Origin of the sequence: Helicobacter sp. MIT 21-1697 (assembly GCF_026241255.1) — a bacterium.
In the GTDB taxonomy this organism is placed as follows: domain Bacteria; phylum Campylobacterota; class Campylobacteria; order Campylobacterales; family Helicobacteraceae; genus Helicobacter_C.
Map to the genome: position 1 here is coordinate 1 of NZ_JAPHNC010000001.1, position 230686 is coordinate 230686.

The window sequence follows — 230686 nt, forward strand, 5'->3', positions numbered from 1 at the left end:
TCTCATAATTAAGGAAGGAGAAAAAAGAAAGCAATCCCTGTTTTATCGTATTAATAGGTCTAAGGTAGGATTTAACGATAAAAAAGAGTAGCACTGCACCAATAGCAAGTAAAATTAATGCCAAAACAATAGCACCAATTAGATTTTTATCGTTTGCCTCCTCGTAATCTTTTTTATCAGCGGCTACAACAATTGTCCAGCCAAAAGGGAATTGCTTGTAGTAAGCAGTTTTTGCAGTGCCAAAATTATCAAATTCTAATAGATTCTCTTTTTTGCTTTTAAGAGATGCACCTAAGGCTTTTTCTAAGGGTGTAGGAGTATTGCTTGTGCTTGTGAGTGGTTTTTCCCTAGAAAAAATCCGTCCCGAGCTATCAGCAATGAAAACTTCCATACTTGGAAGTTCGGTTCGTTTAAAATTTTTGAATCTCTCTTGAAAGCCATCTACAAAAATATCTATACCAATCACTCCGACAAATTCCCCATTTTTATGGAGAGGCATTGTTGCGGTGGCTAACATTTTGCCTTTATATTTGCCTTGTTGAGATTCATAGGTGGGCGTTACTATGGGTGCATTAAGGTTTTTTGTTTGCACATACCAATCCCTTTGTCTCAAATCGGGCTTGTTGTCCCAAGCACTTGAAACATTATGTGGTTGGTTTTCATCATAATCTTCAGTGAGTGTTTTTCCTGTGCTTTCATAAGTAACATATACAGAGGGGTATTGCACTAATTGGGCGACATCAAGGAGAAGTTTTCTTTGTGTAGTTATATCATTTTCATTAATTTTTGCCAAAGACTTTGCAATCATATTTAAATGTTGTTGGGCTTCAATATTCATTGTGATATTAATAGTTGTATAAGAAGAGCTTAAAGCGAGTTGTTGTAAGCCTCTATACACTTCGCCAATATCTCTTGCAGCATTTTTGTAGTTAAAAAAGCTTACTATTAAGATAAGAAGAACAAAAATACCTAATACAATGCTAATAAGTCTTGTTGCCAAAGATTTTTTCATTGTATCCCCCCCCCCCCATTTTGGAAATTTCTAAGTCCAAGTCTAAATATAGCACAAATATTTTGCCATAAAAAATTTAAATCGTTTTTTTTTTTTTTGTATTAGCGGGCAGAATTGCACGATTTGTAACACAAACCTATAAATCTCCCTCCCATTGTGTGAAGCAATGTTTTGACTTTATGTATTTCGTTAAGGTATGCACTAAAGCCTTGAGCGCGTTGAAAAGATTCTAAAAGTGAAAGAATACCCATTTGTTCAATAAGCACTTTAGCTTGGTAGTCTTCAAACACAAGCTCAAATCCATAATCAGAGAAAAGTGTATTTAAGAGTGAAGTATCTATATCATAAGTAATATCTGCATTTTGATAGAGTGAGTAAAAATTGATGTTTTGTTCTAAAACCTCTTGGAGATTCACAACAGAGTGAGAATGATAGAATCTCGGATTATACGAGAGCGGATTGATAAGATGCTTTGCTCCATAATCAAAGGTGAGAAAATAGCTTTGTCTATACATTTTTGCAGTGTATGTGAGCTGCTCAATGAATGGTATCCAATGGGGTAGAATTGCTTGTTTAAGCGTATAAGCATTATTTTTTAAAACATTTAAAAGCGTGGCACTTTGTGGCGGCAAAGAGCTTGTATTGAGTTCTTGCCATAAGCCTTGCCAATGTGTAGAATCTTGCGTGATATAAAGTATTGTATCATCGTGTATCACATCGCAGGGAAAGCTATCAAAAAGTTCATTGCTTAAAATAAAAATATCCGAAGGGTTTTGGGGCAAAGGCAGACTTTCAAAGGCATTAAAAGAGATATTTGTGGAGAATCTAAGCGTAGAAAAATATGTTTTTTGCACTTCCCTTAAGCTTGGTAATGGCTCTATGGTAGCAAATTCACACTCGCATAATAAATGAGTGCTTAACGCATCAAGAAAAAGTGCCACATCACCGAGTAAATAACCATTATTTGCACCAATTTCTACGATATGCAACGGAAGATTCAAATGTCCTTTATCAACCAAATGGAGTATATAAGAAGCAATCGCACCACCAAAGAATTTACTTGCACTCACTGATGTGTAAAAATCCCCACTTTTGCCTACTCTGCGAGGATTTGTATAATATCCATTTTGCCCATAAAGGCTTTGTTGCATAAAGGTGCTAAAGGGAATAGGCGACATTTTAGAAGGTTTTGAGAGCATTGCGCACCCTAGCGAATCCTTCTTGTATTTCTTCTTTTGTAATCGTGAGTGGCGGTAAAAATCGCACTACACCCTTGCCGGATTTAAGGACAATCACATAATGTTTGAGTGCTTGAGCAATAATCTCTTGCTGCATATCAGGATTGCGCGTATAAAGCCCACACATAAGTCCTAATCCGACTTTATGACTAAATATATGGGCAAAATCAGCCACAAGTGCATCAAGCTCTGTGTGGAAGAGTGTAATAGTGCGTTGTAGTTCGCCATCCTTATAAAGTTTGTTGAGTATAGTAAGCGTTTCAAGTCCTGCTGCGCAACTAAGAAAATTTCCCCCAAAAGTAGTGCCGTGGTCGCCATATTCAAAAATATCAGTAAGTTTTGTAATCACCGCACCAATAGGCACTCCTCCTGCCAAACCTTTCGCTGTTGTAATGACATCGGGGTCTATGCCATACACTTTGGAGGCAAAAATTTCGCCACTTCTAAATATGCCGCTTTGAACTTCATCTATCATTAATAGAATCTGTTTTTGTTTTAAGATTGTGCTTAATGTATTGATTTTTTCTTTATCCATAGGCAAGACACCGCCCTCACCTTGCACAAGCTCTAAAAGGACTGCACAGGTGCTATCATCAAGCTTATTTATCATATCATCAATGTCTTGTGCATAAATAAATCCATCAGGAAATGGTCCAAAGTGTAGGTGCATTTTTTCTTGCGCAGTGGCTTTGAGTGAAGCGATAGTGCGTCCGTGAAAGCTTGAATCAAGAGTGATGATTTTATACGCATTGCGAGGTTTGCCGTATTTGCGTGCTATTTTGATGGCGCATTCATTTGCCTCTGCTCCGGAATTACAAAAAAATGCACGCATATGCGCAGTATATGGTGTATTATCGCGATAGAGAGTGATAATTTGTTGAGCAAGTGCGGCTTGTGGCTGTATATAGTAGAGATTAGAAGTATGGAGTAAAGTTTGTGCTTGTTTGGCAATCGCTTGAGCAAGATTTGCATTAGCGTGTCCCACACTACACACACCGATACCAGAGCCAAAATCAATATAATCATTGTCTTGTGTATCAAAGACTCGTGCATTTTCTCCACGCACAAAAGCTACATTTGCGCGTGCGTAAGTATGAAGCACAAATTCTTCATCAAGGGCTTGTGTGTGTGCGAAATCCATAGTATCTCCAAAATATTTTAGAATCAAGTGGAGTGGATTCTATCCTAAAAATATAAATTCATAGAAGTGAGATTTTGGAGCGATTTTTGCTCTCCTTTTAGTTTGAAAAATATATGTATTTAACTTAAAATGGCTTTAGGAGCGTGGAGTGCAAGTAAATAATCAGATACAAAATCATTATGGAGTAATGCAGACAAATACCACGCGAAATATAAAAAATGATTCTACGAAATTCCAAGCAAACTCCAATCAAGCAGATACAACAGATACTCAAACACCACCTCCACACATTGATTCTACAAATACAAAAGATGCTACACAGATACAAGATGTTCCAAATGTGAGTGAAATAAAAGAGAAGCAGGATATACAAGAACCAAAATTTAAGGAGATTGAGGGCAACAAAAATCGTATTACCTATGGACTTAAAGTGATTGAATTGATGAGTGATGAGGAATACAGAGCATTTTTGTGGGCGACAGAGGGTATGAGCGAGTCTGAAAAGATGCTCTTTGCGCAGAGTTTATATCGTTTCACGGCATTTTATCAAGGTAAAGAGAATAAAGATAAGCAATCAGAAGTGGATATGCAAAAAATAAATGCCCAAAAAGCCTTTGGGGTAGAGCATTCTATAATGCAAGATTTTATTCAACGTTATAAAAATGCTTATGAGAGAGTTTTAAGCACTCAACACAATACTCAAAATCAGATTAATATGTAGTCTCACTTGACTTTTTACTGCTTTTTGCTTAGAATTGGCGGTTTTATTTTCGTTATTCAATTGAGAGGTCAAAGTAGCTCAGCTGGTTTAGAGCGCTGGTCTCATAAGCCGGAGGTCGGGGGTTCAAGTCCCCCCTTTGACACCATTTTCACACATTCTCTCAAATTCTTGATAATATTTCCACGATTCTACTATATCAGGACGCTCTTTTTTAATATACGCCAAATGCTCATCTAAGATATGTTTAAATCTTATCCTTAAATCTTTATGTTCTCTTAAATACTCTAGCACTTGAGATTCTGTAATTTTCTTTGTATCTTCTATGTCTTTTTGCTCTTGTAATCTTTGAATAAATTTTAACAGATACGCTTTGACTTCCTCTAGTGTGTTTATATCTTGTTTTAGAATCTCAAAGTCTTCTTTATTTGCACATACAATAATTCTTTGATAAAAGCAATCTTGGTTAAAAAGAAAAGGGGTAAGGTTTTGATAATCTGTCTTAAGCGCATTATCTCTAAGGTAAAAATGAAGCGTTGTATCTAATATTTTAACCTTCAGTGTTATGGGTAAAAAATTGATATATTCTAAGACTCTTTGAGTTTTAAACCTCTCCCTCTCCTCTTCTCTTGGTGCAGGGAATCCTAAGCTTTGAGACAATCTTTTCATTGTTTCAAAGGCTCTCTCTCCTACAATTTCAGACATATCTATAATAATAGAATCTTGAAGATTAATCAAAGCATTTTTGAGTTGGGTGTCGTGGAAAGCACCAGCGTATTTGTGCGTATCTATAAAATATTCTATACATTCAAAAGAGGGAAATTCTCCTAGACAAAGTTTGCCTTTGGAATCCATATTCCAATATCCTACAAGGTTTTTACACACTTCTTTTGGTTCTGATTGTAAGGTAATTATTATAGGATTCTCTGCTCTTGTATCCCAACCTTCTTTTGGAACTCTAAGCTGTAAAAAAGATTTAAGATTGCTTATAGGGTCTCTAGCAGTGAGTAAAGCTTTGCTATAAGGGAGCAAAGCATAGAATTTACTTGCTGTCTCTACAAATTCCCTGATAGAAAGATAAGTTAGAGCGGAATCGTTATGGAATGCTGTGAGTTTGTGAAAATAGCATAGGTAATTTTCCCTGCCATCGCCTCCATATACACCTTGCCAAGGACACACATTTACTCCGCAATACTCTAAAAAGGTGGTTAGTCCAGAACTTCCACTCCCGTGACTTCCCCAATATACAAATTGATAATACGGAGGCAGAGGCAAGTTCAAATCCCAAGCAATTTGTGCAGAGAGATTGTTATAGCTTAGATTGGGATAGGGTTGTATCTCCACTATACTTTTGGATTCTAAACTTTCTTGTTCTTTGTTCTTAGAATTTCTTGCACTCAATCTTTTAGGATTTAGCATTGGGGGATAAGGGTGATTTGTTTCAAGGTATTGCTCTTTAAACTCAATGGATTCTATCCAAGAGTTAATCTCCTCATAATATTGAGAGATAAAAACTAAAGTTGGATTATGAGTAGTTACAATATGAAATCTCTTTAGAATCTTATACACACCAAATTTATGAGGATTATGAGATATAAAGATAAGAAAGAGCATTTCTACCTTTTGAAAGAAATGTTGATAGAAAGCAGTTTGTTGAAAAGCTCTTTTTTTCTTTCCTAAATTATAAACAAGAGCAAATCTTAAGCCTTTTGCTTTAAAAATGCGTATTGTTTTGGAACGATTATATGCCCCCCCCCCATTTAAATGCAAAAGATAAAACATAATAAGCTCCTAATGGAAAAATATATAAAGAAATTATAAACCAAAGATGCAAAATCTAATGCATAATTGTATCAAAAAATGGAAGTGAAGTTGGTGGCTTATTAAAAGGAGCTACCCGCACTTAGAGAAAAAGTTGCGGATATTTTTGAGTAAATAAGTTGCAAAAACCTATTTTACAGGGGCCTCAAATGCAATTTCTACTTGAGACCAAGTCAGATTCTCGTGGAGATCTTTTACAGCGTTTTGCAAACTCGCACGCGCATTTTCAAGTCCAAATAGACTTAAATCCAACACACCTTTTGCGATAATTTTGCCACCAGCTATCTCATATTGCATAGGCACTTTTTGTGTTTTGCCATTCATACGCACATTAGCCAAAATTGTGCCCTTACCTTTGCCTTCAATAACATCTTTGAATGTTACTTTAATAGGGTCTTTCTTGTTAAAATGCTCAAAAAAGCTCTTACGCAAAGTCTCATCTCTACCTGCATCAGCAGTATTAACTTTCATAATGTCAATAGTCGCAGTGGCATTATTAAGTTGAGATTCAAGGCTTTGTGTTTTGTTGGGCGTACCAAATTTAAACTTCACATCATCAAAACTTCCGCCTACTGCTATTTTGGCAGGAGTTTTAAAGGCTGTCCATTTAACTTGAGCTTTTGCTACATCAATGCTTGCTGCACATACAATACTGCTTACAATCATCATACCTGCGATAATTTTTTTCATCGGCACTCTCCTAAATTTGAAATGAATTTCATTGTAACTAAAAATACAAATATTTTTAAATTATTTTTTGTGTTTGGTATCTTTTAAAGTTAAAGTGGGCAAAGTAGTAACCCTTTAAATAAGGATTCTATTTTGTTATAATGCACCAACACATTTTAAAGGATATGCAATGAATATTTTGCAAAGCATTAACGATTTCAATGAGGCAAAGCAAGTCATTCCCGGAGGAGTAAATTCTCCTGTGCGGGCATTTGGCTCTGTGGGAGGGACACCGCGATTTATCGCTAGGGGCAAAGGTGCTTATATTTATGATGAAGATGACAATGAATATATTGATTTTGTGCAAAGCTGGGGACCACTTATTTTTGGACACGCAAACGAAATGATAGAATCCGCTTTATCTCTTGCTATCAAAGATGGGCTAAGCTTTGGAGCACCCACAGAGAAAGAAACGACACTTGTTAAACACATTATCGCATTATCTGGGAGTGCAGAGAAGATGCGTCTTGTAAATTCTGGCACAGAGGCTACAATGAGTGCTTTGCGTTTAGCTAGAGCATATAGCGGTAAAGATGACATTATTAAGTTTGAGGGCTGCTATCACGGACATTCTGATAGTTTGCTTGTTTCTGCAGGGAGTGGGTGCGCTACATTTGGCACGCCAAGCTCACCGGGTGTTCCAAATGACATATCAAAGCACACACTCGTAGCGCGATATAATGATATAGAATCTGTGAAAGCGTGTTTTGAACAAAGCAAGAATGTGGCGTGCGTGATTATTGAAGCCTTAGCTGGCAATATGGGATTTGTTCCTGCTGATAGCAAGTTTATGCACGATTTAAGGAGTTTATGCGATGAGTATAATGCACTTTTAATCATTGATGAGGTGATGAGTGGCTTTAGGGCTGGACTTAAGGGGGCAATAGGTTTATATAATGTGCAAGCAGATTTAGTTACTTATGGCAAAGTTATCGGGGGAGGTATGCCCTTGGCTGCTTTTGGTGGGAGGGCAGATATTATGGATATGCTTTCTCCTGTTGGTGGCGTTTATCAGGCGGGAACATTAAGTGGGAATCCTATCGCGGTGAGCGCAGGACTTGCGACTTTATTGCAAATCAAATCCAATCCTACATTGTATGAGCAACTAGAGATACTTGCCAAGCGGCTTATTCAAGGGTTAAAAGAAGCAGCACAATCATACAAGATTCCCTTGCAGGTGGATTGTAGGGGAAGTATGTTTGGCTTCTTTTTCAATAAAAAAGAAGTAAAAAATTTTGATGATGCCAAATGTAGTGATACTGCAATGTTTGCACTCTTCCATCAAAAGATGCTTGAAAAAGGCGTCTATTTTGCTTGCTCGCAGTTTGAGACAGGCTTTATTTGTAGCGCAATGAATGAATCAATGATTGATGAGGTGATTATGAAAGCAAAGGCAGCCTTTGGTGAAATAACCCACGAAATGGAATCTGGAATCTAGCCCTATGAGTGAGAATAGACAAAATAAACACACACAGCACGAATCCTCCCCTCAAAAAGGGCAAAAAGATATGTTGGACAACACACAAGATTCTAAAATCAACGATGAGAGCATACTTACAAATGAGAATCGCAAGGAGATTGAGGATAAACCTCCTCGTCTAAGTGCTATTGTGCGTGGTGCAAATGAGCTAAGTGTGGGGATTTCAATCGTAGTAGCTATTTTGCTTGGCATTGGCATTGGCATTGGTTTAGCAAAGCTAAGTGGGATAAAATGGCTTTTTTGGCTTGGGGTATTTTGGGGTGTGGCTGCGGCTATTTTAAACCTTTACAAAGCGTATCAACGTCAGCAAAAAGAAGCACAAGAATTAGCCAATAACCCCCGCTACACTTATAAGCCTAGCGCAGATGATGAAGATGAAGATTCCCAAAATGGAAAATATTATTAAAGTGCTTTATAAAAGTGTAGCACTAATTGCCATCATTGCGTTTATAGGTGGTGGGGTTGCATTTGTCCAAAATGTAGCATCTTTAGTAAGCTTTGAGGTAGGATTGTTAGGATTTTTATTTGTGGTGGCTAGTTCTTTTGTAACTTTGCTTAAGAGAGTAAGCACACAAAATACCCTTACATCAAGTGAAGATAAACATTTGCGACAAGCAGAGGAGACAAATAACGCACAAAATTCATCAAATTTTTCAACGCGTTTTGTGATTGGCGCACAGATGAGCTTGTCATTTTTGCGCATATTGAGCTATGCACTTTTTGCCCTTATGATTATCGGGTTATTTGAGTATCAACTTTTTGTGTTGGAGTGGTTTTTTGCAGGGTTGTGTATAGCGATGATACTCTGTGTAGTAATAGGCATATTTTATATATCAAAGAGCCGATGACTCTCTTTTAAAGTCTTTGAGCATATTTTTTGCCTCTATCAATGCCCCAAATACACCACTTTCTCCTAAAGCTAATCCTATACCTAGCATTATGGCTCGTAAATGTAGGGCTTCTTGCAAATGTGCTTTTTTCTGATGAACGCTTGTATTGCGGATTTTTTGGAGGCTTTTTATATGTTTTGGCAAACTGATATTGAGATAGAATCTAAGTGGATTCCTATCAAATAAGCTATCAATCCGCTCTTTAATGAGATAATGGCTTAAAAGCATTGCATAAGTCCCAAGATTTGGCTTATTCTCAAATATATCTTTGAGCGTAAAGTTTATACCTTGCACTTTATATGGAATCTCCAAAATATCCTTATTCCTTGCACTCAAAATGCTAAAAAGTATTTTGGCAAACTCCCACATTTCTTGCTCAAAGCTGCGCGCATAAAAAATAATAATATGTGAGCAATCTGCACCATTTTCTTTATCTAATGTATATTTTTCTATCTCTAGTTCAGCTTTTGTCAAATCCTCTAATGTGCTTACAAGACAATGTTTTTCAAAGCGGTCTCCTAGATTGAAGTGAATAAGCCTTTTTTTCATTGCTACAAAATCACTGCTTTGTAATGCGTCAATATAATATGTTTTGGATTCTATAAAGTACTGCTCGGGTTTTTTGAGCTCTATGTGTAATGGATATTCGTAAGGATTGCCATAAATGGTAAAAGTGCGGTTATTGTATGCAGGTGTGGTGAAGTTTGCCAAATACACATCACGCACCTTAGCAAAATCTCCGCGCACCAATTCGCGCAAATCCTCTATGATAAACCACAATTCAATATCAAGCTGTTGGTAATAATCTGGCGCAATGTGTGGATTCTCTAAGTTTGCACAAACGCGTGAAACTTGTGTAACAAAGAGATTCTCATAATCTGTGAGGAAAAGCTGTAAAGGACATATATAGTCATCAAGATGTGATGTTTGCTTAGAATCGGCATTGTTTGTGCGCAGTTTTGAGCGCACTTTGCCAAAGGCTACTTGCCCTTGCGATTTAAGAATCTCTAAATGCTTACCAATCACATTGGATTCGTAATAGGGATTGTAAAGAATGAGGTAGTTTTGCATAGGGATTCCTTTACAATAAAATTGAGAATCCAACCGCAGAATGCAGAGATTCTGCAGTATTGTATCACTATTATGGATAATGCCTTAGACTATCCATTTAAAGAATTTCCCGAAGAAACTGCTTATAAACTTAACTCCTTTTTTTAAAACTACTTCTCCTAACATTTCTGCTACATCTGCTGCCACATTTTTTATTGTCTCTACAAGCGAATCCCAAAAAGATGATTCGTTTTGAGCACCACTTTTTCCCTTATAGACTCTTTCATTGGCGTTTTGATTAAGTATAACTACTTTGCGTGCTGGTAAGTCCTTACGAATATATGTAAATAGCTCATCTATATTGTATGATGGATAGTCTTTGTTTTTCTTTTCATTATAAAATCCTGCGCTGTAACAAACAACTTCTGTATCAATGCCTGTTTCTTGTTTAATTCTCTTTTTAAATTCATTTTTTCTTTTTTCAATTTCTTCTTGAAGCTCATCATTTGGTTCTGGCGGTTCTTTGTCGTAGTTCATTCTCGCATCTGGGTCATTGCTTTTATCACATTTATTAAGGGCAATTAAGATTCGTTTCTGCCTATCATCTGGACTCATAACTTCTCCCACAGCTTTGATAGTAGAAAGAGTGCCTCCTAAATCGCGTGATGTAATATCAATAAGAACGAGTGCTAAATCAATGAGTGCATTACCTTTATCATTTTTTTCTTGTAGCAGATTTTGAATCTTGCGTTTATGTTGCTCGTCTTTTTGCCCATCGCCTAGCCCGGGACTATCGTATATGATGAGATTATCATTTATTTTGAATTCTTCTATATCCATAGTCATTGGCTTTGCACCTTCTCCAATCTCAGGCATATTTTTTTCTTCTTGAGGATTATTTGCTCTGAGGAGAGCTCTGATAGTTGAACTTTTGCCAGAGCCAGAGCCACCTACTACAAGTATTCTAAGAGGATCTTCTCTGAACAACTTTTTCATTGCTTCTTGGATTATGGCAACATTCTCCTTACCAATCTCACTTCCCAAACCAGACCACAAAGCACCAATGCGTTGTCTTATTTCATTTTCCATTTTTTCTCCTTTTGAGGTAAATTTTGTATTGCCCACAATAAAATGTGAGCACTATCAAACCTACTTCCTATGGCATTTTAATGCCACTCATTTATCCATCATCGCCCCATTCACCATTTTTACAACTCTCTAGACTTTCTTTATCCTCTGTGATAACCTCGCAACGCACCATATCTCCAATAGCAATGTTGTTTTTATCTATGCCAATAGCATTTAAATCCAATGTATCAAAGTTGCTCTTAAGCCCACAAGCCTTACTCGCCCATATATCAAGCAGCATTTGTTGTCTTAGCATATGAATATCAACCCCTTGTTCGTTAGCCATTTTAATGAAAAAGGTTTGCGCCACTTTTTTGCAATACCAATTATCTAAGCCCGTATTTGCTAGGGAATGAAGTGTATGGACATATTCTTTAATAGCACTGCTTAATGCCCTCTCATCTTTATAGTCGCCTGATACATAGAGGTCTAAATCGCTTGAAAGCCTATAATTAAGCTCTGATTCGTCCTCAAGGGCATTTGTCCTTAATAACAAATCAGCATACACTAAATTACAAATTTTAGCCCCTTTTGTCTCTAGGCATTTATTTGAGATTTTTTGTATATCCTTTTGCTTTAACTCCTCATCTGCACCACAGATTGAGAGAAGCACAAAAGCTATCGCAAACACTTTGCATATATGTTTCATAAGCAATGCCTCCTTTTTAAGAAAATAAATTTTTTATGTTTTTGCGCAGTATATCAAGCCCATTAGGAGCTTTTTTCTCACTCATTATTTGCCCACATTTTTGGCAAATGGGCATATCTTGTGGAGAAAGCGCATCGCTTTTGGGAGAGACAACTTTGCTTGTCCCACATTTTGTGCATATTGCTTTGTAGGGTTGTGGTTGTATCATAGAGAATCCTTGTCTGCTAGTTTAATTTACTTATCTTTTTAGGCAAACTTGCGGTGAACCTATCCTCCATTTTCTGCCTCCTGTATGCTTGTGATAAAGTAATACACTATCCCCACACACACGAGAAATACCCCAAGTGGAGGAATAGCTATGGCAAGTATCAATGCAAGCGCAACAAAAAGTATTTTTGCATTTGGCAAGCTTGAATGATAAAGCAAAAAGAGCAAAATCACTGCTATAACACCGAGTATGACGATACTCATACAAAACTCTTTATGATTTGAGATATGTCTGCTTTTTTGTTTTGTGCCACGAAAAAGATAGAATCTAATACCTCTTCAAATTCTGCCCTATGGGTATCTCTATATGAGCCTATGAGGTTGATGATTGCTAGAATATGTTCTTGTTGTTCATCTTGTGTGTCCAATGCTTGCAAATGTGGCTTTATTTTGAGCCATAAGCAAACCAAAGAAAACATTTTTCTTGCTTCCCAGATTCTAAAGCTTGAAGCTAAGCTAAAAATTGCTTTTATGAACTCCAAAAGTCCCTCCTCACTCATATCTTTAAGATTCATCAAGTTGCCTTAATCTAGCGCTTACTTTTTGCTAACATATCAAGAATCGCATCTATATTTGATTCGTATTCATCTAACGCACGACTAAGATTTTTCATCTCATCACTCCATTCATTATCATTGAGAGAATGTGCTTTATCCTCTTGAAGCTGCTTCCATTTTTGAAGCCATTGCGTTACTTTATTAACCGCTTCTTTGTCATTGTAATTTCCTTCAGCAATCCCTCCAACCACACTAAGAGCGTAAGCTGACTTGTCTGAAGGATCTAAAATGAGCTTTTGGCTACAAACTTATCAATGGCATTAGAGCCCGCATCTACAATCTCACCCACACCTTCTAGCGTCTTAGTGATTTTTCCGCCAAGTATGGAATCTATCTTATCCAATGTGCTAAAGTCTGTATTTTCAATGTAGTCATCTACTTTTTTTGATACATTTTCCCATTCGCGTTCAATAGATTCAGCTAAATCCAAACCTTTTTCGCACATATAATCAGCGGTATTTATACAACCTGCTTCCTCTGCCTTAGAATCTAAAAACTTCTTTGCTGCCAAAGTGAATGCACCAAGTGCGATTCCGCCTAATATTACCTTTTTCATTATTGCTCCTTGAGAGTAAAATATTCGCTTTAAAAGCTTGTGTAATAATAAACAAGCCTTGCGACACATAATGTCGTTTTGATACAAACAAGTGCAATATGTAAAATATATCAATGCTTGTGGCATTTGTAGATTCATAGAATCTGCCTTTTAGCTTCTTGCAAGTAAGTTTTTAAGAGATTTTCAAGATGTGTTTGTAGCTCTTTTGGTTCTAAGATTCTCATTGCAGGTAGCCACATTTTTGCGAGATTAAGCACCTCATTTTTAAAGGTATAACTCATCTCAAATATCGCTCCACTTGCACTTGTGCGCAGTTGTTTGAGATTTTTTGGCATACCTTTGCGTGTGAAAAACTCTAGCGCACTGCTGCATATATGAATAGTTGCTTTGTATGAGTGTTCATTGCGAAACTCTGCATTTTGAGAATCTATGAGGGCGAGGATTTTTCTATCTGGCTTAAATTGTGTATGGTTTTTGCGCAAAGAGTGTATTTTGCTTAATGCAAAATGCTTTAATTTATCTTTTTCCACAGCCAAAAGATACCAAATACCTTTAATATGGATAATTTTGTAGGGTTCAACAAGTCGTGTTTTGCCTTTGTAGGTAAAGCTTATTTTATGTGCAGTAAGAATGGCTATACTTAAGTTTTCAAATGTATCATAATCTGGCATTTGACGATTTGGTGGCGTGATAATAAAAGATTGAGTGATGTTAGGATTGAGCAAATCCACAATAAAATCAGCATCTAGCTTTGGATATAATGTTGTAAGTCCGCTTTGCTTGGCAAAATGCTTTATGTCTTTATAGTTAAGTTGCCCTAGCGCATAAGATTCTAATGTGTAAATTCCATTGGATTTAAGGATTGGTAGATGTTTGCACAACTTTTCCATATCGCGTTGTAGCGTGCGTAGGGAGACATTAAACTCTTCGCATAATGCTTTCAAATCTATACTTTGTCCATTTAAAAGGAGTTTGAAAATTTCAATAATACGAATGGAGATAGAATCTTTATTAGAGTCCCTTAACATTTTAAGCCTTGTTTCCTTGTTTGTTCTTGAGGAGGCAATGATAATACAAAAAAAAAAAAACGAGTCAAGGTAAATAAGCAAATAAAATGTAAAGATTTATAATGTAGAATATCAACTTGCATTTATATCATTTAAGGTATCAAGGAGAGTGTATGAGTATTGAAAAATTTAAGTTATTTGTTGATGCATACCAAAAGTCAGCGGCATATAAAGAGCCGCTAGGTTTTGGTATTGCGCGTGTGGAGATTGGCAAAAAGTCAAAAGCTGTGCTGTGTGCAACTTATCCTACGATGAATTGGCAAGGAGAGAATCTTGGCACTTATGCAGTGTTATGTGAGAGCGCAAAAGTCGGGGAGAGTATAGCTCAAAGTGAGAATGAGGCAGTGTATGGCATTAATCAAGAATTTGTGCATAAGGCACTTGAGCTTTATGCTCCTTTTTTAAACGAGGCATTAAGTGATTCTCAAACGCACAAAAATATTCAAGTCATTTTAGAGCTTAAAAAACAAGCAAATAAAGGCAGATTGAAAACAAAAGGCGGCAGGGCTCGGTATAGATTCTGTGTGATTTATAAAGACGAAAAATGTGAAAGTGTAGAATCTGCTTACCTTAAGCTTTTGGCTTTGTCTTTGGGCAAAGCACCTTTGCGTTCCTTGCAGCTTGATGGCATTTTTGGATTGCTCCAAAATGTCGCGTGGAGTGGCAATAAACCTTATGAGTTAGAATGGCTAAGAGAAAATGAGATTGCTTTAAAAATGGAGGGTGAGTTTCCCCATATTGACTTTGTGGATAAATTCCCACGATACCTTATGCAGGTGATTCCACAATATGATAATATCCGCCTTTTAGATTCTGCCAAAACACGTTTTGGAGCGTATCTTGGCACAGGTGGTTATACGCAAATGCCCGGAGCAAGTTATGTGAATTTCAATGCTGGAGCAATGGGGGCTTGTATGAATGAAGGGCGCATTAGCTCAAGTGTTGTCGTGGGTGAGGGCACAGATGTAGGTGGAGGTGCGAGTATCTTAGGTGTGTTAAGCGGAGGAAATAGTGAGCCAATTAGTATTGGTAAAAATTGTCTTTTGGGTGTGAATAGCGCTACGGGCATTAGTTTAGGTGATGGGTGCATTGTTGATGGAGGCATTGCTGTCCTTGCTGGCGGAGTGTTTCATATCGCACCTGAAGAAGCAGCAAAAATCGCCGAAATTAATGATACTTTTGTTGTGAAAGAAAGTAATGTGTATAAAGGAAGAGAGCTTTCGGGCAAACACGGAATCCACTTCCGCTGCGATTCTCAAAGTGGCAAAATGATAGCCTTTAGGAGCAATAGAAAAATTGAGCTTAACACAGCCTTGCATTAAATATGGTATTATATTTGCTTAAGGCTCTTTGCTTTTAAAGGCGAATTTATTACTTAGGATATGTGATGAAAAAGATTTTTGCGCTTATGTGGGCAATGATGTGTATTATGGGGATAGGGTTTGCAGAGCCAGAAGAGACAGCGGGAGAAGTTTCTACACAACCTTCACCTACCTCACAAACCACAAATCCTGTTGCTCCTAATGTATCAAATTTGCCTCAAAATACCCAATCTTCAATGCCTGCTCAAAATAATCAAAACACAAATACTCCCGCAGGGCTTTTAGGCTCACAACCTCTCACGCCTGCTAATCAAATTAGTGGAGCGCCTATTGATGATATGCTTGAGAATATTAATGAATCAAATAATACACTTAAATCCGCAATGATTTTTGCAAGAGATGGAGATTATGAGAGCGCATTGAATCTCTTTGCACGTTCTTGCGACCAAGGTAATGCTGCAGGTTGTTTTGGTTCGGGGCTTATTTATATGTATGGAGCAAATTCAGGTGTGCCAGACCCTCAAAAGGCAGTGAATTATTACTATAAAGCCTGCACAGGTGGCGATGCAGTGGCGTGTGCGAATCTTGCAATGGCGTATGATAATGGAGAGGGTGTTAGAGAAGATAAAGCTCAAGCAGCACAGCTCTATGAAGTAGCTTGTCAAGGGGGAGATTCTCTAGGCTGCACGAATGCAGGCTGGATGTATGCTAATGGTGTAGGTGTCAAAAAAGATTACCAAAAATCATTAGCGTATTACAATAGTGCTTGTCAGCTTGGAAGTGATTTGGGTTGTTATAATTTAGGGCTTATGACTAATACTTATAATGTGTATGGAATGACAAAAGATAAGATGAGTTATGTTGAGATGAATTATGTTGCGTGTCAGCAAGGAGACATTATAGGCTGTGGGAATCTTGGCTGGATGTATGCCACAGGCTCAAATGGTGCAGATAAAAATTATTATAATGCAGCAAAATACTTTACACTCGCGTGTGATGGTGGGCATATTCAAAGTTGTAACAATTTAGGTGTGCTTTATGATGGTGGATTTGGTGTAAGACAAGATAAGCGTAAGGCGATTGAGCTTTTTGGTTTAGCGTGTGATTATGGAATTGAATCGGGCTGCAATAATTATTCGCTTATGAAAACAAGAGGAAGTGTAAATGGAGGGAATCCAATATTTGGCTTAAAATAAATGCGTCTTAATCAATATATCGCCCATCATACTCAATATTCTCGGCGCGAGGCTGATAAACTTATTTGTGATGGGCGCGTTAATATTGAAAAAACTAAGGCGACACCACATTCTCTTTTGGGTGCAAATGAGCGTGTATTTATTGATGGTAAAAAGATTGTGCCAAAAGAGCATTTTACTTGTATTGTATATCATAAGCCTAAAGGCGAAATTGTAAGCAAAAGTGATGAGCGCGGTAGGCGAGTGATATATGAGAGTTTGGAATCAAAATTTAAGCATTTTATATATGTGGGGCGATTGGATTTTGCAAGTGAGGGGTTGCTTATTCTTACTGATAGCACCCCTGTTGCTAAAGCCCTTATGGAATCTGATTTGCCTCGCACCTATATTCTTAAAATTAATGGTTCTATTACCCAAGAAATGATTAATGCTATGGAAAATGGACTGATTAGCGAGGATACAAGTGCGGGTGCGCATAGTAAGAGTAAAATTATTAGTATGACATTTGCACCTTTTAATTCCTATAAGATTCTCAAAAATGATAAAAGATATTCTAAAATCAAAGTGAGCATTGCACAAGGGAAAAATAGGGAATTACGGCGATTTTTTGGTGTTTTTGGACGCGAAGTTTTAGATTTAAGACGCATAAGTTATGGATTTGTGCATTTAAATGCTTTGCCTTGCGGGAAAAAGCGATTTTTTACACACGAGGAATACAGAGATTTACATACTTTTTTGCAGAATAAGAGAGACAAGAAATTGCAAAAAAATTAATATACATAGTGTATTTTATAAAATTTGTGATATAATGCGCAACTTTCAAAAAATGTTAAATATAAAGGAGCGGCGTGATAAAGCTAAGTCACATTAATAAAACCTACCCAAATGGATTTGTCGCTCTTAAAAATATTGATTTAAACATTGACAAAGGCGATATTATGGGGATTATTGGCTATTCAGGTGCGGGTAAAAGCACACTTATACGCATTATCAATCGTCTTGAAGAGCCTACAAGTGGCACACTTTTTATTGATGGTGTGGATATGCTTGGTTTAAAGCAAAAAGAATTGCAAATGCAAAGACAAAAAATTGGTATGATTTTTCAGCATTTTAATCTTTTGAGCGCAAAAAATGTATTTGACAATGTGGCTTTTGCATTGCAAATTGCCAAATGGGATAAAAAAGCTATAAAACCTCGTGTTGATGAACTTTTGGAGCTTGTGGGCTTAAGCGATAGAGCAAACTTTTATCCAAGTCAGCTTAGCGGTGGGCAGAAGCAGAGGGTGGCAATAGCAAGAGCATTAGCTAATCACCCAAAGGTGCTTTTATGTGATGAAGCAACTTCGGCTCTTGATACCAAAACGACAAAATCGATTCTTGCGCTCTTGCGCGATATTCAAAAAACTTTGGGATTAAGTGTGGTGTTGATTACACATCAAATTGAGGTTGTGCGTGAGATTTGCAATAAAATGTGTGTTGTAAGTGATGGGGCTATTGTAGAAAGGGGCAGTGTTGATGAAGTTTTTGCTGCGCCTAAGCACCCTATTACGCGCGAACTTATTTCGTTTTTGCCTCAAGATGAGGGGCATATTATTGCGCACTTAAAAGATGTGCATAATGTATATAAAGTTGTATTTACAGGTCCTTATGCGCACTTACCGCTTGTTAGCCAAATGATACGAGAATTTGATATTGATATAAATATATTAAGCGGTAATATTGATGAACTTGCCACAGGAGAGGTAGGGCATTTGGTATTAAAATTTGTAGCAATAGATGATAAAAGAGATAAAGCACTTGCGTGGCTTAAAAAGCAAGGTGTGAGCATTGAGGATTTGAGTCTTGTGTCTCAACATATAGAATCTCAAGCAGTGTGAAGAGGTTATTATGTTGGAGTTTTTAGATTTTTGTGAGAAACATTGGCTTATGTTCTTGCGCTCTACTTTTGAGAATCCTATCATTTTTACTTTGGTAAAATCTTGTTGTGAAACGCTGTATATGGTTGTTTTCTCTTGTTTTTTTGCTGTGATTTTTGGATTGCCTTTGGGTGTATTATTAAGCGTGATTAAGCCCTCTGGCATATTGACAAACCCTTTAGTTTATAGAATCTTAGGAGCAATTGTCAATGTTACGCGCTCATTTCCTTTTATCGTGCTTATTATTTTGCTTTTACCTCTTTCAAAATACTTAATTGGCACAAGCATTGGGAGCACGGCTGCAATTATCCCACTTGTCATTGCTGCTACCCCTTTTATCGCACGACTTTTTGAGGGAGCATTTGATGAGGTTGATAAGGGACTTATAGAAGCTACTATGAGTATGGGTGCAAGTAAAATGCGCATTATTTTAATGATGATTGGTGAGAGTTTGCCATCACTTGCTAATGCCATTACCATTACTGCAGTGAGCTTGGTTGGCTTTTCTGCTATGGCTGGAGTTGTAGGTGCTGGTGGTTTGGGAGATTTGGCTTATCGCATAGGTTTTCAATCGTTTAAGCCTGATATATTGGCATATGCGGTAATATGCACGATTGTGATTGTGCAATGTATTCAATCAAGTGGTGATTTGTTGATGAAACATTTGCGTCAGCATCGCTAAATAATTAATCCAAAGGAGATTTTATGAGAAATTTAGTTTTGATTGTGGCTTTAGCAATAAGCTTTGTAGCTTGTTCCAATGAGCAAAAAGAGCAAACAAACAAGGAAGCAGAGAGTGGGCAAAGTGTTAAAATACTTAAAGTGGGTGCAACTCCTGTGCCTGCTGCGGAGATTTTAGAATATGTTAAGCCGCAACTTGAGGCAAAAGGCGTGCAAATGCTTATTCAGCATTTTACAGACTATGTTGTGCCTAATGTGTCGTTAGCTGAAGGAAGTAGTGATGCTAATATGTATCAGCATAAGCCTTTTATGGAGAATACCAATGTTCAAAAAGGGTATCATCTTGTAGCAATCGCGCCTATATATGTTGTGCCGCTTGGGTTTTATTCACATAAATTTAAAGATGTAGATTCTATCTCACAAGGCGCAACTATTGCTATTCCGGGTGATGCTTCTAATATGGCACGAGCCTTTATTTTGCTCCACGATAATGGACTTATAAAGCTTGCAGATGCAGGTAATCTTAATGCTACGGAGCTTGATATTATTGAGAATCCAAAACATCTCGTATTCAAGCCTATGGAAGCAGCTTCTTTGCCTATGGTGCTTGATAGTGTTGATGGTGCGGTGATTAATGCAAATTATGCCCTGCAAGCACAGATGAGTATCACTCAATCGCTTTTTCACGAAAATGACAAGAGTGCATATGTAAATGTGCTTGTAGCGCGTGAGGATAATCAGAATGATGAGCGTATTTTGGCACTTAAAGAAGTGCTTTTGAGTAAGGAAACTCGTGAGTTTATCCTCTCAAAATATAAGGGCGAGATAATCCCTGCAAGTAAGGAATAATGAGGTAAAGTTCTTGTATAATGCAAGGTAAATTCATTTTATTTAAGGAGAACAAATGAAAAAATTATTGACTTTTATTTTCATAGGATTAGCATTTTTTGGTTGCAATGATAATAAACAATCTGCGAATAAGGCAGAAAAGATAGTGCTTAAAGTGGGTGCAACTCCTGTGCCTCACGCGGAGATTCTGGAATTTATTAAACCTGATTTAGAAAAAGAGGGCATTGATTTGCAAATCGTGCAATTTACAGATTATGTAACACCCAATATAAGTTTAAATGATGGCTCGCTTGATGCGAACTTTCATCAACATAAACCTTTTCTTGATGCGCTTAAAAAAGATAAGGGGCTAGATTTAGAACCTATCGCAAGCATTCATATTGAGCCACTTGGGTTTTATTCACATAAATTTAAAGATGTGGATTCTATTCCTCAAGGTGCGACTATTGCCATTCCTAATGATCCAAGCAATGGCGGGAGAGCACTTCTTTTGTTGGATTCTAGGGGTGTAATAAAGCTTGCAGATTCAAGTAATCTTAATGCCACGGAGCTTGATATTATTGAGAATCCAAAGCATATCAAAATTAAGCCTGTTGAAGCAGCGCTTTTGCCACGCACACTCAATAGTGTTAATGGCGCAGTGATTAATGGTAATTACGCACTTCAAGCAGGATTAAAAAGCTCTGACGCACTTTTTTTGGAGGGCTCACAATCGCCTTATGCCAATATCTTGGTTGTGCAAAGCGCAAGAGTGAATGATGAGAATCTCCAAAAGCTTAAAAAGGCTTTGCAAAGTCAAAGGGTAAAGGATTTTATTGAGCAGCATTATCAAGGCGAGATTGTGTCTGTATTTTAAGCAAGTCTTTTTCAGCTTGGGGAATGTGCACCGAGATTCCATAAAGTATATGAAGCCTTGATTCCGCCGAGTAAAGCGGTGGTAGCAACAGGATTGCTCCCTTGAGAACCAGCTGGGTCTCAATCATTATTCATTGAGAATCCATCAAGTATAAAGTTGTTTTGATAAAAAAAGTCCGCCGCTAATGCTAATATTTGCAGGGTCTATCTCACCCAGAGTAGTGCTTCGTAGCTGTGCGTTATCAAATTGCACATTGGGTAGGATTCTAAGAATTGAGGTAATATCGCCATTGCCACTTGGATTAGATAATAAAAATGATTGCGATAATGTTTTATCACTTTGATAGGTTTTTGTTTTATCTGGAGCAATTGCAAGTGAAGCGGGGAGTTTGACATTTTTTATAGTTTTATCTGAATATTCATTCCCATCGCTAAAGAGTATGTAAGGAGAGCATAATAAGCATATTTTTATAAATGTAGCATCTATTTTCATTATTCTTTAACCCTATAAAAAATATTTAATTGTAAAAATATAATACTTAATACAAAATAAAAATCATTATTATTTTATATATATTTTATTTTGTATTATCTTTTATGGTGTAGAATAAAAAGCATTTTTATATACTAAGGAGTTACTATGAAAAAAATTGGTTTATTTTATGGAAGTGATGGCGGCACTACGCAAGAAATTGCTCAAAGCGTTGCCGATAAATTAGGTGATTGTCAAATATTTGATGTTGCCTCAAGCAAAGCAGATGATTTAAACGCATTTGAGAATCTTATCTTTGCTACACCCACTTATGGTTCTGGCGATTTGCAAGATGATTGGGATAGTTTTCTCTCTGGTATTGATGAGAGTGTTTTTGCAGGGAAAAATATTGCTCTTTTAGGGCTTGGAGATCAAGAAATTTATAGTGAAACTTTTTGCAATGGTATTGCGCATATTTATGAAAAAGTATCAAAACAAGGAAAAATCATTGGACAAACAGATACCGATGGTTATACTTTTGATGAGAGTTTGGCAGTTGTGAATGGAAAGTTTGTAGGTTTAGTCATTGATGAAGTTAATCAAGAAGATAAAACAAACCAGAGAATCCAAAAATGGGTAGAAACGCTTAAGGGTGCTTTTGCATAATTTTTAAGCTTTTGCCTTAGATTTTTGATTCTAAGGCAAGAAATCTAAAATTGCACTTTGTATCAATGCCATATAAGTGATAGTTCCACATACAATGCTTAAGATAGGAATCTTAAAGCAAATATGTATTATGCTTACTACTAATACCGAAACCATCTCATTTAAGCCATAAGGTGAATGTGCCAAATTTGTATCTTTAAGACAATATATAATGAGCATTGCAATAATTGCGCTTGGTAGCACTTTACCCAAAGAGACAATAAATGCAGGTGTGGATCTAGCAAATATTATAAAAGGCAAGAAGCGACTTAAGAGAGTATTGAGTGCGATGAGCGCAATAAGAGCAATTGAGTGGTATATTTCAGGCGACATAAGGCTTTTTCCATAGGCTTAATATAATACAAATCCCCACAAGAGCAGGAATCAAAAACTGCTGTGCTCCAAAGATATAGAGACATATAAGACTTATAGCTATGCCAATGAGTGCGGGGGTTCGCATAGTTTTATTGTGCCATTGCTCAATAAAAATTACAACAAAAATAGCACTCATCACAAAATCAAGTCCTTGATGGTTAAAGTGAAGATGCTCGCCAAGTAAAGCACCAAGAGTGCAGCCTATAATCCAATAGCTTTGATTGAAAGCAGCAATAAAAAAATCAAACCATTCTTTATCCACTCCTACTTTAGGGGATTTAAGATTAAGAAGTGCAAGTGTTTCATCAGTGAGAGAGTAAATCATATAATAACGTTTTTTGCCCATATGCTTAAATCTTTCTAGCATACTTATGGAGTAAAAAATCTGCCGCGCATTAATCATAGAAACAAGCACAAAGCTTTCCCACAATCCAGCTCCACTTGCTATGAGCCCAACAGCAATAAATTGTGTTGTGCCTCCATAAATCGCTACTGCCATTATAGCTGCCCATATCGCACCATAGCCTGTTTTTTGCAATAAGATTCCAAATACTGCACCCATAAAAATATAACCAAGCATAATGGGAATCGTATGAGGAAAAGCATCTTTGAGTGCGGCGAATATTTGTGTTTTTGAGGACATATTACATTTTAGTTTTTGCACAAATGCCAAGTAAAGAAAGCCCAAGTGTGATGCTTTGGCTCACAATCATAAGCACATAAAGGAGGCTTTTTTCATTTGGACTTTGCAAGATTTTATGCGCGTTATAAAAGCTATGGAATGAAGCGCAGAGACTTTTAAGATATTCGCATATTTTTTGAATCTCCCTATCGCGAAAGCTTGATTCTATAACTTGTTTGAGGCAGAGGGCTTCAAACAAAAGTGCTTTTGCTTGTTCATTTATATTGAGTTGAGTGAAAGTATGTGCAATATCGTGCATACTTATTCCTGATTTGTCAAAAAGCGTGTAGATTCTCGCATTAGCATAATTGATATAATAAATCGGATTGCTCGCATCTTCTTTTTTGAGATCATCAACATCAAATTCAAGGTGCGTATCAGGTTTTTTAGAGAGGAAGATAAAACGCAATGCATCAGAACCAATATCTTCTACTACATCTTTCATTAGGATAAAATTTCCCGCGCGTTTGCTCATTTTATAAGGTTGCCCACCTTTAAGGAGGCTTACCATTTGAGAGAGTAACACTTCAAGTTTGTTCTCATCATAGCCTAAAAAATGAATAGCTGCCTTTACGCGCGCAATATAGCCGTGATGGTCAGCTCCCCAAATATTGATATAATGCTCAAAAGGACGATGAAATTTATCCTGATGATAGATAATATCTCCGGCAAGATAGGTTGGCTCACCATTCTCACGCACAATAACGCGGTCTTTTTCATCATTGATTTGTGAGGAAGCAATCCATATTTTGCCCTCTTTGGTATAAATGCCTTGATGAGATTTTAAAGTATTAAGTGTATCTTGCCACCTGTCATAAAGGGATTTTTCACTCACAAAGCAATCAAAGCTAATCCCAACTTGAGCAAGATTCTCTTTAATCTCTTGAAGTATCATATTCTTGCCAAATTCTGCAAGAGAGGATATAGAATCTTCACTTTTAAAAACATCTTCGCCAAAGTGTTGCGCACATTGCTTTGCCAAATCAATAATATATTCGCCTTTATAGTAACTCTGTGGATATTCTACTTGAGTCTTAAGGATATGTTCTTTTCCTGCAAGAAAAATGGATAGCCCAAGCATATCAATTTGTGCTCCCGCATCGTTTATATAATATTCTGTGCATATTTCATAGCCCAAAAAGCGTCCTATACGAGCAAGTGCATCACCATATACAGCACCTCTTGCGTGTCCAATGTGAAGTGGTCCTGTGGGATTAGCACTGACAAATTCAAGCAAAATACGCTCTTTTGGTGTGTGAATATGGTGTGTGTCTTGTAGTGTGTTAGAACTTATAGAATCTGCTTCAAAGGACATAAAATGCTGCATTTGCTTTTGCGCGATATGTTGAAGAAAAGTTGTAGAGAGTGTGAGATTCACAAAACCATTGAGGGCTTGCACTTTTTCAAACTCTGTATGGTTTGCAAGCGTGTTGGCAATCTCTTCTGCGATAAGTTTAGGATTAGTTTTTTGAATCTTGGCAAGATTAAAGGCAAGGGGCGTAGCAAAATGCCCTAAGTCTTTGTTTTTTGGTTTCTCAAGCACAATATCAATTGTGTTTTCAATATGCAATGCACTTTGGAGAAGGGCTTTGATATGGTGGTGCATCAAGCGTCTTGTTTGTGAGAATCTGCGGGAGTTTTTGATACATTCTCATTTTTAGATTCACTTTGTTTGATTTGAGATTTTGTATTTTCTTCATTTTGACCATCTTCCTCATCTTCTTTGACAGCCTTTTTGAAGTTTTTAATACCACTTCCTATTCCTTTTGCAAGCTCTGGAATTTTTTTTGCACCAAAAAGGAGCACAACAATGAGCAAAATAATCAATAACTGCCATAAATTAGGTGGTGTCATAGAATCTCCTTTGATAAAATTAGGGTATTATACCAAAACTCGCCTTGAAATCTTAAACTTATCGCGTAATCTTACCATTTTTGGATAATCTTACTCAAACGCTCAATCTGTTGGTATTTGAGCGAACGCGCAATGGCAATCATAGCTTCTTTAGCGGTAGTAATATCATCATTAATGATAAGATAGTCAAAATTATGGATATGCTGCATTTCATTATGGGCTTGGATAAGACGAAATTCAATAGTTTGAAAATCATCTGTTTGACGCGCAATCAGTCGCTCTCGGAGAATATCTTTGTTTTTTGTTGTAATAAATACAGACTTGGCAAAATCCCCAAAATATTCCTTAATACTATGATGTCCTTGCACATCAACATCAAAAAGCACAATTTTGTCTTCTTCAAGTGCTTGTTGAACGGGTTTGAGTGAAGTGCCATAAAAATTTGTATGCACCTCTGCCCATTCTAAAAAGACATTATTATGAATATCTTGTAAAAAATGTTCCTTGCTCACAAAATGATAATGCACGCCGTCAATCTCGCCTTCGCGCATAGGGCGCGTAGTTGTTGAAATAGAAAAATACACATTGGGCATAGATTCTATAAGAGATTTTGTTAATGTGCTTTTGCCACAGCCACTTGGTCCAGAGATGATAAGCACTGCCCCCTTTTGTGCTGTGCAATCTTGGCTCATTTGCTTTTGTCTTTAAAGCTAATATTAATTGTTACTTCAAGCCCATCAAGCATTGATTTAAGATTGTTAGAACTTAAACTAGAAATGCTACTTTGCACAGAGTTTGCTATTATATTTTTCACAATTTCTTGAGATTGGTGCTGTGAATCTTGAGATTCCTCTCCTTGTGTTTGGGTATCTTGGCTTTGCTCTTCCTCAATACCTTCAAGTTCTTCGCCTAAAGCGTGTGCCACATCAGGCTCTTTGAGTGAGGCAAAATCTTCTTGTGTCTCATTGCTTTCAAGTGCGCTAAGGGCTTGAGATACTTCGCCTACTTGCTCTTCATCAAGCACAGATTCTTTATCTATCTGTTCGCTTTCACCTAATGTATCTTCCAACTCAATGTCTGTGCTTTCATTTGTATTTTCCTTGGGTGTATCCTCATCTAAAAGTGCAATACTCTCTACATCATCAAGCAAATCATTTTCTAATGTATCTGCATTCTCTTGTTTTGTCTCATTCTCTTGGTCAGATATGGAATCTGTGTCTGCAAGGGCATCTTGTAAATCTAATTCCTCCGTCATTTCTGCTTCATCTGCTTGTAGGGAATCTTCTTCAAGCGCTAGTTCTTCGGTTGGGGGTGCAATATCGTCTTCGTTTTCTTGTGTTTGTTCAAGTAAATCTTCGGAAGATTCTTCATCTATATCTTCCTCATTTGCAATATTTTCGGGCAAATCTTGCGTGGTATCATCGGTTATATTTTCTGTTCCTGTGGCTTCTAATTCTTCTAATAAATCCGATGTTGCACTTTCTTGTGCAGCATCTTGGGCGTGCTCTTTCGTATTTGAATCCCCCAAATCCTCTAAATCTTGCGCTTCATTTAGCTCTTGTGTTATATCATCATCTGCCTCATCTACTGCTTTCTCTATGTCGTTTTCGGATTCAGTATTCTCTGCAATATCTGCTTGAGTTGGAGTATCTGTTAAAACCTCATCTTGCTCTAGCTTTTCCTCTGCGGGTATATCATCTAGCTGCTGGGCTTCATCTGTGCCCTCTTGTGCTTGTTCTGCATCTCCAATTTTGTCAATATTGCTTAAATCAAGCTCAACATCTAAATCATTCTCAAGGACAGAATCTTCCTCCAAAGTGGCGTCATTAGGCTCTGGCTCTTCTAAACTTGCCTCTTGTTCTGCATTTGTATCTTTAACATCTTCAAGTGAGACTTCTTCGCTCGTATTTTCAACCCCTTCTTCTTGTGTAATTTCTTCTTCTACACTTTGTGCGTTTTCCTCATTTGGGGCTTGTTCTTCTTGATGAGATTCGGTATTAGCCTCAGGTGTTGTATCTTCTGATGATGTATGCTCATCAAGTGCGCTATCTTCAAGGAGAGAATCTATTTCGCTTAAGCCCTCATCAAGATTATCAAGGCTTAAATTTGCACTCTCATCGCCTATATCTTCTATAATAGATATCTTATCAGATTCTGATTCCACGTCTTTTTGTGTTTCTTCGTGTCCAAGCTGCGCTGTAAAAATATCTAAAATGCTCGTTGGTAAAAATGGTTTTTGCACATAATCATCAAACCCTGCAATACGCTTACCTTGCTTATTGTAGATAAGACATTTTCGCTTGGGTTTGAGGGCATTGAGATAGGTTTTTGCATCAAGTGAAAGGCAATCATCATCAATAATCACATAGTCATATTGTTCTAAATCACCCATTTCATTAGATTCTCTAATACTTGTAAGGTTTGCCCCAGCCTTCTTAGCTGTAATTTCTACAAGTTTCTGAACAATTTGATTCGTGTTGATTAGTAAAAATTTCATATGAACTCCCACTTTTATTGCATTTTTTGTGATAGTAATTTAAAATTATATCTAAATCCACGCTACAAAAGGAATAAAATGCAAGAAAAAATGACAAAAATATATAGAATCTGTTTGATTGTGGGGATATTGCACACCATTTTATGGGGTACTTCATTGCATTCCTCTGATGATATGCTTTATATCCTCCCTTATGAGCAAGAACAAGCTATTAATACGCTTAAATCTGCACTTAAAAATGCTCAAAGCGAAATTAAAATTAGCATTTATAGTTTTACAAACAATGACATTGCTAAAATCCTGCGAGATAGTGCCAAAAGAGGTGTTCAGATTTCTATTATTTTTGATAAGGAGAGTAATGTAAAAAATGATACTTCAGTCATTGGCTATCTTGCTAAATATAATAATATTTCAGTATGTCTTTTAAGTGGTATGCGCGCTAAAAATAAGCGCTATTATGGCATTATGCACCAAAAAATGGCGATTATAGACAAGAGGATACTGATACTTGGTTCAGCAAATTGGAGTAAAAATGCGTTTGAAAATAATTTTGAAACCCTCCTTGTAAGTCGTAACGAACACTTTGTGCAAAAGGCTCTGCAAGGTTATGAAAAAATGACAAGGGCGTGTGTTGGATTTTAATCCTACTGCCCTAAAAAAAGTTTCCCCACTGCAAAAAAAGCATTTTTAAGTTCATTTTTGAAAGCATACATAATCGTAGAAATTGTGAGCACAAGCACAACAAAGGCAATGGCAATTTTTACAGGAAAACCTATGGCAAGGAGATTGAATTGTGGGTGAGTTTTCATAATCATACCAAAAATAACATCAGAAAGCAGGATAATTGCAAGAATAGGAAATGCCATAGAAAAGCCCACAGCAAAGATATTGCTAAAGGCTTTGACAAAATAAGCTGCACTTTTTGGTTCAAACACAAAGCTACCTAATGGGGTAGCCTCAATACTATGGGAAATAATAAGAAAAATAGTATGATGAAAATCAAGGCTTAAGGCAACAAGCAAACCTATAAGAGCAATAAGCTGCGCTATAATAGGTTTTTGCGCTCCACTCACAGGGTCATACGCACTTGCCATAGTGAATCCCATTGTGAAACTAATAATTTCACCGCCAAAACTAAGCATTGCAAAGACGATTTGCAAACAAACAGAAGCAATAAATCCTAACATAATTTCAAAAAGTGCAGCAATCATAAACTCTACCATACTCATATCGGGCAATGTGTAGCTAGCGAGAGGAAAAAATGCCACACTCATAAAAAACACCATTGCTGCGCGAATATGAATATTGATAAGTTGATTGTCAAAAAATGGAAAAAACGCAAATACTCCGCCAAATCGTGCAATTAATAATAAAAATACAGCAACACTATTTGGTTGGGTGAGATAAGCGACAAGCTCCATAGAATCTAGTCTTTAAGCTCTTGATATTGTAATTTAGCTTGCTCTAAAATTTCTTGGGCATTTTTAAGACTTTGCATTCCTTGCTCATAAAGGGCGAGAGATTCCTTAAGGGTAATTTCTTGGGCATTGAGTTTGCCTAGCACCTCTTTAGCGCGCTCAAGCATACCCTCAAAGTCTTCTTCTTGTATCGCTTCGTTTTTTTTATTTTCAACATTGGTTTGTGAGATGGTTTTTTGTTTTTTAGAATCTGCCATTTTATTCCTTTAGCCGTGATAATTTGGTGCTTCTTTGGTAATATCTACATCATGCACGTGAGATTCTCTAAGTCCAGCAGAGGTAATCTCTACAAACTCTGCCCTCTCCCACAAAGATTGAATATCTTTGCTACCCAAATAGCCCATTGAAGACTTTAATCCACCTATAAGCTGATGAATCACATCGCTTACTTTGCCCCGATAGGGCACTCGCCCTTCCACACCTTCAGGCACAAGTTTATCTTGCGCTGTGCCTTCTTGAAAATATCTATCCGAACTTCCTCGTGTCATTGCACCTATACTTCCCATACCACGATAGGTTTTGTATTGTCTGCCTTGATAAATGATTAAATCGCCCGGAGACTCTTCAGTGCCTGCAAGAAGACTTCCTATCATCACGCTTGAAGCACCAACTGCTAAAGCTTTAGCAATATCTCCTGAATATTTTATGCCACCATCGGCGATAATGGGGATTTTATGCTTTTGGGCAATTTGAGAGCAATCATTAATTGCTGAAATTTGGGGCATTCCCACACCAGCAACAATGCGAGTGGTGCAAATGCTACCTGGACCAATGCCTACTTTTACTGCATCAGCTCCTGCATTAATAAGGTCTTGTGTGGCTTGAGCTGTTACCACATTGCCCACCACCACATCAATGGAGAGTTTGGATTTAATGCTCTCCAATGTTTTAATGACATTAATAGAATGTCCGTGTGCAGAATCTAGCACCAACACATCAGCTCCTGCATCAGCAAGTGCTTGTGCCCTTTCAAACTGCTTCACTCCAATAGCTGCACCAACTTTTAATCGTCCAAAATTATCTTTGCAGGAATGAGGATATTCTATACGTTTTTGAATATCTTTAATTGTAATAAGTCCTTTAAGCATATAATTTTCATCAACAATAGGGAGCTTTTCAATTCTATTTTTGTGCATAATTTCTTTTGCTTCTTCAAGTGTAGTGCCTATTTTTGCTGTAACGAGAGAATCTTTTGTCATTAAATCGCCTACATATTTATTTAAATCTTGTTCAAAGCGCATATCGCGGTTAGTGAGAATCCCGATGAGTTTGCCATATTCATCAACCACAGGCACACCAGAGATTTTATAATTATCTGTCATTAATTTTGCATCAGCAAGGGTGTTATTCGCGCGGATATAAATAGGGTCAATAATAACCCCGCTCTCGCTTTTTTTTACACGTTTGATTTGCTCTACTTGTGAGGCAATATCCATATTTTTGTGGATAATGCCAATGCCACCAAGCCTTGCCATAGCAATGGCAGTGCGACATTCAGTGACGGTGTCCATTGCCGCACTTACAAGAGGAACATTCAGTGAGATATTTTTACTTAAAAGAGTTTGGGTATTTACTTCTTGGGGGAGGATTTCAGAATATGCAGGGATAAGTAAGACATCTTCAAAAGTGAGAGCTTTTTGTTTTATTTTCATATTTTACTCCTTTATAAGCTTAATTGTTTATTTCTTTTTCTAGTCCATAGGCAATATTGAGAATATTCTGTTCTTTGAATTTTGCGCCAATAAACTGCATACCAATGCTTAAACCATTTTTATCTTTGCTCACAGGCATACACAGGGCGGGCAATCCTGCCAAATTGACACCAATAGTATAAATATCGCTTAAATACATCTCTAAAGGTGAATGCGTTGAGCCAAACTTGGGAGCTACACTTGGAGCAATAGGCAAGAGAATACTATCGCACTCATTAAAAATAGATTCATAATCTGCACAGATTTTCTTTCGCACTTGTTGTGCTTTGAGATAATACGCATCATAATAGCCACTACTCAGAACAAAGCTTCCAAGCAGAATACGCCGCTTTACTTCTTCGCCAAAATATGCACTACGCGTATTAAGATATACATCTTTGAGATTTTTTGATTCACTTCTTGTGCCATAGCGGATTCCATCAAAGCGCGCAAGGTTAGAGCTAGCCTCTGCGGTGCAGATAATATAATATGCCGAGATATGATAGCGTGTATCAAGCATAGATTTTTCAACAATGGTATGCCCCATAGATTCTAACATTTTAATTGTATGATTATAGGCTTCTTGTATTTGGGGCGTAGCGTCTTTAAGAAAATCCTTTAATATAGCAATCTTGTAGCGCGCATTTGGGTCAAGGTTTTTAAATGTACTAAGAGGAGGGAGATTTGCACTTGTAGAATCTTGTTTGTCATATCCACTTATGGCATCAAGCAAAAGTGCGGCATCTTCCACATTTTGCGTAATAGGTCCGATTTGGTCTAAACTTGAGCTATAAGCAATGAGCCCATAGCGACTTACTCTCCCATAGCTTGGCTTTAACCCTACACAACCACAGAATCCAGCAGGTTGTCGTATTGAGCCTCCTGTATCACTTCCAAGTGAGGCAATAGCAAGCCCAGCTGCCACAGCAGCAGCACTTCCTCCACTGCTTCCACCGGGCACACGCGAAGTATCAAGGGGATTTTTCACTCTCCCATAACAACTAGATTCTGTTGTGCTTCCCATTGCAAATTCGTCCATATTCGCACGCCCGAAAGCACACATTTTGTTTTCGTGTAATTTTGTGATAACACTTGCATTATAAGGAGAAATGTAGCCTTTTAAGATTTTGCTTGCGCAAGTGATTTCCCAACCTTTGACATTAATATTGTCTTTTATGAGGATTGGCACACCACTTCCACTCTCATTAATTTCACCGATATAGGCATTGAGTTCTATGTTTTCTTTGACACGTTGGCGCAAGAGGGTTTTTATCTCTTTGAGTTCATTTTCGGATTTGTTTAGGGCTTCTTTGAGTGTTATCATTATTGTCTCCTATTGTGTTAAGGGAGTGTGATTATAGAATCTTCTTGCTTTAAAATAACTATAAAATGAATTTTGTTCTTACTCATAAATCTTTTTTAAAAAACAAAGCTGTGAAGTAGCGTGTAATAAAAGCATATCGGCAAGCACAAGTGCAACCATAGCTTGAGCAACTACACTCCCGCGCACTGCTACACAAGGGTCGTGTCGCCCTTTGATATGGCAGGTTTGCTCTTGTGAGTGTATATCAAGTGTCGCTTGAGGTATAAAGATGCTTGGTGTGGGTTTAAAATGTGCTTTGACAAGCAGTGTATTGCCATTGCTGATGCCTCCTAGAATACCACCACTATGATTACTCTTAAAGCCATTTTTATCCATTTCATCGTTATGCTCACTGCCTTGTTGTGCGCAAGAGCTGATTCCATCGCCTATTTCTACCGCTTTAACTGCATTCAGTCCCATAAGTGCCTCTGCCAAAGCTCCATCAAGACGATGATAGAGTGGCTCACCTAGTCCCACAGGAAGTCCATCTACGCGAATAAGAGCACTCCCACCAATGCTATCGTGTTCCCTCTTAACATTTTCAATAAGTGTCTTTTGCTCATCTTCACATTCTTTATCAAGTGCATAGATTTCACTTTCAAGTGCGTATGCAAAATCATATTGCTTCCCTGCAATATTGCCGATTGAGCATATACCGCTTTGAACACTTATACCAAATTCACGCAAGAGCATTTGTGCCACAGCTCCAGCTGCTACCCTTGCTGCACTCTCTCTTGCTGAACTTCTCCCACCACCGCGATAATCTCGGATACCATACTTTTTGAAATATGTATAATCAGCGTGTCCGGGACGAAAAATATCTTTAATATTGGCATAATCACTGCTTTTTGTTCCATTATTTGCTATCCACATACCAATAGGTGTGCCTGTGCTTAATCCTTCAAATACGCCACTTAGAATCTGCACTTTATCAGATTCTTTGCGCTGGGTTGCGTATTGATTGCGTCCGGGTGCGCGCCTTGCCATCATAGATGCTATAAAATGCTCATCTATACGCAATCCTGCAGGCACTCCATCAATGACACAACCAATCCCCTCGCCGTGAGATTCTCCAAAAGTGCTTACACGAAATGATTTACCAAAAGTATTCATTTTTGTTCCTTTGATGAGTTTTTGTTCATCTTTTCATAGAGTTTTTTATAGGCAATTTGTGCGCTTTTTTGCTGTGCTTCTTTTTTTGAACTCCCACTTGCTCTAGCATATTCTTTTCCCTGCACACTTAAAGCCACTTCAAAGTTTTTTTTGTGGTCAGGTCCGCTCTCATTAATGAGTATATAAGTTGGAATCTCACCATAGAAAGCTTGGGTAAGCTCTTGAAGGGCAGTCTTATAGTCCATAAAAAGAGAGGGCAAATCAATTTTTGTATAATTTTGTTCAAGTAAATCATAAATAATGGGCTGAATATAAGTAAGATTAGATTCTAAATAAATTGCACCAATAAGGGCTTCAAAGGCATTAGATAAAATAGAAGCTTTTTGTCGTCCTTTATTGTTTTCTTCGCTTTGTGAGATATATAAGTATGCTCCTAAATCAAGGGATTTGGCAAGTTTCATAAAGCCTTTTTCATTCACAATACACGCTCGTAATTTGCTTAACTCCCCTTCTTTGGCATAAGGAAATTTTTTAAATAAATATTCTCCTACAAGCAAATCTAAAACAGCATCTCCTAGAAATTCAAGTCGTTCATTATTGTATTGTTTTTTACAGCTTTTGTGCGTGAGGGCTTCAAGGAGAAGTTGTTGGTTTTGAAAAACATAGCCTATTTTTTTTTCAAGGAGCTGTGGTGATTTAGGCAAAATAGATTTATTCATCGGAAATTCCTTTATTTAAATAAAGTTGCGCACTTTCTTTGGCGAGTTTATCACATAGCTCATTTTGTGGCACTCCAGAGTGTCCCTTTACCCAATGTGCAATCACTTGATGAGGTGATGAAACTTGCAAATATAATTGCCATAAATCAGGATTTTTAACATTTTTAAATTGCTTGGAAACCCACGATTTAAGCCACACATTGATACCATCGCACACATAGCGTGAATCACTATATACATTTACAATACAGGGCTGATTAAGAGCCTTGAGAGATTCTATGACTGCAAGGAGTTCCATACGATTATTTGTTGTATGAGCTTGCCCACCTCTAAGAATTTTTTGTTTATCATCAAAAGAAAGTATGCCACACCAGCCACCAGCACCGGGATTCCCAAGTGAGCTACCATCACAATAAAGAGTAACTTGCTTCATTATCAATCTTTTGTATTTTATAGATTACATCGGTATTGAGCAATTCACCACAATGCGAACAACGTGCGTTTTCAAATGGAAATACTTGTTTGCAGCTATGACAGCGGTATTCAAAACTAAAATCTACGCAAAGTGTTGAATGTTGCTTTAAGATTCTCATATTTTCTAACTCAAAAATCTCACATTTTTTTGTATCTTGTATCCAGCCTTTTGCACGATAGACATCAAGAATCTGCGGATGTGTGATTTGCTCAATAGGCACATTTTTGCGCTCAAAATCCCATAATACATCAATAAGACTTGCTATATTTTCGCTTGTATTGACTTCTTCCCAAAAGAGCGAATGGCTTACACTTTTGAAAAAGAGCAAAATAATTTTTTCAAGTTTTGGCTCTTGTGTTTTGATTTCATTGAGCCTTTGAATCTTGCTTGATAGAGGTATCGCATATTGATTTATAAGTAAAAGTGTATGCAGATAAGCTTTATTAAGCGTAATTGTATAAAAAAAATGCTCCTGCATTGTAAGAGTAGAATCTGAATCATAAATTTCTTCAATACACTCAAGTGTGTCAATAGCATTTTTGTATTCACTTAGGTTTTCATAAGTTTTGAGCAAATAAATGAGCACTTGAGGATTTCGGGGATAGTTTTTGAGAATCTCTAAAAAAATATTTTTTGCTCTTTGTAAAAAACCGGCAGTATAATAAGCAATGCCGAGTTGTTGGAGAATCTCAATTTTTGATTTTGCGCTTTCTTTTGAATTATCAAGATTTTCCAAAATGCTCAAATAAATTTTAATTGCTTCTTGCGTATTACCGCTTTGGATATAGGCATTAGCGATAAATAATAAAGTAGGAATAGGGTTTTGCGAAAGCGCGAGAAACTCCTCTACGCCTCTACTAAGTCCAGCAAATTCATACGATTTAGTCAGGTTTTTTAAAGAACGTTTTTTTTTCTTTTCCTTGTAATGATTCTGTAAATAATCAATAAACGCAGCCGTAGCGATAAGAGATACAAAGATGATAATGCCAAAAAGTGGGTCGGTATAAGAGGGCATAATTATTCCCTAAGTGTTATAATATTGGCACTAGAGCGGATTTTATTAAAGTGTTCAGTGATAATAGATTGCTCTTTTTGTGCCATAATTTTTTGGTTGATAAGAGGCTTTGCTTCCTCAAAGTTAATAGGGCTTTCACCCAAACGCTCCTTGACCAAAAAACTCACAAAACCATTGCCACCGGTAGTAAGCACAGGTGTAAATTCATTATTTGGCGTGTGCATAAATACTTGAGCAATTTGAGGATTCAAAGAAGAAAGAGCAATAGTTTCATTTACTTTTTGCACGCCGCGAATATTTTGTTTAGGTGATTGTATTGCCTTTTGTAATGCATTATCGCTTTGAGCAAAATAACGCACTACACGCACCTGTGATGGAATCAAAAATTCTTTTTTATGGTGTGTATAATAGCTTAAAAGCTCATCTTCGCTTGAAATGCTAATATTGGAAGCAAGGATTCTTTGCATAAGTTCTTTAGTTTGGAGTTGTTTTTTAATCTGTGAGCGGTATTCTTGTAGGCTCATCGTATGTGTGGCTTTTCTAAGAAACTCCTCTTTGCTTAAATTAGCATTTGCAGCAAGTAGAGCAATCTCTTCATCAATCTTAAAATCTTCAATGCTGATTTTAAAACGTTCAATTTCATCATCTTTTAATCGCTCATTGATGAGCATATCAATGGCGGCTTGTTTGGAGATTTTAAGACGCGATTGCAAAGAGGCAATTTCATATAAAGTGATAGCGTGTCCATTCACGCGTATGGCTACTCCAGCGATAACTTCCCCATATGTGTTTAACACACACGCACAGAGCAGACATACTCCAATGATATTTTTCATCTGTATCCTTTGTAAATTCGGCATATTTTATCATATGTAAAGCAATAAGCAACAAATCGCAAATTATAATATAATATCGCTTTTGCAATTATTTGTGGAGATAAAAAGTGATATTTTGGAGACAATATTGATTAAGAGCATATTGAGTAAAAGGGCACAACTTAGACAAGAGAGATTTTATAAAGATAGACTTATCGTGCCTCATCAAAATTATGAAGTGCTAGGCGAAGAAGAAACGAAGTTTATGAATAAAAAAATTGGCTTTGATATGAGACCACATTGGCGATTTTTGCAATTTCCAGATTCTCTACCTTATATCGTTTATATTGCGGATTTTGATAAAGTCAATCATAAAGTCCTCCAAGAAAAAATGCCACATATTTTTGCGAAAGTTTTGGATAAATATGCAATTACAAGTTTAAAATTATATCCACAAAGCGAGAGTGAAAGGCAGCAAAATGAAATCATTGTGCTTGATTGGCAACATTCTTGCTATGCTTATTATCCTAAAAAGCCTAATGGAGAGTATTTTCCATATTATGATGAGGCACAAGAGTATTATGTAGGTAATCCATACTATGAAGCAAATGAATATGTGAATTATTACTTTCCTACATTTTATCCAGATGGCGACCACTACGCTTTTTTCAAATATGATACAAGGAGCAAACAATCTGCCTTTGGTATGGTGGGCATATTTGATTTTAAAAGTAAGGGCAAAAAGACTACAATTACAATTTTTGGCGAACATTTTATAAAACAAATGCGTCATTATGATGAAAAACTCTTTGGTTTTGAAATTGTAGAAATGGTGGGTATCATTCACACAAAACTATAACAAGAGAATAGATTCTATGAGGCAAAAGGTATAAAATATGAAAACAACAGCTTTGAATGCAACAAACAAAACGATTTTAGTTTTAGCTCTTAGCTCTTTTTGTATGGGTGTTACAGAATTTATTATCGCAGGTGTTTTGCAAGATGTCAAGGCATACTTTGGCGTAGATTCTAATAAGGCGGGATTGCTGACGACTTTGTATGCGGTAGGTGTAGTTGTTGGTGCGCCGCTTTTAAGTATTCCTCTCAGTGGATTCAATCGTAAATTACAGCTTTTGCTCAATCTTGGCGTGTTTGCTTTGGCAAATTTTGTGATTTATGTGAGCGATAATTTTATACTCAGTGCCATTGCACGATTTATCGCAGGCACACAGCACGGAGTATTTTTTGTCATTGCTACACTTACAGCGATTCAAGTCTCTCCCAAAGAAAAAGAATCTCGCAATCTTGCATTAATGGTATCAGGCTTAACGATTGCACTTGTGAGTGGTGTGCCTTTGGGGACATTTATTGGGCAAATTTTTGGTTTTAAATCTATTTTTTTGCTTATTTGCCTTTGCACGCTCATCGCTTTTGTAAGCGCAATTGTTTTTATGCCAAGTCATTTGCAAGGCTGTAAGACGCATATAAATGCACTTTTTAAGGCTTTTTTACATCTACCATTGCTCAAAGCCTATGCTATTACGATATGCACTTGTGGCGGGGCATTTGTGCTTTATACTTATATAACAGATTTACTGACACAAAAAAGCCATTTTGAAGAGACAAGCATTGTCTATATTTTGTTGCTCTATGGCATATTTGCGATTTTAGGGAATCTCTTTGGTGGCAGACTTGCTGATAATAAGGGCTCAATTCGTGCCTTACACATTGTGCTTTTTTTACAAATTGTCTTTTACGCTCTTGTAAGCGTGAGTGCGTATTCACAAGTGTTTGTTGTGATAAATTTAGCAATTATGGGTTTTTTGTCCTTTGCCTCAATTCCCGCGCTCAAAGTCAATGCGATGAATATGGCGCGCAAATATACGCCTGATTCTATGGATAGCTCGGTGAGTGTGAATGAAGCAGCCTTTAATGTCGGCATTGCATTGGCAAATCAAATCGGTGGTTTGGTTGTTGTTGCACCATTTTTGGGGGTTGGTTTCAATCCTCTTTTTGCTTCACTCTTCGCACTGCCTGCTTTTATTTTAGTATTACGCAAGATAGAGTAGTGTATGCAATCTCAATGAGAGTGTTTGCGTAAAATGACTATGCATTCTCTATGGTGTGTATGTGGAAATTGGTCAAAAAGTCCAAATCGCATTATATAATGGCTTTGGCAAAGAGTGCGCATATCGCGCAATAGTGTGTGAGGATTACACGAGACATATACAATCGTGTTAAAACCTTGCAAGAAATGCAATATTTCTTGCTCATTGACACCGCTACGAGGTGGGTCAATAAGCACACAATCAAATGCGAAATTATCCACATCAATATCTTTGAGACGAAAAAAGGTGCGTTCTTTACGCAATGCTTGGATACTCTCAAATGCGTTAAGTCGCGCAGGAGTGATATTTTCTACATTATTTTCAGCCATATTTTTTTGCAAAAGGGTAATGGCAGATTTGACTACTTCAGTAGCAAAAATGCGGCGAAATATTAGAGAGAGAGGAATGGTGAAATTACCGCTCCCACAATAAAGTTCAAGCATATCACAAGGAGTTTGTGAAGTATAGATTGAGGCGAGTGAGGAAAAGATAAATTCAAGCATTTGAGTGTTGATAAAAGGATTGGGTTGGCAAAATCGTGATTCTTGTTTGAAAAAGGTATAGGTGTGTTCTTTTGGAGTGTTTGCAAAGAGTGTAAGATGCTCACATATAATATCGCTTGAGAGGATATGTTTAGCATTTTTACTTCTTCCGATAATGTGAATAGTCGCATTAAGGGCGTTTTGGAGTTCTTTTTGTATTTTTAATGCAAGAGATTCCCAGCGCGAATCTAAGCTCTTGTGATAAATAAGAGTGATAAGAGTTTCATTATCTAAGCAAGAGAGGAAATTGCACGCATAAAGTTTGTAACTTAGTATATCGTATGTGCGCACATAATGCAATAAAAGTGGCATAATGCGTTGCACAAGCGGGAGGAGAATCAGGCATTGCTCAATTCGCACACGATGATTATGTCCAAATGCATTCATAGCAAAATCAAGTGTGTTTTGATTCTCTAAAGCGCGATAGAATCTAAATTCTGCCCTTGCTCTAAATCCTTCTTGCGGTGAGGCAAACACTTCTATGGGTGAGGGGCTATGAGAGGATTGAGAATCTTTGTCAAATATAAAGGAGTGAAATTCTTGCAAAGTGAGATTATGCTTTGCTTGGAGTTGTGCCGAATAATCTTGTATATTTGTGCAACCTCCACATACGCCAAAATGCTTACAATTCATTCTAAGCCTAGCTACTTAAAGCCTTGCACAAGGTTACCAATCAAGAGATTCCACCCATCAACAAGTATAAAAACGAGAATCTTAAAAGGCAATGAAATCATTACAGGTGGCAACATCATCATACCCATAGCCATAAGCACCGAGCTAATCACCATATCAATGACTAAAAAAGGCAGATAAAGCAAGAATCCAATCCAAAATGCAGTTTTAAGCTCACTAATCATAAATGCAGGAAGTAGCACCGTTAAAGGCACATCATCAACACTTTGAGGATTTTCAAGATGGCGGATTCTAAAAAAAAGAGCCAAGTCCTTTTCGCGCGTGTTTTTAATCATAAAATCTTTAAAGGGCACAATCGCCCTTTCAAAGGCTTCATCATAGGAGATTTTTTTTTCTGTATAGGGTTTAATACCCACTTCATAGCTTTTGGTTGCCACAGGTTCCATAATAAAAAATGTCAGAATCAGTGCAAGACTTACAAGCACTTGCGTAGGAGGAGACTGCTGCGTGCCAAGTGCGGTGCGCAAAAAAGCAAAGACAATGACAATGCGGGTAAAGCTTGTCATCACAAGCACAAGTGAGGGGGCAATGACAAGAAGTGTGATAATAAGGACAATATTGAGTGTAGCGACAAGTTCGGTAGGTTCTTTTGGTGCAGTGAGAGATAAATCTACTGATGGCAGAATGGGATTATTTGGGATTGATGGCACAGAGGGAACGCTAGAGGGTGCAGGAAGTGCGGGCTCTAGTTTTGGCTCTGTTGGCTCTGCATAAGCAAAAATTATAGATAAACTAAGCAGGTAAAGTATTTTTTTCAAAAATCACTCCAAAATCAAAACTAAAGGGCGTATTATAGGATTTAGTGTGTTAAAATTATATAAATTAAGCCAATTCAATAGAGATGAAGGAGTAATTTATGAATGTATCAGTAGTTATTTTAGCCGCAGGAGCTGGGACACGAATGAAATCAAAGATGCCCAAAGTGCTGCATAAAATCTGTGGCAAAGAAATGCTATTTTACTCCATTGATGAAGCATTGCAAATAAGTGATGATGTGCATATTGTGCTTTTTCATCAAGAAAATACAATTAAAGAGCGCGTGATTTGTGCTTACAAACAGGCTTATGCTAATGGAGCATTGCATTTTCATCTCCAAGACCACGCTCATTATCCCGGAACGGGTGGTGCGCTAATGCAAGGACAAAGTGCAGGGATAAATGCCAAAAAGCCTTTTTGTTATCAATATGATGAGATTCTTATTTTAAATGGTGATATGCCTCTTGTGCGCTCACAAACTCTTAAGTCTTTATGCCAAAACAAAGCACAAATTGTAATGAGTGTCTTGCATCTTCAAAATCCCTTTGGTTATGGGCGTGTAGTGATAGAATCGGGTGAAGTGCAAAGGATTATTGAGCAAAAAGACGCCACAGAATCCGAGCTTGTAATACAAGATGTCAATGCGGGTGTTTATAAGTTTCACAAATCAATCCTTGAACTTTATTTGCCCCAAGTGCAAAATGCGAACAATCAGCAAGAATTTTATCTTACTGATGTGATTTTTTATGCTAAAGAAAATGGTGTGAAAATAGCCGCACTGCAAGTTAAAGAAGAGGAGTTTATGGGAGTAAATTCTAAGATTCAGCTCTCATCTGCCCAAGAGGTGATGCTTCAAAGATTGCGCGAGAAGGCAATGGAGCAGGGTGTAATTATGCACTTGCCTCATACTATTTATATAGAATCTAATGTTACCTTTAGTGGCGAGTGCATTATAGAGCAGGGAGTGCAGATATTAGGAGATTCTTATATTAGTGATTCTCATATTAAAGCCCATAGTGTGATTGAGCAAAGTATTATAGAATCAAGTGATGTTGGACCCTTGGCGCATATCCGTCCTAAGAGCCATATTAAAAATACGCATATTGGTAATTTTGTTGAGACAAAATCAAGTATTTTGCGTGGCGTGAAAGTAGGACATTTAAGCTATCTTGGGGATTGTGAGGTAGATGAGGGTAGCAATATCGGTGCAGGAGTGATTACTTGTAATTATGACGGCAAAGCAAAACATAAGACAATTATTGGTAAAAGCGTGTTTGTAGGGAGTGATGTGCAACTTATTGCGCCTTTAAAGATAGAATCAAATGTGCTTATTGGTGCAGGAAGCACGATTACAAAAGATATTGAATATGGAGATTTGGCACTCTCACGCACTGCGCAACAAAATATTAAAGATGGATTTTTTAAATTTTTTTCCCCTAAAAATGAAGAAAAAAAGGAGGAGTAATGAGTGGGCATATATTACTCAATGGCAAGGATTATGAGCTAAATGAGCAAGTAAGCATTTTATCACTTTTAAAAGAGTTAGGTATTCTCCACAAAGCAATGGCGATTGCAGTGAATACGCAGGTTGTAAAAAAATGCTTATGGGAAAGCTATATATTGCAAAATGGTGATGAGGTGGAGATTTTAGATTTTGTTGGTGGTGGATAAAGATGAGATTGCTTAAGAGAACACTATTGGTAGTAAGTATTATAATATTAGATGTATGGGCTTGCACGGGAGATTGCAAATCGTGCCATCAGAATCTTGATTATAAAAATGACATAAGACATCGCCCTATGCTTGAATGCAAGACTTGCCATACTGATGAAAAGATGGCACAAATTGATATGGGTAGCTGTGGAGAGGATTGTTTTTCGTGCCACGATGCGAAAAAGATTCAATCTCCATCGCTTGCTAAAGAGCATAGAGCTATTAATGCTTGTATTCAGTGCCATACACAGCTCTCTACTTCACCTCTTAACGCAGGAGAAAATGTTTTTCAAAAAAGCCTCAAAAGCTTTAGTAACGCCTTAGCACCTACACCTTAATATATATTTGTAGAATTAAATTTGACTTTCAGGGAGGATTTTTGCAAGTGTTTTTAGAATCCTTGTCCAAATACCTGTATCAGGAGGGTAGGTAAAAACTTCTGTTTGTCCTTCATTATCTCCCTCCCAAAATGTTTTGCCATTTTTATCATATACGTGCCACGCATTTTCCATATCTATCATTAAATCAGCCTTGAGCACTTTTGCAAAATGGGGATTATCAAAAATAACAACAGATTCGGTATTCAGATGAGTTGAACGCGGGTCAAGATTAAAACTCCCAATCCAAGTAATGCAATCATCAAATACAATGCTTTTGCTATGCAAAGAAGCTTTGGACTTTGATATTTTATCACGTAGCTTTGATTTGCCCCTCCCTTGATACTGATATTCATATATATTCGCCCCCTCTTTAATAAGAGTGTTACGATAACGTTCCCACGCACTATATACAACAAGAGAATCCGTAGAGGCAAGAGAGTTTGTAAGAATATTAATATCTACTCCTGAATCAATGAGCATTTTAAAACGTTTTATGCCTTCTTTGCTTGGCACGAAATAAGCAGCAGAAATATAAAGATTCTTATGTGTAAAATTGAGAATCTCCGCAAGTGCTTTAGCAATGGGTTTTTGTGCTTGTGAGTCTTGGATTTTTTCTGGCTTATCGCCAATAAACACGGCGTTACCCCAAAATACTTCAAAAGATTTATTTTTGTATTTTTGAATGAGGGCATTGATTTTTTCTTCATAATCTACCCATTGCGGATTTGCTTTGAGGCTCTCCATAGAGGATTTGAGTTTTTTGAGTGGCGTTTTGAATTTAAGGAGCGAAACAGGAATAGAACGATGAAAATTCCAATATTCATAGAAATTTTTTTTGCCCTCCATTGCTACTTTGCCAATAAAAAGCACATCTGTATCAACAAAATTAATATGATGGTTTTGGTCAAAATAATTATCTGCGATATTTCGTCCGCCAATAATAAGGGCAATATCATCTACAATAAAGAGCTTATTGTGCATACGATGATTAATGCGGTTAAAATCAAATACCATTTCTGGGTAACGTAGGATTTTTGATCGGTTTTTATAGGGATTGAATATTTTTACTTCAATATTTGGGTGAGAACTCAGAGCAATAATATCTGAAAAATCAGAATCTAAACCATTATCATCAATGAGTATTTTGACTATCACTCCTCTTTGTGCAGCAAGCCAAATCTCGTGCATAAGGATACGCGAAGCAAGGTCATTTTTATAAATATAAGTTTGCAAGATAATGCTTTTTTCTGCCATACGAGCAAGATAAGCGCGGTGCAAAAATGCGTCTAATCCATCGCTTACGAGCATTCCTCCTGTAATAGTTGGATTATGTTTGAGTTTCTCTCTATAAGGCGTGCCAATAGCGGTAAGGATAGGGTCAAAAACAGGTGTTGGCTTTGATTGAAGCGCGAGTGGGTCTTTAATATCTTTAGTAGTTGCAACAATGGAAGAGCAACCAGCGAATATAAAAAGGCATACAAGAGTGAGGAAAGCAATATTTGTTGATGAAAGAAAAAAAGACCAAATAGATTGCATTATATTTCTTTTGAATCTACCCTTTTAGATTCAAAAGGGTAGAAAGAGGTGTTATTTCATACCTACACTGAGCATTTTGCGGCGTAAATAAGCAATTTTACTTTGTAGTGGAAGTTCTTTGGGGCAAGTATCGTGGCACGCAATAAGACTCATACAGCCGAACACACCATCGTCATTGCCTACAAGTTCGTAATAATCCTCATCAGTTCGCTCATCGTGTGGGTCAAGCATAAAGCGCACAATACGATTCATTCCTGCTGCGCCTACAAAATCTTCGCGCATAACTTTTGTTGCACAGCTTGCAATACAGCAACCACACTCAATACATCTATCAAGCTCAAAAACTTCATCGGCTACTTCTGGCTCAATAGGCATTTCAAGCTTAGAAATGTCAGGCTGATGTTGAGTGTGTATCCAGCTCTCAACGCGTTTTGTCATACCTGCAAACCATTCACCTGTATTTACACTTAAATCTTTGATAAGCTTAAATGCAGGGAGGGGCATAAGCGTAATGACACCATCTGGGAAATCTTGAGTGAGCGTTTTACACGCGAGTCTTGGGCGTCCGTTAATCATCATCGCGCAACTTCCACAGATACCAGCACGACATACAAAGTCAAAGCTTAAATCAGGGTCTTGCTGCTCTCTAATCATACCCAATGCAATAAAAACCGTCATTGAATGAGCTTCTTCAAGTTTATACTCACGAAAATGTGGCTTTGACACTGCACTTTGTGGGTCAAACTTTAATGCCCGAATCGTTAATGTTCTTCCTTTTTGTTGTGTTGCACTCATTACTTATCTCCTAGTCGTTGGTTTCTTGCTTTAAATTGTGGTTGGAGATTGAAAGGCATCAAGGCTTCTTGCAAGGCGTATCTATCACCGCCTTTTGCTTGAATCTCTTGTGTAATTTTGTCAATCTCAGCTTGGCGAATAGCACTATTTGGGTGTTCAATAATCATACCTTTTGCGCCATAGCCGCGGAAGCCGGGTGCAATTTCCATTTTCATAATATCCAAATCTTCATAAGTAACCGTTGGTAATGTTTGATTTGGGTCTTCCCAGCTTGTAAGTGTACGTTTTAGCCAATTCGCATCATCGCGTTTTGGATAATCTTCACGCGTATGCGCTCCACGAGATTCTGTTCTATCAAGCGCACCTTTTGCAACACATAATGCAATCTTAAGCATTTTTGGTGTGCGGTAAGCATCTTCAAGTTCAGGGTTATTATGAAGTTTTTTGTTTTGCACGCGGACATTCTTACTGCGTTTATAGAGCTCTTCTAGTTTATTCACAGCCTCTTGCAAACTCTTGCCATCACGGAAGATTCCCACATCATTATCCATAATGTCTTTCATAGCATTTTTAAGCACATAAACATCTTCGTTTCCTGTGCTATTGAGCAATGAAGCGAGATATTCTTCTTCTTTTTTGACAAATTTTTCAAGCAAGGAAGTTTTGACATCAAGACTTGCTCCTTGGCAGTATTCTGTAAAGTATTCTCCGATAATCATACCAGCCACCACAGCTTCACTCACAGAGTTTCCGCCAAGACGATTGAATCCGTGTAAATCCCAGCAAGCTACTTCACCTGCGGCAAATAACCCTTTAAGATAAGTTTCTCCCCTATAATCTGTGCGGATACCACCCATAGAGTAATGTTGCATTGGTCGCACAGGAGCCCAAACACCCGGTGTTGCAGGGTCTATTCCTGCAAATGTTTTACAAATATCTTGCACATCACGCAAATTTCTCTCTACGTGCGCTCTACCAAGTATAGAAATATCAAGCCATAAGTGGTCGCCATAAGGAGATTTTACTCCCTTGCCATTACGAATATGCTCAAGCATTCTTCGTGAGACAACATCACGACTTGCAAGTTCTTTTTTTTCTGGTTCATAATCAGGCATAAAGCGATAGCCATCAACATCGCGTAAAACACCACCATCACCGCGACAGCCTTCTGTAAGGAGGATTCCGCTAGGCACAATAGGTGTAGGGTGAAACTGCACAGCTTCCATATTGCCAAGTTTTGCTACACCTGTTTCCATTGCAATAGCTGCACCTGTTCCTTCACAAATAACAGCATTTGTAGTATTGCGATATACCCTGCCATAACCACCTGTGGCAAGCAAAGTGCCTTTAGACACATAGGCTATAAGTTCGCCTGTTACCAAATCACGCACTACCGCTCCATAACATCTCCCATCTTGATGGATAAGAGAAATTGCTTCTTTTCTATCTTGAATATCTACACCGAGTTTATAGGCTTCATTTGCTACTGCATAAAGCATTGTATGCCCAGTAGCATCGGCTGTATAACAAGTTCTCCATTTTTTTGTTCCACCAAAGTCGCGCGAATGAATATAGCCGTGTCTAAAATCATCTTCTGTAATTGTTACTTTTTCGCCATTGATAACTGCAGGGCGGTCGCCTTTTTGGATTCTTGTCCAAGGCACACCAAAGCCTGCTAATTGACGAATAGCTTTTGGCGCAGTAGTAACAAACATTCTTGCTACATTTTGGTCACAACCCCAATCACTTCCTTTTACTGTGTCTGCAAAGTGTAAATCTTCATTGTCCCCATCACTTTTTACAGAATTTCCAAGACTTGCTTGCATACCACCTTGTGCAGCTGCCGAATGGCTTCTTTTGACTGGCACAAGAGAAAGCACAATGGTATTAAGCCCTGCTTGTTTTGCCGCAATAGAAGCACGAAGTCCTGCTAAACCACCGCCAATAATCAGTGCATCTGAATATACTACTTTCATTTACTCTCCTTTCCCTTGTGTATGCTCATCTAGGATTCTATATTCTTGAATGCTCTTGCTGCTATCTAGTCCGTGTCCAATTTGCATATATGCCACATACGAAGCAATACCAAGTATAAGACAGAACGCTGTAAGAGTGAGTTTAATAGCACGCAATGCTTTAATACCTAACCCTTCAAACCAACCCCATTTAATACAAAGCCTATATAGTCCAATAGAGCCGTGAAACTCAACAGCAAAAAGTAAAAGCGCATAAAGCAAATAGAAATCTTGATGATAGAATCTATATGAACTTGCGCTTGGACCGATATTTTCAGGTTGTGTAAGCATTATGAATACGTGTGGCATTGCCAAAAAGAAAATAGCAAAACCAGTTGCCGCTTGAATCACCCAATAACTCGTGTCTCCGTGTTTCATTAAATCTTTATGAACACGCAAAGCAAGAAATTGTTTATAGTTAATCGGGAATTTTCTCAATGCCAAAAATGCATGCACCACAAGAGCAATAATGACAATAGCCACGATAACGGAAACAATGCGTGGTTCGCCTGCTTCACCAAAAATCATACTCCCCTCAAAGAATTTTGTAACCTTATACATTGCTTCTTTGCTGATTAAGATGCTTGACACAAAGAGCAAATGTGCCAACATAAAGAGCCCTAAGAATAACCCTGTTGCACTTTGCCAAAAATCAAGTTTGGCAGGGATTTTACTCTTTTTTCTTTGAGGTGTTACCCCTGTGTAGCTTTCAATTATTTTATCCTCTCGCATGAAACCTCCTGTTTGTAGTTTGACCTCTATAACTTACACAAAATATCTAAAGCTTTAAATTTAAAGCGACTTTGTGGCATTTAAAAAAGGTTAAGTTACATTATAGAAAAATATTGATTAAAGTTTTTTTATGCCATTTTGAGAATCTTAAGATGTTTTGTTATTTTTAGTACAAGTTTCTTGCTTGATAATCTGTCCTAATTGCAGGTGCAAGACTTCATTAGCAAGTTCAATCGTGCTTGGGCGGTGAGCTATAATAATAATAATTTTATCGTGCCTTAGACGCTCTATACTTTCTTTAATCGCTTCTTCAGTTTGTGAATCAAGCGCAGAAGTAGCCTCATCAAGGATAAGCACTTCAGGATTTTTGTAAATTGCGCGTGCAATAGCGATTCTTTGACGTTGTCCTCCACTAAGATTTGAGCCAAATTCATCAAGGATTGTATGTATTCCTTGAGGCATTTCCTGCACAAAATCCCACGCGTGAGCAAATTTGAGGGATTCTATTGCTTTTTGCTCATCTATTTTGCTACCATAAGCAACATTATGTAAAATACTATCATTAAATATAAAAATTCTTTGTGTAACTACTGCCATATTATTGCGCACACTTTTTTGTGTATAATCTTTAATATTGTGATTATTGATGAGCACTTCTCCGCTATCAGCGTCATAAAGGCGCAAAATTAGATTAATAATAGAGCTTTTCCCACTCCCACTTTTGCCTACAAGCGCAGTAATTTTATTTTTTGCAAAGTTCATACTTATGCCTTTGAGTGCGTGGGTTTCTTCGTTATAGTGAAAATGCACATCTTTAAAAACAATTTCATTTATTGGAGCTTGGAGTTGCACTCCGCCATCACGAATGTGTTGAGTTTGATTGAGAATCTCAAAGATTCTATCGCTTGCAACGACAGCAGATTGCATTTGTCCATAGAGATTAACAAGTCTTTTGAGTGGCGTGTAGATAAAAAGCAGAGCACCTGCAAAAGATGAAAATTGTGCGGCAGTAAGTTCCCCTTGAGAAATATCAGTAATTGCCATATATACAACTAAGGCGAGTAAAATAGCTCCTAAGAGTTCCATAAGCGGTGTGATGAGTTCTCCCACACGCACAGCTTTCATACTTATTTTAAGAAAAGTAAGGTTTTGGAGTTTAAATTTTTTAAGCTCTAATTGTTCACCATTGCTTGCTTTAATGACTTCTATATTATTAAAAATTTCGTGGAGTTTAGCGGTAATATCTGCGTTTTTTTCCATTATATTGCGTGAATATTTTTTAAGTTTTTTGATAATCAGATTAATAGGTATAAGAGCTAATGGGATAATAACTAAGCCAATGAGTGCATATTTAGGACTTTGATAAATGACAATAGCCACAAGCCCAATAATCGTAATGCCTTCTCGGATAAATTCTGTAATATAGTTTGAAACAGCTGAACGAATGATGCCAATATCATTTGTGATTCTCGCCATAAGCTCGCCATTGCGCATTTTATTAAAAAATACCATTTCAAGTGAAAGCATATGCTTAAGCATTCTATCACGCACTTGTCGCACAATATCTTGTCCAATAAAATTCATAAAATATGCTTGGACATAAGTGCCAAGAGATTTACCTAAATAAGTGCCAACAACCATAAGCATCATTGTAAGCGCTAATATATTATTTTGGGCTAATTCATCAAAGCTAAAAAATGGATTAGCGCGTGGAACTTTACCCGAGAGCGTATCAAGTAAAGGCTCAATAAGATAGGCAGTTGCAGCTGTGCATAATCCTACGACAAGCGAAGCAATAATAGCAACTGCAAAAGAAAAGCTATGTCCTTTTATATAAGGAAAAAACTTTTTAAAAAATTCAAGAATTGTTCTCATCTATCTCAAATCCCGCCTCAAGTATAGCTTCTGAAATAAGCTCTTGTGTAGCAGGAGCATTAAACTCTACTCTAACTTGGCTTTTTTCTAAATTTACATCAATAAGGCTTATGCCCTCTATTTCTCCTATGAATTTTTCAATTTTATCTACGCATTTACCACAGCGCATACCGCTTACTGATAGGGTTGTTGTCATTATATCTCCTTTTGGATTCTATGAAACCTTAAATGTTTTTAATCTCGCAGCATTAGCAACAACACTTAGGCTTGAGCAAGTCATCGCAAATGCACAAAACATTGGATGTAAAAATATGCCAAATCCCCCTAATACACCCATTGCTAGAGGAATAAAAGCAATATTATAACAAAAAGCAAAAACAAGATTCTCTTTTATATTTAAAATACTTGCTTTTGCAAGAGAGTATGCGTTATAAATACTCATTAAATGCTGATTGTAAATAATAATATCGGCACTTTGTGTAGCAATATCTTGGGGCGAGACAAAGGCAATGGAAGTGTGGGCATAAGCAAGAGCAGGTGCATCATTAATCCCATCGCCAACCATCAGGACTTTGTGATTGTTCGCCTTGAGTTTTTCAAGCAAATGCATTTTATCTTGAGGCTTAGCCGAAGCGCTAAAATCTGTAATACCAAGTGCTTGAGCAATTTTTTGTGTGTTAGGGAGATTATCACCACTTATAAGGCTAAAGCTTATATTTTTTTCTCTAAAATGTGCAAGAGTAGAGGCTGCATCGGATTTGATATAATCTTGTAATGCAAATTGTGCCAAAATGTGTTCATTTGTAGCAAGATAAAGTATGATTTTATCATTTTGTAGGAGATTTTCAAGCTCTTTTTTTAGATGAGGTGGGAGCAAGTGTGCATTGCCAAGCAAATATTCACAATCATTAATAGTGCCTTTGATGCCGCTACCTATGATATTTTGTGCATTTGTAATTGGATAAAGCGTAGCATTTGCGCTCATAGGGTGTGAGGCAAAAGCTTGAGCAATAATGTGAGCACTTGTGGATTCTAAAGTGTAGGCGAGATTAAAGATTTCTTGTTGGGTTAAGCGTTCATCAAAGGGTAGAATCTGCGATATTTCTAGTCCTTGTGTGAGCGTGCCTGTTTTATCAAAAGCAATATGCGTGATTTGACTAAGAGATTGAAAACTTCTAGCATCTTTAAAAAACACACCCATTTTGTTTGAAATAGCTTGAGCGTGGAGAATTGCCATTGGTGTAGCAAGCCCAAGTGCGCACGGGCAAGAAATAACAAGAGTAGCGATAAAAATACCAAGCCCGAATTCAAAATCTCTCATACCCCACCAAAACGCTCCCGCTATTGCAGCCAAGCATATTACAAGTGGCACAAAAAATGCTGCTACTCTATCAGCAAGAGAAGCAATAGGTGCTTTGCCCTCAAGTGCTTTTTGCACAAGTTGTAGAATCTGCGCGAGAGTGGATTGTTGTGCATTTTTTTCTGCACGTACATATAGCACTCCATCAAGGTTTATACTTCCTGAAAAAAGCCTATCATTTTTATGGGCTAAAAGAGGGAGTGATTCACCATTAATAGCAGATGTATCTATGCTTGAATGCCCCTCTATCATTATAGAATCTACCATAATCATCTCGCCGGGCAATATTTTGAGTATATCTCCTTTTTGTATTTCTTGTGCGCTCACTGCTTTGCAAGGGGCATTTGAAAGGGTTTGAATATCAAGTGTAGTATCGTGTGGGATTTGAATTTTTTGGAGTGTTTTTTGGTTAAGCTGCAAAAGCAGCGAAGCACTATCAAGCACATCTTTTTTAGAGCGTTCTTCAATAGATTTTCCAACAAGCACAAGTGTGATAATCACGCATACACTATCAAAGTATGTATGAAAATGTGCATTAAACGCGCCTTGTAGGCTGTATAAAAAAGCGCTGCTCGTGCTTATGGCAATCAGAGAATCCATATTTGGATTTTTCATAAAAAGTGCCTTAAATCCACGCAAATAAAACATTCTTCCCATATGCATAACCACCAAGCTCAAAACAAGCAAAAGTGTGTAATGAATCGTGTGTGGCAGACTTATGCCTACAAACATTTCGCTCCAAGAGAGCACTACAACGATAAGCGTGGCAGCTATGCTTACAATAAGTTTGGTTTGCGTAGATAAGAAGCGATTATCAAAAGATTCTATAAGAGCATTGAGTGAAAAGGAAGTGTGCTTTGAATCGGAGTGTTTATCAAGTGTAGAATTATCTAAATGAGGTTCATACCCCATTTTACTTATAAGTTTAAAAATATCTTCAAGGCTTGTTTGGTTTTCATCATATACAATATGAGCCTTTTTACTTAAAAGATGCACCTGTATGTCTTGGCAAAAGCTTTTGCGCTTTAAAGCGCGCTCAATACCACTAGAACAAGCTTGACAAGTCATTTGGTCAATATAAAAAGAAGCCTCTTTCATTGGTATCCTTGAAATATTTTGCGTAATTTTAACAAAAAGAGTATTTGAAAAAGAAGAGTTCAGGTTTTGCCGCCAAAGCGCACAAGTGCAGAGCCCCAAGTAAGCCCACCACCAAGCGCATCAAGTAGCATTAAATCCCCATATTTGAGCTTTTTTTCTTCATAGAGGTCATTCATAGCCATAGGGATAGATGCTGCGGAAGTATTGCCATATTTTTGTATGCTTATAACGATTTGTTCTGGAGCGAAGCTTAGATTCTCTCCTACTGCATTGATAATACGCAAATTTGCTTGATGAGGAATAAAAAATGATACATCTTGAGGGTTTATATGATGAGTGCTTAGAATCTCTTTTACTTCTGATACAAGCATTTTCACAGCAACTTTAAAGGTTTCGTTGCCTTTCATTTGAATAAATGATTGTTTTTCCTGTGCTTGTATATCACCAAAGGTTGTATGAGTACGCGGAGTACAAAGAAACTCTTGGTATCGTCCATTTGCGCTTACATTCACACCCAAGATAGCTGCGTTTTCATCATTTGTGCTTCCTATAACACACGCTCCAGCCCCATCGCCAAAAAGCACACAAGTGCTCCTATCGCTAAAATCAAGCACAGAACTTATTTTTTCTGCACCAATGATAAGAATGTGCTTGTAAGTGCCAGATTCTATAAAAGATTGAGCAAGGGAGAGGAGATAGACAAATCCACTACACGCCGCACTAATATCAAAGGCGGCTTTATTTTCAATGCCAAGTTTAAAGGAAGTAATGCAAGCAGTGCTAGGCATTGTAAGATAATCAGGGCTTAGAGTTGCTACAATTACGGCGTCAATATCTTTTGGACTCACTCCTGCGCGCTCTATTGCTTTTTTGCCTGCTTCGTAAGCAAGATCGCTTGTTTGTTGTGAAGGCAAGGCAAAGTAACGCGTTTTGATGCCTGTGCGTTTGGTAATCCACTCATCATTTGTATCAAGTGTTTTTTCAAAATCAGCATTGCTTATGCAGGTGGGAGGGACATAAGAAGCGATTGATTTAAGTGAAGCATATATTTTGCCCATAGAGAATCCTTATTCTTGTGTGCTCAAAGGTTTATTTGCAAAAGCATAAGAGAGCTTGGAGCAAATATCAGATTCTATGGCATTGAGCGCTTGATAGATAGCACATTCAATAGCGCGTGCATTAGCACTTCCGTGACTAATGATGACAACTTTTTGCACACCAAGCAAAGGCGCGCCACCATATTCGCTATGATCCATTTTTTTCTTTAATCGTTTAAATACTCCGCGTAAGAAAAGTGCGCCAAACATTGAGCATAGGCAGGATTTAATATCCTTTTTGAGCACTGATGACATAGCGCTAGCCACCCCTTCCGCTGCTTTAAGCACGAGATTCCCGCTGAATCCATCACATACAATAACATCAACGCTTCCATTAAAAATATCGCGTCCTTCAACATTGCCCTTAAAGAACCTAAATTCTTTTAAAAGTTTAAAAGTAGCTTTGGTGAGTTCATTGCCTTTATTATCTTCTTCGCCATTAGATAAAAGCCCTACGCGTGGATTCTCAAATCCTATGACATTTTTTGCATATTCATAGCCCATAATGGCAAAATCTACAAGGTATTCTGGTTTGCAGTCTGTATTTGCACCCGCATCAAGGATAATACTTGGTTTATCGGTAATATTTGGCATAGTCGTGCATATTGCAGGACGAGATACACCTTTAATGCGTCCAATTTTAAGCGTAGCAAGGCTCATTGTCGCTCCACTATGCCCGGGTGAAACAAGTGCATCTACCTCTCCATTTTTAAGAAGTTCGGTAGTTTTGAAAATAGAAGATTGCGTGCGTTTTGTCGCAGTAGAGGCAGATTCTTCCATACGAATATAATCTGTGCAATGCACAATTTGCGCACGTGATTGAAGATATGGGGGGATAAGAGGAGCGATTTGTGCTTCATCACCGATAATGACAGCATTAAAATCACGTGATTTTAATGCCTGTATAACGCCTTGAACTATAGGAGTTACCCCATTATCTGCACCCATAACATCAATGGCTATTTTTAGCATTTCCACTCCTTGAGCTATAAATTACTTGTAGCTACCTGTAAATTTATTGATATGATGAGGCATTTTCCAGCTCCCATCTTTATCTTTGATAGGTTTTGCAAGAGCTATTTTGTAATGTGAGCGTCTTTTTGCCGCTCGGGTTTTGCTTACGCGTCTTTTAGGAACTGCCATTTTTACTCCTTGAGATTAGTCTTTTGTGTGATAATCGCTTCGTATAGATTCAATTTCACTCTCTAAAATATAATGTAAATCAATAAAGCCATCAAAAAACTCAACAACTTCAAAGCTGTCAAGCTTTTTAGTTTGGCTTTGTGCATTCCAGATACCATCTGAAATATACAAAACCAAAGGATTTTCAAGTTTGTGTATATACTCTTCTCCACTTTTATCACAAATAAGCTCTATTTCCCCGTAAATTTTTCCTTTGAGACAGAGAATTTGGGAATCTATGCGATAAAGCTGCGCTTGTAAATTCACACCCTCAATATGGAGAGCGATGTCTTTAGGAGCACAGGAGATTTTTCTCATCGCAATTTTCAATTAGCACATCTCCCTTGTGCTAAAGAAAAACGCAATTTCGTTTTTTGCATTCTCAAGGCTATCGCTTCCGTGTACAGCATTTGCATCAATGCTTTGAGCAAAATCTGCACGAATTGTGCCTTTTGCTGCTTCTTTTGGGTTTGTTGCGCCCATAAGATCACGATTTTTCATTACAGCATTATTGCCTTCAAGAACCATTACAACCACTGGTCCGCTTATCATAAAATCAACCAAATCTTTAAAAAATGGTCGTTCCTTATGAATAGCATAAAAAGCCTCTGCATCGCAACGGCTAAGCTGAAGTTTTTTCATTGCGCAAATGCGGAGATTATTGCTTTCAAAGCGGTCTATAATTTTGCCGATTACCCCTTTTTTTACAGCATCGGGCTTAATAATTGAGAGTGTTTGCTCCATAACTTTCCTTTCATATTATGTGGATACAAATGCTAAAAACCTCAAATTTTATCTAAAAAAAACTTGCTTTAATATAAATATTTATAAGAAATAAAAAATAATTCTTATTAAGCATTTATAGTTTCAAATAAGCTAGGGTTTGTTCTAAAATCAGCGATAGCTTCCTCATACATCTCAATGATTTTATCAATACTTTTTTCAAGCGCATACTTTGACGCACTTTTGGCGTATTCATTTTTCATTTGTTCTATTTCCTTAGGGTGCTCTATCCAATAATCAATTTTCGCGCTTAAGTCTGCTGTATCATTTGTCTTAAACAAGCTTCTTTCATCAAGGGCAAATTGTGTCGTAGCGCTTATTTTGGAATCTGCAATAATAGGCACTAATCCGACAGAGATAGCTTCTAGGCAAGAAATAGCCTCACTTTCAACTTCTGCTGTATGTACATATAAGTGGCAATATTTAAGCTTTTCAAGGAGTATCTTATTATCAATAAAGCCAAATTCAGAGCGATTGATTAAAAGCTTATCGCAAAGTTTGCGTAAATATTGCTCTTTTGGTCCAACGCCGTGCAGATGTAATTTGATATTATTTGCATATTTGCTTTGAGTAATTGCTTTTATCAAAATATCTTGTCGCTTTTCTTTAGAGAATCTTCCTACTGAAATAATATGAAAAAATGTATCATCAAATGGCTTCACACAGGATTGTGTCGTGTTCATATGGAATCCATTGCTTATGACAAATTTTTTCCCGCCATATTTTTCCCTCTCTATTTCTTTTTTCATAAGCTGACTTGGGCAGTGGATATGATGTGTGTAGCGATAAAAGGCTTTATAGAATCTCCTAAAGAGATACGCATTAAAGCACTCAAAATTCATATTCATATTATAGCTGATGTGTTGAGGCTGGAGGTGAAATGCACTTATATAGGGAATCTTCATTTTTCTACATAAAGCAACACCTGCAATTTCTAGTGCAAAAGGCAAATAAAAATGTGCAATATCACAACCTCTAAGCGCAGATTCTAAAATTGTAGTATCTGGTGAGCCAAAAATCATATGTTGTTTATGTGAGACTTCTGTAACGATTGGAATGTATCTTTCCTTGACGAAATAAAACTCTTCGCCCTCATTTTGCTCATTGTTTTCTTGCTTTGTAGGATTTGTCGTAACTACGCGTACGTGATGTCCTCTTTTGATTAATTCTTTTGCAAAGCGAAAGGCTGTCATAGAAGTGCCATTGCTTCTATCTTTATAACTATCTACAACTATGGCTATAATCATTATTTACGCTTATAGTCATCATCTAATCGCACGATGTCATCTTCACCCAAATATTCACCCATTTGCACTTCAATGAGGACAAGTGGTAGGATTCCGGGATTTTCAAGTCTATGCACTTCGCCCATAGGAATATAAGTGGATTGATTTGCTTTGAGAAATTTTTGTGCTTCGCCTATGGTTATATGGGCTGAACCGCTCACTATAATCCAATGTTCGTTGCGATGATAATGCTTTTGTAAGCTTAATCTACCTTTTGGCTTAACGACAATTTGCTTGATTTTATAATTTTGAGATTCTAATAAAATTGTGTAAGTCCCCCACGGGCGATGAGTACTTTTGTGAGTTTTTGTAAGTTCGGGGTGAGTATTTTTGAGGGTAGCTACAATATCTTTGACTTGTTGAGAATATCCCTTTTTGGCTATCAAAAGGCAATCATTTTCATCAATAATCATCAAATCCTCTAGTCCAATCCCGGCAACAAGCTTATTTGAAATAACAAAATTATTTTTGCATTCTTTTTGAATAAAAGTATTTTTACTTGCATTTTTTGCCTCATCTGTGGGATATTCCTCAGAGAGAGATTCAAAACTCCCTATATCATTCCACATAAAATCACAGCTCACACACGCCACTTTTTGGCTTTTTTCCATTAATGCGTAATCTATACTAATATCAGGTAGATTTGTACTCCTTTGAGCATCTAAGCGGATAAAATCTTTTGTTTCATTTCCTTTAGAGGATTCAAAAGTAAGCTTACATTGCTCTAAAACTTCTGGGCTATGTGTTTTTAGCTCTTGCAACAATACTTCTGCCCTAAAGCAAAACATTCCGCTATTCCATAGGTAACTGCCATTTTCTATATAAGCTTTGGCGTCCTTAATGGAGGGCTTTTCAATGAATCTCTCTACTTTATTATCCTTTGCTTTGATGTAGCCATAGCCTGTATGTGGGCAATTTGGCTTAATCCCAAAAGTTACTAAGAATCCTTTTTGCGCTAATTCTATGCCTTGAAGTATAGCTTGTTCGTAGGCAGTGGTATTTTTGATAAGGTGGTCGCTTGGGAGTGCAAGGATTATATCATCATTTATTTTTGCAAGTGAGCAAGATTCAAAAACCTTAAGAGCTGCAAAAGTAAGGGCTGGAGCAGTGTTTTTGCCAAGAGATTCTAAAATACATTCTGCTAAGGGAATATTTATCTTATGGGCTTGTTCTTGAGCGATAAAGTAGTGATTGTCATTAGTGATAATTTGAAAATGCCCCTGATGAGTTTTGCGTAAGAAATCATTGCGCAAAAGTGTTTCTTGGAAAAGTGAGCACGAGGAAGTTTGAGGGTTTTTAGATGGAAGTAAGTTGGCAAATTGTTTGGGCATTAGCTCACGCGAAATTGGAAAAAGACGCGTGCCAGAGCCGCCACAGAGAATAGAGATAGTCATTTTTGCTCCTTAAGGGGAATATTGAGGGCTTTTGGAATTTCTCTTAAATCTCGCGTCTCAATAATGATATTTGCCTCTTTTTTGAGAATCTCTTTGGCACAAAAGGCAATGCGCACATCAGCGTGGGCAAACATACTTCTATCATTTGCGCCATCGCCTATGACAATGGTATCTTTGCGTGTGAGGCTAAGGAGATTCTGTAAGCGTTGGAGCATTATGCCCTTAGAATCACTAAACATCATCTCACCGCCTACTTCGCCTGTGAGGATAGAATCTTTATGGTGTAAAATATTCGCAAAGCTCGCATCAAGCCCCAAAATCTCTGTAAAATAATCAGTAGCAATATGGAATCCTCCGCTAAAGCATACAACCTTAAAACCCTGCACCTTCAAAGCTTGGATACAATGTAATGCACCATTCATAAGTGGCAGATTATGCGCTATTTGCGTGGCTTTTTGCACACTTAATCCTTTTAAAAGCGCGACACGATTTTTGAGTGCTTCATAAAAATCAAGCTCCCCATTCATCGCTCTATGCGTGATTTGGCTTACTTTTTCACTCACATTATGCGCTTGGGCAAGTATATCAATCGTTTCGCCGTCCATTAGCGTAGAATCAAAATCAAAAACAACAAGCTTCATATCATTAATGTCCTTGCAAAAAATGCTACAATTATAGCGTTTGGGATTAAATTTGGGATTAAAATGGGTGAGATGATGTTTGGATTTGAATTTTTACCATATCAAAAAAGCAAAGATATAGAGCATTTAAAGGCAATGATAGAGGGTGCAAGAGGATTTTTACAAGAAGAAGTTGGCTTTGTGCTTATCCCTGCGAATGTGCGCAAAAATGCGGGCGTAAATGCGATTTTGAGCGCGTATATGCTGCGTGAGCATATAGATGTAGTATTTGTGCCTACGATAAGCGCGGCGGGGCTAGATAAGATACAGATTCGCTCCCAAATCTTAAGTTTAAAATATGCCAATTTTACTTGTGTAGCACTCATTGGCGGCGATGAGAAAGATAATAGAAGTGAAAACAAAAAAATAGATGGCATAGAGCTTATTGAGATGACAAGGGAGATATTAGGAAGCGATATACATATTATAAGTGGCACACCCACAGATATGAGTAATCCTTTAACAAGAAAGCGATTAGCCCAAAAAATGCGACTTGGAGTGGATAGAATCATCACACAACCTATTTTTAGCTCTCATTTGATGAGGGAGTTTATCAGAGATTTTGAGGAGTTAAGAAGTGAGAGTAAAAGCAAAGCAAAGCTTAGTCTAGGTGTGTTTGGGCTTTTTAGCGCACAAAGTGCAGAAGTAATAAATGCAGCACACTTGGGCTTTGAAGTGCCAAAAGATTATGTAGAGATGCTCCAAAAGTGCGCAAAGCAGGGGAGTGATGATGCAGCTTTGGCGGCATTTAAACATTTATGGGTAGGCTTGCAAAGCATAGCGAGAGAACATAATGTCTCCTTGTATCTCTCCACGCCCAAACATAATGACTTACGCGCGTATGGCAAATATATGGAAAATTAAGTTAAATTAAAAGTGCAATCAATTTGGAAACAAGGATATTTTATGAAAACATTGCTTACACATTTCGCCCCCCCCCTCATTAAAAACCGCTTATGAGTTAGAATCTAATGATTCTCAACGAGATTTTTATTTACAACTGAATAGATTAGACTTCTTTTATTTTGTGCGCGAGATTTGCAAATTTCTCTCAAGTTTCACATTTGTTTTCAAAAAAGCTATTTTTAAAGTTATAGTAGGGTTAATTTTGGCTGTTACGCTTACGAGTAAGGCGAGGGGTGGGGAAAGGCTTTTGACTTTGCAATGAATGAATGTTAAACAATTTATTTTGCTCACAGAAAGAATCTCAATAGCTTATCAGATGAAGTTTTTGAGAAATCTTTTCAGGCTGGTATTGAAAAAGGTGCTGAAAATGTATTGGCAAAAAAGGCTAAAGCAAATAATATGACTTATGATGAATTAATAGATATAGCTAAAAAAGAAATAGAGAAGAAAGAATAGCAATTTTACTCTCCCTAAAAGGGAGTAATAAAAGCAACTAAAAAGTGCGTTTGAGGAGATTTTCTACACGCAAAATAGTAATCAGTCTATCCTCGCGCTTACCAATGCCTCGCAAAAGATTTTGATTTTCATTAAAAGATTCGGGAATGGGCTCAATATCACTTTGAGGGATACGCACTGCACCTGTGAGTTTATCAATCATAAAGCCAATCATTTCATCTTGTTGGTTGATGATGAGATACCTCGTGTCTGCATCTTGTTTGATTGCAGATAAGCCAAATTTTAAGCGCATATTAATCAAAGGCAAGACCGTTCCACGCAAATTAAATACGCCAAGCACATAATCAGGCACTGCAGGAACACGCGTATATTCAATGGGCTTTACAATTTCTTTTATATTCAGAATGGGCACAGCATATTCTTCATTGCCAATCATAAAGCAAATGATATGGAGCGTTTCTTCAATATGGACATCATCATTTTGTTTGTTTTGTTGTCTTTCAAGGACTTCTTTTAGCTTATTTTCACTCATTTTATTCTCCATCTGTTGTGAGATTAATATTGCGGCGAACTACATTCACTAAATATTCTGGTGTGTAAGGCTTAGTAATGTATTCTGTCATACCTGATTCTACACCTCTCATTCTATCAGTTTTGCTATTTCTGCTTGTAACAGCAATCAGAGGGAGATTCTTAAATTTATTATATTTCCTTACTTCAGAGGCGAAAGTATAGCCGTCCATTTTGGGCATTTCAATATCCACAAGCACAGCATCAAGCTGCTTGTCTCCATTTTTGACAATGTCCAATCCATCTTGCCCATTTGCTGCTTCAAGCACAGTAACACCGAGCGTTTTAAGGCATTTTTTCATTATTGCTCTATCGGTATTACTATCATCAATGGCTAATACTACATAATCGCTTGGGGAAGATTTCTTTTTTGTTTCAGCAGTATCTTCTATAAGTTTAGCTACATTGCTTTTAACTTCTTTTGCCATATCCATCATTGCTGCTACATCAACAATCATTGTAATTTTACCATCACCCCGCACCGTTGCTCCTGCAATACCTTCAGTGCCTTTGAGGTAGTAGCCAAGAGATTTGATAACCACTTCTTCTTGCCCCACGAGGTAATCCACAATAACTCCCATTTTTTGTTCTGCCAAACCAATGACAACTACATACACTTCATTTGTGCTCTCCAGCACAAAATTTACCTTAAAAATATCCGCTAAATGAACGATTGGGAGGACTTCATCACGCAAGCGAAGCACACTTTTGCCATCAACTGTGTATATTTCATCTTGACTTACGCGCACGGTTTCAATAACTGAAGCAAGTGGAATAGCATAATATTCTTCTTGCACTGCTACAAGTAAAGCTTGAGTAATTGCTAGAGTGAGAGGGATTTTGAGCTTTTGAGTTGTGCCTACGCCTTTTTCAGATTCTATATCAATAATACCATTGAGTTTTTCAATGTTTGTTTTTACTACGTCCATTCCCACGCCGCGCCCTGAAACATTTGTAATGGCTGCTGCTGTTGAGAATCCGGGTTTAAAGATAATACCAAAAGCTTCCTTATCACTCATAGAATCTGCTTCTCTCTCGCTTATGACGCCTTTTTCAATCCCTTTTTGTTTGAGCATATCAGCGTCAAGCCCTTTGCCATCATCAGCTACTTCAATAACGATATGATTTCCTTCGTTGTAGGCTTTTAGATTTACTGTTCCACCTTCAGGTTTTCCTGCAGCAACTCGGTCTTCTGGCTTTTCAATCCCGTGGTCGCAAGAGTTTCGTATAATATGCACAAGTGGATCTCCAATTTCTTCAACGATAGATTTGTCAAGTTCGGTTTCTTCACCTGTGATAACAAGTTCAATATTTTTACCAAGCTCACGCGAAAGGTCGCGCACCATACGAGGGAACTTATTAAATACTTTGCCCACAGGTTGCATACGCGTTTTCATCACTGCAAGCTGCACATCTGTGGTAACAGATGAGATAGATGCCACAACTTGATTAAGCTCTTCAAGGAATCTCTCTCCATCATATCGCTCTTCAACATCGCCATAAATTTTGATTAACCTGTTTTTACCTAGCACGAGTTCCCCAATGAGATTCATTAAATGATCTAAGCGCTTAACATCTACTCTCACCGTTTGCTCTACATTGGTGGCTGGAGCTTTCTCTCCCCCATCTTTTTTGGGAGCAGCTTTGGCTGCGGGTTTAGCAGGTGCTGGTTTTGGTGCTTCAGGAGCTTTGGGGGTTTGCACAGCTGGAGTTGCTCCACTTGCTTTTTGGGCTGCACGAGCTTGTTTGTCTGCTTCTTGGCGCTTTTTGAGGAGTCTTTCAATTTCCGCTTCTACTTCTTCAGCACTCATTTTTGAATAATCAAGCTCTGGCTCATCAGCAAGTGGGTTATTGCTATCTGCTGGAGCAGATTCTGTTGCTTGAGCTTGTGGAGCAGCAGCTGGAGCCGGCGAATCTTCTGCATTTGGCGCACCACCATTAGAAATCGCCTGTAAGCGCACAACGGTGTCATCAATTTCAATGCCACTATTTGAATCAGTGCCATTATCGCGTATAGCAACAAGAAGTGCTTTCATTAAATCTATGGAGTGAAGCACCACGTCCATTACATCAGGCGTGATTTTAAGTTCATCGCGTCTAGCTTTATTGAGTACATCCTCCATATTATGCGTAAGACGAGTGAGAATATCAAAATTCAAAAATGAACTTGAACCTTTGATTGTGTGAGCTACTCTAAAGATTCTGTTTAGTAAATCAAGGTCTTCAGGATTGCTCTCAAGCTCTACCAAATCTTGGTCTAGTTGTTCTATCAGTTCAAAGGCTTCTACTAAGAAGTCTTCTTTTATCTCTTGTAAATCATCCATTGTGAATCCTCTGTGCGAAATTTAAATTAAATAAAGTATTCTACTATTTATTTTGATAAAATTCTAGTGATTTCATCATAAAATACTTTTGCATCAAATTTAACTAAATAGGCTTCCGCCCCTATCTCTTTCCCCTTAGCAGCGCTTAGATTATTGCTAATAGAGGAGTTAAAAATGAGCGGAATCTTATTGAATCTTGCATCATTTTTGACTTGTGCTGCAAAGTGAAAGCCGTCCATTTTTGGCATTTCAACATCTGAAACAATCAGTTTAAGATGCTTTGTTATATCATTACCCCAACGTTCATAGAGCTGCTCTAGACGCTCTAATCCTGCTTGCCCATCAATAGCTTCAATGACACTAAAGCCAATATCGGTCATTGTGCTATGCAAGAGTTTGCGTGCAATGGAGCTATCATCAAGGATAAGCACACTCCCTTCAAACTTGCGTGTAGGTTTAAAATCTTCTATATTGTCATTTCCCATTGGAATGCGGAAATCTAAATCATCAATAATGCTCTCTAAATCTAAAATTAACAAAGTGCGCCCATCTTCAATACGCGTTGTTCCTGTGATTTTGCCGCGTTGATTCTCATCATTAAGACTAAACATAGCTGGTTCTATATTTGCCCAGCTTATTCGCCTAAGACGTTTTGTTGCATGAACGACAAAACCGAGTCGTTTGTTGTTAAATTCTGTAACAATTACTTTTTTTTCATTTACAGCATCTTCTTTTGGTTTGATATTCATCCACAAAGTTAAATCAATAAGTGGCACTATCTCTCCGCGCAAATCAAACATACCAAGTAGATAATCAGGGCTTCCCGGAGATTCAAAAATTTCATCAGGATAGACGACAATTCCACTTACTTTAGCGACATTAATGCCATATACGCCTTCATAAGTTTCTCCCTCTTTGTCTTCATAGAGTCTAAAATCTACGAGTTCCATTTCATTGCTTGCAATGCTCATTACATCGGTTTCGTTTGTCTTCAATTATACTCCTTGAATATGATTTGAGCTTAAGATAGATTCTATACTAAAAATACTTCTAGTAATATAAAACGAAGGTAATGATATATACAAAGTTTTATCGGTGTAGGTTTTGCCAATATGAAAATGTCCTTCTATAAAAAGAATATCGGAGCATAAACAAGAATGTGTATCAAAAGCACAAGCATTAATGTTTTTTAAATAAGATTCATAAGCATAAATACGCGTTGGAGCAAAGTGAGATATATCTATTTTCCCTTCCTTGATAGGTTTATGATTAATTTTTGTAATAATATATTTGTAGAGATTGCCAAAAGTTATCTTATCAAGATATTTGATAAGAAATTGCATTATTGTAGAAGTCATTAGGCGGATATAAAGTTCATATTTGGTATTTAAAAATATATCGCCGTGAGCAAGCAAGATTTTTTTCTCTTTTTGATTATGTTGATAGTTAAAAGCAAGAGGTTGATTACTTCGCGGGATACATTTTACATTTTTTAAAAAAGGTGTTTTTGCCTTTTGTAAAGCAGATAGTCCAAAATCGTGATTGCCCTCAAACCACCATACTTGAGTATATCGGCTCAAAGATTCTATATATTGTAAAAGTGAAGCATTGGATTTTTGACTTGATTTTGCGCTTCCCAATAAAAGATGTGCAATATCGCCCATTAGAAATATTTGCGATGGCATTTGGTCAGGATTGTTTAAAAGGGTATCAAAATATGTAAGCAATGCGTGTGAAGCAGATATACTTTGTTGTGAGAGCGAGGGAAAATCTGGTGATATAAAATGTGCATCTGCAATAAACACAGCGTCATTGTTGATATAAGGTGCTTCCTCCCATATTTTTGCCACATCTTTTTGAGCTAGATTCATTCATAAAAACCTAAAAGATACCATAGGGTATATTTGGCACACCTAAATGCTCATCTAAGCCGCACATAAGATTTGCATTCAATAAAGCCTGTGAGCTTGCTCCGCGTAGAAGATTATCTATTGAGGAGTTAATATAAATATTTTTTTTTGCAGTCCCAACAAAAATATCACAAAAATGGCTACCGACAACGTGGGCAATGCTGACAGGATTCTTGCGTATTCGGATAAAGGGTTCATTTTTATAGGCATTAAAGAGAATCTCATACGCTTCTTTAGCATTTAGTGGGTGATGAAGTGTCGCAAATATGCTTACAAGCATACCACGTGTAAGGGGCGTAAGATGAGGCACAAAGACAATATCCATTTCTTTAGCACCAATGGTTTGACATTTTTCGGCAATTTCTATTTGATGGCGATGTGTAAGAGGCGAATAGCTAAAGAGATTCTCATTAATATGAGGAAAATGCGTATTCTCTGTGAGGCTTTTCCCTGCTCCACTCACACCGCTTTTAGCATCAATAAATACGCCACAAGAGTTATCAATATAATCCAAAAAAGGGAGCAAAGCTAAAAGAGTAGCGGTAGGATAGCAACCCGGATTTGCGACAAGATGAGCTTTTTGTATCAATGCACGATTATATTCGGGCAAACCATACACAGCTTGAGAGAGATTCTCTGTATCAATATGAGGGCAATAATGTGCTGCATAATTTGTTGCACTTAAGCGGTAATCAGCTGATAAATCAACAATTTTGATACATTTAATGCTTAGAATCTCGCGTACCATAGTCATAGCACTTTTGTGCGGCAAAGCAATGAAAACAAGATCACATTTATCCACAGCGTCTTTGGCATTAGCCTTGCAAACAGGCAGATGACTAAGAGAGGAAAGCATTTTGTGAATCTCATCAAGATGCGCCTCTCCTTGTGTATTAGCAATGTAGTTGAGCTTAAAAATAGGGTGAGCAAGAAGAAGTTTAACAAGCTCTAAGCCCGTGTAACCACTCACTCCAATGATACCGACATTGATATGTTGTGCTGACATTATAAAGCCTTATAGGAAGTAATAAAATCGTGCAAAATAGCACAAAAAATTTCAAAATCGCGCATATCAAGACACTCATTCACACTATGTGGAGCGCGAATTGTCGGTCCAATAGAAAGGACATCAAGGTTTGTATGTGAGCCAAGTGCAAGGAGCTGTCTTTTGAGAATCCCACATTCTAATCCTGCGTGGATTTGTGCAATGTGAGGGTTAATGTGATGAGATGTATAGAGTTTTTGTAAAAGTATGAGTGCTGGGTGATTATCATTTATGCTTTTTTCCCACGGACTATAAAATCCGCTTGTGTGCAAAGAACAATGGGGATTAAGAAAAGTAATACTATTTTGCAGCGCTTTAATGGTGCGTTGTAAAAGTGTATCAGTATTAGCGCGCGCCATCATAATGAGCTTAAGTGTCTCTTCCTGTTGAATGATGAGTGAGAGATTAAGTGAGGAGAGAGTGCCTTGAGAAGATGCAGCATATACGCCACTATGGATACCACATATAAGCGGGACAATCGCATTTTTGTGGTAAGCATATTGATAAGAAGTATTTTTAAGCGGTGTAATGTCAAAAATAGCATTTTGGGGGGTGGTAAAAGATGTTTGTTTTAAAGGCATAGCACAAGCAATGATAGAATCTAATCCTGTGGGAATTGAATTGCGTTTTTCTCCTGCTTGAAGTGTAAGAATATAGGCATCAAGCGAAGCAAGGAAAAAGCCAAATTCTGTAATGACATTTTCATTGTTTTTATGAATATCAATCCCGCTATGTCCTCCCAAAAAACCTCTGCTTGTAATGTGATAGATATAAGGGTGGCTAGAAGTGAGTTGTGTAAGAGGTTTGTTAAATGCTCTAAGGTCAATATGACATTCTATATCTACTCCACCAGCACAACCTAAGACAATTTCATTAATATCCTCACTATCAAGGTTAAGCAAAAGAGAAGATTCTATTTTGATTCCAAGATGATGAGCCCCTATCATACCCACTTCTTCATCGTTGGTAAAAAGAAGTTCAATATCAGGTGCATTTTGAGCAAGCATACAAGCCATACCAATACCATTATCCGCTCCAAGGCTAGAATTTTTTGCATATAAAAAGTTATCTTTTTGAATAGTTTGTATGCCTTTATGTTGTGTGCAATCCCCTACACATACCATATCATAATGACTTTGGAGACAAATATGCGGATTACCTTTTTTCGCATATATATTTTTGGCTTCATCACTTTGGATTTGATACCCTTTGTGTGTAAGTGTAGTGCAAAGATAAGAAAACATATCTTGCGTATGGAAGCTACAATGAGGAATTTCACAGAGCTTATAAAATTCTTGTAGGCTTTGAAAGGCAAAGTCATTCATTGTAAATCCTTAAATTTATGTTTGAGGCATATCTTGGAATCTTTCGTGCAAACTTGCATTATAATGTAAAATTTTGCACGAATTTTCAATAAGAGCAATGACTTTAGCGAGTGTGTAAATATCACGAGCATAGGCATATACACCATAACCTTTAATCAACATAAAAGAATGAGAGTGTTCCTTAAAATATCTTGGAATATCAGTATCTGCCCGTTTTTCCCAAGTTTCATAGTCTTTTGGGTCAAAAATGTCAATACAAGGAGCGAGAAATTTGTAACCAAAATAATCTTGAGGTTTAAGCACATTATATTTGAGAGAGTAGGAAACAAGATAAGGCGGCATAGCATAAGCGATGAATTTTGCTTCAGAGAAATGCTCATAAATACTTGCGTGTATAGGAGCGTGTAAGCTTGCTTCGTCCCAGCGATAATCTTGTCTATGGTAAAGCGCAATCATAGAATCTGCGTTGAGATTATCAAAAATAGCTTGCTGTTTATTAATCACAAAGCGATTTTTTCCCACACGCGCAGAAATTGCTCCGTGAAATACACCAAAAAAATTCTTCCTAAACATAGAAAGTGAAATACTAGCAATGCTTGCAATAAGCTTTGGACTGACTTGAGTGGTATGTATATTCATAGAGTGATTGTAGCATTTTGTGGGTAATGATATGAAAAAAAGTCTAAAATTCACGCAATAATTACTTGTAGGTACTTCATAAATGATAAAAGAATCTATAAGTAAATTCCATTTATTAAGATTATTAAATATTATTATTAAGATAACTTTATAATAATAGACTAAAGTTTTATATTTTTTAGCAATATTTTTATTTATTTGCTAATTTATTTGCCATTTTTATGTTATACTTTCAATGTTTCATTAAGAAATAAAAATAATGAAGCGAAACTATAAAATTTAAGTCATAACATAAAATAAAAATGTAGATGTGTATCTAAAAGCTATGTTCAAGAGGTGAGGAAATTGAATAAAAAAGATTTACTTCTTTCGCGTGTAATTATTGAGTATTTAAAACATAAAGAGCCTATTGGTTCTGAATCTTTAAAGTCTCTTATGAATACAAAAATCTCATCTGCTACTATACGCAATTATTTTAAGGCATTAGCTGATGAGGGTTTATTGTTTCAACCTCACGTGAGTAGCGGACGCATTCCTACGCTTGGTGCTTTAAAATCATATTGGTATAAGCAACTTGACACAAAGTCTCTTGTAGAAGTAGATTCTGTAAAATGTATCCAAGAGGCGTGTTTTGCAGCCGAGCTTTTTTGTGCTGTGAGTGTGGAAGAGAGTAATCGTCTGTGTAATGTAGAGAAATTGCAAGATGATAAGCTTTTGTTAGAATTTGAGCGCATCGGCATTACTTTGCCTTTTTCAAGTGCTTTAGAGAGATTTTTGCACGAGCTAAAAGGATTAGAGATTATTGATGTCCGAAAAATTGCTCATCAAGTTCGCGCACAGAGTTTGCTTGATGCACTCTCTTGTGTGCAAAGTAGGAATCTTACACATTTTGGTGTAGGTGCAATGGCTCAAGCTTACATACATAGCACTAATGAGCAGAGTTTTTATTCTATTATTGATGGGAGTATGTTTGACTTTTTAGAGAGCGGTATATATTGTGAGGAGGTGTTACCTAAAGGTTATATGGCAATTATGCAGGATATAAAGTTAAAAACCCACCCAGACAAAAAAACAAGAATGCTTTGTGTTGGGGCATTGGATAGAGATTTTACCTATTTTTATGGGTGTATCCAATCTTAAATGAAAGGAGTAAAATGTATGAAAGAACAAGAAAACGAATACAATGAGCCTAGCTCAGATACCCAAGAAAATGAAGAGGAGAGCGCAATGTGCGAAGAGATACAAGAGAATGCACAGCAATCTTCTCAAGAAATGGATTATGAGGCTAAATATATGGAATTAAAAGACCAATATATGAGGGCATTTGCAGATTTTGAAAATACTAAAAAGCGCCTAGAGCGCGATAAGAATCAGAGTTTAGAATACGCCTATGAGCGTATTATGAATGATTTGCTCCCTGTGCTTGATACATTAGAAAAAGCTTTAGAGAGTGCGCAGAATAATCCTGAAGCAGCGGCAATCGCGCAAGGATTGCAGCTCACACTTGAGAGCTTTTTGAAAGTATTGAGTAAGCACGGAGCAGAGGTGATAGATACAGATGGAGAATTTGACCCGAATCTACACGAGTGTTTAATGCAAGTGCCTGATGAGAATAAAAATGATGGTGAGATTCTTCAAACCTTGCAAAAAGGGTTTGTGTATAAGCAGAGAGTGCTTCGTCCCTCTATGGTGAGTGTGGTGAAAAATCAATCTTAGAAAGGAGAAAGTATGAGTAAGAAACTAATGGCAAAGTGTTTAGTTGGTGTATTGATGTTTTGCGCTATGTTTGATATAACTTTAGCTAATGATGTGAAAATACCAACTTGTGTAGAAGCAGCAGATTCTATGTCAGACTATGGAGAATCTGGCGATTGTTTGTATCAATATAGTCAGGTAAAAACATTCTCTGTTGATAAAACAAGTGGTGTGGTTACTTGTAAAGCGGTGATGCGCAGAAAATGCCCTGATATGCCCGAAGAAAATACGACAGGGGAAGTTGTGAAATTCACTGCAAAGTATGGCATAGTAGCCATCATTTAGATGAGTAAGATGGCATACAAAAGTTTTTATGTTTTAGAATCAAAGATTCACCTCCTTGTTACAAGGATAATAACACTATTTTTGAAAGGATAACAAATGGCAAAAGTAATTGGAATAGACTTAGGAACAACAAACTCTGCAATGGCAGTGTATGAAGGCAATGAGGCAAAAATTATTGCAAATAAAGAAGGCAAAAATACCACGCCATCAATCGTGGCATTTACTGATAAGGGTGAGATTCTTGTAGGTGAGCCTGCTAAAAGACAAGCAGTAACGAATCCAAAAAAGACGGTGTATTCTATCAAGCGTATTATGGGACTTATGTTTAATGAAGATAAGGCAAAAGAAGCTGAAAAGCGACTTCCTTATAATATCGTGGATAGAAATGGCGCGTGTGCAGTGGAAATTGCTGATAAGATTTACACACCTCAAGAGATTTCTGCAAAGATTCTAATGAAGCTTAAAGAAGACGCACAAAGTTATCTTGGGGAAGATGTAACAGAGGCAGTTATCACCGTTCCAGCGTATTTTAATGATTCCCAGCGCAAAGCAACAAAAGAAGCAGGGACAATCGCAGGGCTTAATGTGCTTAGAATCATCAATGAACCTACTTCAGCAGCACTAGCGTATGGACTAGACAAAAAAGAAGCTGAAAAGATTATGGTATATGATTTGGGTGGTGGGACATTTGATGTTACCGTTTTGGAAACAGGTGATAATGTCGTAGAAGTTCTTGCCACAGGTGGAGATGCATTTTTGGGTGGAGATGATTTTGATAATAGAATCATTGATTGGGCAGCAGAGGAGTTTAAGAGTGATGAAGGGATTGATTTAAAAAATGATGTAATGGCATTGCAGCGCCTCAAAGATGCGGCAGAAAATGCGAAAAAGGAGTTAAGTAGTGCGCAAGAAACAGAGATTAATCTTCCCTTTATTACTGCTGATGCAAGTGGTCCAAAGCATTTGGTGAAAAAAATCACTCGTGCGAAATTTGAGAGCCTGATTGATGATTTGATTGAGGATACGATTAAAAAAATTGAATTTGTGATTAAAGACGCTGGGCTTTCACAAAGTGATATTTCCGAAGTGGTAATGGTAGGCGGCTCTACGCGGATTCCAAAAGTGCAAGAACGTGTCAAAGCTTTTATTAACAAAGATTTAAATAAATCAGTCAATCCTGATGAAGTTGTAGCTGTGGGTGCGGCAATACAAGGTGGGGTGCTCAAAGGCGATGTAAAAGATGTGCTTTTACTTGATGTTACACCCTTAAGCTTAGGTATTGAAACTGCTGGTGGTATCTCAACAAAAGTTGTAGAGAGAGGCGTAACGATTCCTACGAAAAAAACACAGATTTTCTCTACTTATGAGGATAATCAACCTGCAGTGAGCATTAATGTATTGCAAGGTGAGAGGGAATTAGCGCACGATAATAAATCACTTGGGCGATTTGATTTAAGCGGTATCCCAGCTGCTCCTCGTGGTGTGCCACAAATTGAGGTAACATTTGATATTGATGCAAATGGTATCTTAACCGTTTCAGCAAAAGATAAAGCCACAGGAAAATCTCAAGAGATTAAAATTAGTGGCTCAAGCGGACTTTCAGATGCGGAAATTGAAAAAATGGTAAAAGAGGCTGAATTACATAAGGAAGAGGATACCAAGAAAAAGGTTATTATTGAATTGCGCAATAATGCAGATTCTTTAGTGTATCAGACAAAAAAGAGCCTTGAGGAGTTTAAAGATAAAATAGATTCTGCTGAAGTAGCAAAGATAGAAAGCGCAGTTGCTGCACTTGAAGAGACTTTGAAAAATGAAAACGCTTCAAAAGAGGAGCTTGAGGAAAAAATTAAGAATCTCACAGAAGCAAGTCATAAACTCGCCGAAGCAGCGTATGCCAAAGAGCAGGGCAACGCTCAATCAGGCAATGACACAAAGAAAAAAGATGATGATGTCATTGATGCCGAGGTAGAATAAGAAGTAGAATCAAAACGCACTTGCGAGTGAGAGCGAGTATGCAATCTTCTGTAATATCTGTAATATGGGTAGAAATATTCGTTTGAGGAGATTTATAGATGATGAGTGTCTCTATTCGCAGCATTAGAGTCAGGCAAAACACATAGAATGTAAAAGAGGAGCAAAAGGTGGAGAGCCACAATGCCAAATAAAAATGATAAGCCTCATATCATCATTCTTTCCACAGGAGGCACGATAGTTGGCATTGCTCCCTCTTATACAAAAGCAACAGATTATTGCATAGGGAATCTCAATATTGATACGCTTATTGAGACTATCCCACAGCTCCACGAACTCGCGCATATTCAATGTGAGCACATTGCAAATATTGATAGTGCGGATATGAGTGATGAAATATGGCTCACGCTGGCTCAACGCGCGAATATCTTGCTTGAGAATCCAAAAGTTGATGGCATTGTCATTACTCACGGCACTGATACAATGGAAGAGAGTGCATTTTTCTTGCATTTATGTATTAAAAGTGATAAGCCTGTGGTGCTTACAGGGGCTATGCGCCCTAGTAACACTCTCAATGCCGATGGCGCTAAAAATCTCTATAATGCTTTGCTTTTAGCTAGCAATATTCAATCAAAGGGCAAGGGCGTTATGGTAGTGAATAATGATAGAATCCATAGTGCGCGATATGTGAGTAAAACGCATACTTGTAACATTGATGCTTTTTCCTCGCCTAATGTTGGTGATATGGGCTATATTGTAGATGACAAAGTATTTTTTTATACTCTCCCAAATAAGCCCCATACCACTCAAAGTATGTTTGATGTAGGTTGTTTAGATTCTCTGCCACAAGTGGATATTCTTTATTCTTATGCCAATGATGGTTTGGCTGTGGCAGCTCAAGCTTTGGTAAATCAAGGCACAAAAGGTTTAGTTATCGCAGGAAGCGGTGCAGGGAGCATTCATAAGAATCATAAAAACACACTTCAAAAATTAATGCAAGAGGGCTTAATAGTTGTGCAAAGCTCAAGAATAAATAATGGCAGAGTGTTTGTAAGTGAAAGAGATTCTCAATGTGGCTTTATAGGCAGTGGAGATTTAAACCCTCAAAAAGCACGCGTGCTTTTAATACTTGCACTCACCCAAAGCCACAATCAAGCAGAGATTGCAAAAATTTTTGACATATATTGAGCGTGATTAAAAATTTATTTACTGACAAAATACTATAATTCCACTCCCTAATGGTTGCATAGACAACAAAATATAAATGGTTTCAATAAACAAAAATAATATGTTATGAAATAAAGAGAGATTCTTTACAACAAAAGGAATATTTAGAGTAAATAAACGAGGATAAATACATATGCGTATTTTTTTGGCTTTGATATTTTTATACTCTTTAAGTATAGCTTCAGGTTTTAAAATATCTGAGCAAAGCTTCAAAGCTACTGCTTTAAACTCTGCGTATGTTGCCGGAGCTTTTGGAGCAGATAGTGCGTATTATAATCCTGCAAATATGGGTTTTTCTCACCCATTATCAGACACAGATAAACACGATTTGGACATTACTTTTACAGGCATTTATATTCCCGGTTTTGCATTCACCACAGATACGAGTTCAAAAACTATTGGCGAGGGTTCTATAAATTGGGGTTTAAGCACGACTACGACATTAGGCATTAATCCAGATATGGCAAATTTGGCAAAAACCTTTTTGGGAGTGGATTTGAAAGCACCCATTGAAGTGCCCTCCGAAGTGAAAAATCAGAATGGAGAATGGGGATTTAGTGAGAGAGGCGCGTTGGTAGAGGGCTCTGCTGACCCGACATTTTTTCCTATACCTAAGATTTTTTATAAGAGCAAAACACTCAAAAATGAATGGGGAAATTGGAATGTTGGTGCGAGTTTTACTGCTCCTAGCGGATTGGCAATGAATTGGAATGGCGAGGCTGGAGCGTTTTTGCGCAATGTGATGATTGCAATGGTAGAGTTTAGCCCCTCTTTGAGTTGGAATTATAATGAGCGTATCTCTGTTGGGGTAAGTCCTCGTATCCTCTATGGAATGGGTAATTTTCAAAATATCGTGTTTGTCCCGCTTGGCACAAAAGATAAGCCCGGAGAAGTCATTACAAATATCAAAGATTTTGATGAGATTCCCTCATCTATGGTGCCACCTGCTATGGCACAGCTTATTTATGCGGTGAATACAGCACAAGGTAATTTTTTGGCAGGATTAGCAGGATTAGGGGTTTCTGGGGGGGGGCACTTAAATAATAAGCTAAGATATAAAATGCCTACATTATTTAGTCCTGAAGCGTGGTTTGGTATGCCTGACCCGAGTGTGTTTGCACCATTTGTTGATGATGTGAATCAAAGTATTGATGTGGCAGGGTATAATCGCAAGGTAGAAGAAATTAACGCAACCATTAAAAAGAATTGGCAAACATATCAAAACGAATGGGCAAATGGCAATTTGGATTGGCGCTATAATGATAAAACTTGTATATCACAAACTGCAATTTGTCTTCCTACGCTTTTCAATCAAGTGCCTAATCAATCTTATAAAACACAAATTAATGGTGTAGAACATACAGGTTATAAATTTGTCAATGGTGTCAATTATTGTATTCAAAATGGTTATACCACAAGTGGTTTTTTTGGTTGTGGTAATTTAAGCGATACTATGCGTGAAGCTCAAAAGCTAGGAGCGTATGTGAATTGCTATACAGGGACATTTTATGACTTTAATGGCAATTTGCAAACAAGCAATCCGGGACCTTGTAGCTATCCAAGTCCCACAGAAACAGATTCTGATGGTGCGCCACGTGGCTATCTCCCTTTAATGGACGCTAAGCAAGTAGCAGAAAAATTCGGTATGGGCGATATGGAGATTACTACAAAGCTTATAGGAGCGACAAAAGTAGAGCAAAAAAGCAATGGTGCAGACCTCGCCTTTGGCTATAAACTTGCAGCGAGTGTGCGTCCATTTGAGAGTAAAAAAACTACTCTAAGTATAGTTTATACCTCTCCTGTAACCTTTAATCTCAAAGGCAGCCTTGATGCTACCACTTATATTGGCGGTTCTGTGGGTGATGTAAATATGAAAGCAGATTTAAATCTAGGTGTTACACTTCCTTCATCTGTGCAAATTGCAATTATGCACTCTTTTGAGCGCTTAAGTGTGGAAGTCGTATGTGAAAAAATTTATTGGAGCAAGGGAGATAAATTTGCTTTTAACTTTAGTAATCCCAAATTTACGCCTCTAAGTGGTATGGTAATGCAATTTAGTCCGCAGCAGCTTGAGGGAATGATGGACTTAGCAGATTATGGTGCAGTGGCAATGGGCGATGGTTGGCAGGATACTATTGCCTTGCGTTTGGGTGTTACCTATCTGACAAAGAAAAATGTTTTGTTAATGGCTTCTGCAGCATTTGATCAATCTCCTGTGCCTCAAGAGAAGATTGGAATCCCCGATAGCAATGCTTATATGTTTGGTTTAGGAGCGAGAAAAACATTTAAGGAAAAATGGAATGCGGGACTTGCTTATAGCTTGAGTCTTAAAGACGGACGCAAAAGTATTTATCAAAGTGGCGGATTCGGACAGCTCCATTTGCTCTCTGCCTCTTTGGGCTATCAATTTTAGCTCGTTTATTTTACTTCATTTAAGTAGTTATGAAGCTATGTTACAATTTTGGTTTTATTTTGCTGATAAAAGGTTAGTTATGGATTCTTATGAATATGGTGAGTTGCTTAAAACTTTGCAAAATAAATGCGAGAATATTGCAAAGATTCTTAATCCAACTTCACTTCAAACGCAGCTTAAAGATATAGAGAATCTTGAGCGAGATGAGCATTTTTGGAACGATAGCAAAAAGGCAGCAGAAGTGGCAAAGCAAAAACGCAAATGTGAGCGGATTCTCAATACTTTTAATACGATGAAGCAAGAACTAGATGATGCGCAAGAGTTATATGAAATTGCTTCAAGCGAGGGGGATAACGCTACTTTGGAGTTGCTTTTTGAATCTGCACCACTGCTTTTATCACATATCCAAAAAACAGAAATCCAAGTAATGCTTAGTGGCGAGAATGATAGTTCAAATGCGATTATTACGATTCAGCCCGGTGCAGGTGGCACAGAATCTCAAGATTGGGCAAGTATCCTCTATCGTATGTATTTGCGTTGGAGTGAACGTAGGGGCTTTAAGGTGGAACTACTTGATTATCAAGATGGCGAGGAGGCGGGGATTAAAGGCGTGGCTTTTATCATAAAAGGTGAGAATGCCTATGGTTATGCCAAGAGTGAAAATGGTGTGCATCGCCTAGTGAGAATCTCTCCTTTTGATGCCAATGCTAAGCGACATACGAGCTTTGCTAGTGTGCAAGTAAGCCCAGAGCTTGATGATGATATAAATATTGAGATTGAGGATAAAGATATACGCATTGATACCTATCGTGCAAGTGGTGCAGGTGGGCAACACGTCAATAAAACAGAATCTGCGATTAGAATCACGCATTTTCCCACAGGCATAGTCGTGCAATGTCAAAATGATAGAAGTCAGCATAAAAACAAAGCCACAGCGATGAAGATGCTCAAATCTAAGCTCTATGAGCTAGAGTTACAAAAAAATCAGGAAGGGACAAGCCAAGAAAAAAGCGAAATTGGTTGGGGACATCAAATCCGCTCCTATGTCCTTGCTCCCTATCAACAAGTTAAGGATTTGCGTTCTCAATTTGCCACAAGTGATACAAGCGGTGTGCTTGATGGAGATATTGATGAGATTATAGAATCTGTGCTTGTGCATACAAATGCAAAAGACAATGAAGTTGTGTAGCTAACAGCATTAGCTTTATTTAATAATCTATTCAATGTAATATAGTATAATACGCATTATTTTTATAGAAAAAAGGCAATATAATGACCCAAGAAGAGTTAGATTCTCTTATGAATGGAGAGCCAGATATAAGTGAAGTAGATGGGCTTTCTGATACATCAGATACACAAGAAGAGTTTAAAACAGAAACTATTGACCCTAATGATTTTCGTGTGGAAGCTGATAAAAAATGGCCCCCTCCACCACCTACTGAAGATCACAAAGTCGTTCATCAGCTTGATGAGGTTACCCAAGATAGTGAAGTAAAAGGCACTCAAATTTTTGACCAGCTTGAAATTATGAGCAATTCCGCAGGGAAGATTGAAAAAGAAGCTAAAAATATTAAAAAATACCTTGAAAATCAAGAGCAGCTTTTCGGTAAGCTTTGTGCAACATTTCCACATATTCAGAGTTTTCAAAGTGCCTTAGAAACTACAAAAGAACTTCTTAAAAGTGAAAAAAATATCTTAAATGCAGCCAATGACATTAGTGATGCTTCAATGCAAGCAATGGATTTGATGCAGTATCAAGATATTCATCGTCAAAAAATTGAACGCGTTATTAATGTTATGCGCGCACTAGCGCAATATATGAATTCACTTTTTGAGGGCAAAATTGATGATAGCAAACGCGTGAGTTCAGCAGTATTTATTGCCGGAGATGATAAGGAAGATGTTGCCAATGAGGACGATATAGAGGCTCTTATTGCTTCATTTGGCGTGAAATAATGACAGATTCTAAAATCCAGCTTCTTTCTCCTGCTGGGAATCTGCAAAAACTCAAAATTGCTCTTGCCTATGGTGCAGATGCAGTATATGGAGGTGTAAGCCATTTTTCTCTGCGCACGCGTGCAGGAAAAGAGTTTAGTTTTGAGGATTTTGCACAGGGCGTGGCTTATGCACATAGCTTAGGTAAAAAAGTATTTGTTACGATTAATGGATTTCCTTTTAATTCTCAACTCAAGCTTTTAGAATCTCATATCGCCAAAATGGCATCTCTAAAGCCTGATGCATTTATTGTAGCAGCACCGGGTGTAGTGAGATTGAGCAAAAAGATTGCCCCACAAATTCCGATTCATCTCTCCACTCAAGCCAATGTGTTGAATGTGCTTGACGCGGAAGTATTTTATGAAATGGGTGTCAAACGCATTGTTGCTGCGCGTGAGATAAGTCTCAAAGATGCACTTGAGATTAAAAAACATTTGCCTGATTTAGAAATTGAAATTTTTATTCACGGCAGTATGTGTTTTGCGTTTTCTGGGCGATGTTTGATTTCTGCTTTGCAGAGTGGGCGCGTGCCAAATCGTGGGAGTTGTGCGAATGACTGCCGATTTGATTATGAATACTTTGTGCGCAATGTAGAAAATGATGAGCTTGTGAAATTTGATGGTAAAGAGTTTTATGTGAAAAATCCTGATAGCGGTGTGATGATGAGATTGCAGGAGGAAGAGGGGTTAGGCACACATATTTTTAACTCAAAAGATTTGAATCTAAGCGGACATATTAAGGAAATTTTAGATTCTGGCGCGGTAGATGCGCTTAAAATTGAAGGGCGCACAAAATCAAATTATTATGCCGGTATCACAGCAAGGGCGTATCGTGCGGCTATTGATGATTATTATAGTGGCAGTGAAAATAGTGCTTTTTATACCAATGAACTTCATACGCTTAAAAATCGTGGATTCACTGATGGATATATCATTCATCGCCCTTATGAGAAATTCAATACACAAAATCATCTCACCGCTATAAGCGAGGGGAGTTATCAGGTAAATGCAGAAGTTGATGAAAGTGGCGAATGGGCGTTTTGTCGGCATACCATTAGAACTGGAGAAGCAAAAGAGATTGTTGTGCCTTTTGGCGAGAGTGTTATTTGTGCTAAAAGTGAGCTTGGCGAGATTTTTGAGGAGCAAGGCATAAAGTATATGCGTTTTCATAGAATCTGCTTGAAGGATAATAAAGAGCTAGATTCTATCCATAGTGGAAATATGAATGCCTTTAAGCTTCCTCTGCCTTTGCCGCCATTTAGCTTTTTGCGAGAGAGGCTTAGAGTATCATAAAGATGTCTCAATCTTGTAAAGCATAGGGTTAAAAGCCTTAGAAGCAACAATCACTTGTTCGCCCACCTTAAAGGTTGCTGCCTCAATAGGGTCATAGACAATTTCAAAAATCTCATTGTTGCAAAGCACACTTATGGTGCAAATGAGCTCTTGCGTGGATATATTGATGATTTCGCCTACAAGCTTAATTTTGGCATTCAAGTGCTTTTGAATAAATATTTCGTGATTGTTTCCATCACTAATAATGTGCCCTTCTTTTATGATAAGAGTGCGTGAAGCAAGAGCAAAAATCTCGCTTAGATTATGGCTCACAAGCAAGGTTGTGAGATTAAAGTGTTGATGAATGGTTTTAAGCTTATTTTGCAGTGTTTGTGCCATTATATTATCAAGAGCAGAGAAAGGCTCATCAAGGAGCAAAAGTGTAGGGCGCGAAGTAAGCGCACGCGCAAGTGCTACGCGTTGGGATTGTCCGCCAGAGAGTTGATGAATATGTGCTTTTTTAAGGGGTTGCAAATCCATAAGAGCTATAAGCTCATCAGCAAAGCTTTTATCTTGTTTGTCTTTAAGTCCAAAACAGATATTTTCATATACATTGAGATGTGGGAAAAGGGCATAGTTTTGAAACACAAATCCAATGCGCCGCTTTTGCGGTGGGAGTTCAATATTGTTTTGAGAATCTAGCCAAACACTATTGCCTACACGAATATAGCCACTATCTACTTTATCAAGTCCGCTTAAAATACGCAAAATACTTGTTTTTCCCGCACCACTTTTACCAAAAAGTGCGATAAACTCACCAAAGTTTAATTGCTTATCTATCTCAAGTGTAAATGCACCCTTGCTTCCAAGTAGTTTTTTACTAAAGCGAAAAACAATATCGCTCATAAGTTTCCTTGAGATTGAGCGAATCGTTTGTTAAGATAAAAAATACTTAAAAGCAATACAAAGCATATTGCAAAAAGGCTAAAGGCGTATTGATGTGCGAGTGCATAATTGAGCGATTCTACTTCATCATAGATAGCGATACTTGCCACGCGCGTTTGATTTGGGATATTGCCTCCTATCATCATTACTACGCCAAATTCACCAATAGTATGTGTAAAGCTCGTAACACAGCCTAAAAGGAGCGCAGCTTTGATATTAGGTAATAGCACAAAAAAAAGCGTATAGATTCTAGTTTTGCCCAGTATGAAGCTTGCTTCCTTGAGTGTGGGTGAAAGGCTTGAGAGCGCGGCTTTGATAGGATTGCACATAAAAGGCAAAGAAAAAATCACACTTGCAAGAATCAGCCCTTCAAGGCTAAAAACGAGTTTAAGATGAAAATATTCTAATAAAAACGCACCTAAAGCATTTGTAGGACTAAAAGTAATCAAAAGATAGAATCCAAGCACAGATGGTGGTAGCACAAGAGGCAGCCATACAAGCACTTCTATGATGGGGCGCAAAGGACTTTGTGAAAAGGCAAGATAATTGCCCAATACTATGCCAAGAGGAAGTAAAATCAATGTAGTAAGTGTGGCAACTAAAAAGGTAAGCTGCATTGTTTCTAAAAAATCCATTAAGCTTTCCTTATCAAGCAAAATATAAGTGCAAGGCAATTAAAGCCTAAGGTTACTTATTTGGCTTATCATATCCATATTCTTTAAATATTTTCTGTGCTGATTGTGAATGAGTAATATACTTTGCAAAATCTTTGGCAAGTTGAGAATCTTTGCCAAATGCAGGAATAATCAATGCTTGATTAATGGGTTTATAAGTGTTTTCATCAATGAGTGTATAGGTGAGATGTGGTGTTTTGTTTTTTATTACCATTGAGAGTGCGCTAAAGCCGATTTCGCTTGCACCTGTGAGCACATAGTTTGTTGCTTGTCCAATAGAATCTCCTGTGCTTAGTTTATTTTTGAGTTTTTTATCAAGTTTTTGAGATTTTAAAAATTCCTCTGCTGCTCTCCCATAGGGTGCAAGTTTAGGATTTGGGATAGCAATATGAGTGATAGTGCCATTTTGCAGTATATCAATGTTATTGGCTTTAAATTTTGTATTGACACTAAAAAGCACAAGTTTGCCTTTAGCATAGTCAATAGGGGGCAAGGGAGCGAGTTTTTCATCATAGAGTTTTTGTGGATAGCTCACATCGGCAGCGATAAAAAGATGAGCAGGAAAGCCATTTTGAATCTGTGCATAAGCCTTGCCCGAAGAAAGGTAGCTTATATGAATCTTGTCGTTTTTATGTGCTTTTAAATAAGCGTTTTTAATATCTTCAAGCACATATTTGAGACTTGCTGCGGCAAGGATATTGATTTCTTCGGCTATTGCACCTGTGCAAAAAATAAGGTTTAGCACGCAGATATGAAGCACTTTATTCAAAAAATACTTTTTCATAGCTTTCCTTTTGTAATAAAATCTAAATATTATTATATATAATTTTATATAACCAAGTCAAGTCAAGATACGATGATGGTCTGTATCAGCAATACAATCTTTATTGATATATTTTGTATGAGTGATGTCAAGAGCATACAATAAGCTCCTCATAGCAAATTTCACAAATCATACACATCTCCCCACCAGTAAGATTATAGGTTGATACACCAAAGAATCAATGCGGGATTCTAAAGTGGAAGTGTCCAATGTGGAATCCTTTGCTTTGGAATCTAAAATCTTAACCTTAATTTTATTTAAATTATGTAACACATACTTTGGGAATAAAGCAAAATTAAACTTATATGCAATGAAATTAAGCTTGATTGGCGTGTATAAATTTTTCAAATATTTTCACAATAAATTTACATTTGTTTAAAACCTCATCATCTTTTTCTTCCATATTTTTATTATGATTTAATTTTTGTATATCGTCAGCATTATATTGCATTTCCATTTCCATTTTAGTTAGAATTTTTCCATAGCACTCTGTAAAGTTTGAATTATCCTCAAAAACAATAGCAAATAATCCCTCTAATAATTGTCTTGGAAGTTCTTTAATGTTTTGTGCTGTACCTGCATTTTCATCATTAATATAGCTATTTAATTTATTATAAATCTCTCTCAAATCATTTTCAAGTTTAATTTTTTCCAATACCTTAAATTCAGAACTCAATTTTCTTTTGGATATTTCAAGAATTTGTTTTTGCCCCTTTTGGACTTTCAATTTTTTATTGAAATTGATTAGTGTTGTCTTATCGTGAGATAGAATAAAAAGTTGTCCCATTTGGTTAGATTGAACTTTCTGCACAATATAATTGACAATTTTATCTTTATTCTGGGAATCTAGACTTGTAATAGGGTCATCGATGATTAATAAGGGGTATTCTTGTAAATTATTTAAGTTGGCTAAATAAGAATTAATAAAATAAATTACTGAAATAATGGTTTTTTCTCCCTCGCTTAATCCACTTTTGCAATCAAACCATTCCTCATTGAAATTTTGCCTTTGAATTTTATAATGACTATCAGTTATTTTCTCAAATCTTATATCCTCAAAAAACCATTCTCTTAAATCATTATTGAGCTGCTCAAAACTTTTATCTATTTCTTTAAGTTTCTCGTTTATTTCCCCTAGTTTTTCATTGTAGTATTTTATGCAGTTTTCAATTCTTTTAATGTGCCTACCATTTGTAGTTATTTTTTTCTGTATATCTAAAAACTTATATTTTTCTTTAGCGATAAAATGTCGCTTAATTTTTGCTATATTTTCATCAATTATTTTTTGATAATCTGCCAACTGCTTATTGTGGGAATTAATAATGTTTTTTAACTCATCAGACAATATTCTTTCAAGGTTTTTTGAAAAATCTATTTTCTCAATAAACTCTATATCCTTGCTATTTGGGGCATTAAGCTTTTGTTGTAATTTTTGCAATAATTCCTTTAAATCATTATTGACTGCTTTTATAAACTCAAGGTAGTCTTGCCTTAAATTGTCTATGTTTATCTTTTTTTCAAGCATTATTTTTGTTGCGACAAGATTTTTATTGAGCCAATTTTCAAATTCATTAATCTCTTTTCTTATATCTTCAAAAAATTTTTTAGCCTTATTTAGTCTTTCAATAAATTTTTGATATTCTTGATTGAAGTGTTTTTCTAATTTTTCCCAAAGCTTGGTTTGAAGTATGTTTTGTTCGCATAAAGGACATTTTTCATTGTAGTCTTGTGGATATTTCTTTCTAAGATTTATTGCGGCTTTTGCAAAGCTTTCTAATTCAGAATCTTGTTTAAATCTTTCAATAGCTTGATTCTCTGGTGATTCTTTTAACATTTCTTGAAAAGCAGCAATCCCATTTGGTAATTGTTGTAATCTATCAAAAACAAAAGCATCTATTTCGCTGGGGATATTATCAATGGAGTATTTTTCACAATTTTTAAATTCATCATTATTTAAAGTATTTGCATTATAAAAATCATCATCTTTAATATGTGCTTTTGTATAACTTTGCGGGGTTTTATATTTACTTGAATTAATTTTATTTAAAATTTCACGAGTATCACGCGCAATATTTTCTTTGAGTTTATCTTTTTCATATTCATTGGTTCTTTTCTCATTTTCTTTATTTTGTTTGATTGAATTTGCTTTATCTATTTTTTCTAAAATTTCATCGCGTTTTTTAATGGTTTTAACAATATCATCTCCTGCATAAAAACTGCTGAAAGCGTTCTGATTATTGTCATCATTGATATAAAGTGTATTTCTTTTATATAGTTCATCATAATTGAAAATTTTATAATTTTTTTGAGAACACTCAAAAATATTTTTATCACTGGTAAAGTTTTGTAAAAATTGAGCAAAAGAGCTTTTGCCTTTTCCATTAAGTCCATAGATTAAATTAATTTCTTTAAATTCAATATTCGCCATATAATTATTAAAACTTTTAAAATTAATTTTATGTATTTTTTTAATCATATTTACCTCTTAATTTTCTACAATTTTTATCTCCCCATCAGTGAGATTATACAATTTATGCACTAGTTATTAATTTGAGATTCTAGCCTTTTCTTATGGATTTTACAATATCTTTGCCTTTTTGTGTGAGCTGGATACTTGTAAATAATATTGCGCTACTTGACATCATATTTAAATTTTCATATATAATCTTAATATACCCATTTTGTTGCAAATTAAAAAGTTGTTCAATAAAATCTATATCTTGTTTTGTTTTTATTTCGCAATATCCATTATTGCCAATATATTCAAGCCAATTATTATCAATACTAATTAACATATCCTTTCGCAATTCTTTCATTTATTGCCCCTTTCTATAATTTTAATTTCTTTAGAATCTAGCTTGTAAAGTTGATAGACTAAGCCATCAATTTGGGATTCCAAATGTGAAGTATTGCAATGAGAATCTTTTGCCTTTAGAGCCAAGATTTCCTCCACCAAAGTGATGATTTTATTACATAAAGGCTTATTATATTTTGTAATTTTAGGAATAGGGATACTCATTAAAGGCTCTTTTTCTACTTTATATAAACTTCCTTGTATTTTTCCATTATGCTTGAGCCAAAATGCTATGAGTTTAGAGTTTAACAAACCTGTTAAAAACTTCATATCAAATCTGTTTGTTTGTATAAAAAATAATGCTCTTGAGCCATAAAAATTTTCTTTTGTATATGCAAAAGTTGGAATTTCACAACGCACTTGAGAGATTATTTTTTCATTTCCTTCAATAAAAAATCGCTCTTCTCGTTCTCTGTGCAAAAAGAAATAAGGTTTATTAGGGGTTTTATATTGTATTTTAGCTTTTTGTAATATTTCTTTATATGGTTCAAAATGTTGTTTTAAGTTTGGTAAATCATCTAAATTTTTTTGCTTATAATTTTTCGCAGACATATATATTAAAAATTTATCTGTTTCGCAAGTGCTATATTTCTGTGATAATCCTGTATGCCATTCTTTGATGTATCGTTTTTCTTTTTTTGAAAAACAAGCAATATCCTTTACAATAAATAAATCATCTAGTGAGGGGCATATACCAGCACCCACTTCTTTTTCCTCCAAAAACATTTTTCCACCTACTAAAATTTTATTTAACACTTCCTCTTGCTTAGAATCTACAAAAGTCAAAGGTTTGTTTTGCATTTGTGTTGGTGTAATGCTAGGCTCTAAATAGAGATTGTCCTCAAAAGGCTCTCTTTTTAAAATCGCTTCTCTGTGTTTGTCTGTGGGCTTTTTGGATTCTATTTTTGCATAGTTGATTTGATAGCTTTCAGGGATAGAATTTAGCTTTTGAAACTCCATAATCATTGTTTGAATACTTGCAGAATCAAAGCACATATATGAGCCAAAATCTATGAGATTTAGAATTTTGGCTTCTCGTAAAATCACATTCCTTAAGGCTTTTGCCCCCGTGTTTGTCGTCCAATTTTGCGTGGCGATAAAAGTTACAATGCCTTTATTTTTGGCTATATCAAAGCCTTTGCCTACAAAATGATACCAAATATCCATTTTGCCTTGATAAGTTCTTAAATGCCTTGTGCCATCAAAAAGCCTTTTATTATCGGCTTCTTTAATGTAGGGTGGATTCCCAATCACCAAATCAAAGCCTAGAAAGTCTCCATTAGAATCTAGCACTTCAGGGAATGCGAAACGCCATTCAAAAGTTGCTTGGTTTTGAAAATCCTCATAAATTTGCATAAGTTTTAAGAGATTCTCTAATTCTTTTTGTGAAATCTCCCTTAATGCCTTTCTCTCAAAATTCACACTCTTATGAAAATCAAAATATTCCACATAAGATTCTATATGAAATTGAGTTTCTGGCTCTAGTTCTGTGAGATTAATATAACCATACTGATAGAAAAATTCCTTTAAAGCTTGATGAAAGTTAATGTATTCATCGCAATTTCTTAAAAAGAGTTTGCAAAGATAAGAATATGCTTCCTCATAGTGTTGTTTATGGATTTGTGCAGATTGTTTATCGTGCTCGTTTTTGTAGGATTGCGCGTTTTGGCTCATTTCTTGGAATTTACCTTGTGCTTTTTTCTTTGTGTCTTGGATTTCACTTGCAAGGCTTTGATGTAGAAATAAATCGCTTTTTTCAAGAGTTTTTGCAAGTCTTGCTTCTAAGTTTTGGGTGAAATTTTCTAAAGTAATATTTGTATCAATGTTTGAGACTAAACTATTCCCACACTTAATATTGATGTCAATATTGGGCAAAGTTTGGAGCTTGTGGGTTTTAGAATCTTTATCTTTTGTGAAGTTAAGATAATAAGCGTTTTTGAGGAGTTCTATCCACAGGCGAAGTCTCGCGATATTGCACGAGTTGGGATTAATATCCACGCCAAAGAGGTTATTTTCAATGATAGATTTTTTGAGTTCAAAAAGGGATTTTTGGATTTGATGGTTTTTGTTTTGTTCGCTTTGGGGTCTTTTGTAAGCAAAGTTCTCTTTGTCAATTTTGAGATAAATTTCATCATCTTTAATCTCCAAACTCTCACAATCAATCTCTAAAAGCCCAAGTTTGTAATAAATATTTACCATTTCACTTAGGGCGGAAACAAGGAAATGCCCACTACCCACGCTTGGGTCGCAAATTCTAATGCTTTGCAAAAGCTTTTTGTATTTGTCTTTAATGTGTGTGCTAGATTCTGTTCTCTTGCGCTTTTCTCTGTGGATTTCTTCTTCTATATCCTCTAATGTTTTTGCATTCCACGCGGGATTGTAGGCATTAAATTTCTCCACTACAATTTTTGATAACGATTCCCTACACATATAGCTTGTGATAAAGCTAGGCGTGTAGAAACTGCCCTCCTTGTAACCATTGAGCTTTTCAAAGACTGCGCCTAAGACGCTAGATTGGATAAGCTCTTTATTGCTGTAAGATTCTTCGCTAGGAGTTTGGGGAGAGATATTTCGGACTTCACTCTCAATATGACAAGAATTAGACTTTTTGCCAAAGTCAAAGGCATTTAAAAAATCAAAAAGATAGACGAGAAAAGCACATTTGCTCCCCGCTTTGTACGTGCTTTGCGTGGATTGGAACACTTCAATTTCTAAAGTATCATCAAGCAGGGCAATATCTAAAATCTCTAACTTTTCATCTTTGATAAACAGCGAGGAATTGAGGTAGGGCAGGAAGTTAAAGCCTCTATCGTTTGTGCGGTTTTGATAGTCTTTTGCCAAAACTTCAAAGAAAAGGTGGCTTAAGTCTTTGAAACTCTTAATTTTTGCGCCACTTAGGAAATTTAGGGCTTTGTCAAACTCATTAAAAGCAAGGAGATTGGCTTCAATGAGTTTGAGAAACAAAATGCGATTAAGCCACAGCAAAATATGGCTCATCACCACTTCAAAATCGCTTGGCTTGTTGTGAGATGCTAATTTTAAAGCGATATGATTTGCAAAGCTTGTATCTTGTGTGCTATCGCATTCAATCGTGATTTTGCTATTTTTTTCATATTCTTTCAATCCTAAAATATGCAGTAGCTCTTTATAGAATCTAGGATTAAGTGCGTTGGCGTCTCTTTGAAATTCATTGTGTAAAAAGTCGCGTTGCAGGAGCTTGTGTGTGAGGTTGAAATGTTTGTCATTGCGTAAATCAAAGGAAGTGTATTTAAGCGCAGAGTTTTCTGCTAAATTCTCTTCTGCCCCCCCCCCATTTAATTGCTTCTCTAAAATCTTTTGTAATTCAGCGTAAAAATCTTGTTGGTTGTCGATGAGAGTGCCTTTTTCATTTAGCCTTTTATAAAGCTTTAAAATTTCTTTATTTTTGTAAAAATGCCTTTCAAATTCTCGTGCGTTAAAGACAAAAAAACGCGTAAAATCTGTGATGATAATATATTTTAAGCTAATGTTTCTCTCTAAGCCTTGCTCATTGCCCTCGCGCTCACGAAAATAATATAAAATGCACTCGTGCAAAGCTTTGCAATTTGGATTATTGGGGCTAAACATTTCGGCTGTATTGCTGGGATTCTTGGCTTCAATGAGGATTTCAACTTGGGAATCTTTAAGCAAAGCCAAGTCAATTTCACTTCTGCCTTGTTGCTTATAAGAGGGTTGAGCGTGGAATCCTAACTCTTTAAGAAAGGGAGCAAGGGCGTTTGACACAATAGCAGGTTCATTTTGCCCTTTATTTTTATCAAAGGATTCTAAATATTGTGCTACTTTTTCTTTAAAGTCCTCTAGCCCTGATGTTTTAGTCTGTGCATAGTCTTTATCAAAAGAGGTGAAAAAGTCCTTTGGTGTGAGAGATTCAAAGCTTAGTGGCATATTTGTCCTTAAAAGTTTAATGCAAATATTTTATCTTAATTTCTCTCTTTTTACCCAAAAGGGAAGTGGAAATTTTAAGGGATAAAGCTAATGAGGATTTTTAAAATCTTTTAGGGCAGATTCTAAATGGGCGAGTTTTTGCAAAAGCTCATTAAAGTCTTGTGAATTATCCAAGTAGTCAAAAAAGATATTTTTTACGCGTTCTAGCTCATTAAATGCTTGGAGTGCTTCAAAACCAAGAGGGGTGAGCTTCGTGCCACCTCCACCTTTGCCTCCATTATTTGATTGCACAAGTGGCATAGGAGAGAGTTTATTCATAATATCCACACTATCCCACGCTGCTTTATAGCTCATATTCATTTCTTTTGCAGCTTTTGATATTGAACCTGTGTTGGCTATACGAGTGAGTAGCTCTGCGCGTCCTACGCCAATGTAACTTTTATTGTCCTTTTCAAACCAAAATCGTGCAAAGACATTCATATACTCCTCCTTAGTATAGAATCACATAGGTTCGCAGTGAGCCGTGTACCCCAAAGACGGTTTGTAGCTCAATATCAGCAGTGCGCGAAGGTCCAGCGATAAAAATCATATTGCTTGGCAATTTCTCGTTTTCACTATGTGATTTAAGAATCTGCACACCCTCATAAAGATTTGAAACAATATCCTGCTTTTTTAAAAGCACAATGCAAGTTCGTGTAATAAGCGAAGAAAGTCGTGGAGAACGAGCGCTAGAGGTGATGCCAATAATGCCAAGATTCGCCACACCACACCGCGCCTGCACGATTGAAGTATCAATACTAAAAAGTGCCTCTCTTGCCTCATCAACGCTTTTTTCATAAGGAATAAGGCTCATAGAATCTGCTAGATTCTTATGCAGTGTTTGAATATTGAGTATGTCTGTAATATCCAAATTATAGAGAATCTTCCGTGCTTGTGCTTCTGTAAGAGTCTTGCATATATCCTGTGCTAGAGTATTTGGGTTAGATTCTATGACAATAGCTTTATTCGCATTTTGTAAGCTAATATATTCTTGCACTTTATCAGAATCTACGCTTTTAATTGGATTGCCATAATGTGAAGATTGACTCTGAAGTGTATTTGCTTGTAATGAGGCTCTGATATTATCCAAAATAGCTTGCTTACTCATAAATCACTCCTTTCATATTTGATACTTTTTTATGGAGATTTCCATTTAATGTAGGGAATGTGCGGTAAGCCACCCAATTTTTGAGTCCGGGTATAAAACCACTAAAGAGCTTTATTAAAGGTAATAGCAAAGGTATATTTACCAATCCCAATAATTTACGCCAAGATTTACCATTACTTGCAGCTTGAGCAAATTGCTTCATCGCATATTCTTCATTTTTGTCCCTTAATGAGTCATCATTGTTTTTGAGATTCTTGCGTCCTTGCCCCACTTTTTCACTGCGTAAATCCCTAATAAGCTCCGCAAGAGGAATCTTCACAGGACATACTTCGGAGCAACGCCCGCAAAGTGAGCAAAGATTAACCATATGCCCAAAATTTTTCATACCAAAAAGCTGTGGAGAAATCACTTCGCCAATGGGTCCGGGATAAGTGCTAAGATAAGCGTGTCCGCCGATTTTATCATATACAGGGCAGTGATTGAGACAAGTGCCGCACCGAATACAAGAGAGAGAGCGATAAAAATGCGCGTCTTTAAGGATAGTGGAGCGATTGTTATCAAGTAGGATAATATGCACCTCTTTTGGTCCATCAAGCTCATCATTTTTACGCGGTGAAGTAATGATATTGTTATAGCAAGTGATAGGCGCACCTGTGGCTGAAGGCACAAGAAGTGTATCAAGGATACAGGCATCTTCAAAGCTCTCAACAATCTTTTCAATCCCACAAATAGCAATGTGAATATCACTTGCTGTGGTGCTCATACGCCCATTGCCCTCATTTTCAATAAGCCAAATCGCGCCTTCATTAGCGATGGCAAAATTTACTCCACTTAATCCCATTTTAAACTCTTGAAATTCTTTACGCAAATGCACTCGTGCGATTTCATTGAGTCTTTCTGGTTCAGATTCTAAGTTTGCACCAAGTTTTTGTTGGAATATTTCGCCAATTTGATAGCGGTTTTTATGAATGGCTGGAGCAACAATATGCACAGGTGGTTCATCAATAAGCTGAATAATGAGCTCACCCAAATCTGTTTCAATGGGATTCATACCCTTTTGCTTCAAAAACGCATTCAGATGTGTCTCCTCACTCGCCATAGACTTACCTTTGAGAATCTTAGTGATATTTTTTTCCAACATAAGATTATAAATAATCTCATTTGTTTCTTTGCTATCACGCGCCCAATGCACAACGAATCCATTTTTTGTAGCGTTTTGTTCAAAAAGTTCAAGGAGAGTATCAAGTTGCGAGAGAGTTTTTTGTTTCACTGCTCTTCCTTGTTCGCGCAAAGCCTCCCAATCTGTGTAGCGAGAGGCGATAAGATTCTTACGATTACTCTTAAGTGTGTCCATTACACTTTTAAGATTAGCACGAAGCTGTTTATCATTGAGTTTGGTATGGACGATATGTGTGTGTTCTTGATGGCTCATAATTATGCTCCTAATCCGATTCTTTGGGCTAAGAAATCATAGAGATGAATAGGCTTGATAGCAATATTTTGTTTTTTCATCGCACCGCTTATGTTAAGTAAGCACCCGGCATCTGCTGAAATCACATACTCTACATTTCTTGAGAGAATATCCTCAATTTTTTGGCTTACCATTGCATTTGATACTTCAGGCTCTTTAATGCTAAAAGTTCCGCCAAACCCACAGCATTCTTCCTCTCGCTCTAGCTCAATGAGTTCTACATTTTCTAATGAAGTAATCAATGCCTTTGCACTATCTATGACTTTAGAAGTCCGCAAAGCGTGGCAATTACTATGCCAAGTAACTTTTGTAGGCATACCTTTATCCTTATAAGTAACATTGAGCACTTTATGTAAGTATTCGCCTAAGTCATATACTCTTTTACAAAATTGTTCTACCTTGCCAAATTCACTTCTTCCCTCAAAAAGTGCTAAATAGTCCTCTCTCATCATACCTACACAAGAGCCAGAAGGCACAATAATTGGCTCATCTCCCTCAAAAAGTGCAATATTGTGAAGTGCGACTTTGCGACTTTCCTCGTAATAGCCTGAATTATAGCTTGGTTGCGCACAGCAAGTTTGATCTTTTTTGAAAACGACTTCACACCCCTCTTTTTGTAGCAATTTAATTGCATTCACGCAAGTATCAGCATACGCTACGCTGCCTAGACAAGTTGAGAAAAAAAATACTCGCATAATTGTACTCCTTCTTACTTTATGAGCATTTATGATATAAATAAGGAACTTTAAAAATACATAAAAGTTAAAATTTAGTTATTTTCTTTTGTAAATGTGTAAAAAATTCTCATTAATATAATATAAAAGGCTTTATGTGAAAAATTTACACATCATTTAAAATATACTCTTTAATACAGCATTTTCTTAAGCTTACATTTTTTATGATATGTATCAAGATACACGACAAAAGAGTAGTGTATTTGAGTGCCTCATATTCAAATATAAGGAGTTATTATGGAGACTTGGCAGCAAGTATTTGACCCACTGAATAATATGTGGTTAAGTGCATTGGTGGCGTTTTTGCCTATTGTATGTTTTTTAGCTTGTTTATTGGTTTTGAAGCTTAAAGGCTATCAAGCAGGTTTTATCACGGTGATTGTAGCGACTTTAGTAGCATTTTATGCGTATAAAATGCCTTTTTCTCTTATTGGTGCTTCTTTTGTGCAAGGCTTTGCACAAGGAATGTGGCCTATTGCGTGGATTATCATTGCAGCAATCTTTCTCTATAAGCTTTCGGTGAAATCTGGTGCTTTTGAAGTGATTAAGCAAAGTGTAATGACTATCACGCCCGACCATAGAATCCAAGTGATTTTGATTGGTTTTTGCTTTGGTTCATTTTTAGAGGGAGCGATTGGCTTTGGGGGACCTGTGGCAATTACAGCAGCTTTGCTTGCTGGGCTGGGACTTCGCCCATTATATGCTGCTGGACTTTGTTTGATTGCTAATACCGCTCCTGTGGCATTTGGTGCAGTTGGGATTCCCATTATTGCGATGAGTAACCTTGTAGGAGTGGAACAATATTCTGTTGCAGCGATGGTTGGGCGTATGCTCGTGCCCTTAAGTCTAACAATTCCTTTCTTTATTGTATTCCTAATGGACGGACTAAAGGGTGTTAGAGAAACCTTTCCTGCTGTTTTAGTCGCAGCAGTAAGCTTTACAGCCACACAATTTGTCAGCTCAAATTACCTTGGCGCAGAACTCCCTGATATTGTTTCAGCTGTGGTATCTTTGGTTTGCACCACAGCTTTTTTGAAGTTTTGGTCTCCAACAAATATCTTTAGATTTGATGACTTAAAAGACTTTTCACATCACGAAAAACTTGAACTTAGCAAAGTCTTTAAAGCGTGGCTTCCTTTTATCTTGCTCATTGTCTGTATTATTATTTGGACGCAGCCTTGGTTTAAAGCAGTTTTTGAAGCGAAGAAAATTTTATTTGAAAATCCAGATTTATTCATAAGTGGGGCTATTGCTTTACCTCAAGAGAGTTTCTTTTTTAGCATAAAGCCTATTATTGATAATGCAGGAGCAACAATAGGTTATTATCAAATCGGAGCTTTAAATTATACTCAAGTGAGTATGGCTTTTAACCCTCTTACAAGTGTTATAACTGACTCTAGCGGCAGTCCTGTAAAAATTGATTTGCCTATTAATCTTATCGCACTTCAAGGGGGCACTGCAATTTTGGTAGCTGCTTTTTTAAGCATAGCTTTTTTAAGGATAAAATCAAGTGTTGCTGAAGAGGCACTTGGAGATACATTAAAAGAAATGGCAATCCCTTGTATCACCATCGGGCTTGTTGTTGCCTTTGCCTTTATCTCAAAAAATAGTGGTATGAGTGCGACTTTGGGCATTGCTTTTGCAAAAACAGGTGATTTGTTTGCATTCTTTAGTCCTGTCATTGGGTGGCTTGGTGTGTTTATCACAGGAAGTGATACTAGCTCAAACCTACTCTTTGGTCCGTTGCAACAAGTAACTGCTCAAGAACTTGGTATCAAAGAAACATTATTCCTTGCAGCAAATTCCGTAGGTGGCGTGGTGGGCAAAATGATTTCACCTCAATCTATTGCCATTGCGTGTGCAGCAGTAGGATTAGTAGGTAAAGAATCTGATTTATTTAAATTTACCCTAAAATATTCTGTTGCGTTTATCATTCTCATTGGTATTTGGACAGCTATTATTGCTATGTTTATTCCTTATATTATCCCTGAAGTCGTGTCTCTAGTTAAGTAGTTGTTGCAAACTCAAATCCTCTTTCACTCTTATGAGAGTGGGAGAGGGGCTTAGAATCTTAAACCTTTATTCTCTTAGGTTTTTGTTAGATTCTTAAGCTTTCAATCTGTCCTGTGTAGTAAAAGTATTTTTCAAGCACTAGAAGTGAAATAATGGCTTCGCGTTTGGCATCAAAAAATTGTTTAATATACTCGTGAGCGTTATGGATAATTTCTTTGGCGTCATGTGGGTGCTTGATGAAATATTCTAGCCTTTCTTCTAAATCTTCATAATCATCACGAATTTGTGCATAATGCACATTTGGTATAAGAGTGCCCTCCATAAACCAAGTTTCAAATTTGGGATTTGGCATAATTGCAAGAGAATTAGAGCTCATCACCCATTTGAGATTGCTTGCGACATCATTTCCTTCCAAAGAGAGTAAAAATTTATATGGCAAATGTTTGCTTATATTTATTTTAGGCTTTTGCCATAGATGATGCACTTTTTTACTTCCGGTATGCCCCAAATCACAAAGTGGAGAGTTGAAATGCTTTTCAAAAAATCGTGTGCGGTGAGGCTGATAAATGCCCCCACGATAAAAAAGCTTATTTTGTTTGTTTTCAAAAGCATAGGGGTCATTGATAAATGTGAAATGTCGCACTTTTTCTAAATTAAGCAAGGTAGAATAGCTAAAGGGTGGCTGTTTTTGAGTATTATGCCCCCCCCCCACTACTAATTGCTCACAATGAGATTTATAATAAGCTTTGATTGGACGCGATTTTGTGATAGAGGGCTTGGGGCAGACAAAATTAACATCGCCAAATTCAAAATGTGCTTTAAAATCTTGTGGAAAATAACGTGTCCATTCATAAGTATCAAAAAAATAGACCGTTTTTTTACGCGTAAAACGCACAAAATCTAGTCTTTTTGCTTCATTTTCATTAAGAGCTAGAAGCGTATCAAGTTGGCAATAATAATCCACGCGTGATTTAATATAATCAATATCATCGCGAGATTGGCAATTTGCAAGGAATCTTTCGCGATTTTTGGGCAAAAATATGGCAGGGGTGAGCATACGCAAAATGCCTTTGAGATTATAGAGAAAATAATTATTTTTCACATAAGTTCCTTAAAATACGCAATTGTCTTAGTTAATCCCTCTTTAAGCTCTACATTTGGCTTCCACCCTAGCTCACTTTGAGCAAGGCTAATATCTGGCTGCCGCTGTTTTGGGTCATCTTGTGGGAGCGGGAGAAATACAAGATTTGATTTAGATTCTGTAAGTTCAAGCACATTTTTTGCAAGCTCTAGCATACTAAATTCGCGCGGATTCCCAATATTCACAGGTCCATAGAATCCATCTCTACTATCCATAAGTTTTATCATACCCTCAATCAAATCATCAACATAACAAAAACTTCGTGTCTGATTTCCTTCACCATAAATTGTAATATCCTTTCCCTTGAGTGCTTGAATGATAAAATTACTCACCACGCGTCCGTCATTTGGGTGCATTCTGGGTCCATAGGTATTGAAGATTCTCATTACTTTAATATTTAAATTATGTTGTCTTTGATAATCAAAAAAGAGTGTTTCTGCGCATCGCTTTCCCTCATCATAGCACGCACGAATGCCGATTGGATTGACACTGCCTTTGTAAGATTCTCTTTGTGGGTGGATTTCGGGGTCACCATAAACCTCGCTCGTGCTTGCTTGGAGGATCTTCGCTTTCACCCTTTTTGCAAGTCCTAGCATATTGATTGCTCCCATTACAGAGGTTTTGGTTGTCTGGACTGGGTCAAATTGATAATGGATAGGAGAGGCAGGACAGGCGAGATTATAAATTTCATCAACTTCCACATAGAGTGGAAAGGTTATATCGTGGCGCATAAATTCAAAGCGAGGATTTGAAAGGAGATGTAAAATATTCTGCTTCGTGCCAGTGAAAAGATTATCCACACAAAGCACCTCATCACCACGATTTAAAAGCTTTTCACACAGATGTGAGCCCAAAAATCCCGCTCCCCCTGTAACTAAAATTTTTTTGTTTAGCATTATAATCCTTTATGGTTTGTTTGATTAGGGGATTATACCCAAAATGCCATTAGGTTTTTTCTATAATATCATTTAAATTATCTATTCAATTTAGGTGCAAATTTAGTAAAACAAAATTTTATTATTCTTATTTTATGTGTTTTTTAAGATAAATATGATTATACTTCGCACTTGGGTTTGAGCCCATAAACAACAAATAAGGGAGAACTGATGGCTGTAAAAATTACAGATATTTGTATCGCTTGTGGTTCTTGCATTGATGAATGTCCTGTAAGCGCCATTGTAGATGATGATAATAATCCAACAGGCGAGGGCACTTATTATGTTTATCAGAATAAGTGTGTAGAGTGTGTCGGGCATAATGAGCAACCAGCGTGTGCGAGTGCTTGTCCGACTGATGGTTGCATCGTATGGAGCGAGTTAGGAACTGCTAATCGCGACTATATTGGTGCTGATATGAGAGATGGCACACACCCAGTGATGTCTTAATCTTCATTGTTTATGAATCTCGCATAAATTATTATGTGAGATTCACTTCTATTTTTTTCATTTGTTTCTCCAAAGATTTTTGTTAAAGATTATCAATCATCCTTTTTCATTTAATTTAGATTCTTAAGATAGAATAAATTTCTTTATTTACGCGATGATTAAGGAGGAGTGGCTAATGAAGTCTTTATATTGTATTGGAATGATTGGCATAATGTATTTGATGAGCGGTTGTTTTTCAAATGAGCCTACGCCGCCAAGTGTGCAAAATGAAATAGAAAAAATATGTAACGAAGCGAAATACACGATTACATTGGGGCAAATCAGTGATATTGGACACAATGTGCTTTCAAAGCAAGATTTTAAAGTTATTTTGGATAAAGCTCTTAGGGATTCTGGTTGTTTTGTTATTGAATCTAAATTAAGCAATCCCGAAAAAGGCTATGTGCTCAATATTGAATATGGGCTTGAAGTGAAAGAGAGCAAAAAAGACACAAGCGCTATTAGCACTCAAAGTTCCGCTGCTTTAAAAAGTGAGGTAAGGTTTGTAATGAATAGAACTCATTATACAATCACTCAAAATGCCTCAAGCACTATGAAAATGAGTGGAAAAAAATATCTTGGTATAGGTGAAACGCCACAAGTTACACAAGAGCAAAAAGAGCGTTTGATTCAACGTGCTTTAAAAACAATCTTTACTAATCTCTTAAAAATATAAATTCAGCAAGGAGAAAGAGTGCATATCACAATTATTGGCAGTGGTTATGTTGGGCTTGTAGCAGGAGCGTGTTTCGCTCAAATGGGAAATAATGTCATATGTCTTGATGTAGATTCTAAGAAAATTTCGCGACTTCAAAAAGGAGAGATTCCTATTTATGAGCCCGGTTTGGAATCTTTGGTGCGTGAAAACACTACACTTGGCACACTTTGTTTTACTACCGATAAGAAAGAAGCAATTTCTAATGCACAAGTAATTTTTATCGCAGTTGGAACGCCTATGGGCGATGATGGAAGTGCAGATTTATCTTATGTGCGTGATGTGGCAGTAGATATTGGGACATATATAGAACGTGAATATGTAGTCATAGTAGATAAAAGCACCGTTCCTGTTGGCACTGCAGAGCAGGTGCGAAAACTAATACAATCCACACTTCAAAAACGTCATATTACTTCGGTTAGTTTTGATGTGGTAAGCAATCCAGAATTTCTTAAAGAAGGAGTTGCAATCAAAGATTTTATGAGTCCTGATAGAGTGGTGATTGGCACAGATTCTACAAGGGCATTAGATACAATGAAAACTCTCTATTCTCCTTTTTTACTTAAAAGCGATAGACTTATTTCTATGGGGATAGAATCTGCGGAAATGACAAAATATGCTGCAAACGCTATGCTTGCTACAAAAATCAGCTTTATCAACGAGATGAGTCAAATTTGTGAGCGTGTGGGGGCGAATATTAATGATGTACGATTGGGTATTGGTTCAGATGCACGTATTGGATATAGTTTTATCTATCCGGGTTGTGGTTATGGTGGGAGTTGCTTTCCTAAAGATGTGCGTGCATTAGAAAAAACCGCAAAGGATTTTGGCTATGATGCACAGATTCTAAGCGCAGTTCAACGCGTAAATAATGCGCAAAAAATGCTTTTGGTAGAAAAAATCGTGCGTCATTTTGGGCAAGATTTATCAGGGCTTAGTTTTGCATTATGGGGGCTTAGTTTTAAGCCAGAAACTGATGATATGCGTGAAGCAAGTTCTTTGGTGCTTATAGAAGAGTTAAGCAAAAAGGGGGCAAAGATTAAAGCTTATGATCCAAAGGCTTATGAACAGGCGCGATTCTATCTCAAAGACTATATGCAATCTATTAGCTTAGAGGCGAGCAAATATGAGGCATTAAAGGATTGCGCAGCACTTGTGATTGTAACAGAATGGCGTGAGTTTAGAAGTCCAGATTTTGATGAAATTGCAAAACTTCTTGTAAATCCTATTATTTTTGATGGACGAAATATTTATCAACATCTTGATATGGAATCTAAAGGCTTTGAGTATTACCAAATTGGTGTAAAGCATAATAATAACTAAAAAGCTTTCTCTGTAATTCTGTAATAATATTGATTTTTTTGTGTTGATGCCGATTATGTTTTGCTAGAACTATAAGGAACATAAAATGTTAAAATATATTGTTATTTACATAAGTTTAATAGGTTTAATGTATAGTGCAGAACTTGAAGTTCGCATTACAACTACGGAAACTGCCGGTGAAGTAAAGCAAAGACGCGTAACTTATATTAAGGGCACAGAAATTAAGCACGGGCGGGAATCTTGGTATGATCAAACAGGACATTTGTTACACCAAATGCATTTTATTAATGGGCGCAAGGAAGGGCGTGAGATAAAATATTCCCACGATGGTGAAGTTATTTATGATGCAAACTATAAAAATAATAAACTTGAAGGTTTAGCGCAAGAGTTTTATCCTCAAAATATACTTAAATCAGAGATTACTTATTTGGAGGGTAAAATTATTGGCAAAGCCAAATGGTATCATAGTAATGGCACTCTTGCTAAGGAAGCGGATTATAATAATGGTTTGCTTGATGGCAAAGTGATAGAATATTATGATAATGGCAAGGTTGAACGACAATATACCTATAAACAAGGCAAGGTTGAAGGCATTAGTCGTGGATTTTTTAAAAATGGTAAGATTCAAGAAATCGTCAATTATCGTGATGGGCTAAAAAATGGTGATATGAAGCAATATGATAAAAATGGTATTGTGCGTGAGGAAGCGAGCTTTAATAATGATCAAAAGACTGGACGTGAGCGAACTTATGATGAAAATGGTATTGTAAAAGTAGAACGTCTTTATGGCACAGGAGTGCCTAAAAAAGTAGAAGTAAGTTGGTTTTATCCTAGTGGAAAACCTAAAATACAAATGCTTTACGAAGAAAATCAAGCCATTTGGCAAAAAGAATACAATGAGCTTGGTGAGGTTATATCTAAGCTTGATTGCAAGGCGCAAAATTGCATATCGGGTTTGAGTGAAAATATAGGAAAGTAGAAAAATAGTAGAGCAGGGTATTAAAGCAGGGGCGCAAGTTTGTGTTTAAAAGGTGTAAAATCTGTAATGATATGACCCCCTTCACTCATTATAATGCGTGCATAATGCTGCCAATAGGCTTTTGAAACTTGCGCATCAATGAGTTCATCATTAAGCGAAAGGCATACAATACATTGAATCTGCTTCGCCAAAGGCATACGCAAGGAATGCGCATACGAAGCCCACGAATCATAAGTAAGTGTAAAATTTTGATGTGTCGTAGTGTTGAGTTGAGGTTGATTGATATATTTTTTAAGTTGCGCTAAGGGTTCAAGGACTGGATTAAACAAAATAAGCGTATGAGGTGTAGGGATATTGAGAGTGGGCGCAAATAGTGTCAGTTGCCATAAGTAAAATGCTCCCAAAGAGTTACCAATAAAACCAAAGGGCGCATTAGATTCTATAAGATTTTGCAATTGACTTTTGCAGCTATACAGATTTGTATAAAAATCTGCACCATTATCATAAACAAGCTGTAATGGTGTAATATCTAAACCACAACAAAGTCGCTTATAAGCTTGGCAATCCTTGCTTGAATGGAATCCGTGAGAATAAAAATACTGCAAGTTCATTACTCAATGCAGAGATCTTTTGGCAAAGGCGAAGTAAATTCATAACCTAAAAGTGCGATTTTATGAGCGTGAAGCATAAGACGTTTTGCTTCATCATCTTTGCCATAGATTCTATCACCAAGTATAGGGTGATTGATGCTTTGGCAATGCACGCGTATTTGATGTGTGCGCCCTGTTTTGATAATGGCTTTAAGCAAGGTTTTTTTACCCATTATACTCAAAGGAGTAAGGAGGGTGCGCGCGCTTAGTCCTTTTTTATCAATGCGTGATTTTGCAAAGCCTCTTTTTGTTGTAGAAATCGCTTTGTTAATTTCTATGGAATCTGCTAGGATTCCATGCACGAGACAAACATATTCTTTATATACTTCTTGTTGTTTGAAAGCTTCTTTTGCTTTAGTATGAAAGGCACTTCCTTCTTTAATGAGCAAGATAACACCACTTGTTTCTCTATCAAGCCTATGGAGCAAATGCCAACCTTCAAACATATTGCTTAAATCATAAGATTCTATAAATGGTGGTTTTTCAAGTGCAAGGATATGTTCATCAGTAAAAAGTATTTTGGGCTTTTTGGGTTTGAGAATCTCAAAGGTAGTGTGGATTGGGATTTCAAGCCGTGCAATATTTATTTTTTTGCCCGAAGCAAAGACAAGTCCTTTATCAATAAGAGCTTTAGCCTGATTATGAGAGATATTGTGAGTGTGAGCAAGGACTTTGTAAGCCTTATCTTTCATCGATATATCTTTTGCACAAGGGTAGTGAGTTTGTCTTGAGAATTCGTTTTGATAGCACTTTTGGGCAGGGATTCCCACCTAAGAAGAGTGTCTTTTAAACTTTGTGGGGGTATAAGCACATAATGTTCTATTTCTTCAAAAAGTGCGTATTGATTAAAAATATGCTCCCCACTTATAAGTTTTGTATGAAAAAAGGCGGGCTCAAGCGGATTGTGTCCTCCTATTTTAGCAAAACCTCCACCAAGTATGACAACATCACTTATTGCATAGAGATTATTGAGTTCTCCAAGTGTATCAATAATGATTACATCTGCATTGTTTGTATCTAAATGTGTTTGTGAGAAAAGTGCGGTATGTGCAAAAGTGCGCAGACTTAATTCATATACTTCCTTAAAACGTTCTGGGTGGCGCGGTGCGAGGAGCAAGAGCATAGAGTTTGTAGAAGATTTTTGAGCATCTTTAAGAGCCTTAAAGGCTTCAAGGATAAGCTTTTCTTCACCTCTATGTGTGCTTGCACCAATAAACACAACAGAAGAAGGTTTGGCATAATGTGTGCTAAGTGAGGGAGTATTGAGTGTTTTAAGATTGCCAAAAACTTCAACATTATGTGCGCCTAAATGCTCTAAGCGTTCTTTATCAATCTGACTTTGGGCGAGCACTTCATCAATAAGAGCAAAGATGCCTTGATAAAACCACGCAAAACGTTGATAGTTTTTATGTGAGCGACTGGAAATACGCGCATTAATAAGCAAAGTGTGTGCATTATGGGATTTGGCAAGATAAAAGAGCATTTGCCACATTTCAGCTTCTGTAACCACTAGAGTTTTAAGTTGGCGGCAAGATTTGCTCCATAAGGGCAAAAATATTTCAAAAGGCAAATAACGCACGACAATACGAGCTTGTGTGCCCAGTGAATCTGTGGAATGTGTTTGATATAAACGTTTTGCTTCTTTAAAGCCTGTATGTGTAATAGTTGTAATAAGAATAGTGCAAGGCATAGCTTTTGATGCGTTAATAAGGGGTTCAAGAGATTTTATTTCACCAAAAGAACACGCGTGAAACCAATATTGTGGCTCACAATTAAGTGATGAGTAAAAAAAACGCGCTGGAATAGATTGGCGATGTTTTGTGCGGAATATGTTTATGATTAAAATCGGTAATGCTATAAGATAAAGCATTACACAAAGACAATAATAAATAAAAGGAAAGTGCGGAGATTTATCTTTATCTGAAATATCTTTTATAGAATCTGGTTTGTCCATTTCAATGCCTTAAAACACTCCTAGATTCTATGCTTTAGATTTTTTCTTGCTTTGAGATTTTTCTTCATCAGCACTTGAAGATGTTTGAGTATTGTCTGAAGAAGGATTTGCATAGAGAATCCTTCCACAATGAGGGCAGTTAATAATATCGTTGCCTTTAAGAATCTCGCTATAAATAGTGTCATTAAGCTTAATAAAGCAACCACCACAGGCTTGTTTAAAAACACAAACCACGCTTGTATTTCCTGCCCAACGTCTAATTTTGGCATAAAAACTTGTGATTTTGCTATCCATTTGTGCCACAAGTGCCTGTTTTTTATCAAATAATTCTTGTTGCGCCTTTTTAATTTCTTGGACTTGGCTTTGTGTTTGTTCTTCAAGTGTTTTAATAAGGGATTTAAGCTCTTCAAGTTTTGGTTCATAGGCTTTCTTTTCTTCTTCTTTAGCCTTTTTAAGCGCTTCAAGTCGCTCAATTTCACTATTTGAATGAGTCATATTTTCCTTAGCAATATCAGATTCTACATCAAGGGCGCGCATTTCTTTTTCCGTTTTGATTTCTTTTTGTTTTTTACTGATTTGCTCAAGCTTTGAAGAAGCATCTTGAATATTGCGGTCGTGATGAGAAATTTCAAGCTCAATACTAGAAGAATCGCGGTTGAGCTTTTCTATATTTTTTAAAATTTGTTCTTGCTGTTTGATTTGCTCATCAAGTTTAGAACGTGCTTGGGAAATTTCGGGCTCTAAGTCATCAATTTGTTTATCAAAATTTGCCACTTCTATAAGTTCTTTCAAATGCTTATTCATCGGGATTTCCTTTTTGGTTAGGTGATTTTAGAATCTATTGATGCTTAGCTTGGCAAAAATAGAATGGATTTTTACAATCCATAATTATAGCGTTATATCCTACATTTTGCAAAATAGAATCAAAAATTTCTACAAAATATTTTTCACTCTCATAATGCCCTATGTCAATAAGGCTTATACCCATACTTTTAGCACTCATCGCATCGTGATGCCTAATATCGCCTGTAATAAAGCATATATTCGGGCTAGGTTGGATTTGGTAAAGAAGTGAGCAACCACTTCCACATACAACATAGGCTTTTGTGATACAATCATTTGTAAGTGGTGCTTGAGATTCTTTATGAAGAAGCGTTATGTCATCACCTTGCACTATGCTCACGCTAGGTGCATTAAGTTTTTTGCATACATCTTGAGCTAAGTTATGAAGCGATATAGGTGGAATGTCCCCACTCATTAAAAGCCCATTTTCACTTGGCATAAAATGATGCCATTGCAAAACTTGATGCGTGAGGTAAGCATTGAGGTGCGATTTATCAAAGTTTGTGTGGAGACTAATGAGTGAGCAATTTTTACGAATAAGAATGGCAGCGATATTATGAGGATATATATCTGTTATCATCTGTGAGGTGGGATTAAAAAACAAAGGGTGATGCGTGATAAGAAGGGTATTTGGCTTTAATGAAAGTGCAATAGCGAGATTTACTTCAAGACACAGCACAATACCTGTATATTCATTATGAAGACTACCGAGATTTAAGCCGCTTTTGTCCCACGATTCTTGTGTATCAAAAGGCGAGAGAGTATTGCATAGCTCATAAACCTCTCCCACCTTTGTGCTTTTTTGGTGCGTATTGCGCTGCATAAGAATCCTTTTATGAAAATATTAAAATTATAAAACAAAAGGAGTATCTTGATATACAGAAAAATTAAGCCAATTTGAAAAAAGCACGCTTGCACTTGATTTCCAAGAAAGCACGGGTTCTCCTTTGTCATTAAAATAATGAAGTGGCTGCGCAATTTCTAAGCCTTTTTGCTTGTCGCGTTCATATTCAAGTAAAAGCGTATTTTTGGCATATTCTGGGTGTCCAAGTATAAAAAAGTCTTTATCATCTTTAAGTGCGCAAATGCCGCAAACATCACTTTCAAGTAAGATTTTGAGTTGTGATTTTCTCACCTTTTGTTCATCAATGCCTGAATGCCTAGAATGAGGGATTCTTACTATTTCATCTAAACCACTAAGGAGTAAATCATTTTCTACAATATTGTGTGCAAAGATACCAAAGACTTTATGTGGCAATGAAATTTTAGGAATGTGATGAAAATGATACAAACTCGCCATTGCTCCCCAGCATAAATAAAGTGTGCTTGTGCAATGTTTTTTGAGATAATCCATAATTGTAGAGATTTCATTCCAATATGCTACTTCCTCAAAGGCTAAATGCTCAATAGGCGCTCCTGTAACAATCGCTCCATCAAAATTGCGCCCTTTGATTTCGCTAAAATTGACATAAAAACGTTCTAAATGACTTTTGGGTGTATTTGTGCCTACATAACTTGATGTAGAAAGAAGAGTAATATTTATCTGTAAAGGAGAGTTAGCCAAAAGGGAGAGAATCTGGTTTTCTGTTTCTATTTTTGTTGGCATAAGATTAATGATAAGCACTTCTAATGCCCTAATGTCTTGATGTTTTGCTCTTTTTGAATCCATAATAAAAGCGTTTTGATTGAGGACTTTATAAGCAGGAATATCTTCTGGGATAATGAGCGGCATAGTTTTTCCTTATTTCTCTAAAGCTTTTTTTAAATCTTGTATTAAATCATCTGCAGATTCTAAACCAATGCTAAGACGTATAGTGCAAGGCGTAATACCCGCGCTTAGGAGCTCATCTGTGCTCAGTTGCGAATGTGTTGTAGAAGCGGGGTGAATGATAAGTGATTTTGAATCCCCAATATTCACTACAACTGCAAAAATTTCTGTGGCATTGCAAATCTTTTGTGCCTCTTCAAAACTTTGTGCTTCAAAGCTAATAAGTCCGCTTGCTTGAGAATCTTTATAATATTTTTGAAGCAACCCATTGTAGGGATTGTTTTTTAGCCCAGCATAAGCTACACTTTTCACTTTAGGGTGAGATTGTAAAAATTCCGCGATTTTGAGGGCATTTTGACTATGTTTTTGAATGCGTAATTCTAAAGTTTCTAAGCCTTGCAGGATAATCCACGATGCTTGTGGAGAAAGAGTAGCACCAATATTTCTAAGCCATTCTGTGATAAGTCTAATACTAAAGCAAGGTAGCGGAAGATTCGCGTATATTAATCCGTGATAGCTTGCATCTGGCGTATTGAATGCTTCATAGCGTGGATTATCCTTAATTAGTTCATTTAATCCATATCGTTCAATAATTGCCCCACCAAGCGCACTTCCTTGCCCATTAATATATTTGCTTAGGCTATATACGCTAATATCTACGCCATAATCAAAGGGTTTATGCAAAAATGCAGTGGCAATGGTATTATCACAAATGCTAATAATTTTATGTTTTTTAGCAATAGCAGTGATTTTCTCTGTATCGGCAATAGAAATTTGCGGATTTGAAATGCTTTCAAAAAAAATCGCCTTTGTTTTATCATCAATCGCAGATTCTAAAGAAGATTCTATGTTGTCAATATCAAACACCTTTGTTTGTATGCCAAATCGTTTGAGTGTATGCACAAAGAGCGTTTGTGTGCCACCATAAATTTTATTAGAAAATACAATATTATCGCCTTCTTGCGCACAATTAACAATCGCATAAAAAATCGCGGCACTTCCACTTGAAGTAGGCACACCAAACACACCTCCTTCAACAGCTGCAAGTCGCGCACCAAGCACATCTGTCGTGGGATTTGTAAGACGCGTATAAATATTGCCAAGCTCCTTTAAGCCAAATCGTGCAGCAGCTTGTTCTAAGCTCTCAAAACTATAAGCCGTGTTTTGATAAATTGGCACACTGATGGTGCGCTGTGTGTCATAAGTATAGCCTGCGTGGAGCGCAAGTGTGTCTTGCGAAAGATTGTGATGAGAGAGATTTGCCATAATCATACCTCGTTGCGTTTTTATGAGTTCTAAAGTGAATAATATCACAAAAAAATAAGATTACAATATGTAATATATAAAAATATGTCAAAAATGAGAAAGTGTTACTTTTTTTATTTTTTTGCAGATACAAAGTCTATACGGGCAATTTTGAAGAGTAAAAATGATTTGACAATTTTTGTTACAATGTGCTTATTTTATGGAATCTCTATGAGCTAATTTTAAGGAGCAAATATTGAGAGCAATTACATTTTTTTGGCTTGTATTTGGTGTAAGTGCGTATGCAATGTATTATGTGTATGCTGCATATTTAATGGACATACTCATTGCTCTTTTGTTGTGTATTGCTACCTATGGATTGCATAATATTCTTTCAAAATATATTAAATATCCCATAATATGTGCTTTTGTCAGTGTGGGTATTTTAGTTTTGCTCTTTTTTGTGCCATTATTTTCATTGATGAAAACGCTTATAGCCTCTGTATCCGAACTCAATCCAACTGATTTTAGTGCATTTGTTGAAGGCAGTAAGGCACAGATTCTTTCACTCTTTAGCTCATTCCCTGAAATAGAAAGCAGATTGCGTGATGTGTTAGGCAGTATCTCTGCTCCATCAATTTTAAGTTATGCGTTTAACTTTAGCTCTCAACTTGGCAAATCAAGTTTGGGATTTATCATTGATACAGGCTTTATCGTTGTATTTTTGTATTTTTATTTTCTTTATGGCAAACAAGCCTATGAGTATATTATTGAACTTATTCCTTTTGAAAATATTCAAATTGCAAATGTGCTTGATGAGGTAACAAATGTCATTAAAGTGGTTTTTTATACTTCACTCTTAAACATTGTGCTTCAGGGCTTTGCTTTTGGCGTATTGATTATGTTTTTTGGCTATGATGGAGTATTTTTTGGTATGCTTTATGGGCTTGCATCAATCGTTCCCATAGTAGGTGGAGGGCTTGTATGGTTACCATTAGCAGGATATGAATTTTATCTTGGCAATACGCGTAATGCACTTATTATTGCGCTTTATGCTCTGATTGTCTGTGCGGTGTTGATTGATAATATTATCAAGCCTATTTTGATTGGAATTATTAATAAAAAAGTGCTCAAGACTTCTGTAAAAATCAATGAACTCCTTATTTTCTTTGCCATTCTTGCAGGGCTTACAAGTTTTGGGTTTTGGGGGATTATACTTGGACCAGCGGTTACAGCACTTTTTATTTCATTGCTTAGAATCTATCGCAAACAAACAGCTAAAGAATCCCTCACGCCTCATCACCAAGATAAAATTGGCTTGTAGATTCGCTTTTAGCAAAAGCGAAGTTGCTCATATTCTGTGGGGATAAAATAATCTTGTGCTTTGAGTATATGCGGATAAAATCCTGCCTTATAGCCTAATTCAAAGAGTTTATCTACCGCCTTTATTTCATTCTCGTTCATAGAGATTGAATCTTGATTTGCATAAAGATTCAAATAAGTATCAAGCTCTTTGGCATTGACGCGGATAATGCCTCTTTCAAGGAGCATTTCACTTAAAATTTTTTTATTATTTACAGCGATATTTACAGCTTTTGTGAGTATTTTTTCACATTCTATGGCAGTAGTAAGTGGAAGAGAGCGGCGTAATGCCATACCTCCAAGTGGTAGAGGCAAATTATCAGCACTTAATTCCTGCCAAATATCCCATAATTCTGCCTCTACCTCTAAGCCTTTATCAAAATTTAAAATTGATTCGTGAATAAGCACCCCCGCATCAACCTCTCCACTAAGCACGCTTTGCTCTATATCAAGGAAGTTTTTATAAATAATGCGTGCGTGTGGATATGCAATGCGAAAAATCATTGCATTTGTTGTGTGTTCTCCGCTTAGAGCTACTTTGAAATGTTTTTTGCATATTTTACCTTTTTTTTTGATAAGTTTTGGTCCATATCCATTGCCAAAGCTCACACCTGTGCGTAGAAGCGCATAATTTTGTGCAATAAGGGGATAGAGAGCAAAAGAAATGGCGCTAATATCATATTTCCCTTGTAATGTATCCACATTAAGCGTTTGAATATCCTTAGCTGTGTTGTTAAAGCGTAAGTTTGTAGAATCTACCCACCCAAAAACAATAGCATAATACATAAACAAATCGTCTGCATCAGGGCTATGTGCGACACTTATCATAGCTACTCCTTGTTTTTAAACAAAATTATAAGGAGAATTTAGTCAAACTTAGATAAAATACTTGTGTTTTGTTTGTAATTTATACAAAGGACAATTATGATAGATGAAAAGAAGCAAAAAGCAATTGAGCTTGCTTTGAAGCAAATTGATAAAGCATTTGGCAAAGGTGCTTTAGTGCGTTTAGGTGATAAGCAAGTTGAAAAAATTGATAGTATTTCCACAGGCTCACTTGGGCTTGATATGGCACTTGGTATTGGTGGTGTGCCCAAAGGGAGGATTATTGAAATTTATGGTCCAGAATCTAGTGGTAAAACAACGCTTAGCCTACAAATTGTAGCAGAATGCCAAAGAAATGGAGGAATTTGCGCATTTATTGATGCTGAACACGCTCTTGATGTGTATTATGCTAAGCGTTTGGGCGTGGATACAGAGAATATTCTTGTATCTCAACCTGACACTGGTGAGCAAGCTCTTGAGATTTTAGAAACTCTTACGCGCAGTGGTGCGGTGGATTTGATAGTGATAGATTCAGTAGCTGCACTTACGCCTAAAGCAGAGATTGAAGGTGATATGGGAGACCAGCACGTAGGGCTTCAAGCGCGACTTATGAGTCACGCATTGCGTAAAATTACAGGTGTGCTTCATAAGATGAATGCAACCTTAATTTTTATTAACCAGATTCGTATGAAAATTGGCACAATGGGTTATGGTAGCCCTGAAACAACCACAGGTGGAAATGCACTTAAATTTTATGCAAGTGTACGTATTGATGTGCGCCGTATTGCCACACTCAAACAAAATGACCAGCAAATTGGTAATCGCACAAAAGCAAAAGTGGTAAAAAATAAAGTCGCTCCACCTTTTCGCGAAGCAGAATTTGATATTATGTTTGGCGAGGGGATTAGTAAGGAGGGTGAGATTATTGATTATGGTATCAAGCTTGATATTATTGACAAAAGTGGTGCGTGGTTAAGCTATAATGATAAAAAGCTTGGACAAGGGCGCGAGAATGCTAAAATTGTTTTGAAAGAAAACAAAGCTCTTGCTGATGAGATTACGGCTAAAATTAAAGAGCAAATTGGTTCAAAAGACGAGATTTTGCCTTTGCCTGATGAACCAGAAACCGATGAGTAGATTCTATATAATGAGGGGTTGTAGTGGATAAGCTCAAACAAGATACTTTGGCAATACTTAATAAGCGTTTAAATGAGTATATAGAAGCGGAGCAAAAATATAAGGAAAGTTATGAGATAAAAAAGGATTTAGAATCTCTCAAACTGATGCGTGTTACCTTATCTTTTATGGCAGAAATTATCAGAGAGGCAATTGTTGAGACAATCTCTTCTCCAGAAGATAGGTTAGATAAAGTATAATTTAATTTAAGGAGTTAAAGATATGGTTTATATTGAAGCAATTGATGCACAAGAAGTAATGGATAGTCGTGGGAATCCAACAATTAGGGCAGCAGTAAGGTTGAGTGATGGCACAAGAGCAGCAGCTATTGTGCCAAGTGGTGCAAGCACAGGCAAAAGAGAAGCCCTTGAATTGCGTGATGGTGATAAAGAACGTTATCTTGGCAAAGGTGTGCTCAAGGCTTGTGCAAATATTAAAACCGAAATTGCTGCACAGCTTGATGGGGTATCACCCTATGATCAAAGTAAAATTGATTTGATTTTAAAGAAAATTGATGGCACAGAAAATTATTCAGAACTTGGAGCAAATGCGACTTTGGGCGTGAGTATGGCTATTGCTCGTGCAAGTGCGCAATCTTTGAGATTGCCTCTTTATCGTTATTTAGGTGGAAGTAATGCACTTACACTCCCAACACCTATGCTTAATATCATTAATGGTGGTTCTCACGCAGATAACACTGTGGATTTTCAAGAGTATATGATTATGCCCTTAGGTTTTGATACTTTTGCCGAGAGTTTGCGTGCATCAGCTGAAATTTATCATCATCTTAAAGCAATCCTCAAAGGAAACGGACATATTACAAGCATTGGTGATGAGGGTGGATTCGCTCCTAATTTAAAAAACAATGAAGAACCCATAGAAATTATTTTAAAGGCTATTGAACAAGCTGGCTATAAGCCGCTTGATGAAATTGCTATTGCGCTAGATGTGGCAAGTAGCGAGCTTGTAGATGAGAATGGTATGTATCATTTAGCAGGAGAGGGTAAAGTGCTTGATAGTGCGGGTATGATTGCATATTATGAGAATCTTGTAGCAAAATACCCTATTGTTTCTATTGAAGATGGCTTAAGTGAAGATGATTGGGAGGGGTGGAAACTTTTAACACAAAAGCTAGGTGATAAGATTCAGCTTGTGGGCGATGATTTGTTTGTTACAAATAAAAAAATTCTTCAAGAAGGTATTGAGAAAAATATAGCTAATGCGATTTTGATTAAACCTAATCAAATTGGTAGCGTGAGCGAAACGATGCAATCTGTGCGCCTTGCTCAACGCAATAACTATAAATGTATAATGAGTCATCGTAGTGGAGAAAGTGAGGATACATTTATTGCAGATTTTGCTGTGGCGCTTAATACAGGCGAGATTAAAACGGGTTCAACCGCAAGAAGTGAGCGGATTGCAAAATATAATCGTTTGCTTGAAATTGAGCGAGAGATTAGTGATGCGGAATATATTGGGAAAACACTTTTTAAACATTAGGTAAGCAGTGTAGAGATGAGTTCGCAAACCCAAGAGCTATTAGAAAAACCTTCAAGATTGTGGCATTTTTTTTATGTCAATCGTGTATGGCTGATTGTTTTTGGGTCATTATTGGCAATAGGACTCTATTTGGGGTATTTGCTTTTTGGTAGTAATTCTGTGGAGGTGCTTTTACGATTACAGGCGCAAAAAAAGCATCTTTTACAAGAAGCACAGGTCATTGAAGCTCAAAATGCGCACTTGCAAAAGCAAATTTTTGAATTAAAGGAGCTAAAGCCTTGAAAAAGAAAATATTAGTTTGGGTATTGTTATCTGTATGGTTGTGTGTAAATACATTAGGAGCAAGAGAGAATCCTTTTAAATCTGTTATTACGCCAAAACTTGAAGAACATCAAGCACCAAGCATACATCAAGACCCTCTTTCAAGTGTAGAATTTGTGTTGCCAAGCACAGCTAGAGTGTTAAAAAGTGTGCAAGTAACTTATCAGAATCTTGATGGTTCAATTGAAAGCAAAACTATTCAGCTTGATGAGAGCGTAGATTGGCATTATCCTTTACTCATTGCACAAAAGGCTCAAGGTGCTACATATAATGCAGAGAATCGCTTTAAACTCGGTGAATTTGAGCTTATTATTAACAAGAGCAGTCTTTTTATTGCTACACGAAAAAAATTGTTGCGTGATTTTATTTTGCCTAAACCATATCGGCTTATGCTTGATATTGAAGGTGTAAAAAGTAATGAAAGTCAAAAGATTAAAATTGGTAAAAAATATTTTAGTGATGCAGAGATTTCAACACACGAAGGATTCTATAGAATCTCTATCGGATTTGATGGGCGTTATAAGCCTGTCATTACTCCTCAACGCGATGGTTTTGTGATTGCTTTGGAGTAGGCGTGGAAAATATAGTTTTAATTGGTTTTATGGGAAGTGGCAAAACAACCATAGGGAGAGAAATTGCATTGCTTGGCGGACGCTTTTTGCTTGATACTGACCAAATTATAGAACAAAATATGGGAAAGAGTATAAGAGAAATTTTTGAATCAGTAGGTGAGAGTGGTTTTAGACGCATAGAATCCCAACTTATTTTATGGCTTTCTGCTAATGTTAAAAATGCTGTAATTGCTACTGGAGGAGGTATGCCTATTTATAACGATGTGAGTTATTTAGGTAAAGTATTTTGGCTTGATATGGGTTTTGAAAGCATTTTGAAGCGATTAAATGCCAAAGAACAAGAAAAGCGTCCGCTTATGGGTGATGTTTCAAAAGTGAGGCAGCTTTATGATGAACGTAAGAGTATGTATAAAAACCAATCCAAATATATTATCAGCGGAGATGCTTCTGCAAAGGAAATCGCGCGTAGAATTGTAGAATGCGTAGATAAAGAGGTGCAGTAGTTGGTTTAAGGTAATTTTGCTATGATATGCCACTTCATTTATAAGGTTTAGCTATGGAATTTATTAATCTTAAAGCGCAGTATGAGCAGCAAAAAAGTGAAATTGATAATGCAATACAAGATGTGTTACATTCTTCGCAGTTTATTATGGGCAAAGCTGTTGAGGAGCTAGAATCGCACCTTTCTTCGTATGTAGGTGCTAAAAATGCTATTGCGTGCAGTAGCGGAACAGATGCTTTAATTTTAGCTTTAATGGCACTTGATATAAAAAATGGTGATGAAGTCATTACTTCGCCATTTAGTTTTATTGCAAGCGTGGAAGCAATTATGCTTCTTGGTGCAAAGCCAATATTTGTGGATATTGATGAGAAGACTTATAATCTTGATAGCACAAAGCTTGAGAATGCTATCACAAAGCATACAAAAGCGATTATTCCTGTCGCGATTTTTGGGCAAATGGCAGATATGCAAGCTATAAATGCTATTGCATTAAAGCATAATATCCCTGTCATTGAAGATGCAGCCCAAAGCTTTGGGGCAACTCAAAGATACAATGATAAGATTTTGAAATCTTGCAATGCGAGTATGTTTGCCACTACTAGCTTTTTTCCAAGTAAGCCATTAGGGTGTTATGGCGATGGAGGAGCAGTTTTTACAAATGATGAGAAATTTGCACAAAAAATACGTTATTTGCTCAATCACGGGCAGACAAAACGTTATGAGCATAGCTTTATTGGATTAAATGCGAGGCTTGATGCACTTCAAGCAGCAATTCTTAATGTAAAAATAAAATATTTAGATTCTGAAATTGCCAAGCGCCAAGAAATCGCGCGAATTTATGATGAGAATCTTCGCAATGTTATCATTCCTTTTATTCAAAAGGGCAATGTGAGTGCGTATGCACAATATTCAATTCGCACAAAAAATCGCGCACAACTGATAGAAAAGCTCACAAAAGCGCATATTCCCTATGCAGTGCATTATCCGATTGCTTTGCATTTACAAGAAGTTGTACGCAAGGTTTATGGGTATAAAAAGGGTGATTTTCCCATAAGTGAAGTGGTATGTGATGAGATACTTTCTTTGCCTTTTAGCCCATTTTTGAGCGCTAAGGAGCAAGATCAAGTGATAAAGGCTGTAAATGGATAAACCTATCAGAATAGCGCTTTTTGGCATAGGCAAAATGGGGCAAAATCACCTTAGAATCTTAAGTATGCTTAAAGATGTAGAAATTGCATTTTTGTATGATACAAACGAAGAACTTTCATCGGTGATGAGTGAGCGTTTTGGAGTGAAAATACTCAAAGATATTGATGAGGATTTAAAAAGCTGCGATGGCGCAATTATCGTAACGCCTACTTTTACACACTTTGATTATATTAATAAAGTAAGTGATTATGTTAAAAATATTTTTGTAGAAAAGCCATTGACAAACACTTTAGAATCTACCCAAATCATTCTCACACTCGCAAAGGAAAAATCGCTTAACATTCAAGTAGGTTTCATTGAACGCTATAATCCTGCTGTGGCTACTTTGAAAAATATTCTTACGCACAATACTCATAAAATTATTAATATTGATTTTATCCGCACGAATAAAATGAGTTCGCGTATTACAGATTGCGATGTGGTGATTGATTTGATGATTCACGATATTGATTTGGCACTTAATTTTAATGGTGATGTGCGTGATATTTATGCACACGGAGTCGTGATGAATGATATGATAGAATATGCAAGAGCGTGTATTATTCATACAAATGGTTCATTTTCTAATATTGTAGCAAGTCGCATTACCGAGAAACGCAGACGTCAAATTAGCATAACAACTGATAGTGAATATATTGATTGCAATTTGCTAAGAAAAGAGGTTTTTGTAGATAAGCAGAGCGTAGAGCAAAGACTTGATAATGTTTCTATTAGTGCCAATACTGAAACTATTGAGGTAAGGGGACAAGAATCACTTTTGTCAGAACTCATTGATTTTGTGAATCTATGCAAAAATATATCTCCACAAGCAAAATCAAATCGTCCCAATCAAAACGATGGTATGAAAGCTATGCAAATTGCACATCAGATTCAAGATATTATCCATAGCGCTAATAAGTAATCTACACCCCAAATTTGCGCACAACGATTCTAAAAAGTGGCGGCAAAAGAAGAAGAGTAAGCATTGATGAGGTTACAAGCCCACCTAGCACTACAATAGCAAGGGGTTTTTGCACTTCACTGCCTACACCTGTGGATAAAAGCATAGGGATAAGCCCAAGCCCAGCGATAAATGCTGTCATTAGCACCGGGCGCAGACGTCTTTTTGCTCCAATAACAATTGTATCGTCAATACTATATCCCTCTTTAAGGAGGTGTAAGAAATATCCTACCATTACTACGCCATTAAGAACAGCGATTCCAAAAAGTGCGATAAATCCCACAGATGCAGGCACAGAAATATATTCACCCGATAAGAAAAGTGAGATGAATCCACCTGTAACAGCAAAGGGAATGTTGAGTAAAATAAGCAAGGAGAGAGAAATAGACTTAAAGGTAAAAAAGAGGATAAAAAAGATAGCAAGAATACTCAAGGGAATAACGGTGGAGAGGCGTTTATTTGCACGTTGTTGATTCTCAAATTGTCCTCCATAAGTGATAGAATATCCCTCCGGTAATTGCACTTGTGCATTGATTTTTTGTTTTGCTTCTTCAACAAAACCACCCAAATCACGTCCTATTACATTGCTTCGCACGACACTATAACGCCTACCCTGTTCCCTTTGAATCTGCACAGGTCCATCAATTTCTTCAATATCAGCTATTGAGCTAATGGGCACAGAATTACCATCAGGAGAGCTCATTTGTAAGCTTTTGAGCTTGGTAATATCAGAGGCAATATCAGCATCTTGACGAATAATGACAGGGATTCTTGTAAAACCTTGAGGAATATATGTTACCATTATGCCCTCTAAACTAGAGCGCATAAATTTTGTAAATTCATCACTGGAAATGCCTGTATTTGCCATTACAGAGTGCCAAGGCGTTACATAAAGATAATTTACTCCTTTATTAAAAGTGGTAAAAACCTCTGATGAGCCACGAATATCTTTAAGAATATCTACAATTTGAGCGCTTAATTCATTGAGTTTTTCAATCTCTAAGCCAAAAATTTTAATCGCCAAATCCCCACGTACACCTGTAAGCATTTCGGAGATTCTCATATCAATAGGTTGCACAAGGGCAATATTCATACCTTTAAATTCGCTCACAACATCACGAATTTTATCTTCTACTTCTTCCATATTTTTTGCTTGCCATTGCTCTTTTGGTTTAAAGGATATAAACGCATCAGTTTGATTAAAACCTGCTGGGTCAAGCCCCACTTCATCAGCTCCTGTGCGTCCAACAATACTTTTAATCTCTGGCACACGCGCTAAGAGTTCTTTTTGCATTAAAAGTATGACATCGCGACTTTGTTCTAAAGAAATAGAGGGACTAGATTCTATATTGAGCACTAAATCGCCTTCTTGGAGAGTGGGCATAAAAGCACTTCCGATGAAAGGAAAAAGTGAGAAACTAAAAACGAGAAAGCACGCAGCTCCCGCAAGCAAAAGTTTTGTTTTTGTAAGGGCAAAATTGAGCATAGGAGCATACATCTTGTGAAAAAATTGCGTGAGTTTTGTTTCGTGGTGTTGAGTAGCTTTTAAAACAAAAGAACTTACTACGGGAATCACAGTCATAGAGAGTGTGAGTGAGCCAAGAAGGGCAAATACAATCGTTTGAGCGAGCGGCACAAAAAACTTGCCCTCTAAGCCTTCAAGAGTAAGAATTGGCACAAAGAAAATAATAATGATGAGAATCCCGCTAAACACAGAAACAGAGATTTCTTTACAGGCGCGATAAATAGTATGGAGTTTTGGTGAGTTCTTAGTCAGACTTAATTTTTCAAAGGCATTTTCAACCATAACAACTGCGGAATCTACCAAAATACCCACTGCAATAGCAAGTCCGCCAAGACTCATTAAGTTTGCAGAAATGCCATAATGGCGCATCATTACAAAGGCTATGGCTATGGAGAGGGGTAAAATCACACTCACAGCAACTGCTGCGCGCACATCGCCTAAAAACAAAAAAAGTAAAATGACTATGAGTACCACAGCTTCGGCAAGAGTTTTAATAACATTATTTACTGCTTTTTGTGTAAGCTCCGAGCGATCGTAAAATACTCGGAGTTCTGTGCCTTGAGGCAATTCATCTTTGAGCTCTTCTAGTTTTATTTTAATTTCAGCGATTGCATCGCGTGAGTTTGCACCTTTTAAGGATAATACCAAGCCAAGTGTTGTTTCTCCCTTACCATCAATAGTTGTGAGCCCAAGTCGTGTCATATGGCTTTCAACTACATCGCAGAAATTTCTTAAGCGCACATAGCCAAATTTTGTGATAATAGGAATACTCTTGATTTCTTCAATATTTGTTGAAGCTGTTTGTATCTTTACGAGGAAATTTTCACCATCGCGAGATACACGTCCTGCACCATCATTTTTGAGATTTGCTTCAAGTGTTTTTTGCAAATCACTCATACTAATGCCAAGTCTTGCCATATCATTGAAATCAGGCACAACCACAATGGCTTTCGCATATCCACCTAAGCGATTGACATCAGCTACACCTTTTATGTTGCGCAGGGCAGGGCGGATTGTAAAATCAAGGAGCTGTCGTTTCTGCACTTCTGATAAAGAATCATTTGCACTTTCAATAGTAAACATAAACATATCACTAAGTGGCGTTACAATCGGTGCAAGCCCACCACTTACACCCGATGGTAAATCGTCCATAACCATAGAGAGTTTTTCATTTACCATATTGCGGGCGAGATAAATGTCAGTGCCATCATTAAAATCAAGCGTAATATCCGCAATACCATATTTTGAAAGACTGCGCAAACTTTTTTGGTTGGGTAGCCCAAGGAGTTCAAGCTCAAGCGGACGCACAACGCGATTTTCTACCTCTTCTGGCGCCATTCCGGGGGCTTTGAGAATAATTTTTACTTGCGTGGAAGAAACATCTGGAAACGCATCAATGGGGATTGTAAAAAATGAATATATGCCAAATATAAAAAGCATAATGGCACTAAGCACTACAATCATACGTTGCTTGAGAGAAAATTCTATAATTTTAGTTAGCATTATTCGCTCCCTAATCCGTCCATCATACCTTTAAGGCTAATAATATTGCCTATGGCAATTTTCATTTGGTTATTTAATCCTTGAGGCTCAATCACAAAGCTATTATCTCGTTCTTCAACTTTTTGAATCTTAGTAGGTTTGAAGCCTTTAGCACTCTGAACGAAAATAAGATAGTCATTGCCATTTTTAATCACTGCTGATGAAGGGATAAGAATCGTCCCTTTAGGTAAAGAGCCATCAATATATACTTCCACTATTTCACCTACCTTAAATCGTGTGTCATAGATATTAGCAGTAGCAAGAATAGTATTTGAAGTCTTATCAATCACAACTGAAAGATTTTCAATCTCACCAATTTTTGTGCCATTATCATCAAAAACGGGCGCACCCTTTTGAATATTGTGTGAAATATGCAAAGGGATTCTAATGCGCCCAAGGAGATTACCGCTACCCTTATCTGTATGCCGAGAAATTCTTACATAAGGGGTAAAAGCTTCAATTTTTTCGCCACTTTGCTTAGGGGCAACCGAGAGAATCCCAGAAGCTTTTGCAACAACTGGAAAGCCATATTTTCCTTGCGCACCATTTTTAATAAAATTTGGGTCAATACCCAATAAATCTAGTTTTGATTTGATTTCATTGAGTTTTAATCGCAATTCATTCATTGCAAGATAGCTAAGCTGATATTCGCGTTTTGAGATGACTCCGGCTTTATAAAGGGATTTGTCTTTGCGTTCATTTTCAGAGGCAATTTTAAGACGCTCTTGCGCATTGGTAAGCTCAAAAAACATTGCGCTTAAGTCATTAGAACTAATATCACAAATTAAATCTCCCTCATTAACGCTCTCACCTTCACGCTTATAGATATTGACTACAATAGCATTAAAGCTTGAACTTTGTGTGCTTGAGGTTTTATCATCAAAATCAATAAGTGCATTGAAAGGCACACCTTTAGTGTTAAAGGCTTGATTGAGAGCAATAACTTTTATACCATTTTTTGCAAGTTCTTCTTGAGAGATAGATACTTCTTCATAACACCAAGCAAAGCTTACTACAAGGGATAATAAATATAAGCATTTTTTCACGATTGTTCCTCCATAAGTGGTTTTTGCAAAGTATTGAGGTTGAGCACAGAGCTAAGAGTTTCCTCAAGCATAGAGAGTGTTTGGATATAATCACGTTTTGCTTGAGTGGTAGCAATCATTGCATTAAGATGTTCATTCTTTACACTCAAATATTCAAACGCACTTGTTTTTCCTGCCTCATAACCAATTCGTGCAATTTCGCTTAATTGGGCACGATTATTTTCATTATCTTTTGCAAGTGCAATTACTTCTTTCTTGTATGTAAGTTGCTCAAGATAGGACTTAGCATTTACAAGTAAAGAATCTTTAAGAATCTCACTTTCGCGAATAGAACCGCTTTGGAGTGCAAGATACATTGCTTTTTGATTATCATATTTGGTTGTTAGAGGGATAGGAATCTTAAGCTGAAAGGTTACTCCATCACTTGATTCTGCTTTTTTGATACCTCCACCAATTTCAATACTATCAAAGCGGCTTTGTGAAGCAATGCTTGCACTATATTGGTAGTCTTTAATATCAAGTGATACGATTTCAAGATACAGATTTTTAGCAAGTGCTTTTTCAAGATTCCCACTATCAAAATGCAAATATTTAAATACTAATCCATTTATATCTATATCACTATTTTCAGTTGTAATGCCTAAGATTACTTTGAGCGCGTTAAGCGTGTTGAGCATTTCTGTATGGGAATTTTTGAGTGAAACTTTGGTAGCCAAAAAATCGCTTTTAAAAAAAAGATATTGTGATTTACTGATGCGTCCTGCCTCATATTGCACTTGCGACATTCGGAGCTGATTTTTGGCATTCTCATAGCGGTTTGTATAGATTTGATGTTGTTCTTTGAGCACGAGATAATCCAAATAAAGCCTTTTTGCCGCAATAAGAGCAAGACATTTTGTAAGCTCGTAGGATTTTTCTTGCCTTAAAATTTTATTTTGATAGCTTTGAGCAAGCGTGTAAGTAACCCACGGCAAGCGAGGAGTGAGAAGGAGCAAAATTGTATTTTCAAGTTCTGTGCCACCAGCAGGAGATTTTACTTTATCAATCTGTGCCTCAATATATCCAGCGTTCCACGCTCGCATTGCTTTGCCTTCATAAAAAAGGCTTCGCACCATTGCACGGGATTTTGCAAGATTAATGGAGTGTTTTTCTACCCGCTCAACAAACTCATCAATCTCCATTTTTTGTTTGTTTTTGGGTATATGGATATGAAATTCTTCTTCTAGCTTATTAAAATCTACAAATTCAGAATCTCCCCACATTAGACTTATGCAGAGTAGAAAAGCGCATAGATTCTTCATTGCCCATAATCCTCGTTTGATTTTGTGAGGGCTTATTATAGTGTATTTTTCATTTTTTTATGATTTATATTTCAACTTTTTAAACTATTTTTAAAATCTCGTAAAAGCGTGTTAAAACGATTGACAAAAACAGGATTTTTTGCACTTAGATAATCACTGATCATTAGAATCTGTCTTTGATTCAATCCTGTGATGATTTTTATACATATATTGCTAAATTCTTGCTCATTAGAGCCATACATAGATTCATCAAGCATTTGAGTGTATTGCGTAAAGATTTTATGGTCTCTTTCATCTTGTCGTTTATGCTCAAGAAGTTTTGCTTTCATCTCTTCAAGTTCTTCGGTCGGTATATTTTTAAGATAGTTTTTAGAATACATACCTGTAAGGATAAGAATATCCTCTACAAGCTTGAGTTTTTCGGGGGTATTGTTCAGATACTCTTTATAAACATCATTGAAAGTATTTTTTGACATAAAATTTCTTACAATAAGGAGTTTTAAACGTGCCATATCTAGAATCTGTTGCCGCTTTTTTTCATCAGAAAGCTCTTGGATAGTGCTTCTAAGACGATTGGTATCGCTACGAATACTTTCATAGTGATTCATTATTGTTTTGTATTCTTCAATGGGCAATTCTTTAAGTTGTGTGGCGATTTTATCAAGCAAGATTTCTTGAAACTCGCGATAAGCGATGCGCAAGATTCTTTGAAGTTTATGTATGGAGACATTTCTAATATTTAAAGTCAAAGTATCGGCAATATCGGTGTAACTAAAATCATCAAAAGCATCTCTAATAATATCAACAAGCAGAGGCATATTATTTAAATTTTCTTGCACCTTGAGCTTAAATTCGCCAATATCAGCTTCATCAAGTGTGCTTATTACCGAGAAACTATCCTCATTCATATAATGTAAAAAATTAAGCGTATTCTTGCGAGTATCCTTTTCATATAGATTTATCACACTTTCTTTATCAAGCTTTTCTATTTCTTCTTTGGTATGTCCGTGTCGCAGTAAAAATGCTTTAATGGGTTTTACATCTCTTAGTTCATTCATTGCATTGCCTTATATATTTTGAGCATATCAATATGCTCATCTTCATCGTGTGTGCGCAAAATACTTGCTCCATTTTGCAAAGCAAAAAGATGGAGCGCAAGTGTGCCAGATAAGCGATTTTGCGTATCCCTGCCTGTGATTTCTCCTATTGTATTTTTACGACTAGCTCCTATCAGTAATGGGAATCCAAAGTGCAAAAAATGTGCCAAATCTTTAATAAGGGCAAGATTTTGCAAAGTGTCTTTAGCAAAGCCAAAACCAACATCAAGGATAATATCTGTTATGCCTGCATCATTTAATAAAGCAATTTTATGCTCAAAAAAGCAATCTATATCATTAAAAAGATGTGTATAGTTGTGTGTGAGGCTTTGCATAGTCTTAGGTATGCCTTTAGTATGCATCAAAACCACGCGGGCGTTGTATTGCGCGGCGACTTGTATCATTTGTCCATTAGAGAATCCGCTCACATCATTTATCATTTTAAAGCCATTGGAGAGTGCATAATCAGCAGTTTGTGGGTTATAAGTATCAATGCTAAAACATACTTTTTCATAGAGTTTATGCGTGGCAATATATTCTGCAATAGGTTTTAAACGAGCAATTTCTTCATTAGATTCTATCAATTCACTGCCCGGACGAGAACTTGCTGCACCAATATCAATAATATCCACCTCTTTTTCTAAAAGTGTGTCTATTCTTTTGAGAGCATTTTTCCCCTCTACTCGTGAATATTCATAAAAACTATCAGGTGTGGCATTAATTATTGCCATAATAGAAGGCGCAATAGAGTGCGTCTTGAGATGTTGTTGAAGAATGTTTTTGAGTGCCTTTAAGCCAAAAGGCTGCATAGAGAGTTTTGCAATGATTTTTTCAAGTTGGGCTCTCGTGGCAATAAGCAAGGCAATATGTTCGCCTTTATGTGTGATAGTCTCTTTTGGTGTAGCACAATCTCCTCCCGCACTCAAAGCTTCTTGTTTAAGGATATGCACTGCTTCAAAGCTCAAGCCAGAAATCTCAAAACTCAACATTTGTGCTTTTTTGTTCATAATTTTTTTCCCCATAGAATCTGTGCCTATGGCTTGGATTTTTTGAGGGATAGATTGAGGGTGGATTCTCTGCACTCTCATTGCTTATTCTTTTGTTTTTGTAAGATTCTTAATAAGAGTGGCAAAAAGATATAATTTTCTTTCTCGCTTGCATCATTTTGATTGAGCGCAATAGCTTTATCAAAAAGTGCGAGTTCTCGCTTATTGAGTTTGATTTTGGCTTCAAAAAGTGCAAAGAGAAGTGATTGAATAGCAAGCTTAACTTCCTCTTTGCTGTGATGAGCATTTTCGTTGCGTTTGCAAAATTCATAAATAGATTGAAGATTGAGTTTTTTTATATCAAGTTCAAAGGGTGCAATATCACTTTTATGTTTATGTATTTTAAGCTGCATACGAGAGCGAATCGTAGGAAGAAAAGCATTTTTATTTTTTGCAATAAGAATAAAGCACACATTTTGTGGAGGTTCTTCTATGATTTTAAGTAAAGCATTTTGCGCAGCTTGATTATATTTATGAGCAGCAATAATAATAAGTGTTTCTTCTTCGCGCGCAAGATAGCTTTGAGCAATTACCTCTTTGGCATCATCAATTTTAAAATCTTCTCGCTCAAAAATTTCATAATGCTGCTCATCGCGATTATAAGTGAGCTCTTCAATAAGATTTTGAGCACAGGGTGTGATGTGAATCTGCCCTATCATAGCTTCCCCTCTCATTTATATATCAAGCGAGATTCTATTGAGCATAGCTCCAAGAATAGCTCTATCAAAGAGTTTAAAAAGACTTAAGAGTTTGTAATCAAGTTTTTCATCGGTGGAGCTTAAAAATGTATCATTTTCATCAAATATCCAAAACCACCCTTCACCGCTGTTTTTTGCAAAATCTGATCGTGTGTTTTTTTTGCCAATATACCAAAATCTATAATTTGAATACATCATATCAAGCATATCTTTAATAAGTTTAAAACCTTGAATGCCACCTTCTTTGTTAGAATCTATCATATTGTGTAAATGTTTAATTTGGACAATGGGAAAAAAAGGACGCCCTTTGTGTGATTGGTTAATATGCGTAATGATATACTCCCCAAACCATTCGCATTTTTCATCAGTGAGTACAATAATACTTCCACCTTTGATAATATGTTCAATCGTATATGTCATAGAAGGGAGAAAAATAAAACGTTTTTCCTCAATCCACCCACTCATAATGCCTTTTTTTTCATCTTCGCGTATAATGCGCAAAAACCAATCACTGATACTTTCCATAATAAATTCACTTTATTTATCAAGTTCATAAACGCTATGAAGCTTACATACGGCAAGTTCGGCAAATTGAGCATTAATAATCATTGAAATTTTAATTTCACTTGTGCTTATCATCATAATATTAATATCATCTTGTGCCAATGCTTTAAATGCAGTGCTTGCTACACCAGAATGTGATTTCATACCCACTCCCACGATAGAGACTTTGGCGATATTGTTATCATAGTCAATATTGCCCAAATCATCTTTAAATTTTTCTAATACTTGCTGCGTAAAGGCAACTTCAGTTTTGGGAATAGTGAAATCAATATCAGTTTTGCCATCGCGCCCAATCGTTTGGACTATCATATCCACATTAATATTGTTATCTGCAAGTAGTCCAAAAATATCTGCAGCAATGCCCGGGCGGTCTTGCACATCGGCTAGGCTTACACGCGCTTGATTTTTATCAAGTGCTACACCGCTGACGATAGGTTTTTCCATTATATCCTCCTCTTGAGTAATAAGTGTGCCTTGAGATTCATTAAAAGAACTTGCACAAATAAGATTGACATTGAGTTTTTTAGCAAGCTCCACAGAGCGATTGAGCAATACTTTTGCGCCCATAGAAGCAAGCTCTAGCATTTCATCATAACTGATTTTTTCTAATTTGCGTGCATTTTTGACAATGCGTGGGTCAGTTGTATAGATTCCATCAACATCGCTATAAATCTCGCATACCGCAGCATTGAGAGCACCCGCTAAGGCTACTGCGGAGAGATCGCTTCCTCCTCTTCCAAGCGTGGTTACTTCACCTTGTTGTGATATGCCTTGGAATCCTGCAACTACGACTACATAGTCTTCATTGAGGAGATGAAAGATTTTGGTTGTATCAACATAAGAAATACGCGCTTTGGTATGAAATTCATCAGTGATAATTCCTGCGCCTCTGCCACTTAAAGAGATTGCTTTTATGCCCATTGATTCTAAAGCAATAGCAAGGAGCGCAGCACTTACTCTTTCTCCAGCACTCAACACCATATCAACTTCGCGTGTATTTGGCAATGGCGTGAAATGTTGCGTAAGGTTAATAAGTCTATCTGTTTCCCCTCCCATCGCAGATACAACAACTACAAGGCTATGTCCTTGGGCTTTGCTTTTAATAACGCGTTTGGCGACATTATGGATTCTATCGCAATCTCCCATACTCGTGCCGCCATATTTTTGCACGATTAGCATATATATCCTTGAGTATAAAATAAAGGCGTAATCATAAAATGTTCTTCCTTAAAATATGCCACTAGAGGTAACCTTCTTTTTTAAAATACTTTAAAACTTGCTTATATGCTTCTTTTTTAAATGGCGTTACATACTCTAGGAGCTTTTTTTTGCTGACAAATTTATATTTGTTAAATTCTGGCTCTTGAGTTTGGAGATTAATAGTAGTATCATTTTTAAGTCGCACTAAAAAATATTTTTGAATCTGCCCCGCGAAGCCCTTATACTTTTTTTTTGACATATTTTTGGGAAAATCATATTGTATCCATTCTGGGCATTCGCTAATAATTTCTATTTCATCTGTGCCTATTTCTTCTCGCAACTCACGAAAAAGTGCATCTCTTGGACTCTCCCCCTCATCAATGCCTCCTTGAGGGAATTGCCACGCATCTTTAATATCTGAACGTTGTGCAATAAAAAATCGGCATTCTTTCGGATATGCACTTGAGAGAATCACGGCAGCAACATTGGGACGATACTTTTTTGTAGGTGTATCGTGTTGGAGATTTTCTTGTGTGCAAGATGATTTCATACCTTTGCCTTTGAGATTCTATAATTTATCTGTCGCATTATAGGATATAATATATAACATTATTTTAATGCTCATAAAGGCTGCAAGGAGTATTTGTGTTGCTTTATATTCATATTCCCTTTTGCGGGAGTAAATGTGGTTATTGTGCGTTTAATTCTTTTGTGGCAGAGCAGGATAATTTTAAACCTTACATACAAGCACTTTGTGCGGACATAGAGCATACTTTGTGTCATTTGTATCCTTATTCGCATATTAGCTCTATTTTTTTTGGTGGTGGCACACCGAATCTTTTGCGTAGTGAGCATTATGAAACTATTTTTGCTACTCTTTATAAAAACGCGTTTCTATCAAAAGATTGTGAAATCACCCTTGAAGCAAATGTGAATTATTTAAACGCACAATGGTGCAAGGATTTGGTATCACTGGGAGCAAATCGTTTGAGCATTGGGATTCAGAGTTTTGATGAAAATAAGCTTGCTTTTTTAGAGCGCGAACATAGTGTATGTGAGATTACTCAATGCGTGGAGAATGCGTATAATGGAGGATTTAAGAATATAAGTTGTGATTTAATTATCAATACACCTTTAGATTCTAGGGCACTTATATCATCAGAAATTGCTCAAGCAGTTGCTTTGCCATTAAGCCATATGTCGGTTTATACTTTGAGTATTGATGAAGGTTCGCGCTTTGCTTTAGAATCTAAAAGAGTAACTTCTTCACACAATGCAAAAATCATAGATTCTCAAATAGATGAGGAATTAAGCCTGTGGGCAAGAGAATGTCTCAAACAAAGTGGATTCTCTCAATATGAGGTATCAAATTATGTCAAATGTGATACAAATGCCCAGTGTAAGCATAATCTAGGATATTGGCAGGGTAAAGAATATTTAGGCTGTGGAGCAGGAGCTGTGGGGCGTGTGGGGCGTGTGCGAATGCGGACATATCCAAATCTTAAAGAATATATTAAGAATCCTTATTACAGATTGGTAGAAGAGCTAAGTGAAGCAGATTTACGATTAGAGCGGATAATGCTAGGTCTTAGGTGTATTAAAGGAGTGGATATGTCGGTATTTGATGATGATAATTTTCTTCAACCTTTGATTGATGAGGCAAAATGTCATAAGAAATCTTATAGTGGTAAAACATTTTTGGTGGCAAATGAATTCTTTTTGGCAGATGAAATCACAAGTTGGATTTTATGTAGGTTAGGTGTTAAATTTGTTTAATTCTTTTTGATGCGCCAAGAGAGATTGGATTGTGCTCTGAGGGGTATAATATGTCCAAGAGGCGTATCAATGTAAGCAGGAACAGAATTTTGCACGCGCTCAAGCGTGATAGACTTTGTCGGGAAATGCTCTAATCCATAGTTTGTAATCGCCCTATCGCTCACGAAAGCTTGAAGAGAATCTAAGGTGTTATGAGATTCAAAAACTTCAGTAAGGGCTGGGAGTAAAATCGGAGCAGAAAAAATCCCTGCTGCGCCTTTTGAGCTAAGTTTTGCAGATGCTAAATGAGGTGCAGAATCCGAACCAAAACTTACTTTTGGGTGTGCCTTTAATGCCGCTTGAAGCAGGGCTTGTTGGTCTTTTCTCGTCTTGAGCATAGGTTTGCAAAAATGATGAGGATTAAGCATTCCGCCACATACATCATCAAGATTCATAGTAATATGATGTAGTGTGAGTGTAGCATAGAGATTTTCATATTTTTCAATCATTTCAAGACTGCGTCTATCGCTCATATGCTCAATGATTATACGAAGGTGTGGAAAATGCTGCGCAATATATGCAAATACGGGTAAAAACTCATATTCTCGCTCCATACAGAATCCATTGCTTTCCCCGTGTATAGAGAGGATAAAACCTAACTCCTCTGCTATGGCAAAAACTTGCAGGGTTTTTTCACATAAAATATCTTTTACTCCACCCTCACTTCCTGTTGTTGCACCTTTAGGATAAAGTTTAAGAATCTTAATGCCCGCTTCTTTGGCAAGTATGAGTTCTTGTTTATCAAGTTCGGGTGTAAGAAAAATACTCATAAGTGGTTCAAATGGAGAGGAGCAAAGCGATAGAATCTGCTTTTTGTATGCAAGAGCTTGTGTAGTAGTTGTAATTGGCGTTTTAAGATTTGGCATAACAACGGCTGCACTAAAGGCTTGAGTAGTGAAAGGCAGGACAGATTCTAAAAGTTCGCCCTCACGCAAATGCAGGTGCATATCCATAGGGTTTGTCAGTTGCAATGTTTGTGGCATAGCGTGTCCTTAAGTCTTTTGGCAATTTCTAAGAAGAGCGAGTAGATGAGTTTTGTAAGACTCACATTCTTCTTTGCTCGTAGCTTCAAAACGCGTAACAAGCACAGGTGTAGTATTACTCGCTCTTATAAGCCCCCAACCATTTTCAAATATCACGCGCAATCCATCAATATTAATAATATCCTTAATATAGGGAAAATCAGCAGGAGGATTTTTCAATGCTTCGCCAAGTGCGTGAATAAGAGTGAATTTCTCCTCCTCTGTGGTAGGAATTTTCTCCTCCTCTGTGCTGTAAAGATGAGGTAGTGCATTGATAGTAGATTCTAGCTCCTCTGGTGTAAAGTGCAAAAATAGCTCTAAAACTCTAAGAGAAGCGTAAATTGCGTCATCATAGCCAAAATATCGGTCATTAAAGAAGAGATGTCCGCTCATTTCTGCTGCAAGATGGGCATTGAGCTCTTTAAGTTTGACTTTGAGATTACTATGTCCTGTTTTATACATCACTGCTTTGCCGATTTTGTTAATCTCATCATACATCACTTGTGAGCATTTGACTTCACCAATGACAATAGGGCTTAAAAATCGCCTTTTCATCTCTTGAGCAAACAAAATAGCAAGCTCATCGCCCTTATAATTATAATGAGTCGTTAAAAGTGCAAGTCTATCGGCATCGCCATCAAAGGCGATTCCAATAGGAATAGAATCTGATTTCATTTTTTCTTTAAGCGCAATGAGATTTTTTTCCTCACTTGGATCTGGGTGATGATTGGGAAAAGTGCCATCTGGTTCAAAAAAAAGTGGTGTGTAATTAATATTGAGATTTTCTAAGATTTTCCTTATGCCTACACCACCCACGCCATTACCACAATCTACAGCAATGGGATAGGGAAAATTCTTAAGTGAGGTAAAAGATTCTGTCAGATAATTTGTATAAGCTCCAAGAGCATTGATTTTTTTATATGCTTGGGTTTGATATATATGTGGGGAAATGTTGTGATTGCGTTGATTGAGCAATGTGCTAAGTTTCGCACCAAGAGCACGAATTTGCTCTCCATAAAAAGGCGCTTGATTAATAGTGATTTTAAAGCCATTGTATTGAGGCGGATTGTGTGAGCCTGTAATCATTATAGAATGAGGACAAGTAATAGAATCTATGGCATTAAAGGTTGCAAAATATGCCACAGGAGTAGGCACAAGTCCAAGTTCATACACTTCAATATCCGCTGATGCAAAGCCTTGTGCAAGCCATAGAAGAAGAGTGGGTGAATGTGTGCGTGCATCATAGCCAATATGTATGCAAGGAGGCAGTTTAGATTCTCTAATATATTTTCCAAGCAGCTGCCCTATACCAAATACAACTTCTTGTGTGAGGTCATCACCAAAAATGCCACGAATATCATATTCGCGAAAAATATGTGTAATTTCTGAAATATGTTTATTTTGCGGTGTTTGCATCTTAGAGTTATCCCTTGCATCTTAGAGTTTTTCTTCATTGTGTTGCTAATGTATTGTAGCAAATTTTTGTTACAAGCCAAAAGATATGATTTTAAAGAAACTTATAAATATTTTAAGATAAAATAAGCTATTTTTTTGAATTCAAACCAATTAATGGATTAAGAGGTGATACGGCAGTGTTTCGGAGCACATTGAAACAAATTGTAACTTATGAGGCAGGGAAGCCAATAGAGCTTGTCGTGCGTGAATATGGTATTAGGCAGGAAGATATTATCAAGCTTGGTAGCAATGAAAATCCTTATGGCACATCTGCTCAAGTAGTAGAATCTCTCCAAAAAAATGCGCATAAGGCTTTTTTGTATCCTGATGATTCTATGTATGAGCTTAAAAATGCTCTTGCCTCGCATTTCAATATAGAGTCTAAGCATATTATTATTGGTGCGGGAAGCGATCAAATTATTGAATTTTGTATGCAAGCACTCAATCATCACGATGCACAGGTGCTTATGGCAAAAACAACTTTTGCTATGTATGAGGTATATGCGAAGATTACTGGTGTTGAAATTTCTAAGACACCAAGTGATGAGCATATTTTGGAAGAGTTTTTACAACTTTATCAGAGCGCAAAAGAAAAAAAGCATATAAGCGCAGTGTTTTTATGTGTGCCAAATAATCCTCTGGGTGAATGTTTAGATGTAGCAGCTATTGAGCAGTTTATACAAGCAGTGGATAAAGATACGCTTGTTATTGTAGATGGCGCATATCAAGAGTTTGCAGCTTATAAAGACAAGGCAAAGGCTATTAATCCTAAGCGGCTTATTGAACGTTTTAGTAATGTGATTTATTTAGGGACATTCTCAAAAGTATATGGTTTGGGAGGTATGCGTGTAGGCTATGGTATCGCAAATGAGCATATTATTTCTATGCTTTATAAAGTGCGCCCACCTTTTAATGTTACTACACTTAGTTTGCAAGCTGCCCTTGTTGCATTAAAAGACCAAGCATTTGTGAATGAGTGTATAAAAAACAATGCTATTGAAATGGCAAGATATGAAGCATTTGCTAATGAAACAGGATTTACATTTATTCCTTCATATGGAAATTTTATTACATTTTTGCATTCGCATATAGAATCTTCGCATTTATGTGATTGGTTATTGCAAAAGGGTTTAATAGTGCGTAATTTACGTTCTTATGGATTGAATGCTTTTCGCATAACAATTGGTAAAGCAGAGCAGAATACACGCGTATTTGAACTCATAAAAGCATATTTGCAAACTCATAACTAAAAGGGATATTCGTGGATTTAAGACTGATTTTTGAACAAATTACTCGGGTGTTAAATAAGCTCAATAAGAAACAGCGAATCATTATCCTTACAACTTTTGTGGTGCTTATTAGTTTTTTAACCTATCTCGTTCTTTTTAAAGTGGAAACAAAAAATGAATATGAAAATTATGAAGTGCTTTTTAGTAATTTAAGTGCAGAAGATAGCGCATTAATATTGCAAAAGCTCCAACAGGATAGAATCCCATATAAAATCCCTCAAGATAATATTATTATGGTGCCAAAAGATAATGTTTATGAGCAGCGCATTACACTTGGCTCACTTGGACTGCCAAAGACAAGTAAAAATGTAGGTTTTGATATTTTGCTTGAAAGTCCTGTGGGAGAGACACCTTTCACCCAAGATATGAAATATCTTATTGCTAAACAAAATGAGCTTGGAAAGACTATTGAGAGTTTGCGTCCTATTGAAAAAGCGATTGTAAATATCTCAATGCCCAAAGAATCACTTTTTGTTCAAGGCGGACACCCACCATCTGCTTCTGTGAAGCTCACAGTGCGTGATAATATGTTTCTTTCAACCGAGCAAGTTATCGGTATTAAACATCTCGTTGCCGCAGCAGTAGAGCGTTTGACTCCAGAGAATGTTAAAATTATCAACCAAGAGGGTGAATTGCTTGGTGAAGAAGATGAAGCAGCCTTGCAAGGTGTTTTGGCAAAAAAAGCAGCCTTCCAAAGGCGATACCAACAAGCTGCAGAAAATGCTATGGAGGCAAAGATTATCAAATTTTTGCAGCCAAGTGTAGGCGATGGTGTGCAAGCCCAAGTAACAATGGATTATGATTTTAGTGTGCGTAATTCTACCCAAGAAGAGTTTGACCAAAATCCTGTTATACGCGGTATTAGAGAGTATGAAAAAGAACGAAAAGGATTCCGTCCGCCACAAATTGGAGGTGTTCCCGGAGTGGTAAGCAATATTGGTCCTGTGCAGGGCTTAAAAGATGATGAAATGATGGAATGGGAAAAAGAAAGCGAAGTTGTCCAAAATAATGAAATTGGCAAAAAAGTGAGTAGTATTTCAGAGCATTATGGGGTTTTAAAGCGAGTGAGTGCGTCTGTAATGATTGATGGCACTTATGAAGAAGTTATAGGTGAAGATGGTGAGCCACGTTTAGAATATTCTCCTCGCTCTCAAGAGGATATGGATAAGTTTTTAGAGGGTGTCAAGAAAGCGATTGGTTATAACGAGGCGCGAGGCGACCAAGTTGAGGTGATTAATATGCCCTTTAGAAACACACAGCTTGATTATCGTCCAAAAGATGCTTGGGAAGCTTTCTCTGATAAAGTAGAGCGATATCTTAGTCCATTTATGCCATTGTTAAAATATGTCATTGTTGCAGTGATTCTCCTTGTTTTCTACAAAAAAATTGTTGCACCATTTGCAGAGCGTATGCTTGAAGTGCAAGAGGAGGAAGATGATGATATAGAATCTCTTATGCAAATTGATGGTGATGACGATGATGATTTAAATAAATTTAGTGAATTGCGAAAACGTGTAGAAGACCAGCTTGGTTTGAGTTCTGGGCTTGATGAAGATAACATCAAATATGAAGTATTGCTTGAGAAAATGCGTAATGTTATTGCAGAACGTCCTCAAGAAATAGCTTCATTATTTCAAACATTGATTAAAGATGAGCTTGATATTACTGAAGGTATTAGCCCCAAATAACTATAAGGAGTAAATATGGCAATCACACTTAGTCCTCGTCAAAGAGCACAATATGATGAACTTTCAATGGCAGAAAAAATTTCCATTTTGTTGATGCAATTAGGTGATGAGATTACTTCTGAAATTTTTCATCATCTTGATATTGATGCAATTACTGAAATCAGTAAGCAAATTGCGCAGCTAGGGGGAATGGATAAAGCCATTGGTGCAGCTGTTTTGGAAGAGTTTTATGTTATTTTTCAATCTAATCAATATATTAGTACGGGTGGTATGGATTATGCGCGTGATTTATTGATTAAAGCTCTTGGACCAGATGCTGCAAAGGCAATCTTAGATAAGCTTGCCAAAACAATGCAATCTCAAAAAAACTTTGCCTATCTTTCTAAGATTCGCCCACAACAGCTCGCAGACTTTATTATTAACGAGCACCCTCAAACAATAGCACTTATCCTTGCACATATGGACGCAAGTGGAGCGGCAGAGACATTGAGTTATTTTTCTGATGATTTGCGTGCGGAGGTAGCTATTCGTATGGCAAACCTTGGGGATATTTCACCAAGCGTTGTTAAACGCGTAAGTGCAGTGCTTGAAAACAAACTCGAATCTCTTACAAGCTACAAAGTTGAAGTGGGTGGCACACGTTCTGTTGCAGAAATTTTCAACAGGTTGGGACAAAAAGCTGCAAAAGCGACACTTTCTCATATTGAGCAAATTGATGAGCAGCTTGCTATTGAAATTAAAGAGATGATGTTTACCTTTGAAGATATTTCAAAACTTGATAATAACGCTATTAGAGAGATTCTTAAAATTGCTGATAAAAAAGACCTTACACTTGCCCTTAAATCTGCCCCTGATGATTTAAAGCAAAAGTTTATGGGCAATATGTCTCAACGTGCAAGTGAGCAGTTTATGGAGGAAATGCAATTCCTTGGAGCAGTGAAAGTGCGTGATGTAGAAAACGCACAAAGAAAAATTGTTGAGGTAGTTCAGACCCTTTCAGAGCAAGGTTTAGTCCAACTAGGAGAACAAGACGATGTCATTGCTTAATCAAGAAAATATTATTGGGCAAGAGCGACTTAAAAATCATAATATTAAAAAATATGAATTTAAAAGTATCACAAATGAGATGATAGAATCAAGTAAAGAAATCGCTTCTGCCTCTGCTCATATGGAAACACTTGCATCACAAATACCACAAGATGAAGCAGAGGCACTTTCTCAAAATATACAAAGTAATGCGCAAAAAATTGCTACACTTGAGCAAGAACTTGTTGAGCGCTTATTGCAAAAAACAGATGATCTTTCTGGCTCACTTGCAAAATTGCAAATTCAGTTTGAAAAACTCCAATTAGAAAGCGAACAACGGGTTGTAAGTGCGCGTGAAGAGGGATACAAAGATGGTTTTAGAGAGGCGGAAGAGAAAGCAAAAGAAGATTTATTTGCTGAAGTGAGTGCGCAAAAAAAAGCTTTGGTAGATTCTATTATTACGCTTGAAAATGCGCTTAAAACAAGCCAAAAACATTTAGAGGATTTAGAAAAGGAGCTAAGTGCTATTTCAGTGGATATTGCAAAAGAAGTCATTATGAATGAAGTCAGTGAAAATTCGCAAAAAATTGCACTAAATCTGACAAAAGAGTTACTTAATTCTATTATGGACGCTACAAATATTAAAATTAAAGTCAATCCAAGTGATTATCTTTTTTTGAAAGAGGAACTCAAAGATAATGCAAAAGTTGAGCTTATTTCTGATAGTGCTGTATCACTCGGAGGAGTAGTTATTGTGAGCGATAATGGCAATATTGATGGCACAATTATGTCGCGCTATAAGAATCTCAAACAATCTGTGCTTGAAAATATGCGTGATTAGAGCAAAAATAAGAGGGGAAGAAAAATGGAAGTTAAAACACTTGATGTGGGAAATTTCTTAGCTCATATTGACAAGCAAGAGAGCCCTTTTGAGAGATTGAGTAAATGTTCTCCTACACAGCTTAAAGAACTTGCTGCTAATATTCGGCATAGAATCTTGGAGGTTGTAAGTTCTAACGGCGGTCATCTTAGCTCTACTTTAGGTGCAGTAGATTTAATCATAGGAATGCACTCGGTTTTTGATGCAAGCACGAATCCTTTTATCTTTGATGTTTCTCATCAAGCTTATGCACATAAGCTTCTTACAGGAAGGTGGAATGATTTTTCTAGTTTGAGGCAATTTGGTGGTTTAAGTGGATTTTGTAACCCAAAAGAATCTCCAAGTGATTATTTTATAGCCGGACATAGCTCAACTTCTATTTCTCTTGCTATCGGTGCTGCAAAAGCTTTAGCATTAAAGAAAAGTGCAAGTATGCCTGTGGTAATGATAGGTGATGGTTCAATGAGTGCAGGACTTGTATATGAGGCACTCAATGAATTGGGCGATAAAAAATATCCTATGGTGATTATTTTAAATGACAATAAAATGAGTATTTCTAAGCCTATTGGAGCAATTAGTAACTATCTTTCACAGATTCTTACAACATCTATATACCAAAAAATACGCGATAGAATTAAAAAAGCTCTTACAAAAATGCCCGATTCTGCTACTTATCTTGCTAAAAGATTTGAAGAATCTCTCAAGCTTATCACGCCGGGCATTTTGTTTGAAGAATTAGGGCTTGATTATGTTGGTCCCATTGATGGACATAATATTGAGCTCATAATTGCCACATTGCAAAAAGCAAAAGAAATGAGAAAACCCGTGATTATTCACGCACAAACACTTAAGGGCAAAGGTTATGAAATTGCAGAGGGTAGATTTGAGCATTGGCACGGAGTTGGTCCTTTTGATGTAAGCACAGGTTCTGCGCTTAAAAGTTCCGCTTCACAATCACCTACGGCAGTATTTTCTAAAAGTTTAGAATCTTATCTGGCTGATGAAAGTGTAGTTGGTGTAACTGCTGCAATGCCAAGTGGGACAGGTTTAGATAGGCTTATTGAAAAATATCCGCAGCGATTTTGGGACGTTGCAATTTGTGAAGCCCACGCAGTTACTTCAATGGCAGCAATGGCAAAAGAAGGATTTAAGCCCTTTGTCGCGATATATTCAACATTTTTACAACGCGCTTATGACCAAATAATACACGATGTGGGGATTTTAGGATTACCTGTGCGATTTTGCATTGACAGAGCGGGTATTGTGGGCGAAGATGGTGAAACTCATCAAGGATTACTTGATATTGCTTATTTGCGCTCCATTCCCAATATGGTGCTTTTTGCACCACGTGATAATGCAAGTTTGCAACAAGCAGTAGCTTTTGCTTATCATTACAATGATTCACCCTGTGCGTTCCGATACCCACGTGGCTCATTTGCGCTTGAAGAGGGTATCTTTGCTCCAAGTGAGTTTAAGCTAGGGCAAGCAGAGATGTTAAAAAGTGGTAAGAAAATGCTGCTTGTAGGATATGGCAATGGTGTAGGCAGAGCCTATAAAGTGTATCAGGCTTTAAGTGCAGAGGGTTATGAGCCGAGTTTGCTAGATTTGCGTTTTGTGAAACCTCTTGACAAAAATATGTTAAATCAAGCATTTAAAACACATACTCATATATGTGTTTTTAGTGATAGTTATTATATGGGTGGCGTTGCGAGCGCACTCCTTGAATGTGCAGCAGAAGAAAATATTAAAGATATTCAATTTAAAAGCTTTGAGATTAAAGATAGATTTGTCTCGCACGGCAATACAACACTTGTAGAGCAATCTCTTGGTTTGGATACGGCACATCTTGTAAATGAGATTAAAGAGTGGATTTAGAAACTTTTAAACATTAATGAAGTAGAATCTGCGCCTTGCTTTTATAGCACTATCCTTTTTTGGATATGATACTGCGGGAATGGCGAAATTGGCAGACGCACCAGACTTAGGATCTGGCGCCGCAAGGCGTGGAGGTTCAAGTCCTCTTTCCCGCACCACTCCTTTATTCTTTTACACAATCTGAATTTTTAATAATTTTTACCGCAATATTTTTTAATTTTTCTTGTGGGTTTCAACATTTATTCAAGGAGTAAAATATATAATTTCGCGTTTAATTTTTGTTACTTTTAAGGTCTCCATAATGAAAAAAATTTCTCGCAAACAAATTTATAATCCAGAATCAACAGAGAGTGTGGCTGATAGGAAGATTTTTGGCGGAAATCCCACAAGTATGTTTGATTTAAATAAAATCAAATATCAATGGGCTTATAATTTATGGAAAGTAATGCTTGCGAATACTTGGTTTCCTGAAGAGGTAAATATGACACCTGATAAGCGTGATTATAATGGCGGTTTAACAGCGCAAGAGAAATTAGGCTATGATAGAGCCTTAGCGCAGTTGATTTTTATGGATTCTTTGCAAACAAATAATTTGATTGATAATGTTAATCCTTATATTACAAGTCCAGAGATTAATCTTATCCTTGTGCGTCAGGCTTACGAGGAAGCATTGCATTCACAAAGCTATGCAGTAATGGTAGAATCTATTTCGGCAAATACTGATGAAATTTATAATATGTGGCGTGTGGATATGCAACTAAGAAGTAAAAATGATAACATTGCAAATGTTTATATTGAGCTTGCGAAAAATCCCAATGAGCAGAATCTCCTTAAGGCTATGTTTGCCAATCAGATTTTAGAGGGCATTTATTTTTATAGTGGATTCTCATATTTTTATACTCTTGCTCGTAGTGGCAAAATGCTAGGAAGTGCGCAAATGATACGTTTTATTCAGCGCGATGAAGTAACGCATTTACTTTTATTTCAAAATATGATTAGCTCTTTGCGTAAAGAACAAGGGCAATTATTTACTGCTTCACTTGAAGAGGAAGTGATTGAGATGTTTAAAAAGGCAGTTGAGATAGAATCTCAATGGGGTGAATATATCACACAGGGGCAGATTCTAGGATTAACTTCAGAGATTATCCGCGAATATATCCAATATTTAGCAGATGCGCGGCTCAAAGCAGTAGGTTTGCCGCAACTTTATGGCTCAAAGAATCCTATTAAGTGGGTGGATCAGTTTGCAAGTTTTAACGACCAAAAAACAAATTTCTTTGAGGCAAAAGTTACTAACTATTCAAAAGGGAGCATTAATTTTGATGATTTCTAAAAAGCTATATTGTATGCAAATTAAGACAGGACAAGATTTTGTAGAGAATCTTATGAGTGTGGAGGATTTTATCGCCCGATGCGGCAAAAATGCTATTATCTGTGCGCCTGAAGTTGTGATAAGTGGGTTTGCATATCAACGTATGAAAGAAGCAAGCGAATTTTCAAAGATTGCCACAGAGCGACTTTTGGCAAGTAGTGCAAAATATAACAATACGCTTGTTATAACGATGATAGAAGAAAAAAAGAAAAGATTTTACAATAATCTCAAAGTTTTTCATAAGGGTGAAATTATCCATAAGCAAAGCAAGAACAAACTTTTTTCGCTTGGTGATGAGCAGCTGCATTTTAGAGCTGGAGACAAAAGTGAAATTAGCATTTTTGAAATTGATGGTATTAAATGCGCGGCTTTAATTTGTTTTGAATTGCGTTTTGTAGAATTATGGGAGCAAATAAAGGGGGCAGATATTATCTTTGTAAGCGCTCAATGGAGTAAAGCACGCAAAAGTCATTTTGAGATTCTCTCTCAAGCTCTTGCCATAGCAAACCAAGCTTTTGTAGTAGCAAGTAATAGTTCAAATGATACAATGGCAAAAGGAAGTTCTGTTATCACGCCTTATGGCATTATGTATAAAAATGATAAGAAGAATTTTGTAGCGTGTGAAGTAGATATTGGTGAAACCTCGCGTATGAGAAAATATATTAATACTGGTATAGAGATTCATTAATGCATTATCAAAAAATAGCTCAAAAAATGTGCGATGAAATACAAAAAAGCTTTCCGCTTTCACCTAAAGTTGTTGCTGCACTTTGCGCTGTGGATAGAGAGATGTTTGTGCCCGCAGTTTTTGCTCATCAAGCTTATGAGATTAACGCGTTGCCTATGGTAGATTCTCAATGGATTAGCTCTCCTTTGACTGTGGCGCAAATGAGTGAATATCTCGCGCCAAATGGAGGAGATTCTGTGTTAGAAATTGGTTGCGGGAGTGGCTATCAAGCAATGGTGCTCTCCAAAATGTTTCGCCGTGTTTTTAGTATTGAGCGCATTGATAAGCTTTTTGAAGAAGCGTTGAAACGTTTTAAATGTTTGGAATCTCACAATATTTTTATTAAATTTGATGATGGACAAAAAGGCTGGGCTGAATATGCCCCATTTGATGCTATACTTTTTTCTGCGTGTGTAAGGGAGATTCCACCTACTATTGTTAATCAACTTGAGGAGGGTGGGGTGCTTGTTGCACCTATGCTTGAGGGCGGAAAGCAAATTATTAAACGTTTTAGAAAGCGTAATGGCATACTTGAGGGCGGTGAAAGTTTGTCAGAATGCCTTTTTGTAGATGTGCAAGATGGCATAGTGTCCGAATACAAGAAGAAGTCCTAATGTGAGTATGTGAGGCTAAAATGATAATCTCTGTAATGCTTTCTTTATGTGTTGGCTTTGTCGGAGTATTTTTGATTGCATTTTATTCAGAAGATACGCGTTTAAGGGCTTTTTCCCTGAGTGCTATTTTTCAATTATGGATTTATAGAATCTATTTTCTTTTGCTTTGTTTTTTTTCACTTTGTGCTTTGATGTGGTTTGGTATAGATGCCATATATGTTATTTTAATGCTTTTATTGCTTTTGGGATTAATTGATATTAAATGCCTTGCTGTGCCTGATACAATTAATTTCTTACTCCTTTTAGTATGTGTGGGTTACGCATTTATAGATTCTCAAAATAACTTTATCCACAGAGTGCTTATGGGATTTGGTGTAGGGGGCATATTTTTTGCTCTTAAAATCCTTTATCAAAGCCTTGTGCAAAAAGATATTGTTGGGGAAGCAGATATTATCGTTTTAAGTTCTCTTGGCATTGCATTTGGCGCACTTGATACATTTATCAGCGTATTTTTAGGAAGTGTGGCAGCATTGGTGTATGCTATATTTTTGGCACTTTTTTATCGGGTTCAACTTGCACAACTTAAACTGCCCTTTTGCTTTTTTATTTTTTTGGGCACGACTATTAACCTAGCGTGGCTTAGTTTTGTTATTCGTGAGAATCCCTAATGTTTAAACGTTATCTTTTTGTATCTTTTGCACAGATATTTTTTCCATTTTTCCTTGTTTTGCTTTTTATCGCTTCTGTGGTATTGCTTATTGATATAGCAGGACGCACCTATGTGATTAAAATGAGTTTTGCAGATTTGGGCACATTATTTTTATACCTCATACCCAGTAGTTTATTTTTTATTATTCCTATTACTTTTTTTGCTGCTTTGGTATTGGGCGTGGCAAAATTGACATACGATTATGAGTTAATGGTTTGTTTTTCGCTTGGAGCAAAACCTTTAGATATTGTGAAGTTTTTTTTGCCTATCACGATTCTTGCTACGATTATTTTATTTGTGTTCTCACTTGTTATGTTGCCTTTAGCAAATAGCGCCTCTAAAAATTTTGTTGCGCAAAAAAAAGCAGATATTGATGTGAATATCAAATCTGGTGAATTTGGGCAAAAGCTCGGTGATTGGCTCGTGTATGTAGATAGCGCACACAAGCGCACTTATAAGAATCTTATTTTATTTTCGGAAAATGGTTTTGAGGGCGATACTTTTATCGTTGCAGAATCTGGCAAAACAAACAATAATCAAGGCTTATTTGAGCTTAATCTTGAACAAGGAAGTGCTTATTTTGCATCACCAGAGGAATTAAAAAGAGTGGATTATCATCAAATGAGTGTGCGACAAAATGTGAGTGAGCCACAGCTTAGAGGTTATGATTTATTTGAATATTGGCATAATGTTTTTACTTCAGATTCTCATCAAAAGCCACGCAAACTTGCTCAAGCTGTTATGGTTTCACTTTTTCCTCTTATCTCCCTTTTTCTTGTGCCGCTTTTTGGCATTGCAAATCCTCGTTTTCGCTCTAATATGTCTTATTTTTATGTCATTGCATCTGTGGCATTATATTTTGTGCTTATGCACATTGCTTCAGAACATTTCCCACTCACAGGTATGATTATTATACCTCTTATATGGTGCGCGCTTGGCTTTGGACTTTATAAAAAATTTATTACAAAGTTTTATTAATGCCCACTTATAAGGCAGTGATTGCTTATGATGGGAGTGCATTTAGTGGATTTGCATTACAGAAAGATAAACGCTTCAAAAGTGTGCTAAGCGCACTTAAAGAGGGGTTTGCTCGTGTGGGCATTAGGAGTGATATTATCGGAGCAGGACGCACAGACAAAGGGGTGCACGCCACAAGGCAGGTGATATGTTTTCAAAGTAAGCATTTTTTATCTCCTCAAACTCAAGATATAGAATCCTTGCGTCTTTTGCTTAATGCTAAGCTCTATCCTCATATTATGGTGCGTTCATTGCACATTGTAGATGAGGATTTTCACCCGCGTTTTGATGCACTCTGGCGTGCTTATCGCTTTTTGCTCTCTCCAAATCGTCCTTCTCCCTTTATCTCGCCTTATGTAACTTATGAAAAAATAGGTGATAGAATCCTTTTTGCCAATGCGCTTCAAGCATTTGTGGGGCAACATAATTTTATATTGTTTAAAAAAAATGGCTCACATACAAAAAATTGTGTCCGCACTATTTTTGTGTGCAGGCATTATACGCATAAAAATGTAGATGTGGTATATGTGCGAGGCAGCGGATTCTTACGCGCACAGGTGCGGCTTATGGTAGGTGCAGCACTTGCGTGTAGTCGCGGGGAGTTAAGTATTTATGCTTTAAAGGAACAAATAGAATCCAAAAAACAGCATTATACCTATCCTCTAAGTCCCAATGGTTTATATCTTTGTGGTGTGGGATATGGGCAGTGAGTTATAAAGCTTTATTGGGCTTACTTGCTTCTATATAAAGGCTTTCAAAAGCTCTCTCTTTGGCATCAAAAAGCAATAATGTATCGCGTCCATTCCCAAAGGAGGAGCGCTCAATATCCACAAAACCAACCGCTTCAAGTGTATAGGCTAACCTATCATAATCCCATACGCTCAAATGGAGATATTCTTGCGTGAGTTTTCTTATGTATTCGCACGCTAGAGGCTTTGCAACAGAATCTTCTTTTGCGCGCAAATATTGTTCAATGTGAAATCCCAAATCAGGCACACTTAGGCGAATTGTGCCATTGGGTTTTAGAATCCGAAAAACCTCTCTAAGCAGAGCAATGGCATCATCAATATATAAATGCTCTAATGTGTGTTCGGAGAATACGCCATCAAAGGTATGAGAAGGACATCGTAGAGGATAGCGCAAATCAAGCTGCCATTGTGGCATAGGGAGAGAGTAGGTTTTATAGGGTTTAAAATGCGAGAAAAAATCAGCATTAATTATATTATACCCCCCCCCCCATTGTTTGCTTAAATTGAGCGCCACAGCCAAGATTGAGATAATTTTTCTCTCCTTTGGCATTGAGTTTGTGAAAAGCAGGTGTGCGCGAAGGCAAATGCGATAAAAAAGCTCGTCCCAAAAAGCTTATGATTTCAAATTTGAGCATACTTTTGAGCGTAAATTTGTATTCTTGTGAAATAGGCTTATTTGGCGCTTTTTGCATTGCGATTCCTTGTGATTTTTATAAGGCAGATTCTATAAAATATTTACAAAATCGTGGCTTAAAATGAAGAATCTACCTCTATAAAGGACTTATACTTTTTTAAGTGAGAGTATTTATAATATGAGTGTTATTATGTAATTTTGATAAAAAGAGATTTTATGAAGAGCACACATTTTTTGGTTTCTTTTATTTTTTATGTTTGTTTTGTCTGCGTAAGTTTTGGCTTTGAATGTGGGCAAAAGAGTTGCACTGATGGGCGTTTATTTTTGCATACACATTATGTTTCATCTTATGCTTCAAGCATAGATATAAACGGTGTAGGTGGAGGCTTTGGTGGGGGTGCTTTGTGGTATGATAGAGAGTTTTATGGCAATGTAGAGGCGGCTTTAAGCTTTATGGATTTTCACACACAAAGCACACATCATATATTAAGCACAAATCGTGGGTTTGGCACGATTTTTAGCGCATTTGGTGATATTGGATTAAATCTTGGCTCACTGAATAAACCGCTTTTTCTAGGCTTTGCAATCCCCATAGAGATGTATAACCTCAATTCTAGCAGCTCTCCAAATGGACTAAGTATGGGCATAGTGGGCTTTGGGGTAAATATCGCACAAAGATATATTACACTTTTAGAGAATATAAGATTTGAATATGCTCTAGGGGTTTATTATGCGCTTGGTGTGTATAATTTTGCTGCTTTGGAGCATAAAGGACTTTTTAGAAATGGCTTAAACACGCAAGGATTTCTTACACAAGCTTCTGTGGGGCTTAGTTATGGTGAGCGATACCCTCTTTTTGCGCGATTTAAGGCGAAGTATTTTTGCCTTGAAGATTCTCAAAGTATTCTTGCAGAGAATGGCTTAAATGTTCTCTATCCAGCAAATCAAAATTTCACACTTACTTTGGAGCTAGGTATGGGCTTTTAAGCTTATCTTTGCTATAATAATTTTACCTAGATGACGCGCCTTTCCTTTCACATCGCTAGTCTGTTACTAAAAGATTGTTGGGTTAATCGTAGTAGTCTTTGTGTGTCGGTGTTTCCGTTTGAGCTATTTGAAGTAGTGAGGATTTGCCGCCTAAGAAGATTCTCTTAGCCCTATTTGTGGCTTTTTTAGGCTACGCACATTGGGGTAACGCTCATTTGGGGTTATAGAATCTACTTCAATATTTTAAGGATAACAATGCAAGAGCATATACTCATCATCGGCAATGGAGGGCGTGAGTATGCCATAGGGCGAGTACTTAAAGAAGACAACAGAGTAAAGACTTTATATTTTGCCCCCGGCAATGGAGCAACGCACCTACTTGGCACAAATCTTACCTACGCGTACCCACAAGAACTTTTAGAATCTATCACATTTCATCATATCACACTTGTTATCATAGGTCCTGAAGCACCTCTAGGTGAGGGATTAAGCGATTATCTAAGAAGCCATAATGTGCGCGTTTTTGCCCCTTCAAAAGCAGCAGCTCGTTTAGAAACAAGCAAAGCATTTATGAAAGATTTTGTGAGTGCGGCTCACATTCCCACAGCGCGTTATATGCAATCAAGCGACTTTCAAACACTTTGTGCGTTTATTGACACACTTACTCCCCCTATTGTGATAAAGGCTGATGGTTTGTGCGCGGGCAAAGGCGTGATTATTGCCCAAAGTTATGAGGAGGCAAAGCAGACTACTCAAGATATGCTCTCTGGCACAGCTTTTGGAGAGGCGGGAAAATGTGTAGTTGTGGAGGAATTTTTAGAGGGCTATGAACTCTCTGTATTTGCTATTTGTGATGGAGAGGACTTTGTTATGCTTCCTGCTTGTCAAGATCACAAGCGCCTCCTGACAGGTGATAAGGGTCCAAATACAGGGGGTATGGGAGCTTATACGCCGACACCTCTATGTGATGAGAATCTAATGCGAAAGATTCGCCAAAATATTATAGCTCCTACACTGCAAGCAATGAAAAAACAGGGTACACCATTTGAAGGAGTGCTTTTTGGCGGGATTATGGTGGTAAAGAAAAATAATGAGCTAGAGCCTTATTTACTTGAATTTAATGTGCGATTTGGAGACCCTGAATGTGAAGTGCTTATGCCTTTGTTGCAAACGCCTTTGCTTGATATTATTACATATACTATTGAGCGCAGGATAAGAGAATTAAAATGTATCTTCAAGGAGCAATATGCTGTGGCAGTGGTAGCTTCATCAAAAGATTATCCTTATGTATCAAGCGCAAGTGTGCCAATTCGCATTCAAGCATTTGATGAAAGGCTAGGGCATATCGTGTATGCTGGAGTGAGCAGTGATTCACAAGGCGGACTTTTAGCAAGTGGCGGGCGAGTACTTTTAGCAGTAGGAATCGCCTCAAGTATTCAACAAGCGCGCAATAATGCTTATGAGATTCTCAAAAGTGTGTCTTTTGAGGGTATGCACTTTCGTGAAGATATTGCTTATAGAGCTTTGGCACTATGAATACAGATGATAAAATTTTAGAACTCCTTGAGAGGGAAAATATCCAGCTTGCTGATAAAGCCTTGCGTTCTTTAGCGTGGTTTATAGATGTATTTTTGCTCTCTCTTATTTTTACTTTGATTCACACTGATACGCTTTCGCAAATGAGTGATACACAAGGAAATGTGAATTATACTACTTTAAGAGCCTTTGTTATGGCTTATATATGGCAGATATGGATTCTCAAAATTAGCTATGACACTCTTTTTGTGTATTTTTATGGAGGGAGTATTGGTAAAATCTTGTGTAAAATACGCGTAGTAAGCGTGGATTTGCTTGATAAGCCAAATTTTATTTTTTCGCTCCTTCGCGCTTGTGCTAAATATATAGGCGAGAGTTTGCTTTTTATTACTTATGTGTTTGGCTTTGGCGATACACTTTTTCGCACTTTGCACGATAGATTGGCAAAGACTTTGGTGATTGCATATTGAGAGCACATTTCATTGTAGGGTTGTTTTTTGCGTGCTTGGGTGCTTTTGTGCCTTTGTATGCGGAAAAAAAAGCAGATATGTTTGATTTATCTGCTGATAATGTGAGTGCAAGTGGTGATATTATCACTGCAGAGGGTAATGCTTTTTTACTCTATGGTGATGCGTATATGGTGGCACAAAAGATTATTTATGACAAACAGAGCAAAGAAGTGCATCTTGAAGGTGGTGCAAAAGTCTATCAAGGCAATGTTTTATATCTTGATGTAGAACGTGTGGATATAACTTTAGATGATAAACATACGATTATGAGCAATCTTTATTTGCAAAGCACAATGGGCATTTGGATTATGGCAAAACAAGGTGAAGGACAAGATAATTATTATACTTTCAAAAAAGGAGTGATTTCAGGTTGCGATATCCAATATCCATTATGGCATTTAAATGTGAGTTCTGGTACATACAATGCGCAAAAAGAATATATGAGCGTATGGAATCCAAGATTTTATATTGGGGCTTTGCCTGTGTTTTATTTTCCTTATTTTTTCGCTCCTACTGGCAATGTAAGAAAAAGCGGATTGCTCTCTCCTGAAATGTCTTTTAGCAATAAGCAGGGTTTTATGTATATGCAGCCTTTGTTTATTGCACCTTTTAATCGTTGGGATATGACACTTTCTCCACAAATAAGAACACAACGCGGTTATGGTGGAGAGGTAGAGTTTCGTTTTGCAGATAAGGAAAATCATATCGCAACTTTTAAGGGACGATATTTTCAAAATAACGATGAATATATGAGGAGCAATAACCTTAAGAATCAACATATTTATGGTGGAACTTTCCAATACAAAACACAAGATATTCTTACATCTCATAATGAATATGCAAGTGATGGATTCTATACAGATATTACTTATATGAATGACCTTGAGTATATGCGATTAAAAAGCCTTAATGGAGCTTTTAATACGCGTCTATATGAATCGCGTATTAATTATTTTATCAATACCAACAAGCATTATTTTGGCACTTATTTTAAATATTACCTTGACCTTTCTAAAGAAAACAATGTCAATACTTTTCAATCTTTGCCACAAATACATTATCATCATTATACAGATTCTCTATTTTTTAGAAATCTCCTCTATACTTTTGATTTTCAGAGCAAATATGTTACTCGTGCTTCTGGTTATAAATATTTTCAAAATACTTTCTCGCTACCCTTAGGTGTCGCATTTCCTTTTTTTAAAGATTATTTTTCCATAGGAGCAAATGTAGATATGTATGCTACTTCAGTTTTACTTGAAGATGCACAAAATATTACAGATGCTATGAGACAAACATTGGATAAAAATATCAATTATAGTGTCAGTAGCTATAATATTTCCCTTAACTCTGATATTGCTCGTCCTTATAAACATTTTTTTCATTCTATGCACTTTGAAGCACTTTTTAGCGGAGCATTATACAAATATACTTCTGATGCTATTGCCGATGATAGATATGAGGCATACAATAAATTACTTGAAGAGAATAATCACAATCCTGAATCTTTAAAAATATATTGGAATCCAAGCGATATTGTTGATATTGTGAAAAACAAACACAAAGTAGATTTAAAACTTTCGCAGTATTTTTATGGCAAAAATGGTAAAGAATTGTTTTATTGGCGGATATATCAGCGACTTTTTATCAACGATAATTTTTTAACAAGAAATCAAGTGTTGCGTAATGAACTCGGGTTTTCACCTATTGGGGGATTGAATCTAAGTGCTTCAACATTTTATTCTTATTCGCGCAATACTTTTAGTGAAGCATCAGTAAATGCCTCATTTAATAAATGGGGGTTAGATTCTAATCTGACTTTTTATTTCAAACTTGACCCATTATATCTTTCATCAGGTTTATATTCCCAACAAGAGAATAATAGCAACAATACAGGCTTTCTTCGCGGCAATTTGGGCTATGATTTTGGATATTTTTATTTAAATACAAATGTAGGTTATGATGTAGGACTTGGGTATTTAAAGGATTGGTATGTTACAATTTCTAAAGATATTCGTTGTTTTGGCATAGGATTAAAAATTGCTCAAGATGTGCGTCCTACCTTGACAGCCGATAATCAGATTACACCTATTACAAATCAATATGTTAAGCTTGAATTTCGTTTTGTGCCCTTGAGTAGCATTGGCGCAACTTATAGATTCAAAGAATAAAGAGAGGTTAAGAATGCAAAATGTTGTATTTGAGCACACAGAAGATGCCTTAAAACCTTTGCTTGATGCGATAAATATCAAAAGTCTTCCCTTATCTAATGCGATTTTAATAAGCATAGGGCGTGAAGGAGTGATACTTGCGCATACGCTTGCTCAAAAACTAAAGATTCCAATGGAATTTCTTTTTACTCAAACTATTGCCTCTCCGCTTAATCCAGAATGTCCTATTGCTGTGGTAAGTGAAGATATGGAAATGTTGATTAATGAAAATTTAGTCAATGCTTTTGATATTAGCCCTGATTATGTTTATAATGAAGCACAAAGACAATATGAAGAGGTTATCTTGCCTTCTTTATATCAATTCAAAAAAGGTGAAGGTTTGGAATCGTTGAAAGGTAAAGATGTGCTACTCTTTGATATTGGTATAGAGACGGGTTTGCGTATGGGTGTAGCAATTAAGACTTGTATGAATATGAAAGCAAAAAGTCTTTGTGTCATTGCACCTGTAATGCCAAAGAGTGTTTATGATTTTTTATGTGAGATTTGCGATGATGTCTGTTGTCCTTATCCTCTTGAAAATTATGTAAGCACTTCACATTATTTTCCGCATTTAAATATGCTTGATGATGAAGCATTTGAGGAAGCATTAAACCAAACTACAACACAAAAGGATACATAATGCAACGTATTGAACTTGAATTTGACAATCTTAGCGAGCAATATAGTTTTAATTATGTTGCACAAGCTGCAAATGGGGGCATACTTTATCAAAATGGAGGAAGTGTGCTTTTAGCAACTATCTGCACACAAGAGAATGAAAAGTATGATGATGAGTTTTTGCCTTTGAGTGTGCAATATATTGAAAAAACTTACGCAAATAATAAATTTCCATCTGGTTTTATAAAGCGTGAGGGCAAACCAAGCGAGTTTGAGATTCTTACTTCAAGGCTTATTGACCGCACTTTGCGTCCGCTTTTTCCTAAGGGCTATACTTATACGACTTCTATTGTCGTTATGGTTTTAAGTTATGATGGCAAAAGTGATTTGCAGCTTAATGCCCTTAATGCTGCTGCGTGCGCACTTTATGTATCAGATTTGCCACTGCAGAGTTTGCGTGATAAGGCAGTATCAGGGGTGCGTATTGGGCGTAAAGATGGGCATTTTATTATTAACCCCACAATGGAACAACTAGGTGAGAGTGAGCTTGATTTATTTGTTTCAGGGCGGGGCGATGAGCTTCTTATGATTGAAATGAAAAGCATAAGAACTGCAAGCGGAGCAAATGAATTAAGCGAAGAGCATTTGCTTGAGGCTCTTGAATATGCTAAAAATTATCTTAAAAATGCTACACAAACCTATCATCAGCATTTTGCTCCTTATAAAAAACCGCCTTTTGCCTTTGAATCACCCAACAATGAGCTTGATGAGCAGCTATTACATATTATTCAAACGCGTTATCACACTTCTATTACAGAGGCTCTTACACATATGGCAAAATCTGAACGCCACACTCAACTTAAGGCACTGATAAGGCAAGTTGTGCGTGAATGTGAGATTGAAGATGAAAAAAAGGTGCAAGAGCACATTATGGCATATAAGAAAAAGCTTGTGCGTGAGATGATTTTACAATCTCGCATTCGTGCTGATGGACGCGGACTTAAAGATGTGCGCCCTATCAGCATTCAAACAAATATTTTGCCATTTGCGCACGGAAGTGTGCTTTTTACGCGAGGACAAACTCAAGCACTTGTGAGTGCTACCATTGGTGGGGATAATGACGCACAAAATTACGAAATGCTTGGGAGCAAAAATGCACTCAAAAAGCGATTTTTATTTCATTATAATTTCCCTAGTTTTAGTGTAGGTGAAGCAAGTATGATAGGTTCTGTTGGGCGCAGAGAGTTAGGACACGGCAATTTAGCTAAACGCGCTTTGCAATCAAGCGTACAAGAGCAGGATAAAACAATTCGCCTTGTTTCAGAGATTTTAGAATCTAATGGCTCAAGCTCAATGGCAAGTGTATGCGGTGGCTCTTTGGCATTATGTGCGTGTGGCATACAAGTAGAATCTTTGATTGCAGGTGTGGCAATGGGGCTTGTTACACAAGATGAGCAATATGCAATTTTGACAGATATTAGTGGATTAGAAGATCACGATGGTGATATGGACTTTAAGGTAGCTGGGGGATATAAAGGTATTAGTGCGATGCAAATGGATATTAAACTTGGCGGGGTTACACAAGAGATTCTCTCTCAAGCACTCTTTCAAGCAAAAGAGGCAAGGCAGCAGATTTTGGCAATTATGGAAGAAGCTCGCGCAAAGATTGTCCTCAATGATGCAATTTTGCCAAAAAGCGAGAGTTTTATGATTCCTCCGCACAAGATAGTTGAGGTTATTGGCACTGGTGGGAGGGTAATAAAAGATATTATTGAGCGATTTGGAGTAAGCATTGATTTGGTGCGTGAGAGTGGTATGGTGAGCGTGAGCGGGAGTAATGTAGAGAATCTCCAAGGGGCAAAAGCTTTTATTTTGCAGCTTGTGGAAAGCACAGGAGCAAAGAAAGAATATGAAAAAGTAGATTGGGAAAGTTATATGGTAGGTGAGCGATTTGTAGGCAAAATTAAAAAAATTGTTGATTTTGGTATATTTGTTGAGCTGCCACGTGGGGGCGATGGGCTTATTCATATCAGCAAAATCACAAAAGATAGGACACAACATTTAAGTGAGATTTTCCATAATGTAAGTGAGCTAGAATGTGAGATTCTCTCACAAAATAAGAACAAAGTAGAGCTAGGGCTTGTTGAATCTAGCAATTAATGTTTTTTTTATTAAATCTTAGGCATAATCTAGCCTCCAAAGTATCAAGTAGGGGAATGAATCCGAACGGGCTTTGAGATAAAAAACGAGGTGTAAAATGAAATTTTTGGCTCTTTTATGTTTAGGAATGGTAGGCTTTGCCTTTGGTGCAGAAGTAAGCGGATTAGATATGATTAAATCATATTCAGTCGCTGGTGCTGTTATTGGTCTGGGTATAGCAGCGCTTGGTGGTGCTATTGGTATGGGACACGCTGCTGCTGCGACAATTTCAGGAACAGCGCGTAATCCCGGAATCAGCGGTAAATTGCTCGGAACAATGTTTATTGCACTTGCTTTGATTGAAGCACAAGTAATTTATACATTGGTTTTAGCTCTTATTGCTCTTTACGCTAATCCTTTTCTTTCTTAATTGATTTCTCCCCATAGCGGGGAGTTTGCGCTGGTGGTGGAATTGGTAGACACACCATCTTGAGGGGGTGGCGGGGCGACCCGTGCGAGTTCAAGTCTCGCTCAGCGCACCATACTTCTATAATAGAATCCAATTTATCCCATAGTTTGGAATCTTTATAACTTACGCCGGAGTGGTGAAACTGGTAGACGCGCTAGACTCAAAATCTAGTAGGGGCGACCCTGTGTCGGTTCGAGTCCGACCTTCGGCACCATTTTACAGAATCAAAGCCCCTTTATGTGTGCAAAGTTTCAAGTTTGAGAATCGCTTAAGTTTCACTCCTCACACATTCTCTCAAATTCTTGATAATATTTCCACGATTCCACAATATCAGGACGCTCTTTTTTAATATACGCCAAATGCTCATCTAAGATATGTTTAAATCTTATCCTTAAATCTTTATGTTCTCTTAAATACTCTAGCACTTGAGATTCTGTAATTTTCTTTGTATCCTCTATGTTTTTTTGCTCTTGTAATCTTTGAATAAATCTTAAAAGATAATCTTTAACTTCCTCTAATATCTTTGTATCTTGTTTTAGAATCTCAAAGTCTTTTTTATTTGCACATACAATGATTCTGTCATAAAAGCAATCTTGGTTAAAAAGAAAGGGAGTGAGGTTTTGATACACTTTGTCATCTTTATACACTTTATCCATAAGATAAATATATATATTTTTCTTTTTGGATTTGATAAAAAGACTTAAGGGGAGTAGTGCATTATATTGTGAAATATTTTCTTTAAACCTCTCCCTCTCCTCTTCTTTTGGTGCAGGGAATCCTAAGCTTTGAGATAATCTTTTTATTGTTTCAAAGGCTCTCTCTCCTACAATTTCAGACATATCTATAATAATAGAATCTTGAAGATTAATCAAAGCATTTTTGAGTTGGGTGTCGTGGAAACACATATATTTAAAATTTATCCAATATTCACTTAGCTCAAGTGGAGGATATTTAGCACCATTGCCATATTGCACGAGATTTTGACAGATTTCATCAGGGTTTGTTAATAAAGTAATAGTGCGACATTGTTTATTTGTGGCTCTTTTTACTCCCATATAATGCTTTAACATACTTATAGGGTCTCGCACCAAATTTAATGAAGGCACATTAGAAATCAAAGCATAAAATTTCTCATCTTCAATATAGATTCTTATAGCAAGATAAATATATTTTCTTTGCTCATTATAATGATTGATTATTTGTTTAAAATATCCTTTATATATGTTAGCTCCCCCTCGCTCATAGCAACAACTACTCATTCCACAATAGTTTAAGAATGTATGTAATCCTGTATTTCCCGTGCCGTGACTTCCCCAATATACAAATTGATAATACGGAGGCAGAGGCAAGTTCAAATCCCAAGCAATTTGTGCAGAGAGATTGTTATAGCTTAGATTGGGATAGGGTTGTATCTCCACTATACTTTTGGATTCTAAACTTTCTTGTTCTTTGTTCTTAGAATTTCTTGCACTCAATCTTTTAGGATTTAGCATTGGGGGATAAGGGTGATTTGTTTCAAGGTATTGCTCTTTAAACTCAATGGATTCTATCCAAGAGTTAATCTCCTCATAATATTGAGAGATAAAAACTAAAGTTGGATTATGAGTAGTTACAATATGAAATCTCTTTAGAATCTTATACACACCAAATTTATGAGGATTATGAGATATAAAGATAAGAAAGAGCATTTCTACCTTTTGAAAGAAATGTTGATAGAAAGCAGTTTGTTGAAAAGCTCTTTTTTTCTTTCCTAAATTATAAACAAGAGCAAATCTTAAGCCTTTTGCTTTAAAAATGCGTATTGTTTTGGAACGATTATATGCCCCCCCCCCCATTCATTGCAAATAGATTCATAAAATTATCCCCCAAAAAATTATCCCCCAAATCCCCCAATTTTTGTAGGGTAAAATTATAGCATTTTTTTACAAAAATCAAAATTTTGTCATTGTATCAATAATTTGACAATTTCACATCCATTCTAAGATTCTGCTTACCTCATTTGTTTCAAAACATTTAAGCGTAGATGGTGGATTAGATGGTTTTTTAGCAAGTATGACTTTATTAAATCCATAGCTCTCAAGCTCTTTTAAGCGCGTATCAATATTGCTTACCTCTCGTATATCGCCTACGAGCGAGACTTCACCTATAAAAGCGGTTTTTGCATTCAGCACTCTATTGCGGAAGCTTGAGATGATGCTTGCAATTACGGCAAGGTCTGCGCTTGGTTCGCTGATTTTAATGCCTCCTGCGACATTGACAAAGACATCATAACGTCCTAACGGAAGTTCAAGTTTGCGCTCTAAAAGGGCAAGGAGCATATTAAGGCGATTAGTATCAAAGCCCGTGCAAGAGCGTTTAGGATAAGCAGATTCAGATACGAGTGCTTGAATCTCAATAACAAGCGCACGACTCCCTTCAAGTATCACAGCTATGGCACTCCCTGCTTGAGCACTTTTTTGTGTAAAAAAAAGTTTTGAAGCATTTTTAGCGCTTACTAATCCTCCCTCTTTCATCTCAAAAATGCCAATTTCACTTGTCGTGCCAAAGCGGTTTTTAAATCCCCTTAGCATTCTAAGCTCTCGGCTGGGGTCCCCTTCAAAATATAGCACACAATCTACCATATGTTCTAAGATTCTAGGTCCAGCGATTGAGCCTTCTTTGGTAATGTGCCCAATGATAAAAATGCTTATATTGCGCTCTTTGGCAAGTCTCATAAGTGCAAAAGTAACTTCGCGCACTTGCGAGATAGAACCGGGTGCAGAAGTAATATCGGGTGAATAAATCGTTTGGATAGAATCTATCACACATAGAGCAAATTCTTGCTCATTAAGTGCATTTTGAATGATATGCAAATCAATTTCATTGAGTAAAAATAATGCTTCACTTATTGCCCCAAGCCGAGAAGCACGCATTTTGATTTGTCCTGCACTTTCCTCACCGCTCACATAGAGAATCTTTTTGTGAGCTTTTTTAGCAATTTCTCCAGCGATTTTGAGTAAAAGCGTGGATTTTCCTACTCCCGGACTCCCACCTATGAGATATAGCCCACCCGGGACAATGCCTCCACCTAATACAATATCTAACTCTTCTTCAAAGGAACTAAAACGTTCAATGTTTTCAAAGCTTACTTGTGTGATAGGGATAGCATTTGATGAACTTTGAGGATTGGACTTGGTGGATTGTATGATTTTTATTTGAGTAGGCTTAAGCTCTATAAGAGAATCCCAGCTCCCGCAGCTACTGCATTTGCCAAGCCATTTTGCACTTTGCCACCCACAAAATTGACATTCAAAAACAGAGGTTTTTTTTGCCATTAATTTCCTTGATAAATGCTATCAAGTAAGATTCTGACATATTCTTTAGAATCAAAAGAAACAAGATCATCTGCTTTTTCGCCTATACCAATGTATAAAATGGGAATGTTTAGTTCGCTTACGATACTAAAGAGCGCACCGCCCTTGCTTGTGCCATCAAGCTTTGTAATGATGATACCATCAAAATCAATATTTTGTGAAAATGCTCGTGCTTGATTTATAGCCGAACTTCCTTGTGTGCCATCAAGAACAAGAAATTTGCGCAAAGGTTTGTCTCCAAGAGCCTTTTGGCTTACGCGCACAATTTTTAAAAGCTCGTTGTTAAGATTTGTTTGGTTATGTAAGCGTCCCGCTGTATCTATATAGAGCTCATCAATATTTTTCGCAATTGCAGAATTGATACTATCAAATGCTACTGCGCTTGGGTCGTGCATATGTTGGGTTGCAATTACTGGAATATGGAGCTTTTCTCCCCAGAGTTTAAGTTGTTCTATTGCTGCTACGCGAAATGTATCTCCTGCTGCTAGCATTACTTTTTTGTTTTGTGTTTGGGCAAGGTGGGCAAGTTTGGCAATCGTGGTGGTTTTGCCTGCACCATTTACGCCCACAATAAGCGTTACAAGAGGCTTGGGTGGTATATTGGGCAAGTTTGATGAAGTATCTTTTATATCAAGTAATTTTAAAAGTTCTTTATTTAATGTTTCACGCGATGTGTAAGGGGGGAGGTTTTCAAGCAAAGATTCTATGAGTTCGTATTCAAGGTCGCATTCAATAAGAATCTCTTCTAGCTCTTCTTTAGAGCATTTGTCTTTTTTAGAGCCAAGAAGCGAAGTAATATTTTGAGTAGTTTTTTGAAGCGTTTTGCTAAGGGCTGAAATCATTGCGCTTCTTGTGTTGGGATATTTTCCATATCTTCTTGTTCTTGTGGAGTGAGATTTTGCATCTCGCTTTGGGCTTTTGCATCAAGCTGGTCTTGAATCTGATAACGTATATCAAGCTCTATCATCTCTTCTGGCACAAGTCCTACATAATCAATGACTTTTTCCCCTTGTGTATCATAGAGTGCAATATAGCTTTGCTTGTCATCTTTATTAAGAAAATTAAGTAGATTTTTATTATCTGTGGGAGCATAAAGCTTAAACTGCGGGTTGAGAGTATCAATTTCTTGCTGAAGATGCGCAATATCATCTTTTGGGCTAATAGCGATGATAGAGATAAATTCTTGATATTTGTTATATAAATCCAAAATATGGAGCAATTCATTTTGGCATTGAATACAATCTTTAGAAATAAAAAAGAGCAAAGTAGGACGTTGTGTTTCACTTTTAAAAATGCTTTGAGTTTGATTTGTCTTAAAACGTAAAGATTCATTTTGAGTATTTGTAACTTCAATGCTCAAAATCTCATCTTTATTTCCCTCAAAGCCAAAAACATCTTTGTCTCTATCACCTTCATCACTACACGCTCCTAACATCGCAATTAATAAAAGCCCCATAAGCGAGGGTGCAATATGCCCAATATTGAGAATCTGTGCTATTTTCATATTATTTAACTCTCCATTTTTAGTTTTGCCATTTTTATGTTTTGGGTATCATTATATCCAAAAAAAGGATTAACAATTACCAAACAAGACTTTAGATTAAGTGCAAAGGCACGATTAAAACAACGCTCCATTTATGGATATTTTGCAGATAAATCTTTAAATAGATTCCTTTTGTCATATCTACAAGCAAAAAGTGTTCGCAATATCCTCGTATATATGCCTTTTGGCAATGAAGTGGATATTTTTCCTCTTATTTGCGAACTTCGCAAAAAAAAATATCGTGTTTTTGTTCCTTTTATACAAGAACTTAGCTTTAAAATGATACCATTACGAATGCCGTTTCATAAAAATAAATACGGCATTTATGAGTCAAACAATTCTATATTTAAATTAATAAAAGCTGATGCGGTGATTATCCCCGTTTTGGGCATTGATAAGCATTTTAGACGAATAGGTTTTGGGAGGGGTATGTATGATAGATTTATGTCCCATCTTAAAGGCAAAGTTCATACTATTTTCGTAGCAAGAAGTCCAAATTACGCTCCAAGCGTTATTACAGAGCACTATGATGTGCAGGGGGATTGTTTTTTTACACCATCAGCTTTATGTATAAGGAAGCACAATGGGAGTATGGTATGCAATAGGAAGCATAATCTTTGGGTTATTAGTCGGCGTGAGTGTATATCTCATCAGCAGAAAGATATTTCATTCTAATTCGCAAATGATTATTGAGCAGGCTAAAGCTAAGGCTAAGGCGATTGAATATGAGGCGCAAAATATACTTCAAAATCATCATATCCAGATGAAAGAAGAGCAAATGCGCTTAAAGCAAGAATATGAGCAAGAGTGTGCAACATTGCACAAAGATTATGAATCTCGCCTTGCTAAACTTGATAAAGAAGAAAGCAATCGTTATGCGCAACTCAATCATCAAAAGCAAGAGGTAGAAAAAGAAAAGCAAGAAATTACTGAACTTAAAGTGCGCCTTTTGCGCTCTCAAGGAGAGCAAGATAAGCTTAAGCAAGAATATCAGCATATCAAAAAAGAGATGCTTAATGTTCTTTCAAAATATGCTCAAATGACAAGAGAGGAAGCCACGAATATTTTGCTCTCTCATCTTGAAGAGGAGCTTATTGATGAGAAAGCACTTCTTATTCGTCAATATGAAAAACAAGCGTATGAGGAGGCTAAAAAAAAGGCAAATTTTGTTTTGGCTCAAGCTACTACGCGCTATGCGGGAGATTTTGCCACTGAACGATTGGTCAATGTGATTAATCTCCCTAATGATGAGCTTAAAGGTCGCATTATTGGCAAAGAAGGGCGCAATATCAAGACTTTAGAGACAATTAGTGGTGTTGATGTGATTGTTGATGATACACCCGGCAGCATTATTTTAAGTAGTTTTAATCTCTATCGCCGTGCTATTGCAACAAAAACGATAGAGAAACTTGTTGAAGATGGGCGCATTCAGCCCTCACGCATTGAAGAAGTCTATGAACGCGTAAAAGATGAGATGGACGAACAAATGCGTCAAGATGGTGAAAATATCGTGCTTGATATGGAGCTTGGTTATATGCACCCAGAATTGAAATTTTTGCTTGGTAAAATGCGCTATCGTGCGTCATTTGGACAAAATGCACTTGGGCATTCCATTGAGGTAGCTAATCTTGCGGCAATTATTGCAGGTGAGCTCGGAGGTGATGAAAAACTTGCACGAAGGGCTGGAATCTTGCACGATATTGGCAAGGCACTCACACAAGAGCTAGGCGGTAGCCACGTAGATTTGGGCGTAGAAGTCTGCACTTGCTATAAAGAGCACCCTGTGGTTATTAATGCAATTAAAGCCCATCACGGCTATGAGGAGATTCAGAGTATTGAATGCGCAGCAGTATGCGCAGCAGATACACTCTCTGCCGCGCGTCCGGGAGCGAGAAGAGAAGCGTTAGAGAATTTCTTAAAACGTATGCAAGATATTGAACGCATAGCTATGGATAAAATTGGCGTAAAACAAGCGTATGCAATTAATGCAGGACGCGAAGTACGCGTGATTGTGCGTGCAGATTTAGTAAGTGATGGGCAAAGTGTTATCCTTGCGCGAAAAATTGCTAAAGAAATAGAATCTACTTTGCAATATCCCGGAGAAATCAAAGTGAGCGTTATACGAGAAACAAGAGCGGTTGAATTTGCACGATGAGCCTTAAGCTTTGGCGTGCGGAGGGCGCATAGCATTCAAAAGTGCTAAAAGTGCTATGCCTACATCACCAAATACAGCGAGCCACATATTTGCTATACCCATAATGCCTAAGATAATGAGCACAATTTTACTTGCAAGGGCAAAGCTAATATTTTGCCAAGTGATAGAATGAGTATGATGAGCGATTTTAAATGCCTGCACAAGCCCTTGAAGGTAATTGTGTTGCAAGATAATATCAGCACTTTCTTTGCTCACATCATTACCACTCTCACCTGTATTGATACTTATGCCTACATCACTGCGTCTAAGCACTATTGCATCATTAATGCCATCGCCTATAAATGCACTTTTACCCTGCCACTGCTGCATAAGAGAGGCAAGTTTATCAGCTTTTTGTGCAGGCAAAAGATGTCCATAAGCGTGAGATATACCTAAGTTTTTAGCGATAGAATCTACATTGGTTTGATTATCTCCACTTAGAATTGCAAAATGCTTTATGCCATAGTGTTTGAGGGTAAGTAAGGATTGCTTAGTGTCATTTTTGAGTTTGTCTCCAATGAGAATATATCCTACATAAGTGTTTTCAAGTGCAATGTAAATAATGGTATGAGGCGTATGTATAGGCGTAAAAGAGATATGATTTTCTTGCATAAGTGTAGCATTTCCTGCGAGAATCTCGCCCTTATTGCATACAAGTCGCACACCCTTGCCGCTTATTTCTTCATAAGATTCTATATCGCATTCATAAGAAGCTACATTTTTAATGCACAAAGCAATGGGGTGATTTGAGTTTTGCTCTGCCAATGCGGCAAGTTCAAGCAAGTCTTGTTGCGTGTAACTTTTATTTGGGACAATGCTTAGAATCTCAAACACACCTTGCGTGAGTGTGCCTGTTTTATCAAAGACAATATTTTTGACTTGAGCAAGGCTTTCAAGATAGATTGAACCCTTAAATAAAATGCCTTGAGCACCTGCTTGTCCAATAGCGGCAAAATATCCTAGAGGCACAGCAATCACAAGCGCACAAGGACAACTTATCATCATTACTACAAGCGCACGATAAATCCATTCGTGCCATTGTCCATCAAAAAGAGGAGGCATTATGGCTATGCCCAATGAAAGCACAAGAATAATAGGTGTATAAATACGCGCAAAAGAAGTAATAACTTTTTGTGTTTTGGCTTTATTTGCACTCGCTTCTTGCGTGAGTTTAGCAATTTTAGCAATATGAGAATCTTTAAAGGGTTTTTCTACACGCACTTCAAGCATAGCTGTTGTATTGATTGCTCCTGCCATAATGCTTTGTCCTTCATTTACGCTCACAGGAACGCTCTCGCCATTGATTGAACGCATATCTAAATAACTTTTTCCTTTAAGCACTTTGCCATCAGTAGGGACTTTCTCTCCTACTCTAATGACAATTATATCTCCTACGCATAATTGCTTTGGGTGCAAGTCTTGCACAGAGCCATTGTGCTTTTTGTGTGCTATATCGGGCATAATGTGTAAAAGTGCGTTGATAGAATCTTTAGATTTTTGCACTGCACGAGATTCTAAAAATTCACCTACGCGAAAAAAAAGCATAACCGCCACAGCTTCGCTTATCTCACCTATGCACAATGCTGCGAGTGTGGCAAAAAACATAAGAGAGTTTTCATCAAAAAATATTTTATTTCTAAAATTTCTCCAAGTCGCGCTAAATATGGGTATCCCTGCACCTATATAAATCATACCAAGTAAAATATAAGCGACAATGGGAGGAATATGTAAAGAATCTATGTAAAGCACAGCCATACAAAACATAAATACAGCCATACACATACCTAGAGAAAGCAATTCGCGTGAATGTTTCTTGTCTTCTTGTGGTGGGGAGATATAAGATGCAGATGCTTCTGATACGCTCACTTGCGGTTCTATATGTGTAATAGTGCGCATAACTTTTGTAAGATTATCTGTATAGATATACAGCATATTCGTGTTAAAATCAATATTAGCTTCTTTTGTATTTGGAAGCGTATTGAGTGCTTCTTCAATGCGTTGAGCGCAACTTGGGCAGTCAATACCTTCAAGCTTAAGAATATGTTGCTTCATAAGATTTCCTTGCATTTTGTGGGATTATAACAGAAATATGTAAATATACATATAGGGGGTATATGTATAAAATAATAGAATTTTATGCAAGAGTATAGAAATATGCTATAATCCCCCTTTTATTTTTCTATAAATATTAAGGAATCCTGTGCCAAGAAGCCCCCAAGCTAAAGCAAAAGATATATCATTAACACCATCTCCCACACAGGAGAATGTCAAGATACCACAAAAGCCTAAGCAGACTAAAGATAAAGGAATGAGAAAGCCAAAAGCAAAAGATTCTACTCACATTCCACAAGCACATTTACGAGCATATAGAAGAGCAAAAGCACATAGAATGTATAAAAATTTCACACAAGCAGCCAAACGCAAAAGCATAGCCTATGAGACAATTATTGGCATATTGATAGCTCTTGCATTTGGTTTGATAGCTGCAACATTGGCGAGATTCTATCTTGAGGTATCTTTTAAGGTTTCTGCACTCCTTGGTATTATTGCTTTGCTTGTTACACTTTGGACAAATAAAGCTTTGCCTTTAGGCGTAGTATCGCTTTTGCCTATTATCCTTTTCCCAAGTTTTGGGATTTTAGATACCAAAACTGCTACACAAAATTATGCGAATCCTATCATTTATTTATTTTTGGGTGGTTTTATGTTAGCGACTGCAACAGAAAAAATTGGTTTGCATCGTATCATAGCCAACAAATTCTTAGGGCTTTTTCCAAGCACTCCAAAGGGCATTATATCTGCACTTGGATTAGCTTCTGTGGTTTTGGGCACGGCACTTTCAAACTCTACAACTGCTATTTTGCTCCTGCCTATTGCACTCTCACTTACACAAGATTATTTTTTAAAACTTCGCTTTTTGCTTGCTGTGGCTTTTGGTGCGAGTATCAGCGGGATTACTACACCTATTGGTTCGCCACCTAATTTAATATTTTTAGGATTCTTAGGAGAGTTAGGATTTGATGGCATAAGTTTTACAACTTGGATTTTTATGATGGCGCCATTAACTTGTTTAATGCTCTATGCAATGATTTATATTCTCTCACGCAATACGAGTGAATATCATTTAGAAATAAATGTTTTTGCTGATGTAGAAGTTACTTCCACGCATAAACGACTCCTCTTTTTTATCATTGCACTTCTTGTGCTTTTATTTGTCAATTCTCCCATTAAGCCTTTTTATGATGGATTGGGCTTAAATGAGAATGTTATTTTACTTGCTTTTGGGCTTTTAATGTTTGTGCCAAAGATTGGATTTTTAGATTGGGACGATTCTAAATCAATCCCATATGAGCTTATATTCTTATTTGGTGCAGGATTTTGCATTGCCACTGCTTTTTCACAATCTGAACTTGGCGGGGCATTTGAGGGATTTTTTACTCAATTTTCAGGCTTACCTTTTATTCTATTTTTATTTTTGGCTTGTTTATGCGCTCTTATTGCCACAGGTTTTTTAAATACTACTGCACTCATTGCGATTTTATTGCCTATTGTTTATACCGCTACGCAGTCATTTTTGGTAGATAATGAATCCACAATCACAATGCTTGCCGTTACCATTTGTGCGAGTTTTTCTTTTATGATACCTATATCTACGCCGCCTAATGCTATCGTCTTCTCTCAAGGTAATATTAAAGCGTGGGATATGGTGCGATTTGGCTTTGTATTAAGTCTTGTAGGGCTTATAGCTGTCCCAATTTTTGCTTTTATTTATTGGCGATGGTTTTTGGGATAGCTATTTTATGTAGAAGTAGTTTCTGCCCCCCCCCCCGTTAATTTATATTTTTTAAGGCTTGATTGAAGTGTGAGACGAATCCGATGAAGCACATCAAAACAAATATCAATTTCTTCTTGGGTGCATTGGGCGTGGAGGAACTCTTCTGTTTTTTTCATTTTTTCTTTCAAATATGAAACAGCACTCTTGCCACTTGGAGTGAGGGCGAGAGAGAGAGTGCGTTGGTTATGAGATGTTTGATTTTTGATACAGAATTCTTTCTTCACAAGCGAATTTACTTCGCGAGAAATGGTTGCTTTATTTTTATTTAACACTTTGGCAATCTTGCTAATACAGGTATGGGGATTCTCTGATATGAGAATAAGTATTACACCTTGCTCAAAGCTCAGTTGATAGGTTTTGAGCTCATTAATAAAAAATGCTTGTAAGCATCGTGCAGTCTCTCCGACTTGATGTCCAATAAAATGTTGCGTACTCATTATAAAGTTTTGATCCTTCTAAACACAAAATTTGATTTCTTATCAAGATAAATATTGATTATAACAAAATTTGATATAATTTGCGCTTAGGCATAGTAGGTGGTTGCTTTTGATGTCCAAAAGAGGAAAGTCCGAGCTACAAAGACAGGATTCCATTTAACAAATGGCTAGGGTAACCTAAGGGAAAGTGCAACAGAAAATTACCGCCTTATAGAATCTGTATTTTTTAAGGTAAGGGTGAAAAGGTGGGGTAAGAGCCTACCGATTTTGCAGCAATGCAAAATGTCTATGCAAACCCAATTCGTAGCAAGAAGAGTATGGTTAAAGTCTTAATAATAAGCTCTTCGCTTGAGGTATGTTGTGAAGCATATCCTAGATAAATAGCCACCCACGACAGAACTCGGCTTATCGCTATGCCTATTTTGGTTACATTTAGATATATGAATTTTCCTCAAATCTTATTTACAAAATGGAACAAAAGATGCTTGGTAAAACTAACTCTAAAATGTGATGAGGTTAAAAATGCAAGATATTTTATCTACTCTGCACAGACACATAAACACGCAATTTACTGAAGAAATGGGGCAGTCTATACCTATGCCAAGTGCGAAGGCTATCCATAGATTCAGCGAGGATATTAAAGGTGCAAATGAATTTATAGGTGCGCTCCAAAGTGCTTCTGTTGCTCTTAAAAAAATCCTCAAACTTGCCCAAAGTGTAGATATTCAAAGTCAAGAGATACAAATTGCCCAAGTTAAAAGTGCAATGCAAGAAATTATAGATAATACCTCATTTATGGGTGTTAAACTTTTTGGGACGCAGTTGCACACGCATTTACATACAAAAACATATACTATCACGATTGAGAATCCTATGCCACTTTGTGAGGGCACATCACACACATCATCTTGCGCAAATCCTTCTATGGATACCCTTATCTCTTATGTAGAGGAAAAGGCAAATGAAATCACGCAAATGCTCCTTGATTTAAGCGAGGCGTTGAGCGAACCTACAAATGCTAAACAAGAGAATAGTTATAATTTTGAGGAGTTTAATCCACAAGCATTCGCGCAAATGTTTAAGGGGAGATAATGTTACGTTTTGCTCCATCTCCCACAGGTGATATGCACATTGGGAATCTAAGAGCTGCTATTTTTAATTTCATCATAGCGAAACAGCAAAATCAAAAATTTTTAATTCGTATTGAGGACACAGATATTGCGCGTAATATTGTAGATAAAGACAAAGAGATTCTTAATTTGCTCAATCTTTTTGGTTTATTATGGGATAATCTTGTGTATCAAAGCAGCAATTTTGAACGCCATCGTCAGCTTGCGGAATATCTCATTTCTAAGGATTTAGCCTTTTATTGTTATTGTTCTAAAGCATTTTTAGAATCTAAACGACTTGAGGCAAAAGAGCAGAAAAAACCTTTTCGTTATGACCCTTCTTGGGCAGAGATTGAAAAATCAAGCAATGTTAAACCTGTGGTGCGTATTCGTGGAGCAAGTGAAGCCATTAGCTTTGAAGATGCAATTAAGGGCACATTGCGTTTTGAAGCGAATGAAATAGATAGCTTTGTGATTTTAAAAGAAGATGGTATTCCTACATATAATTTTGCCTGTGCAGTTGATGATATGCTCTATGATATAAGTTTTATTGTGCGTGGCGAAGATCACGTAAGCAATACGCCTCGTCAGATTCTCATTCATCGCGCTTTGGGCTACGATAAGGTGTTAGGATATGCTCATTTGCCCATTATACTTGGAGAGAGTGGAAGCAAAATGAGCAAACGCGATAATGCCTCATCAGTAGCTTGGCTTCTCCAAGAGGGATTTTTGCCTCAAGCGATTATGAATTATCTTATCTCAATGGGAAATCACACGCCCACAGAAATATTTAAACTCCAAGATTCTTATCATTGGTTTGATATTAAAAATATTGCAAAATCGCCTGTAAAATTTGATATTAAAAGACTTCGTTTTTTAAATAGGGAGCATCTCAAAATGCTCAATGAGCAAGAATTTGCTCTTTTGCTTGAGAGCAAAGATAGCTCTGTGGGTGCGCTTGGGAAGCTGTATTTGCAAGAAGCGAGCACCTTAAATGAGATTCGCTCCAAAATAGAAAGCATTTTCGCTCCAAAATGCATCACTCAAAGCGAAAATGGTGAAAATTTTGAAAATGAGTGTAAAATGCTCTATGATATTTTGCACAAAATGATAGAATCTTATGATGAATCTTTAAATGCCTATGACACGCTTAAAAATGCTCTTATGGAAAAAAGCTCTTTGAAGGGCAAAAAGTTTTTTAAACCTTTGCGGATACTTCTTACAGGGCAAACTCAAGGTTTAGAATTGAGTGAGCTTTATCCATATTTGCGCTTTTTCTTGCGTGATATTGTGCGTTTGGATAAGTAAGATACGAGCAGGAAAGGAAAAAGAATGGTTTTGGGCACATTTTTAAGTGCAGTAGCTACGATTATGAGTATGCTTATAAATCTTTATGTGTGGATTATCGTCATTGCTGCACTTATAAGTTGGGTGCGTCCAGATCCTTTTAATCCCATTGTGCAAGTGCTCAATCGCCTCACACAACCTTTCTATGCAAAAATTCGCAAAATCATACCAACAACTATAAATGGCATAGATTTTTCTCCCTTAATCGCAGCAGTCGTGCTTAAATTTATTGATTTATCTCTTGTGCAGATTCTTATGCAATATGCAGTAAGACTTGGAATCTGATACAAACAAAGTGGAGAAAGTTATGAGAGTCATTGTATTATTGTTTTTATGTTGTGTTTTAAGTTATGCGCATACAGAAATTACGCTTGAGTTTTTACAATCTAAACCCAAAGGCTTAGCAAGAGATTTTTATATTTGGCAATTTCTTTCAGATGAGCAAACAAGCCTTAAAGATGCCCTTAAAGCCTATGAGCTTATTTTTCGCAAAACCTCAAAGCTTAATAGTCTCCTTAGTGCTAAGGGAAAGGTAAGTGAGCTTCCGCGCAACCTGTATTGCCAACGCTTAAGTTTTGATAAGCTCAAAAAACAAGATAATGCGTGTATTAAAGCAGGATTAAATCTAGCTAATATCCCTTCTATGCCACAAAAAAATAAAGACTTTTTGCTCAAAAAATTTCAAAATGATCCAGCTTTTAGAAAACGTATTGAGATTTTAAGCAAACCTAATATCCTCACAGGTATGCTTGGGAGTGATGCACAAACTTTTGCTAGCATTTATCGTGCATTGAGGGCGAATCAGCGCACACAGATTCTCAATCAAGATATTAAGCCCCAAGCACTTAAAAAGCTTGCTGATGAAAATAATACAGCTTTTAATACTATGCTTCAAGCCATTATTGTTACACACGATAATAGCTATGATAAGTTTAAAAAATCTCTTGTAGGGGCAAATATTACAGGTGCGGATTCTTATACACTTTTTATGTTAGGATTAAATGAAATCTTACATCACAATCCCAAAGCAGCGCTCACATATTTTAAGCTCTCTAATGCGAATGCTACAACAGCTATGCAGAAAAATAGGACATTATTTTGGCAATATCGTTTAAGCAATGATACTAAAGTGCTTGAAACTCTTGGGGCAAGCACAAATGTAGATTTATATACAATTTATGCTCATCAAAAACTCGGTATTGAGCCAAGTTATCAAGTCGTTACACATTTAGAGAATCTCTCACCCAAAAAACCCAATTTTGATATTAAAGACCCTTTTCAGTGGCAACTTTTAAAAGAGAATCTTACCCAAATTAAAAGTGATAAAGATTTGAAAGAATTAAGTAAGCATTTTGCCTATGAGGATACAAGCGCACATCTTGCTTATATACTTAATCAGCTTAATAGATTTAAGATTCATTATTTTATTACACCCTTTAGCAATAAAATCAAATGGAAAAACGACCACGAAAAAGCTTTCACCTATGCTATTGCTAAACAAGAAAGCATACTTTTGCCAGCTCTTGTTTCAACTTCGTATGCGCTTGGTATGATGCAGATTATGCCTTTTAATGTGCAGCCTTTTGCTAAAAGTTTAAAACGCGATAATATTAGCTTAGAAGATATGTTTGACCCTGTTACCGCACTTGAATTTGGGACATTTTATTTGAATGATTTAGCGCGTGAATTTAAGCACCCACTTTTTGTTTCCTATGCTTATAATGGTGGTCCGGGATTTTTGCGCCGCACACTTAAAAGTAAAACACTCTTTTTGAAAAAACGCGATTATGAGCCGTGGCTTTCTATGGAGCTTATTCCTTATAAAGAATCTCGTGATTATGGACTTAGAGTATTGGCAAATTATATTGTTTATCAAGCAAGCTTTGGGAATAATATCAATCTTGAAAATTATTTAAAACAAACACTTGTAAATTAATAAGGAGATTGTATGATAAATAAATGTCTTTTTCCAGCTGCAGGATATGGTACGCGATTTTTGCCTGCTACAAAAGCTATGCCCAAAGAAATGCTACCCATACTCACAAAACCACTTATTCAATATGGCGTGGAAGAAGCCTTAGAATCAGGTTGTCATAATGTAGGCATTGTTACAGGACGAGGCAAACGCGCTATTGAAGATTATTTTGATGTGAGTTATGAATTAGAACATCAAATATCAGGCACAGATAAAGAGGATTTATTAAGAGAGATTCGTAACCTTACAGATACTTGCACCTTTTCTTATACGCGTCAAATTGCGATGAAAGGATTAGGAGATGCTATTTTAAAGGGTAAAACCCTCATTGGAGATGAACCTTTTGCTGTAATTCTTGCTGATGATTTATGTATCAACCCGCAAGGTAAAGGTGTGCTTACCCAAATGGTAGAGCTGTATAAAAAATATCAATGTTGCATTGTTGCCATTGAAGAAGTCCAAAGAAGTGATGTGGATAAATATGGCATTATTGAGGGAGAAGAAATAGAATCTGGTGTGTATGAAGTGAGCAATATGATAGAAAAGCCAAGCATAGATAAAGCTCCAAGCAATTTTGCTATTATCGGGCGCTATATTCTTACGCCTGATATTTTTGATATTCTAGCAGTTACACAACCGGGCAAAAAGGGAGAGATTCAAATTACTGATGCACTTTTAGAGCAAAGTAAAAAAAGACGCGTATTGGCATATAAATTTCAAGGCAAACGCTATGATTGCGGAAGTATTGATGGTTATGTCAAAGCAACTATGGATTTTTATCAGGCTTTAAATACAAATGTTTAATCTTAGTTTTTATGTTATTTGTTGGTTATGTTTTTTTTTGCTATGCTTACCTATTATCTTTAGTGGGCTTTTTGCTATTGCTCTTGAAGAGGAAAAAGTTCAAACAAACCAGAGTGCATTGAAAGCGCTTGCAGGAAAGTTTGATAAATGTGCCAATGATAAGGCTAAGCTTAGAGCATTACTTGAGGAGTTTATACAGAGATTTAAAACACAACCTGAAGATGAAAGTGAGCATAGTTTGTGGCTTGAGATGATTTCTAAATTTGTAACGAATATGAATCTTATGGAAGTTGATGAGGTGGTGAGTTTTCAGGATAATCTTGAGAGTGCGAACCCCGAAAAAAAGGGAGAAATCAAAGAAGCCATTGGCAAAGCTTTACAAAAACGAGAGAATAAATAATAAAGGATTTTATAGTATGGATTATTTACAAATTAAGAAAAGCCCATCGCTTCAAGGAAAGGTGAGTATTTCTGGTGCGAAAAATTCAGCCCTGCCTATTCTTGCTGCGACATTGTTGAGCCAAAATGAAGTAACAATTCATAATCTCCCTGATGTTGCCGATGTAAAGACACTCGCTAAACTTTTAGAACATTTAGGTGTAAATATTACTTGGCATAATCCCACATCACTTACTTGCCACGCTCAAAATATTGTCCATCAACGCGCTATTTATGATATTGTGCGCAAAATGCGTGCTTCTATCCTCGTGCTTGGACCTCTTCTTTCGCGTTTTGGTTATTGTGAAGTAAGTTTGCCCGGTGGGTGTGCTATTGGTGCGCGTCCTGTGGATTTGCATATTAAAGCAATGGAAAAAATGGGTGCAAATATTCAAATTAAAGGTGGATATATCATTGCAGAGGCTAAAGGCGGACTTAAAGGTGCAGATATTTTATTTGATAAAATCACCGTTACAGGAAGCGAAAATGTGATTATGGCAGCTGCCCTAGCACAAGGGAAAACACATATTATTAATGCTGCAAAAGAACCTGAAGTTGTGCAATTATGCGAGATTCTATCTAGTAGTGGCGTAAGGATTGAGGGTATTGGTGGCAATGAGCTTATTATTTATGGCACAGGCGGAGAATTGCTCAATTTTGCACCTATTCGTGTCATACCTGATAGAATTGAAGCAGGGACATATCTTTGCGCTGGGGCGATTACACATTCTTCTATCACATTAGAGAATATTGAAAACAATCATCTTAGTGCTATAACTGATAAATTAGAGGAAATTGGCTTTGGCTTTAACAAAAGTGAGCATTCTTTGACTTTGCTTCCAGCAAAGACACTCAAACCTTTTGAAATTATCACAACTGAATATCCCGGATTCCCTACTGATATGCAAGCACAATTTATGGCATTGGCGACACAATGTGAGGGCACAAGTGTCATTGAAGAGCGTTTATTTGAAAATCGCTTTATGCACGTAAGTGAATTGCAGCGATTGGGTGCGGATATTTCGCTCAAAGGGAATCACGCTACGATTAAGGGCGTTAGTCCATTGGTTGGAGCTGATGTGATGGCGACAGATTTACGCGCGAGTTCTGCATTGGTTGTAGCTTCGCTTGTGAGTGAGGGCACAACAAATATTCATAGAATCTATCATCTTGATAGAGGATATGAAAGTCTTGAGCGCAAGTTGGCACAATTAGGCGTAAATATCGTGCGCCTAAGAAGTTAGATTCTTTTAAGGAGTAAGAAGAAGTGAAAGCAGTAAAAATCATATTTTTAATCCTAATGTGCAAATTGCTCATATTTGAAATTGCTTGGGCTTCAGAAGAATATGATGTGAGAATCTCCTACACAGGCGATAAAAAATCCCCGATTGTCATCAGAACGCAATATTGTAAAGGCACAACGATGAAATGTGGCACACAAATCAAAAAAGCACCTAATGGCAAAGTGATTTTTCGTGCATTTTATGATAAAGATAAATATGAGGGAAAAGTGAGTTCTTATTACCTTGATGGCGGGATTAAAGAAGAGCGTTACTACAATGAGGGAAAAGAAGAGGGCAAACGCGTCCTTTATTTTCCTAATGGCAAAGTGCAGAGTGAGCAAGAATATAAGCTCAATAAGCGCGAGGGTGAGGGCAAAAAATATTATGAATCTGGTGTGTTGCAAGAGAGTTTTATTTATGAAAATAACGAGCGCGAGGGTGTGAGAGCAGAGTTTGATAAAAATGGTGTGCTACAATATGAGACGCTTTATAAAAAAGGTAAGAAACAATGGATGAAGCATTATGATGAAAAAGGCACAATGATTGAGGAGAAAAATTGTCGTTGGCAAACTTGTTATTAAATTTATCACAGAGGAGGGATAATGAGTATTTGGTATGCTAGAATCAAACAGGGGATAAATAAAAAATTAGTGCTTATGGGTAGTATAAGTGTGTTGATACTAGGAGGTTGTGTAGGTGAGCAAGTTGCCTTACCACAGGATTCTCAAATACACAATCAAACTTCTCCAAAAAACAAACATACTCCTTTGAGTACGCAGCAAAAACCACTTCCTGCCACAATACAAGAATCAAATCAGAAACCCTCCTATTCTCAAGCAGCACTTGAAAAAATTGTTGGGGAGCAAAGCACAGGGGAAGTGCGCGATAATGGACGCACTTTTAGGGCAGAAATCACCTATAAACCGGGCACGAAAATCAAGCACGGCAAAGAGGTTTTGTATTACCTCAATGGCACAATGGCGCAGCGAGCATTTTATGTTGATGGCAAAAAAGAAGATGTGTTTGAGATTTTTAGTGAAAAAGGTATTCTTATTTATCAAGCGCATTATAGTGCGGGGCAGCTCAATGGCTTGTGTCGTATGTTTGATGTTGCTAATGGTAATATTAAGAGTGAGATGAATTTTGTAAGGGGTATTCAAGAGGGGCAAACGAATATTTATAATACGGCAGGGAAACTTTGGTATCAGCTCCAATACAAGCAGGGCAAAAAAGAGGGTGTTGCAAAAGAATTTGATGAAAATGGCAGGGTAGTGCGTGAAGTGCGTTATGCCAATGATAAAGAGATAAAATAGTTTTAACATTTTTTTAAAAATTTACGATACTATATCAAATTGACAAAATGCAGGGGGGGGGATTATGAAAATATATCCTTATTTGTTATTTTTTAGTGCAATGGCGAGTGCAGTCTTTGGGGAAGAGACACAAAAATCTATGATGAGCGTGGAGGTTGATGGGCTTAATCGTAATGTATGGCAGATAGATAAAAAAGTATTTGAGGATAAAGGCTATTATTCCACAGAGGATATTTTCCGCTACACACCTTTTGTTGGGCTATCTAATCTTGGGTTAGGAGGGAATCTTGATTTGAGAGGGCAGGGCAATCACGCAAACACTTCGGTGCAGGTGCTGATAAATGGTGTGTATAGCAATATGCTTGATTCTCATCATAATTCTATACTTGCCCTCACACCCCTTAATACTCTTACGCCACAAAGTATAGAATCTATTGAGATTTTGCCCGGTGGTGGAGCTGTGATGTATGGCAGTGGCACACGAGGCGGAGTTGTGAATATTATCACGCAAAGGCGATATGAGCAGCCATTTTTCTCCACAGGGCTAAGCTATGGCAATGTCATCGCTTCCACAGGTAATAATTATAATGCTCACGCAAAATATGGCGCAAAAATAGGAGAGAGTGCTTATATTTCGCTCGGGGCGGCATATATCAATCGTGGAGGTCCTAGAGAGGGTGATAAAATAAATGGAGCACAAGTAGATATGAGTATGGTTAAAGATTTTAGCGGGGGGGGGGTCATCTCTTAGCTTTGATATAGATTATTTTTATGGACATATTTATACTACCCCATATAATTCATTTGCGGACATACCAAATCCTACAAAAGCACATAGGAAACTTAGCGGTGATGGTAGCCTCCACAATACGCAACAACGGCTTGATATGAGTCTTGGGTTTAAGAGTGGGCTTAGTGAAAATGCGACATTTGATATAAAAGCGTTTTATCATCTCAATAGAATCAAATATGGCAATGCTCACATCAATATGGCTCATTTAGAAATAGAGAATCAGCCAAGTGGTAGCAGTGGCGGTGGAGGTAGTAATGACTTACGCTTTAATCATTTGGTTGCTGACCAAAGTGGCTCTTTGTTTGATGACCAAAAGGTAGGATTACTTGCCAAATATGACTTAAGGCACAGCAATGGACGCTTTATCGCAGGAGTAGAATCTCTATATAATTATGCCAAGCGCAATATGATTGCGAATGTTTCCTCAACAGGTCCGATTGGTAAATATCATCACGATTCGGATATTTCTTTAAATGGTTCAAAATGGAGTAATGCTCTCTATGCTTTAGAAAAATATGATTTTACGCAGAGATTTTCTCTCACAGGTGGAGCGCGATATGAATTTGCCTCTTATCATACATTTGTTCATAATATACAACAAATTATGGCAGAGAGACACATAAACCTAAGTAGTATTGATAGCACCAAAACTCATCATACCTCTTTACATAATTTTGCCCTAGAGTTTAGCCCTCATTTTGCGTATTCAGATTCTGGCAATGTCTCTGCCAAATATGAGCGAGGATTTTTCTCTCCAAGTTCTCATTCTTTGATCGGATATGTCGGCGGAGAATATAATAATGCGATACAACCAGATGGTTTTGTTCTTATTGAAGTAAAAAATATCAATAATGGAGTGTATGTTACAAGTAATATTCCTAAAAAAGAAACTTATGATAGCTTTGAGTTGGTGTGGAAAGATATTTTTTGGGATAAGGTGATGCTAAGTGCAAATGCGTTTTACACGCTTACCCATAATGAATTTAACACCACAGGTAATTTTTATGCTCTTGGCACAAAAGGCACTTGGATAAGCAATTATAACAAGACGCAAAGAAGTGGTATAGAGCTATTTTCTCAGCAGTATTTCTTTGAGGGTAAATTCAATTTAAGTCAGAGCTTTACTTATATTGATGCGCGCATTAAAGATAAGGGTTTGAATGCTAATGTAAGAATCCCCTATGTGAGCAACTACAAAGGCACTTTTGGTATTTCACTCGCGCTTGGTAAGCATTGGAATGTGTGGAGTCAAAATACATTCTATGGGAATCAAAAAGATATAAGCGGTGAGAGTATGAAGGCGTATCATCTCACAGATATAGGCGTAAATGCTAGATTTGGCGATTTATCATTAAATGCGGGCGTGCGAAATGTGTTTGATACCTTTTATTATAGCTATTATAATAATGATAGCAGATTATATCACACACTTGCAGGAAATGGGACACTTGCCGGATATGGATTCTTAATCGGGCAGGGGCGCAGTGCATTTATTGAGGGACGATACACATTTTAGGAGTCGTTTAAGTTTCTTGGTTTGCTTTGAGTGAATCTTTAATCGCCTTGTGAAATAAATTGAGGCAATAAAATGGATTCTAAAAATTTCAAATTTTAGATTGATATGTTGAAATTAAGAAATTAATTAAAAAATAGAAATTGTTATTAATATTTGTGTAAAAATCTCATAGTCCCATTTATAATGCCCACTCTCCACAAATCCTCATAATGTGTAATCCTACATTTACTACCTATAATGAATTAATAAAGCAATATTTAGATTTTTTATTTTAGATTTTTAGATTCTCTGATTGTTTTCTTTCTATAATTAATAACAATTCTTAAGATTGATTTTATATCTTTTATTATATATTTTCGCCCATAAATTGTAGATGTCAAAAAGGAGAGGTAATGAAAAAATATTGTTCTTATGCACTCTTGTGTGCTGTATTTCAAGCATCTTTGGGAGATGAGGCAAAAAACTCTGAAAGTGTGCAAAGCCAAGTCAGGCTAGATAAATCAATCGTGCGTGCTTCTATGATGAGCACAAAACTTGATGAGCTTAATCGTAATGTGTATGAGATTGATAAGGAGAGTATTTTGGACAAAGGCTATCGTTCAACAGAGGATATTTTCCGCTACACGCCTTTTGTTGGGTTGGCAAATGTTGGCTTAGGAGGGAATCTTGATTTGAGAGGGCAGGGCAATCGTGCCAATACTTCGGTGCAAGTGCTGATAAATGGCGTGTACGCAAATATGCTTGATAGTTCTCACGGCGTAACGCCACTGAATACGCTCTCCCCTAGCAGTATAGAATCTATTGAGATTTTGCCCGGTGGCGGAGCTGTGATGTATGGGAATGGCACACGAGGCGGGGTAGTCAATATCATCACACAAAGGCGATATGAGCAGCCATTTTTCTCTGCGGGGCTAAGTTATAGCAATATCCTTGCTTCCACAGGTAATAATTATAATGCTGATGCGAAGTTTGGCACAAAAATAGGTGAGGACACTTATCTCTCACTCGGGGCGGCATATATCAATCGTGGAGGTCCTAGAGTTGGGGATAAAACAAGCGGAGCTCAAGTAAATATGGGTGTTATCAAAGACTTTTCGGGGGGGGGGCGTTCATCTCTTAGCTTTGATATAGATTATTTTTATGGGTTGATTGATACCACACCTAATAACTCCTTTATGGATATATCAAATCCTACAAAAAATGATAGGAAAAGAGCAGGAAATGGGGATTTTCACAATACACAACAACGACTTGATGTGAGTGTAGGTTATAAGTCTCAAGTAAGTGAAAATGCGACATTTGATATTAAAGCCTTTTATCATCTTAATAGAATTAAATATGTGGATTCTATTACGAATCTTACGAATTATCGTTATAACAATATGATTACTTTTACCCGCACTTCTGCTGACCAAAGTGGCTCTTTGTTTGATGACCAAAAGGTAGGGTTGAGCGCCAAATATGACTTAAGGCACAGCAATGGACGCTTTGTTCTAGGCTTAGAATCTCTTTATAGTCGTGGTAAGCGCACAATGGAACAAGTTATTAACGCCACAGGGGGAAGTGGAAATATGCAGGGACAAAGCATAAGCAATGCAAGTTATTTCCACCCGATGAGTATCCCATTTGTAGGGACAAAATGGAGTAATGCTCTTTATGCTTTAGAAAAATATGATTTTACACAGAGATTTTCTCTCACAGGTGGAGCGCGTTATGAAAATGCCCTCTATGATGTCAATGTAGAGAATATACAAAGAATAAATGTAAATATGGGGCAACAACAAATTAATACAAGTTCTTCTACCAAAGGCTCTCTTAAAGATTCGCTACATAATTTTGCCCTAGAGATGAGTCCAAATTATCACTATTCAGATTCTGGTAATATATATGCCAAATATGAGCGAGGATTTTTCTCGCCATCTCCAAACTCTATGCTTCAAAGAGTGAGCATAAATCGTGTATCACAATATACCAATACCAATTTGAAACAAGAGAGCTATGATACTTTTGAAGTGGGCTTTAAGGATTTTTTTGGTGAAGTAGCAATGATAAGCGCGAGTGGATTTTATACCTTGACACATAATGAGTTTTATACCATTGGTAATGCCCATAGTGCAAGTGGCGTGTGGTATGGAAATTATGATAAAACACAAAGAATTGGGGTAGAGCTGTTTTCGCAGCAGTATTTCTTTGGCGGGAGATTATCTTTGAGCGAGAGCTTTACTTATATTGATGCGCGGATTCTCAAAAATAATGGTGTGAGCGTGAAAGATAGAATCCCCTATGTGAGCAACTACAAAGGCACTTTTGGGATTAATCTCGCACTAGGTAAGCATTGGAATGTGTGGAGTCAAAATACATTCTATGGGAATCAAAAAGATATAAGCGGTGAGAGTATGAAGGCTTATAGCTTGACAGATATAGGCTTAAGTGGGAAATTTGGGGATTTATCTTTAAGCGGTGGCGTGCGAAATGTGTTTGATACTTTCTATTATAGCTATTATAATGGGGATTCTAGTGATAGCATCGCAGGATATGGATTCTTAATCGGGCAGGGGCGCAGTGCATTTATTGAGGGACGATGGAGCTTTTAAAAAGTTAGTAATGCTTGACTTTCATCGGAGATAAGAGTATAATAACGGCGGTTCTTTTATGAACCCTGATGAACTCTTGTTCATTTGAGCCTCCTTTATTGAAATATAAGGACTTAAACTTAAACCAAGGAATCTAGGAGATTGACTATCTCCTAGAACACTTCGTTTCATACATTTTCCACCCGATGAGTTATAATACATTTTAGATGAATGCTTTTAAGGGGATAAGAATGCCAAAACTTGTAGTATTTAGTGGAGCAGGATTAAGCGCAGAATCCGGACTAGAAACATTTAGAGACAATGGCGGATTATGGGCGCAGTATGACCCTATGAAAGTGTGTAATTATGAAAATTGGCTAGAAAATTTTGCTCTCGTGCATAGATTCTATAATTTGCGGCGTGAAGAACTAGGCAAAGTCCAACCTAATGCTATGCACAAGTTTTTAGCTACGCTTCCTCATAGTCTTAAAGTAAAGCAAGATATAGAGGTGATTCACATCACACAAAATGTTGATGATTTGTTAGAGCGCGCTGGAGTGAGCAATGTAATACATCTTCACGGGGAGCTATGCAAAATTATATGCCCTAAATGTGAGCATATTTTTGATATAGGTTATACGCATTTTGAGCCGCATAATTGCCCAAATTGCGATTATACAAAGCTCAAGCCTTTTATTGTATTTTTTTATGAACGCGCACCTAAATATATGATGATGCACGATATTTTTGCACAGCTTGGAAGTAGGGATTGCGTGTTAGTCATTGGCACAAGCGGTAATGTGGTAGATATTAGTAGCATTATCGCTCTTAGAGGGAATAGCACAAAAATTGGTTATACGATTCTCAATAATTTGCAACCTTGTCCTAGCATTGCAGAATCTGTATTTGATAAGATTTTTTATAAGCCAACTACACAAGCGATACCAGAGATACAGCAAGAATTACGGCACTTTTTTGCTTCTTAGGTGTGAATGATACCAAGATTCTAGCTCATACGAGAGAAATGCTCTATGGCAGTAGCAAGTTCATTGAGCGTTTTGTCAATATCATCTGTTTCATTATGGATACTATCGCGCACACAATGATTGATATGCCCCTCAAGCACGATTTGCCCGACTTTATGCAACGCACTTTTGGCGGCATTAAGTTGGATAAGCACATCAGGGCAGGGAGCATTATCGCTTATCATTTTATCAATGCCATTAAGCTGTCCAATGATTTTTTTAAGTCGTTTGTGTATATTGTGCATTGTTTTGTGTTCAAGCATAGATTCTCCTTTGTGCTGTTTCTTTAAATACGCCGATAGCTTAGGGCTTCAAGTAAATGAGCCTTAGCTATATGTTCCTCTTGGGCTAAGTCCGCAATGGTGCGCGCTACCTTTTTGAGTTTATTTTGTGCGCGATAAGAGAGAGAAAAACGCACACTCGCTTGTTGGAGCAAACTTTGGGAATCCTCATTAAGCACACAAAATTGTTCAATGTCTTTTTCATCAAGTTTGCCATTAAAGGTTTTTTGTCCTCGCTTTTTTTGCATTTTAAAGGCATCAAAAACCATTTTTTGCATACTCAGAGAATCTAGTCCTGTTTGCGTTTGCCGCTCCTCTTGTTCGCTCATTTGGACAAATAAATCAATTCTATCAAGGAAAGGTTCAGAAAGCCTTGAGCGATAGAGATTAATCTCTCTTTCTTGGCAGCGACACTCTTTATTTTTGCTCAAAAGATTCCCACAAGGACAAGGATTAAGCGCACCTACAAACATAAAATTTGTATCGTATTCAAGCTTAGAATGCACGCGAGAGATAGCAAGTTTATTGTTTTCAAGTGGCTCACGCAAAGATTCTAAAATATCTTTTTTAAAATGCGGCAATTCATCAAAAAATAAAATACCATTATGCGCCAAAGCAACTTCACCGGGCTTGACTTCAAACTGCGTAGCCGAACCAAGGATACTTGATTTGCTCGCACTTTGGTGAGGATTGCGAAATGGACGCAAAGGCGTATAATGAGTACTTTGTTTATTGAGTGCTTGAGCTTTGACATTTTCTATCATCTCCTGCATAGAGCTAGGGGGCAAAATATATAAGAGTCGTTTGGCAATCATACTTTTACCACAGCCGGGCGAACCCTCCATAATAAAATTATGGAAGCCTGCTGCTGCAATGAGTGCGGCTCGTTTAGCAATGTCTTGTCCGCATACTTGTTTAAAATCATAGCTAAAATCATCTTGATAGAAATATGTTTTTCCTTCATACTCAAAATGTTTGAATCCAAGTGTGCTTTGAAATGTTTGAGGTTGTGCAGTTGTGTGTAATTGTGGATTATTGAGTGTCTCAATGGCTTCTTGTAAATGTGAAGCAAAATAAAATGTGAGGTTGGGGATTGGGCTAAGCAATTCTTTGGCACACAGAGGCACAATAACCTTTGCATTAGGGTGGAGCAGGGCAATATCAAGCAAAAGCGGATATATAGAATCAAGATATTTTATGCTCCCATCAAGTCCAAGCTCACCAAAGGCAAACCACTGCACAAGATTCTCTGTTTGTTTTTGTAATGCAAGTGCAATGGGTAAATCAAAATGCCCACCGCTTTTAGGCAAGTCAGATGGAGAGAGATTGATATTAATTTTCATTGGAGGCAAAGTAATGCCATTATTGGCAAGTGCAGATTGCACACGTTGTTTGGATTCTTGAATAGAGCTGTGAGCTAAACCTGTAATGCTAAAATGTGGCAATCCTCTGGTAAAAGTCGCTTCCACTTCAACTATTTTTGCTGCTGTGCCAAAGCTTGTTGCACTTAGGATTGTATTTACCATTGCCAACCCTTAAGCTTGAGATTCTTTTTTAAGTTTTTTGAGTTCTTTTTCAAATTTTTTACGTTTTAAAATAGGGAGTTTATCAACAAACAAAACACCATTGAGATGATCTATCTCGTGTTGAATCGCTACTGCAAGAAATCCTTGAGCTTTGAGAATCTTATCATTGCCATAGCGGTCTTTATAAGCGATTGAGACTTTATCAAATCGTTTGATACTTTCATAAAAATCAGGTACAGATAAGCAGCCCTCTTCCCATTCTATGTTTTCTTCTTGTGTTAAAAAAGTGGGATTAATGATTTCAAGTAAATCCTCTTTATATTGTTGTTTATCCTCTTCACGCGGAATATTAATAATGAGAATCCGCTCCGCTCTTCCTACTTGAATCGCAGCCAAACCCACACCCTTGCTTTCTACAAGTGTCTCATACATATCATCAAGAAAGCTATGCAATTTATCGTCAAAAATCTCCACAGGTGTGGATTTTTTGCGTAGTAGTGCATTAGGATATTTCAAAATCGTCAAAATCGCCAAAGTCATCTCCGGGTATTTCAAAGTCATCATTATTTGCAGAGTTACTCGCCCCTGTTTTGCCAAATTTAAGAGGCTTATCCTCTACTAGGGCTTCATCAAGATTTTTTTTAGCCTCTTCTAGCATAGATTCAGGTGTTTTGCTTATATCAAAAACAATCCCCCCCATAACAATACTCAAATTAAGCTCCAAATCTCCGATAAAAATATTTGTTTGCTTACATTTTTTTATCACTTCTTCACAGAGTTTGATTGCTCCATCGGCTTGAACATTTTTAAGCAACATAGCAAAACGTCCTCCTCCAAGATAGGAGACGAGGTCTTTTGCACCAATATTTTTTGAGACAATACGCGCAATGTTTTTAAAAGTCGTTACAAGTTTGTTTTGATTACTTAGTTGCGCACCAAGCTCCCTTGATGGAGCAAAAGCTACCAATGCACTATTTCGTGGAAATTCTGTGCCATTTTCACACTCAAGTTCAAGCGTATGGATAAAAAATGATTTACTATAAATACCCAGCATTGTGTCATATATTGCATTTGATTTAATAGTAGAAGATTTAGCATACATATCGCGATAAGAGCGCGAAATATTGTCTGCTTGAAGCACAAACTGCTTATGGAATCCTCTGATTTCGTTTATAAGCACTTTGATAGCATTTTGTGCGCCAAGAGGATTGGTAATAGTGGAGATTTCTGCTAATCGTTTTTCGGTATTATTTTCCATAGCCGACATATATTTACAGAGTGTGAGGAGATGTTCAAGCACAGATTTGAGTGTGCTAAAGTTGTCATTAAATGTTTTTTCTAAGGCAATTAATCTTGAGTCGTGATTTGCACTCTCTACCATTGCTTTAATCCTTTCACGCACCCCTTCATCTTGTTCTTGTGAGAGAGTTTTCTCAAAATAAGCTTCAAAATTTTCGGGTAAGGGCAAAATTGCATCTTTTTCCAAAGCCTTCATTGCTTGTTTAGAAATAGAGTTTAGTTTTTTAGTCGTATCTGTTTGTTTAGCGGTATTTGGTTTTTTTGGCTTTTTATTCTTAACGCCTTCTAAGCCTACATCATCAAGATTCCCAAAAAAATCATTGCTTACATCTAAATCTAATTCATCTAAATTCATATCTTTTCCTTAATAATTTTAATGCTGATTATTTTAAACTTTTTGTCAAAATTTCATCAATCAATCCGTATTTTTTAGCTTCTTCTCCGCTCATAAAAAAGTCTCTTTCAGTATCTTGAGTAATTTTTCCAATCTTTTGTCCTGTGTTGTGAGCCATAATTTCATTCAGTGTCTTTTTTAATCGTAAAATTTCTTTTGCTTGTATTTCAATATCTGTGGCTTGTCCTTGTGCGCCACCAAGGGGTTGATGAATCATAATGCGTGAATTTGGTAAAGAAAAACGTTTTCCCTTTGTGCCAGAGCTTAATAAAAATGCTCCTGCTGATGCAGCTTGTCCAATGCAGATGGTGCTAATATCAGAATGGATATAATTCATCGTATCATAAATACTAAAAGCACTTGTAATAACCCCACCGGGGGAATTAATATAAAAATTAATATCTTTTTCAGGGTCTTCAGCTTCTAAAAAAAGGAGTTGTGCCACGATTGAGGAAGCTATATGGTCGTTAATTTCACCACTTAGCAAAATAATGCGGTCTTTTAAAAGTCGTGAATAAATATCATAGCTTCTCTCACCTCGTCCTGTGCGCTCAATGACATAAGGGATATAGCTACTCATTGGTTATCCTTTTGAGCATTAGTATTTGCCTTACTTGCTTCAAATTTTTTATCAAGTAAATAATGCAATACTCTATCTTCAAGCATAGTCATTTTGATAGCTGGAACAAGATTGTTTTTTTGATAATGTTCTAGTGTTGCTTTTGGATCTTGTCCCATCATCATAGCTTCGTAATAAATCGTTTGCAGCACTTCATTGTCATTAATGACAATATTATATTTTTTTGCCAAAGCGTCCATAATAAAAGTGATTTGCACACTTTTACACGCCTCATCTTTATGTGTTTGACGTTGTTTTTTAGCTTCATCTTGATTATTTTTAATTCTATCAAGTTCTTCAGGCTTGAGCTGACTAAGAGCATTTCTAAATAAAATATCCATTTCTTGCTCCACAATTAAATCTGGTAAATCAAACGCAATATTTTTAAGCAATATTTCTACTAATTTTTCTTTAAGCTCTTTGTTGTAGATTTCAGTTTTTTGCTCCATTTCAAGCTGTTCTTTTATCATATCTTTTAAAGATTGTAGATTAGATTCTGCGCCTGCAATACTTTTTGCAAACTCATCATCAATTTGTGGCAACTCTTTTTGCAAAATCTTATGGAGCATTACATCAAAACTTGCTTCTTTTCCTGCTAAATGTTTAGCTTGGTATTGCTCGGGGAAAGTAACTTTAATTGTGCGTTTTTCACCCTTTTTCATACCGATGAGCGCATCTTCAAAGCCCGGAATAAATTGGTTTGAACCAATAGTGAGATTAAAATTCTCTCCTTTTCCACCCTCAAATGCTTTGCCATCAACAAATCCCTCAAAATCAATCTGGGCTATATCATCTTTTTGTAATGCTCTCTCTTGCTTGATTTCGCCAAGAGGTGCGCGATTTTTTGCAATTTCTTCTAATCGCTCATCAATAAGATTATTGCTTATTGCTTTGAGTTTGACTTCAGGCACATAGTCTTCTACATTATCAAGATTTAATGTAGGCGCAATCCCAAGCTTAATTTCAAGTTCTATTTTATCATTAAGTTTATTAAATTGAGAAATCATAGGGTTACCAATAAGGCTGTTGGGCTGAATCTCTAATTCTTTAAGCGCAGATGTGAGCAAGTCTTGAATTGCCTCTTGTTGAGCATCTTGCTCTATTTGATCTTTGTAACGCGTCTTAATCACTTGTGCTGGGACTTTACCTTTTCTAAAGCCATCAATTTTTATGTTTTTAGCGATTTTTGTGATGACTTTTTCAAATTTTTCCTCAATTTTGGAGAGCGCAATACTACCATTGATAATGGCATTGGCACTATTTATGCGTTTTGTTGTGAAATTCATAGCTTTCCTTAGTTCCTTAATAAAATAAAAAAGTATAATTTGGTATTCTAACAAAAAAATCTTAAAAGTAGGTTTTGTGTATGTCATTGTCTCAAATCAAACAAAAACTTCAAAATAATATTAATCTTTCCCCAAGTTATGGACATCTTGTCAAAGTGATGCAAAATATGATGGTGGCTAATGGTGTAAAGCCTTCAGTAGGCGATATTGTAAAAATTCTCTCTCACCATAAGCAACCTTATTTAAGAGAAAATAACGAATCCGATGAGGATTCACAAACGACTTTATATGAATCTACTCATACGCAGACACATAATTTAGGTATGGTAATGGCTATTGAGGGAGAACATTTTTTTATTAGTCCTTTTTCATTTATTGAGGGACATAAATGCGGTGATAAAGTGGAGATTTTAAATCACGGCTTACAAATCCCTGTAGGCGAGAATATGCTAGGGCGTGTGATTAATCCGCTTGGAGAACCAATAGATGGTAAAGGTGTATTAGATACACTTTCTACTACTCCACTTATGCGCTCACCTATAGGCGCACTTAAAAGGGGGTTAATAGATGAAGTTTTTGAAGTGGGTGTGAAATCTATTGATGGAATCCTTACTTGTGGAAAAGGGCAAAAAATGGGCATTTTTGCAGGTTCGGGTGTGGGGAAATCTACGCTTATGGGTATGATAGTGCGTGGTTCAAATGCACCTATCAAGGTTATTGCACTTATCGGAGAGAGAGGGAGGGAAGTCCCAGAGTTTATACATAAGAATCTTAATGATGACTTAACAAATACTATTCTTGTAGTAGCTACAAGTGATGATTCACCACTTATGCGTAAGTATGGTGCATTTAGCGCAATGGCAATCGCGGAATATTTTAAATCACTTGGTAATGATGTGCTCTTTATTATGGATTCTGTTACACGCTTTGCAATGGCACAAAGAGAAATCGGTTTAGCACTTGGTGAGCCACCTACAAGCAAAGGCTACCCACCCTCTGTGCTTACACTTTTGCCCCAATTAATGGAGCGCGCAGGAAAAGAAGATGGTGTAGGTTCTATTACAGCTTTTTTCACCGTGCTTGTTGAGGGAGATGATTTGAGCGACCCTATTGCTGACCAAAGTCGCTCTATCCTTGATGGACATATTGTGCTTAATCGAGACCTTACTGATATGGGAATCTATCCGCCTATTAATATTCTTAATTCTGCTTCGCGCGTGATTAATGATATTATTAGCCATGAACATTTACAAGTTATTCGTAAATTTCGGCGATTATATTCGCTTCTTAAGGAAAATGAAGTGCTTATACGCATTGGTGCATACCAAAGGGGCACAGATTCCGAACTTGATGAGGCTATCACTAAGCGTCCGCTTATGGAAGCATTTTTAAAACAAGAAATTGATGAACAATGGAGCTTTGAACGCTCTTTTGAAGAGCTTTTGCAGGTTATGGGAGATGTATGAAATTATGAAATACAGATTGTCTCAAATTTTTGAAAATCGTAATGTCAATTAACTATAAAATGATAAAATCCGAATTTTTACTAGTAAAGTTAAATTAATATTTACTTTTTTATGATTTTTTGTTTTGGAATGTAAGTTTTATGATACAAACACAAATGAAGGAGTAGATGATGAAGCAAGTCTATTTAGATAACAACGCAACGACAATGCTTGACCCGAGTATATTGCCGCTTATGGAGCCGTATTTTTGTGAGAAATTTGGGAATCCAAATAGCCTCCATAGATATGGCACACAAACTCACGCAGCCATATCAGAAGCGATTGAAAAACTCTATAAGGGTATCAATGCTGATGATAATGATGATATTATCATCACAAGCTGTGCGACAGAATCTAATAATTGGGTAATAAAGGGCGTGTATTTTGATGAGATTGTGCAAAAGGGCAAGAGACATATTATTACCACAGAGGTTGAACACCCAGCAGTGCGTGCTACTTGTGCTTTTTTAGAAGCTCTTGGGGTAGAGGTTACTTATCTGCCCATCAATCAGCAGGGCACAATTACTGCCCAGCAGGTAAGAGAGGCTTTAAGAGATGATACCGCGCTTGTGAGTGTGATGTGGGCAAATAATGAAACAGGACTTATTTTTCCCATTGAGGAGATAGGCGCACTTTGTCGGCAAAATAATGTGCTTTTTCATACTGACGCAGTGCAGGCTATTGGCAAGATTCCTGTTGATGTGCAAAGGGCACAGGTAGATTTTCTAAGCTTTAGCGCACATAAATTCCACGGACCAAAGGGTGTTGGTGGCTTGTATATTCGTAAGGGTATTGAGCTTACCCCTCTTTTTCACGGCGGTGAGCATATGCGTGGCAGACGCAGTGGCACGCTCAATGTCCCATATATCATCGCAATGGGCGAAGCAATGAAACTAGCCAATGATTATCTTGATTTTGAGCTTTCTCAAGTCAAGAATCTGCGCGATAGATTAGAAAGTGCTCTTTTAGCAATTCCTGATGTGTTTGTGGTGGGCACAAGAGAGAATCGTGTGCCAAATACGACACTTATTAGTGTGAGAGGAATTGAGGGAGAGGCTATGCTGTGGGATTTGAATAAGGCTGGGATTGCTGCTTCCACAGGAAGTGCTTGTGCAAGTGAGGATTTGGAAGCAAATCCTGTTATGGTTGCTATTGGTGCAGATAAAGAACTCGCCCACACTGCTATTAGAATCTCATTGAGTAGATTCACTACGCAAGAAGAGATTGATTATACTATTGAGGTATTTAAGAAGGCAGTTGATAGGCTAAGGGCAATTTCTAGCTCATATAATGCGTAAAACATATCAAACAAACTTAAAGGAAAGAAAATGGCAAAGAATGATTTAATTGGAGGCGCACTTTGGGACGCTTACTCAAATAAAGTGAGTGAAAGAATGGATAACCCCACACACTTAGGGGTTTTGACACAAAAAGATGCTGATGAGAGAGGAGCAAAACTTATCGTAGCAGATTATGGTGCTGAATCTTGTGGTGATGCGGTGAGGTTGTATTGGTTGGTAGATTCTGAAGATAGAATCATTGATGCTAAATTTAAAAGCTTTGGCTGTGGGACAGCGATTGCAAGCTCTGATATGATGGTGGAACTCTGTCTTGGCAAAAAAGTGCAAGAGGCTGTGAAAATTACAAATCTTGATGTGGAGCACGCTTTGCGTGATGACCCTGATACGCCTGCAGTGCCCGGGCAAAAAATGCACTGCTCTGTTATGGCATATGATGTGATTAAAAAAGCTGCTGGTATGTATCTTGGCAAAAATGTAGAAGATTTTGAAGATGAGATTATTGTGTGTGAGTGTGCGCGCGTAAGCCTCTCTACTATTAAAGAGGTGATTAGACTTAATGATTTAAAAAGCGTAGAGGAAATTACAAATTATACCAAAGCTGGAGCGTTTTGCAAAAGCTGTATTAAAGCGGGTGGGCACGAAAAAAGAGATTATTATCTTGTAGATATTTTGCGTGAAGTGCGAGAACAAATGGATAAAGAAAATCTCAAAAATGTTGCACAAAAAAGTGTTGAGGGGAATCTTGGGTTTGCAGAAATGACAATGGTGCAAAAGGTTAAAAGCATTGATAAAATTATTGATGAGAATATCCGCCCAATGCTTATGATGGACGGCGGCGATATGGAAATTTTAGATATTAAAGATACAAGCGATGGATACATTGATGTGTATATTCGTTATCTTGGAGCTTGTAGTGGGTGTGCAAGCGGAGCTACGGGCACATTATATGCCATAGAATCTATCTTGCAAGAAAAATTAGATTCTCATATTCGTGTGTTGCCCATATAAAAGAATAAAGACTTGCTATGCTTGTAGTCTTAAAAGATACTCTTGTGTAGGGAGATTTTCTACTTTTGCTTTATAAATGCAATATGCTTCCTGCACCTCGCAACCACAATAAGAAAAGGCGTAATTAATAGGCGAGAGCAGAGTATTTAAGTTATAGCCGTGATGCCCATCATAGCTTGTTTCATCGCCTCCAGCAGTTGTGATAATACCAAATTTCTTATGAGCAAGGAGTTTGGGATTTTTACCATAAAGAATATGCGTGAGAATCCTATCTTGCCATTCTTTCATTATTGCAGGGGTGCTAAACCAAAATAATGGAAATTGGAAAATAATTTTATCAGCTTTTTGCAAAAGTGTAATTTCAGATTCAATATTGATTGTGCCATTTGGGTAGGCAGTGCTTAAATTATGTATTGTTACATTCTCTAGTGTTTTTGCAGATTCTAAAAGAGCTTTATTCACTTTAGAATCTGTCCAATATGTATGTGAAAAAAGTAGAAGTATTCGCATATTGCCCTCCTATTGTATTTAAAGTGGAAATCTTATGTTAGATTTACTTAAGATTCCATAATATTTGCTCTAAACATATTTGAAGGAGATTGTATGCACGAAAATCACACACAAGAGATGTATTTAAGCGATACACACAAACGCACTCTTTTAGAATCTGCTAAGATAATTGCCATAGTGGGACTAAGCCCTGATGAGAACAAAGCAAGTTATCAAGTAGCGCAATATCTTTTAGATAATGGCTATGAAATAGTGCCAATTTATCCTCGTGGTGGAGAAATTCTTAAGCGCAAAGCCTTTAACTCTTTATCCGAAGCTTTTACATATCTCGCACAAACAGGGCGAGTATGTGATATTATTAATATTTTTAGAAAGAGCGAAGCGTTACCGAATGTAATGCGTGAGATTTGCTCCCTTGATGGGATAAGTTCATTTGATAAAAAGCGAATGTGTGTATGGGTGCAGCTTGGATTGCAAAGTCAGCAAGCAGCAGCAATTGCGCGTGAATGTGGCATTATGTATGAGGAAAATAGTTGTATCAAGATAGAACATCAAAGATTGCACATACATTAAGTCTCGCTACACACCTTTTTTAGCAGCTATAAGTAGTGAGGAACTCAAAGGGGTGAGGGCGCGCTTCCCAAGGCCAAATTTCTGTTTCAAACTTATATGCCTTATAAGTTTGGATAAATTCCTCGCTAAAGACATCACCTTCTTTAAGATATGCCTTATCCACAAGCATTTCCTCAATCGCGTGGCGTAAAGTATGCGGTAGTTGTTTAATGCCTTTTTCACGAATTTCATCTAAAGTAAGCTCAAAAAGATTGATTTCCATAGGCTTACCCGGATTAATTTTGTTTTTAATCCCATCAATGCCTGCAAGCAAGAGGCTTGCAAATGCAAGATACGGATTTGCCGAACTATCGGGGAATCTAAATTCCATTCGTTTTGCTTTTTCGCCGCTATTGTAGGGGATTCTGATACTTGCAGAGCGATTTTGTGCAGAATAAGTGAGGATACTTGGTGCTTCAAAGCCCGGAATGAGGCGCTTATATGAGTTTGTGCTAGGATTTGTAAAGGCAGCTAAGGCTCTAGCGTGTTTAAGCACACCGCCTAAGAAATGCAGAGCCATTTCGCTTAGACCTTGATAGGCATTCCCTGCAAAGAGATTATGCCCATCTTTCCAAATGCTGATATGCACGTGCATTCCGCTACCATTATCTCCATAAAGAGGCTTTGGCATAAAGGTTGCAGTTTTTCCATTGAGATGAGCTACCATTTTGACGACATATTTGAGCTTTTGCACATTATCTGCCGCCTCTAGCATATCGCCAAATTTTACGCCAATTTCATTTTGCCCTTGTGCGACTTCGTGATGAAGCACAAAAGTTTCTAATCCCACTTGATTAAGCACTTTAACGATTTCAGCGCGTAAATCCACCATAGAATCCACAGGTGGCACAGGGAAATACCCACCCTTTGTGCCCGGACGATGTCCCATATTCACACCACCTTCAAACTCACGCGCACGATTCCATTCGCCCTCTTCAGAATCTATCTCATAATATTGGCAATTTACAGAATCTTTAATCTTAATAGAATCAAAAATAAAAAACTCATTTTCAGGTCCATAATAGGCGACATCGCCAATACCACTTTCTTTAAGATATTTCATCGCGCGTTTGACAATACAGCGCGGACATTTCTCATAAGGCTCATTTCTATAAATATCCCAAATATCACAAAATACTACCGCAGTTGTATCAGCAGTAAATGGGTCAATGAAGTATCGCACAGGTTCAGGGATAAGCATCATATCAGATTTATCTACGGGCTGCCACGCAGGGATAGAGCTACCATCAAAAGGTATGCCCTCAAAACTTTCTTCATTAATCGCACTGCGCGAAAAGCTCAAATGATGCCATACGCCTTTAATATCACTAAATCGGAAATCAATAAATTCTACTTCATTCTCATCACAGAATCTAAAAAATTCTGCTACTGCTTGTTTGTCTATGCTTACTCTACTCATAAATGCTCCTTAAAATGCCTTGATAGAATCTTAATGTGTGGATTATAGCATAAGTGAATATCGCTTCAACAAATATCAAAGTTTTTCAATGCAAATTCATTTTGATTTTTAAAGATTCTATAAATTTGCGCTAATTGGAATTTACTTTGCGATATTCTAGCTCATCTCTTGCCCTGCAACTTTTTGTTTTCGCAAGTTTTGCTAATGCTTCATTACTTAAAGAGCTATATTCATCGTGTTGGTCTATGATACAAGGCTTACATTTGGGCTTATCACAGAAAAAATTTGTTTTAAATGCCATATCATTGCGTCTTTTACCCTTTGGACTATACCAATGTGCCCTGCCATCATAGGATAAGTCAAAATCCCATACTTCCCCATAGGCTCTAAGCGTGCCTTGAATGTGGCAGGGAAATATATTCACAAGCATTTGATAATCTCCCACCCTGCTTTGCACATCTGCATTGGTAAAGAAATACGCTATATCCTTTTTGCTGAAGTTTTGTGTTTGAAAATCACAAGGTGGATTATAAAGGTTAAGATTTTCGTGCGCTGGCGAATCTTCCAAATCTATAATGTTAAAATCTAATATCTCAATGTCTGCTTGTGCGGGATTATATTGATACGCAAATTGTTCTAAAAGTGGTGTAATTGTTGCTCCCGCATTTTTTAGCCTCTCTTCGCTTTGGAGTAGAGATTCTCTAGCACTTTCAAGCCAATAATTGCGATTAAGAGGATACTCCTCTCCTCCTCGCAAAAGCAAAAAGAGTGCGTCATTATAGGCTTCTTGGTATTGCTCAATGGGCAAGAGATTTTTAACAAGGGCAAAAGTTCGCTCATCATTTGCAGCAAGAAAAAGCGCATTTGCTTCACCCATAAGATGAATATCTGCTCCTTTTGAAAGCATATAGGGCAAATGCTTAAAATACCGCTCAACAGGCGTTAAATCACCATTACTTTGATTGATATTTGCCCCAGATTCTATGAGGATTTTTGCACTATTAAAATCTTTAGCAATTAAAAGTGGAGACCACGACTGCCCCTCTTCGCCATCGGGGCTTAGTCCAAGTGAAAGCAAATAGGCTAAAATCTCCTCACTCCCAGCCCACGCTGCTCTCCCCACAGCGCATACATTTGAGGAATCTAATGCGTGGAGATTCACCCCCTGCTTTATTATTGCTTTGACTTCCTGCAAATTTTTTGATTGCGTAATGGCAGCAAAAAAAGCTTTTTCTAATTGCGGATTGTTTTTTGATTACAAGGGCTTTTGTGCTAGATTTTGGGTGGAATCTCTATCGTGTAATGCTGCTTCTAAATCCCCCTTGTTTTCTTGTGAGCAGCTTATGAAGCATAGGGAGCAGAGGAAATAAACAAAAATCCTCATACAAGCCCGACTAATCTTTTTGCATTCTCATAAGTGGCTTTTGCGATAGGGCGGATAGAATCCGCACTTTTATCAAGCACACTTTGGATATAGGCTTTATCTTGGCTGATTTTGGCATAGGATTGTTGGATAGGACGCAGAGATTCTATAATCACTTCAGCAAGAGCAGTTTTGAGATGTCCATAGCCTTTGCCTACAAATTCAGATTCTATATCTTGGCGACTTTTTTGTGTGAAAATCTCATAAATGCACAGCAGATTATACAACCCTGCACGAGATTCATCAAAGATAATGTTGCTTTGAGAATCTGTAACTGCCCTCTTGCATTTGCGTATAATGACATCAGGAGAATCAAGCAAGAATATCGCGTGGTTTTCGCCTTGAGCGGATTTGCTCATCTTGGATTCTGGATTGTCAAGTCCCATTACACGCGCACCAACTTGAGGTATCATAGGTTCAGGGAGAGTGAAGCATTCCCCATAATCACGATTAAAGCGCAAAGCCACATCACGCGTGAGTTCCAAATGCTGTTTTTGGTCTTGACCCACAGGCACAAAATCAGTTTGATAGAGTAAAATATCTGCAGCCATAAGCGCGGGGTAGTTGAATAAGCCGACATTAATATTTTTTGGATTTTTATTTGATTTGTCCTTAAACTGCGTCATACGACTCATATCGCCCATAGGGATATTACAATCTAAAATCCACGCTAACGCGGCGTGCTCATCAATTTGGCTTTGGATAAAAAGATGTGATTTTTTGGTATCAATTCCACAAGCAAGGAGAATGCCTGCAAGTTCATAAGTTTTGTTTTGTAGTTCTTGTGGATTTTGTTGTATTGTAATGGCGTGAGAATTAACCACGCAAAAAATATTTTCATATTGCTCTTGAGAATCTACCCAATGTCTCACTGCGCCAAGATAATTGCCAAGATGAATATTGCCTGTGGGCTGGATACCTGAAAAAATACGCTTTTTGCCTAAATGAGCGTGAGATTGCATATTGCTCCCTTTCAATCAAACTAAAATCGTATTATATGATATTTGGCTTAAGCATAAAAGTGATAGATGCTATTAAATCTGAAAAAACCAAAGAGAACTCGTTTTTTACCAAAAGAATATCAAAGAGTTGTTATACAAGGAAATGGGCATCATTTAGAAAAAGAATTTACCTTCATTCGCCAAAAACTAAAAGAAGCCTTAAGAATCTCAAGGTATAACTATTAGCGATGAGGAACTATAAAGAAAAGATAAAAGATTTTTAACACAAAATTCTATACCTAAACTTCAATTATAATAAAAACTATCTTTGTAGTTAGTAAAAAATTTTTTACTAAAGTGTGTAGAATCTACCTATTTAAAGAAAGGCTTTTATTAAAATTGTTTCAAAATTATACAAAATCTAAGAATTGCTGTGCTAAAATCCGCACTTAAGAAACCAACACAATAAAGGAGAAAAAATGCTAGAAATCAGGTGGCATTCTCGTGCTGGGCAAGGTGCTGTAACAGGCGCAAAAGGTCTTGCTGATGTAATTGCAGGGACAGGCAAGGAAGTGCAAGCTTTTGCGTTTTATGGTTCAGCAAAACGTGGTGCTTCAATGACAGCGTATAATAGGATAGATTCCCAACCTATCCTCAATCACGAGAAATTTATGAATCCGGATTATATTTTGGTTATTGACCCGGGTTTAGTGTTTATTACCAACATTTGCTTGTATGATAAGCCCTCTACGAAATACATTATCACAACGCGTTTAAGCAAAGAAGAGTTAATTGAGAAAAAGCCCGAACTTGCAAGCAAAGAGATTTATACGCTTGATTGTATTCAAATCTCCATTGATGCGATTGGTAAATCTGTGCCTAATGCGCCTATGCTTGGGGCATTAATGAAAGTTTCAGGTATGCTTGAGATTGATTTCTTTTTAGAATCTTTTTCTAAAGTGCTTGGCAAAAAGCTTCCACCACAAGTTATTGAGGCAAATAAGGTGGCAATTAGACGAGCTTATGAGGAAGTCAAATAAGACAAAGGAGAGATTATGGATAAGTTAAAAGATTGGGATAAATTTGAAATCGGCTCTGTGCTTTTTCCTTTCAAAAAAGGCGTAGATGGAAGAAAAGAGCTGTATAAATATGAAAGAACATATAGTGGGGATAGTTCTTTTACCGATAGTGTGGCTCATTGGCGTGTAGAAAAGCCTGTGCATAATAGTGAGATTTGCATTAATTGTTTTAATTGTTGGGTATTTTGTCCTGATGCAGCAATCCTTACAAAAGATGAGAAACTTGCGGGAGTGGATTATGTGCATTGCAAAGGTTGTGGTGTATGTGTAGATGTATGTCCTACAAATCCTAAATCATTGCTTATGTTTAATGACCATAAGGATAATGAGCAAGTCCTCAAAGAGTGGCCAGCTAAAGAATCCAAAAAACCCCAGAATGCATAGAGGAGGAAAGAATGGCTAAAACAATGGAATTACGAACAATTGAGGTGTGGGACGGGAATATGGCAGCCTCTCAAGCATTGCGTCAAGCACAAATTGATGTGGTAGCTGCTTATCCTATTACGCCTTCAACTCCGATTGTGCAAAACTATGGAAATTTTGTGAGTAATGGCTATATTGATGGTGAGTTTGTAATGGTAGAATCTGAACACGCTGCTATGAGTGCGTGTGTAGGTGCTGCTGCAGCTGGAGGAAGAGTAGCAACTGCGACAAGCTCTCAAGGTTTTGCACTTATGGTAGAGGTGCTTTATCAGGCTTCTGGTATGCGTTTGCCTATCGTTTTGAATCTTGTCAATCGCGCACTTGCCGCGCCGCTCAATGTGAATGGGGATCATTCTGATATGTATCTTAGTCGTGATACAGGTTGGATAAATCTTGCTACTTATAATCCCCAAGAAGCATATGATTTTAACCTTATGGCTTTTAAAATTGCTGAAGATAAACGCGTAAGAGTGCCTGTGATTGTGAATCAAGATGGTTTTATTTGCTCTCACACTGCTCAATCAGTGCGTCCATTTACCGATGAGGAGGCATATAAATTTATTGGCGATTATATTTCACATAATCCTATGCTTGATTTTGCTAATCCTATCACTTATGGAGCGCAAACAGAGGAGGATTGGCATTTTGAACATAAAGCACAACTCCATAAGGGCATTATGGATTCAGCAGCAGTGATAGAGGAAGTGTTTGAATCTTTTGCAAAGGTTTCGGGGCGCGCATATAATCTTGTTGAGACTTATATGCGCGAAGATGCAGAGGTGGCGATTGTTGCACTTGGCACAAGCGTAGAATCTGCTCGTGTGGCTGCTCAAAAAGTGCGCAAAGAGAAAGGAATCAAAGCAGGAGTGCTTTCGATTCGGACTTTGCGTCCATTTCCTTTTAAACAATTAGGAGAGGCACTCAAATCTCTTAAAGCTGTGGCGTGCCTTGATAGAAGTCTTCCCGCTGGTGCGCTTGGTATGCTCTTTAACGAATTTTCAGCTGCGGCTTTATCTGCTGGAGCACACCCTGTAATGTCAAATTATATCTATGGACTTGGCGGACGCGATTTGACGCAGGCACATTTAGAGAGTATTTTTGGTGAGCTTGATGCCAATGCAAAAGCTGGTAAGCTTACACACCCAGTTCAACAAATGTTAGGGCTTCGCGGACCTAAAATGAGCTTTTTTTAAGGAGAATATGATGGTAAAAGAAGTTAAAAATCTCAAAGAGTTTCAAAAATCATCAAAGAAATTTGAGGGTGCGCATTTGCTTTGTCCGGGTTGCGCTCACGGAATGATTGTGCGCGAGGTATTAAGTGCGGTTGATGGACCTATTATTTTGGGAAATTCCACAGGTTGTCTTGAGGTTTCAAGTGCAGTATATCCACATACAAGCTGGGACGTGCCTTGGATACATATTGGGTTTGAAAATGGTTCTACTGCTGTGGCTGGTGCAGAGGCTATGTATAAAGCTCTTGCACGCAAAGGTAGATACACAGGTGAAAAACCTAAATTTGTTGCATTTGGCGGAGATGGTGCAACTTATGACATTGGATTCCAATGGATTAGCGGGTGTTTTGAGCGCGGACACGATATGACTTATATTTGTCTTGATAACGAAGTGTATGCAAATACAGGTGGGCAGAGAAGCGGCTCTACCCCGCTAGGTTCTAGCACTTCTACAACTCCTGCAGGAAGCGCAAGCTATGGAAAAAAGGAGCGCAAAAAAGATTTACTTTTTATTATGGCAGCTCATCACGCTCCTTATGTTGCCCAAGTCGCTCCAAATAAATGGAAAGATATGAATAAAAAGATTAAACGCGCTATTGATACAGAGGGTCCGACATTTATCAATGCAATGAGTGCTTGCACGACAGAATGGCGATTTGAATCTAACAAAACCGTTGAAATTAGTGATTTAGCTGTGGATTCTCTTGTATTTCCATTATTTGAAATTATTAATGGTGTGGAGTTGCACATTACTTATCGTCCGCGTAATGTTATCCCAGTGCGCGATTATTTGGGTGCGCAAGGACGTTTTAAACATCTTTTTAAACCTGAAAATGAGCATATCATTAAGCAATTTCAAAAAGATGTTGAAACGCGTTGGGAATATCTCCAACGAAGAGAGGAAATTAATCCCAAATAAGAATCTTTATAGAGAACTGCATATTAATAAATTTTTTATGCAGTCTTAGATAAAATTGCCGATTTTGTTATATCCCATTTAAGGACATTGCTATGTCAGAAAAATCCGATAAAATCAGTAAAAAATCAAAAGAAGTTAATGCCGAATTAGAAAGTCTTTTTAAAGAAGAAGATAGTGATTATATCACTTATGAAAAAATTGCCCAAATTATCCTTAAAGCCCCTACTACTACACAAGTTAAGAAAATTAAAGACTTAAGCAAAAAATATAAAAAACAACTTTTGAGTTCATCTGAAGTTGCCAAAATGCTCAATACTCAAGAACAGATTAAGCGCCAAGCTGATAAGAAAAAAATGCTCAATGAAGAGCTTGAAGATGAATTTGATTTTATGAAAGATAAGGAATTACTTGAGTGGAGCAGAAGTGATAGCCCTGTGCGTATGTATTTGCGTGAAATGGGGCAAATTTCACTTTTGACAAAAGAAGAAGAAATTAGCTTAAGTAAAAAAATAGAATTAGGCGAAAATACGATTCTTGATGCGATTTGCTCTGTGCCTTATTTGATTGATTTTATTTATGATTACAAAGACGCCCTTATAAATCGTGAGCGGCGCGTTAAAGAGCTTTTTAAAAGTTTTGATGATGATGAAGAGGAGAGTGAGGAGGAAGAGGAAGAATTTGATATGCTTGATGATGAGGAAGCATCGCGTAAATCTAATTCTAAAAAAGACCAAAAGCGTGTAGAGAAGGTTATGGAAAGTTTCAAAGCACTCGATAAAGCCAAAAGAGAATGGCTCAAAGTGCTTGAAACACCCATAACAGAGGGTGAAGACGAGTTGGCTCATATTTTGCTCCTCTCACATAAGAAGCATATTTTAAAGATAAAGCTTTTAGATTTAGGACCTACGAGTAAGCTTATTGGTGAGCTTGTAAAAGCAATGGAAAACACTCTAAAAAGTGGTGATGGCTTTGAACGCGAATTGAAACGTTTAGAATATAAATTGCCATTGTTTAATGATATGCTTGTTGAGAATCATCAAAAAATCCTTGCGAATATCACAACAATGAGCCGCGATGAGATAGCCGCAATGGTGCCAGAAACAACAATGGTAAGTGTGTATGTGGAACTCAAGAAACTTTTTCAAACTAAAGAGGCAAGTGAGGGGGGATTCAATTTAGAGCCAGAAAAGCTTAAAGAAATCTTAGAGCAAATCAAACGTGGTAAGTCTATCTCCGATAAGGCAAAGGCGAAAATGGCAAAATCCAATCTCCGCTTGGTGGTGAGTATTGCCAAACGTTACACAAATCGTGGTTTGCCTTTCCTTGATTTAATCCAAGAGGGCAACATTGGACTTATGAAAGCAGTGGATAAGTTTGAATACAAAAAAGGCTTTAAATTTTCAACTTATGCGACTTGGTGGATTAGACAGGCAATCTCTCGTGCGATAGCTGACCAAGCACGCACGATTCGTATTCCTATCCATATGATTGAAACGATTAATAGAATCCACAAGATTATGCGCAAACACGTGCAAGAAACAGGCAAAGAGCCAGATATTGATTTTATCGCTAAAGAAGTGGGGTTGCCTATTGATAAAGTAAAAAATGTGATTAAAATCACAAAAGAACCTGTGAGCCTTGATGCGCCTATTGGAAGCGATGATGATGGTAAGTTTGGAGATTTTGTGGAGGATAAAAGCTCGGTTGGTCCTATGGATTATATCCTTAAAGAAGATTTAAAAGTGCAAATTGATGAGGTGTTAGAACAGCTCAATGATAGAGAAAAGGCGGTGATTCGTATGCGTTTTGGCTTGCTTGATGATGAATCTGATAGAACACTAGAAGAAATTGGTAAGGAACTCAATGTAACGCGTGAGAGAGTGCGACAAATAGAATCAAGTGCGATTAAAAAACTCAAGCACCCAAAAGTAGGTAGAAAGCTTAAAAATTATATTGAGGAATGATGCGTATTTTATGTATTTTTTAGATTTTTAAGATAGAATCCGAGTTTTATTTATACCAATCAAGGAGGTCAAAATGGCTTTAGATATGGCGAAGAAAAAAGAGATTATTACTAAATTCGCACGAGATAGCAAGGATACAGGTTCAAGTGAGGTGCAAATTGCACTCCTTTCACAAAGAATCGCAGATTTAACAGAGCATTTAAAAGCTAATCCAAAAGATCATTCAAGTCGTTTGGGGCTTTTAAAACTTGTCGGGCAGAGAAAATCACTTCTTTCTTATCTTAAGAAAACGCAATACAATCGTTATGCGAAGCTTATCAGTGAGCTCAAACTCAAAGACAGATAAGCTAATTTTTAATAAATTCAAATAAGCCTGTGTAATAAGCCCTATTATGGGCTTTTGGCATAGAATCTAGTGCATTTTGATTAATGTGTAGGCTGTTATTTTCCCATTTCATACATTCTATGACATCAAAATCTTTGATATAGCCCATTTGAACAATCTGCATAGAATCTAGTGCGTCAATGATAGTTTGGGGTTTGTAAATGCGGTGGGCATTGAAACAAAGCTTATCCTCATCTGCCACAGGCACACTAAGATAAAGTCGCCCATTAGATTGTAATACTCTTTGAAAGGCTTTGAGTGCGCTTTCCCACGCATCTGGCTCTATGGGGTCTCCATATCGTCCAAGTCCGAAATGTTCCACGCTGCACAAAGCAGAAAGTGATTGGATAGAATCATCAGCGATATTTTCTAAACGCGTGGCGTTGCTTTGAATATATGTTATGCCCCCCCCCCGCTCATTTAAAAAGCTTGTATTAAATTGATTATTCATTGGGCGAATATCAAGCAAAGTAATTTTTTGATTGAATGTAAGGAGATGTGCGATAAATCCAAATACGCTAGAGCCTACATCATAATGCACATCAGGTTTGTGCTCTAGCACTTTACGCGCTCCCCACATATCTTGGATAAAATATTGACAATCCACAACGCCATTGGGCGCGTATTTATCCCCTTTGCAGATATAATCCCATTTGCTATCAAGCCTAAAACGCGCATCTTTGTTTAAACGCGTATAAGTGGCTTTGTCTTGAGCGATTTCCGCATTACTCATCATTTTGTGGCTTGGCAAAGGATATTTACCAAAAAGTCGCAGTGTTTCGCGCACAATCTTTTGTGCCAAAGTCTTTTTTTGCATACAATCTCCTTATTCTTTAAGGTTTAGATTCTATCACAACCTTATTGTCTTTTACTTTAAAGCGTCCGCATATAAGCAACAACATTATGCAGCTCATTCCACTAAAAATGACTTCTCCAAAAGAGTTGAGAGCTTTTGTGTTTGAAATCATCAAAATTCCAAAGCTTAATCCTGTGGTAAGTGCAGAAAATACAATCGCGTGAGTTGTGCGCGGATTATCATCTTCTTTTATGGCATAGATTCCATAATCCACGCTTACTACGACCAAAATGAGCAAAGCAAAAAGGTGCATCATATTTAACACACTATGGCTTGATATGACACACAGAGCTATACTCAAGGGAAAAAGCACAAAGCTTGCTGCACTTAAAAATGCTCTACGTGTGTTAAAAGCAAGAGTTAAGAGCATAAGGCATAGCGCAATACCAAGCACGATAAGCATAGGTTGATAAATAGAATCCGCTAGGTTGTCCATAATGCTTTGTATTGAACGTGCTTCAATACACACATTGGATTGCACGATTTCTTCTTGCTCCTGTGCATTCCATAGCTCTTGTGGATTTATAGTGTTTTTAGAATCGCTGGGGAGTGATTGTAAAGATTCTAAAAGTTCGTGTGCCTTAGCAATTTGGGCTTTTGACATAGAGGCGAGATAATAATACTTTTCTAAATGTGATTCTCCCTCACTTTGGCGAAAAGTTATTACACCTGTGGATTGTATAAGCCCACGCACAAAGAGCATAAGCCCATCGCTTTTATCTGCAAAGAGTAACACATCATCTCTTTGTTTGTCTTGAATGTGCATAAAAAACGCTCTCTCTTCAAGCATAGGCTTATTTTGATAATCAAGTTTAGAGAGGTCAAAATCAAGTCTAAGCTGTGTGCTTGCGTAAATAAAACCTATTATTGCTATGCCTAAAAATATAATACTTGGCACACAGGGTTTTCTCAATGCTGAAATTGCGTTAAAAAGTCGTGGTGGTTTAAAGCCTATGCGTGGATATATGAATGCGAAGTTGATATATGCTACACTTAAGGAAATCATCGCATAAAGGGCAAGTTGCGATAAAAGAGGAAAGGGGATAAACAAACACGCGCCAAAGCCCACCATTGTTGTAAAATAGCCATAAAACACAGGGAAATTAAAAGGGGGGCGAGGGTGTGTAGATTTTTTGCTAGAACTTGCGCTTTGTGTATAAAGCCCAAAGAAGTGATGGTGCATCATATAATCAATAGCGATATTTGAAATGCCCATACCAAAGCTTAATACCATAATCGTAACTTTTGGATATATACAAAGGGTAAGCAAAATAGCAATCGCATTAGAGAGAATGAGTGTGCAAATAGTATAAAAGGTCAAAAGCGGTATGCGAATAATGACAAAATACAGCAGCACAAACACAAATGAGGCAAAGCCTAAAAGAAAATTAACTTCATTTAAAATCAATTCTAGATTCTCTACACGCATAAAATCAGATGAAAAATAGCGCATATCAGGGTAATCTTGTTTTAGCATTTTAAAGCTTTGCAACGTGGATTTAATAGCCTTATCTTCAAGGCTTGAAAGCTCTACCAATGCCATTAAGCCATAATCTTTTGCCGCAAGAGTAGAGGTATCTAGTGAGTTAGAGGAGGTAAAGTGATTTGTAAGTTGGTGCAACAAAGGCGCAAAAATCTTTTGTGCTTCAAGTGAAGTGGGAGTGTCTTGTGAGTGTGTTTGCGTGTGAGAATCTAAAGAAGTGTCGTGTGGAGGGAGGATATAAGAAGTATTTTGTGTTAAAAAGGCGTAGAGTTGCTTTTCTAAGGGGACATTTTGCTCAATCACAGAGGAAACATAAGGCAGAGATTGAATCTTGTGGGTAAGCTCTTGCATACGCTTTTGTGCGTTTTTATCAAATCCTTTAATCGCCACAGGCACATATTTAGAGCTAGAAAAATACCTGTATGCCTCAATGATTTGTTTATCGTCATTATGTGGGAATAAATCAAGCACTTCCTGACTCACGCGTTGTGGTTCAAAAGCCCACCAAAATACACCAAGAGTTGCAAAAAAACATAAGCTTAAAACAAAAAGAAGTGCATTGCCCCGCATAGCTATCCTTTGATATAATTTTTTGGTTATAGCAGATTCTATTATTAGCCTTATTTTGCGCTAAAAAGGTAACCAGCAAGTTTATAACAAACGTAGAAATTGTTAGATTTTAAAAGGATTCTCAACAACCTTTTTTCTATCTACGATATAAGGAATAAGAGCCATATGTCTCGCGCGTTTAATGGCTACTTCTACGCGTTCTTGCCATTTTTTTGTATTGCCTGTGAGACGTCTTGGCATAATCTTATATCGTTCAGAGAGTGAATGCTTGAGCATTTCTACATCTTTGTAATCAATATATTCAAGCTTTGCTTCAGTGTATCGGCAGTATCGTTTTGAGTATTTTTTCTTTTCCATTATTGCTCCTTGTGTGTATTAAAAAGGTATATCTTCATCATCAATGTTGATTTCGGGGATATTTTGAGGATAAGCCCCAATATTCCCATTGCCTTGCTCATTTCCTTGTGATTGTGAGTGAGCTTGATTATAATTTGGTGCATTATTGACATTTTGCGCTCCTGCATTGTAGCCATTTGCACCATTATAAGCACTCTCATCGCCACTCGGTTTAGAATCTAGCATTTGCATACTTTCAGCTGTAATCGTGTGTTTGCTTTTTTTTGCTCCACTTTGATCAGTCCAAGATTCCAAGCTCAAGCGTCCCTCAATGAGAATCTTGCTCCCTTTGCGCAAATATTGATTTGCCACTTCTGCACTGCGCCCAAAAAGTTTTACATCTACAAAGCAGACTTCTTCGCCATTTGTACCATCTTGCTTTTTGAATCTCCTATTGCTTGCTAAGCCAATGGTAGCAAGAGCACTTCCACTAGGCAAATATCGGAGTTCTACATCTCGTGTCAGATTCCCTATGATAATCACTTTATTATACATCTAGCTTCTCACTTGTGCATTAAGCCTCTGTCGGGGCTTGTTCTTTAGCCTCTGGGGCAGTTTCTTCTTTTTTGGCTTTTGTGGGCTTTGGCTCTGGTTTATTATTTGCCTTATTTACGAGGCTTTGCCACGCTTTTTGCTCTTTTTTGCTCTCATATTTGATAACAATAAAGCGCAAAATCTCTTCATTAATGCGATAATTGCGCTCAAGCTCCAAAATTAAGCTTGGTTTTGCCTTGAAGTAGATGACAAAGTAGTATCCACGCTTGTTTTTCTTAATCTCATAAGCAAGGTTTCGCATACCCATATCAAGGCAAGTTTCAATCTCACCACCATTTTTGGTAATGACTTCTTTAAAAAAATCAAGCCGCGCTTTGATTTCTTCCTCTACAAGCGTGGGTTTGAGGATAAACATCGTTTCGTAAAATTTCATTCTTTCTCCTTTTGGTGTAACCGCCCTTTTGTTGAGTGCTATGAAGCAAAGATTTTGTGTTACAAAAGAGCAAGGTGCAAGAGTGAGATTCTATCTTATCATTTCTTGAATTTTTATTAAAGCACTCATAGATTGTTTGGTTTTGCCTTTGCTTACTTCGTAACGCCATTGGGAAAGCAGTTCAAAAATAGCAATATATTCTGTTTCTTTAAAGCGAATGCAATAGCGTGATAAGCGCTCCGCAATATGAGCAGGTGGGCTAAATCCTAGAATCTCCTTTGCATCGGGACGCCCTTTAATTTTGATAAAAGCAAAAAATAAAAAGAGTTGATAAAAAAATCTCTGAATCTCCCCAATCATCATTATTTCATTAATACCCTCTTCATAAATGGTATGAAGCATTTTGACAATAGGCTTTTTGTCCATTAAGGCAAAGCAAAGCTCTTCTACGCTAAAACTTGCTATACCATCACAGAGTAGATTCACATCACTTGGTTCTATGGGCTTACCTGCGAAAATAACAAATTTTTCTAATTCATTTAAAGAAAGTGCGATGTCATTGTTTTGCTTTTCTAAAATATGTTTGAGAATCTTATCATCAGTCATAAGCCCTAATTCTTTGCTTCTCTCACGCATAAAGCCCATACATTCGCTTATATTTGGTGGGAAAAACCGCACTTCCGCAATGCTATCTTTGGGCATTTTGGGATTTTTGAAATATCCTGCACAAGTTTTGCAATCTCTCGTGTAATCCCCATCTGATTTATTTGCAGCTTGATAATACTCAATAATAAGTGCGTTATGCGCATTATGCAAGAGGGCATACAAGAACATTTCAATATCTGCTTTGAGGAGTTTATGATTGATTTTAAGCACAACAAGTGAGCTGCTGCCAAAAAGTGAGCCTTGTGAGAGCAGGGTATTGATATTTATCGCATTATATTCATCAAAGTAAAAGGTAGTTTTTTCTTCACTTTTGAGAGCAGATTCAATTTTTTTCGCATAATATCCGATTAAAAAGCTATCGCCATAAAGAAAGCTTACGCGGGGTGCAGATTGTTTTAAGAGTGTATCAAGCTGTGATTTATACATTTGTGTAGAATCCTTAAGGCTTAAATCTTAAGGATTCTAGCAGGATTTATTTACTAAAACCCTTAATACCAAATTCAAGCATTAGAGCATAGTTATCAGAGTGCGGATAAGCCTGTGCGCCTTGAATATAAGCGGGGGCTACATTTTGGTATCTGCCAATGAGTTTGGTATAATATGCCATATTTTGGCTTATATCCTTTGAAAACCCTACACTTGCATTTATCGCATAGCTGTAATCATCAACTTTTGATTCTTGCCCACCGATAGTGTAGTGTGCATAGCCTACCCACGCATAGCCAAGTGCATAGGTGAGATTGAGCTTATCACTTGCAGGGATATTTCCCTCTAGCTCTGCTCCAAGCACGATAGTATCTCTATCTAAGCCTTTTTTTGAGCTAACCGCGCCCTGATGTCCATTTCTCTCGCCAAATACATTTATAAAAAGTGGAGTGCGTGCAGTGGCGATATTAAGTCCAAACTTTGCATAATATTCAAAGATAAATAAGGAAGCTTTATCTGCGATATTTGTTACATTTTCAGCCTGTGAGATTCCACCACCTCCGCGTAAGCCTACAACTGCTTGCATTCGCCCATAATAAACACCTCTAGCCTCTAGTGCGAGATACCCAGCATAGCTTTTGATGTCTTCTCCACCAAAGCTATATCCTGCACCTCCAAGCCCGACATTACCATAATAACAATGGTTTTTTTCACAAGAGAGTGCATTTGCAAAAGTGCTAAGGCTAAGAAGTAAAATAGGGATAAGAAAAAATTTTATTTTACTCATATTTTCTCCTTATTATTTTATAAAAATGAAATAATTTGGTGCATATGCACCAATGGCAATTATAAAAAATAGATTTTTATAATTTAATTTTTACATTGTAGTTTGAAAATAAAATTTACATAAAGTAACAACTTTGTATCTTTGTATTTTGATGATTTTGATGGTATTAGGGGCAGATGAACCTTTTATTTTACCTTTATGGGTTCATCTACTTTTTTGATTTAGAATCCAATGCCTAACTCAATTCAGGCAGCATATTGCTTCCTCGCAGGGAAGTAGGGAAATAGGTATCTATTTATCAAAACCTTTAAAGCCTATCTCTATCATACCGACAAAATCTTTTGAGGCAGGATAAGTGAGGGTAGAGCTATCGTTACTTGCATTTTTTAAATCAAAGTATTTGCCTATAAGCTTTACATACCACATCGTGTTTTGCGTGATATGGGAAGAGTATCCTATGTAGGCGTTGATTGTGTAGCTATAATCCTTTATGTCTAATGCGACATTATTTAAGTTATATTCACCACCAACCCAAGCATATCCAGCCCCATAATCTAAATATGACATATTGCCTAAAGGTAGATAGCCATCAATATCCCCACCTAGCATTGTAAGCCGCCTCTCTAAACCATTACCTTTGCCTATTCGTCCATCGTGCCTATCTTGTCCTACTACAAGATTTACAAAAAGCGGTGCATTTTTTCCTGCGATATTGACTCCAAGTTTTACATAAGAATCTAAAACAAAGAGAGTATTTTTGCTTGTAATGCCCAAATCACTAGTATTTTGTGCTGATGTTGAGCCTCCACCTATGTGCGCACCCAATGCAATCTGCAATCTCTGCCAAAACACTTGTTTGCCTCCCAAAGCAAGATACCCAGCATAACTATTTATATCTTTGCCTCCAAAGTTATAATACTGCCCACCTATACCAATATGACCATAACCGCAGCTACTTTCCTCACACTGAGTGGCAAATAGGGAAGTGTGAAAAATACAAAATAATACTAAGAAAAAATATTTTTTCATTTCTATCTCCATATATTTAGTCTAGCTTCTTAGGGTAAGCTACCCTAAGAAAGATGGTTTATTTCCACCAGCCTTTGTCTTTGCCCAAATCATAAACTGATTTGCCAGCACTAATAGCAGAGCTTATAGCACCTAAGGCAATCCAAAACTCACCTTGAGTTTCCTCCATTTCTTCATCACTCAGCAATGCAACATTTACATCTTGCTTACCAAAGAGCAATTCAGCATCGGCTTTGTTAAGCTTTTGCACTTCTTGTGTTTGTGGTTGCACTTGTGCTGCGACAAGGGAAGCTGTCCCCAAACTCAAAACTAAAGCCAATGAAATGAAAATTTTATTCATTTCTAACCTCCTAAAATAAAAATAACTAAGGTATATTTCATACAAAGTATAAAATATACCTTAGTCAATAATTATAACATAAAATTCTATATAAAATCAAAATTTAACATAAAAAGTAACAATTTTTGTATCTTTGTATTTCTATGATTTTGAGTGTATTAGAGGTAGATGAAGTCTTTAATGCGTAGTAATCTCGGTAGATTCTATTATTTCTCCTTGCGTACAGCCACAGAGCAAATCCACTTTTTGTATTTTGACTTTTATCAGTTTAAATTTCTCAAGTGAATGCCAAAGGGTAATTTTGATATGTGGGATAACATCTAGGGCGAGCGCGTGGGAATCTTCATCTATCACAAGTGCAGTGCAGATAAGAGGTTGAGGAGATTCTAAAAGCTTTTGTGCGTAGCGAAGCATTTTGCGTTGGTAAAAATCCTGCTCAATATGGCTTATTTGCTTTTGCTTGATATTGAGCTCTTGGGCAATGCCATTTAGCCCCTCAAGCAAGAAAGGCAGCGATTTGTCTTTATGCAGCACTGCCTTTAAGATTCTATGCACGATTAAATCACTATACCGCCTTATGGGTGAAGTAAAATGCGTGTAGCTCTCAAATCCAAGCCCAAAATGCCCCTTATTCTCCACACTATAAGTGGCTTTGGCAAAAGATTTGATAATCATTTCATCAATTACCTTTGCTATCTCCTTGCCTTTGGCTTGAGCTTGGATATGATAAATCAAATGATGAAATGTCCGAGTAGGAGGCAAAGTAAAGCCCATATTTTTTACTTCCCACTCAAGCTCTTTTATACGTTCTTCTTTGGGTGGAGGGTGGATTCTAAAAATACCTTTTTGTGTGTTATTGAGCAGCATTTGCGCACTTTGGACATTCGCAAGGAGCATAGATTCTTCAATGATACTATGGGCTAGAGTATGCTCATACTTGTGCCACGAGTGTATTTGTTGATATTCATCAAGTTCTAGTTTTATTTCTTGGCTCTCAAATTCATAGCCATTACGCAAACGATGAGCCTTGCATTTTTTGATATAAGGCAAATATGCTTTGAGCCATTTTTGTATCTCTTTGGGCAGAGTGCTTTTATGCCCTTGTAAAAAAGATTCTATAACTTCATAGCTGACATTGGCTTGAGGTTTGATAAAGGCTTCTAAAAGCTCACTTTTGACTACTTGAGCGTTTTTATTAAGTTCTATTTTCCATACCATTGCCAAACGCAGGGCATTTTCTTTTAAAGAGCAAATACCATTACTTAGCTCAAAGGGCAGCATAGGCACAACTTTATGTGGAAAATATATGCTAAAGCCTCTTTGCCTCGCCTCTTTATCAATCTCACTTTCACTACCCACATATTCGCTCACATCAGCGATAGCCACATAAAGTGTTTTTGTTTTGCTCTCAAAGTAAATTGCATCATCGTGGTCGCGTGCATCTTGTGGGTCTATCACACAAAAAGGCAAATCGCTCAAATCCACGCGATTGGGATACATATCCTTATACACTTCATCGCCAAAGGCAAGTCCTAGAGCTTGTGCTTGAGGGCTAAAAGCTGATGAGCGATTGTAAAGGCTAAGAGCAATTTTTTCATCAATATGCGCATCTTCAAGCACGCCAAACACTTCAATGATGTTGCCAGATGAGAGTTCAACCTTTACTACGCAGTGCGGAGGCAAAGCTCTAAGCGATTTTTGCGAGACTTTTAACTCTATGTAGGATTGCGTGTCATTTTTTTGACTTATATCAATAGCTTTAATAAAGCCTTTTTTCATCACAAGAGCAGCAAGAGCATAGGTTTTTGATGAATAAAGCAGAGTGATGAATCTTGCTTTGCTTCGCGCGTGTTTTGCAAGGATAATATCGCCCTTTTTGAGATTCACTCGTCCCCGCTCAAGCACAAAGTCATTGTGTTCTTGCGCCTTAAAGCTTTTTAAAAATACTTTGCCGCTACGCGAAATATCCACACTGCCTATAATTAAATCATTTTTAAGTGTGTAATATTCACCTTGTATATCAAGGACATTGAGCTCTTCTAAGTGTTTAAGTGCGTGGGCAAAAGATTTGGGAATGCGATTCTTTCTTACTCCAGCGGCAATGAGTGCGTAAAAATATACCATTTATCCCCTAAATGTGGATTTTGTGTCGCCATAAGGTGAGAATTTCCCCTAAGCGTTTGGGAGCAAATCCTAGTTGTTCGCAGCTTACATTAAAGCAAAAAGAGTGTTGCGTGTTGCGTGAGTGGATATGTCCGTGAATATTGAGCGAACAATCCGCAAGTGCAAAGAGTTTATCAAGTGTATCTCGGCTTTTGGCAAACCTATCGTGTGCTTTGCGATGAAACACAGGAAAATGTGAAAACATAATGCGCTCTCCTGCGCAATCTAGCACAATGGCATTGAGGTAAATATCATCTTTTACCATACTCTTGCCAAATTGTGCGTAAAGTTTTGCTAGAATCTCTTTACTTTGTGGAATCTGCAGTGCTAAACCTTTTTGCACACTCCAGCTTTTAATATTTTTAAGCTTTTCAAAGCGCTCAATATCATTATTTCCTATCACAAGTTTTTTTGTGCCATTAAGCTTTTTAAGATAAGAGAATCCCCCCTCATAATACAAATCCCCTAAATGCAAAAGTGTATCTTTTTTACCAACTTGCTTATTCCACAAATCTTTGTGAAATTTATAAAAATCATTATATCCATAAGCTTTGGCACTTTTAAGCCGACTCGGTTCGCGCTCTAAGACAGCTTTGTGTCCAAAATGACTATCAGAAATCACAAATGTGTTTTCAGTAATTTCAAACCCCATCATAGAACCTTTATAGGGGATTAAGGAGATGTTTTGCTATATAACCATTGATTTCGCGCACCCCTTGTTTCCCCTCAAAAATATAATGAATCTTTGCCCATTCCCCATTTTGTCCCTCAAAAGATAGAATGTGCATTTTTCGTCCTAAAGGCGCTTTAGCGACAATGAGTGCAGTGAGGGAGGGTTCTAAGCGCACAAATGCAATATTGACTTTTACTTGCGCATTTATAGGAGGTGTTTTTATAGAGGAATCTTGTGGCTTTTGTGATGTGTGTTTTGGTGGGGATTCTATAATTTTTGTGTTTTCTTGTGAAGCACTTTGAAGTGTATCACTCAGCATATATGAGCTAATATAGCCCTCTTGATATATGCCATTTTTACTATCTTTTGCAATTTTACTCCATTTACCCACTTGTTCTAAAACTTCTACTTTCGCTCCTTGTGGGAGTTTGGCGATTATAGAATCTTGTGTGCTTGGTTTTAATCGCACATTTACACCCACAGAGGGTTTCACAAAGTGAGTGAGAGTTTTTCGTGGCTCATTTTGCTTGATTATAGGCTTATTGGGAGATTCGTTGTGTTTATTTTTGGGCATAGATTCTTTGGAGGCAATGGCTTTAGGTGGCATACTCACACTTGGTGTTATTTTGGTATGAGCGTGTGCAAGAGCAAGAGGCGAATTAGGCGCAGGTTTGTAGGCTATAAGTTTATAAGGTGCGCTATTTTCAAGCGGAGGCTTATCAAAAGAAATTGTTATCATACCGCTAAACACATCTTTGCGATAGATTTCGGCACGATAAATAAGAGCTTGTGTATCAAGGCTATATCGTGCCATAAGGTCTTTTTTATACACTTTGATGCCACTTTCATTGGGCAAGGGTGAAGTATCGTTGGGCTTGACATAGCCTATAATGTTTATGCGATACTCATTTATAGGTTCAAACTCTATACTTTCTTTTGCATAAATCATTGAACCCACGCGCACAGCTTGCATTGTATCATCAATTTTCATATTTACGCTATTAAGCGAGTTATCAAAAGCACTCCATTGTGGCAAAAGTGTGCTAAGCGTGCGTGAGCCATATTTGAGCTCTATATTGCCCTGCTTGTTTTTTACCAAACCAAGTATATGGCTTGAGCTTTGAATCTTCATATGTTTTGGCTCTACGCCTTGAGGAAGCGGAAAATAAGTGATGGGAGAGCGTAGAGAACCTAAGGGCAAAGTGATGAGTCCTTCAATGTGGGCTTGTAAATGCGCAGTGGAGATAAGTTTTTTAATAGAGGCGGGTTTGAGCTCAAAATCTCGTTCAAACTCTATGCCAAGCTGTCCAAGCAGAGATTCTATAGCGAGGAGATGATAATATACGCGTGTTTGTATGTCAAGTTCTTTGCTGGCTTCATTTGTGAGGGCTGGTTTGCCAAGTGAGAGTGAGAAAAAAGTGAGAGCTTTAAGCTGCTCTGTGTCATTTTTAGATTTTGTATGAGTATTATGCACAAAATATCGGTGGAGAGGGTGCAGGATATACTCATTAATATCTGCTACCATTTGAATCACAAAAGATTCTAAGTTGCCATATTTTGCACCTTTAAGCTCTATTTGGTCTATTACTGAGCAATTTCCCCAACGAAGTGGATTAAGGAGATTATTCACATAGGTAGGACGCCAATACCCACTCCCATCGTGAAGATGCATTGAAATATCAATTTGTGGATTGGCAAGAAGTTTTTTGATTTTTTGGATACTTTGATAGTCAGGGTCATTTTGAGCAAGTGCAGCAAATTTGCGATTCATATCGCCATAGAGTCCTCGCACATTGGCAAACATACTATGAGGATTCACAACAGGCACAACCCACACGCTCCCTTTTGTGATTTTATAATGACGCATAAATAAATCAGTAGCGTAATATGCTCCGGGTTCATCGCCGTGAATCCCACCCATAAGGAGCAAAGTAGGGGCTCTTTTATCTCCATCATTGAGTTTATAAAGTGCAAAATCACGCACAAGATTCTCTGCGTGAAGTATATTAAAAGCAAAGATAAAAGTTAGAAAAAGGCGTATCATAATCCTTATCCTTTCATCTTTTCTCTTCGCAGAGTTCTCTCTTCTTCCATTTCTTTATAGAGTGTGGCGCAGCCTTTGGCGAGTTCGCGTATTTGCAAGATATAATTTTGTCTTTGAGCCACAGATATGGCTTTGCGCGCATCAAGGATATTAAAAAAATGGCTTGCTAACATTGTATAATCATAGGCTACAAGAGGGACTCTTTGTTCTAAGCAATGTTTGACTTCTTGTGTGTAAAGATTAAAGAGGGAGAAAATCATTTGTGTATCAGCGAGCTCAAAATGGTATTTGGAAAATTCATATTCGCCTTGCAAATGAACATCGGCATAGAGCATAGGCGAAGAATTTGAGGTATCATTCCACATAATATCAAAGATATTTTCCACACCTTGAATATACATCGCTAAACGCTCTACGCCATAAGTGATTTCTACTGCCACAGGGCGACAAGGGATACCTCCTACTTGTTGGAAGTAAGTAAATTGAGTTACTTCCATACCATCAAGCCACACTTCCCAGCCCAATCCCCACGCACCAAGAGTGGGGGATTCCCAATTATCTTCTACAAAACGCACATCGTGTGATTTTAAATCTAACCCTAAAGCCTCAAGGCTACGCAAATAAAGCTCTTGTATATTATCGGGGCTAGGTTTAAGAAGCACTTGAAATTGATAATAGCTTCCTAAGCGGTTAGGATTCTCGCCATAGCGCCCATCTGTTGGGCGGCGCGAAGGAGCTACATACGCTACATTCCACGGCTTAGAATCAAGACTTCTAAGCAATGTTGCGGGGTGGAATGTCCCAGCTCCTGCAGGAATGTCATAAGGTTGCACAATAAGGCAACCTTGATTTTTCCAAAATTCTTGTAATTGTAATAAAATATCTGAAAAACTTAACATATTTCTCCTTATTTGACATTATGACGAAACATCATTATGCCCTTTTGTACACCGCAAAAGTCTGCTACAACATCACATTTGACTTTAAAAAGCATAAAAAGGCGTTCATCTTTGTAAGATTCTAAACATTCAAAATTGCCCATACCCTTGCAAAGAATTACATCGGCTTCATCATAGAGTTTTTGCGCACTTTCACAGGCATTTGCATACACAAAACCCGGACTTCGCACACCAGAATCTATCAGTGTGCAATAACGCTCTATGCCCTTTGCCAAAGGGTGGCGCATATCCTGCAAAGTAAGGTCGTTAATAATAGGCTTTCCACGCACTGCATAATATATGTGAAGTTGCGGATAAATCTCTTTGAGGGAGGATATAAGCACTTCATCAAAGATATTTTCTCCCGCATTATCGGCAAGATAAAGGAGGATTTTAGCACGCTCAAGCCTATCACAAAACGCATTAAGGCAAAAATCACCAAAAATCATTTCTTCAAAATTAAAATCTGCACTCTCAAAGTCAAAAGCACTTTGAGAGCCATAATCAATGACATTTCCTAGAATTGCCATTCTTATCGCCCAATCAAGTCGCTTGTAGATAGAATCTACGCTCAAATTTCCCGATGAGGTGCGTTCAAGTAGAGGTGCAGGATAAGAGGCGAGGAGATTCTCACAAATGTTATGAGCGCGCACCATACTTTCTTGTTTAATTTGCATAAAAGGGTCGCTTATGCCTAGATTTTGTTCCACGCATTGATAAATCTCAATGGCAATTTGAGGTGGCGCAAGGGTATGAGTTTGTGTAGCTTTTTGTGCCAATTTCTCTTTGATGTGTTGAGTGATACTTAAAGCATTATGTGGTTTTAATGCAAGGCAGAGATTCTCAACTTGCTTTTGCAAACAATCAAAACATTTATCTTGCGCTATCATTTTGACTCTGTCATATTTGAGACTTTTCCCCACATAAGGCGATATTTGCGTTTCATAAATTCAATTTCCTCTCGTGAGCGCTCTAGCTCTGCGCGTAGCGTTTCCATCGTCTTTTTATCATCATCATAGACTTCTTGCATAGAGATAAGCGCGTCTTTAAGAAATGAATTTTCATTTTTAAATGCACTAATGGTTTCATCTTTTGAAGCAATGACTTTATCGTGTAAGCCTAGAATCGTTGAAATTGTTTTCTCTACAAATACAGGGTCAAGCTCCTTACCATTCATATCTGCGGAGACAAGCCCAGATTCTACTTTTTTGACAAGTGCAGAAGTTCCTGAAGTCGCATCTACAAAGATTTTTCCATCTTCTTCTTTGTTTTTAATAGCACCTTCTTTGATAAGCTCCATAATTTTGGTTTCGTCTAAGCCAGAGAGTTTGGTAAATTCCTCAAGCACAAGCCAAGTTGTATTTTCCATTATATCCCCTTAAATTCTCACTTCAATCTCTGCCGAATCTAATTCTACTTTTTTTGCTTTCATCACTCTATCTTCTATTAATTTACCTGCAAGTTCATCGTTTTTGAGGCTTAAAATTTGCATTGCTAAATATGCTGCATTAATTGCTCCAGCTTTGCCAATACTTGTTGTTGCCACAGGCATTGAGCTTGGCATTTGCACCGTTGAAAGAAGCGCATCAAGCCCATCTAATGCACCTCCATTGAGTGGCACACCAATTACAGGCTTACAAGTTTGAGAGGCGATAGCTCCTGCTAAATGTGCTGCCATACCTGCTGCTCCTATGAAAACTTGCGCACCACGAGATTGTGCATCTTTAATATATGATTTTGTGCGCTCTGGTGAGCGATGAGCCGAGCTGATTATCACTTCATAGGCTACATCAAACTTCTTTAGCACTTCTATACACTCGCTCATCACATTCCAATCGCTTTTGCTTCCCATAATGACGCTTACAAAATCCATTTTTGCTCCTATATCTTTTGCATTTTACATATTTAAAGGCGATTCGTAGCGCATTTTATCATATTTTGCATTAATTTTGAGCGTAATGCTTAAGAGAACTTTTCACCCATCGGAGTATGCACATTTCTAGCTGTGGGATAGGGACAATATCTTGCTGCACTTCTTTTTTGTTAAAAAGTTGGAGAATCTGCTCGGGTGCTTTGATGGGATTATCTGCACTTGAGAGTGAGCAAATCTCATTAATAGCCTCCCTATCGCTTTTATGAGCATCATTGTGCGTGTCTTGAATGATATGTGCTTCTTTGAGTGCTTCTCTCACGCTTGGAGCAAATTTACTCCACTGCGCTGTGGCAAGAAATACGCTTTTACCAATTACACCGCTTTTTTGCAAAGTTTTTGCGACATAATAAGCAATCGCGCTATGCGGGTCAAGGAGCAATCCCTCTTTGAATCCTTGTGCAATGCTTTGCATACACATTGTATCATCACATTCAAATGCACTAAAATCCTGTTGTAGCATACTTAGCTCCTCTGCAGTGAGGCTATATGAATCTCGCCTATCAAGAGAATCCATTAATTGCTTTGTGCGTTGTGCGCCAAAGAGTGCATAGAGCATTCTCTCCACATTTGAACTTTTTAAAATATCCATAGCGGGTGATTTGGTTTTAATCAAGTTTCGCTTAGAAATATCATATACGCCTGTATTGATAAAATCACTTAAGATATTATTTGCATTAGAAGCACTCACAAGGCGCTCAAGGGGCAGCCCCATTTTTTTTGCAAAAAATGCTCCTAAAATATTGCCAAAATTCCCACTTGGCACGACAACAGAAATTTTCTCTCCAAGCGTGATATGCCCACTTTTAAGCAGTTTCACATACGCCCAAAAATAATAAATGATTTGGAATACAATGCGTCCGATATTCACAGAATTTGCCGCAGAAAGGGCAAATCCTTGTTCTTTGAGTTTTTTGATAAAATCTGCATTTGCGATGAGCTTTTTTAATGCGTTTTGCGCTGCATCAAAATCCCCCTCAATGCCGATAACTTTCACATTTGGCGCGTTATGAGTTGTCATTTGCAATCGTTGCACATCGCTTGTGCCTCCATAAGGATAAATACACACGACTTTGATATGTGATTGATTCGCAAAACTCTGCAAGGTAGCAGGTCCTGTATCTCCGCTTGTAGCAGTAAGGATAAGGTAGGGTCTTGTATCTTGGGTGGCTAGGTGAGCGAACAAACGCCCAAAGGGCTGAAGTGCCATATCTTTAAAGGCGCGTGTAGGACCAGAAAAGAGATTTAGCATAAAGAGATTCTCATTGACTGCTTGAAGTGGCGCAGGATTATAAGAATCATCAAAATTTTTATAGCACAAAAGTGCTTCTTCAAGCACACTTCTGTGAATCCCAAGCTTTAAGCGATTGAAAATATCCACGCAAAGCTTGGCATAAGTGAGATTTGTAAAATTTTTAATCTCTTCTAGGCTGATATGAGGGAGTTTGGTAAAGGTATAAAGCCCATTATGTGGCGCACTTGGGTGTAATAAAGCGTGTTGAAAGCTTACGCCCGGAGCTATATCATCTCGCGTAGAATAGAGGAGATATTCTTCGTTTGTGTCTGTCATTGATACTCCTTATGCCTTAAATGCACTTATTGTAGCATATTCTATGTTTTTTTAGGATAATAAGCAAAAGTTTTGGTGAGTAATCCTGCCCCAAAAGGAGCAAGGAGGCAAGGTTGCCTAGAAAGTGTAGTTATAGCCAACTTGCACGATATAAGTGCGAAGCGTAGCTGTTCCTTGTGCCATAGGATTAGAATTTGATTTATAATCATAGGCTACTAATGGAATCTTTGCTCCAAGGAGGATTTGACTTGCATTATCAACATTATAGGTAAGCCCTACATTTACAGGCACAGCAAGTCCGCCTTTAGCACCTTGACTTATACTCATCGCTGCTGTTTTCCAAGTAGGGTTATATTGTTGATAGCCTACACCAATACCAATATATGCACCAAATGCAGGTGTGAAATTAAAATAATAATCCACATTTGCAGTGATAAGATGTTGATTAATATCGGCATTGACTTTGCCAATAATTGGCGTAGAATTATCCTTAGAACCCTTGCTTTGATTGTAGTTATAGCTGATATAGTATTTCAAACCATAACTCTCACTCAAAGCTTGTTTATAGCCTACATCTAGCCCTAGTGCCCAACCAAATCCACTTGTAGGGAAATTCTCTTTGAGTCCTGTAAATCCTGTATATGAGGGCGTAGTAATAGGCACTCCTGCATTTACCCCCACAAAAAGTCCGCTTGTTTGTGCTTGTGCTATGCCAAAGAGACTTGCTGCCAATGCACTTGAGATAAGAATCTTTTTCATTATTGTATCCTTTGTCTTTAAGATTCTAGTGCCTTTGAGCACTAGTTACAAATAATTGTAGTGTTATAGAGCGGTAAAAACAAAATGTAAAACGCGTTTTTTTTTTTTTGAATATAATTGTAACAAAAAGTTGCATATACAACTTATTATATTGATTTTTTAAATTTCAACCATTCTAAAGAGGCAATATTGACTTCTTCATTGAGTGCTTGAATAGATTCCAAATCGTTGAGAGAGCCAAAATCAAAAGAGTTAAATTGCTCCATTATCGCTAAAATAAGTGCGCTTATCTGCCCAAAAGCTATCTTTTGCGCTAAGAATGCTTCTATGGCTATTTCATTACTTGCATTGAGCACAATGCCTTTTTGTGGTGTATCCAAAAGAGTATCTTTAAGCTGCCATAGCGGATAACGTTCTATTTCAATGTTTTTAAGTGCAAAGCAGAGGGATTGTGGATTTAAGGGTGCGATAAATGATGTGTGCGCAGCTTGATTTTTATCAAGCGCATAGGCGATAGGCAGCTTCATATTGGGTGCGCTTATATGTGCTGTAATGCTTCCATCGGCAAATGCAACAAGCGCGTGCATACTTGAACTTGGTTCAATAAATGCGTCAATAGATTGCATATCAAAGAGCCAGCGCGCCTCAAGGATTTCAAAGAGCTTATTTGCCATACTTGCAGAATCTATGGTGATTTTGCGTCCCATTTGCCAATTTGGGTGTTTGAGTGCTTCTTGTGAGGTGGCAAGAGGGATTTTATCTAATGGATAATCTCTGAAAGCTCCACCACTTGCAGTAATGTAAAGTTTGCTTATAGGGCGTGTGTGAGCAAGATACCATAAGCCAAAATGCTCACTATCAATGGGCGTAATATCTGCTCCCTGTAAGAGCCAACCAGCATTTACGAGAGATTCTTTATTTGCGAGGGCGAGTTTTTTGCCACATTGCAGGGTTGTAAAGCTTGGTTTTAATCCAGCAAATCCTACAAGAGCGTTAAGTACAAGGGTAGAGTGAGAAGATTCTATCATCTCTCCTATGCCCTCACTCCCAAAAAATAGCTTGTAATTGCCATTTATGAGTTTATGTGCGTCATTTTTATCAGCAATGCACACATTTTTGGGCTTATAATGCGCAATTTGTTGGTTTAAAAGCGCAATGTTTTTCCCTGCACATAAAGATTCTATGGGTATATCAAAATGCGAGGCAACTTCAAGGGCATTTGTGCCGATACTTCCTGTGCTGCCAAGTAAAACCATTCTTTTTAAAGTATAATCGCCAAGTCTTTATAACCGGGCAAAAAGAAAAGCAAAAAGTGCATTACTATGCCACCAAAAAGCACAGCATCAAGCCTATCAAGCACGCCGCCGTGTCCGGGCAAAAGTGAGCCACTATCTTTTACACCTGCCTCGCGTTTGAGATAGCTCTCAAACAAATCACCAAAAACAGCAGCAAGTGCGACTACAAAAGTAATGCCAAGTGAGTATAAGAAGTTTCCACAAGTGCCAATCCCTACAATAGAACCACAAATCACGCCGCAAATAACCCCACAAATCACGCCTTCAATGGTTTTTTTGGGGCTTGTAGGACAAAAAGGTGTTTTGCCAAAGGCTTTTCCTCCAAGATATGCTCCTGTGTCGGTGAGAGCTACGATGACAATAAGCCATATAATCACCCACACTCCAGCTCCTCCAGCGTCTTTATAGAGTGCATAAATACTCAAAAATGGCAACACAGGATATATAAAGGGTAGTAAGGCTTTGGGCGTGATTTTTTTGCTATACGCAAGATAGGAAGCATACATCACAAGAATAAAAAGTGCGGATTCTATGATGCGCTCATTAAAATATGCAAGCACCCAAATAAAAGTCGTGGCGATATAATAATGTAATGCAGAGGGGAGCGCGTAGAGTTTGAGGGCTTCTCGCACGCCAATGAGGCAAAGCAGAGCAAGTATGGCACAAGTAAGCAGAGCTGAATCAATGCTCAAAATCAAAACAAGAGCGATTATAAGCACACCAGCAGTGATAAAACGCGCCTTATCCGCAAATAATTTTGCCTTTAGCTGTTCCTTTGCGTTTTGTTGTGTTTGCTCTTGTGTCTCTTTGGTATCGCTATCCATTTTCTCTCCTTTGATAAGGGTGGAATCTCATCATTATACCATAATCCATACACCAATCCATATATGGGGATAGATTTAGAATGTATGGCGGATATAGAAAAATGCGTGTGAGCGGTCATCAGTGCGTTTTTGGGTAAGCATTGTGCCCTTAGGAGTGTTTCCACTTGCAACTTGAGGTTGATAAGTGCCTCCAAGAGGGCTATAACCGGCTTTAGTTGTATCACTAAACCATTCTAGTTTCCCACCCACAGCAATATCTTCACGAATTTGATAATTGAGCAAAAGCCCCACACTTTGTTCAGCACTTCGTGGGCTATTTGTGCCACGATAGAGTAGCTTCCAATCAAAGCTACCATAGTTTGCTCCGATATAGCCAAAGCCTGTAATAGCATCTTTGCCGATGATGTCGTTTAAGGATTGTCCTATGTCATACGCGCTTCCTGTCCAAATATCAATAGAGATAGGATCTCCCCAGCGTCCGATGAGTTCGCTTGCATTGCCAAAGTTTTGATAATATCCTGCGCCAAAGAAAAGCATATTGACTTCAAATCGTTGCTCAAGATAGAGTGTGTAAGTGTGTTTATCTATCTCACCCCACCTGCTGCCATAGACTCTTTGGTTTATATCAGCCACAGGTGCAAGAAAACGAAGCTTGGTAAGAGACTTGAAGCCTTGTAATTGCTTACTTGGGTTGGTATCAAAGGTAATACTTGCGCCCGGTGCAGTATATACACCCGGAGTATAGTAAGAAAATGCAGAAAGTGTAAGCCCATTCCTGCTAAAATCAAGCCCTGCTGCATAAATATTACGCGTAGCCCCCCCCCCATATGTGCCAAGCACACGATAGAAATCATTAAACCATTGATCATACGCAAAGGCACGGCGATTTGATAAAAAGCCCCAGAGTTTCGCACCTCCAGCTTGTAAATATCCCTCTGCTCCTTGATTATAGCCACTAAACCACTCACCAACCTTGCCAGATTCATAACGTCCGAGTTTAAGATAGACATTATCATTATAGTTATACTCTAAAAAGGCATTTTGGAGCATATAATTTTGTATTTTGCTCTTATCCCACGCTGTGCCAAAATATGCTGTAGCAACAGGCGAACCGATATTAGAGACTGCAGGGTCGTTGCGAGTAGAATCAAAAGCTAATCCACCCAAAGCTCCGCCAACTCCCGCTTTAAACCCAGCTCCTAAATCTGCATTGAGATTAAGTTTGGCGAATAATGTTGTAAAACTCTCTGTGGGAGCTTGATTTGCTGCCTCATCAAGCCTTTGGTTATTAAAACCCCATTTTGTAAAACTCTCTGCCGAGCCGCTTACTTTGTAATCAAAAGCACTCAAATTTGAAGTAAATAAGCCTCCTAAGGCTGCAACTACTAAAGTCTTTTTCATTCTTCCCTCTTCCTTTCTTCGTTTCAATGTAAATATTTACATATTTTTTAGAATACAATATGTATTCTAACATTTTATGCTTAATTGAGACTTAATATCAAATCAAGCTTATGTACAGATACAAAACTCAAGCACCGCCATACGCACACATACACCATTGGTTACTTGCTCCAAAACTTTGCAACGCGGGTCTTTAAGCACTTCATCATCAATATCAATATTACGATGCACGGGTCCGGGGTGCAAGACAATGACATCTCTATCACTTAGAATCTCTGGAGTAAGGCAGTATTGTGAGGCATAGTCTTTGAGCGAGCCATAAATTTGTCTATCGTGCCTTTCTGTTTGAGTACGCAAACTCATAAATACATCAACTTCTTGAGCAATTTCGCGCAAAGAGTAGCAAGTGCGCAGGTATGTTGGTGGGAGAAAATGGGGTGGCGCAACGAGAATCACCTCCATACCAAAGCGCGAAAGCAACTCAATATTGCTATTTGCTACGCGCGAGTTTGCAATATCACCAATAATTGCGATTTTTTTACCTTTGAGATTGTGTAAATCATTGCCAAAATGTTCTTTAAGTGTGAGTAAGTCAAGCAAAGCTTGAGTGGGGTGTGCGTGTGCGCCATCGCCTGCATTGATGATAGGGCAGCTCACTTGCGATTTGAGATAATATCCAGCTCCTGCATTTTTATGGCGAATAATAATTGCACTTGGATTCATTGCATTGAGATTGGCTGCAGTATCAGACATACTCTCCCCTTTTGCAGTGGAGCTTTTACTTACATCAAGCCGCACAACATCAGCACTTAGACGCTTAGCTGCGATTTCAAAGCTTGAGAGCGTGCGTGTGGAATTTTCAAAGAAAATGGTGATAATTGTTTTGTTTTTGAGATTCTCTCTGTGGTGCATATCTTTGTAGATTTGGGCTTGTTGCAAAATTGTTTCTATTTGAGGCTTATCAAGGTCGCTTGTGCGCAAGAGATGTTTGGGGGCGTGCATAAATCTCCTTTGAGGGATAAATTTAAGTATTGTAGCAAACTTTGTGCTAAAATCTCATAATTTTTACAATCCAATAAATATCATTTGTAAGATAAGTGTAAAAGGATAAAGTGTGGGCATATTAAGGTTTTTTAAGTGTGCTGTGGTAGGAATATGTATGAGTGCGTGGATTATGGGTTGTAGCGATTTTTATCGTAAAGATTTTATACATATCACTTCGGCACATCAAGATTCTAAAGAAAAACAAGCTTTCAAAGAGCGCGAAATACAAGCTATGAGAAAATCTCAAATTTTAGTAGATAATCACACGCGTATAGTGATGATTGTGCGATATATGAATGAGGTTGATGATACTTTTGGAGGGAGCGATAATAAAGAAGTATTTTTCGTAGAAATCTATGATAAACTTGGACAAGTGGGGTTAAAAGATTTGCAATTTTCTTTAAAAAATATGTATAAGAGTATAGAGCCTAGTGATGTGAGTAAGCTCAGTGTTGCTGATATGGAGGTTTTAAAGCCTGATGTTGTTTATAATGATATGTATAAAGTGGTTTTTGAATCCATAGGTGCGCGTGGCAAAGATATGCTACGATTTAATGTAGAAATTGTAGATGTAGGAAGTATGAGTGTTGATTTTAGCTATGCAAAAGCAAAGAGTAATCTCACGAAATAATCACAATAATGCAGCGACTTGATACTTACCTTAAGACACTTTTATCTTCTCGCACTAAGGCTCAAGAGGCGATAAAATCTGGCTGTGTGCAAGTCAATGGCAGGGTGGTATGTAAAAGCTCTTTTCTTTTAAAAAGTAGCGATGAGGTGGATATAGATACACAAGACTTACTACTTGGACGCGCAGGATATAAGTTAAGGAGTTTTTTTGAAGAGCTTGTGCGTGAGGGATTATGGGAAGAAGGATATTTAGTGGGTAAAAAAGCGCTTGATATTGGCTCAAGCACAGGGGGATTCACTCAAGTGCTTTTGAACTGCGGTGTAGCTGAAATAGTATGCGTTGATGTAGGTAAGAATCAGCTTCATCAGAGTATGCGAGATGATAGGCGCGTAAGAGTTTTTGAGGAATGTGATGTGCGCGAATTTGTGCCTTGTGGGCATTTTGATATAGTAGTATGTGATGTAAGTTTTGTTTCATTATATAAGCTTATGGAGAGTTTTGAGCGACTTGTGAGTGCAGAGTGTATATGGCTCTTTAAACCACAATTTGAGGTAGGACGCGCAGCAAAACGCAATAAAAAAGGCGTATTAAAAGATAAATCATTAGCACACAGAGTTTTTACAGATTTTTGTAGCTTTGTGCAAACAAGAGGTTTTAGAATCTTGCATACATCTCAAAGTGTATTAAGCGGAAAGGAAGGAAATGAAGAATTTTTTGTCTATGCCCAGCGATAAAGAAGTGCAATCATTAGCATTAGGAAAATTTGATGGTATGCACTTAGCACATAAAGAGCTTTTTAAATATTTGGACAAAAAAGGTGCTTTACTTTGTATAGAGGGTAAGGCTGATAGCGCTTCTCTTACACCCTCTAAAGAACGATATAGTCCTTGTGTGATTATTTATGTGGCTTTTGAAGAGATTTCACAATGGAGTGGCGAAAAATTTATAATCACATTAAAGCAGAAATTTCCCTCCTTAAAGCGTCTTGTAGTGGGCTATGACTTTCATTTTGGAAAAAATAGGGCTTTTAGTGCGAGTGATTTATACCATTTGTTTGTAGGCGAGGTGATTATTATGCCAGAATATCGCATAAACGGCGTAGGTGTGCATTCAAGCTTAATTAAGGAGTTTGTTCGCTATGGCGATATGGATATGGCAGCAGCTATGCTTGGACGCTATTATCACTTACAAGGTGTTATTATTAAAGGGCAGAATCTTGGCTCAAAGAGACTTTATGCAACAATAAATATTCAAACACAAGGTTATGTAATGCCACAAGAGGGCGTATATGCGAGTTTTACCAAAGTAAATGAAACAATAAAACCAAGTGTATGTTTTGTGGGACATCGTTTAAGCACAGATAGACATTTTAGTATTGAAAGCCATATCCTTGATGAGGAGATTGTATGTCAAAGTGATATGGCGAGTATATGCTTTGTGCGAAAAATACGCGATAATCAGAGTTTTAGTGATTTGAATTTGCTTAAAGAGCGCATTAGTCAAGATATTATTACATCTAAAGCAATTTTGAGCACTGCGCAGATGATATATATAGATATGTAGCTTAGATTTTTTCCCAAACACTCCCTTGAGGGGTGTCCATAATTTCAATGCCTTGTAATTTTAGCTCATTTCGTATGCTATCTGCAAGTGCGTAGTTTTTTCGCATTTTTGCCTCTTGACGTTGGGCAAGTTTGGATTCTATTTCTTGTTTGGTTTTTTCATCAAGTCCGAGTTGAAAATAGCTTTGAGCGCATTTGCCTCCAAGTCCGAGCAAAAACTCAATACACGCAAGATTTGCCTTAATAGCTTGTTTATAGGCTTTATCTTTAGGATTCTTATCTAAATATTCATTGCTTGTAGAGAGCATATCCTCAATAATACTTAAAGCTTTTGAGATATTGTAATCATCGCTTAGAGCCTCAATAAGCGATGATAAAAAGCTCTCGTGTGCTTGTCTTGCTCTCTCCTTTATCGTATGGGCAAAGTGCTTTATTTCCTCTCTTGAAATATGAGGGGATTGTATGTGAGATTCTATAACGCGTTTTTTAAGGCGATAGAGTTTATCAAGTCTTTTTTTGCTCTGCAATAAATCCTCTTCGTTAAAATTAAGCACCAAGCGATAATGCACACCCAGCAAATAATTGCGCAAAATTTCACCATCATACACTTTGAGTGCATCTTTGATGAAAAAGCTATTGCCAAGAGATTTGCTCATTTTTTCCCCATTGATATTTACAAACCCATTGTGTAGCCAATATTTCGCAATTTCTCTTCCTGTGGCACAGCGCGTTTGGGAAGCTTCATTTTCGTGATGAGGAAAAAGTAAATCCGCTCCTCCTGCGTGAATATCAATGCCATATTCTTCATTTTGATATGCTAAGTGTCTCTCAATCATCGCAGAACATTCAATATGCCAGCCCGGACGCCCCTTACCAAATGGACTATCATAAGCAATATCATTCTCCCCTTTATAACCTTTCCATAGAGCAAAATCGTTGTGTTCAAGCTTATCTTGTGCATTTTGAATACGACTTTGAGTGTGGCTTTGCTCAAGCCGTTGAGAGAGAGCGCCATAGTTTTTATCTTTGTGGATACGAAGATAAACATCGCTATTTTCACCTGTGTAAGCATAACCTTTATGAAGCAAGGTTTGTATCATTTCGCACATTTGGGGTAGATTATCAGTGGCTTTAGGTTCAATATCTGCGCGCAACACGCCAAGAGAATCCATATCTGCAAGATACGAATGAATATAACGCGAACCTACCTCCTGCACACTTATATTGCTTTGAAGAGATTTTTTAATAATTTTATCATCAATGTCTGTAAAATTTTTAACAAATACTACTTCAAATCCCAAGAATAAAAATAATCGCCGCCATAAATCAAAAACAATAGAACTACGCGCGTGCCCTAAATGAGCATCATCATACACGGTTGGACCACACACATATAATCGTATTTGATTCTCTCGTATAGGGATAAAGGGAATCTTTTGCTTTTTAGCACTATCAAAAAGAGTAATCATAAAATATTCCTTACAAAGAGATGAAAAGCATCAACGAGTGCTTTGATATGGGGTTTAAGATACCACAAAAGCAGAGATTCTAAGCCCACAATGCCCACAAGAAGTAAGCACGCTTTTTTATTGTTTATTATACCTAAGAATTGCTTGAAGCCAAAGATTCTAATTGTGAGGGCAAAAAGCACAAAGCCACTCAAACTACCTGATAATGCCAATCCCATCGCTCCAAATGGGTGCATAAGCACAAGAGAGAATAGGACTCCACAACCTAAAGCAATAGCTGAAATCTTCGCCGCTTTGCCTTGCATTTGATGAGAATAAAGCCAAAGGGAGAAAATTTTACTTAATCCAAAAGGCACTAACCCAATCATATATGCGCTAAAGACTTGTGCTACGATACGAGTGTCATCTGCACTGAATTTGCCCCATTGATAAAGAAGGCTAATAATCTCCTCGCTTAGCATAATACCACCAAGCACACACATACAAAGAACGATAAATAAAAACCAAAATGATTTTTTCAAGGCATTGAGCGCAACATCAGTTTGTTTGTTTTTGATTGCTTTTGCCACAAGGGGAAAGAGCGCAGTTGATATGGCTATGGCAAAGATTGCCAAAGGAAATTGAAAGATTCTATTCGCATAGTAAAGTGCGCTAATACTCCCGCTAACAAGAAATGAAGCAAGAAGAGTATCTGTAAAAGTGGCAAGTTGAGCCGTAGAACTCCCAAGCATAGCAGGAAAAAATTGTTTAAAGAAAGTCTTTATTTCACTTTTTGCACAGCGGATTTTATATTTGAGCTTAGAATCTGGCTCTTTAGTGCGTATCCATTGCCATAGTTCTATAACGCCTACACATAAAAGCTTAAAAAATCTCAAGCGATAGAGTGGATAAAAATGAAGCATAATTTGTGCTATTCCACCGCATAGCACACCATAGCTTAGCATATAGACAATGTGCATAGAATCTTTATCTCGTGCCAAAAGCAAAGCACCAATCATTGCAACATTTAAAAGTGCAGTATTGTAAGCATTCACCCAAAAGCAGTTTTTATATTGCAATAAAGAGGAGAGAAAAGTAACAATAAAAACAAGCTCTAAATACCAAAAATTAATCACTACGATAGGTTTGGCAAGTTCAATGGTTGCATCATCAAAGCCATATGCAAGAAGTTTTGTAAAAAATCCGCTAAAAAATACTACCAAAAATGAAAGAAATAAAATAAAAAGCGCAAAAATAATAAAAGTAATTAAAGCAAACATACCTTTTTTGCGACTATGAATGAAATTTGGCAAAAAACTCTGTGTAAAAGCACCTTCGCCAAATATGCGGCGAAAGAGGTTAGGAAGCTTAAAGGCGGCAAAGAAAATATCGCTATATACACTTGCTCCTAGAAATTTCGCTGTGCATAAATCACGAATTAATCCAGCTATCCGAGAAAGTAAGATTCCGCTACTATTTGTTAAAAATGCTTTTTTAATCAAATTTTGCCTTTTAATAAAGAAATAAAGTGTAAAATTATAGCTACAATAAACAAACTTTAAGCTATGGAGGTTTTTATGCAATTTTTTGAACCTATCTCAATTAGGGGCTGTGTTGATGTAGGTATGGAACTTAAAAAAATAACTGAACTTTATGCGTTTGAAGAACATATGGTAAGCTTTGATGTGCTGCATATTAGCACTTTTTATAGAGGTGAAAAAAAGAAAGATTTTAGCCTACTTCAAGGGCAAGAGAGAGCGAAGATTCTAAGTGATGATGCAGAATATAATAAAAATGATTTTGAAATCAAACAGGTTTGTGATATTTTGTTGCGTGGGCTCAAAAAGGGAGATTTAGCGCCTTTTATTGGGCTTAAAATGGATAGTGAATGCTATGAATTAACCCTAGAGCTTAAAGAAGGACTAGAAGTGCGTAATGATGACGCGTTTTTTGAAGAGCTTTACGCAGAAATTACGCGCAAAAAGATATGTCAGCATATTATCGTGAGATTATTTGATGAGGATATTAAACAAGAAATTAATGCGCTCAAGGAGTTATTTGCTCATTTGAATATTCAAGGAAAAATACAATCTTCTCAAAATATCGCTCTTGCTAAAGCAAGCGGGTTTATTCCAGAAATAAGTGCAACATTTATCTTTACACTCAAAGAACAATGGAATAAAACACATAATCAAAATATAGATTTTGCCTCTTATGCAGCAAAAAGTGGAGATTTAGTGGGGTTAAGTCTTAAGCCACAGGTAGGTGTAAGCGGACGTAACCTTAAGGGTGAATATATACACGCTAAAAAACACGCAGAGGGTGCAGATATAGGTAATGAAGAAACAAAGCTTAAATTTAAAGACAATGAGTTTCGCAAAGAAGAAAAAGAAGGAAGCATTGAGTATTATGCACTACAAGATGGTTATGTAGGAATGAGTGAGGGTGAGTTACGCGTGATTACAGATTTTAATTTTGCTGAAGTGAGTGCGCGTAAAAATGGCTCATTGCTTGGAGGTGATAAAAAAGGTTTTGTAGTAGAAGTAACTTGTGGTGACCCAAATCAAGATGCGGTAGGTGCTGGTATTACGCTTGAGGCGAGTGAAATAAAGATTCTTGGAAGTGTAGCTGAAAATACAAAAATAATAGGCAAGAAGATTGAAATTAATGGGCAAACACATCAAAGTTCTACCATAAAGGCTGATGAAGTGAGCATTGATTTACATAAAGGCGCGGTTATGGGTGATAAAATTCGTGTAGATCGCCTTGAATTGGGTGATATAGATGGAGAAGAAGTATTTGTTGAGCAGGCAAATGGAGGGAATATTAGAGCAAAAAATATTACAATTACTACCTTGCATTCCCACACAAAGGTCTTTGTATCAGGACATTTGCATATTAAAAATATGAGCGGAGGAGAAAATTGTTTTACCCTTTCTTCACGCGCTTCTCTTAAGGCACAAGAAGAGGTGCAGTCCATCACTGCACAAATTGCACATAATATCCAAGAGATGAACACTCTTCTTGCCGTGCTTAATAAAGATTTGGTGCGTGTGCGTAAAACAAAGCCAGTAGTAGAAAAAATAAAAGCTATTATGGAGGAGAACAAAAAGAATAAAAAGCCCAATGAGCGTAATATCATTGATAGTATGGCGCAATATGTTATCTTGCTCCAACGCACGAAATATCTTAAAGAAAGATTGGTAGCCCTTAAACAACAAAGTAGAGAATTAGATAAGCGCCTTGAATCTCTTGATAAACAAACTCAAGATGCGAAAATCACAAGTGATGTAACGTGGCAAAAAGAAAATGAAGTGATATATGAGAGCTTTTTCCCAGAAAGTAAGGATATTATCATTTTAAGTGAGGGAGAAGAGGTAAATATTGGTATTGACAAAGAGCGACTGAAGCTTGTAAGAGAATTGCGTTCATAAAAAAAGATTCTTTAATAAGTTTATTGTAAAAAAGGAATATTGATGATTGTTGGATTAAGAGGAGCAATAATAAGGCTAGATCCGATGTATGTTGAAATTGATGTGGGAGGTGTAATTTATGGTGTGCAGATGTCTCTTAATGCCACTTCTATGCTCCAAACAAAAATAGATTCACAACCAAATGCTCTTGTGAAAATTATTTGCGCACAAATAATTCGCGAAGATGCGCATTTGCTTTTTGGATTCTGTGAGGAAATTGAAAAGCAGACTTTTGAGCGTCTTATTAAAATCAATGGCGTAGGTCCAAAAGTAGCAATAGCAATTCTTTCTACTTATACGCCAACGCATTTTGCAAAAATTATTGCCGATAAAGATATTGAAGCCTTAAAAAAAGTGCCCGGTATTGGTACTAAAGGTGCAGCAAAAATTATGGTTGATATAGCAGGATTTTTTGCGCAACTTCTTCAATCCCAAGAAAGTGTCATTCCTTCTAATAATCTCAAATATGAAGCATCTTTAGCACTTCAATCACTTGGTTTTAAGGGGAGTGAGATACAAAAAGTGTTAGAACATATTGAAGCACCAAGTGTATCTGAAATTGTTAAGGAAGCTTTAAAGAGACTTGCGTAATTATTAGAGTTTTAGGGGGTGGAAAATGTTACAATCATTTCGTTCTAAAGTGCTTTTTACATTATTTGTTTTTATTGTCATTGGTTTTAGTATTTTATATCAAATTGTCTCTACTGGATATGAAAATATGGTGGTAAAAGAGAGCAAAAGAAATGCTCAAATGCTCGGAGATTCTATTTTTCAAACCGTGCGTATGAGTATGAATATTGGTGTGAGAGAAATGATTGATGCAGGATTAGACAATGCGCGCAAAATAGCAGGTGTGCGCTCACTTGAGATACATAAGTCTCAAAGTGTTATTGATTTGTTTAATATGCCTGATAAGGTAAGTGAAAAAAAAGACATTCAACATATTTTTGAAAGTAAGCAATCCCAAATTGCTGAAGTTTATGACAATGGTGAGCATAATGTGCTCCTCCAAAAACCTCTTATTGCCGATGAGAGTTGTATGGTATGTCATCAAGATGGCACACTTAAAGAGGGTGATGTGCTTGGAGTGCTTGAGCTACAAATCTCCACAGAAAGTTTTTATGAGCAAATTGAACAAAGTGAAAATTATCTTTTGCTTACAATGTTTATTGCGGGTATGTTGGCTTTATCGGGACTTTACATCTTTTTTGAAAAGGAACTTGTCAAATCTCTTAATCGTTTGCGTGATATGGCAAAAGATTTAACAGAAGATGGTGGCGGAGACCTTACAAAACGTATTGCCATTAAGAGTAGTGATGAAGTGGGAATTACCTCAAATTATGTAAATAAATTTATTCAAGTTATTCAAGAAACTATCGCTGTGAGCAAACGTGTCAGTAAAGAAAATACACAGACTTGCAAGGCTTTATTAGAGATGTCAAATGTATTATCAAGAAATTCTGATGCGCAATTTGAGCTAGTTGATAGAGTGAATTTACTTGCTCAAGATGTCAGCAAAAAGCTTGATATTGCGGAGAAAACGACAAGCTCAACCATAAACGATATTGCCCAAACCGAAAGTATTTTAGATAATTTTGTTAAAAATCTTCAAGCTATGGTTGAGCTTATTACCAATTCTGCTCAAACACAGCAAGACATTCTTCAGTGCGTTGAAGAGCTCACCCAGCACGCAGACCAAATTAAATCAATTCTTTCAATTATCGCCGATATAGCTGATCAAACAAATCTCTTAGCTCTTAATGCTGCTATTGAAGCAGCAAGAGCAGGAGAACACGGCAGAGGATTCGCAGTTGTCGCAGATGAGGTGCGACAACTCGCAGAAAAAACACAAAAATCACTCAATGAAATTGCAGCAAATGTAAATCTTGTAACGCAAAGTGTCCAAGATGTTGGGCAGACAATTAAAGATACTACAAAAGATATGATGTATATTACAGAGAAAACCTCGCCTTTGATTGATGATGCACACCATACACAACAAAATCTTGTCCTTACAAAGCAAAATTCTATTCACCTCAAAGAAATTAGCACTTCAATCACTCAAAGTACCAAAGAATTAGCCCAAATGATGCAAGAGATAGTGGCTTCTTCAGAATCTACACAGAGCGTAGGACATACTATACAAAAAGATGTAAATGATATGTCGCAAAAAGCCCAAGAACTTGATAGTGCTATTACGAAATTTAAAACATAAATTTTGGGTGTTATATGCAGCTTACAAAAGATATAAAGCAGTATAAGGCAGTATTTCAGGCTGATTTTGGAGGAATTGATAAAAGTATTCTATGGGTAGAATCTCATCTTGCAAAAACACTTAGGGTTAGATCTTTCGAAGAAATAATCATTGATAAAATAGGACTTGTAATGTTTGAAAGTGTAAGTAATATCGTTGAGCATAGCATTACTCATATGTCTAAAATTAATGTATATAATAAAAAAATAAATTATATTCAATCTTTGCGCCAACGCCAGCAATTTTGCTGTTTTCTTGAGGTGGGGACAAGGCAAATAAGGATAAAGATTCTTTATCCTTTTAAACCTCATTTTACATTTGACTTGAGAGAAAAAAATGTGTTAGGCGGAAGAGGAGAGCATATTATAAAGGCTATGGGTGTTAAAGTGCGCAGAAGTGTGGATTATGTCAAAAAAACTGCTGTGCTTACACTTTATATGCCCTATGTTTAATCCTCCGCAATAAAGCTTTGTTATAATATATATTGAATTAAAAAAGCAATGAGGTAAATATGGCGCTTGATATAGAAATCATTAATGATTTGCAAATGGTGCGTAGCACTGGGAAGCTCAAAACTTATGACTCGTTTTTGATGTTCAAAGCAGAGCTTGAAGAGCTTTTGCCAAAGATTCTATCAAGCGCAGATGATACACTAAGAATCTACTTTGTCCAAGCCTATCCGATTAACTCTTATGTGTTGGGTTTTTTGTTTAAGCTTAAAAGCATAGATGGAATCAAAATTGAGATTGTTGTTGATGATTTGCGATTATTTATGTTTTTTGAAGAAATTGATATGGTTGATGAATTTAAGATTAAAATTATGGAGGAATAATGGAGACTTATAGTGTATGGAATAGAATCTATGATTATATTGACCCCATTGCATTTACACTTTTTGATATAAGTGTGCATTGGTATGGCATTATGTATGTAGGAGCAATGCTTATTGCACTTTTAATAGCAAAGGCATTTATTACCTATCACAATGAACGCTTTCCTATTAGCCAAGAATTGTTGGATAGTTTTTTTATTTGGGTAGAAATTGGTGTTATTTTAGGCGGACGCATTGGTTATGTGCTGATTTACTCTCCCCATCGTTGGGAATATCTTATGCAGCCGTGGCAAATGTTTAATCCTTATGTGAATGGAGTATTTGTTGGCATTAGTGGGTTTAGTTATCACGGGGCAATGATTGGTTTTGTGCTTGGGGCAATGTTATTTTGTTATTTTAAAAAGCAGTCTTTTTGGATATTTATGGATTTATCAGCTATTTCTGTGCCATTAGGCTATGTATTGGGACGCATAGGGAACTTCTTTAATCACGAGCTTTTTGGACGCGTCATTGAGAGTGAGGGTTTCTCACGGGATATTGGAATCCTTGTAAATGGAGAGTTGCGCTATCCAAGTCAGCTTTTTGAAGCCTTTGGTGAGGGCATAGTAGTGTTTATTCTTCTTATGTGTTTGTTGCGTTATGCCAAAAAATCTGGCACTCTTCTTGTCGCTTATGGCGTGTTTTATGCGTTAGCAAGATTTATATGCGAGTATTTTCGTGAGGCAGATTCACAAATGGGATATTTTGCATTTGGTTTATCAATGGGGCAGATTCTAAGTCTTGTGATGTTAGTTCTAAGCGTATTATTAGGATTATTTATTTTTGCTCAAAAGCCCATTTCTCCTCAAAAAATAAAGCAAAGGAGGAAAAATGTTAGATAAAAAAATGGATATTGCCACACTTAAGGCAAAAAAAGGGATTGAAAAAATTACCGCAATTACTGCGTATGATGCACTTATGGCACATATTTTTGATGGCGAAGTTGATGTAATTTTGGTGGGTGATAGCTTGAAAATGAGTTTTGGTGGCGAGAGTGAGACATTGGGTGCAAGTATGCAAGAGATGATTTATCATACAAAAGCAGTGTGCAAAGGTGCGAAGCATTCTTTTATTATTGCAGATATGCCCTTTGGTAGCTATGCTACGCCAAATATGGCGCTTAAAAATGCACTTAGATTCTATAAAAATACTGCAGCAGATGCACTTAAGCTTGAAGTAGGCATTGAAAAGCTCCCTATCATAAAGGCTTTGTGCGAAGAAGGCATCGCGATAATGGCACATATTGGCTTAAAACCGCAATTTATGCGTTTTGATGGAGGCTTTAAGGTAAAAGGAAAAGATGAGGCGCAGGCTAAGGAACTCATAGATACAGCTTTGGCAATGCAAGAAGCGGGCGTATTTGGAATGTTGATAGAGGGGGTGAAATCAGAAGTGAGTGCGCGTATCACACAGGCTTTGGAGATTCCAACCATTGGTATTGGCGCAGGTGTGGAGTGTGATGGGCAGATTCTTGTATGGAGCGATGCTTTTGGGTTTTTTGATGAGTTTAAGCCAAAATTTGTGCGCCGCTATTGTGATGGCAAGGCAATGCTTAAAGATGCGATAAGGGCGTATGCTAAAGATGTTAAATCTCAAGCATTTCCACAAGCTAAAGAGAGCTATTAAGAGGCAAGATATGGAGAGGATCACCATTGAAAAAATGATGAGTGTAGAAGAGGGACAGACAAACATAAATCGTGTGGTAGAAATGGAAAAATATAGCTTTGAAAGTGCTCAAGAGCTATCTTTGCGCCCAAATGTGTGGGAGGAGTATATTGGGCAAGAAAAGATTAAAAAAAATCTCAAAGTATTTATTGAAGCGAGTAAAAAGCGCAAGGAGTGCTTAGATCATATTTTGTTTTTTGGACCACCCGGGCTTGGGAAAACTACACTTAGCCATATTATCGCGCACGAAATGGGGTGTAATATCAAAGTTAGCGCTGCGCCTATGATTGAAAAATCAGGTGATTTGGCAGCGATTTTGACAAATTTGAGCGAGGGAGATATTTTGTTTATTGATGAGATTCATAGGCTTAGTCCTGCGATTGAGGAGATTCTCTATCCTGCAATGGAGGATTTTCGCCTTGATATTATTATTGGCTCGGGTCCTGCAGCACAAACGCTTAAAATTGATTTAGCACCTTTTACACTTATTGGCGCAACTACGCGTGCAGGTATGCTCTCAAATCCGCTTCGGGATAGGTTTGGTATGAGTTTTAGATTACAATTTTATGAGCCAAAGGAACTCTCTAAAATTGTGATTACTGCAGCTTCAAAGCTAGGCAGAAGTCTTTCACAAAATGGTGCAGATGAAATCGCACGCCGCTCAAGAGGCACGCCACGCATTGCTTTGCGATTGCTTAGACGCGTGAGGGATTTTGCAGATGTGGGTGAGTATGCGCAGGATATGCATAATCAAATAAGTCTTGAATGTGTGCGCTATGCGCTTAATGAACTAGGCGTGAATGAATTGGGTTTTGATGAACTTGATTTGCGTTATTTGGCGATTTTGGCAGAATCTAGAGGCAAAGCCATAGGGCTAAACACCATTGCTGCTGCAATGAGCGAAGATGAGGCGACTATTGAAGATGTGATTGAGCCTTATCTTTTGGCAAATGGCTATTTGGAGCGCACAGCAAAAGGGCGAGTAGCAAGCCCAAAGACTTATGAGCTTTTGCGCATACCCTTTTTGGAGCAAAAGGGATTGTTTTAGAATCTAAGGTGTAGATTTATTTTTTCTTGCACATTGTAACTCCATTTTGCACAATGCACTTTCTATTAAACTCATAATCAATCGCCATTACAAAGCAGATTAAAAGAATAGCAAATCCAGTCAAAATATCTCTAATCCAATTTCGTTTTACTTGCGCTTTTTCATCTGTGTTTAATTCTTTCCATTTTCTAGGTTCTTCGTATTTGGGATAACGTTTCTCTGTCATTTTTTCTTCCTATGGATAATGAGTAGCCCAATTAAAATAATCAATAAGCATAAGGCTTGTCCCATACTTGTTTTCAACTCCTTTTGTTCTTATCCATTGCTTGATGCAGCAAAACTTGTGCCATATCATACCATTTTTACAACAATTAAAATTTGATTGATGAGGAATAGGCAAAACAACAAAGAGATTTGTTTTAGAGAATCTAGCTTGGGACAATGGAGTTTAGGATTTTAAAGAGTTTATGGGTTAAATATAAAACTATGAAGAGGTTGCAAATAAGATGAATTAAAATTAAAATATTGACTAAATATATTCTCATGCATTGTATATTCATTTGATTTTATAATTTTTTCTAAACCGCTTGCCTCACGATAAGCATACATTTTTGATTTTTTATTAATATTATCTGCAAATTCTTTAGATTGAGATTTGATACATTCGACATATTTTTCAAAACATTCTATTATTTCTTTATATTTGGCAATCTGAACAAGTAAAGTTTCAAGATTGCCTTTGCTTTTATTATCTGGGAATAAAAATATTTTTACTTTATTCTTATCTTCTAAGCCTATTATTTTGTTTTCAATTTCCTGTCGTGTTTGATTATAATCTAAATCAGCATCAAAAATAATACAAACCCTATAATTATTATCCAATGCTTTTTTAATCTTTTGTAAGTTTGCATTTTGAAGCTGATTGCTATTATTTACAATAATTTCATATTCAGATGGAAAATTTTTATAGTGTATATACTGCTCTAAAAATACTTTATCACTTTTACCTTCTACAACAAATAAGGTCATTTTAATCCCTAAATTCTGTTTTAGTTTTTAGT

Annotated in this window: 228 protein-coding genes, 4 tRNA genes and 1 other RNA gene (1 of these 233 cut by a window edge); 103 read left to right on the forward strand and 130 right to left on the reverse strand. The window is 37.1% G+C overall.

All coding sequences use genetic code 11. The features are described 5' to 3' along the window. From OQH61_RS00005 to OQH61_RS00015, 3 genes are all read right to left on the reverse strand, one after another. Positions 1–1012, reverse strand: a 1012-nt coding sequence (locus tag OQH61_RS00005) for a cache domain-containing protein (RefSeq protein WP_266025172.1), incomplete at its 3' end; no start/stop codon positions are given. Between the two features lie 101 nt (positions 1013–1113). Beyond that, on the reverse strand, positions 1114–2211 hold the full coding sequence (locus tag OQH61_RS00010; protein WP_266025173.1) for an SAM-dependent methyltransferase: 1098 nt from the start codon (positions 2209–2211) through the stop codon (positions 1114–1116). Next, the gene (locus OQH61_RS00015; protein ID WP_266025174.1) at positions 2192–3391 is read right to left on the reverse strand and encodes an aspartate aminotransferase family protein; all 1200 of its coding nucleotides are present in this window, start codon (positions 3389–3391) and stop codon (positions 2192–2194) included. The genes OQH61_RS00010 and OQH61_RS00015 overlap by 20 nt, the downstream gene beginning before the upstream one ends. 148 nt (positions 3392–3539) lie before the next feature. On the opposite strand from OQH61_RS00015, the gene OQH61_RS00020 reads away from it, so the two are divergent. Further along, a complete protein-coding gene (locus tag OQH61_RS00020) occupies positions 3540–4112 on the forward strand; it encodes a hypothetical protein (RefSeq protein WP_266025175.1) in 573 nt (190 codons plus the stop codon). A gap of 67 nt (positions 4113–4179) precedes the next feature. Next, positions 4180–4257: transfer RNA gene (locus OQH61_RS00025), tRNA-Met, on the forward strand. Here OQH61_RS00025 and OQH61_RS00030 read toward each other — a convergent pair. Both OQH61_RS00030 and OQH61_RS00035 read right to left on the reverse strand, forming a co-directional pair. Next, positions 4236–5891 (reverse strand): DUF2972 domain-containing protein, encoded by a 1656-nt coding sequence (locus tag OQH61_RS00030; RefSeq protein WP_266025176.1) that lies wholly within the window; start codon positions 5889–5891, stop codon positions 4236–4238. The two genes, OQH61_RS00025 and OQH61_RS00030, sit on opposite strands and share 22 nt — an antisense overlap. A gap of 168 nt (positions 5892–6059) precedes the next feature. Continuing rightward, on the reverse strand, positions 6060–6620 hold the full coding sequence (locus tag OQH61_RS00035; RefSeq protein WP_266025177.1) for a YceI family protein: 561 nt from the start codon (positions 6618–6620) through the stop codon (positions 6060–6062). Between the two features lie 169 nt (positions 6621–6789). On the opposite strand from OQH61_RS00035, the gene hemL reads away from it, so the two are divergent. Genes hemL through OQH61_RS00050 form a run of 3 tightly spaced genes read left to right on the forward strand, consistent with a single transcriptional unit; the run spans position 6790 to position 8987 of the window. After that, a complete protein-coding gene (hemL, locus tag OQH61_RS00040; protein ID WP_266025178.1) occupies positions 6790–8097 on the forward strand; it encodes a glutamate-1-semialdehyde 2,1-aminomutase in 1308 nt (435 codons plus the stop codon). 4 nt (positions 8098–8101) lie between these two features. After that, positions 8102–8545, forward strand: a complete 444-nt coding sequence (locus OQH61_RS00045) for an AtpZ/AtpI family protein (RefSeq protein WP_266025180.1) — start codon at positions 8102–8104, stop codon at positions 8543–8545. Next, entirely contained in the window at positions 8529–8987 is a 459-nt protein-coding gene (locus OQH61_RS00050) for a hypothetical protein (protein ID WP_266025181.1), read from the forward strand. Before OQH61_RS00045 ends, OQH61_RS00050 begins: the two co-directional genes overlap by 17 nt. On the opposite strand, the gene OQH61_RS00055 is transcribed toward OQH61_RS00050, so the two are convergent. From OQH61_RS00055 to OQH61_RS00095, 9 genes are all read right to left on the reverse strand, one after another. Beyond that, the gene (locus OQH61_RS00055; protein ID WP_266025182.1) at positions 8973–10100 is read right to left on the reverse strand and encodes an HP0729 family protein; all 1128 of its coding nucleotides are present in this window, start codon (positions 10098–10100) and stop codon (positions 8973–8975) included. The genes OQH61_RS00050 and OQH61_RS00055 overlap by 15 nt on opposite strands. An 84-nt stretch (positions 10101–10184) precedes the next feature. Next, positions 10185–11168, reverse strand: coding sequence for a GTPase (locus OQH61_RS00060; RefSeq protein WP_266025183.1), 984 nt, complete (start codon positions 11166–11168; stop codon positions 10185–10187). Positions 11169–11259: 91 nt separating this feature from the next. After that, on the reverse strand, positions 11260–11856 hold the full coding sequence (locus OQH61_RS00065; protein WP_266025184.1) for a hypothetical protein: 597 nt from the start codon (positions 11854–11856) through the stop codon (positions 11260–11262). A 16-nt stretch (positions 11857–11872) separates the two neighbouring features. Beyond that, entirely contained in the window at positions 11873–12064 is a 192-nt protein-coding gene (locus OQH61_RS00070) for a hypothetical protein (RefSeq protein ID WP_266025185.1), read from the reverse strand. A gap of 59 nt (positions 12065–12123) precedes the next feature. Beyond that, a complete protein-coding gene (locus OQH61_RS00075) occupies positions 12124–12327 on the reverse strand; it encodes a hypothetical protein (RefSeq protein ID WP_266025186.1) in 204 nt (67 codons plus the stop codon). Next, positions 12324–12638: a hypothetical protein gene (locus OQH61_RS00080; protein ID WP_266025187.1), complete on the reverse strand. Its 315-nt coding sequence runs from the start codon at positions 12636–12638 to the stop codon at positions 12324–12326. Before OQH61_RS00080 ends, OQH61_RS00075 begins: the two co-directional genes overlap by 4 nt. Before the next feature lie 14 nt (positions 12639–12652). Then, complete coding sequence (locus OQH61_RS00085; protein WP_266025188.1) at positions 12653–12871, reverse strand: hypothetical protein; 219 nt, start codon at positions 12869–12871, stop codon at positions 12653–12655. A 32-nt stretch (positions 12872–12903) separates the two neighbouring features. Next, positions 12904–13236, reverse strand: a complete 333-nt coding sequence (locus OQH61_RS00090) for a hypothetical protein (protein ID WP_266025189.1) — start codon at positions 13234–13236, stop codon at positions 12904–12906. Positions 13237–13370: 134 nt separating this feature from the next. After that, entirely contained in the window at positions 13371–14264 is an 894-nt protein-coding gene (locus OQH61_RS00095) for a helix-turn-helix transcriptional regulator (RefSeq protein ID WP_266025190.1), read from the reverse strand. A gap of 152 nt (positions 14265–14416) precedes the next feature. Here OQH61_RS00095 and OQH61_RS00100 point away from each other — a divergent pair, with 152 nt between their 5' ends. The 7 genes from OQH61_RS00100 to OQH61_RS00130 all read left to right on the forward strand — a co-directional run bounded on the left by OQH61_RS00100 (position 14417) and on the right by OQH61_RS00130 (position 21123). Then, the gene (locus tag OQH61_RS00100) at positions 14417–15625 is read left to right on the forward strand and encodes a 2,3,4,5-tetrahydropyridine-2,6-carboxylate N-succinyltransferase (protein WP_266025192.1); all 1209 of its coding nucleotides are present in this window, start codon (positions 14417–14419) and stop codon (positions 15623–15625) included. Positions 15626–15690: 65 nt separating this feature from the next. Further along, positions 15691–16821, forward strand: a complete 1131-nt coding sequence (locus OQH61_RS00105; protein ID WP_266025193.1) for a tetratricopeptide repeat protein — start codon at positions 15691–15693, stop codon at positions 16819–16821. Continuing rightward, the gene (locus OQH61_RS00110) at positions 16822–17595 is read left to right on the forward strand and encodes a pseudouridine synthase (RefSeq protein ID WP_266025194.1); all 774 of its coding nucleotides are present in this window, start codon (positions 16822–16824) and stop codon (positions 17593–17595) included. A 74-nt stretch (positions 17596–17669) separates the two neighbouring features. Then, on the forward strand, positions 17670–18698 hold the full coding sequence (locus tag OQH61_RS00115) for a methionine ABC transporter ATP-binding protein (protein ID WP_266025195.1): 1029 nt from the start codon (positions 17670–17672) through the stop codon (positions 18696–18698). Between the two features lie 49 nt (positions 18699–18747). After that, a complete protein-coding gene (locus OQH61_RS00120; RefSeq protein ID WP_266025535.1) occupies positions 18748–19419 on the forward strand; it encodes a methionine ABC transporter permease in 672 nt (223 codons plus the stop codon). Positions 19420–19442: 23 nt separating this feature from the next. Then, complete coding sequence (locus tag OQH61_RS00125; protein WP_266025196.1) at positions 19443–20267, forward strand: MetQ/NlpA family ABC transporter substrate-binding protein; 825 nt, start codon at positions 19443–19445, stop codon at positions 20265–20267. 55 nt (positions 20268–20322) lie between these two features. Then, on the forward strand, positions 20323–21123 hold the full coding sequence (locus OQH61_RS00130; protein WP_266025197.1) for a MetQ/NlpA family ABC transporter substrate-binding protein: 801 nt from the start codon (positions 20323–20325) through the stop codon (positions 21121–21123). A 144-nt stretch (positions 21124–21267) separates the two neighbouring features. Here OQH61_RS00130 and OQH61_RS00135 read toward each other — a convergent pair whose 3' ends face one another. After that, complete coding sequence (locus OQH61_RS00135; RefSeq protein WP_266025198.1) at positions 21268–21615, reverse strand: hypothetical protein; 348 nt, start codon at positions 21613–21615, stop codon at positions 21268–21270. Between the two features lie 147 nt (positions 21616–21762). Between OQH61_RS00135 and OQH61_RS00140 the strand changes: the two genes are divergently transcribed. Continuing rightward, the gene (locus tag OQH61_RS00140; protein WP_266025199.1) at positions 21763–22260 is read left to right on the forward strand and encodes a flavodoxin; all 498 of its coding nucleotides are present in this window, start codon (positions 21763–21765) and stop codon (positions 22258–22260) included. A 30-nt stretch (positions 22261–22290) separates the two neighbouring features. Here the strand turns inward: OQH61_RS00140 and OQH61_RS00145 are convergent, their stop codons facing one another. From OQH61_RS00145 to OQH61_RS00170, 6 genes are all read right to left on the reverse strand, one after another. Then, positions 22291–22632 carry a branched-chain amino acid transporter permease gene (locus OQH61_RS00145; RefSeq protein ID WP_266025200.1) on the reverse strand — a complete coding sequence of 114 codons (342 nt, stop codon included), beginning with the start codon at positions 22630–22632 and terminating at the stop codon, positions 22291–22293. Beyond that, positions 22622–23317, reverse strand: a complete 696-nt coding sequence (locus tag OQH61_RS00150) for an AzlC family ABC transporter permease (protein WP_266025201.1) — start codon at positions 23315–23317, stop codon at positions 22622–22624. Before OQH61_RS00150 ends, OQH61_RS00145 begins: the two co-directional genes overlap by 11 nt. A 1-nt stretch (position 23318) precedes the next feature. Further along, positions 23319–24962: an arginine--tRNA ligase gene (gene argS, locus OQH61_RS00155; RefSeq protein ID WP_266025202.1), complete on the reverse strand. Its 1644-nt coding sequence runs from the start codon at positions 24960–24962 to the stop codon at positions 23319–23321. Then, the gene (locus OQH61_RS00160; RefSeq protein WP_266025203.1) at positions 24962–25210 is read right to left on the reverse strand and encodes a twin-arginine translocase TatA/TatE family subunit; all 249 of its coding nucleotides are present in this window, start codon (positions 25208–25210) and stop codon (positions 24962–24964) included. The genes argS and OQH61_RS00160 overlap by 1 nt, the downstream gene beginning before the upstream one ends. Before the next feature lie 71 nt (positions 25211–25281). Further along, a complete protein-coding gene (gene gmk, locus OQH61_RS00165) occupies positions 25282–25902 on the reverse strand; it encodes a guanylate kinase (RefSeq protein WP_266025204.1) in 621 nt (206 codons plus the stop codon). Beyond that, the gene (locus OQH61_RS00170) at positions 25899–27707 is read right to left on the reverse strand and encodes a hypothetical protein (RefSeq protein ID WP_266025205.1); all 1809 of its coding nucleotides are present in this window, start codon (positions 27705–27707) and stop codon (positions 25899–25901) included. The genes gmk and OQH61_RS00170 overlap by 4 nt, the downstream gene beginning before the upstream one ends. Before the next feature lie 78 nt (positions 27708–27785). Here OQH61_RS00170 and OQH61_RS00175 point away from each other — a divergent pair, with 78 nt between their 5' ends. Next, entirely contained in the window at positions 27786–28349 is a 564-nt protein-coding gene (locus tag OQH61_RS00175; RefSeq protein WP_266025206.1) for a phospholipase D-like domain-containing protein, read from the forward strand. Positions 28350–28351: 2 nt separating this feature from the next. Here the strand turns inward: OQH61_RS00175 and fliR are convergent, their stop codons facing one another. The 9 genes from fliR to OQH61_RS00220 all read right to left on the reverse strand — a co-directional run bounded on the left by fliR (position 28352) and on the right by OQH61_RS00220 (position 36397). Continuing rightward, positions 28352–29128, reverse strand: a complete 777-nt coding sequence (gene fliR, locus OQH61_RS00180; protein ID WP_266025207.1) for a flagellar biosynthetic protein FliR — start codon at positions 29126–29128, stop codon at positions 28352–28354. Positions 29129–29133: 5 nt separating this feature from the next. Further along, on the reverse strand, positions 29134–29382 hold the full coding sequence (gene xseB, locus OQH61_RS00185; protein WP_266025208.1) for an exodeoxyribonuclease VII small subunit: 249 nt from the start codon (positions 29380–29382) through the stop codon (positions 29134–29136). A 9-nt stretch (positions 29383–29391) separates the two neighbouring features. Further along, positions 29392–30837: an IMP dehydrogenase gene (guaB, locus tag OQH61_RS00190; RefSeq protein ID WP_266025209.1), complete on the reverse strand. Its 1446-nt coding sequence runs from the start codon at positions 30835–30837 to the stop codon at positions 29392–29394. A gap of 19 nt (positions 30838–30856) precedes the next feature. Continuing rightward, positions 30857–32200, reverse strand: a complete 1344-nt coding sequence (gene gatA / locus OQH61_RS00195; protein ID WP_266025210.1) for an Asp-tRNA(Asn)/Glu-tRNA(Gln) amidotransferase subunit GatA — start codon at positions 32198–32200, stop codon at positions 30857–30859. Between the two features lie 78 nt (positions 32201–32278). Beyond that, a complete protein-coding gene (gene aroC / locus OQH61_RS00200; RefSeq protein ID WP_266025211.1) occupies positions 32279–33352 on the reverse strand; it encodes a chorismate synthase in 1074 nt (357 codons plus the stop codon). Then, positions 33349–34071, reverse strand: coding sequence for a ribonuclease III (rnc, locus tag OQH61_RS00205; protein ID WP_266025212.1), 723 nt, complete (start codon positions 34069–34071; stop codon positions 33349–33351). Before rnc ends, aroC begins: the two co-directional genes overlap by 4 nt. After that, positions 34064–34504: a ribonuclease HI gene (gene rnhA / locus OQH61_RS00210; protein WP_266025213.1), complete on the reverse strand. Its 441-nt coding sequence runs from the start codon at positions 34502–34504 to the stop codon at positions 34064–34066. The genes rnc and rnhA overlap by 8 nt, the downstream gene beginning before the upstream one ends. After that, a complete protein-coding gene (locus OQH61_RS00215; RefSeq protein ID WP_266025214.1) occupies positions 34479–35561 on the reverse strand; it encodes a hypothetical protein in 1083 nt (360 codons plus the stop codon). Before OQH61_RS00215 ends, rnhA begins: the two co-directional genes overlap by 26 nt. A gap of 2 nt (positions 35562–35563) precedes the next feature. Next, positions 35564–36397, reverse strand: a complete 834-nt coding sequence (locus OQH61_RS00220) for a peptidyl-prolyl cis-trans isomerase (protein ID WP_266025215.1) — start codon at positions 36395–36397, stop codon at positions 35564–35566. 127 nt (positions 36398–36524) lie between these two features. On the opposite strand from OQH61_RS00220, the gene OQH61_RS00225 reads away from it, so the two are divergent. Together OQH61_RS00225 and OQH61_RS00230 are read left to right on the forward strand one after the other, a co-directional pair. Next, positions 36525–37235 (forward strand): DUF2716 domain-containing protein, encoded by a 711-nt coding sequence (locus tag OQH61_RS00225; RefSeq protein WP_266025216.1) that lies wholly within the window; start codon positions 36525–36527, stop codon positions 37233–37235. Positions 37236–37272: 37 nt separating this feature from the next. Then, on the forward strand, positions 37273–38445 hold the full coding sequence (locus tag OQH61_RS00230; RefSeq protein WP_266025217.1) for an MFS transporter: 1173 nt from the start codon (positions 37273–37275) through the stop codon (positions 38443–38445). 11 nt (positions 38446–38456) lie between these two features. Here the strand turns inward: OQH61_RS00230 and OQH61_RS00235 are convergent, their stop codons facing one another. Then, entirely contained in the window at positions 38457–39659 is a 1203-nt protein-coding gene (locus OQH61_RS00235) for a tRNA (uridine(54)-C5)-methyltransferase TrmA (protein WP_266025219.1), read from the reverse strand. Positions 39660–39670: 11 nt separating this feature from the next. Then, positions 39671–40477 carry a flagellar type III secretion system pore protein FliP gene (gene fliP / locus OQH61_RS00240; RefSeq protein ID WP_323053987.1) on the reverse strand — a complete coding sequence of 269 codons (807 nt, stop codon included), beginning with the start codon at positions 40475–40477 and terminating at the stop codon, positions 39671–39673. Between the two features lie 98 nt (positions 40478–40575). On the opposite strand from fliP, the gene glmU reads away from it, so the two are divergent. The 3 genes from glmU to OQH61_RS00255 are packed head-to-tail and all read left to right on the forward strand — an operon-like array spanning position 40576 to position 42526. Further along, positions 40576–41940, forward strand: coding sequence for a bifunctional UDP-N-acetylglucosamine diphosphorylase/glucosamine-1-phosphate N-acetyltransferase GlmU (gene glmU, locus OQH61_RS00245; RefSeq protein WP_266025220.1), 1365 nt, complete (start codon positions 40576–40578; stop codon positions 41938–41940). After that, positions 41940–42146, forward strand: a complete 207-nt coding sequence (gene thiS / locus OQH61_RS00250) for a sulfur carrier protein ThiS (protein ID WP_266025221.1) — start codon at positions 41940–41942, stop codon at positions 42144–42146. The genes glmU and thiS overlap by 1 nt, the downstream gene beginning before the upstream one ends. Positions 42147–42148: 2 nt before the next feature. Further along, positions 42149–42526, forward strand: a complete 378-nt coding sequence (locus tag OQH61_RS00255) for a hypothetical protein (protein ID WP_266025222.1) — start codon at positions 42149–42151, stop codon at positions 42524–42526. Between the two features lie 15 nt (positions 42527–42541). On the opposite strand, the gene OQH61_RS00260 is transcribed toward OQH61_RS00255, so the two are convergent. From OQH61_RS00260 to serB, 15 genes are all read right to left on the reverse strand, one after another. After that, a complete protein-coding gene (locus OQH61_RS00260) occupies positions 42542–44104 on the reverse strand; it encodes a phospholipase D family protein (protein ID WP_266025223.1) in 1563 nt (520 codons plus the stop codon). Between the two features lie 51 nt (positions 44105–44155). Continuing rightward, complete coding sequence (locus OQH61_RS00265) at positions 44156–44899, reverse strand: fumarate reductase iron-sulfur subunit (RefSeq protein WP_266025224.1); 744 nt, start codon at positions 44897–44899, stop codon at positions 44156–44158. Further along, entirely contained in the window at positions 44899–46875 is a 1977-nt protein-coding gene (locus OQH61_RS00270) for a fumarate reductase flavoprotein subunit (RefSeq protein ID WP_266025225.1), read from the reverse strand. The genes OQH61_RS00265 and OQH61_RS00270 overlap by 1 nt, the downstream gene beginning before the upstream one ends. After that, on the reverse strand, positions 46876–47646 hold the full coding sequence (locus tag OQH61_RS00275) for a fumarate reductase cytochrome b subunit (protein WP_266025226.1): 771 nt from the start codon (positions 47644–47646) through the stop codon (positions 46876–46878). 147 nt (positions 47647–47793) lie between these two features. Continuing rightward, complete coding sequence (locus OQH61_RS00280; RefSeq protein ID WP_266025227.1) at positions 47794–49521, reverse strand: ABC transporter ATP-binding protein; 1728 nt, start codon at positions 49519–49521, stop codon at positions 47794–47796. Then, on the reverse strand, positions 49505–49717 hold the full coding sequence (locus tag OQH61_RS00285; protein WP_266025228.1) for a copper ion binding protein: 213 nt from the start codon (positions 49715–49717) through the stop codon (positions 49505–49507). Before OQH61_RS00285 ends, OQH61_RS00280 begins: the two co-directional genes overlap by 17 nt. An 18-nt stretch (positions 49718–49735) precedes the next feature. Next, positions 49736–51979 carry a heavy metal translocating P-type ATPase gene (locus tag OQH61_RS00290; RefSeq protein WP_266025229.1) on the reverse strand — a complete coding sequence of 748 codons (2244 nt, stop codon included), beginning with the start codon at positions 51977–51979 and terminating at the stop codon, positions 49736–49738. Positions 51980–52038: 59 nt separating this feature from the next. Beyond that, positions 52039–53037, reverse strand: coding sequence for a beta-ketoacyl-ACP synthase III (locus OQH61_RS00295; protein WP_266025230.1), 999 nt, complete (start codon positions 53035–53037; stop codon positions 52039–52041). 9 nt (positions 53038–53046) lie between these two features. Further along, a complete protein-coding gene (gene plsX, locus OQH61_RS00300; RefSeq protein WP_266025231.1) occupies positions 53047–54048 on the reverse strand; it encodes a phosphate acyltransferase PlsX in 1002 nt (333 codons plus the stop codon). 21 nt (positions 54049–54069) lie between these two features. Then, complete coding sequence (gene rpmF, locus OQH61_RS00305) at positions 54070–54219, reverse strand: 50S ribosomal protein L32 (RefSeq protein ID WP_011115521.1); 150 nt, start codon at positions 54217–54219, stop codon at positions 54070–54072. Between the two features lie 15 nt (positions 54220–54234). Continuing rightward, complete coding sequence (locus OQH61_RS00310; protein WP_266025232.1) at positions 54235–54588, reverse strand: hypothetical protein; 354 nt, start codon at positions 54586–54588, stop codon at positions 54235–54237. After that, the gene (gene ndk / locus OQH61_RS00315) at positions 54589–55002 is read right to left on the reverse strand and encodes a nucleoside-diphosphate kinase (protein WP_266025233.1); all 414 of its coding nucleotides are present in this window, start codon (positions 55000–55002) and stop codon (positions 54589–54591) included. A 107-nt stretch (positions 55003–55109) separates the two neighbouring features. Continuing rightward, complete coding sequence (locus OQH61_RS00320) at positions 55110–56288, reverse strand: glycosyltransferase (protein ID WP_266025234.1); 1179 nt, start codon at positions 56286–56288, stop codon at positions 55110–55112. Further along, on the reverse strand, positions 56288–57721 hold the full coding sequence (locus OQH61_RS00325) for a mannose-1-phosphate guanylyltransferase/mannose-6-phosphate isomerase (protein WP_266025235.1): 1434 nt from the start codon (positions 57719–57721) through the stop codon (positions 56288–56290). Before OQH61_RS00325 ends, OQH61_RS00320 begins: the two co-directional genes overlap by 1 nt. Next, entirely contained in the window at positions 57718–58362 is a 645-nt protein-coding gene (serB, locus tag OQH61_RS00330; protein WP_266025236.1) for a phosphoserine phosphatase SerB, read from the reverse strand. Before serB ends, OQH61_RS00325 begins: the two co-directional genes overlap by 4 nt. A 63-nt stretch (positions 58363–58425) precedes the next feature. Between serB and OQH61_RS00335 the strand changes: the two genes are divergently transcribed. Next, the gene (locus OQH61_RS00335) at positions 58426–59265 is read left to right on the forward strand and encodes a hypothetical protein (protein WP_266025237.1); all 840 of its coding nucleotides are present in this window, start codon (positions 58426–58428) and stop codon (positions 59263–59265) included. 535 nt (positions 59266–59800) lie between these two features. Here the strand turns inward: OQH61_RS00335 and OQH61_RS00340 are convergent. The 7 genes from OQH61_RS00340 to OQH61_RS00370 are packed head-to-tail and all read right to left on the reverse strand — an operon-like array spanning position 59801 to position 67576. Continuing rightward, entirely contained in the window at positions 59801–60295 is a 495-nt protein-coding gene (locus OQH61_RS00340) for a chemotaxis protein CheW (RefSeq protein WP_266025238.1), read from the reverse strand. Between the two features lies 1 nt (position 60296). Beyond that, positions 60297–62657 (reverse strand): hybrid sensor histidine kinase/response regulator, encoded by a 2361-nt coding sequence (locus OQH61_RS00345; protein WP_266025239.1) that lies wholly within the window; start codon positions 62655–62657, stop codon positions 60297–60299. A gap of 47 nt (positions 62658–62704) precedes the next feature. Continuing rightward, positions 62705–63628, reverse strand: coding sequence for a chemotaxis protein CheV (locus OQH61_RS00350; RefSeq protein WP_266025537.1), 924 nt, complete (start codon positions 63626–63628; stop codon positions 62705–62707). Between the two features lie 24 nt (positions 63629–63652). After that, entirely contained in the window at positions 63653–64528 is an 876-nt protein-coding gene (locus OQH61_RS00355) for a metallophosphoesterase (protein ID WP_266025241.1), read from the reverse strand. A 10-nt stretch (positions 64529–64538) separates the two neighbouring features. Then, entirely contained in the window at positions 64539–65573 is a 1035-nt protein-coding gene (gene argC, locus OQH61_RS00360) for an N-acetyl-gamma-glutamyl-phosphate reductase (protein WP_266025243.1), read from the reverse strand. Then, positions 65573–66937, reverse strand: coding sequence for a M20/M25/M40 family metallo-hydrolase (locus OQH61_RS00365; RefSeq protein WP_266025245.1), 1365 nt, complete (start codon positions 66935–66937; stop codon positions 65573–65575). The genes argC and OQH61_RS00365 overlap by 1 nt, the downstream gene beginning before the upstream one ends. Before the next feature lie 15 nt (positions 66938–66952). After that, positions 66953–67576, reverse strand: a complete 624-nt coding sequence (locus OQH61_RS00370; protein WP_266025246.1) for a class II aldolase and adducin N-terminal domain-containing protein — start codon at positions 67574–67576, stop codon at positions 66953–66955. A 336-nt stretch (positions 67577–67912) separates the two neighbouring features. On the opposite strand from OQH61_RS00370, the gene OQH61_RS00375 reads away from it, so the two are divergent. From OQH61_RS00375 to OQH61_RS00415, 9 genes are all read left to right on the forward strand, one after another. Then, positions 67913–68716, forward strand: coding sequence for an HrcA family transcriptional regulator (locus OQH61_RS00375; protein WP_266025247.1), 804 nt, complete (start codon positions 67913–67915; stop codon positions 68714–68716). A gap of 18 nt (positions 68717–68734) precedes the next feature. Beyond that, positions 68735–69292 (forward strand): nucleotide exchange factor GrpE, encoded by a 558-nt coding sequence (gene grpE / locus OQH61_RS00380; RefSeq protein WP_266025248.1) that lies wholly within the window; start codon positions 68735–68737, stop codon positions 69290–69292. A 12-nt stretch (positions 69293–69304) separates the two neighbouring features. After that, positions 69305–69616, forward strand: coding sequence for a hypothetical protein (locus OQH61_RS00385; RefSeq protein WP_266025249.1), 312 nt, complete (start codon positions 69305–69307; stop codon positions 69614–69616). Between the two features lie 96 nt (positions 69617–69712). After that, entirely contained in the window at positions 69713–71590 is a 1878-nt protein-coding gene (dnaK, locus tag OQH61_RS00390) for a molecular chaperone DnaK (RefSeq protein WP_266025250.1), read from the forward strand. Between the two features lie 180 nt (positions 71591–71770). After that, positions 71771–72775 (forward strand): asparaginase, encoded by a 1005-nt coding sequence (locus tag OQH61_RS00395; RefSeq protein WP_266025251.1) that lies wholly within the window; start codon positions 71771–71773, stop codon positions 72773–72775. Positions 72776–72947: 172 nt separating this feature from the next. Beyond that, the gene (locus OQH61_RS00400; protein WP_266025252.1) at positions 72948–75227 is read left to right on the forward strand and encodes an outer membrane protein transport protein; all 2280 of its coding nucleotides are present in this window, start codon (positions 72948–72950) and stop codon (positions 75225–75227) included. Positions 75228–75306: 79 nt separating this feature from the next. Then, entirely contained in the window at positions 75307–76416 is a 1110-nt protein-coding gene (prfB, locus tag OQH61_RS00405) for a peptide chain release factor 2 (RefSeq protein ID WP_266025253.1), read from the forward strand. 83 nt (positions 76417–76499) lie between these two features. Continuing rightward, positions 76500–77183 (forward strand): chemotaxis protein, encoded by a 684-nt coding sequence (locus OQH61_RS00410; protein ID WP_266025254.1) that lies wholly within the window; start codon positions 76500–76502, stop codon positions 77181–77183. Continuing rightward, on the forward strand, positions 77183–78514 hold the full coding sequence (locus OQH61_RS00415) for a peptidase U32 family protein (RefSeq protein WP_266025255.1): 1332 nt from the start codon (positions 77183–77185) through the stop codon (positions 78512–78514). The genes OQH61_RS00410 and OQH61_RS00415 overlap by 1 nt, the downstream gene beginning before the upstream one ends. Here OQH61_RS00415 and OQH61_RS00420 read toward each other — a convergent pair. From OQH61_RS00420 to OQH61_RS00465, 10 genes are all read right to left on the reverse strand, one after another. After that, positions 78509–79399: an ATP-binding cassette domain-containing protein gene (locus tag OQH61_RS00420; protein WP_266025256.1), complete on the reverse strand. Its 891-nt coding sequence runs from the start codon at positions 79397–79399 to the stop codon at positions 78509–78511. The two genes, OQH61_RS00415 and OQH61_RS00420, sit on opposite strands and share 6 nt — an antisense overlap. Beyond that, entirely contained in the window at positions 79396–80073 is a 678-nt protein-coding gene (modB, locus tag OQH61_RS00425; protein ID WP_266025257.1) for a molybdate ABC transporter permease subunit, read from the reverse strand. The genes OQH61_RS00420 and modB overlap by 4 nt, the downstream gene beginning before the upstream one ends. Positions 80074–80125: 52 nt before the next feature. Continuing rightward, complete coding sequence (modA, locus tag OQH61_RS00430) at positions 80126–80896, reverse strand: molybdate ABC transporter substrate-binding protein (protein WP_266025258.1); 771 nt, start codon at positions 80894–80896, stop codon at positions 80126–80128. Positions 80897–81251: 355 nt separating this feature from the next. After that, entirely contained in the window at positions 81252–83411 is a 2160-nt protein-coding gene (locus tag OQH61_RS00435; protein ID WP_266025259.1) for an AAA family ATPase, read from the reverse strand. Positions 83412–83493: 82 nt separating this feature from the next. After that, positions 83494–83751 (reverse strand): hypothetical protein, encoded by a 258-nt coding sequence (locus OQH61_RS00440; RefSeq protein WP_266025261.1) that lies wholly within the window; start codon positions 83749–83751, stop codon positions 83494–83496. Then, complete coding sequence (locus tag OQH61_RS00445; RefSeq protein ID WP_266025262.1) at positions 83748–87713, reverse strand: Eco57I restriction-modification methylase domain-containing protein; 3966 nt, start codon at positions 87711–87713, stop codon at positions 83748–83750. Before OQH61_RS00445 ends, OQH61_RS00440 begins: the two co-directional genes overlap by 4 nt. Positions 87714–87800: 87 nt before the next feature. Continuing rightward, the gene (locus OQH61_RS00450; RefSeq protein ID WP_266025263.1) at positions 87801–88193 is read right to left on the reverse strand and encodes a winged helix-turn-helix domain-containing protein; all 393 of its coding nucleotides are present in this window, start codon (positions 88191–88193) and stop codon (positions 87801–87803) included. A gap of 10 nt (positions 88194–88203) precedes the next feature. Then, positions 88204–88860: a LutC/YkgG family protein gene (locus OQH61_RS00455; protein WP_266025264.1), complete on the reverse strand. Its 657-nt coding sequence runs from the start codon at positions 88858–88860 to the stop codon at positions 88204–88206. After that, entirely contained in the window at positions 88853–90292 is a 1440-nt protein-coding gene (locus OQH61_RS00460; protein WP_266025265.1) for a LutB/LldF family L-lactate oxidation iron-sulfur protein, read from the reverse strand. Before OQH61_RS00460 ends, OQH61_RS00455 begins: the two co-directional genes overlap by 8 nt. A gap of 2 nt (positions 90293–90294) precedes the next feature. Further along, positions 90295–91026, reverse strand: coding sequence for a (Fe-S)-binding protein (locus OQH61_RS00465; protein ID WP_266025266.1), 732 nt, complete (start codon positions 91024–91026; stop codon positions 90295–90297). A 276-nt stretch (positions 91027–91302) separates the two neighbouring features. Between OQH61_RS00465 and OQH61_RS00470 the strand changes: the two genes are divergently transcribed. Further along, the gene (locus tag OQH61_RS00470; RefSeq protein ID WP_266025267.1) at positions 91303–93078 is read left to right on the forward strand and encodes an L-lactate permease; all 1776 of its coding nucleotides are present in this window, start codon (positions 91303–91305) and stop codon (positions 93076–93078) included. 85 nt (positions 93079–93163) lie between these two features. Here OQH61_RS00470 and OQH61_RS00475 read toward each other — a convergent pair whose 3' ends face one another. Both OQH61_RS00475 and OQH61_RS00480 read right to left on the reverse strand, forming a co-directional pair. Beyond that, on the reverse strand, positions 93164–94180 hold the full coding sequence (locus OQH61_RS00475) for a glycosyl transferase family 90 (RefSeq protein ID WP_266025268.1): 1017 nt from the start codon (positions 94178–94180) through the stop codon (positions 93164–93166). Further along, entirely contained in the window at positions 94177–95115 is a 939-nt protein-coding gene (locus tag OQH61_RS00480; protein WP_266025269.1) for a UDP-glucuronic acid decarboxylase family protein, read from the reverse strand. Before OQH61_RS00480 ends, OQH61_RS00475 begins: the two co-directional genes overlap by 4 nt. A gap of 210 nt (positions 95116–95325) precedes the next feature. Between OQH61_RS00480 and OQH61_RS00485 the strand changes: the two genes are divergently transcribed. From OQH61_RS00485 to OQH61_RS00500, 4 genes are all read left to right on the forward strand, one after another. Continuing rightward, a complete protein-coding gene (locus tag OQH61_RS00485) occupies positions 95326–95604 on the forward strand; it encodes a DUF362 domain-containing protein (RefSeq protein WP_266025270.1) in 279 nt (92 codons plus the stop codon). Between the two features lie 175 nt (positions 95605–95779). Further along, entirely contained in the window at positions 95780–96319 is a 540-nt protein-coding gene (locus OQH61_RS00490) for a hypothetical protein (RefSeq protein WP_266025272.1), read from the forward strand. An 18-nt stretch (positions 96320–96337) separates the two neighbouring features. Further along, positions 96338–97681, forward strand: a complete 1344-nt coding sequence (locus OQH61_RS00495) for a UDP-glucose dehydrogenase family protein (protein WP_266025273.1) — start codon at positions 96338–96340, stop codon at positions 97679–97681. Between the two features lie 85 nt (positions 97682–97766). Then, positions 97767–98660, forward strand: coding sequence for a toxin-antitoxin system YwqK family antitoxin (locus OQH61_RS00500; protein WP_266025274.1), 894 nt, complete (start codon positions 97767–97769; stop codon positions 98658–98660). 20 nt (positions 98661–98680) lie between these two features. On the opposite strand, the gene OQH61_RS00505 is transcribed toward OQH61_RS00500, so the two are convergent. The 7 genes from OQH61_RS00505 to OQH61_RS00535 are packed head-to-tail and all read right to left on the reverse strand — an operon-like array spanning position 98681 to position 105141. Beyond that, the gene (locus tag OQH61_RS00505) at positions 98681–99271 is read right to left on the reverse strand and encodes a YqiA/YcfP family alpha/beta fold hydrolase (RefSeq protein WP_266025275.1); all 591 of its coding nucleotides are present in this window, start codon (positions 99269–99271) and stop codon (positions 98681–98683) included. Continuing rightward, positions 99271–100002, reverse strand: coding sequence for an RluA family pseudouridine synthase (locus tag OQH61_RS00510; RefSeq protein WP_266025277.1), 732 nt, complete (start codon positions 100000–100002; stop codon positions 99271–99273). The genes OQH61_RS00505 and OQH61_RS00510 overlap by 1 nt, the downstream gene beginning before the upstream one ends. Then, positions 99999–101264: a lipid IV(A) 3-deoxy-D-manno-octulosonic acid transferase gene (gene waaA / locus OQH61_RS00515; RefSeq protein ID WP_266025278.1), complete on the reverse strand. Its 1266-nt coding sequence runs from the start codon at positions 101262–101264 to the stop codon at positions 99999–100001. Before waaA ends, OQH61_RS00510 begins: the two co-directional genes overlap by 4 nt. A gap of 27 nt (positions 101265–101291) precedes the next feature. Further along, on the reverse strand, positions 101292–102068 hold the full coding sequence (locus OQH61_RS00520) for a zinc ribbon domain-containing protein (RefSeq protein ID WP_266025279.1): 777 nt from the start codon (positions 102066–102068) through the stop codon (positions 101292–101294). A 34-nt stretch (positions 102069–102102) separates the two neighbouring features. Then, positions 102103–102930 (reverse strand): Nif3-like dinuclear metal center hexameric protein, encoded by an 828-nt coding sequence (locus OQH61_RS00525; protein WP_266025280.1) that lies wholly within the window; start codon positions 102928–102930, stop codon positions 102103–102105. A gap of 27 nt (positions 102931–102957) precedes the next feature. Beyond that, a complete protein-coding gene (locus OQH61_RS00530) occupies positions 102958–103839 on the reverse strand; it encodes a homoserine O-succinyltransferase (protein WP_266025281.1) in 882 nt (293 codons plus the stop codon). A gap of 9 nt (positions 103840–103848) precedes the next feature. Then, positions 103849–105141, reverse strand: coding sequence for an O-acetylhomoserine aminocarboxypropyltransferase/cysteine synthase family protein (locus tag OQH61_RS00535; RefSeq protein ID WP_266025282.1), 1293 nt, complete (start codon positions 105139–105141; stop codon positions 103849–103851). Between the two features lie 235 nt (positions 105142–105376). Between OQH61_RS00535 and OQH61_RS00540 the strand changes: the two genes are divergently transcribed. After that, a complete protein-coding gene (locus tag OQH61_RS00540; protein ID WP_266025283.1) occupies positions 105377–106444 on the forward strand; it encodes an AI-2E family transporter in 1068 nt (355 codons plus the stop codon). A gap of 8 nt (positions 106445–106452) precedes the next feature. Here the strand turns inward: OQH61_RS00540 and OQH61_RS00545 are convergent, their stop codons facing one another. Continuing rightward, a complete protein-coding gene (locus OQH61_RS00545; protein WP_266025284.1) occupies positions 106453–107310 on the reverse strand; it encodes a menaquinone biosynthesis family protein in 858 nt (285 codons plus the stop codon). Between the two features lie 93 nt (positions 107311–107403). On the opposite strand from OQH61_RS00545, the gene recA reads away from it, so the two are divergent. Genes recA through OQH61_RS00585 form a run of 8 tightly spaced genes read left to right on the forward strand, consistent with a single transcriptional unit; the run spans position 107404 to position 113488 of the window. Further along, on the forward strand, positions 107404–108444 hold the full coding sequence (recA, locus tag OQH61_RS00550) for a recombinase RecA (protein ID WP_323670654.1): 1041 nt from the start codon (positions 107404–107406) through the stop codon (positions 108442–108444). A gap of 23 nt (positions 108445–108467) precedes the next feature. After that, positions 108468–108683, forward strand: a complete 216-nt coding sequence (locus OQH61_RS00555; RefSeq protein WP_266025286.1) for a hypothetical protein — start codon at positions 108468–108470, stop codon at positions 108681–108683. 22 nt (positions 108684–108705) lie between these two features. Continuing rightward, positions 108706–109983, forward strand: coding sequence for a phosphopyruvate hydratase (gene eno / locus OQH61_RS00560; RefSeq protein WP_266025287.1), 1278 nt, complete (start codon positions 108706–108708; stop codon positions 109981–109983). A gap of 15 nt (positions 109984–109998) precedes the next feature. Continuing rightward, positions 109999–110265 carry a hypothetical protein gene (locus OQH61_RS00565; protein ID WP_266025288.1) on the forward strand — a complete coding sequence of 89 codons (267 nt, stop codon included), beginning with the start codon at positions 109999–110001 and terminating at the stop codon, positions 110263–110265. Beyond that, complete coding sequence (locus OQH61_RS00570) at positions 110262–110876, forward strand: AMIN domain-containing protein (protein WP_266025289.1); 615 nt, start codon at positions 110262–110264, stop codon at positions 110874–110876. The genes OQH61_RS00565 and OQH61_RS00570 overlap by 4 nt, the downstream gene beginning before the upstream one ends. 2 nt (positions 110877–110878) lie before the next feature. Further along, positions 110879–111379: a shikimate kinase gene (locus tag OQH61_RS00575; protein WP_266025290.1), complete on the forward strand. Its 501-nt coding sequence runs from the start codon at positions 110879–110881 to the stop codon at positions 111377–111379. Between the two features lie 53 nt (positions 111380–111432). Continuing rightward, positions 111433–112527 (forward strand): DegT/DnrJ/EryC1/StrS family aminotransferase, encoded by a 1095-nt coding sequence (locus OQH61_RS00580; protein WP_266025291.1) that lies wholly within the window; start codon positions 111433–111435, stop codon positions 112525–112527. Beyond that, entirely contained in the window at positions 112520–113488 is a 969-nt protein-coding gene (locus tag OQH61_RS00585; protein WP_266025292.1) for a Gfo/Idh/MocA family protein, read from the forward strand. The genes OQH61_RS00580 and OQH61_RS00585 overlap by 8 nt, the downstream gene beginning before the upstream one ends. Position 113489: 1 nt before the next feature. On the opposite strand, the gene OQH61_RS00590 is transcribed toward OQH61_RS00585, so the two are convergent. The 9 genes from OQH61_RS00590 to OQH61_RS00630 form a co-directional block, all read right to left on the reverse strand. Next, positions 113490–116555, reverse strand: a complete 3066-nt coding sequence (locus OQH61_RS00590) for an efflux RND transporter permease subunit (RefSeq protein ID WP_266025293.1) — start codon at positions 116553–116555, stop codon at positions 113490–113492. After that, the gene (locus tag OQH61_RS00595) at positions 116555–117640 is read right to left on the reverse strand and encodes an efflux RND transporter periplasmic adaptor subunit (RefSeq protein WP_266025294.1); all 1086 of its coding nucleotides are present in this window, start codon (positions 117638–117640) and stop codon (positions 116555–116557) included. Before OQH61_RS00595 ends, OQH61_RS00590 begins: the two co-directional genes overlap by 1 nt. Next, entirely contained in the window at positions 117637–118941 is a 1305-nt protein-coding gene (locus OQH61_RS00600) for a TolC family protein (protein ID WP_266025295.1), read from the reverse strand. Before OQH61_RS00600 ends, OQH61_RS00595 begins: the two co-directional genes overlap by 4 nt. Before the next feature lie 71 nt (positions 118942–119012). Continuing rightward, a complete protein-coding gene (locus OQH61_RS00605) occupies positions 119013–119999 on the reverse strand; it encodes a hypothetical protein (protein WP_266025296.1) in 987 nt (328 codons plus the stop codon). Beyond that, positions 119996–121126, reverse strand: coding sequence for a dihydropteroate synthase (gene folP / locus OQH61_RS00610; protein ID WP_266025297.1), 1131 nt, complete (start codon positions 121124–121126; stop codon positions 119996–119998). Before folP ends, OQH61_RS00605 begins: the two co-directional genes overlap by 4 nt. Continuing rightward, complete coding sequence (locus tag OQH61_RS00615; RefSeq protein WP_266025298.1) at positions 121123–121743, reverse strand: DNA polymerase III subunit delta'; 621 nt, start codon at positions 121741–121743, stop codon at positions 121123–121125. Before OQH61_RS00615 ends, folP begins: the two co-directional genes overlap by 4 nt. 15 nt (positions 121744–121758) lie before the next feature. After that, positions 121759–122307 carry a HobA family DNA replication regulator gene (locus OQH61_RS00620; RefSeq protein ID WP_266025299.1) on the reverse strand — a complete coding sequence of 183 codons (549 nt, stop codon included), beginning with the start codon at positions 122305–122307 and terminating at the stop codon, positions 121759–121761. A gap of 12 nt (positions 122308–122319) precedes the next feature. After that, complete coding sequence (locus OQH61_RS00625) at positions 122320–123525, reverse strand: aspartate kinase (RefSeq protein ID WP_266025300.1); 1206 nt, start codon at positions 123523–123525, stop codon at positions 122320–122322. Positions 123526–123586: 61 nt separating this feature from the next. After that, positions 123587–124096: an RNA pyrophosphohydrolase gene (locus tag OQH61_RS00630; protein WP_266025301.1), complete on the reverse strand. Its 510-nt coding sequence runs from the start codon at positions 124094–124096 to the stop codon at positions 123587–123589. Positions 124097–124191: 95 nt separating this feature from the next. Here OQH61_RS00630 and hemW point away from each other — a divergent pair, with 95 nt between their 5' ends. Then, the gene (gene hemW, locus OQH61_RS00635; protein ID WP_266025302.1) at positions 124192–125322 is read left to right on the forward strand and encodes a radical SAM family heme chaperone HemW; all 1131 of its coding nucleotides are present in this window, start codon (positions 124192–124194) and stop codon (positions 125320–125322) included. Here hemW and pyrC read toward each other — a convergent pair. Both pyrC and OQH61_RS00645 read right to left on the reverse strand, forming a co-directional pair. Further along, positions 125319–126344, reverse strand: coding sequence for a dihydroorotase (gene pyrC, locus OQH61_RS00640; protein ID WP_266025303.1), 1026 nt, complete (start codon positions 126342–126344; stop codon positions 125319–125321). The genes hemW and pyrC overlap by 4 nt on opposite strands. A 9-nt stretch (positions 126345–126353) precedes the next feature. Beyond that, positions 126354–127799 carry a phosphomannomutase/phosphoglucomutase gene (locus tag OQH61_RS00645; protein ID WP_266025304.1) on the reverse strand — a complete coding sequence of 482 codons (1446 nt, stop codon included), beginning with the start codon at positions 127797–127799 and terminating at the stop codon, positions 126354–126356. Positions 127800–127975: 176 nt separating this feature from the next. Here OQH61_RS00645 and hisC point away from each other — a divergent pair, with 176 nt between their 5' ends. The 12 genes from hisC to truA all read left to right on the forward strand — a co-directional run bounded on the left by hisC (position 127976) and on the right by truA (position 139745). Further along, the gene (gene hisC, locus OQH61_RS00650) at positions 127976–129088 is read left to right on the forward strand and encodes a histidinol-phosphate transaminase (protein WP_266025305.1); all 1113 of its coding nucleotides are present in this window, start codon (positions 127976–127978) and stop codon (positions 129086–129088) included. Between the two features lie 11 nt (positions 129089–129099). Then, positions 129100–130815 carry a flagellar basal-body MS-ring/collar protein FliF gene (fliF, locus tag OQH61_RS00655; RefSeq protein WP_266025306.1) on the forward strand — a complete coding sequence of 572 codons (1716 nt, stop codon included), beginning with the start codon at positions 129100–129102 and terminating at the stop codon, positions 130813–130815. 15 nt (positions 130816–130830) lie between these two features. Beyond that, positions 130831–131862 carry a flagellar motor switch protein FliG gene (fliG, locus tag OQH61_RS00660; protein ID WP_266025307.1) on the forward strand — a complete coding sequence of 344 codons (1032 nt, stop codon included), beginning with the start codon at positions 130831–130833 and terminating at the stop codon, positions 131860–131862. Next, positions 131849–132682: a flagellar assembly protein FliH gene (fliH, locus tag OQH61_RS00665; RefSeq protein WP_266025308.1), complete on the forward strand. Its 834-nt coding sequence runs from the start codon at positions 131849–131851 to the stop codon at positions 132680–132682. The genes fliG and fliH overlap by 14 nt, the downstream gene beginning before the upstream one ends. A 24-nt stretch (positions 132683–132706) precedes the next feature. Beyond that, positions 132707–134596, forward strand: a complete 1890-nt coding sequence (dxs, locus tag OQH61_RS00670; RefSeq protein WP_266025309.1) for a 1-deoxy-D-xylulose-5-phosphate synthase — start codon at positions 132707–132709, stop codon at positions 134594–134596. Positions 134597–134669: 73 nt separating this feature from the next. Next, positions 134670–134754: transfer RNA gene (locus OQH61_RS00675), tRNA-Leu, on the forward strand. A gap of 143 nt (positions 134755–134897) precedes the next feature. Continuing rightward, complete coding sequence (locus OQH61_RS00680) at positions 134898–135929, forward strand: ribonucleotide-diphosphate reductase subunit beta (protein ID WP_266025310.1); 1032 nt, start codon at positions 134898–134900, stop codon at positions 135927–135929. After that, a complete protein-coding gene (locus tag OQH61_RS00685; protein WP_266025538.1) occupies positions 135919–136656 on the forward strand; it encodes a carbon-nitrogen hydrolase family protein in 738 nt (245 codons plus the stop codon). Before OQH61_RS00680 ends, OQH61_RS00685 begins: the two co-directional genes overlap by 11 nt. Continuing rightward, a complete protein-coding gene (locus OQH61_RS00690; protein ID WP_266025311.1) occupies positions 136656–137309 on the forward strand; it encodes a protein-L-isoaspartate(D-aspartate) O-methyltransferase in 654 nt (217 codons plus the stop codon). Before OQH61_RS00685 ends, OQH61_RS00690 begins: the two co-directional genes overlap by 1 nt. 20 nt (positions 137310–137329) lie before the next feature. After that, positions 137330–137977, forward strand: coding sequence for a prepilin peptidase (locus OQH61_RS00695; protein WP_266025312.1), 648 nt, complete (start codon positions 137330–137332; stop codon positions 137975–137977). Beyond that, on the forward strand, positions 137977–138996 hold the full coding sequence (locus tag OQH61_RS00700) for an LptF/LptG family permease (protein ID WP_266025313.1): 1020 nt from the start codon (positions 137977–137979) through the stop codon (positions 138994–138996). Before OQH61_RS00695 ends, OQH61_RS00700 begins: the two co-directional genes overlap by 1 nt. Then, positions 138996–139745 carry a tRNA pseudouridine(38-40) synthase TruA gene (truA, locus tag OQH61_RS00705; protein WP_266025314.1) on the forward strand — a complete coding sequence of 250 codons (750 nt, stop codon included), beginning with the start codon at positions 138996–138998 and terminating at the stop codon, positions 139743–139745. Before OQH61_RS00700 ends, truA begins: the two co-directional genes overlap by 1 nt. Before the next feature lies 1 nt (position 139746). Here the strand turns inward: truA and OQH61_RS00710 are convergent, their stop codons facing one another. Both OQH61_RS00710 and OQH61_RS00715 read right to left on the reverse strand, forming a co-directional pair. Beyond that, on the reverse strand, positions 139747–140298 hold the full coding sequence (locus OQH61_RS00710; RefSeq protein WP_266025315.1) for a class I SAM-dependent methyltransferase: 552 nt from the start codon (positions 140296–140298) through the stop codon (positions 139747–139749). After that, entirely contained in the window at positions 140258–140476 is a 219-nt protein-coding gene (locus OQH61_RS00715; RefSeq protein WP_266025316.1) for a hypothetical protein, read from the reverse strand. The genes OQH61_RS00710 and OQH61_RS00715 overlap by 41 nt, the downstream gene beginning before the upstream one ends. A 158-nt stretch (positions 140477–140634) precedes the next feature. Between OQH61_RS00715 and OQH61_RS00720 the strand changes: the two genes are divergently transcribed. The 9 genes from OQH61_RS00720 to OQH61_RS00760 all read left to right on the forward strand — a co-directional run bounded on the left by OQH61_RS00720 (position 140635) and on the right by OQH61_RS00760 (position 149100). Beyond that, the gene (locus tag OQH61_RS00720) at positions 140635–141405 is read left to right on the forward strand and encodes a hypothetical protein (protein WP_266025317.1); all 771 of its coding nucleotides are present in this window, start codon (positions 140635–140637) and stop codon (positions 141403–141405) included. 255 nt (positions 141406–141660) lie between these two features. Continuing rightward, entirely contained in the window at positions 141661–142941 is a 1281-nt protein-coding gene (purD, locus tag OQH61_RS00725; RefSeq protein WP_266025319.1) for a phosphoribosylamine--glycine ligase, read from the forward strand. Beyond that, a complete protein-coding gene (locus OQH61_RS00730) occupies positions 142938–143411 on the forward strand; it encodes an RDD family protein (protein ID WP_266025320.1) in 474 nt (157 codons plus the stop codon). Before purD ends, OQH61_RS00730 begins: the two co-directional genes overlap by 4 nt. Further along, positions 143408–145621: an LPS-assembly protein LptD gene (locus OQH61_RS00735; RefSeq protein WP_266025321.1), complete on the forward strand. Its 2214-nt coding sequence runs from the start codon at positions 143408–143410 to the stop codon at positions 145619–145621. Before OQH61_RS00730 ends, OQH61_RS00735 begins: the two co-directional genes overlap by 4 nt. 13 nt (positions 145622–145634) lie before the next feature. Continuing rightward, positions 145635–146300 carry a phosphoribosyltransferase gene (locus OQH61_RS00740; RefSeq protein ID WP_266025322.1) on the forward strand — a complete coding sequence of 222 codons (666 nt, stop codon included), beginning with the start codon at positions 145635–145637 and terminating at the stop codon, positions 146298–146300. After that, positions 146300–148438, forward strand: coding sequence for a polyribonucleotide nucleotidyltransferase (locus OQH61_RS00745; RefSeq protein WP_266025323.1), 2139 nt, complete (start codon positions 146300–146302; stop codon positions 148436–148438). The genes OQH61_RS00740 and OQH61_RS00745 overlap by 1 nt, the downstream gene beginning before the upstream one ends. Positions 148439–148535: 97 nt before the next feature. Next, a complete protein-coding gene (locus tag OQH61_RS00750) occupies positions 148536–148847 on the forward strand; it encodes a F0F1 ATP synthase subunit C (protein WP_266025324.1) in 312 nt (103 codons plus the stop codon). 27 nt (positions 148848–148874) lie between these two features. Beyond that, positions 148875–148959, forward strand: a tRNA-Leu gene (locus OQH61_RS00755). Positions 148960–149013: 54 nt separating this feature from the next. Then, positions 149014–149100: transfer RNA gene (locus tag OQH61_RS00760), tRNA-Leu, on the forward strand. Positions 149101–149161: 61 nt separating this feature from the next. Here OQH61_RS00760 and OQH61_RS00765 read toward each other — a convergent pair. From OQH61_RS00765 to OQH61_RS00780, 4 genes are all read right to left on the reverse strand, one after another. Then, positions 149162–150574: a DUF2972 domain-containing protein gene (locus tag OQH61_RS00765; protein ID WP_266025325.1), complete on the reverse strand. Its 1413-nt coding sequence runs from the start codon at positions 150572–150574 to the stop codon at positions 149162–149164. Between the two features lie 279 nt (positions 150575–150853). Then, positions 150854–152200: a DNA repair protein RadA gene (gene radA / locus OQH61_RS00770; RefSeq protein ID WP_266025326.1), complete on the reverse strand. Its 1347-nt coding sequence runs from the start codon at positions 152198–152200 to the stop codon at positions 150854–150856. Then, a complete protein-coding gene (gene ftsY, locus OQH61_RS00775; protein WP_266025327.1) occupies positions 152200–153081 on the reverse strand; it encodes a signal recognition particle-docking protein FtsY in 882 nt (293 codons plus the stop codon). The genes radA and ftsY overlap by 1 nt, the downstream gene beginning before the upstream one ends. Continuing rightward, positions 153078–153743, reverse strand: a complete 666-nt coding sequence (locus OQH61_RS00780; RefSeq protein WP_266025328.1) for a TlpA family protein disulfide reductase — start codon at positions 153741–153743, stop codon at positions 153078–153080. The genes ftsY and OQH61_RS00780 overlap by 4 nt, the downstream gene beginning before the upstream one ends. A gap of 36 nt (positions 153744–153779) precedes the next feature. On the opposite strand from OQH61_RS00780, the gene OQH61_RS00785 reads away from it, so the two are divergent. Next, positions 153780–154457: a 5-formyltetrahydrofolate cyclo-ligase gene (locus OQH61_RS00785; RefSeq protein WP_266025329.1), complete on the forward strand. Its 678-nt coding sequence runs from the start codon at positions 153780–153782 to the stop codon at positions 154455–154457. After that, the gene (gene rny, locus OQH61_RS00790) at positions 154366–155937 is read left to right on the forward strand and encodes a ribonuclease Y (protein WP_266025330.1); all 1572 of its coding nucleotides are present in this window, start codon (positions 154366–154368) and stop codon (positions 155935–155937) included. The genes OQH61_RS00785 and rny overlap by 92 nt, the downstream gene beginning before the upstream one ends. A 3-nt stretch (positions 155938–155940) precedes the next feature. Here the strand turns inward: rny and OQH61_RS00795 are convergent, their stop codons facing one another. Beyond that, the gene (locus OQH61_RS00795; RefSeq protein ID WP_266025331.1) at positions 155941–158028 is read right to left on the reverse strand and encodes a heavy metal translocating P-type ATPase; all 2088 of its coding nucleotides are present in this window, start codon (positions 158026–158028) and stop codon (positions 155941–155943) included. Positions 158029–158365: 337 nt separating this feature from the next. Between OQH61_RS00795 and OQH61_RS00800 the strand changes: the two genes are divergently transcribed. Then, entirely contained in the window at positions 158366–159769 is a 1404-nt protein-coding gene (locus OQH61_RS00800; RefSeq protein WP_266025539.1) for an SLC13 family permease, read from the forward strand. A gap of 5 nt (positions 159770–159774) precedes the next feature. Here OQH61_RS00800 and OQH61_RS00805 read toward each other — a convergent pair whose 3' ends face one another. Then, entirely contained in the window at positions 159775–160248 is a 474-nt protein-coding gene (locus OQH61_RS00805; RefSeq protein WP_266025332.1) for a MarR family winged helix-turn-helix transcriptional regulator, read from the reverse strand. Between the two features lie 87 nt (positions 160249–160335). Between OQH61_RS00805 and rnpB the strand changes: the two genes are divergently transcribed. The 14 genes from rnpB to OQH61_RS00875 all read left to right on the forward strand — a co-directional run bounded on the left by rnpB (position 160336) and on the right by OQH61_RS00875 (position 174385). Further along, positions 160336–160672, forward strand: an RNA gene (rnpB, locus tag OQH61_RS00810) — RNase P RNA component class A. A 98-nt stretch (positions 160673–160770) separates the two neighbouring features. After that, a complete protein-coding gene (locus tag OQH61_RS00815) occupies positions 160771–161340 on the forward strand; it encodes a flagellar FLiS export co-chaperone (protein WP_266025333.1) in 570 nt (189 codons plus the stop codon). After that, positions 161340–162665 (forward strand): glutamate--tRNA ligase, encoded by a 1326-nt coding sequence (gltX, locus tag OQH61_RS00820; RefSeq protein WP_266025334.1) that lies wholly within the window; start codon positions 161340–161342, stop codon positions 162663–162665. Before OQH61_RS00815 ends, gltX begins: the two co-directional genes overlap by 1 nt. A 24-nt stretch (positions 162666–162689) precedes the next feature. Further along, the gene (locus OQH61_RS00825; RefSeq protein WP_266025335.1) at positions 162690–162989 is read left to right on the forward strand and encodes a YggT family protein; all 300 of its coding nucleotides are present in this window, start codon (positions 162690–162692) and stop codon (positions 162987–162989) included. A 22-nt stretch (positions 162990–163011) separates the two neighbouring features. Further along, entirely contained in the window at positions 163012–164640 is a 1629-nt protein-coding gene (locus OQH61_RS00830) for a lytic transglycosylase domain-containing protein (RefSeq protein ID WP_266025336.1), read from the forward strand. A gap of 12 nt (positions 164641–164652) precedes the next feature. Then, a complete protein-coding gene (gene galU, locus OQH61_RS00835; RefSeq protein ID WP_266025337.1) occupies positions 164653–165483 on the forward strand; it encodes a UTP--glucose-1-phosphate uridylyltransferase GalU in 831 nt (276 codons plus the stop codon). Beyond that, positions 165476–165883, forward strand: coding sequence for a hypothetical protein (locus OQH61_RS00840; RefSeq protein ID WP_266025338.1), 408 nt, complete (start codon positions 165476–165478; stop codon positions 165881–165883). The genes galU and OQH61_RS00840 overlap by 8 nt, the downstream gene beginning before the upstream one ends. Positions 165884–165899: 16 nt before the next feature. Next, positions 165900–167165: a UDP-N-acetylglucosamine 1-carboxyvinyltransferase gene (gene murA / locus OQH61_RS00845; RefSeq protein ID WP_266025339.1), complete on the forward strand. Its 1266-nt coding sequence runs from the start codon at positions 165900–165902 to the stop codon at positions 167163–167165. 23 nt (positions 167166–167188) lie between these two features. Next, complete coding sequence (locus OQH61_RS00850; protein WP_266025340.1) at positions 167189–167785, forward strand: toxin-antitoxin system YwqK family antitoxin; 597 nt, start codon at positions 167189–167191, stop codon at positions 167783–167785. Between the two features lie 21 nt (positions 167786–167806). Then, positions 167807–168517, forward strand: coding sequence for a toxin-antitoxin system YwqK family antitoxin (locus OQH61_RS00855; RefSeq protein ID WP_266025341.1), 711 nt, complete (start codon positions 167807–167809; stop codon positions 168515–168517). A 64-nt stretch (positions 168518–168581) separates the two neighbouring features. Further along, on the forward strand, positions 168582–169268 hold the full coding sequence (locus tag OQH61_RS00860) for a TonB-dependent receptor plug domain-containing protein (protein WP_266025342.1): 687 nt from the start codon (positions 168582–168584) through the stop codon (positions 169266–169268). 28 nt (positions 169269–169296) lie between these two features. Next, positions 169297–170826, forward strand: coding sequence for a TonB-dependent receptor (locus OQH61_RS00865; RefSeq protein ID WP_266025540.1), 1530 nt, complete (start codon positions 169297–169299; stop codon positions 170824–170826). A 392-nt stretch (positions 170827–171218) separates the two neighbouring features. Continuing rightward, positions 171219–173420, forward strand: coding sequence for a TonB-dependent receptor (locus tag OQH61_RS00870; RefSeq protein ID WP_266025343.1), 2202 nt, complete (start codon positions 171219–171221; stop codon positions 173418–173420). 230 nt (positions 173421–173650) lie between these two features. After that, the gene (locus tag OQH61_RS00875) at positions 173651–174385 is read left to right on the forward strand and encodes an SIR2 family NAD-dependent protein deacylase (protein ID WP_266025344.1); all 735 of its coding nucleotides are present in this window, start codon (positions 173651–173653) and stop codon (positions 174383–174385) included. A 20-nt stretch (positions 174386–174405) separates the two neighbouring features. On the opposite strand, the gene OQH61_RS00880 is transcribed toward OQH61_RS00875, so the two are convergent. From OQH61_RS00880 to tig, 6 genes are read right to left on the reverse strand one after another with little or no spacing between them, the layout of a single operon-like run. After that, a complete protein-coding gene (locus OQH61_RS00880) occupies positions 174406–174687 on the reverse strand; it encodes a metal-sensing transcriptional repressor (RefSeq protein WP_266025345.1) in 282 nt (93 codons plus the stop codon). Between the two features lie 23 nt (positions 174688–174710). Next, positions 174711–176231, reverse strand: coding sequence for a YifB family Mg chelatase-like AAA ATPase (locus OQH61_RS00885; RefSeq protein ID WP_266025346.1), 1521 nt, complete (start codon positions 176229–176231; stop codon positions 174711–174713). A 9-nt stretch (positions 176232–176240) separates the two neighbouring features. Beyond that, on the reverse strand, positions 176241–176765 hold the full coding sequence (def, locus tag OQH61_RS00890; protein ID WP_416232487.1) for a peptide deformylase: 525 nt from the start codon (positions 176763–176765) through the stop codon (positions 176241–176243). Then, on the reverse strand, positions 176734–177885 hold the full coding sequence (locus OQH61_RS00895) for a GGDEF domain-containing protein (protein ID WP_266025347.1): 1152 nt from the start codon (positions 177883–177885) through the stop codon (positions 176734–176736). Before OQH61_RS00895 ends, def begins: the two co-directional genes overlap by 32 nt. Before the next feature lie 28 nt (positions 177886–177913). Then, positions 177914–178504 carry an ATP-dependent Clp endopeptidase proteolytic subunit ClpP gene (gene clpP, locus OQH61_RS00900; protein WP_266025348.1) on the reverse strand — a complete coding sequence of 197 codons (591 nt, stop codon included), beginning with the start codon at positions 178502–178504 and terminating at the stop codon, positions 177914–177916. Continuing rightward, positions 178501–179829 (reverse strand): trigger factor, encoded by a 1329-nt coding sequence (tig, locus tag OQH61_RS00905; protein WP_266025349.1) that lies wholly within the window; start codon positions 179827–179829, stop codon positions 178501–178503. Before tig ends, clpP begins: the two co-directional genes overlap by 4 nt. An 80-nt stretch (positions 179830–179909) precedes the next feature. Here tig and fliI point away from each other — a divergent pair, with 80 nt between their 5' ends. The 3 genes from fliI to OQH61_RS00920 all read left to right on the forward strand — a co-directional run bounded on the left by fliI (position 179910) and on the right by OQH61_RS00920 (position 183643). Continuing rightward, a complete protein-coding gene (gene fliI, locus OQH61_RS00910) occupies positions 179910–181295 on the forward strand; it encodes a flagellar protein export ATPase FliI (protein ID WP_266025350.1) in 1386 nt (461 codons plus the stop codon). A 170-nt stretch (positions 181296–181465) separates the two neighbouring features. After that, entirely contained in the window at positions 181466–182632 is a 1167-nt protein-coding gene (locus OQH61_RS00915; RefSeq protein ID WP_266025351.1) for a NifS family cysteine desulfurase, read from the forward strand. A 30-nt stretch (positions 182633–182662) separates the two neighbouring features. Beyond that, the gene (locus OQH61_RS00920) at positions 182663–183643 is read left to right on the forward strand and encodes an iron-sulfur cluster assembly scaffold protein (RefSeq protein ID WP_266025352.1); all 981 of its coding nucleotides are present in this window, start codon (positions 182663–182665) and stop codon (positions 183641–183643) included. Between the two features lie 15 nt (positions 183644–183658). Here the strand turns inward: OQH61_RS00920 and OQH61_RS00925 are convergent, their stop codons facing one another. Then, the gene (locus tag OQH61_RS00925) at positions 183659–184153 is read right to left on the reverse strand and encodes an NAD(P)H-dependent oxidoreductase (protein ID WP_266025354.1); all 495 of its coding nucleotides are present in this window, start codon (positions 184151–184153) and stop codon (positions 183659–183661) included. 93 nt (positions 184154–184246) lie between these two features. On the opposite strand from OQH61_RS00925, the gene OQH61_RS00930 reads away from it, so the two are divergent. After that, positions 184247–184726: a CoA-binding protein gene (locus OQH61_RS00930; protein WP_266025356.1), complete on the forward strand. Its 480-nt coding sequence runs from the start codon at positions 184247–184249 to the stop codon at positions 184724–184726. A gap of 19 nt (positions 184727–184745) precedes the next feature. Here the strand turns inward: OQH61_RS00930 and glnA are convergent, their stop codons facing one another. The 3 genes from glnA to trpS all read right to left on the reverse strand — a co-directional run bounded on the left by glnA (position 184746) and on the right by trpS (position 188570). Beyond that, complete coding sequence (gene glnA / locus OQH61_RS00935; protein WP_266025357.1) at positions 184746–186185, reverse strand: type I glutamate--ammonia ligase; 1440 nt, start codon at positions 186183–186185, stop codon at positions 184746–184748. Between the two features lie 130 nt (positions 186186–186315). Continuing rightward, on the reverse strand, positions 186316–187347 hold the full coding sequence (locus OQH61_RS00940; RefSeq protein ID WP_266025358.1) for a hypothetical protein: 1032 nt from the start codon (positions 187345–187347) through the stop codon (positions 186316–186318). Between the two features lie 218 nt (positions 187348–187565). Further along, on the reverse strand, positions 187566–188570 hold the full coding sequence (gene trpS, locus OQH61_RS00945; protein ID WP_266025359.1) for a tryptophan--tRNA ligase: 1005 nt from the start codon (positions 188568–188570) through the stop codon (positions 187566–187568). Between the two features lie 458 nt (positions 188571–189028). Here trpS and OQH61_RS00950 point away from each other — a divergent pair, with 458 nt between their 5' ends. The 6 genes from OQH61_RS00950 (at position 189029) to rpsO (ending at position 194512) form a co-directional block, all read left to right on the forward strand. Beyond that, positions 189029–189589 carry a pyruvate flavodoxin oxidoreductase subunit gamma gene (locus OQH61_RS00950; protein WP_266025360.1) on the forward strand — a complete coding sequence of 187 codons (561 nt, stop codon included), beginning with the start codon at positions 189029–189031 and terminating at the stop codon, positions 189587–189589. A gap of 15 nt (positions 189590–189604) precedes the next feature. After that, on the forward strand, positions 189605–190012 hold the full coding sequence (locus tag OQH61_RS00955; protein ID WP_266025361.1) for a 4Fe-4S dicluster domain-containing protein: 408 nt from the start codon (positions 189605–189607) through the stop codon (positions 190010–190012). An 11-nt stretch (positions 190013–190023) separates the two neighbouring features. Then, positions 190024–191244 carry a 2-oxoacid:ferredoxin oxidoreductase subunit alpha gene (locus OQH61_RS00960; RefSeq protein WP_266025362.1) on the forward strand — a complete coding sequence of 407 codons (1221 nt, stop codon included), beginning with the start codon at positions 190024–190026 and terminating at the stop codon, positions 191242–191244. A gap of 10 nt (positions 191245–191254) precedes the next feature. Beyond that, positions 191255–192202, forward strand: coding sequence for a thiamine pyrophosphate-dependent enzyme (locus tag OQH61_RS00965; protein WP_266025363.1), 948 nt, complete (start codon positions 191255–191257; stop codon positions 192200–192202). Positions 192203–192294: 92 nt separating this feature from the next. Beyond that, positions 192295–194166, forward strand: a complete 1872-nt coding sequence (gene rpoD, locus OQH61_RS00970) for an RNA polymerase sigma factor RpoD (protein ID WP_266025364.1) — start codon at positions 192295–192297, stop codon at positions 194164–194166. Between the two features lie 73 nt (positions 194167–194239). Continuing rightward, on the forward strand, positions 194240–194512 hold the full coding sequence (rpsO, locus tag OQH61_RS00975) for a 30S ribosomal protein S15 (RefSeq protein WP_266025365.1): 273 nt from the start codon (positions 194240–194242) through the stop codon (positions 194510–194512). 1 nt (position 194513) lies between these two features. Here the strand turns inward: rpsO and OQH61_RS00980 are convergent, their stop codons facing one another. The 22 genes from OQH61_RS00980 to OQH61_RS01085 all read right to left on the reverse strand — a co-directional run bounded on the left by OQH61_RS00980 (position 194514) and on the right by OQH61_RS01085 (position 216631). Then, entirely contained in the window at positions 194514–195368 is an 855-nt protein-coding gene (locus OQH61_RS00980) for a DUF268 domain-containing protein (protein WP_266025366.1), read from the reverse strand. A gap of 16 nt (positions 195369–195384) precedes the next feature. Further along, complete coding sequence (locus tag OQH61_RS00985; protein WP_266025367.1) at positions 195385–197460, reverse strand: hypothetical protein; 2076 nt, start codon at positions 197458–197460, stop codon at positions 195385–195387. Positions 197461–197562: 102 nt separating this feature from the next. Next, positions 197563–197817: a 30S ribosomal protein S18 gene (gene rpsR / locus OQH61_RS00990; protein ID WP_266025368.1), complete on the reverse strand. Its 255-nt coding sequence runs from the start codon at positions 197815–197817 to the stop codon at positions 197563–197565. 18 nt (positions 197818–197835) lie between these two features. Next, positions 197836–198351, reverse strand: a complete 516-nt coding sequence (locus OQH61_RS00995) for a single-stranded DNA-binding protein (RefSeq protein WP_266025369.1) — start codon at positions 198349–198351, stop codon at positions 197836–197838. A 19-nt stretch (positions 198352–198370) separates the two neighbouring features. Then, positions 198371–198784, reverse strand: a complete 414-nt coding sequence (gene rpsF, locus OQH61_RS01000; RefSeq protein ID WP_266025370.1) for a 30S ribosomal protein S6 — start codon at positions 198782–198784, stop codon at positions 198371–198373. 90 nt (positions 198785–198874) lie between these two features. Then, entirely contained in the window at positions 198875–199876 is a 1002-nt protein-coding gene (gene holA / locus OQH61_RS01005; RefSeq protein ID WP_266025371.1) for a DNA polymerase III subunit delta, read from the reverse strand. Between the two features lie 46 nt (positions 199877–199922). Next, positions 199923–200663, reverse strand: coding sequence for a hypothetical protein (locus OQH61_RS01010; RefSeq protein WP_266025372.1), 741 nt, complete (start codon positions 200661–200663; stop codon positions 199923–199925). Positions 200664–200954: 291 nt separating this feature from the next. Further along, positions 200955–201692: a hypothetical protein gene (locus OQH61_RS01015; RefSeq protein WP_266025373.1), complete on the reverse strand. Its 738-nt coding sequence runs from the start codon at positions 201690–201692 to the stop codon at positions 200955–200957. Positions 201693–201750: 58 nt separating this feature from the next. Beyond that, the gene (locus OQH61_RS01020; protein ID WP_266025374.1) at positions 201751–202032 is read right to left on the reverse strand and encodes a hypothetical protein; all 282 of its coding nucleotides are present in this window, start codon (positions 202030–202032) and stop codon (positions 201751–201753) included. A 177-nt stretch (positions 202033–202209) separates the two neighbouring features. Next, a complete protein-coding gene (locus OQH61_RS01025) occupies positions 202210–204156 on the reverse strand; it encodes an RNB domain-containing ribonuclease (RefSeq protein WP_266025375.1) in 1947 nt (648 codons plus the stop codon). Positions 204157–204163: 7 nt separating this feature from the next. Further along, a complete protein-coding gene (locus OQH61_RS01030) occupies positions 204164–204847 on the reverse strand; it encodes a metallophosphoesterase (RefSeq protein WP_266025376.1) in 684 nt (227 codons plus the stop codon). A gap of 10 nt (positions 204848–204857) precedes the next feature. Next, positions 204858–206912, reverse strand: a complete 2055-nt coding sequence (locus tag OQH61_RS01035; protein WP_266025377.1) for a M99 family carboxypeptidase catalytic domain-containing protein — start codon at positions 206910–206912, stop codon at positions 204858–204860. Between the two features lie 5 nt (positions 206913–206917). Further along, positions 206918–207811 carry a glycine--tRNA ligase subunit alpha gene (gene glyQ, locus OQH61_RS01040; RefSeq protein ID WP_266025378.1) on the reverse strand — a complete coding sequence of 298 codons (894 nt, stop codon included), beginning with the start codon at positions 207809–207811 and terminating at the stop codon, positions 206918–206920. An 8-nt stretch (positions 207812–207819) separates the two neighbouring features. Then, positions 207820–208740 (reverse strand): damage-control phosphatase ARMT1 family protein, encoded by a 921-nt coding sequence (locus OQH61_RS01045; RefSeq protein WP_266025379.1) that lies wholly within the window; start codon positions 208738–208740, stop codon positions 207820–207822. Beyond that, complete coding sequence (locus OQH61_RS01050) at positions 208737–209219, reverse strand: DUF3972 domain-containing protein (RefSeq protein ID WP_266025380.1); 483 nt, start codon at positions 209217–209219, stop codon at positions 208737–208739. The genes OQH61_RS01045 and OQH61_RS01050 overlap by 4 nt, the downstream gene beginning before the upstream one ends. A gap of 9 nt (positions 209220–209228) precedes the next feature. Further along, positions 209229–209723 (reverse strand): 5-(carboxyamino)imidazole ribonucleotide mutase, encoded by a 495-nt coding sequence (gene purE / locus OQH61_RS01055; RefSeq protein ID WP_011115370.1) that lies wholly within the window; start codon positions 209721–209723, stop codon positions 209229–209231. A 70-nt stretch (positions 209724–209793) separates the two neighbouring features. Then, positions 209794–211350 carry a threonine synthase gene (gene thrC, locus OQH61_RS01060; protein WP_266025382.1) on the reverse strand — a complete coding sequence of 519 codons (1557 nt, stop codon included), beginning with the start codon at positions 211348–211350 and terminating at the stop codon, positions 209794–209796. Positions 211351–211467: 117 nt separating this feature from the next. Then, a complete protein-coding gene (locus OQH61_RS01065) occupies positions 211468–212109 on the reverse strand; it encodes an outer membrane beta-barrel protein (protein ID WP_266025383.1) in 642 nt (213 codons plus the stop codon). Positions 212110–212255: 146 nt separating this feature from the next. Beyond that, a complete protein-coding gene (gene dxr, locus OQH61_RS01070; protein WP_266025384.1) occupies positions 212256–213365 on the reverse strand; it encodes a 1-deoxy-D-xylulose-5-phosphate reductoisomerase in 1110 nt (369 codons plus the stop codon). Between the two features lie 5 nt (positions 213366–213370). Further along, entirely contained in the window at positions 213371–214228 is an 858-nt protein-coding gene (locus tag OQH61_RS01075; RefSeq protein WP_266025385.1) for a phosphatidate cytidylyltransferase, read from the reverse strand. Positions 214229–214303: 75 nt separating this feature from the next. Beyond that, positions 214304–215629 carry an outer membrane family protein gene (locus tag OQH61_RS01080; protein WP_266025386.1) on the reverse strand — a complete coding sequence of 442 codons (1326 nt, stop codon included), beginning with the start codon at positions 215627–215629 and terminating at the stop codon, positions 214304–214306. A 108-nt stretch (positions 215630–215737) separates the two neighbouring features. Then, positions 215738–216631 carry an aspartate carbamoyltransferase catalytic subunit gene (locus tag OQH61_RS01085; RefSeq protein WP_266025387.1) on the reverse strand — a complete coding sequence of 298 codons (894 nt, stop codon included), beginning with the start codon at positions 216629–216631 and terminating at the stop codon, positions 215738–215740. Positions 216632–216743: 112 nt separating this feature from the next. Between OQH61_RS01085 and OQH61_RS01090 the strand changes: the two genes are divergently transcribed. From OQH61_RS01090 to OQH61_RS01100, 3 genes are read left to right on the forward strand one after another with little or no spacing between them, the layout of a single operon-like run. Continuing rightward, entirely contained in the window at positions 216744–217304 is a 561-nt protein-coding gene (locus OQH61_RS01090) for a hypothetical protein (protein ID WP_266025390.1), read from the forward strand. An 8-nt stretch (positions 217305–217312) separates the two neighbouring features. Then, positions 217313–218038 (forward strand): TlyA family RNA methyltransferase, encoded by a 726-nt coding sequence (locus tag OQH61_RS01095; protein ID WP_266025391.1) that lies wholly within the window; start codon positions 217313–217315, stop codon positions 218036–218038. Continuing rightward, positions 218007–218867 carry a bifunctional riboflavin kinase/FAD synthetase gene (locus OQH61_RS01100; RefSeq protein WP_266025392.1) on the forward strand — a complete coding sequence of 287 codons (861 nt, stop codon included), beginning with the start codon at positions 218007–218009 and terminating at the stop codon, positions 218865–218867. The genes OQH61_RS01095 and OQH61_RS01100 overlap by 32 nt, the downstream gene beginning before the upstream one ends. A 1-nt stretch (position 218868) precedes the next feature. Here the strand turns inward: OQH61_RS01100 and cysS are convergent, their stop codons facing one another. Both cysS and murJ read right to left on the reverse strand, forming a co-directional pair. Continuing rightward, entirely contained in the window at positions 218869–220332 is a 1464-nt protein-coding gene (gene cysS, locus OQH61_RS01105) for a cysteine--tRNA ligase (RefSeq protein ID WP_266025542.1), read from the reverse strand. Next, positions 220332–221816: a murein biosynthesis integral membrane protein MurJ gene (gene murJ / locus OQH61_RS01110; protein WP_266025393.1), complete on the reverse strand. Its 1485-nt coding sequence runs from the start codon at positions 221814–221816 to the stop codon at positions 220332–220334. The genes cysS and murJ overlap by 1 nt, the downstream gene beginning before the upstream one ends. Positions 221817–221891: 75 nt before the next feature. On the opposite strand from murJ, the gene OQH61_RS01115 reads away from it, so the two are divergent. The 8 genes from OQH61_RS01115 to ruvB are packed head-to-tail and all read left to right on the forward strand — an operon-like array spanning position 221892 to position 229625. Next, the gene (locus OQH61_RS01115) at positions 221892–223748 is read left to right on the forward strand and encodes a hypothetical protein (RefSeq protein ID WP_266025394.1); all 1857 of its coding nucleotides are present in this window, start codon (positions 221892–221894) and stop codon (positions 223746–223748) included. Between the two features lie 42 nt (positions 223749–223790). Continuing rightward, positions 223791–224378, forward strand: a complete 588-nt coding sequence (gene ruvA, locus OQH61_RS01120; RefSeq protein ID WP_266025395.1) for a Holliday junction branch migration protein RuvA — start codon at positions 223791–223793, stop codon at positions 224376–224378. 25 nt (positions 224379–224403) lie between these two features. Next, positions 224404–226002, forward strand: a complete 1599-nt coding sequence (locus tag OQH61_RS01125; protein WP_266025396.1) for a methyl-accepting chemotaxis protein — start codon at positions 224404–224406, stop codon at positions 226000–226002. Between the two features lie 14 nt (positions 226003–226016). After that, the gene (locus OQH61_RS01130) at positions 226017–226493 is read left to right on the forward strand and encodes a hypothetical protein (RefSeq protein ID WP_266025397.1); all 477 of its coding nucleotides are present in this window, start codon (positions 226017–226019) and stop codon (positions 226491–226493) included. A 59-nt stretch (positions 226494–226552) separates the two neighbouring features. Beyond that, positions 226553–226873 carry a hypothetical protein gene (locus OQH61_RS01135; protein WP_266025398.1) on the forward strand — a complete coding sequence of 107 codons (321 nt, stop codon included), beginning with the start codon at positions 226553–226555 and terminating at the stop codon, positions 226871–226873. After that, positions 226873–227754, forward strand: a complete 882-nt coding sequence (gene lgt, locus OQH61_RS01140; RefSeq protein WP_266025399.1) for a prolipoprotein diacylglyceryl transferase — start codon at positions 226873–226875, stop codon at positions 227752–227754. The genes OQH61_RS01135 and lgt overlap by 1 nt, the downstream gene beginning before the upstream one ends. After that, complete coding sequence (gene panB, locus OQH61_RS01145) at positions 227744–228538, forward strand: 3-methyl-2-oxobutanoate hydroxymethyltransferase (protein ID WP_266025400.1); 795 nt, start codon at positions 227744–227746, stop codon at positions 228536–228538. Before lgt ends, panB begins: the two co-directional genes overlap by 11 nt. Before the next feature lie 37 nt (positions 228539–228575). Then, on the forward strand, positions 228576–229625 hold the full coding sequence (gene ruvB / locus OQH61_RS01150; protein ID WP_266025543.1) for a Holliday junction branch migration DNA helicase RuvB: 1050 nt from the start codon (positions 228576–228578) through the stop codon (positions 229623–229625). A gap of 16 nt (positions 229626–229641) precedes the next feature. On the opposite strand, the gene OQH61_RS01155 is transcribed toward ruvB, so the two are convergent. The 3 genes from OQH61_RS01155 to OQH61_RS01165 form a co-directional block, all read right to left on the reverse strand. Then, positions 229642–229851 carry a hypothetical protein gene (locus tag OQH61_RS01155; protein ID WP_266025401.1) on the reverse strand — a complete coding sequence of 70 codons (210 nt, stop codon included), beginning with the start codon at positions 229849–229851 and terminating at the stop codon, positions 229642–229644. Positions 229852–230090: 239 nt separating this feature from the next. Further along, a complete protein-coding gene (locus OQH61_RS01160; RefSeq protein ID WP_266025402.1) occupies positions 230091–230654 on the reverse strand; it encodes a DUF3226 domain-containing protein in 564 nt (187 codons plus the stop codon). 1 nt (position 230655) lies between these two features. Next, positions 230656–230686, reverse strand: the final stretch of a protein-coding gene (locus OQH61_RS01165; RefSeq protein ID WP_266025403.1) for an AAA family ATPase. It continues 1019 nt past the right edge of the window; only the last 31 of its 1050 coding nucleotides appear in the window; its start codon lies beyond the right edge, outside the window — the gene reads right to left on this strand; its stop codon occupies positions 230656–230658.

What these genes read in the sequence shown, in the direction of transcription:
- OQH61_RS00010 (WP_266025173.1), bottom strand. Translation starts at nt 2,211, where the DNA reads ATGCTCTCAAAACCTTCTAAAATGTCGCCTATTCCCTTTAGCACCTTT.
- OQH61_RS00015 (WP_266025174.1), bottom strand. Translation starts at nt 3,391, where the DNA reads ATGGATTTCGCACACACACAAGCCCTTGATGAAGAATTTGTGCTTCAT.
- OQH61_RS00030 (WP_266025176.1), bottom strand. Translation starts at nt 5,891, where the DNA reads ATGTTTTATCTTTTGCATTTAAATGGGGGGGGGGCATATAATCGTTCC.
- OQH61_RS00035 (WP_266025177.1), bottom strand. Translation starts at nt 6,620, where the DNA reads ATGAAAAAAATTATCGCAGGTATGATGATTGTAAGCAGTATTGTATGT.
- hemL (WP_266025178.1), top strand. Translation starts at nt 6,790, where the DNA reads ATGAATATTTTGCAAAGCATTAACGATTTCAATGAGGCAAAGCAAGTC.
- OQH61_RS00045 (WP_266025180.1), top strand. Translation starts at nt 8,102, where the DNA reads ATGAGTGAGAATAGACAAAATAAACACACACAGCACGAATCCTCCCCT.
- OQH61_RS00050 (WP_266025181.1), top strand. Translation starts at nt 8,529, where the DNA reads ATGGAAAATATTATTAAAGTGCTTTATAAAAGTGTAGCACTAATTGCC.
- OQH61_RS00055 (WP_266025182.1), bottom strand. Translation starts at nt 10,100, where the DNA reads ATGCAAAACTACCTCATTCTTTACAATCCCTATTACGAATCCAATGTG.
- OQH61_RS00060 (WP_266025183.1), bottom strand. Translation starts at nt 11,168, where the DNA reads ATGGAAAATGAAATAAGACAACGCATTGGTGCTTTGTGGTCTGGTTTG.
- OQH61_RS00065 (WP_266025184.1), bottom strand. Translation starts at nt 11,856, where the DNA reads ATGAAACATATATGCAAAGTGTTTGCGATAGCTTTTGTGCTTCTCTCA.
- OQH61_RS00070 (WP_266025185.1), bottom strand. Translation starts at nt 12,064, where the DNA reads ATGATACAACCACAACCCTACAAAGCAATATGCACAAAATGTGGGACA.
- OQH61_RS00075 (WP_266025186.1), bottom strand. Translation starts at nt 12,327, where the DNA reads ATGAGTATCGTCATACTCGGTGTTATAGCAGTGATTTTGCTCTTTTTG.
- OQH61_RS00080 (WP_266025187.1), bottom strand. Translation starts at nt 12,638, where the DNA reads ATGAATCTTAAAGATATGAGTGAGGAGGGACTTTTGGAGTTCATAAAA.
- OQH61_RS00090 (WP_266025189.1), bottom strand. Translation starts at nt 13,236, where the DNA reads ATGAAAAAGGTAATATTAGGCGGAATCGCACTTGGTGCATTCACTTTG.
- OQH61_RS00095 (WP_266025190.1), bottom strand. Translation starts at nt 14,264, where the DNA reads ATGTTAAGGGACTCTAATAAAGATTCTATCTCCATTCGTATTATTGAA.
- OQH61_RS00100 (WP_266025192.1), top strand. Translation starts at nt 14,417, where the DNA reads ATGAGTATTGAAAAATTTAAGTTATTTGTTGATGCATACCAAAAGTCA.
- OQH61_RS00105 (WP_266025193.1), top strand. Translation starts at nt 15,691, where the DNA reads ATGAAAAAGATTTTTGCGCTTATGTGGGCAATGATGTGTATTATGGGG.
- OQH61_RS00110 (WP_266025194.1), top strand. Translation starts at nt 16,822, where the DNA reads ATGCGTCTTAATCAATATATCGCCCATCATACTCAATATTCTCGGCGC.
- OQH61_RS00120 (WP_266025535.1), top strand. Translation starts at nt 18,748, where the DNA reads ATGTTCTTGCGCTCTACTTTTGAGAATCCTATCATTTTTACTTTGGTA.
- OQH61_RS00125 (WP_266025196.1), top strand. Translation starts at nt 19,443, where the DNA reads ATGAGAAATTTAGTTTTGATTGTGGCTTTAGCAATAAGCTTTGTAGCT.
- OQH61_RS00130 (WP_266025197.1), top strand. Translation starts at nt 20,323, where the DNA reads ATGAAAAAATTATTGACTTTTATTTTCATAGGATTAGCATTTTTTGGT.
- OQH61_RS00135 (WP_266025198.1), bottom strand. Translation starts at nt 21,615, where the DNA reads ATGAAAATAGATGCTACATTTATAAAAATATGCTTATTATGCTCTCCT.
- OQH61_RS00140 (WP_266025199.1), top strand. Translation starts at nt 21,763, where the DNA reads ATGAAAAAAATTGGTTTATTTTATGGAAGTGATGGCGGCACTACGCAA.
- OQH61_RS00145 (WP_266025200.1), bottom strand. Translation starts at nt 22,632, where the DNA reads ATGTCGCCTGAAATATACCACTCAATTGCTCTTATTGCGCTCATCGCA.
- OQH61_RS00150 (WP_266025201.1), bottom strand. Translation starts at nt 23,317, where the DNA reads ATGTCCTCAAAAACACAAATATTCGCCGCACTCAAAGATGCTTTTCCT.
- argS (WP_266025202.1), bottom strand. Translation starts at nt 24,962, where the DNA reads ATGCACCACCATATCAAAGCCCTTCTCCAAAGTGCATTGCATATTGAA.
- OQH61_RS00160 (WP_266025203.1), bottom strand. Translation starts at nt 25,210, where the DNA reads ATGACACCACCTAATTTATGGCAGTTATTGATTATTTTGCTCATTGTT.
- gmk (WP_266025204.1), bottom strand. Translation starts at nt 25,902, where the DNA reads ATGAGCCAAGATTGCACAGCACAAAAGGGGGCAGTGCTTATCATCTCT.
- OQH61_RS00170 (WP_266025205.1), bottom strand. Translation starts at nt 27,707, where the DNA reads ATGAAATTTTTACTAATCAACACGAATCAAATTGTTCAGAAACTTGTA.
- OQH61_RS00175 (WP_266025206.1), top strand. Translation starts at nt 27,786, where the DNA reads ATGCAAGAAAAAATGACAAAAATATATAGAATCTGTTTGATTGTGGGG.
- fliR (WP_266025207.1), bottom strand. Translation starts at nt 29,128, where the DNA reads ATGGAGCTTGTCGCTTATCTCACCCAACCAAATAGTGTTGCTGTATTT.
- xseB (WP_266025208.1), bottom strand. Translation starts at nt 29,382, where the DNA reads ATGGCAGATTCTAAAAAACAAAAAACCATCTCACAAACCAATGTTGAA.
- guaB (WP_266025209.1), bottom strand. Translation starts at nt 30,837, where the DNA reads ATGAAAATAAAACAAAAAGCTCTCACTTTTGAAGATGTCTTACTTATC.
- gatA (WP_266025210.1), bottom strand. Translation starts at nt 32,200, where the DNA reads ATGATAACACTCAAAGAAGCCCTAAACAAATCCGAAAATGAACTCAAA.
- aroC (WP_266025211.1), bottom strand. Translation starts at nt 33,352, where the DNA reads ATGAATACTTTTGGTAAATCATTTCGTGTAAGCACTTTTGGAGAATCT.
- rnc (WP_266025212.1), bottom strand. Translation starts at nt 34,071, where the DNA reads ATGAATAAATCTATTTTGCCTAAATCACCACAGCTCCTTGAAAAAAAA.
- rnhA (WP_266025213.1), bottom strand. Translation starts at nt 34,504, where the DNA reads ATGAAGCAAGTTACTCTTTATTGTGATGGTAGCTCACTTGGGAATCCC.
- OQH61_RS00215 (WP_266025214.1), bottom strand. Translation starts at nt 35,561, where the DNA reads ATGCCCTCTTATACCGACCCACTTTTTGGCATTATCATCTTTGTATCT.
- OQH61_RS00220 (WP_266025215.1), bottom strand. Translation starts at nt 36,397, where the DNA reads ATGAAAAATATCATTGGAGTATGTCTGCTCTGTGCGTGTGTGTTAAAC.
- OQH61_RS00230 (WP_266025217.1), top strand. Translation starts at nt 37,273, where the DNA reads ATGAAAACAACAGCTTTGAATGCAACAAACAAAACGATTTTAGTTTTA.
- OQH61_RS00235 (WP_266025219.1), bottom strand. Translation starts at nt 39,659, where the DNA reads ATGAATTGTAAGCATTTTGGCGTATGTGGAGGTTGCACAAATATACAA.
- glmU (WP_266025220.1), top strand. Translation starts at nt 40,576, where the DNA reads ATGAATGTATCAGTAGTTATTTTAGCCGCAGGAGCTGGGACACGAATG.
- thiS (WP_266025221.1), top strand. Translation starts at nt 41,940, where the DNA reads ATGAGTGGGCATATATTACTCAATGGCAAGGATTATGAGCTAAATGAG.
- OQH61_RS00255 (WP_266025222.1), top strand. Translation starts at nt 42,149, where the DNA reads ATGAGATTGCTTAAGAGAACACTATTGGTAGTAAGTATTATAATATTA.
- OQH61_RS00260 (WP_266025223.1), bottom strand. Translation starts at nt 44,104, where the DNA reads ATGCAATCTATTTGGTCTTTTTTTCTTTCATCAACAAATATTGCTTTC.
- OQH61_RS00265 (WP_266025224.1), bottom strand. Translation starts at nt 44,899, where the DNA reads ATGAGTGCAACACAACAAAAAGGAAGAACATTAACGATTCGGGCATTA.
- OQH61_RS00270 (WP_266025225.1), bottom strand. Translation starts at nt 46,875, where the DNA reads ATGAAAGTAGTATATTCAGATGCACTGATTATTGGCGGTGGTTTAGCA.
- OQH61_RS00275 (WP_266025226.1), bottom strand. Translation starts at nt 47,646, where the DNA reads ATGCGAGAGGATAAAATAATTGAAAGCTACACAGGGGTAACACCTCAA.
- OQH61_RS00280 (WP_266025227.1), bottom strand. Translation starts at nt 49,521, where the DNA reads ATGAGAACAATTCTTGAATTTTTTAAAAAGTTTTTTCCTTATATAAAA.
- OQH61_RS00285 (WP_266025228.1), bottom strand. Translation starts at nt 49,717, where the DNA reads ATGACAACAACCCTATCAGTAAGCGGTATGCGCTGTGGTAAATGCGTA.
- OQH61_RS00290 (WP_266025229.1), bottom strand. Translation starts at nt 51,979, where the DNA reads ATGAAAGAGGCTTCTTTTTATATTGACCAAATGACTTGTCAAGCTTGT.
- OQH61_RS00295 (WP_266025230.1), bottom strand. Translation starts at nt 53,037, where the DNA reads ATGGGCAAAATATATGCTTCACTTAAATCAATCGCTTCTTATGTCCCT.
- plsX (WP_266025231.1), bottom strand. Translation starts at nt 54,048, where the DNA reads ATGCTAAAAATAGCCATTGATGTTATGGGTGCAGATAATGGGGTAACT.
- rpmF (WP_011115521.1), bottom strand. Translation starts at nt 54,219, where the DNA reads ATGGCAGTTCCTAAAAGACGCGTAAGCAAAACCCGAGCGGCAAAAAGA.
- ndk (WP_266025233.1), bottom strand. Translation starts at nt 55,002, where the DNA reads ATGGAGCAAACACTCTCAATTATTAAGCCCGATGCTGTAAAAAAAGGG.
- OQH61_RS00320 (WP_266025234.1), bottom strand. Translation starts at nt 56,288, where the DNA reads ATGATTATAGCCATAGTTGTAGATAGTTATAAAGATAGAAGCAATGGC.
- OQH61_RS00325 (WP_266025235.1), bottom strand. Translation starts at nt 57,721, where the DNA reads ATGACTATCTCTATTCTCTGTGGCGGCTCTGGCACGCGTCTTTTTCCA.
- serB (WP_266025236.1), bottom strand. Translation starts at nt 58,362, where the DNA reads ATGAAGCTTGTTGTTTTTGATTTTGATTCTACGCTAATGGACGGCGAA.
- OQH61_RS00335 (WP_266025237.1), top strand. Translation starts at nt 58,426, where the DNA reads ATGGGTGAGATGATGTTTGGATTTGAATTTTTACCATATCAAAAAAGC.
- OQH61_RS00340 (WP_266025238.1), bottom strand. Translation starts at nt 60,295, where the DNA reads ATGAGTGAAAATAAGCTAAAAGAAGTCCTTGAAAGACAACAAAACAAA.
- OQH61_RS00345 (WP_266025239.1), bottom strand. Translation starts at nt 62,657, where the DNA reads ATGGATGATTTACAAGAGATAAAAGAAGACTTCTTAGTAGAAGCCTTT.
- OQH61_RS00350 (WP_266025537.1), bottom strand. Translation starts at nt 63,628, where the DNA reads ATGAGCATTGCAAGCAATGAAATGGAACTCGTAGATTTTAGACTCTAT.
- OQH61_RS00355 (WP_266025241.1), bottom strand. Translation starts at nt 64,528, where the DNA reads ATGAATCTAGCTCAAAAAGATGTGGCAAAAATATGGGAGGAAGCACCT.
- argC (WP_266025243.1), bottom strand. Translation starts at nt 65,573, where the DNA reads ATGTCAGCACAACATATCAATGTCGGTATCATTGGAGTGAGTGGTTAC.
- OQH61_RS00365 (WP_266025245.1), bottom strand. Translation starts at nt 66,937, where the DNA reads ATGAATGACTTTGCCTTTCAAAGCCTACAAGAATTTTATAAGCTCTGT.
- OQH61_RS00370 (WP_266025246.1), bottom strand. Translation starts at nt 67,576, where the DNA reads ATGAATATACATACCACTCAAGTCAGTCCAAAGCTTATTGCAAGCATT.
- grpE (WP_266025248.1), top strand. Translation starts at nt 68,735, where the DNA reads ATGAAAGAACAAGAAAACGAATACAATGAGCCTAGCTCAGATACCCAA.
- OQH61_RS00385 (WP_266025249.1), top strand. Translation starts at nt 69,305, where the DNA reads ATGAGTAAGAAACTAATGGCAAAGTGTTTAGTTGGTGTATTGATGTTT.
- dnaK (WP_266025250.1), top strand. Translation starts at nt 69,713, where the DNA reads ATGGCAAAAGTAATTGGAATAGACTTAGGAACAACAAACTCTGCAATG.
- OQH61_RS00395 (WP_266025251.1), top strand. Translation starts at nt 71,771, where the DNA reads ATGCCAAATAAAAATGATAAGCCTCATATCATCATTCTTTCCACAGGA.
- OQH61_RS00400 (WP_266025252.1), top strand. Translation starts at nt 72,948, where the DNA reads ATGCGTATTTTTTTGGCTTTGATATTTTTATACTCTTTAAGTATAGCT.
- prfB (WP_266025253.1), top strand. Translation starts at nt 75,307, where the DNA reads ATGGATTCTTATGAATATGGTGAGTTGCTTAAAACTTTGCAAAATAAA.
- OQH61_RS00410 (WP_266025254.1), top strand. Translation starts at nt 76,500, where the DNA reads ATGACCCAAGAAGAGTTAGATTCTCTTATGAATGGAGAGCCAGATATA.
- OQH61_RS00415 (WP_266025255.1), top strand. Translation starts at nt 77,183, where the DNA reads ATGACAGATTCTAAAATCCAGCTTCTTTCTCCTGCTGGGAATCTGCAA.
- OQH61_RS00420 (WP_266025256.1), bottom strand. Translation starts at nt 79,399, where the DNA reads ATGAGCGATATTGTTTTTCGCTTTAGTAAAAAACTACTTGGAAGCAAG.
- modB (WP_266025257.1), bottom strand. Translation starts at nt 80,073, where the DNA reads ATGGATTTTTTAGAAACAATGCAGCTTACCTTTTTAGTTGCCACACTT.
- modA (WP_266025258.1), bottom strand. Translation starts at nt 80,896, where the DNA reads ATGAAAAAGTATTTTTTGAATAAAGTGCTTCATATCTGCGTGCTAAAC.
- OQH61_RS00435 (WP_266025259.1), bottom strand. Translation starts at nt 83,411, where the DNA reads ATGATTAAAAAAATACATAAAATTAATTTTAAAAGTTTTAATAATTAT.
- OQH61_RS00440 (WP_266025261.1), bottom strand. Translation starts at nt 83,751, where the DNA reads ATGAAAGAATTGCGAAAGGATATGTTAATTAGTATTGATAATAATTGG.
- OQH61_RS00445 (WP_266025262.1), bottom strand. Translation starts at nt 87,713, where the DNA reads ATGCCACTAAGCTTTGAATCTCTCACACCAAAGGACTTTTTCACCTCT.
- OQH61_RS00450 (WP_266025263.1), bottom strand. Translation starts at nt 88,193, where the DNA reads ATGAATGTCTTTGCACGATTTTGGTTTGAAAAGGACAATAAAAGTTAC.
- OQH61_RS00455 (WP_266025264.1), bottom strand. Translation starts at nt 88,860, where the DNA reads ATGAGTAAGCAAGCTATTTTGGATAATATCAGAGCCTCATTACAAGCA.
- OQH61_RS00460 (WP_266025265.1), bottom strand. Translation starts at nt 90,292, where the DNA reads ATGAGCCATCAAGAACACACACATATCGTCCATACCAAACTCAATGAT.
- OQH61_RS00465 (WP_266025266.1), bottom strand. Translation starts at nt 91,026, where the DNA reads ATGCGAGTATTTTTTTTCTCAACTTGTCTAGGCAGCGTAGCGTATGCT.
- OQH61_RS00470 (WP_266025267.1), top strand. Translation starts at nt 91,303, where the DNA reads ATGGAGACTTGGCAGCAAGTATTTGACCCACTGAATAATATGTGGTTA.
- OQH61_RS00480 (WP_266025269.1), bottom strand. Translation starts at nt 95,115, where the DNA reads ATGCTAAACAAAAAAATTTTAGTTACAGGGGGAGCGGGATTTTTGGGC.
- OQH61_RS00485 (WP_266025270.1), top strand. Translation starts at nt 95,326, where the DNA reads ATGGCTGTAAAAATTACAGATATTTGTATCGCTTGTGGTTCTTGCATT.
- OQH61_RS00490 (WP_266025272.1), top strand. Translation starts at nt 95,780, where the DNA reads ATGAAGTCTTTATATTGTATTGGAATGATTGGCATAATGTATTTGATG.
- OQH61_RS00500 (WP_266025274.1), top strand. Translation starts at nt 97,767, where the DNA reads ATGTTAAAATATATTGTTATTTACATAAGTTTAATAGGTTTAATGTAT.
- OQH61_RS00505 (WP_266025275.1), bottom strand. Translation starts at nt 99,271, where the DNA reads ATGAACTTGCAGTATTTTTATTCTCACGGATTCCATTCAAGCAAGGAT.
- OQH61_RS00510 (WP_266025277.1), bottom strand. Translation starts at nt 100,002, where the DNA reads ATGAAAGATAAGGCTTACAAAGTCCTTGCTCACACTCACAATATCTCT.
- waaA (WP_266025278.1), bottom strand. Translation starts at nt 101,264, where the DNA reads ATGGACAAACCAGATTCTATAAAAGATATTTCAGATAAAGATAAATCT.
- OQH61_RS00520 (WP_266025279.1), bottom strand. Translation starts at nt 102,068, where the DNA reads ATGAATAAGCATTTGAAAGAACTTATAGAAGTGGCAAATTTTGATAAA.
- OQH61_RS00525 (WP_266025280.1), bottom strand. Translation starts at nt 102,930, where the DNA reads ATGCAGCGCAATACGCACCAAAAAAGCACAAAGGTGGGAGAGGTTTAT.
- OQH61_RS00530 (WP_266025281.1), bottom strand. Translation starts at nt 103,839, where the DNA reads ATGCCGCTCATTATCCCAGAAGATATTCCTGCTTATAAAGTCCTCAAT.
- OQH61_RS00535 (WP_266025282.1), bottom strand. Translation starts at nt 105,141, where the DNA reads ATGGCAAATCTCTCTCATCACAATCTTTCGCAAGACACACTTGCGCTC.
- OQH61_RS00545 (WP_266025284.1), bottom strand. Translation starts at nt 107,310, where the DNA reads ATGATAAGTGTCGCACATAGCCCTGATGCAGACGATTTGTTTATGTAT.
- eno (WP_266025287.1), top strand. Translation starts at nt 108,706, where the DNA reads ATGGTTTATATTGAAGCAATTGATGCACAAGAAGTAATGGATAGTCGT.
- OQH61_RS00565 (WP_266025288.1), top strand. Translation starts at nt 109,999, where the DNA reads ATGAGTTCGCAAACCCAAGAGCTATTAGAAAAACCTTCAAGATTGTGG.
- OQH61_RS00580 (WP_266025291.1), top strand. Translation starts at nt 111,433, where the DNA reads ATGGAATTTATTAATCTTAAAGCGCAGTATGAGCAGCAAAAAAGTGAA.
- OQH61_RS00585 (WP_266025292.1), top strand. Translation starts at nt 112,520, where the DNA reads ATGGATAAACCTATCAGAATAGCGCTTTTTGGCATAGGCAAAATGGGG.
- OQH61_RS00590 (WP_266025293.1), bottom strand. Translation starts at nt 116,555, where the DNA reads ATGCTAACTAAAATTATAGAATTTTCTCTCAAGCAACGTATGATTGTA.
- OQH61_RS00600 (WP_266025295.1), bottom strand. Translation starts at nt 118,941, where the DNA reads ATGAAGAATCTATGCGCTTTTCTACTCTGCATAAGTCTAATGTGGGGA.
- OQH61_RS00605 (WP_266025296.1), bottom strand. Translation starts at nt 119,999, where the DNA reads ATGAATGAACTAAGAGATGTAAAACCCATTAAAGCATTTTTACTGCGA.
- folP (WP_266025297.1), bottom strand. Translation starts at nt 121,126, where the DNA reads ATGAGAGTGCAGAGAATCCACCCTCAATCTATCCCTCAAAAAATCCAA.
- OQH61_RS00615 (WP_266025298.1), bottom strand. Translation starts at nt 121,743, where the DNA reads ATGATAGGGCAGATTCACATCACACCCTGTGCTCAAAATCTTATTGAA.
- OQH61_RS00620 (WP_266025299.1), bottom strand. Translation starts at nt 122,307, where the DNA reads ATGGAAAGTATCAGTGATTGGTTTTTGCGCATTATACGCGAAGATGAA.
- OQH61_RS00625 (WP_266025300.1), bottom strand. Translation starts at nt 123,525, where the DNA reads ATGCTAATCGTGCAAAAATATGGCGGCACGAGTATGGGAGATTGCGAT.
- OQH61_RS00630 (WP_266025301.1), bottom strand. Translation starts at nt 124,096, where the DNA reads ATGAAATCATCTTGCACACAAGAAAATCTCCAACACGATACACCTACA.
- pyrC (WP_266025303.1), bottom strand. Translation starts at nt 126,344, where the DNA reads ATGCCACAAACATTGCAACTGACAAACCCTATGGATATGCACCTGCAT.
- OQH61_RS00645 (WP_266025304.1), bottom strand. Translation starts at nt 127,799, where the DNA reads ATGCAAACACCGCAAAATAAACATATTTCAGAAATTACACATATTTTT.
- fliG (WP_266025307.1), top strand. Translation starts at nt 130,831, where the DNA reads ATGGCAATCACACTTAGTCCTCGTCAAAGAGCACAATATGATGAACTT.
- fliH (WP_266025308.1), top strand. Translation starts at nt 131,849, where the DNA reads ATGTCATTGCTTAATCAAGAAAATATTATTGGGCAAGAGCGACTTAAA.
- dxs (WP_266025309.1), top strand. Translation starts at nt 132,707, where the DNA reads ATGGAAGTTAAAACACTTGATGTGGGAAATTTCTTAGCTCATATTGAC.
- OQH61_RS00680 (WP_266025310.1), top strand. Translation starts at nt 134,898, where the DNA reads ATGAAAAAAATTTCTCGCAAACAAATTTATAATCCAGAATCAACAGAG.
- OQH61_RS00685 (WP_266025538.1), top strand. Translation starts at nt 135,919, where the DNA reads ATGATTTCTAAAAAGCTATATTGTATGCAAATTAAGACAGGACAAGAT.
- OQH61_RS00690 (WP_266025311.1), top strand. Translation starts at nt 136,656, where the DNA reads ATGCATTATCAAAAAATAGCTCAAAAAATGTGCGATGAAATACAAAAA.
- OQH61_RS00695 (WP_266025312.1), top strand. Translation starts at nt 137,330, where the DNA reads ATGATAATCTCTGTAATGCTTTCTTTATGTGTTGGCTTTGTCGGAGTA.
- OQH61_RS00700 (WP_266025313.1), top strand. Translation starts at nt 137,977, where the DNA reads ATGTTTAAACGTTATCTTTTTGTATCTTTTGCACAGATATTTTTTCCA.
- truA (WP_266025314.1), top strand. Translation starts at nt 138,996, where the DNA reads ATGCCCACTTATAAGGCAGTGATTGCTTATGATGGGAGTGCATTTAGT.
- OQH61_RS00715 (WP_266025316.1), bottom strand. Translation starts at nt 140,476, where the DNA reads ATGCAAAAAGCGCCAAATAAGCCTATTTCACAAGAATACAAATTTACG.
- OQH61_RS00720 (WP_266025317.1), top strand. Translation starts at nt 140,635, where the DNA reads ATGAAGAGCACACATTTTTTGGTTTCTTTTATTTTTTATGTTTGTTTT.
- purD (WP_266025319.1), top strand. Translation starts at nt 141,661, where the DNA reads ATGCAAGAGCATATACTCATCATCGGCAATGGAGGGCGTGAGTATGCC.
- OQH61_RS00730 (WP_266025320.1), top strand. Translation starts at nt 142,938, where the DNA reads ATGAATACAGATGATAAAATTTTAGAACTCCTTGAGAGGGAAAATATC.
- OQH61_RS00740 (WP_266025322.1), top strand. Translation starts at nt 145,635, where the DNA reads ATGCAAAATGTTGTATTTGAGCACACAGAAGATGCCTTAAAACCTTTG.
- OQH61_RS00745 (WP_266025323.1), top strand. Translation starts at nt 146,300, where the DNA reads ATGCAACGTATTGAACTTGAATTTGACAATCTTAGCGAGCAATATAGT.
- OQH61_RS00750 (WP_266025324.1), top strand. Translation starts at nt 148,536, where the DNA reads ATGAAATTTTTGGCTCTTTTATGTTTAGGAATGGTAGGCTTTGCCTTT.
- OQH61_RS00765 (WP_266025325.1), bottom strand. Translation starts at nt 150,574, where the DNA reads ATGCTCTTTCTTATCTTTATATCTCATAATCCTCATAAATTTGGTGTG.
- radA (WP_266025326.1), bottom strand. Translation starts at nt 152,200, where the DNA reads ATGGCAAAAAAAACCTCTGTTTTTGAATGTCAATTTTGTGGGTGGCAA.
- ftsY (WP_266025327.1), bottom strand. Translation starts at nt 153,081, where the DNA reads ATGATTTCAGCCCTTAGCAAAACGCTTCAAAAAACTACTCAAAATATT.
- OQH61_RS00780 (WP_266025328.1), bottom strand. Translation starts at nt 153,743, where the DNA reads ATGAAAATAGCACAGATTCTCAATATTGGGCATATTGCACCCTCGCTT.
- OQH61_RS00785 (WP_266025329.1), top strand. Translation starts at nt 153,780, where the DNA reads ATGTTTTGGGTATCATTATATCCAAAAAAAGGATTAACAATTACCAAA.
- rny (WP_266025330.1), top strand. Translation starts at nt 154,366, where the DNA reads ATGGGAGTATGGTATGCAATAGGAAGCATAATCTTTGGGTTATTAGTC.
- OQH61_RS00795 (WP_266025331.1), bottom strand. Translation starts at nt 158,028, where the DNA reads ATGAAGCAACATATTCTTAAGCTTGAAGGTATTGACTGCCCAAGTTGC.
- OQH61_RS00800 (WP_266025539.1), top strand. Translation starts at nt 158,366, where the DNA reads ATGTATAAAAATTTCACACAAGCAGCCAAACGCAAAAGCATAGCCTAT.
- OQH61_RS00805 (WP_266025332.1), bottom strand. Translation starts at nt 160,248, where the DNA reads ATGAGTACGCAACATTTTATTGGACATCAAGTCGGAGAGACTGCACGA.
- OQH61_RS00815 (WP_266025333.1), top strand. Translation starts at nt 160,771, where the DNA reads ATGCAAGATATTTTATCTACTCTGCACAGACACATAAACACGCAATTT.
- gltX (WP_266025334.1), top strand. Translation starts at nt 161,340, where the DNA reads ATGTTACGTTTTGCTCCATCTCCCACAGGTGATATGCACATTGGGAAT.
- OQH61_RS00825 (WP_266025335.1), top strand. Translation starts at nt 162,690, where the DNA reads ATGGTTTTGGGCACATTTTTAAGTGCAGTAGCTACGATTATGAGTATG.
- OQH61_RS00830 (WP_266025336.1), top strand. Translation starts at nt 163,012, where the DNA reads ATGAGAGTCATTGTATTATTGTTTTTATGTTGTGTTTTAAGTTATGCG.
- galU (WP_266025337.1), top strand. Translation starts at nt 164,653, where the DNA reads ATGATAAATAAATGTCTTTTTCCAGCTGCAGGATATGGTACGCGATTT.
- OQH61_RS00840 (WP_266025338.1), top strand. Translation starts at nt 165,476, where the DNA reads ATGTTTAATCTTAGTTTTTATGTTATTTGTTGGTTATGTTTTTTTTTG.
- murA (WP_266025339.1), top strand. Translation starts at nt 165,900, where the DNA reads ATGGATTATTTACAAATTAAGAAAAGCCCATCGCTTCAAGGAAAGGTG.
- OQH61_RS00855 (WP_266025341.1), top strand. Translation starts at nt 167,807, where the DNA reads ATGAGTATTTGGTATGCTAGAATCAAACAGGGGATAAATAAAAAATTA.
- OQH61_RS00860 (WP_266025342.1), top strand. Translation starts at nt 168,582, where the DNA reads ATGAAAATATATCCTTATTTGTTATTTTTTAGTGCAATGGCGAGTGCA.
- OQH61_RS00870 (WP_266025343.1), top strand. Translation starts at nt 171,219, where the DNA reads ATGAAAAAATATTGTTCTTATGCACTCTTGTGTGCTGTATTTCAAGCA.
- OQH61_RS00875 (WP_266025344.1), top strand. Translation starts at nt 173,651, where the DNA reads ATGCCAAAACTTGTAGTATTTAGTGGAGCAGGATTAAGCGCAGAATCC.
- OQH61_RS00880 (WP_266025345.1), bottom strand. Translation starts at nt 174,687, where the DNA reads ATGCTTGAACACAAAACAATGCACAATATACACAAACGACTTAAAAAA.
- OQH61_RS00885 (WP_266025346.1), bottom strand. Translation starts at nt 176,231, where the DNA reads ATGGTAAATACAATCCTAAGTGCAACAAGCTTTGGCACAGCAGCAAAA.
- OQH61_RS00895 (WP_266025347.1), bottom strand. Translation starts at nt 177,885, where the DNA reads ATGAATTTAGATGAATTAGATTTAGATGTAAGCAATGATTTTTTTGGG.
- clpP (WP_266025348.1), bottom strand. Translation starts at nt 178,504, where the DNA reads ATGAGTAGCTATATCCCTTATGTCATTGAGCGCACAGGACGAGGTGAG.
- tig (WP_266025349.1), bottom strand. Translation starts at nt 179,829, where the DNA reads ATGAATTTCACAACAAAACGCATAAATAGTGCCAATGCCATTATCAAT.
- fliI (WP_266025350.1), top strand. Translation starts at nt 179,910, where the DNA reads ATGTCATTGTCTCAAATCAAACAAAAACTTCAAAATAATATTAATCTT.
- OQH61_RS00915 (WP_266025351.1), top strand. Translation starts at nt 181,466, where the DNA reads ATGAAGCAAGTCTATTTAGATAACAACGCAACGACAATGCTTGACCCG.
- OQH61_RS00920 (WP_266025352.1), top strand. Translation starts at nt 182,663, where the DNA reads ATGGCAAAGAATGATTTAATTGGAGGCGCACTTTGGGACGCTTACTCA.
- OQH61_RS00925 (WP_266025354.1), bottom strand. Translation starts at nt 184,153, where the DNA reads ATGCGAATACTTCTACTTTTTTCACATACATATTGGACAGATTCTAAA.
- OQH61_RS00930 (WP_266025356.1), top strand. Translation starts at nt 184,247, where the DNA reads ATGCACGAAAATCACACACAAGAGATGTATTTAAGCGATACACACAAA.
- glnA (WP_266025357.1), bottom strand. Translation starts at nt 186,185, where the DNA reads ATGAGTAGAGTAAGCATAGACAAACAAGCAGTAGCAGAATTTTTTAGA.
- trpS (WP_266025359.1), bottom strand. Translation starts at nt 188,570, where the DNA reads ATGCAATCTCACGCTCATTTAGGCAAAAAGCGTATTTTTTCAGGTATC.
- OQH61_RS00950 (WP_266025360.1), top strand. Translation starts at nt 189,029, where the DNA reads ATGCTAGAAATCAGGTGGCATTCTCGTGCTGGGCAAGGTGCTGTAACA.
- OQH61_RS00955 (WP_266025361.1), top strand. Translation starts at nt 189,605, where the DNA reads ATGGATAAGTTAAAAGATTGGGATAAATTTGAAATCGGCTCTGTGCTT.
- OQH61_RS00960 (WP_266025362.1), top strand. Translation starts at nt 190,024, where the DNA reads ATGGCTAAAACAATGGAATTACGAACAATTGAGGTGTGGGACGGGAAT.
- OQH61_RS00965 (WP_266025363.1), top strand. Translation starts at nt 191,255, where the DNA reads ATGGTAAAAGAAGTTAAAAATCTCAAAGAGTTTCAAAAATCATCAAAG.
- rpoD (WP_266025364.1), top strand. Translation starts at nt 192,295, where the DNA reads ATGTCAGAAAAATCCGATAAAATCAGTAAAAAATCAAAAGAAGTTAAT.
- rpsO (WP_266025365.1), top strand. Translation starts at nt 194,240, where the DNA reads ATGGCTTTAGATATGGCGAAGAAAAAAGAGATTATTACTAAATTCGCA.
- OQH61_RS00980 (WP_266025366.1), bottom strand. Translation starts at nt 195,368, where the DNA reads ATGCAAAAAAAGACTTTGGCACAAAAGATTGTGCGCGAAACACTGCGA.
- OQH61_RS00985 (WP_266025367.1), bottom strand. Translation starts at nt 197,460, where the DNA reads ATGCGGGGCAATGCACTTCTTTTTGTTTTAAGCTTATGTTTTTTTGCA.
- rpsR (WP_266025368.1), bottom strand. Translation starts at nt 197,817, where the DNA reads ATGGAAAAGAAAAAATACTCAAAACGATACTGCCGATACACTGAAGCA.
- OQH61_RS00995 (WP_266025369.1), bottom strand. Translation starts at nt 198,351, where the DNA reads ATGTATAATAAAGTGATTATCATAGGGAATCTGACACGAGATGTAGAA.
- rpsF (WP_266025370.1), bottom strand. Translation starts at nt 198,784, where the DNA reads ATGAAATTTTACGAAACGATGTTTATCCTCAAACCCACGCTTGTAGAG.
- holA (WP_266025371.1), bottom strand. Translation starts at nt 199,876, where the DNA reads ATGTATAAATCACAGCTTGATACACTCTTAAAACAATCTGCACCCCGC.
- OQH61_RS01010 (WP_266025372.1), bottom strand. Translation starts at nt 200,663, where the DNA reads ATGAGTAAAATAAAATTTTTTCTTATCCCTATTTTACTTCTTAGCCTT.
- OQH61_RS01015 (WP_266025373.1), bottom strand. Translation starts at nt 201,692, where the DNA reads ATGAAAAAATATTTTTTCTTAGTATTATTTTGTATTTTTCACACTTCC.
- OQH61_RS01020 (WP_266025374.1), bottom strand. Translation starts at nt 202,032, where the DNA reads ATGAATAAAATTTTCATTTCATTGGCTTTAGTTTTGAGTTTGGGGACA.
- OQH61_RS01025 (WP_266025375.1), bottom strand. Translation starts at nt 204,156, where the DNA reads ATGGTATATTTTTACGCACTCATTGCCGCTGGAGTAAGAAAGAATCGC.
- OQH61_RS01030 (WP_266025376.1), bottom strand. Translation starts at nt 204,847, where the DNA reads ATGGGGTTTGAAATTACTGAAAACACATTTGTGATTTCTGATAGTCAT.
- OQH61_RS01035 (WP_266025377.1), bottom strand. Translation starts at nt 206,912, where the DNA reads ATGATACGCCTTTTTCTAACTTTTATCTTTGCTTTTAATATACTTCAC.
- glyQ (WP_266025378.1), bottom strand. Translation starts at nt 207,811, where the DNA reads ATGTTAAGTTTTTCAGATATTTTATTACAATTACAAGAATTTTGGAAA.
- OQH61_RS01045 (WP_266025379.1), bottom strand. Translation starts at nt 208,740, where the DNA reads ATGATAGCGCAAGATAAATGTTTTGATTGTTTGCAAAAGCAAGTTGAG.
- OQH61_RS01050 (WP_266025380.1), bottom strand. Translation starts at nt 209,219, where the DNA reads ATGGAAAATACAACTTGGCTTGTGCTTGAGGAATTTACCAAACTCTCT.
- purE (WP_011115370.1), bottom strand. Translation starts at nt 209,723, where the DNA reads ATGGATTTTGTAAGCGTCATTATGGGAAGCAAAAGCGATTGGAATGTG.
- thrC (WP_266025382.1), bottom strand. Translation starts at nt 211,350, where the DNA reads ATGACAGACACAAACGAAGAATATCTCCTCTATTCTACGCGAGATGAT.
- OQH61_RS01065 (WP_266025383.1), bottom strand. Translation starts at nt 212,109, where the DNA reads ATGAAAAAGATTCTTATCTCAAGTGCATTGGCAGCAAGTCTCTTTGGC.
- dxr (WP_266025384.1), bottom strand. Translation starts at nt 213,365, where the DNA reads ATGGTTTTACTTGGCAGCACAGGAAGTATCGGCACAAATGCCCTTGAA.
- OQH61_RS01075 (WP_266025385.1), bottom strand. Translation starts at nt 214,228, where the DNA reads ATGGATAGCGATACCAAAGAGACACAAGAGCAAACACAACAAAACGCA.
- OQH61_RS01080 (WP_266025386.1), bottom strand. Translation starts at nt 215,629, where the DNA reads ATGAAAAAGACTTTAGTAGTTGCAGCCTTAGGAGGCTTATTTACTTCA.
- OQH61_RS01085 (WP_266025387.1), bottom strand. Translation starts at nt 216,631, where the DNA reads ATGCACGCCCCCAAACATCTCTTGCGCACAAGCGACCTTGATAAGCCT.
- OQH61_RS01095 (WP_266025391.1), top strand. Translation starts at nt 217,313, where the DNA reads ATGCAGCGACTTGATACTTACCTTAAGACACTTTTATCTTCTCGCACT.
- OQH61_RS01100 (WP_266025392.1), top strand. Translation starts at nt 218,007, where the DNA reads ATGAAGAATTTTTTGTCTATGCCCAGCGATAAAGAAGTGCAATCATTA.
- OQH61_RS01115 (WP_266025394.1), top strand. Translation starts at nt 221,892, where the DNA reads ATGCAATTTTTTGAACCTATCTCAATTAGGGGCTGTGTTGATGTAGGT.
- ruvA (WP_266025395.1), top strand. Translation starts at nt 223,791, where the DNA reads ATGATTGTTGGATTAAGAGGAGCAATAATAAGGCTAGATCCGATGTAT.
- OQH61_RS01125 (WP_266025396.1), top strand. Translation starts at nt 224,404, where the DNA reads ATGTTACAATCATTTCGTTCTAAAGTGCTTTTTACATTATTTGTTTTT.
- OQH61_RS01130 (WP_266025397.1), top strand. Translation starts at nt 226,017, where the DNA reads ATGCAGCTTACAAAAGATATAAAGCAGTATAAGGCAGTATTTCAGGCT.
- OQH61_RS01135 (WP_266025398.1), top strand. Translation starts at nt 226,553, where the DNA reads ATGGCGCTTGATATAGAAATCATTAATGATTTGCAAATGGTGCGTAGC.
- lgt (WP_266025399.1), top strand. Translation starts at nt 226,873, where the DNA reads ATGGAGACTTATAGTGTATGGAATAGAATCTATGATTATATTGACCCC.
- panB (WP_266025400.1), top strand. Translation starts at nt 227,744, where the DNA reads ATGTTAGATAAAAAAATGGATATTGCCACACTTAAGGCAAAAAAAGGG.
- ruvB (WP_266025543.1), top strand. Translation starts at nt 228,576, where the DNA reads ATGAGTGTAGAAGAGGGACAGACAAACATAAATCGTGTGGTAGAAATG.
- OQH61_RS01155 (WP_266025401.1), bottom strand. Translation starts at nt 229,851, where the DNA reads ATGACAGAGAAACGTTATCCCAAATACGAAGAACCTAGAAAATGGAAA.
- OQH61_RS01160 (WP_266025402.1), bottom strand. Translation starts at nt 230,654, where the DNA reads ATGACCTTATTTGTTGTAGAAGGTAAAAGTGATAAAGTATTTTTAGAG.